The 230,686-nt window shown below is 50.6% G+C and carries 185 protein-coding genes and 12 tRNA genes (1 of these 197 cut by a window edge); 110 read left to right on the top strand and 87 right to left on the bottom strand.

Annotation, left to right across the window (positions count from 1 at the left end; genetic code table 11):
• Positions 1-543 carry the 3' portion of a lipid-binding SYLF domain-containing protein gene (locus ACYZZ0_RS14435; protein WP_461537338.1) on the top strand. 33 nt of this gene lie to the left of the window's left edge, so only the last 543 of its 576 coding nucleotides appear in the window; the start codon falls outside the window, past its left edge; the stop codon is at positions 541-543.
• Between the two features lie 311 nt (positions 544-854).
• On the opposite strand, the gene polA is transcribed toward ACYZZ0_RS14435, so the two are convergent.
• The gene (gene polA, locus ACYZZ0_RS14430) at positions 855-3,620 is read right to left on the bottom strand and encodes a DNA polymerase I (protein WP_461537337.1); all 2,766 of its coding nucleotides are present in this window, start codon (positions 3,618-3,620) and stop codon (positions 855-857) included.
• Positions 3,621-3,695: 75 nt separating this feature from the next.
• Between polA and ACYZZ0_RS14425 the strand changes: the two genes are divergently transcribed.
• Complete coding sequence (locus ACYZZ0_RS14425; RefSeq protein ID WP_461537336.1) at positions 3,696-4,118, top strand: DUF2782 domain-containing protein; 423 nt, start codon at positions 3,696-3,698, stop codon at positions 4,116-4,118.
• 45 nt (positions 4,119-4,163) lie between these two features.
• Here ACYZZ0_RS14425 and ACYZZ0_RS14420 read toward each other — a convergent pair whose 3' ends face one another.
• Complete coding sequence (locus ACYZZ0_RS14420; protein ID WP_461537335.1) at positions 4,164-5,816, bottom strand: acetolactate synthase large subunit; 1,653 nt, start codon at positions 5,814-5,816, stop codon at positions 4,164-4,166.
• 125 nt (positions 5,817-5,941) lie between these two features.
• On the opposite strand from ACYZZ0_RS14420, the gene ACYZZ0_RS14415 reads away from it, so the two are divergent.
• The 4 genes from ACYZZ0_RS14415 (at position 5,942) to znuB (ending at position 8,825) form a co-directional block, all read left to right on the top strand.
• Positions 5,942-6,724, top strand: coding sequence for a class I SAM-dependent methyltransferase (locus tag ACYZZ0_RS14415; protein ID WP_461537334.1), 783 nt, complete (start codon positions 5,942-5,944; stop codon positions 6,722-6,724).
• Between the two features lie 88 nt (positions 6,725-6,812).
• Positions 6,813-7,301 carry a Fur family transcriptional regulator gene (locus ACYZZ0_RS14410; RefSeq protein ID WP_461537333.1) on the top strand — a complete coding sequence of 163 codons (489 nt, stop codon included), beginning with the start codon at positions 6,813-6,815 and terminating at the stop codon, positions 7,299-7,301.
• Complete coding sequence (gene znuC / locus ACYZZ0_RS14405) at positions 7,301-8,044, top strand: zinc ABC transporter ATP-binding protein ZnuC (RefSeq protein ID WP_461537332.1); 744 nt, start codon at positions 7,301-7,303, stop codon at positions 8,042-8,044. The genes ACYZZ0_RS14410 and znuC overlap by 1 nt, the downstream gene beginning before the upstream one ends.
• Positions 8,037-8,825 (top strand): zinc ABC transporter permease subunit ZnuB, encoded by a 789-nt coding sequence (gene znuB, locus ACYZZ0_RS14400; RefSeq protein ID WP_461537417.1) that lies wholly within the window; start codon positions 8,037-8,039, stop codon positions 8,823-8,825. Before znuC ends, znuB begins: the two co-directional genes overlap by 8 nt.
• Positions 8,826-8,884: 59 nt before the next feature.
• Here znuB and ACYZZ0_RS14395 read toward each other — a convergent pair whose 3' ends face one another.
• Both ACYZZ0_RS14395 and ACYZZ0_RS14390 read right to left on the bottom strand, forming a co-directional pair.
• Complete coding sequence (locus tag ACYZZ0_RS14395) at positions 8,885-9,478, bottom strand: YggT family protein (protein WP_461537331.1); 594 nt, start codon at positions 9,476-9,478, stop codon at positions 8,885-8,887.
• 62 nt (positions 9,479-9,540) lie between these two features.
• The gene (locus ACYZZ0_RS14390; protein WP_461537330.1) at positions 9,541-10,254 is read right to left on the bottom strand and encodes a YggS family pyridoxal phosphate-dependent enzyme; all 714 of its coding nucleotides are present in this window, start codon (positions 10,252-10,254) and stop codon (positions 9,541-9,543) included.
• Positions 10,255-10,381: 127 nt separating this feature from the next.
• Here ACYZZ0_RS14390 and ACYZZ0_RS14385 point away from each other — a divergent pair, with 127 nt between their 5' ends.
• Positions 10,382-11,419, top strand: coding sequence for a type IV pilus twitching motility protein PilT (locus ACYZZ0_RS14385; protein WP_461537329.1), 1,038 nt, complete (start codon positions 10,382-10,384; stop codon positions 11,417-11,419).
• A gap of 46 nt (positions 11,420-11,465) precedes the next feature.
• Positions 11,466-12,590, top strand: coding sequence for a PilT/PilU family type 4a pilus ATPase (locus ACYZZ0_RS14380; RefSeq protein WP_461537416.1), 1,125 nt, complete (start codon positions 11,466-11,468; stop codon positions 12,588-12,590).
• 14 nt (positions 12,591-12,604) lie between these two features.
• Here the strand turns inward: ACYZZ0_RS14380 and ACYZZ0_RS14375 are convergent, their stop codons facing one another.
• The 6 genes from ACYZZ0_RS14375 to gshB form a co-directional block, all read right to left on the bottom strand.
• Positions 12,605-14,287, bottom strand: a complete 1,683-nt coding sequence (locus tag ACYZZ0_RS14375; RefSeq protein WP_461537328.1) for a death domain-containing protein — start codon at positions 14,285-14,287, stop codon at positions 12,605-12,607.
• A 165-nt stretch (positions 14,288-14,452) separates the two neighbouring features.
• Positions 14,453-16,270 carry a hypothetical protein gene (locus tag ACYZZ0_RS14370; RefSeq protein WP_461537327.1) on the bottom strand — a complete coding sequence of 606 codons (1,818 nt, stop codon included), beginning with the start codon at positions 16,268-16,270 and terminating at the stop codon, positions 14,453-14,455.
• A gap of 103 nt (positions 16,271-16,373) precedes the next feature.
• Positions 16,374-16,847: a Holliday junction resolvase RuvX gene (ruvX, locus tag ACYZZ0_RS14365; RefSeq protein WP_461537326.1), complete on the bottom strand. Its 474-nt coding sequence runs from the start codon at positions 16,845-16,847 to the stop codon at positions 16,374-16,376.
• Between the two features lie 22 nt (positions 16,848-16,869).
• On the bottom strand, positions 16,870-17,445 hold the full coding sequence (locus ACYZZ0_RS14360) for a YqgE/AlgH family protein (RefSeq protein WP_461537325.1): 576 nt from the start codon (positions 17,443-17,445) through the stop codon (positions 16,870-16,872).
• Between the two features lie 87 nt (positions 17,446-17,532).
• Positions 17,533-18,411, bottom strand: coding sequence for an energy transducer TonB (locus ACYZZ0_RS14355; protein WP_461537324.1), 879 nt, complete (start codon positions 18,409-18,411; stop codon positions 17,533-17,535).
• Between the two features lie 68 nt (positions 18,412-18,479).
• Positions 18,480-19,430, bottom strand: a complete 951-nt coding sequence (gene gshB / locus ACYZZ0_RS14350; protein ID WP_461537323.1) for a glutathione synthase — start codon at positions 19,428-19,430, stop codon at positions 18,480-18,482.
• 245 nt (positions 19,431-19,675) lie between these two features.
• Between gshB and ACYZZ0_RS14345 the strand changes: the two genes are divergently transcribed.
• Positions 19,676-20,470 (top strand): hypothetical protein, encoded by a 795-nt coding sequence (locus tag ACYZZ0_RS14345; protein WP_461537322.1) that lies wholly within the window; start codon positions 19,676-19,678, stop codon positions 20,468-20,470.
• A gap of 83 nt (positions 20,471-20,553) precedes the next feature.
• Here the strand turns inward: ACYZZ0_RS14345 and ACYZZ0_RS14340 are convergent, their stop codons facing one another.
• Positions 20,554-21,858 carry a TolC family outer membrane protein gene (locus ACYZZ0_RS14340; protein WP_461537321.1) on the bottom strand — a complete coding sequence of 435 codons (1,305 nt, stop codon included), beginning with the start codon at positions 21,856-21,858 and terminating at the stop codon, positions 20,554-20,556.
• Positions 21,859-22,100: 242 nt separating this feature from the next.
• Here ACYZZ0_RS14340 and pilH point away from each other — a divergent pair, with 242 nt between their 5' ends.
• Positions 22,101-22,472, top strand: coding sequence for a twitching motility response regulator PilH (pilH, locus tag ACYZZ0_RS14335; RefSeq protein WP_461537320.1), 372 nt, complete (start codon positions 22,101-22,103; stop codon positions 22,470-22,472).
• A 4-nt stretch (positions 22,473-22,476) separates the two neighbouring features.
• Here the strand turns inward: pilH and ACYZZ0_RS14330 are convergent, their stop codons facing one another.
• Positions 22,477-23,202, bottom strand: a complete 726-nt coding sequence (locus ACYZZ0_RS14330) for a 16S rRNA (uracil(1498)-N(3))-methyltransferase (protein ID WP_461537319.1) — start codon at positions 23,200-23,202, stop codon at positions 22,477-22,479.
• 145 nt (positions 23,203-23,347) lie between these two features.
• Here ACYZZ0_RS14330 and ACYZZ0_RS14325 point away from each other — a divergent pair, with 145 nt between their 5' ends.
• Positions 23,348-24,484, top strand: coding sequence for an NAD(P)/FAD-dependent oxidoreductase (locus ACYZZ0_RS14325; RefSeq protein WP_461537318.1), 1,137 nt, complete (start codon positions 23,348-23,350; stop codon positions 24,482-24,484).
• 44 nt (positions 24,485-24,528) lie between these two features.
• On the opposite strand, the gene metF is transcribed toward ACYZZ0_RS14325, so the two are convergent.
• The 4 genes from metF to ACYZZ0_RS14305 all read right to left on the bottom strand — a co-directional run bounded on the left by metF (position 24,529) and on the right by ACYZZ0_RS14305 (position 29,183).
• Positions 24,529-25,377 carry a methylenetetrahydrofolate reductase [NAD(P)H] gene (gene metF, locus ACYZZ0_RS14320; RefSeq protein ID WP_461537317.1) on the bottom strand — a complete coding sequence of 283 codons (849 nt, stop codon included), beginning with the start codon at positions 25,375-25,377 and terminating at the stop codon, positions 24,529-24,531.
• Positions 25,378-25,466: 89 nt separating this feature from the next.
• Positions 25,467-26,837: an adenosylhomocysteinase gene (ahcY, locus tag ACYZZ0_RS14315; RefSeq protein ID WP_461537316.1), complete on the bottom strand. Its 1,371-nt coding sequence runs from the start codon at positions 26,835-26,837 to the stop codon at positions 25,467-25,469.
• Positions 26,838-26,945: 108 nt separating this feature from the next.
• Positions 26,946-28,109, bottom strand: coding sequence for a methionine adenosyltransferase (gene metK, locus ACYZZ0_RS14310; RefSeq protein ID WP_461537315.1), 1,164 nt, complete (start codon positions 28,107-28,109; stop codon positions 26,946-26,948).
• A 105-nt stretch (positions 28,110-28,214) separates the two neighbouring features.
• Positions 28,215-29,183, bottom strand: a complete 969-nt coding sequence (locus ACYZZ0_RS14305; protein ID WP_461537314.1) for a metalloregulator ArsR/SmtB family transcription factor — start codon at positions 29,181-29,183, stop codon at positions 28,215-28,217.
• A 211-nt stretch (positions 29,184-29,394) separates the two neighbouring features.
• On the opposite strand from ACYZZ0_RS14305, the gene ACYZZ0_RS14300 reads away from it, so the two are divergent.
• The 3 genes from ACYZZ0_RS14300 to ACYZZ0_RS14290 all read left to right on the top strand — a co-directional run bounded on the left by ACYZZ0_RS14300 (position 29,395) and on the right by ACYZZ0_RS14290 (position 33,912).
• Entirely contained in the window at positions 29,395-30,183 is a 789-nt protein-coding gene (locus ACYZZ0_RS14300) for a hypothetical protein (RefSeq protein WP_461537313.1), read from the top strand.
• Positions 30,184-30,358: 175 nt separating this feature from the next.
• Positions 30,359-32,356 carry a transketolase gene (tkt, locus tag ACYZZ0_RS14295; protein WP_461537312.1) on the top strand — a complete coding sequence of 666 codons (1,998 nt, stop codon included), beginning with the start codon at positions 30,359-30,361 and terminating at the stop codon, positions 32,354-32,356.
• 317 nt (positions 32,357-32,673) lie between these two features.
• The gene (locus tag ACYZZ0_RS14290; RefSeq protein WP_461537311.1) at positions 32,674-33,912 is read left to right on the top strand and encodes a Bcr/CflA family multidrug efflux MFS transporter; all 1,239 of its coding nucleotides are present in this window, start codon (positions 32,674-32,676) and stop codon (positions 33,910-33,912) included.
• Positions 33,913-33,933: 21 nt separating this feature from the next.
• Here ACYZZ0_RS14290 and ACYZZ0_RS14285 read toward each other — a convergent pair whose 3' ends face one another.
• On the bottom strand, positions 33,934-34,902 hold the full coding sequence (locus ACYZZ0_RS14285; protein WP_461537310.1) for a TauD/TfdA family dioxygenase: 969 nt from the start codon (positions 34,900-34,902) through the stop codon (positions 33,934-33,936).
• An 85-nt stretch (positions 34,903-34,987) separates the two neighbouring features.
• On the opposite strand from ACYZZ0_RS14285, the gene ACYZZ0_RS14280 reads away from it, so the two are divergent.
• The 4 genes from ACYZZ0_RS14280 to ACYZZ0_RS14265 all read left to right on the top strand — a co-directional run bounded on the left by ACYZZ0_RS14280 (position 34,988) and on the right by ACYZZ0_RS14265 (position 39,836).
• Positions 34,988-36,031 carry a type I glyceraldehyde-3-phosphate dehydrogenase gene (locus tag ACYZZ0_RS14280; RefSeq protein WP_461537309.1) on the top strand — a complete coding sequence of 348 codons (1,044 nt, stop codon included), beginning with the start codon at positions 34,988-34,990 and terminating at the stop codon, positions 36,029-36,031.
• A 304-nt stretch (positions 36,032-36,335) separates the two neighbouring features.
• Positions 36,336-37,499 carry a phosphoglycerate kinase gene (locus ACYZZ0_RS14275; RefSeq protein WP_461537308.1) on the top strand — a complete coding sequence of 388 codons (1,164 nt, stop codon included), beginning with the start codon at positions 36,336-36,338 and terminating at the stop codon, positions 37,497-37,499.
• Between the two features lie 76 nt (positions 37,500-37,575).
• Positions 37,576-38,652 (top strand): class II fructose-bisphosphate aldolase, encoded by a 1,077-nt coding sequence (gene fbaA / locus ACYZZ0_RS14270; protein ID WP_461537307.1) that lies wholly within the window; start codon positions 37,576-37,578, stop codon positions 38,650-38,652.
• A 194-nt stretch (positions 38,653-38,846) separates the two neighbouring features.
• Positions 38,847-39,836: an alpha/beta hydrolase gene (locus tag ACYZZ0_RS14265; RefSeq protein ID WP_461537306.1), complete on the top strand. Its 990-nt coding sequence runs from the start codon at positions 38,847-38,849 to the stop codon at positions 39,834-39,836.
• A 119-nt stretch (positions 39,837-39,955) separates the two neighbouring features.
• Here the strand turns inward: ACYZZ0_RS14265 and ACYZZ0_RS14260 are convergent, their stop codons facing one another.
• Positions 39,956-40,384 carry an H-NS histone family protein gene (locus ACYZZ0_RS14260; protein ID WP_461537305.1) on the bottom strand — a complete coding sequence of 143 codons (429 nt, stop codon included), beginning with the start codon at positions 40,382-40,384 and terminating at the stop codon, positions 39,956-39,958.
• Positions 40,385-40,730: 346 nt separating this feature from the next.
• On the opposite strand from ACYZZ0_RS14260, the gene ACYZZ0_RS14255 reads away from it, so the two are divergent.
• On the top strand, positions 40,731-42,566 hold the full coding sequence (locus ACYZZ0_RS14255) for a Na/Pi cotransporter family protein (protein WP_461537304.1): 1,836 nt from the start codon (positions 40,731-40,733) through the stop codon (positions 42,564-42,566).
• 90 nt (positions 42,567-42,656) lie between these two features.
• Here the strand turns inward: ACYZZ0_RS14255 and ACYZZ0_RS14250 are convergent, their stop codons facing one another.
• From ACYZZ0_RS14250 to ACYZZ0_RS14220, 7 genes are all read right to left on the bottom strand, one after another.
• Positions 42,657-42,986: a phasin family protein gene (locus ACYZZ0_RS14250; RefSeq protein ID WP_461537303.1), complete on the bottom strand. Its 330-nt coding sequence runs from the start codon at positions 42,984-42,986 to the stop codon at positions 42,657-42,659.
• A gap of 117 nt (positions 42,987-43,103) precedes the next feature.
• Positions 43,104-44,612 (bottom strand): wax ester/triacylglycerol synthase family O-acyltransferase, encoded by a 1,509-nt coding sequence (locus ACYZZ0_RS14245; protein ID WP_461537302.1) that lies wholly within the window; start codon positions 44,610-44,612, stop codon positions 43,104-43,106.
• A 444-nt stretch (positions 44,613-45,056) separates the two neighbouring features.
• Positions 45,057-45,254, bottom strand: a complete 198-nt coding sequence (locus tag ACYZZ0_RS14240; RefSeq protein WP_461537301.1) for a YgaP family membrane protein — start codon at positions 45,252-45,254, stop codon at positions 45,057-45,059.
• Positions 45,255-45,365: 111 nt separating this feature from the next.
• Positions 45,366-45,974, bottom strand: coding sequence for a Crp/Fnr family transcriptional regulator (locus ACYZZ0_RS14235; RefSeq protein WP_461537300.1), 609 nt, complete (start codon positions 45,972-45,974; stop codon positions 45,366-45,368).
• Between the two features lie 50 nt (positions 45,975-46,024).
• Positions 46,025-46,771: an esterase/lipase family protein gene (locus tag ACYZZ0_RS14230; RefSeq protein ID WP_461537299.1), complete on the bottom strand. Its 747-nt coding sequence runs from the start codon at positions 46,769-46,771 to the stop codon at positions 46,025-46,027.
• Between the two features lie 251 nt (positions 46,772-47,022).
• The gene (locus ACYZZ0_RS14225) at positions 47,023-48,666 is read right to left on the bottom strand and encodes a WS/DGAT/MGAT family O-acyltransferase (protein WP_461537298.1); all 1,644 of its coding nucleotides are present in this window, start codon (positions 48,664-48,666) and stop codon (positions 47,023-47,025) included.
• A 277-nt stretch (positions 48,667-48,943) separates the two neighbouring features.
• Complete coding sequence (locus ACYZZ0_RS14220) at positions 48,944-49,942, bottom strand: NADH:flavin oxidoreductase (RefSeq protein ID WP_461537297.1); 999 nt, start codon at positions 49,940-49,942, stop codon at positions 48,944-48,946.
• A gap of 103 nt (positions 49,943-50,045) precedes the next feature.
• On the opposite strand from ACYZZ0_RS14220, the gene ACYZZ0_RS14215 reads away from it, so the two are divergent.
• Together ACYZZ0_RS14215 and ACYZZ0_RS14210 are read left to right on the top strand one after the other, a co-directional pair.
• Positions 50,046-50,945, top strand: a complete 900-nt coding sequence (locus ACYZZ0_RS14215; protein WP_461537296.1) for a LysR family transcriptional regulator — start codon at positions 50,046-50,048, stop codon at positions 50,943-50,945.
• Between the two features lie 97 nt (positions 50,946-51,042).
• Complete coding sequence (locus ACYZZ0_RS14210) at positions 51,043-52,752, top strand: hypothetical protein (RefSeq protein ID WP_461537295.1); 1,710 nt, start codon at positions 51,043-51,045, stop codon at positions 52,750-52,752.
• 6 nt (positions 52,753-52,758) lie between these two features.
• On the opposite strand, the gene ACYZZ0_RS14205 is transcribed toward ACYZZ0_RS14210, so the two are convergent.
• Positions 52,759-53,697, bottom strand: a complete 939-nt coding sequence (locus ACYZZ0_RS14205) for a LysR substrate-binding domain-containing protein (RefSeq protein ID WP_461537294.1) — start codon at positions 53,695-53,697, stop codon at positions 52,759-52,761.
• Positions 53,698-53,904: 207 nt separating this feature from the next.
• On the opposite strand from ACYZZ0_RS14205, the gene ACYZZ0_RS14200 reads away from it, so the two are divergent.
• The 7 genes from ACYZZ0_RS14200 (at position 53,905) to ACYZZ0_RS14170 (ending at position 60,115) form a co-directional block, all read left to right on the top strand.
• Complete coding sequence (locus ACYZZ0_RS14200) at positions 53,905-54,375, top strand: TRAP transporter small permease (protein ID WP_461537293.1); 471 nt, start codon at positions 53,905-53,907, stop codon at positions 54,373-54,375.
• 1 nt (position 54,376) lies between these two features.
• On the top strand, positions 54,377-55,675 hold the full coding sequence (locus tag ACYZZ0_RS14195; RefSeq protein ID WP_461537292.1) for a TRAP transporter large permease: 1,299 nt from the start codon (positions 54,377-54,379) through the stop codon (positions 55,673-55,675).
• 98 nt (positions 55,676-55,773) lie between these two features.
• On the top strand, positions 55,774-56,769 hold the full coding sequence (gene dctP, locus ACYZZ0_RS14190) for a TRAP transporter substrate-binding protein DctP (RefSeq protein ID WP_461537291.1): 996 nt from the start codon (positions 55,774-55,776) through the stop codon (positions 56,767-56,769).
• Between the two features lie 89 nt (positions 56,770-56,858).
• Positions 56,859-57,197, top strand: coding sequence for a (2Fe-2S)-binding protein (locus ACYZZ0_RS14185; RefSeq protein WP_461537290.1), 339 nt, complete (start codon positions 56,859-56,861; stop codon positions 57,195-57,197).
• Positions 57,190-58,620 (top strand): FAD-dependent oxidoreductase, encoded by a 1,431-nt coding sequence (locus ACYZZ0_RS14180; protein ID WP_461537289.1) that lies wholly within the window; start codon positions 57,190-57,192, stop codon positions 58,618-58,620. The genes ACYZZ0_RS14185 and ACYZZ0_RS14180 overlap by 8 nt, the downstream gene beginning before the upstream one ends.
• Positions 58,617-59,732: an NAD(P)/FAD-dependent oxidoreductase gene (locus ACYZZ0_RS14175; RefSeq protein ID WP_461537288.1), complete on the top strand. Its 1,116-nt coding sequence runs from the start codon at positions 58,617-58,619 to the stop codon at positions 59,730-59,732. Before ACYZZ0_RS14180 ends, ACYZZ0_RS14175 begins: the two co-directional genes overlap by 4 nt.
• Positions 59,733-59,767: 35 nt before the next feature.
• Entirely contained in the window at positions 59,768-60,115 is a 348-nt protein-coding gene (locus ACYZZ0_RS14170) for a RidA family protein (RefSeq protein ID WP_461537287.1), read from the top strand.
• 79 nt (positions 60,116-60,194) lie between these two features.
• On the opposite strand, the gene ACYZZ0_RS14165 is transcribed toward ACYZZ0_RS14170, so the two are convergent.
• Positions 60,195-61,025 carry an AraC family transcriptional regulator gene (locus tag ACYZZ0_RS14165; RefSeq protein ID WP_461537286.1) on the bottom strand — a complete coding sequence of 277 codons (831 nt, stop codon included), beginning with the start codon at positions 61,023-61,025 and terminating at the stop codon, positions 60,195-60,197.
• 162 nt (positions 61,026-61,187) lie between these two features.
• Here ACYZZ0_RS14165 and ACYZZ0_RS14160 point away from each other — a divergent pair, with 162 nt between their 5' ends.
• The 6 genes from ACYZZ0_RS14160 (at position 61,188) to ACYZZ0_RS14135 (ending at position 64,601) form a co-directional block, all read left to right on the top strand.
• Positions 61,188-61,670, top strand: coding sequence for a YHS domain-containing (seleno)protein (locus ACYZZ0_RS14160; protein ID WP_461537285.1), 483 nt, complete (start codon positions 61,188-61,190; stop codon positions 61,668-61,670).
• A 61-nt stretch (positions 61,671-61,731) separates the two neighbouring features.
• Positions 61,732-62,064, top strand: a complete 333-nt coding sequence (gene trxA / locus ACYZZ0_RS14155) for a thioredoxin (RefSeq protein ID WP_461537284.1) — start codon at positions 61,732-61,734, stop codon at positions 62,062-62,064.
• Between the two features lie 60 nt (positions 62,065-62,124).
• On the top strand, positions 62,125-62,409 hold the full coding sequence (locus ACYZZ0_RS14150) for a BufA1 family periplasmic bufferin-type metallophore (protein WP_461537283.1): 285 nt from the start codon (positions 62,125-62,127) through the stop codon (positions 62,407-62,409).
• Between the two features lie 40 nt (positions 62,410-62,449).
• Complete coding sequence (locus ACYZZ0_RS14145; RefSeq protein WP_461537282.1) at positions 62,450-63,352, top strand: MbnB/TglH/ChrH family RiPP precursor modification enzyme; 903 nt, start codon at positions 62,450-62,452, stop codon at positions 63,350-63,352.
• Entirely contained in the window at positions 63,349-64,128 is a 780-nt protein-coding gene (locus ACYZZ0_RS14140) for an HvfC/BufC family peptide modification chaperone (RefSeq protein ID WP_461537281.1), read from the top strand. The genes ACYZZ0_RS14145 and ACYZZ0_RS14140 overlap by 4 nt, the downstream gene beginning before the upstream one ends.
• 17 nt (positions 64,129-64,145) lie before the next feature.
• Positions 64,146-64,601: a DoxX family protein gene (locus ACYZZ0_RS14135; protein WP_461537280.1), complete on the top strand. Its 456-nt coding sequence runs from the start codon at positions 64,146-64,148 to the stop codon at positions 64,599-64,601.
• A 122-nt stretch (positions 64,602-64,723) separates the two neighbouring features.
• Here the strand turns inward: ACYZZ0_RS14135 and gcvT are convergent, their stop codons facing one another.
• The 4 genes from gcvT to ACYZZ0_RS14115 form a co-directional block, all read right to left on the bottom strand.
• The gene (gene gcvT, locus ACYZZ0_RS14130; protein WP_461537279.1) at positions 64,724-65,857 is read right to left on the bottom strand and encodes a glycine cleavage system aminomethyltransferase GcvT; all 1,134 of its coding nucleotides are present in this window, start codon (positions 65,855-65,857) and stop codon (positions 64,724-64,726) included.
• 106 nt (positions 65,858-65,963) lie between these two features.
• Positions 65,964-68,873: an aminomethyl-transferring glycine dehydrogenase gene (gcvP, locus tag ACYZZ0_RS14125; protein ID WP_461537278.1), complete on the bottom strand. Its 2,910-nt coding sequence runs from the start codon at positions 68,871-68,873 to the stop codon at positions 65,964-65,966.
• Between the two features lie 245 nt (positions 68,874-69,118).
• Complete coding sequence (gene gcvH / locus ACYZZ0_RS14120) at positions 69,119-69,496, bottom strand: glycine cleavage system protein GcvH (RefSeq protein WP_461537277.1); 378 nt, start codon at positions 69,494-69,496, stop codon at positions 69,119-69,121.
• Positions 69,497-69,544: 48 nt separating this feature from the next.
• Positions 69,545-70,921 (bottom strand): L-serine ammonia-lyase, encoded by a 1,377-nt coding sequence (locus tag ACYZZ0_RS14115; protein WP_461537276.1) that lies wholly within the window; start codon positions 70,919-70,921, stop codon positions 69,545-69,547.
• A gap of 399 nt (positions 70,922-71,320) precedes the next feature.
• On the opposite strand from ACYZZ0_RS14115, the gene ACYZZ0_RS14110 reads away from it, so the two are divergent.
• Positions 71,321-71,965: a helix-turn-helix domain-containing protein gene (locus ACYZZ0_RS14110; RefSeq protein WP_461537275.1), complete on the top strand. Its 645-nt coding sequence runs from the start codon at positions 71,321-71,323 to the stop codon at positions 71,963-71,965.
• Between the two features lie 45 nt (positions 71,966-72,010).
• Here ACYZZ0_RS14110 and glyA read toward each other — a convergent pair whose 3' ends face one another.
• On the bottom strand, positions 72,011-73,306 hold the full coding sequence (gene glyA, locus ACYZZ0_RS14105; RefSeq protein ID WP_461537274.1) for a serine hydroxymethyltransferase: 1,296 nt from the start codon (positions 73,304-73,306) through the stop codon (positions 72,011-72,013).
• A 444-nt stretch (positions 73,307-73,750) separates the two neighbouring features.
• On the opposite strand from glyA, the gene ACYZZ0_RS14100 reads away from it, so the two are divergent.
• The gene (locus tag ACYZZ0_RS14100; protein ID WP_461537415.1) at positions 73,751-75,127 is read left to right on the top strand and encodes an alanine/glycine:cation symporter family protein; all 1,377 of its coding nucleotides are present in this window, start codon (positions 73,751-73,753) and stop codon (positions 75,125-75,127) included.
• A 99-nt stretch (positions 75,128-75,226) separates the two neighbouring features.
• Here ACYZZ0_RS14100 and ACYZZ0_RS14095 read toward each other — a convergent pair whose 3' ends face one another.
• On the bottom strand, positions 75,227-76,684 hold the full coding sequence (locus ACYZZ0_RS14095; RefSeq protein ID WP_461537273.1) for a WS/DGAT/MGAT family O-acyltransferase: 1,458 nt from the start codon (positions 76,682-76,684) through the stop codon (positions 75,227-75,229).
• A 348-nt stretch (positions 76,685-77,032) separates the two neighbouring features.
• On the opposite strand from ACYZZ0_RS14095, the gene ACYZZ0_RS14090 reads away from it, so the two are divergent.
• From ACYZZ0_RS14090 to def, 9 genes are all read left to right on the top strand, one after another.
• A complete protein-coding gene (locus ACYZZ0_RS14090) occupies positions 77,033-77,998 on the top strand; it encodes a PstS family phosphate ABC transporter substrate-binding protein (RefSeq protein WP_461537272.1) in 966 nt (321 codons plus the stop codon).
• A 142-nt stretch (positions 77,999-78,140) separates the two neighbouring features.
• Positions 78,141-80,411, top strand: coding sequence for an ABC transporter permease subunit (locus tag ACYZZ0_RS14085; RefSeq protein WP_461537271.1), 2,271 nt, complete (start codon positions 78,141-78,143; stop codon positions 80,409-80,411).
• A gap of 17 nt (positions 80,412-80,428) precedes the next feature.
• Positions 80,429-82,096 (top strand): phosphate ABC transporter permease PstA, encoded by a 1,668-nt coding sequence (pstA, locus tag ACYZZ0_RS14080; protein WP_461537270.1) that lies wholly within the window; start codon positions 80,429-80,431, stop codon positions 82,094-82,096.
• Between the two features lie 141 nt (positions 82,097-82,237).
• Positions 82,238-83,038, top strand: coding sequence for a phosphate ABC transporter ATP-binding protein PstB (gene pstB / locus ACYZZ0_RS14075; protein WP_461537414.1), 801 nt, complete (start codon positions 82,238-82,240; stop codon positions 83,036-83,038).
• Between the two features lie 10 nt (positions 83,039-83,048).
• Positions 83,049-83,789, top strand: coding sequence for a phosphate signaling complex protein PhoU (phoU, locus tag ACYZZ0_RS14070; RefSeq protein WP_461537269.1), 741 nt, complete (start codon positions 83,049-83,051; stop codon positions 83,787-83,789).
• A 208-nt stretch (positions 83,790-83,997) separates the two neighbouring features.
• Positions 83,998-86,175 (top strand): type I secretion system permease/ATPase, encoded by a 2,178-nt coding sequence (locus tag ACYZZ0_RS14065; RefSeq protein ID WP_461537268.1) that lies wholly within the window; start codon positions 83,998-84,000, stop codon positions 86,173-86,175.
• Positions 86,175-87,860 carry an HlyD family type I secretion periplasmic adaptor subunit gene (locus ACYZZ0_RS14060; RefSeq protein ID WP_461537267.1) on the top strand — a complete coding sequence of 562 codons (1,686 nt, stop codon included), beginning with the start codon at positions 86,175-86,177 and terminating at the stop codon, positions 87,858-87,860. The genes ACYZZ0_RS14065 and ACYZZ0_RS14060 overlap by 1 nt, the downstream gene beginning before the upstream one ends.
• Before the next feature lie 112 nt (positions 87,861-87,972).
• Positions 87,973-112,032 (top strand): retention module-containing protein, encoded by a 24,060-nt coding sequence (locus ACYZZ0_RS14055; protein ID WP_461537266.1) that lies wholly within the window; start codon positions 87,973-87,975, stop codon positions 112,030-112,032.
• A 15-nt stretch (positions 112,033-112,047) separates the two neighbouring features.
• Positions 112,048-112,656, top strand: a complete 609-nt coding sequence (gene def / locus ACYZZ0_RS14050; RefSeq protein WP_461537265.1) for a peptide deformylase — start codon at positions 112,048-112,050, stop codon at positions 112,654-112,656.
• Positions 112,657-112,687: 31 nt separating this feature from the next.
• On the opposite strand, the gene ACYZZ0_RS14045 is transcribed toward def, so the two are convergent.
• The 5 genes from ACYZZ0_RS14045 to ACYZZ0_RS14025 form a co-directional block, all read right to left on the bottom strand.
• A complete protein-coding gene (locus ACYZZ0_RS14045) occupies positions 112,688-113,041 on the bottom strand; it encodes a hypothetical protein (RefSeq protein WP_461537264.1) in 354 nt (117 codons plus the stop codon).
• Positions 113,042-113,068: 27 nt separating this feature from the next.
• The gene (locus tag ACYZZ0_RS14040; RefSeq protein WP_461537263.1) at positions 113,069-113,581 is read right to left on the bottom strand and encodes a hypothetical protein; all 513 of its coding nucleotides are present in this window, start codon (positions 113,579-113,581) and stop codon (positions 113,069-113,071) included.
• Entirely contained in the window at positions 113,578-114,189 is a 612-nt protein-coding gene (locus ACYZZ0_RS14035; RefSeq protein WP_461537262.1) for an NUDIX domain-containing protein, read from the bottom strand. The genes ACYZZ0_RS14040 and ACYZZ0_RS14035 overlap by 4 nt, the downstream gene beginning before the upstream one ends.
• Positions 114,186-114,770, bottom strand: coding sequence for an adenylyltransferase/cytidyltransferase family protein (locus ACYZZ0_RS14030; RefSeq protein ID WP_461537261.1), 585 nt, complete (start codon positions 114,768-114,770; stop codon positions 114,186-114,188). The genes ACYZZ0_RS14035 and ACYZZ0_RS14030 overlap by 4 nt, the downstream gene beginning before the upstream one ends.
• A 716-nt stretch (positions 114,771-115,486) precedes the next feature.
• Positions 115,487-116,242 carry an endonuclease/exonuclease/phosphatase family protein gene (locus ACYZZ0_RS14025; RefSeq protein ID WP_461537260.1) on the bottom strand — a complete coding sequence of 252 codons (756 nt, stop codon included), beginning with the start codon at positions 116,240-116,242 and terminating at the stop codon, positions 115,487-115,489.
• Between the two features lie 87 nt (positions 116,243-116,329).
• Here ACYZZ0_RS14025 and ACYZZ0_RS14020 point away from each other — a divergent pair, with 87 nt between their 5' ends.
• Positions 116,330-116,950, top strand: a complete 621-nt coding sequence (locus ACYZZ0_RS14020) for a LysE family translocator (protein ID WP_461537259.1) — start codon at positions 116,330-116,332, stop codon at positions 116,948-116,950.
• A 68-nt stretch (positions 116,951-117,018) separates the two neighbouring features.
• On the opposite strand, the gene ACYZZ0_RS14015 is transcribed toward ACYZZ0_RS14020, so the two are convergent.
• Together ACYZZ0_RS14015 and ACYZZ0_RS14010 are read right to left on the bottom strand one after the other, a co-directional pair.
• Positions 117,019-117,684: a thiol:disulfide interchange protein DsbA/DsbL gene (locus tag ACYZZ0_RS14015; RefSeq protein WP_461537258.1), complete on the bottom strand. Its 666-nt coding sequence runs from the start codon at positions 117,682-117,684 to the stop codon at positions 117,019-117,021.
• 191 nt (positions 117,685-117,875) lie between these two features.
• On the bottom strand, positions 117,876-118,487 hold the full coding sequence (locus ACYZZ0_RS14010) for a c-type cytochrome (protein WP_461537257.1): 612 nt from the start codon (positions 118,485-118,487) through the stop codon (positions 117,876-117,878).
• Positions 118,488-118,746: 259 nt separating this feature from the next.
• On the opposite strand from ACYZZ0_RS14010, the gene yihA reads away from it, so the two are divergent.
• The 10 genes from yihA (at position 118,747) to ACYZZ0_RS13960 (ending at position 131,951) form a co-directional block, all read left to right on the top strand.
• The gene (yihA, locus tag ACYZZ0_RS14005) at positions 118,747-119,403 is read left to right on the top strand and encodes a ribosome biogenesis GTP-binding protein YihA/YsxC (protein ID WP_461537256.1); all 657 of its coding nucleotides are present in this window, start codon (positions 118,747-118,749) and stop codon (positions 119,401-119,403) included.
• A 247-nt stretch (positions 119,404-119,650) separates the two neighbouring features.
• A complete protein-coding gene (gene glnE, locus ACYZZ0_RS14000) occupies positions 119,651-122,626 on the top strand; it encodes a bifunctional [glutamate--ammonia ligase]-adenylyl-L-tyrosine phosphorylase/[glutamate--ammonia-ligase] adenylyltransferase (RefSeq protein ID WP_461537255.1) in 2,976 nt (991 codons plus the stop codon).
• A gap of 181 nt (positions 122,627-122,807) precedes the next feature.
• Entirely contained in the window at positions 122,808-123,734 is a 927-nt protein-coding gene (locus tag ACYZZ0_RS13995; protein WP_461537254.1) for a branched-chain amino acid transaminase, read from the top strand.
• A 243-nt stretch (positions 123,735-123,977) separates the two neighbouring features.
• Positions 123,978-125,027 carry a lipopolysaccharide heptosyltransferase II gene (waaF, locus tag ACYZZ0_RS13990; RefSeq protein WP_461537253.1) on the top strand — a complete coding sequence of 350 codons (1,050 nt, stop codon included), beginning with the start codon at positions 123,978-123,980 and terminating at the stop codon, positions 125,025-125,027.
• A complete protein-coding gene (waaC, locus tag ACYZZ0_RS13985; RefSeq protein ID WP_461537252.1) occupies positions 125,024-126,040 on the top strand; it encodes a lipopolysaccharide heptosyltransferase I in 1,017 nt (338 codons plus the stop codon). The genes waaF and waaC overlap by 4 nt, the downstream gene beginning before the upstream one ends.
• Complete coding sequence (locus ACYZZ0_RS13980) at positions 126,037-127,179, top strand: glycosyltransferase family 4 protein (protein WP_461537251.1); 1,143 nt, start codon at positions 126,037-126,039, stop codon at positions 127,177-127,179. The genes waaC and ACYZZ0_RS13980 overlap by 4 nt, the downstream gene beginning before the upstream one ends.
• Positions 127,148-127,972, top strand: coding sequence for a lipopolysaccharide core heptose(I) kinase RfaP (rfaP, locus tag ACYZZ0_RS13975; protein WP_461537250.1), 825 nt, complete (start codon positions 127,148-127,150; stop codon positions 127,970-127,972). The genes ACYZZ0_RS13980 and rfaP overlap by 32 nt, the downstream gene beginning before the upstream one ends.
• Complete coding sequence (locus tag ACYZZ0_RS13970) at positions 127,972-128,724, top strand: lipopolysaccharide kinase InaA family protein (RefSeq protein ID WP_461537249.1); 753 nt, start codon at positions 127,972-127,974, stop codon at positions 128,722-128,724. Before rfaP ends, ACYZZ0_RS13970 begins: the two co-directional genes overlap by 1 nt.
• The gene (locus ACYZZ0_RS13965; RefSeq protein ID WP_461537248.1) at positions 128,721-130,163 is read left to right on the top strand and encodes a lipopolysaccharide kinase InaA family protein; all 1,443 of its coding nucleotides are present in this window, start codon (positions 128,721-128,723) and stop codon (positions 130,161-130,163) included. Before ACYZZ0_RS13970 ends, ACYZZ0_RS13965 begins: the two co-directional genes overlap by 4 nt.
• A 60-nt stretch (positions 130,164-130,223) precedes the next feature.
• The gene (locus ACYZZ0_RS13960; RefSeq protein WP_461537247.1) at positions 130,224-131,951 is read left to right on the top strand and encodes a carbamoyltransferase family protein; all 1,728 of its coding nucleotides are present in this window, start codon (positions 130,224-130,226) and stop codon (positions 131,949-131,951) included.
• Between the two features lie 95 nt (positions 131,952-132,046).
• On the opposite strand, the gene ACYZZ0_RS13955 is transcribed toward ACYZZ0_RS13960, so the two are convergent.
• Both ACYZZ0_RS13955 and argH read right to left on the bottom strand, forming a co-directional pair.
• The gene (locus ACYZZ0_RS13955) at positions 132,047-132,778 is read right to left on the bottom strand and encodes a hypothetical protein (protein ID WP_461537246.1); all 732 of its coding nucleotides are present in this window, start codon (positions 132,776-132,778) and stop codon (positions 132,047-132,049) included.
• A 158-nt stretch (positions 132,779-132,936) separates the two neighbouring features.
• Positions 132,937-134,364: an argininosuccinate lyase gene (argH, locus tag ACYZZ0_RS13950; RefSeq protein WP_461537245.1), complete on the bottom strand. Its 1,428-nt coding sequence runs from the start codon at positions 134,362-134,364 to the stop codon at positions 132,937-132,939.
• Between the two features lie 489 nt (positions 134,365-134,853).
• Between argH and ACYZZ0_RS13945 the strand changes: the two genes are divergently transcribed.
• The 8 genes from ACYZZ0_RS13945 (at position 134,854) to trmB (ending at position 142,543) form a co-directional block, all read left to right on the top strand.
• Complete coding sequence (locus tag ACYZZ0_RS13945) at positions 134,854-135,969, top strand: sensor histidine kinase (RefSeq protein WP_461537244.1); 1,116 nt, start codon at positions 134,854-134,856, stop codon at positions 135,967-135,969.
• A complete protein-coding gene (locus ACYZZ0_RS13940; RefSeq protein WP_461537243.1) occupies positions 135,966-136,706 on the top strand; it encodes a LytR/AlgR family response regulator transcription factor in 741 nt (246 codons plus the stop codon). The genes ACYZZ0_RS13945 and ACYZZ0_RS13940 overlap by 4 nt, the downstream gene beginning before the upstream one ends.
• Positions 136,707-136,817: 111 nt before the next feature.
• Positions 136,818-137,768, top strand: coding sequence for a hydroxymethylbilane synthase (gene hemC, locus ACYZZ0_RS13935; RefSeq protein WP_461537242.1), 951 nt, complete (start codon positions 136,818-136,820; stop codon positions 137,766-137,768).
• Positions 137,768-138,526, top strand: coding sequence for a uroporphyrinogen-III synthase (locus ACYZZ0_RS13930; protein WP_461537241.1), 759 nt, complete (start codon positions 137,768-137,770; stop codon positions 138,524-138,526). The genes hemC and ACYZZ0_RS13930 overlap by 1 nt, the downstream gene beginning before the upstream one ends.
• A 63-nt stretch (positions 138,527-138,589) precedes the next feature.
• On the top strand, positions 138,590-140,011 hold the full coding sequence (locus ACYZZ0_RS13925; protein ID WP_461537240.1) for a uroporphyrinogen-III C-methyltransferase: 1,422 nt from the start codon (positions 138,590-138,592) through the stop codon (positions 140,009-140,011).
• The gene (locus tag ACYZZ0_RS13920; RefSeq protein ID WP_461537239.1) at positions 140,008-141,261 is read left to right on the top strand and encodes a heme biosynthesis HemY N-terminal domain-containing protein; all 1,254 of its coding nucleotides are present in this window, start codon (positions 140,008-140,010) and stop codon (positions 141,259-141,261) included. Before ACYZZ0_RS13925 ends, ACYZZ0_RS13920 begins: the two co-directional genes overlap by 4 nt.
• Before the next feature lie 7 nt (positions 141,262-141,268).
• A complete protein-coding gene (locus tag ACYZZ0_RS13915; protein ID WP_461537238.1) occupies positions 141,269-141,637 on the top strand; it encodes a DUF423 domain-containing protein in 369 nt (122 codons plus the stop codon).
• 150 nt (positions 141,638-141,787) lie between these two features.
• A complete protein-coding gene (gene trmB / locus ACYZZ0_RS13910; protein WP_461537237.1) occupies positions 141,788-142,543 on the top strand; it encodes a tRNA (guanosine(46)-N7)-methyltransferase TrmB in 756 nt (251 codons plus the stop codon).
• A gap of 62 nt (positions 142,544-142,605) precedes the next feature.
• On the opposite strand, the gene ACYZZ0_RS13905 is transcribed toward trmB, so the two are convergent.
• The 6 genes from ACYZZ0_RS13905 to ACYZZ0_RS13880 form a co-directional block, all read right to left on the bottom strand.
• Positions 142,606-143,370: an enoyl-CoA hydratase-related protein gene (locus tag ACYZZ0_RS13905; protein WP_461537236.1), complete on the bottom strand. Its 765-nt coding sequence runs from the start codon at positions 143,368-143,370 to the stop codon at positions 142,606-142,608.
• 59 nt (positions 143,371-143,429) lie between these two features.
• A complete protein-coding gene (locus ACYZZ0_RS13900; RefSeq protein WP_461537235.1) occupies positions 143,430-144,737 on the bottom strand; it encodes a hypothetical protein in 1,308 nt (435 codons plus the stop codon).
• Entirely contained in the window at positions 144,734-146,404 is a 1,671-nt protein-coding gene (locus tag ACYZZ0_RS13895; RefSeq protein WP_461537234.1) for an amino acid adenylation domain-containing protein, read from the bottom strand. The genes ACYZZ0_RS13900 and ACYZZ0_RS13895 overlap by 4 nt, the downstream gene beginning before the upstream one ends.
• 140 nt (positions 146,405-146,544) lie before the next feature.
• The gene (locus ACYZZ0_RS13890; protein ID WP_461537233.1) at positions 146,545-148,020 is read right to left on the bottom strand and encodes a HAMP domain-containing sensor histidine kinase; all 1,476 of its coding nucleotides are present in this window, start codon (positions 148,018-148,020) and stop codon (positions 146,545-146,547) included.
• A 15-nt stretch (positions 148,021-148,035) separates the two neighbouring features.
• Positions 148,036-148,785 carry a response regulator transcription factor gene (locus ACYZZ0_RS13885; protein ID WP_461537232.1) on the bottom strand — a complete coding sequence of 250 codons (750 nt, stop codon included), beginning with the start codon at positions 148,783-148,785 and terminating at the stop codon, positions 148,036-148,038.
• Positions 148,786-148,942: 157 nt separating this feature from the next.
• Complete coding sequence (locus tag ACYZZ0_RS13880) at positions 148,943-149,695, bottom strand: FCD domain-containing protein (RefSeq protein ID WP_461537231.1); 753 nt, start codon at positions 149,693-149,695, stop codon at positions 148,943-148,945.
• A gap of 213 nt (positions 149,696-149,908) precedes the next feature.
• Between ACYZZ0_RS13880 and ACYZZ0_RS13875 the strand changes: the two genes are divergently transcribed.
• The 6 genes from ACYZZ0_RS13875 (at position 149,909) to ACYZZ0_RS13850 (ending at position 158,043) form a co-directional block, all read left to right on the top strand.
• Positions 149,909-151,603, top strand: coding sequence for an L-lactate permease (locus ACYZZ0_RS13875; protein ID WP_461537230.1), 1,695 nt, complete (start codon positions 149,909-149,911; stop codon positions 151,601-151,603).
• 68 nt (positions 151,604-151,671) lie between these two features.
• Complete coding sequence (locus ACYZZ0_RS13870; RefSeq protein ID WP_461537229.1) at positions 151,672-152,523, top strand: (Fe-S)-binding protein; 852 nt, start codon at positions 151,672-151,674, stop codon at positions 152,521-152,523.
• Positions 152,516-153,988 (top strand): LutB/LldF family L-lactate oxidation iron-sulfur protein, encoded by a 1,473-nt coding sequence (locus ACYZZ0_RS13865; RefSeq protein ID WP_461537228.1) that lies wholly within the window; start codon positions 152,516-152,518, stop codon positions 153,986-153,988. The genes ACYZZ0_RS13870 and ACYZZ0_RS13865 overlap by 8 nt, the downstream gene beginning before the upstream one ends.
• Positions 153,985-154,641 (top strand): LutC/YkgG family protein, encoded by a 657-nt coding sequence (locus ACYZZ0_RS13860; RefSeq protein WP_461537227.1) that lies wholly within the window; start codon positions 153,985-153,987, stop codon positions 154,639-154,641. The genes ACYZZ0_RS13865 and ACYZZ0_RS13860 overlap by 4 nt, the downstream gene beginning before the upstream one ends.
• Before the next feature lie 21 nt (positions 154,642-154,662).
• Positions 154,663-157,530 carry an FAD-binding and (Fe-S)-binding domain-containing protein gene (locus ACYZZ0_RS13855; protein WP_461537226.1) on the top strand — a complete coding sequence of 956 codons (2,868 nt, stop codon included), beginning with the start codon at positions 154,663-154,665 and terminating at the stop codon, positions 157,528-157,530.
• Between the two features lie 21 nt (positions 157,531-157,551).
• On the top strand, positions 157,552-158,043 hold the full coding sequence (locus ACYZZ0_RS13850) for a DUF2165 family protein (protein WP_461537225.1): 492 nt from the start codon (positions 157,552-157,554) through the stop codon (positions 158,041-158,043).
• A gap of 44 nt (positions 158,044-158,087) precedes the next feature.
• On the opposite strand, the gene ACYZZ0_RS13845 is transcribed toward ACYZZ0_RS13850, so the two are convergent.
• Complete coding sequence (locus ACYZZ0_RS13845; protein WP_461537224.1) at positions 158,088-159,005, bottom strand: permease; 918 nt, start codon at positions 159,003-159,005, stop codon at positions 158,088-158,090.
• 130 nt (positions 159,006-159,135) lie between these two features.
• On the opposite strand from ACYZZ0_RS13845, the gene ACYZZ0_RS13840 reads away from it, so the two are divergent.
• Positions 159,136-159,441: an ArsR/SmtB family transcription factor gene (locus ACYZZ0_RS13840; protein WP_461537223.1), complete on the top strand. Its 306-nt coding sequence runs from the start codon at positions 159,136-159,138 to the stop codon at positions 159,439-159,441.
• Here ACYZZ0_RS13840 and ACYZZ0_RS13835 read toward each other — a convergent pair.
• Positions 159,377-160,324 (bottom strand): LysR family transcriptional regulator, encoded by a 948-nt coding sequence (locus ACYZZ0_RS13835; RefSeq protein WP_461537222.1) that lies wholly within the window; start codon positions 160,322-160,324, stop codon positions 159,377-159,379. The genes ACYZZ0_RS13840 and ACYZZ0_RS13835 overlap by 65 nt on opposite strands.
• Positions 160,325-160,457: 133 nt before the next feature.
• Here ACYZZ0_RS13835 and ACYZZ0_RS13830 point away from each other — a divergent pair, with 133 nt between their 5' ends.
• The 4 genes from ACYZZ0_RS13830 to ACYZZ0_RS13815 are packed head-to-tail and all read left to right on the top strand — an operon-like array spanning position 160,458 to position 164,454.
• Positions 160,458-161,672 carry an acyl-CoA dehydrogenase family protein gene (locus tag ACYZZ0_RS13830; RefSeq protein ID WP_461537221.1) on the top strand — a complete coding sequence of 405 codons (1,215 nt, stop codon included), beginning with the start codon at positions 160,458-160,460 and terminating at the stop codon, positions 161,670-161,672.
• A gap of 60 nt (positions 161,673-161,732) precedes the next feature.
• A complete protein-coding gene (locus tag ACYZZ0_RS13825; protein WP_461537220.1) occupies positions 161,733-162,548 on the top strand; it encodes an SDR family oxidoreductase in 816 nt (271 codons plus the stop codon).
• Entirely contained in the window at positions 162,548-163,657 is a 1,110-nt protein-coding gene (locus ACYZZ0_RS13820; RefSeq protein ID WP_461537219.1) for a phosphotransferase family protein, read from the top strand. The genes ACYZZ0_RS13825 and ACYZZ0_RS13820 overlap by 1 nt, the downstream gene beginning before the upstream one ends.
• A 23-nt stretch (positions 163,658-163,680) precedes the next feature.
• Complete coding sequence (locus tag ACYZZ0_RS13815) at positions 163,681-164,454, top strand: SDR family oxidoreductase (RefSeq protein WP_461537218.1); 774 nt, start codon at positions 163,681-163,683, stop codon at positions 164,452-164,454.
• Positions 164,455-164,458: 4 nt separating this feature from the next.
• Here the strand turns inward: ACYZZ0_RS13815 and ACYZZ0_RS13810 are convergent, their stop codons facing one another.
• Positions 164,459-165,868 carry an aminotransferase-like domain-containing protein gene (locus tag ACYZZ0_RS13810; RefSeq protein WP_461537217.1) on the bottom strand — a complete coding sequence of 470 codons (1,410 nt, stop codon included), beginning with the start codon at positions 165,866-165,868 and terminating at the stop codon, positions 164,459-164,461.
• 132 nt (positions 165,869-166,000) lie between these two features.
• Between ACYZZ0_RS13810 and deoC the strand changes: the two genes are divergently transcribed.
• On the top strand, positions 166,001-166,747 hold the full coding sequence (gene deoC, locus ACYZZ0_RS13805; RefSeq protein WP_461537216.1) for a deoxyribose-phosphate aldolase: 747 nt from the start codon (positions 166,001-166,003) through the stop codon (positions 166,745-166,747).
• A gap of 116 nt (positions 166,748-166,863) precedes the next feature.
• Here deoC and ACYZZ0_RS13800 read toward each other — a convergent pair whose 3' ends face one another.
• The 7 genes from ACYZZ0_RS13800 to metX all read right to left on the bottom strand — a co-directional run bounded on the left by ACYZZ0_RS13800 (position 166,864) and on the right by metX (position 171,794).
• Positions 166,864-167,190, bottom strand: a complete 327-nt coding sequence (locus ACYZZ0_RS13800) for a hypothetical protein (RefSeq protein ID WP_461537215.1) — start codon at positions 167,188-167,190, stop codon at positions 166,864-166,866.
• 32 nt (positions 167,191-167,222) lie between these two features.
• Complete coding sequence (gene hemW / locus ACYZZ0_RS13795) at positions 167,223-168,362, bottom strand: radical SAM family heme chaperone HemW (protein ID WP_461537214.1); 1,140 nt, start codon at positions 168,360-168,362, stop codon at positions 167,223-167,225.
• Positions 168,363-168,411: 49 nt separating this feature from the next.
• Positions 168,412-168,789, bottom strand: coding sequence for a nucleoside 2-deoxyribosyltransferase (locus ACYZZ0_RS13790; RefSeq protein ID WP_461537213.1), 378 nt, complete (start codon positions 168,787-168,789; stop codon positions 168,412-168,414).
• 75 nt (positions 168,790-168,864) lie between these two features.
• A complete protein-coding gene (locus tag ACYZZ0_RS13785; RefSeq protein ID WP_461537212.1) occupies positions 168,865-169,476 on the bottom strand; it encodes an XTP/dITP diphosphatase in 612 nt (203 codons plus the stop codon).
• Between the two features lie 23 nt (positions 169,477-169,499).
• A complete protein-coding gene (locus ACYZZ0_RS13780; protein ID WP_461537211.1) occupies positions 169,500-170,009 on the bottom strand; it encodes a DUF4426 domain-containing protein in 510 nt (169 codons plus the stop codon).
• A gap of 34 nt (positions 170,010-170,043) precedes the next feature.
• Entirely contained in the window at positions 170,044-170,646 is a 603-nt protein-coding gene (gene metW / locus ACYZZ0_RS13775; protein ID WP_461537210.1) for a methionine biosynthesis protein MetW, read from the bottom strand.
• Entirely contained in the window at positions 170,646-171,794 is a 1,149-nt protein-coding gene (gene metX / locus ACYZZ0_RS13770) for a homoserine O-succinyltransferase MetX (RefSeq protein ID WP_461537209.1), read from the bottom strand. Before metX ends, metW begins: the two co-directional genes overlap by 1 nt.
• 72 nt (positions 171,795-171,866) lie before the next feature.
• Here metX and ACYZZ0_RS13765 point away from each other — a divergent pair, with 72 nt between their 5' ends.
• Both ACYZZ0_RS13765 and ACYZZ0_RS13760 read left to right on the top strand, forming a co-directional pair.
• The gene (locus tag ACYZZ0_RS13765; RefSeq protein ID WP_461537208.1) at positions 171,867-172,022 is read left to right on the top strand and encodes a hypothetical protein; all 156 of its coding nucleotides are present in this window, start codon (positions 171,867-171,869) and stop codon (positions 172,020-172,022) included.
• Between the two features lie 586 nt (positions 172,023-172,608).
• Positions 172,609-172,863 carry a cell division protein ZapB gene (locus tag ACYZZ0_RS13760; protein ID WP_461537207.1) on the top strand — a complete coding sequence of 85 codons (255 nt, stop codon included), beginning with the start codon at positions 172,609-172,611 and terminating at the stop codon, positions 172,861-172,863.
• A gap of 83 nt (positions 172,864-172,946) precedes the next feature.
• Here the strand turns inward: ACYZZ0_RS13760 and ACYZZ0_RS13755 are convergent, their stop codons facing one another.
• The gene (locus tag ACYZZ0_RS13755; RefSeq protein ID WP_461537206.1) at positions 172,947-174,863 is read right to left on the bottom strand and encodes an ATP-binding cassette domain-containing protein; all 1,917 of its coding nucleotides are present in this window, start codon (positions 174,861-174,863) and stop codon (positions 172,947-172,949) included.
• A gap of 64 nt (positions 174,864-174,927) precedes the next feature.
• Positions 174,928-175,362 carry an META domain-containing protein gene (locus ACYZZ0_RS13750; RefSeq protein ID WP_461537205.1) on the bottom strand — a complete coding sequence of 145 codons (435 nt, stop codon included), beginning with the start codon at positions 175,360-175,362 and terminating at the stop codon, positions 174,928-174,930.
• A gap of 125 nt (positions 175,363-175,487) precedes the next feature.
• Between ACYZZ0_RS13750 and yaaA the strand changes: the two genes are divergently transcribed.
• Positions 175,488-176,258 (top strand): peroxide stress protein YaaA, encoded by a 771-nt coding sequence (yaaA, locus tag ACYZZ0_RS13745; protein ID WP_461537204.1) that lies wholly within the window; start codon positions 175,488-175,490, stop codon positions 176,256-176,258.
• Between the two features lie 42 nt (positions 176,259-176,300).
• Here the strand turns inward: yaaA and hisF are convergent, their stop codons facing one another.
• The 4 genes from hisF to hisB form a co-directional block, all read right to left on the bottom strand.
• The gene (gene hisF / locus ACYZZ0_RS13740) at positions 176,301-177,074 is read right to left on the bottom strand and encodes an imidazole glycerol phosphate synthase subunit HisF (protein WP_461537203.1); all 774 of its coding nucleotides are present in this window, start codon (positions 177,072-177,074) and stop codon (positions 176,301-176,303) included.
• An 18-nt stretch (positions 177,075-177,092) separates the two neighbouring features.
• Complete coding sequence (locus tag ACYZZ0_RS13735; protein WP_461537202.1) at positions 177,093-177,494, bottom strand: DUF4870 domain-containing protein; 402 nt, start codon at positions 177,492-177,494, stop codon at positions 177,093-177,095.
• Between the two features lie 38 nt (positions 177,495-177,532).
• Positions 177,533-178,168 (bottom strand): imidazole glycerol phosphate synthase subunit HisH, encoded by a 636-nt coding sequence (gene hisH / locus ACYZZ0_RS13730; protein ID WP_461537201.1) that lies wholly within the window; start codon positions 178,166-178,168, stop codon positions 177,533-177,535.
• 63 nt (positions 178,169-178,231) lie between these two features.
• Positions 178,232-178,825, bottom strand: a complete 594-nt coding sequence (gene hisB / locus ACYZZ0_RS13725) for an imidazoleglycerol-phosphate dehydratase HisB (RefSeq protein ID WP_461537200.1) — start codon at positions 178,823-178,825, stop codon at positions 178,232-178,234.
• Between the two features lie 395 nt (positions 178,826-179,220).
• On the opposite strand from hisB, the gene ACYZZ0_RS13720 reads away from it, so the two are divergent.
• Positions 179,221-179,631 carry an acetyl-CoA sensor PanZ family protein gene (locus ACYZZ0_RS13720; RefSeq protein WP_461537199.1) on the top strand — a complete coding sequence of 137 codons (411 nt, stop codon included), beginning with the start codon at positions 179,221-179,223 and terminating at the stop codon, positions 179,629-179,631.
• A 31-nt stretch (positions 179,632-179,662) separates the two neighbouring features.
• On the opposite strand, the gene ACYZZ0_RS13715 is transcribed toward ACYZZ0_RS13720, so the two are convergent.
• Positions 179,663-179,917: a hypothetical protein gene (locus ACYZZ0_RS13715; protein ID WP_461537198.1), complete on the bottom strand. Its 255-nt coding sequence runs from the start codon at positions 179,915-179,917 to the stop codon at positions 179,663-179,665.
• Positions 179,918-180,071: 154 nt separating this feature from the next.
• On the opposite strand from ACYZZ0_RS13715, the gene ACYZZ0_RS13710 reads away from it, so the two are divergent.
• The 4 genes from ACYZZ0_RS13710 (at position 180,072) to ACYZZ0_RS13695 (ending at position 185,234) form a co-directional block, all read left to right on the top strand.
• Entirely contained in the window at positions 180,072-181,484 is a 1,413-nt protein-coding gene (locus tag ACYZZ0_RS13710) for a hypothetical protein (RefSeq protein ID WP_461537197.1), read from the top strand.
• Positions 181,485-181,646: 162 nt separating this feature from the next.
• Positions 181,647-183,755, top strand: a complete 2,109-nt coding sequence (locus tag ACYZZ0_RS13705; RefSeq protein WP_461537196.1) for an AsmA family protein — start codon at positions 181,647-181,649, stop codon at positions 183,753-183,755.
• 82 nt (positions 183,756-183,837) lie between these two features.
• The gene (gene mutY / locus ACYZZ0_RS13700) at positions 183,838-184,914 is read left to right on the top strand and encodes an A/G-specific adenine glycosylase (protein WP_461537195.1); all 1,077 of its coding nucleotides are present in this window, start codon (positions 183,838-183,840) and stop codon (positions 184,912-184,914) included.
• Between the two features lie 50 nt (positions 184,915-184,964).
• Positions 184,965-185,234: an oxidative damage protection protein gene (locus ACYZZ0_RS13695; RefSeq protein ID WP_461537194.1), complete on the top strand. Its 270-nt coding sequence runs from the start codon at positions 184,965-184,967 to the stop codon at positions 185,232-185,234.
• An 18-nt stretch (positions 185,235-185,252) separates the two neighbouring features.
• On the opposite strand, the gene ACYZZ0_RS13690 is transcribed toward ACYZZ0_RS13695, so the two are convergent.
• A complete protein-coding gene (locus ACYZZ0_RS13690; RefSeq protein WP_461537193.1) occupies positions 185,253-187,670 on the bottom strand; it encodes a hypothetical protein in 2,418 nt (805 codons plus the stop codon).
• Positions 187,671-187,824: 154 nt separating this feature from the next.
• Here ACYZZ0_RS13690 and ACYZZ0_RS13685 point away from each other — a divergent pair, with 154 nt between their 5' ends.
• Genes ACYZZ0_RS13685 through ACYZZ0_RS13670 form a run of 4 tightly spaced genes read left to right on the top strand, consistent with a single transcriptional unit; the run spans position 187,825 to position 192,661 of the window.
• On the top strand, positions 187,825-189,243 hold the full coding sequence (locus tag ACYZZ0_RS13685; protein WP_461537192.1) for a UbiA family prenyltransferase: 1,419 nt from the start codon (positions 187,825-187,827) through the stop codon (positions 189,241-189,243).
• 2 nt (positions 189,244-189,245) lie between these two features.
• Positions 189,246-190,562 (top strand): FAD-binding oxidoreductase, encoded by a 1,317-nt coding sequence (locus ACYZZ0_RS13680; RefSeq protein WP_461537191.1) that lies wholly within the window; start codon positions 189,246-189,248, stop codon positions 190,560-190,562.
• Complete coding sequence (locus ACYZZ0_RS13675) at positions 190,559-191,302, top strand: SDR family oxidoreductase (RefSeq protein ID WP_461537190.1); 744 nt, start codon at positions 190,559-190,561, stop codon at positions 191,300-191,302. The genes ACYZZ0_RS13680 and ACYZZ0_RS13675 overlap by 4 nt, the downstream gene beginning before the upstream one ends.
• A gap of 30 nt (positions 191,303-191,332) precedes the next feature.
• The gene (locus ACYZZ0_RS13670) at positions 191,333-192,661 is read left to right on the top strand and encodes a hypothetical protein (RefSeq protein ID WP_461537189.1); all 1,329 of its coding nucleotides are present in this window, start codon (positions 191,333-191,335) and stop codon (positions 192,659-192,661) included.
• On the opposite strand, the gene ACYZZ0_RS13665 is transcribed toward ACYZZ0_RS13670, so the two are convergent.
• The 3 genes from ACYZZ0_RS13665 to hslO form a co-directional block, all read right to left on the bottom strand.
• Positions 192,645-193,187: a GNAT family N-acetyltransferase gene (locus tag ACYZZ0_RS13665; protein WP_461537188.1), complete on the bottom strand. Its 543-nt coding sequence runs from the start codon at positions 193,185-193,187 to the stop codon at positions 192,645-192,647. The two genes, ACYZZ0_RS13670 and ACYZZ0_RS13665, sit on opposite strands and share 17 nt — an antisense overlap.
• A 100-nt stretch (positions 193,188-193,287) precedes the next feature.
• Entirely contained in the window at positions 193,288-194,844 is a 1,557-nt protein-coding gene (locus ACYZZ0_RS13660) for a phosphoenolpyruvate carboxykinase (RefSeq protein WP_461537187.1), read from the bottom strand.
• Between the two features lie 243 nt (positions 194,845-195,087).
• Complete coding sequence (gene hslO, locus ACYZZ0_RS13655) at positions 195,088-195,987, bottom strand: Hsp33 family molecular chaperone HslO (protein WP_461537186.1); 900 nt, start codon at positions 195,985-195,987, stop codon at positions 195,088-195,090.
• A 142-nt stretch (positions 195,988-196,129) separates the two neighbouring features.
• Here hslO and ACYZZ0_RS13650 point away from each other — a divergent pair, with 142 nt between their 5' ends.
• From ACYZZ0_RS13650 to ACYZZ0_RS13640, 3 genes are all read left to right on the top strand, one after another.
• The gene (locus tag ACYZZ0_RS13650) at positions 196,130-198,016 is read left to right on the top strand and encodes an extracellular solute-binding protein (RefSeq protein ID WP_461537185.1); all 1,887 of its coding nucleotides are present in this window, start codon (positions 196,130-196,132) and stop codon (positions 198,014-198,016) included.
• A gap of 69 nt (positions 198,017-198,085) precedes the next feature.
• Positions 198,086-199,969 (top strand): extracellular solute-binding protein, encoded by a 1,884-nt coding sequence (locus tag ACYZZ0_RS13645; protein WP_461537184.1) that lies wholly within the window; start codon positions 198,086-198,088, stop codon positions 199,967-199,969.
• Positions 199,970-200,109: 140 nt separating this feature from the next.
• The gene (locus tag ACYZZ0_RS13640) at positions 200,110-201,057 is read left to right on the top strand and encodes an alpha/beta fold hydrolase (protein WP_461537183.1); all 948 of its coding nucleotides are present in this window, start codon (positions 200,110-200,112) and stop codon (positions 201,055-201,057) included.
• Here ACYZZ0_RS13640 and hslR read toward each other — a convergent pair whose 3' ends face one another.
• Complete coding sequence (gene hslR, locus ACYZZ0_RS13635; protein WP_461537182.1) at positions 201,058-201,483, bottom strand: ribosome-associated heat shock protein Hsp15; 426 nt, start codon at positions 201,481-201,483, stop codon at positions 201,058-201,060.
• Between the two features lie 38 nt (positions 201,484-201,521).
• Positions 201,522-202,184, bottom strand: a complete 663-nt coding sequence (gene yrfG, locus ACYZZ0_RS13630; protein ID WP_461537181.1) for a GMP/IMP nucleotidase — start codon at positions 202,182-202,184, stop codon at positions 201,522-201,524.
• A gap of 100 nt (positions 202,185-202,284) precedes the next feature.
• On the opposite strand from yrfG, the gene nudE reads away from it, so the two are divergent.
• Both nudE and ACYZZ0_RS13620 read left to right on the top strand, forming a co-directional pair.
• A complete protein-coding gene (nudE, locus tag ACYZZ0_RS13625) occupies positions 202,285-202,827 on the top strand; it encodes an ADP compounds hydrolase NudE (protein WP_461537180.1) in 543 nt (180 codons plus the stop codon).
• 134 nt (positions 202,828-202,961) lie between these two features.
• Positions 202,962-203,447 (top strand): VOC family protein, encoded by a 486-nt coding sequence (locus ACYZZ0_RS13620; protein WP_461537179.1) that lies wholly within the window; start codon positions 202,962-202,964, stop codon positions 203,445-203,447.
• Positions 203,448-203,629: 182 nt separating this feature from the next.
• Here the strand turns inward: ACYZZ0_RS13620 and ACYZZ0_RS13615 are convergent.
• Together ACYZZ0_RS13615 and ACYZZ0_RS13610 are read right to left on the bottom strand one after the other, a co-directional pair.
• A tRNA-Thr gene (locus ACYZZ0_RS13615) sits at positions 203,630-203,705 on the bottom strand.
• A gap of 287 nt (positions 203,706-203,992) precedes the next feature.
• Entirely contained in the window at positions 203,993-204,820 is an 828-nt protein-coding gene (locus ACYZZ0_RS13610; protein ID WP_461537178.1) for a DNA adenine methylase, read from the bottom strand.
• 83 nt (positions 204,821-204,903) lie between these two features.
• Here ACYZZ0_RS13610 and ACYZZ0_RS13605 point away from each other — a divergent pair, with 83 nt between their 5' ends.
• The 3 genes from ACYZZ0_RS13605 to ACYZZ0_RS13595 are packed head-to-tail and all read left to right on the top strand — an operon-like array spanning position 204,904 to position 206,748.
• Positions 204,904-205,128 carry a helix-turn-helix domain-containing protein gene (locus ACYZZ0_RS13605; protein ID WP_461537177.1) on the top strand — a complete coding sequence of 75 codons (225 nt, stop codon included), beginning with the start codon at positions 204,904-204,906 and terminating at the stop codon, positions 205,126-205,128.
• The gene (locus tag ACYZZ0_RS13600) at positions 205,121-205,942 is read left to right on the top strand and encodes a DNA-methyltransferase (protein WP_461537176.1); all 822 of its coding nucleotides are present in this window, start codon (positions 205,121-205,123) and stop codon (positions 205,940-205,942) included. Before ACYZZ0_RS13605 ends, ACYZZ0_RS13600 begins: the two co-directional genes overlap by 8 nt.
• Positions 205,942-206,748 carry a DUF7687 domain-containing protein gene (locus tag ACYZZ0_RS13595; RefSeq protein WP_461537175.1) on the top strand — a complete coding sequence of 269 codons (807 nt, stop codon included), beginning with the start codon at positions 205,942-205,944 and terminating at the stop codon, positions 206,746-206,748. The genes ACYZZ0_RS13600 and ACYZZ0_RS13595 overlap by 1 nt, the downstream gene beginning before the upstream one ends.
• Before the next feature lie 96 nt (positions 206,749-206,844).
• Here ACYZZ0_RS13595 and ACYZZ0_RS13590 read toward each other — a convergent pair.
• From ACYZZ0_RS13590 to ACYZZ0_RS13565, 6 genes are all read right to left on the bottom strand, one after another.
• A tRNA-Thr gene (locus ACYZZ0_RS13590) sits at positions 206,845-206,920 on the bottom strand.
• 432 nt (positions 206,921-207,352) lie between these two features.
• Positions 207,353-207,439 (bottom strand) — tRNA-Leu (locus tag ACYZZ0_RS13585).
• Between the two features lie 35 nt (positions 207,440-207,474).
• Positions 207,475-207,561 (bottom strand) — tRNA-Leu (locus tag ACYZZ0_RS13580).
• A gap of 40 nt (positions 207,562-207,601) precedes the next feature.
• Positions 207,602-207,688, bottom strand: a tRNA-Leu gene (locus ACYZZ0_RS13575).
• A gap of 40 nt (positions 207,689-207,728) precedes the next feature.
• A tRNA-Leu gene (locus tag ACYZZ0_RS13570) sits at positions 207,729-207,815 on the bottom strand.
• A gap of 40 nt (positions 207,816-207,855) precedes the next feature.
• A tRNA-Leu gene (locus tag ACYZZ0_RS13565) sits at positions 207,856-207,942 on the bottom strand.
• Positions 207,943-208,178: 236 nt separating this feature from the next.
• Here ACYZZ0_RS13565 and ACYZZ0_RS13560 point away from each other — a divergent pair.
• The 7 genes from ACYZZ0_RS13560 to ACYZZ0_RS13530 are packed head-to-tail and all read left to right on the top strand — an operon-like array spanning position 208,179 to position 214,561.
• Positions 208,179-208,886, top strand: a complete 708-nt coding sequence (locus tag ACYZZ0_RS13560) for a thermostable hemolysin (protein ID WP_461537174.1) — start codon at positions 208,179-208,181, stop codon at positions 208,884-208,886.
• Entirely contained in the window at positions 208,879-210,339 is a 1,461-nt protein-coding gene (locus ACYZZ0_RS13555) for an AMP-binding protein (protein ID WP_461537173.1), read from the top strand. Before ACYZZ0_RS13560 ends, ACYZZ0_RS13555 begins: the two co-directional genes overlap by 8 nt.
• Positions 210,336-211,013 carry a TenA family transcriptional regulator gene (locus ACYZZ0_RS13550; RefSeq protein WP_461537172.1) on the top strand — a complete coding sequence of 226 codons (678 nt, stop codon included), beginning with the start codon at positions 210,336-210,338 and terminating at the stop codon, positions 211,011-211,013. Before ACYZZ0_RS13555 ends, ACYZZ0_RS13550 begins: the two co-directional genes overlap by 4 nt.
• Positions 211,013-211,807, top strand: a complete 795-nt coding sequence (locus tag ACYZZ0_RS13545) for an SDR family oxidoreductase (RefSeq protein ID WP_461537171.1) — start codon at positions 211,013-211,015, stop codon at positions 211,805-211,807. Before ACYZZ0_RS13550 ends, ACYZZ0_RS13545 begins: the two co-directional genes overlap by 1 nt.
• 10 nt (positions 211,808-211,817) lie before the next feature.
• Positions 211,818-212,477: a tetratricopeptide repeat protein gene (locus ACYZZ0_RS13540; protein ID WP_461537170.1), complete on the top strand. Its 660-nt coding sequence runs from the start codon at positions 211,818-211,820 to the stop codon at positions 212,475-212,477.
• A 14-nt stretch (positions 212,478-212,491) separates the two neighbouring features.
• Positions 212,492-213,169: a response regulator gene (locus ACYZZ0_RS13535; RefSeq protein ID WP_461537169.1), complete on the top strand. Its 678-nt coding sequence runs from the start codon at positions 212,492-212,494 to the stop codon at positions 213,167-213,169.
• Entirely contained in the window at positions 213,170-214,561 is a 1,392-nt protein-coding gene (locus ACYZZ0_RS13530) for an ATP-binding protein (protein WP_461537168.1), read from the top strand. It begins immediately after the preceding gene.
• Between the two features lie 55 nt (positions 214,562-214,616).
• Here the strand turns inward: ACYZZ0_RS13530 and ACYZZ0_RS13525 are convergent, their stop codons facing one another.
• Positions 214,617-216,599 carry a M3 family metallopeptidase gene (locus tag ACYZZ0_RS13525; protein ID WP_461537167.1) on the bottom strand — a complete coding sequence of 661 codons (1,983 nt, stop codon included), beginning with the start codon at positions 216,597-216,599 and terminating at the stop codon, positions 214,617-214,619.
• 313 nt (positions 216,600-216,912) lie between these two features.
• Between ACYZZ0_RS13525 and ACYZZ0_RS13520 the strand changes: the two genes are divergently transcribed.
• Positions 216,913-219,936, top strand: coding sequence for a YncE family protein (locus ACYZZ0_RS13520; RefSeq protein WP_461537166.1), 3,024 nt, complete (start codon positions 216,913-216,915; stop codon positions 219,934-219,936).
• A gap of 84 nt (positions 219,937-220,020) precedes the next feature.
• Positions 220,021-220,983 (top strand): helix-turn-helix transcriptional regulator, encoded by a 963-nt coding sequence (locus ACYZZ0_RS13515; RefSeq protein WP_461537165.1) that lies wholly within the window; start codon positions 220,021-220,023, stop codon positions 220,981-220,983.
• Positions 220,984-221,090: 107 nt separating this feature from the next.
• Here ACYZZ0_RS13515 and ACYZZ0_RS13510 read toward each other — a convergent pair.
• The 6 genes from ACYZZ0_RS13510 to ACYZZ0_RS13485 all read right to left on the bottom strand — a co-directional run bounded on the left by ACYZZ0_RS13510 (position 221,091) and on the right by ACYZZ0_RS13485 (position 222,815).
• Positions 221,091-221,166: transfer RNA gene (locus tag ACYZZ0_RS13510), tRNA-Phe, on the bottom strand.
• A 61-nt stretch (positions 221,167-221,227) separates the two neighbouring features.
• A tRNA-Phe gene (locus ACYZZ0_RS13505) sits at positions 221,228-221,303 on the bottom strand.
• A 61-nt stretch (positions 221,304-221,364) separates the two neighbouring features.
• Positions 221,365-221,440, bottom strand: a tRNA-Phe gene (locus ACYZZ0_RS13500).
• A 61-nt stretch (positions 221,441-221,501) separates the two neighbouring features.
• Positions 221,502-221,577, bottom strand: a tRNA-Phe gene (locus ACYZZ0_RS13495).
• A 61-nt stretch (positions 221,578-221,638) separates the two neighbouring features.
• Positions 221,639-221,714, bottom strand: a tRNA-Phe gene (locus ACYZZ0_RS13490).
• 81 nt (positions 221,715-221,795) lie between these two features.
• Entirely contained in the window at positions 221,796-222,815 is a 1,020-nt protein-coding gene (locus ACYZZ0_RS13485) for a nucleoside hydrolase (protein ID WP_461537164.1), read from the bottom strand.
• A 321-nt stretch (positions 222,816-223,136) separates the two neighbouring features.
• Here ACYZZ0_RS13485 and ACYZZ0_RS13480 point away from each other — a divergent pair, with 321 nt between their 5' ends.
• The 4 genes from ACYZZ0_RS13480 to rsd all read left to right on the top strand — a co-directional run bounded on the left by ACYZZ0_RS13480 (position 223,137) and on the right by rsd (position 228,943).
• On the top strand, positions 223,137-225,512 hold the full coding sequence (locus ACYZZ0_RS13480; RefSeq protein ID WP_461537413.1) for a Tex family protein: 2,376 nt from the start codon (positions 223,137-223,139) through the stop codon (positions 225,510-225,512).
• A 273-nt stretch (positions 225,513-225,785) separates the two neighbouring features.
• Positions 225,786-227,360: a glutamate--cysteine ligase gene (gene gshA, locus ACYZZ0_RS13475; protein WP_461537163.1), complete on the top strand. Its 1,575-nt coding sequence runs from the start codon at positions 225,786-225,788 to the stop codon at positions 227,358-227,360.
• 48 nt (positions 227,361-227,408) lie between these two features.
• Positions 227,409-227,912, top strand: coding sequence for a disulfide bond formation protein B (locus tag ACYZZ0_RS13470; RefSeq protein ID WP_461537162.1), 504 nt, complete (start codon positions 227,409-227,411; stop codon positions 227,910-227,912).
• Positions 227,913-228,475: 563 nt separating this feature from the next.
• Positions 228,476-228,943, top strand: coding sequence for a sigma D regulator (gene rsd / locus ACYZZ0_RS13465; protein WP_461537161.1), 468 nt, complete (start codon positions 228,476-228,478; stop codon positions 228,941-228,943).
• An 81-nt stretch (positions 228,944-229,024) separates the two neighbouring features.
• Here rsd and ACYZZ0_RS13460 read toward each other — a convergent pair whose 3' ends face one another.
• Positions 229,025-229,774: an FKBP-type peptidyl-prolyl cis-trans isomerase N-terminal domain-containing protein gene (locus tag ACYZZ0_RS13460; RefSeq protein WP_461537160.1), complete on the bottom strand. Its 750-nt coding sequence runs from the start codon at positions 229,772-229,774 to the stop codon at positions 229,025-229,027.
• Positions 229,775-230,141: 367 nt separating this feature from the next.
• Between ACYZZ0_RS13460 and ACYZZ0_RS13455 the strand changes: the two genes are divergently transcribed.
• Positions 230,142-230,686, top strand: a 545-nt coding sequence (locus tag ACYZZ0_RS13455; RefSeq protein WP_461537159.1) for a histone H1-like repetitive region-containing protein, incomplete at its 3' end; no start/stop codon positions are given.

The raw sequence follows: 230,686 nt of genomic DNA, 5'->3' as shown, positions 1-230,686 counted from the left end.
GCCTTTCTTTCTGTTGTTTCCTTTTTCTCCTGCCTGACTTTTACTGCACATGCTGCAACATCGAGAGCTGATCAGGAGCTGGCCATCAGTCATACCTTACATCGGCTCTACAGAGATTATCCTGCAGCTGAAATACTGGGAGATAAAGCTGCAGCATTGCTGGTTTTTCCAAAGGTAGTTAAAGGAGGCATGGTGACAGGTGGAGATTCTGGAGAGGGTGGTCTGTTGATGAGCCACCAGATTCGGGCCTGGTACAAAACTTCAGCTAAATCTATTGGCTTGAAGGCAGGGGCAGGTGTGTTGTCTCGTTCCTATGTCATTATGTTTATGGACGAGGAGACATTGAACCGTTTTCTGAGTCAGGACAAATGGAGTATTGGCAAAGAGCTTTCTGTGACTATGGCAGCCATTGAGTCCGGTGGGCGGATCAGTTCAGAAACCGGAAGTAAATCTGTAATTGGCTTTGTGATGGACAGTAAAAATGTACTGGCAGGCAGTTCACTGGATGGAAACAAGATTACTTTGATCGAGAAGAGCCAGTAGCTCAATGGAAGTTAATAAAGATATCAGAGCAGAAACTGTACAGCAGAAAAAAGAAAACCCCATTGCCGGGGAAGCAATGGGGTCAAGATACAAACTTCGTAAAGCACACACAACCCTACGAAGCGATGCCAACACAAAACACACAAGGAGTAGGTGAGAACCGTTTTTCGCAGCTCTCATATACTCTGACTCGTGGTTTTCCAATAAGTTCCAAAAAAATCGAAAAAAATTGCAAAAAATTCAAAATAATTTCTAAAGCCCCGAATGACGGGGCCTGTAGCGCACAAAAAATAATAAAAATATTTTGTCGTTTAGTGTGCTTCGTCCCAGTTGTTGCCTGTACCGACTTCGACTTCAAGCGGAACAGCAAGTTCGGTTGCTGCTTCCATCTGTTGTTTCAGTCCCAGTGATACTGCATCCAGATCTTTCTCTGCAACTTCAAGCACCAGTTCATCGTGCACCTGCATGATCATGCGTGCATCGAGTCCACTCTCCTTCAGCCATTGATCAACCAGCATCATCGCGTGCTTGATAATATCTGCGGCAGTGCCCTGCATGGGGGCGTTAATTGCGGTACGTTCTGCCGCCTGTTGTCGCATTTTATTGCGGGCGTTGATTTCCGGTAGATGTAGTCTGCGACCAAACAGTGTTTCAACATAACCCTTGTCATGAGCAAGTGCCCGGGTGCGTTCCATGTAATCCTGAACACCGGGGTAACGCTGGAAATAAAGGTCGACATATTCCTGGGCGGACTGACGGGTGATGCCAAGCTGCTTGGCCAAACCAAATGCTGACATGCCATAGATAAGACCAAAGTTAATCGCCTTGGCGCTGCGGCGCTGATCAGATGTTACCTGTTCCGGTGTCACACCAAATACTTCAGCAGCTGTAGCCCGGTGAACGTCTTGTCCGTTTCTGAAAGCTGTCAGCAACCCGTCATCGCCGGAAAGATGCGCCATGATGCGCAGCTCGATTTGAGAGTAGTCAGCTGCAACCAGCTTGTAGCCTTCAGGAGCAACAAACGCCTGACGAATGCGACGACCTTTCTCGGTGCGGATCGGAATGTTCTGCAGGTTAGGGTCAGAAGAAGACAGACGACCGGTTGCCGTCACAGCCTGATGGTAAGAGGTGTGAATTCTGCCGGTTTCCGGGTTGATCAGCTGAGGCAGCTTGTCGGTATAGGTCGACTTGAGCTTGCTCAGGCTGCGGTGCTCAAGAATGATGCGCGGTAATGGATAATCCAGTGCCAGTTCCTGCAGCACTTCTTCAACAGTCGAAGGTGCACCCTTGGGGGTTTTCTTCAGTACCGGAAGTTCCAGCTTTTCAAACAACAGCGCCTGCAATTGCTTGGGCGATGCGAGGTTAAACTCTTCGCCTGCAATTTCGTAGGCTTCTTTCTCAAGTTTTTCCAGGCGCTCTGCCAGCTCGAGGCTCTGCTTGCCGAGCAAATTGGCATCAACCAGTGCGCCATTGCGCTCAACTTGAGACAGCACCGGTACCAGAGGCAGCTCTATATCTTCAAAGATTTGCTTGAGATCGCTGTCTGCTTCGATCTTTGGCCACAGCTCCTGATGCAGACGGAGTGTAATATCAGCATCTTCAGCGGCATAAGGCGCGGCCTTATCCAGTTCAATCTGGTTAAAGGTAAGCTGCTTGACGCCCTTTCCGGCAATATCTTCATAATGAATCGTAGTGTGATCCAGATACTTTTCTGCCAGCGCATCCATATTGTGGCGGGTGGCGGTAGAGTTCCACACATACGACTCAAGCATGGTATCGAAGGCGATACCGCGCAGGGTAATGCCATGGCGGGCTAATACGCTTTTATCGTACTTCAGGTTCTGTCCGACCTTTTTCCGGCTTTCATCTTCCAACAGCGGCTTCAGACGATCCAGTACCCATTTCCGGTCCAGTTGTTCCGGGGCTCCCATATAGTCATGAGTCAGTGGCAGGTAGCCGGCACGGTATGGCTCAACCGAAAAACTCAGGCCGACCAGATCCGCCTGCATATAGTCCAGACTGGTGGTTTCAGTATCAAAGGCAAACAGCTCGACCTGATTGAGGCAACCCAGCCAGCGTTCGAACTGGGCTTCGGTCAGAATGGTTTCGTATTCGGTTTCCTTTGTGGCCGCCTGTTCTTGAGGGGCTCCTGCCTGTAGCCCTCCGGCAGGCGCTGAACCGTATTCTTCAAGCTCCCTGATCCAGCTGCGGAATTCATACTGTTTAAACAGATCCAGCAGAGCATCATCATCCTGAGGTGTCTGCTTCAATTCAGAGACATGCACATCCAGCGGAACATCAGTCTTGATGGTTGCCAGCTTGTATGACAGCTCCGCCATTTCACGATTTTCTTCCAGCTTCTTCGGCATCGTTTTGGAGCCACGGAAACCCAGTGCAGGTACTTTATCCAGGCTGGCGTAGATATCTTTGATACTGCCCAGTCCCTGCAGCAGGGCAATGGCAGTCTTTTCACCCACGCCGGGAACACCGGGAATGTTATCCGAGGTATCTCCGCGCAGGGCCAGATAGTCAATAATCAGCTCGGGCGGCACACCGAACTTTTCTTCAACACCAGCGATATTGGTGCGAACATTTTTCATAGTGTCGATCAGTTCGACATGTTCAGTGACCAGCTGGGCCATATCCTTGTCGCCGGTGGATATCAGCACATGCAGCTTGCTTTCGGTTGCCTGCAGAGCCAGTGTGCCGATGACATCGTCTGCTTCAACGCCTTCTTCTATCAATAACGGCAGTCCCATAGCGCGGATACAGGCATGCACAGCAGCAACCTGACTACGCAGGTCATCCGGCATGGCAGAACGGTTAGCCTTGTATTCTGGATATAAATCGTTGCGAAAGCTTTTACCCTTGGCATCAAAGATCACCGCAATCTGACTCTGCGGATAGTCCTTCATCAGGCTGCGCAGCATGCTGACCATAACCCGGATGGCACCGGTAGGTTCTCCGGCTGCGTTGCGCAGGTCAGCTTGCTGGGAAGCAAAAAATGCACGGTAGAGATAGGATGATCCGTCAACCAGAACCAGTGGTGAATTTTCACTGTTCTCACTTGCTGCCATAAGCGTTGCCTAATACCTTGCGTGGGGAATTCGGAGTAAACTGATAATTCTACTCATGGTGGAAGGGGATAACCAATGACCGCTCTACTGCACAAAACAACAATGGGTGTGCTGGTCGCTTTGATGGTTTCCGGATGTACTGTTTTTACCGAGAGCAGTGGTGTGGATAAACCTGTGGGTGTTACCGGTACAGGTAATACTGTTGTGCCCACCACATCTGATGTTACTGAAGATATACCACCTGAAGTCCCGGAACATATCCAGAAAAAACTACAGTTACAGGGTATCAGCTCACCTTCTACCGATGTGGTTATTCGACCGACACAACATGGCATGATTCAGGAGTTTCGGGCCAACGGTATTCTCTATGCCATCAAAGTTGTGCCAAAGGTTGGCCCTCCCTATTACCTGATCTCTGCTGATCATCAGGGCAACTTTGTCAGGGCAGGGCAGCCGGATATGCTGATACCTTCGTGGAAGATTATGGAGTGGAAGTAACACCCAGTCTGACTTGTTATACCGGTTGCCTGATTAAATAGCTGATCAAATAGGGCAGGCAACCTGCCCAAGGCTTTCAGTCAGCCGCAGGTTCTCACTGTAATCGATAGGAACCACAATCAGACTGGGACCGGTTTCATTGAAAGCGGTCTCCAGAACGTTCTTCAGATCCCTGCTGTGATTGACCAGATGTCCATTCCAGCCAAAAGCCTGTGCAAGCTGTTTCCAGTCCGGGTTTCCAAAATCGAGTTTGGTATGGCGGCCAAAATGGTTCTGCTGTTTCCAGGCAATCAGGCCGTACATCTTATCTTCCCAGACCATTACAACAATCGGGCTCTGTAGCCGGTGCGCGGTTTCCATCTCCTGCACATTCATTAAAAAGCCTGCATCACCACAGATAGCCATAATCCGTTTTTCCGGATAAACCAGTCCGGCACCAATAGCGCCCGGCAAGCCGAAGCCCATGGAGCAGAAGCCATTTGGAATCAGACAGGTGTTGGGCTCGTGACACTGGTAGTGGCGGGCAATCCACATTTTATGAGCACCAACATCGGACAGCAGAATATCCTGAGGTCCCATGGCACTGCGTACATCGCTTAATACCTTTTGGGGACGAATGCTGCCCTCTGTCTCATCATTTCTGTGTCGTTCAAACTCGTCCAGCATCATCCGGCGTGTGGCCAGCTGTTGCTCCCGGTTACAGTGATATCCCGGGTTTTGCTGCAGCATGTCACAGAGCATATCGAGGGTATGAGCCAGATCCCCAATCAGTTCCAGCTTTGGTTGATAGTGTTCATCAATCTCAGTGGGAAGATAGTCAGCATGAATAATGGGCTTGTCACCGGAAGGGTTCCACAGGCTTGGATGATATTCGACCATGTCATAGCCGACGGTTAACACCAGATCAGCACCATCCAGAGCACAGTTGGTAATATCCTTTTGTCCGAGCCCGACGGTGAACAGGCAATGGCTGTCGTCCATATCGATACAGCCCTTGGCCATAAAGGTGCTGACTACACCGATATCGGTCAGCTCACAAAAACGGCGCAGCTGATGAGCGGCCCGTAACCGGATACAACCATTGCCAGCCAGAATAATGGGCCGTTTTGCCTGCAATATCATCGTCATGGCTTGCGTAATTTGCTGACGTGCCGGAATAGGGCGGCTGAAACGTTGAGGCTGAATAGGGCTGGCATCGGTGGGTTGCTGAGCAATATCTTCCGGTAGCTCCAGATGCACGGCTCCGGGTTTCTCTGTCCGGGCAATGCGAACCGCCTTGCGTACCATTTCGGGAATATTATCCGGATGGCGAATGCTGGCGGCCCACTTGGTCACCGGACGAAACATCTCTACCACATCCATGACCTGATGGGATTCCTTATGAAGCCGGCGGGTTGAGCCCTGCCCAGTCAGCACCAGCATGGGAGCCCGGTCCATATTGCCATCAGCTACGCCGGTAATCAGGTTGGTAGCCCCCGGTCCCAGGGTACCCAAACAACCGGCCGGATTGTGTGTCAGACGGCCGTATACCTCGGCCATAAAAGCAGCCCCTTGTTCATGCCGGGTCAGAATGAAGCGGATTTTGTCCGAGGCTTCCAGCGACATCATAAAATCAGCATTCTCCTCACCGGGGACGCCGAAAATATGCGTGATACCTTCAGTTTCCAGACATTTGACCAGCAAATCAGATGCTTTCATGGCAATGATCCATTACAGGCGGGCGCAGAAGGAGATAAACGGGCAGATGAGAATGACAGGGTGAAGTGTAGGCCGCCTATACTGGATCGTCATCAGACTGATATCACCGCAAGGGATAACCGACGATGCAGAATAACAATGTGATGTTTGAGCCGAACCCCAATGGACAGGGGTTCGCTTTTGGTACTCCCTGTGTCTTTATCGATGACTGGATCCAATGCTGGCGTGGAGAGCGGCCATTGCTGGATATTGGATGTGGTAATGGCTGTAACTCACGGGTGGCTCTGGAAGCCGGAGCCGAGGTTGTAGCGACAGAAATCGACGAGAGTCGACTGACTTTGCTGCAGGATGATCCGGAGTGGGGAGGGCGGTACGGTAACCGGCTTTCGCTGGTGCATGCTCTGTTACCTGATGCCATGCCGTTTGATGACAATAGCTTTGACGGGATTTTATGTGCCGAGGTTTTCCATTTTCTGCGGTACCCGGATGTTATTGCTGCGGTCTGGGAGTTGCACCGGTTACTGGCTCCGGGTGGACTACTGGCGTTGACCTGTATATCTGCAAAACTGCATATCCTTCGAAATACCGAGCTGGAACAGCGGGTTGAGCGGCAGAAATATCGCAATCCGGAACGGCTGGCGGGATATATGGATTATGTACAGCTGCTGCTGGAAGCTATGGCCCTGAGACTGGATGAGCCTGAAGTCAAACAGATGATCGATGGGCATATTCAGAAGATACCCGGCAGATGTTTTCATTTCTTTCTTGCTGATCAGTTGGGAGTGGTATTCGAGAGGATGGGATTTGAACTGCTGACTTGTGAATTTGGCCCTGCGCCTCATTACCCGCTGATAGAACATGGCCCGCAGGATCAGGTTCGAATCCTTGCACGGAAAAGGGTGGAATAGCTGCAGTAAACTGTTGTGGTGAATTGTCGCTGAATCCGGCTGTCAAAGCTGTTACATTGTAACATTTTTAACGACCGGAGCTCTTTCCATGGTTGATGAAGCGACGGCGGTTTATGAATTACACGATCACAAGCGTTGTATTCATGACGCAGTTACTCGGGCAGATGAGGTCTGCCGGGATAAAAATGTCCGTTTGACCCCCTTACGCCGGCGCGTATTTGAATTGGTCTGGCAACACCACCGACCAGTCGGGGCTTATGACCTTTTGGCCGAATTGGCAAAAGAAGAAGGACGTAATGCGGCTCCGCCCACAGTCTACCGGGCACTCGACTTTTTGCTGGAGCAGGGGCTTATTCACCGTATTAACTCGCTTAATGCCTATATTGGCTGCACTGCACCGGGCTGTAATCATCAAGGCTGTTTCCTGATCTGCCATCGTTGTAAAACCACGCTGGAAGTGGACAGTGACCTGTTGCTGAAAAGCATCAGGACTGAAGCAGGGTTGCATGACTTTCTGCCGCAGCAGGCGATGGTTGAAGTGACCGGGCTGTGTCCGAATTGCAGGGATGCGGCCTGATGACCAGTGACTCATTGCTTCGGCTTGAAGGTGTTCATGTCCGGTTCGGAGAGCGGGATATCCTGAAAGATATCGATCTGACGCTTTCCAGAGGCAAAATTTCTACCTTGATCGGGCCCAACGGCGCCGGAAAAACCACACTGGTACGAGTGGTTTTGGGCCTGATGAAGCCAACCCGGGGACAGCGTGAAATCAAATCAGGCCTGCGTATTGGCTATATGCCCCAGAAGCTGCATATCGAAACCACGCTGCCACTGACGGTTGAACGCTTTCTGAAACTTGCCCGCCACTGTGAACGGCCGGCCCGGGAAGCGCTGGAATATGTTGGCATTGCCCATCTGGCACACAGCCCGCTGCAAACGATTTCGGGCGGTGAAATGCAGCGCGTACTGCTGGCCAGAGCACTGTTGCAGAAGCCCGAGTTGCTGGTTCTGGATGAGCCGGTACAGGGTGTTGATGTAACAGGACAACGGGAACTTTATCGTTTGATTCGCCAGCTACGGGATGAACTCGGCTGTGGCGTTTTGATGGTATCTCATGATCTGCATCTGGTAATGGCGGCTACCGATGATGTGATCTGTCTGCATCAGCATGTTTGCTGCTCAGGTCATCCGAGCAAGGTCAGCAAGCATCCCGCCTATCTCAAACTGTTTGGTCAGGAGTCTGATGAACTGGCAGTTTACAGCCATCATCATGACCACTCTCACGATTTGCATGGAAATGTCGCTGCCGATGATGCCTGATTTTATTTTTTATGCGTTGCTGGCAGGTCTTGGCGTTGCCCTGATTGCGGGGCCTCTCGGCTCTTTTGTCGTGTGGCGGCGGATGGCGTACTTTGGCGATACGCTGTCACATTCTGCGCTGTTGGGTGTGGCGCTGGGCTTTCTGCTGGATATCAACCTTAATCTGGCCGTTGTTTTCTGTTGTGTGATGCTGGCCCTGATACTGATGTGTTTGCAAACCCGCAAGGCTATAGCGACAGATACTCTATTGGGTATTCTGGCTCACAGCAGTTTGTCTCTGGGGATGGTGACCGTCAGCTTTATGGATTCGGTCCGCATTGATCTGATGGCCTATCTGTTTGGTGATTTGCTGGCTGTCAGTACCACCGATCTGTTCTGGATCTACGGTGGTGGCTTGGCAGTGTTACTGCTGCTGAAGGTATTTTGGCGGGACTTGCTGGCGTTAACTGTGCACGAAGAACTGGCTCAGGTAGAAGGTGTGCCGGTTCAACGCATTAAATTAATGCTGATGCTGCTGGTGGCAATGGTTATCGCTGTGGCGATGAAAATTGTGGGCGTGTTGTTGATTACTGCCATGCTGATTATTCCGGCTGCAACAGCGAGACGTTTTGCCCGTTCTCCGGAGCAGATGGCTTTTGGTGCGAGCTTGATAGGGATGGTTGCTGTGATTGGCGGGTTAAGTCTGTCCTGGTATCTGGATACGCCTGCCGGACCTTCGGTGGTTGTCAGCGGTTTTGCACTGTTTCTTTTATCTTCTCTTCTCCCCAAAGCAAGAATCTGATTGGTTTGTTCCGGATAGCTTAATACTGTCTACAAAGCTATCCGGAACTTGCAGCAGCTTTACAGCAACAGACGTAACCCGCCAACGCCCATAGCCATTGCCAGAGGTGTTACAAACATCCCTCTGAGGGCATAAATAATCAGCAGCAGAACCATGATCGAGAAGTCCAGGCCGCCCATTGGGGGCAGCATGCGACGAATCCGACCCGCCAGAGGTTCGATAATCTGGTGCATCAGCATCAGCGCCGGGTTATAGCTTTGGGGAGCAATCCAGCTGGCAATCGCAATAATGATGATGGAGAAGGTGTAGATATTAAGCACGCTGTCCATCAGGCCGATCAGGGCCGCACCCATTGCCAGATTGGGTGGTACCTGGGCCGGGTTGAAACCTTTCAGTGCCAGCAGGCCATAGATCAGTACTACCTCAACAAGAAAAGCCAGTACCAGCGATGCGAAATCCAGACCGCCGATGCCGGGAATAATACGGCGCAGAGGATTCAACAGCGGCCCGGTGGCCTTGACGATAGCCTGCGACAGCGGATTGTAGAAATCAGCTTTTACCAGCTGTAGCAGGAAGCGCAGCAGGATCGCGATCACATAGAGTCCGACCACTGTCTGAAGAATTACGCCCAGAGTTTGAGCAATGGATGACATAGGTTATCTGTCTCCTGTCATTGTTGTAAGGCTGTCTGTATAGCAAGCAGTCGGGACTGCGGCTAGCTATTGAGGTCGCTATTGGAATAGCTGCGGGCGCCAAACAGGGCAGTGCCCACACGCACCATGGTTGAGCCTTCCATAATGGCAGCTTCCAGGTCGCCGCTCATCCCCATTGACAGGGTATCCAGCGGACGGTCAGGAAATTGCTGCTGTAACTGCGTTAATAATTGGGCCATTTTGCAGAAAGGCAAGCGCTGTTGCTCCGGGTCATCACAGGGTTGCGGGATGGCCATCAGTCCGCGCAGCTGCACGTTCGGCAGTTGCATCACTTCAGCTGCAATTACGGGTACTTCTTCCGGCAACAGCCCGGATTTACTGGCTTCATTACTGATATTCACCTGCAGGCAAATGTTCAGCGGCGGCAGATGCTCTGGACGCTGATCGCTCAGGCGACGGGCAATCTTTAGCCGGTCAACACTGTGAACCCAGTGAAAATGCTCTGCAACAGACCGGGTTTTGTTGGACTGGAGCGGGCCGATAAAGTGCCAGACAATATCGCTCAGGTCTTCCAGCGTAGTGACTTTTTCCACCCCTTCCTGCAGGTAGTTTTCCCCGAAGTGGCGCTGGCCACATTCCCAGGCTTCACGAATCAGGCTGGCAGGTTTGGTTTTACTCACCGCCAGTAAAATGACTTCATCGGTACGTCCACTGTTGCTGACAGCAGACTGGATGCGGCTTCTGACCTGCTCAATGTTCTGTTGTATGGGTTCCATCAAGTATGAACTCGGACATCATTGCAGCCTCAAAATAACACAGGCTGCTAGGCTAAATAGATACGGTACTGTAAATCATCAAAGCGGTAACAGAGTATCAGAACAAGGACGGATAACCGATACTGATATGGATATCACGGAACTGCTCGCCTTCAGCGCCAAACAGAATGCCTCTGACCTCCACCTGTCGGCTGGACTGCCACCCATGATCCGGGTAGATGGTGATGTTCGCCGGATCAACCTGCCGCCGCTGGATCATAAAGAAGTGCACTCACTGATTTATGACATCATGAATGATCACCAGCGCAAAGAGTATGAAGACAAGCTGGAGGCTGATTTCTCATTTGAAGTGCCCGGGGTTGCCCGTTTCCGGGTCAATGCCTTTCATCAAAATCGTGGTGCTGCCGCGGTATTCCGTACCATTCCGACCAAAATCCTGAGCATGCAAGACCTCGGGATGGGGCCGATTTTCAAGAAGATTGCTGATACCCCGCGGGGACTGGTTCTGGTGACGGGACCTACAGGTTCGGGCAAGAGTACAACACTGGCGGCAATGCTGGATCATATTAATGAAAATAAATATGAGCACTTGCTGACCATCGAAGATCCTATCGAATTTGTCCATGAGTCCAAAAAGTGTCTGGTGAATCAGCGTGAAGTTCATCGGGATACCCAGAGCTTTGAAAATGCCCTGCGCTCGGCCCTGAGGGAAGATCCGGATATCGTGCTGGTGGGCGAGATGCGTGACCTTGAAACCATCCGACTGGCCCTGACCGCAGCAGAAACAGGTCACTTGGTCTTTGGAACCTTGCATACGACTTCGGCAGCAAAGACCGTTGACCGGATTGTGGATGTATTTCCGGCTGAAGAAAAAGCCATGGTGCGCTCCATGTTGTCTGAATCGCTTCAGGCGGTTATTTCCCAAACCCTGTTGAAAAAGAATGGCGGTGGCCGGGTGGCAGCACACGAGATCATGATCGGCACCTCTGCCATTCGAAACCTGATCCGGGAAGACAAGATTGCCCAGATGTATTCTGCGATTCAGACCGGAGCCGGGCTGGGGATGCAGACGCTGGATCAGTGTCTGGAAACGCTGGTAGCTCAGGGCCTGATCACTAACGATACAGCCAAAGAAAAAGCCAAGAATCCGGAAAACTTTTCCTGATTGTATTTCTTAAGCTCAAAGGATTGAGAGAGCGCCTGCCATGGCAATCAATATGACCCGGCTGTTGCAGCTGATGTCAGAAAAGAAGGCTTCAGACCTGTTTATCACGGCAGGTTTTCCTCCCAGCCTCAAGGTCAACGGCAAGCTGATGAATATCGGCAAGAATGTGTTATCAGCCGAAAATTCGCTGGAAGCTGTTCACGGGTTGATGAATGACATCCAGAGGGAGGAGTTCAATACCACTCATGAATGCAACTTTGCTATCAGCCCGGAAGGTGTAGGCCGATTCCGGGTCAGTGCTTTTTTCCAGCGCAATCTGGCAGGGATGGTTATTCGCCGGATTGAAACCCATATCCCGACCATTGATGAATTGTATTTACCAGACGTTATTAAAGATCTCTCGATGACCAAACGAGGACTGGTGATTTTTGTTGGTGCCACCGGTGCTGGTAAATCCACGTCACTGGCTTCAATGATTGAGCACCGTAATGCTCATGCCAGTGGGCATATTGTCAGTATCGAGGATCCGGTTGAGTATGTTCATGAGCATAACCGCTGCATCGTCACCCAGCGGGAAGTAGGCATTGATACTGCCAGCTTTGAGGTTGCGCTGAAGAACACCCTGCGTCAGGCCCCGGATGTGATAATGATTGGTGAAGTGCGCACTTCAGAAACGATGGAATACGCCATTTCCTTTGCTGAAACAGGTCATCTCTGTCTCGCAACGCTCCATGCCAATAATGCAGATCAGGCGCTTGAACGTATCATCCATTTCTTCCCGCCGGATCAGCATGCTCAAGTATGGATGGACCTGTCACTCAATCTGAAAGCTGTGATTGCTCAGCAGCTGGTTAAGAAAGCGGATGGCAGTGGCTATCGAGTTGTGGTGGAAGTGCTGCAAAACACACCGCTGGTGTCTGACACGATTCGCAAGGGGGATGTACATCTGCTGAAGGGATTAATGGGGCGATCAACTGAAAGTGGTATGCAGACGTTCGACCAGGCGCTCTTCAAACTGTACCGGGAAGGTATCATCACTTATGAAGATGCACTGGCACATGCTGATTCTGCCAATGACTTGAGGTTAATGATAAAACTGGAGTCTGGTTCCGAAGAGAGTGCGAATCAGCCTGATAAGTTCAGAATTCAGGGTAGTGATTCATTTGAATAGATGATTTCTCGCAGTCAGCTTTTTTGTCTTTCTTCCAAAGCATTGAGCATTGGAATGATCTTTTCGTCGACGTAATCACCCATGTCGAGGTCTTTCGACAGTACTTCAATAAACCGGTTCCAGGTTGGTGACCCTCCTTTCATTGCAATGCCATTATCAGTCCATTTTTTGAGAACTCTTCTGAGACGATCGTGGTTATTATCACAGCTCTGTTCAATATTTATGAGTTGATCGCCTTCCATTCCGATTGCTTCACCTAGTTTTCTCCATTCTATGGCAAGCTCATCATTGATACTTAGCCTCACATTATGTCCGGCATAATTGGTATATACCATATGAGCAAGGCGGGAATGAGTCACATATCTTGGTCCCCACCTATCCTGATAGTCGCGGCTTGAGTCTTGAGGGATTGGATCATGGATGGGTTGAAATTCAATGGTTCTGGATTTGGGACTGAAGCCCTGAATCTGTCCTTTTTCTGCCATTTTTTCCAAGGCTGGGATCAGCTCAAGATCGGTGTAGTCATGCATCTCGAACTCATCACGAAGAATATTAATCAACTGTTCCCACAGTGGAGTTCCCAGAGCTGTTCTAGATCCATTATTGGCCCAAACTTTTAGTATCTGTCGTGCGCAATTAGCATCATTAAAGTCATTATCCTGCTCACAAGATGCGATCATTCTTGGTGTATAACCCGCCATTGTTGCCAGCGTTTGCCAATGCGGTGCAAGAGTTTTTGCAACATCAATCTGCTTTTCCTGACCATCCTCATCTTCATAAGTCATGGGTGAACTGATTTCATCTGCTTCAAAATATTGCCATCTCCATTGATCAGGATCGATGACCTTTGGATGTGTGAAGTATTCTGCTTTGGTCGTGCTAGTGAGAGGGAGAGAATATTCATCATATGTACTGTCTTGCTCTGAAATATTCAGAGAAGAAGACTCTGGTCGGAACGGAAACAACTGGGTGAGCAGTTCGTGATGATGTGGCACTGCGTGCTGAACTTGTGGATCACTTAGCAGCTCAATAGCGATAGAGCGCAAACCGGGATTATTCGCTTGGGATGCAGCAATAGCTGTTGCTTGAGGAGCAAACCAGCTCCAATCTCTCTTACTGATGTTATGGGTTTTGAGCTCGGCCAGAGATATCTCTCCTGTCTGATATCGCAACATATCCCGAATTTTTGCCAGAGTTTCCACTGTTTGTTGAAGATCTGCTGATTCTGTACGTTTGCGCTCAAATTTTGGCAGCTGATTAATTGATGCAATGAGAGCATCAACCGACCGGGGCGAAACTTCACTGAATGGCCTGCTTTTGAGCTGTTGTTGTAGATGCAGGAGGTTGTTCTCAACAATATCGAGAGAAACACATTTGGCCATGCTGCAGCGCAATGAACGAATGCCAGCCTCAATCTTGTGAAACAGGGTCGATAGCGGGCCGAACCTATGAGAAGGTGCTGAACTTTGCCTAAGCCTCAGCCCTGATGTGGGTTGGGGGTTAGCGACCTCTATTCGACACTTTTCCAGCCCCCTTCTTTCTCGAAAGGTTGAAAAATCATTACGCTGCTTACCAATGTAGGCAATGCCTTCCGGAGATGAGCGAGACGTTTTCGTTGCCCCTGTCCCTGTGGTCAGACCGAAAGGATCTTGCATTGTTTTATAGCTATGGGAATAGCAGGCCTGAGTGATAGCCATATACTGAATTCATTTGAGAATTGTCGATTATGGTTGGTTATCGGCCATTTGGGGGCTCAATAAACAATGCTCGCTTCAGTGCTGAAAACCAGAAAACACCCATGAGTGGAGATTTGAGCCAGAATTGCTATGAAGTAATAGTCGAGAGTAATGTCTCTCTTATTTCTATCGGGAACAAAACTGCTTCAGTTTTGCCGCTGCTTTCTCATCTCCTGCTGTTAAAAGAGCCTGATAAAGTGTTGCTGTGGTTGGCGGAGAGGATAAAGAACTTAACCATTTTTCCAGTGTGCATCTGCACATCTGGACATGGCTGTGATTTTCGATGTCTATTGTCCAGACCTGATAGATGGGTAATCCCAAAGAGATTGCCATGGCTTGCCAGCTGGCAGGGTGAATGTCTTCAAATGCAACAATATCATCAGAGCTAACGGGATAAGGGGGAACGTCATCACTTCTGGAATAAGGCTTCAGTTCAAGGTTTGTCATTACATTGTTGAAGCGATGTTCTGTTGCTTTCAGATCTCTGGATGTCCACAGGTCAATGACAGAAATTGCAGCAGCAACCGGGTCATTGTGCAGGTGGGTTGAAACTTGTCTGATATCCACATCTAAAGCTTTGGCAATAGCTTTCCAGTGGGATATAGCAGGCTTGCCTCTGGCATCAACTGAGTTCAGAAGCGTCTTTACCAGAACTTGCGGGTGGTTAATCCTTCCGTGGGGGTCTTCGCTGGCCTGGGTAACATAGTAACTTTTGGATTCGTTTGAAGCGGCTGGTGTCCTGTCTGAAAAGTCGGGTGGAGGTAAAGTTGGATCCGCATGAACGAGTTTTAAGAACAGGTTTCTATCAAATTTGCCATTATGCCGGGCAGCTACCATATCCTTTCCATCCAGAAACGCTTGCAAAACGTCCCGTTTGCAGCGATCGATATCACCACGGTTACTAAGATAAATTCCCTGAATAGAGTGAATCTTTAGTCCAAGTCTGAGCCCAATGCCTTGCCAATCCAAAGAAGAGTCTTTTAATAGCTCCTGCAGGTCAGCTAGTTTCACATCACATATCCACTTTTCTGGACTGGCTACATCAGAGGTTGCAATCCAATAGGCATGCTGATCTTCACTTTTATCCGCTATTTTTCTGGCTGCATCTGGATATCCGGCTCGATAGAGGGTTCTGATCAGGTTGCGACGTTCCAGTCTGTGGACAGGAGATCTCTGGGCAGTCTCTTGCAGTATTTCATTACAGGTATGGTCAGGAATGCCAGCCTTATGCAATTCGCTTAAGAAGTGAAGATAATCATTAGCTCTGGAAGGTGTGCTTTGCCTGGAAAGAGGGGCATGCTCGTCCATTTCGGTCACTGAAACTAATTGACTGCGAAGCTGTGCTGTTACAGGAGTAACTGGCATTAATTTGACTTGTTCCAGCAGTAAATGAAGGTCTTTTTCTACTGCACCATATTGTGCTAACTCTTCGATATGAGCCTGCCCCTGCATACACTCAATCATGGTACGAAGCCGGGCTAATGATTGCAGCACTGCTTCCAGCTCTGAGTCAGGTACCTTCTTACGTTCAAATTTTGGTAGCTGCTGTACCGAGGCTATTATCGCATCCACACTGCGAGGAGATATCTCTCCTATACATCGGGTTTGTAACATTCCGTCCAGAGTTTTGAGGTTATGCTCAACAGCTTTGAGTGAAATGCTATGTGCAACTTTGCATCGTAATCTGTTTATACCTGCCTGAATATGATGGAACAGATGATAAAAGGGGACGTGTTTCTTGCGTTCGAGTGGTGCGGTTAATACCCGGATTGAAGATGTTGTTTCTTCTGGCGCAGATGTCACCTGATATTGATGAAGAGATTTTGGGTCTTTACGGGTCGTACGATCTGAGGGAGACGCAAAATGGGTTTTAGGCTGGCTCTTTGTTGCGACTGTGCTTGCCTCAGCGTTTTCTGAGGCTTTTGAGGAAAACGGATTTTTCATGGCAGCATAATCATGCTGCCATCGAGCCTCTACAGTAACCATATATATCAGATTTATGTCGGAATTTGACTGATATATCGGCTAAAGCTAGCAGGACATCAGATTAAATCGGGCAGTTCTCATCATTGAGCCAGGTTTCCAGAATAATCTGGGCGGCCAGGTTATCAATCGGGTTGGAGCCGTAATGACCGGAGTGTCCCAGCTTGCCTGCCCAGTCCTTGGCTTCAAAGCTGGAAAGGCGTTCGTCAGCTGGATACCAGGGACGACGGAACCGGCCATTTAATCGGTTCCCGAATTTACGGGCACGACGGGACATATCACTTTCAGTGCCATCCATATTCAGTGGAATACCTACTACAAAAGCATCCACCTTCCACTCTTCGATAATGGCTTCCAGTTGTTCCCAACGGGGAATGCCATCACGGGCAGGAATTGAGGGCAGGGCGTTGGCGGTACGTGTTATCAGCTGACCGACAGCCATACCGATATTTTTGGTGCCGAAGTCAAAGCCCATCACAACTTTTACTTCTGGCTTGGGATTACTGGTCTTGTTGGTATCGCTGGTTGAGTTATCCATTCAGGCTCTTTCAGTATTCGAATCATGCGTGTCCGGCTTCACCGGACAGCAAATGCAGATCAATGCCCATCAGGTCGGCGGCAGCCGCCATCCTTTTTAACGGGGGAGTGCGAAAAATAATATCCTGTTTTGCCTCGCAAGTGAGCCAGGCATTCTGCAGAATTTCATCTTCCAGTTGTCCGGCGCCCCAGCCAGCATAGCCCAGAGCGACCAGCGCATATTCCGGGCCATCACCCTTGGCCAGTGCTTCCAGTACGTCCCGGGATGTTGTCAGCTTCAGGTTGGTAGTAATTCCCAGTGATGACTGCCAAGGGTCCGGGCCACTGTGCAACACAAAGCCTCTTTCCTGTGCGACTGGCCCGCCTACATAAATAGTGTCCTGCAGGCAGGTGGAATCTTCATCCAGTTCTTCTATTCCAATCTGTTTGAAAACATCACCTAAAGTCAGCTCTGTTGGCCGATTGAGTACAATACCAATGGCACCCTGTTTATTGTGCTCACAGATCAGGGTCAGGGTTTGGGTAAAACTGGGATCAGACAGCTGAGGCATGGCGATCAGGAAATGGTTCCTGAGGCTGCTGCTGGCAAAATTCTCCATGGAGCTGATACATCCGGCCACGGAACATGATTCGTTAGTATATGTGAAACAACCTGAAACGACGTAATTCGTATGACACGGTGTTGTTTACTCGCTGAAAAGCTGATCGCCTGGCTCAAAACGCCAGGTCCGGATAATTTCCAGTTCATCAAACTCATTCAGATCGTCACTGAAAGGGGCGTAGGGCGCTGCCAGCTTCACAATCCGGATGGCGGCATCATCCAGTAGTTTCTGACCAGAGGACTCATTGATGGCAACATTCTTGAGCGTACCATCCCGACGAATGGTCACTTTAAGTCTCAATGCCCCATACAACCTTCGGTCTCGTGCGGCTTCGGGATAATTCAGGTTGCCGATACGCTCCACTTTCCGGCGCCATGCTTCCTGATAAAAGGCACCTTTTTCCTGTCGGGTTGAAGCAGCATTGAGGCGTTGAATCCGGGGCCGTTTGGCATATTCCTGCCGCTTGCGAAAGTAGTCTGCTTCCAGAGAGGCAACTTCAGCTGTCAGATCGATTCTGCGTTGAGGTTTTTCTTCACTGATAGCCTGACTTTCATCCTGCCGCTGCTGCTCGACTTTTATTCTTTTTTCGGTGGGTTTTTGAGTTGTGACTTTATTGGCTGTCAGGTTTTTTTGTTCAGGCTGCGCCGCCTGCTGAGGCTCAATATTAACTTCGTTAATCTTGTTGTCCTGAAACTCAGCCTGCTGGTCGCTGGAAGGGCGGGCTTTTTCATCCAGTGTACCGCTACCCTGCTGGTTTATCTGGGCAAGATAGTCGGCATTATCCGGTGCCTTCTCACTTTTATACGTGGCGAGGGTTATTTCCAGTGTCTTTTCAGGTTTGGCATGATCTGGCAGCTTGAATCCAAGTCCCAGCAATACCATGCCGTGTACTGCCAGTGCCAGGAAGACTGCGAATCCAAGACGATCCGCAGAGCCGGGTCTGATTGCTGCCACCGCTGCCATAGAGCCACTCGGTTATTGTTCTCTCAGGAGCTGCCCTGCATTTGAGCCAATACAGGGCAGGTGAGTTATCAGGCTACCAGTTTTTTGGCAATGGTATCCATAAGCTGACCGGCAATATCCAGGTCAAAGGCTTTGTCCAGTTCGCGAATACCCAGCGGGCTGGTGACATTCACTTCAGTTAGCCAGTCCCCGATCACATCGAGGCCGGCAAAGATAATGCCTTTTTCCCGCAGAATCGGGCCGACCTGCTCGGCAATCCAGCGGTCACGATCTGTTAGTGGACGACATTCCGCACTGCCTCCGGCAGCCAGATTGCCGCGGGTTTCTCCAGCAGCCGGAATGCGGGCCATGGCGTAAGGTACTGGTTCACCGTCAATGAGTAGAATGCGTTTGTCGCCATCCTTGATTTCAGGAATGAACTTCTGCGCCATAATCTGCTGCTGTCCATGTTCGGTCAGTGTTTCACAGATTACGCTCAGATTTGGATCACCCTGCTTGACCCGGAAGATGGAGCTGCCGCCCATGCCATCCAGTGGCTTCAGAATGATGTCGCCATGTTCTTCATGAAATGCCCGGATCAGATCCTGACGACGGCTGACCAGTACAGGGGGGATGCACTGAGGGAACTGAGTGGCAAATACTTTTTCGTTACAGTCACGCAGGCTCTGGGGGCGGTTCATTACCAGCACGCCTTCGACCTCAGCCTGCTCCAGAATATAGGTGCTGTAGATATATTCGTTATCGAATGGTGGGTCCTTGCGCATCAGGATCACATCCAGCTCGGCCAGAGGCTGGGATACTTCTTCGCCAAGGGTATACCAGTTTTCAGGATCCAGCTGCACGCTCAGGGATGACATCATACCCATCGCCTTGCCATCGCGTTGGAATAGATCTTTCTGCTCCATGTAGTACAGCTCCCAGCCTCTTTTCTGGGCGGCCAGCAGCATGGCCAGTGAGGTGTCTTTCTTGTAGTGAATGCCTGCGATGGGGTCCATCACGATGCCGAGGCGAATAGTCATTCTATGTTATCCAGGATATTAAGATCGTGAGGGTCTATTTACCATAAAACGAGCTTTATTTTGATGTGTTGGATGAGTTAATGGCTTTTTTCTCACTTTACAGGGTCTATTCCAACATCGAAGGTATGGTTAAAAGTGGAATTTATTGGAAGGGGAGGTTTGAACTGTTGTTACTTCCTGAGGACTAAATATTGGGATCGCATGCATGTAGTGAGAACACGTATAAATTTTTAAAGAGGTTTTAAGTGTTTCTGTTTAGGTTTTTTTTGGGAGTGCTACTTTCAATATATATTTTATTGGCATCGAATGCTTTCGGAGCTTATTTTCGCGTATCTTTTAATGATCAGAAACCGGGAGATATAATATATATAGTTGATCTAAAAAATTATGATTCTGAATCTGATCCGGGTCTATTTACTTCGGTTTGCTGCCCTGAAGAAGATTGCAGTACGGAACCAGATGCTGTTGAAAAAACAGGCATAGCAGCATATGTAAAAGAATATTTGTTGAATAATAAGAGAAAGCCTCAAAGTTTCAGAATGGAGCGGCGCCTGGAGGCTGATACTGAGGGTGTTGATATGCTAATCGTTAGTGATCGCAGATGTTACCCTTGGTACTCTGTTTTAGATTGGCAGCCGAGTAATACCTATTTCAATTTTTATTGGCACCCATGCAAAGGTAGCTTTCATCCTCCTAAAGCTGGAGCTGAAGTTAGTTTCCAAGGTTTGCTGGATAATAGTGTTGGTCGATGCTTTTACGTAGCTTCATTCTCGGCTGAGCAATATCCTGACCATATAGAAATACCTGTTCCTGATGATCAACGAGAGATCGTCTTTTGCTATGGGCATGCACATGTATTCAAGTTTGAGTCACATGATAAAAGCGTAGATTTTGATTTTACTGTCCTTAAAGGGCTACACCCTGTTTCTAATGAACCCTATTGCTTTTTCTATGACGGTTACCTTGGGCCTGAGAGTGAACATCTATCCTTTAAAAGACCGGCGATTATTTTGGAAGCCAATCTTCCATCCTACCACTGATTACGAACCTATCTGGTGGATTAGAATATTTAAAACAAGAAAAGTATATTAAGCCACCTTATTTAAAGTGGCTTAATTTTTGGTCATTTTTCAGTGAAATTGGTTTCCAATTTCATTGTCTTTAGTAACATTCCTATGTGAGTCAAAATTCGAAAGCGTGCTTCAGCCAAATCATATTGAGCAGTAATAAATGTGCGCTGCGACTGGAACAATTCGTTTTCACTATCCAGCAAATCCAACAGGGTGCGCTTGCCGATATTAAACTGCTCGCGATAGGCATCTACGGTCGCGGAGCTGGAGTCCAGATGAACTTTCAGATACTCCAGTTGCTGCTTGATATAGCTGCGTGCTGCCCAGGCCACTTTGACATCTTCTGTCACCGTACGAACCTGCCGGTCTCTATCGGAGCGATTCTGTTCGGCCTGCCAGGCACTTTCTTTCAAGCGAGCCCGGTCTGAGCCACCGCGAAAGAGGTTATAGCGCATACGCACCATGGCGGTCAGATCTTCATCTGTACCGGCTACACCATCAGCATCGGTATTCCATGACTTTTGAATTTCAATATTAAACTGTGGAAAGAAGCTGCTTTTACGGCCTTCGTAAGATTCTTCTGCTGCCCGAATGCGGGCTTCTTCACTTTTAAGTTTGGGGTTATTGGAAAGAGCTGTGGTAATAGCTGCTTCAAGAGTTTCCGGCATTTCAAAGCTATCTGAACCCGGCTGGGTCAACTCTTCCGGTAAAGTATTCACCACTGCATAGAACGCTGAAATAGCATCTTCCAGATTATTGCGGGCATTAATCAGGTTAGCATTGGCTCTGGCCTTTCGGCCTTCTATCTGTGCCAGATCAGAGCTTCTGGCGATACCCTGGTCTGTGCGCAGTTTGACCTGCTCATAGATGCTGTCATGCACTTCCAGATTTTTTTCTGCCATGGCAACCAGATCCTGATTTTCCAGTACCCGGATATAAACCTGAGCAATCTGCAGTGCCATGTTCTCTGTAGCAGACTGTAGAGAATAAAGCTGAGCCTGTTCTGCATAACTGGCTTCAGCGACGCTGCTGGAAACTGAAAAACCATCAAACAGCATCTGGTTCAGACTGACCGAGGTTTCCTTCCGGGTCCGCTGCTTCTTTGGCAGATTGCTGTTGCGGTCACCTTCCTTGCGCTGTGAGCCAATGCCTGCAGCAACATCCAGACTGGGGAAATATCCGCCCAGTGCTGCAGATGTTGATTCCTGGGAAGCCGAGAGGCGATGTTGCTCTGCCAACACCGTCGGGTTGGTTTGCAGCGCCATGCGAATAGTCTCTTCCAGTGATGCTGCATCAGCAGTTGTACTGATCATCAAAGCCAGAGGAAGACAGAATACACTGAGCGCTCTCGGTTTCATTATGGTGTTCCTTCCATGGTTCACACATTTAAATGAAAAAATCTAAGGGGGAGTATCGGCTGTAGGCGGTAAAAGATGAGGTGGGAGCTTGCAGGTGAGCCTTATGGCAATGCGGTCTGGATGTATGGTACAAGAATCAGTAGTTGAATAAGACCATAGCCGCACGGCGGTAGACGCAAGTACCCAGGTACTTATGCCTGTAGTCCACAGGCAAGATCATAAGAAGTACAAAAGGATGACACATGGCTCGAGTACTGATTGTTGATGATTCTCCCGCTGAGACTAAAAAGCTGAGCGATATTCTGAAAAAAAACGGCCACGATGTTTTAAAAGCTGATAATGGTGCTGATGGTGTAGCCCTGTGTCGGGATCAACTGCCCGATGTCGTATTGATGGATATTGTCATGCCCGGGCTGAATGGTTTTCAGGCCACCCGCCAGTTAAATCGTGATCCGGGTACCCAGCATATTCCCGTTATTATTGTGACCACCAAGGATCAGGAAACCGACAAGGTCTGGGGCAAACGCCAGGGCGCTCGCGACTATCTAACCAAACCGGTTTCCGAATCAACTTTGCTGGGAACAATCAGTGCAGTGCTGGATGAAGCGAGTTAACGCTTCACCAGTCACCCCACAGATATTGCATGAGTGAAATGGCAGCCACAGGCGCTGTTTCGGTTCTGAGAACCCGTGGACCCAGCGCCAATGCATTAAACTGCTTGTTTTCTGCCTGTGCAATTTCATCTGCCGATAATCCACCTTCAGGACCGATTAGCAGTGAAACTGACTGGGGTACCTCATAACCGGATATCTTCCTTTCAGTGCGGTGATGCAGCACAAAGTTTAATTTGGTCTGACGTGCTGCCAGCCAGTCATTTAATTGCTGTGGCGGGTTGATTACCGGAACCCTATTGCGGGCACATTGCTCGCAGGCACTGATTGCGACCTTGCGCCAGTGTTGTAACCGCTTTTCCTGACGCTCACTGTTCAGTTTGACTTCACAGCGTTCAGTAAACAGCGGAGTGATTTCTGTAACACCGGCTTCAGTTGCTTTCTGAATCGCCCAGTCCATTCGTTCACCACGACTCAGGGCCTGCCCTAGCTCGATTCTCAGAGGGGACTCGTTATCATCTGGCCGGTGCTCAGTCAGTGTCACGCTGACACTTTTTTTGCTAACAGCTTTGATTGTTCCCTGATATGAACCACCTTCACTATTGAACAGAACCAGCGGTTCACCGGGTTTCATTCGCAGTACCCGGCCAACATGGTTGGCGGCATCATCAGCGAGTTGCACTTCTGTATTCAGTGACAGCGGTTGGGGAGTAAAAATTCTTGGGTTTCGCATACCAATAGCAGGCCGGTCTGGCTATCCAAAGCGGGAAAACCTGTATTGTATCAGAGTGGGTTGATAACACTCTGCTTCCGGCTTGCTATGCTTCTGTCGCGAAGCAGATAAACTTGATACGGATAACAACAAAAGTGGAGGCCTGATGAAAACGGTCACAGCTGATGTGATTGTCATTGGTGCCGGGATTGCAGGAGCAGCTGCAGCCTGGGAACTGTCCGGGCATATGAATACGCTACTGCTTGAGCAGGAGGAACAGCCGGGCTACCACGCAACCGGACGCTCAGCTGCTTTGTTCTCGGAACTCTATGGCGATCCCCTGAACCGGGCACTGATCCGCTCTGCCAACCGTTTTTTTCAACAAACACCTGAAGGTTTTGCTGATTCTCCAATTCTACAAAAAGCCGGTGCCCTGTTTTGCTACAGTCCGGATGAGATGTCCCTGGCTGAGCAGCTTTTTGCAGAAGCCTGCAAGGTATCAAAGGTCGAACTCTGGAGTGAGAGGCAAATCATGAGTAGAGTGCCGCTGCTTAAAAAGGGTTTGCTGGGAAAAGCTATATGGGAGCCGGGTGCCGCAGCGATAGATGTTCATAGCCTGTTGCATGGATTCCTTAAAGGTTTCAGGCAAAAGGGTGGCAGTCTTTTTACTGACAGCCGAGTACAGCAGATCACTGCATGTGAAGCGGGTTTTGTGATCAAAACAGGAAAGGGACAGTTTCAGGCTCCAAGAATCATTAATGCTGCAGGGGCATGGGCTGATCAGGTAGCAGTAATGGCCGGTGCAAACTCGCTGAAGATGGTACCCAAGCGACGTACGGTGATTGTTGTTGATCCACCCGAGAATATCGATGTTTCGGACTGGCCCTTTCTGGAGGTTGTTGGAAAAGAACTTTATTTCAAACCTGATGCGGGGCAGCTCTTTGTTTCACCGGAAGATGCATCACCGGATATCCCTTGTGATGCCCAGCCCGAAGAGCTGGATGTTGCGGTGGCTGCAGACCACATCATGAAGTACCTGAACCTTGATGTGCGCAAAATAAACAATAAATGGGCTGGCTTGCGTACCTTTGCTGCGGATGAAGTACCTGTGGTTGGAGAAGATCCTGATATTCCGGGCTTCTTCTGGCTGGCCGGGCTGGGTGGCTATGGTATTCAGACAGCCCAACCCCTGGCGGGAATTATGGCCAGTCTGGTAATGGAGAGGCCTTTGCCTGTTTATCTGGAGCAAGCTTACCCCGATTTGTTGTCTTCTATCTCTCCCCGCCGATTCCACAACCCGTGAACAAAAGTGTTCACGGGGCAAATCATTGTGGCTGGAGAGGAAGGTCAGGATAGGTTCTGAACCAGCTTGAGGCTGGGACCGGCCATATTCAGGGAATAGAAGTGCAGGGCAGGCACACCGCCTTCAATCAGGCGCTCACATAAGCGGGTGATGACTTCTTCACCGAAAGCCTTGATGCTGGCGGAATCATCACCATAGGACTCCAGCTGTTTGCGAATCCAGCGTGGCATTTCGGCACCACAGGCATCACTGAACCGGGCCAGTTTGATGTAATTAGTGATTGGCATAATGCCGGGCACAATCGGGATATCAATACCTTCCTTGCGGCAGCGATCCACAAAGTAAAAGTAACTGTCAGCATTAAAGAAATACTGGGTGATAGCGGATGTTGCACCGGACTCAACCTTGCGTTTGAAGTTTGCGAGATCGGCATCCATTCCATGAGCCTGCGGATGCACTTCAGGGTAAGCAGCAACCTCGATATGGAAGTGGTCACCCGTCTCTTCCCGAATAAATTCAACCAGTTCATTGGCATACTGCAGATGACCGGAAGCAAACCGGCCCATGCCTGAAGGCAGATCTCCTCGCAGGGCAACAATACGGTTAATGCCCTGGTCTTTGTAATTACTTAACAGCTCCCGCAAGCTTTCCCTGGTATCACCTACACAGGACAGGTGAGGCGCTGTGGGAATACCGGTTGCTTCAATAATCTGGCTGACAGTACCTTTGGTACGATCGCGGGTTGAACCTCCGGCGCCATAGGTTACCGAGAAAAATTCGGGGGATACTCCAGCCAGTTGTTGTGCGGTTTTAATCAGTTTCTCGCCGCCCTCTTCAGTTCGGGCCGGAAAAAACTCAAAGCTGACCTGTACCTTGTTCTTAACGAGCGTCATTTGCGAAACCTGTTGTTTTTATAATCCGGGCGTTATGCCTGATTCAATATCAGGTAGCTGCAGCAACCAGCTACCTGAATAATGATGATCTAGTATTTGTAGTCATCGTTTTTGAACGGGCCATCAACAGATACATTGATGTAATCAGCCTGTTCAGATGTCAGTCGGGTAATAACCCCGCTGAAACCTTCCACCATATAGCGAGCAACTTCTTCATCCAGCTGCTTGGGCAGTACGTTCACATATAGCGAAGATGCTTTCTGATCGGCTGGAAGGTTTGCAAAGTCTGCTTCGAACAGATGGATCTGGGCCAGTACCTGGTTGGCAAAAGAGCCATCCATAATCCGTGACGGGTGACCCGTTGCGTTACCAAGATTCACCAGACGGCCTTCCGATAACAGCAGCAGGTGGTTGTCGTTGGCACGGTTACGGTAAATCTTGTGTACCTGCGGTTTAATTTCTTCCCACTCCCACTGTTCCCGCATGAATGCAGTATCGATTTCAGTATCGAAATGACCAATATTGCTGACGACACAACCACTCTTCAGATGCTTGAGCATATTGCTGTCACACACATGCTTGTTACCGGTGGTTGTGACCAGCAGGTCGATGGTTCCGAGCAGGGCCTTATCAACGCAGGCTTCGGTTTCGTCGTTCAGACCATGGAGGTACGGGGATACAACCTCAAAGCCATCCATACAGGCCTGCATGGCACAGATCGGATCAATTTCGGTCACTTTTACAATCATGCCTTCCTGACGAAGGGAAGCCGCAGAGCCTTTACCTACATCGCCGTAACCGATAACCAGTGCTTTTTTTCCAGCCAGCAGGTGGTCGGTCGCACGCTTGATAGCATCGTTCAGTGAGTGACGGCAGCCGTACTTGTTATCGTTCTTGCTCTTGGTGACCGCATCGTTGACGTTAATAGCGGGAACTTTCAGCTCGCCCTTCTCCAGCATTTCGAGCAGGCGATGAACCCCGGTGGTGGTCTCTTCAGAGATACCGTGGCAGTCGTCCAGAATCTGCGGATACTTGTTGTGTAGTAGTGCCGTGAGGTCACCACCGTCATCCAGAATCAGGTTTGGGTGCCAGTCAGCTTTGTCCGCACCAACGGTTTGCTCCAGGCACCAGTCATACTCTTCTTCGGTTTCACCCTTCCAGGCAAATACCGGAATGCCGGCAGCAGCAATAGCGGCGGCAGCATGGTCCTGAGTAGAGAAAATATTACAGGAAGACCAGCGCACTTCAGCACCCAGTGCGACCAGTGTTTCAATCAACACGGCAGTCTGGATGGTCATATGAATACAGCCCATAACACGGGCACCTTTTAATGGCTGGGCAGCTTCGTACTTGCCGCGAATGGCCATCAATGCCGGCATTTCGCCTTCAGCGATCTGGATTTCCCGACGGCCCCATTCGGCCAGAGAGATATCTGCCACTTTATAGTCTGTCATTGTCATAATCCCGTTCTTGTACTGAGTGTTTAGGATCTTGTGTTTTTTTATTATCAGCAGGACATACGGTTTTTATTATAAAAAAAGGCGTCATGCGACGCCTTTTTAGCAGGATCAGAGACCGGCAGCCGCCCGAAGTGCGTCAGCCTTGTCAGTCCGCTCCCAGGTGAAATCAGCTTCTTCACGGCCGAAGTGACCGTAAGCTGCTGTCGGGAGATAAATCGGACGCTTCAGATCCAGCATATCAACCAGTCCGTGCGGACGCAGGTCAAAGTATTCACGTACCAGCTCGCTGATGCGATCATCAGAAACCTTGCCAGTACCAAAGGTGTTAATGGAGATAGAAGTCGGCTCGGCAACACCAATCGCGTAAGAAACCTGGATTTCACACCTGTCAGCCAGACCTGCCGCCACAATGTTCTTGGCAACATAACGGCCGGCGTAAGCAGCGGAACGGTCAACCTTGGACGGATCCTTACCGGAGAAGGCACCACCACCGTGACGAGCCATACCACCGTAGGTGTCAACGATGATCTTGCGCCCGGTCAGACCACAGTCACCTACCGGGCCACCGATTACAAAGTTACCGGTCGGGTTGATGTGGAACTTGGTATCTGCATGCAGCCACTCGGCAGGCAGTACTGGCTTGATGATCTCTTCCATCACGCCCTGGTAGATATCGGACTGGGAAACTTCCGGGTTGTGCTGGGTAGACAGAACAACGGCATCGATAGCAACAGGCTTGCCAGTGGCATCGTAACGCAGGGTTACCTGACTCTTGGCATCCGGGCGCAGCCAGTTCAGAGCGCCGCTCTTGCGAACTTGCGCCTGACGTTCAACCAGGCGGTGAGCGTAAGTGATCGGAGCGGGCATCAGAACGTCGGTTTCGTTGGTGGCGTAACCGAACATCAGACCCTGGTCACCGGCACCCTGTTCTTTCTCTTCGGTTTCGTCAACACCGATGGCGATATCTGCAGACTGTTTGCCGATCGCGTTCAGAACCGCAACACACTCACCGTCAAAACCCAGGTCACCGTGGTTGTAGCCGATATCGGTCACAACCTTGCGAACCAGCTCTTCAATATCGACATAGGTGCTGGTGCGAACTTCACCGGCAACAATAACCATGCCGGTTTTAACCAGAGTTTCGACAGCAACTCGAGACTCCGGGTCATCCTTCAGCATGGCATCCAGAATGGCGTCAGAAATCTGGTCAGCCACTTTGTCCGGATGACCTTCGGATACGGATTCTGAGGTAAAGAGGGAGTACTCAGCCATTTTGATTTCTATCCTTACAAGTCAGGAAAGTAAAAGTCGGGTTCCACGTCAGCAAAGCCTTGCCGGAAAAACCTTGTTCAATAAGCAATGTCTAAAAACTCAGGGCTAAACCGGGCGAATAAAACGCCGCACCTGGATCTGGAAACCATTGCGTAGCCCGAGGTATTGCGACTCCTCAGGCTTTAGCCCGGCGCTTTCTGCCCAGGCTGTTAGTTCATCAACACTGAAGCCAAGCCATAAATCTCCGCAGAGATCCCGGGTCCAGTGCTGGTTGTGCTCACCCAGCTCACTGATAAACAAACTGCCGCCGGGTTTCAGTACTTTGCCGGCGGCGATAAATATGTCAGATGGTGTCGGTACGTGATGTAACACCATATTAGCTACCAGACAGTCAGCCTGTAGCTTTTGTCTGACCAGTGAATCGAGCTCGCCAAGCTGGAACTCGACATTCTCAAGCTTTTCCCGGTCACTGGTCTGTTGTGCCAGTGCCAGCATCTCATCAGAGTTATCCAGTGCAATTACTTTGCCAAAGCGGCTGGACAACGTGGTCAGGAAAGCGCCTTCACCGGGCCCGAGTTCAATAGCGGTGTTCTGTTCCGGAAAAACAGAACGTTCCAGCAAGTCTTCAACACCCCGGGCATAAAGCTCATGGTCGGCAATCAATTCCTGATGCTTGCGAAAAGCCTGCAGGTTGCGGGTAAAAAATGTCTGTGACTGCAGGGCCCGCTGTTTCTGGGTTTCAGTCAGTTTCTGCTGTACTTCTTCTCGAAGTGGTAGCGGATCCAGTGTTTCAAACAATGCCTGAATAACAGCAGCGTATGGCCCTGAAGTCGGCGGCAGGGCACGACGATAAAAAATAGCATTGCCTTCCCGCCGTGTTGTCACGAGTCGGGCATTGGCCAGAATCTTCAAATGGTGGCTCATGCCGGACTGCTTGGTGGCAAAAATCCGGGTCAGCTCCAGTACACCAAGCGACTCGGTCTTAAGCAGTCGCAAGATTTCCAGACGCAGGGTGTCTCCTGCTGCTTTATGTAACGCGGCAAGTTCAGTGCAGGGGGAAACTTCGGTTTCCATGCCCTTGTTCTCTTTTGAGCGAGAGTTTTGGAGAGAATTTTTTGCCAGCTTAACGTTCATGGTGTGGAGTCTAGCAATTACATCAGTCTATATCAAAATATTTTGATATAGATTTTCAGCTTCTTCTTATTGAGACATTAACTTTCCATATCCCAATCCGGATCCTGACTATTTTTATCTTGCTGCCACGGGTTCAGAGGCCAGAAAAACCATGAAGTTTGAAGACCTCAGAGTTGGAGACATCCTTTTTTATGACACCTTGGGCCATCCAACCCGGGTTACTGCAGCCCGGGCGGCAGTGGCCCGGGGCGGGCGGCCTGCGAGTGAGTGTGTATCGATTACCCATGTTGCCATTGTGGGGTGTATCAGTGGCGGTGTGCCCTGGCTGGCGCATATTTCGGAACAGGGGCTGATCTTCAATCCGATCAATATCACCAAATATGAATACAAGGGCTTTGCGTATCTGGCATACAGAATGCGCTATGACGAAGATGAGTTTCTGGCAACAACGGCTGGCAGCACAGCAAAATCCTGGGCCCTGTTGAATACGGATGCAGAATTTCACCGTAAGGATGATATCGGTGCAGATATCACTGATTTTGAAGATACGCTGGTCGATCCGGTTGTGACGGGTAATGTCGTGACGGTAAAAGGTGCTTTCAGCCAGCTGAAACCCTATATCGCGGCATTCAGGTCATCCTCTTTCGGTTCCGGTGCACGTAGCTATGTACGTTATCTCAGCCAGAATTGTGTGACGGATATTCCGTCAGAACTGAGACAGGGAGGCGGGCCGCTGTCGGGAATGTTCTGCTCCATGTTTGTCATAGCGGCTTATCAGACGGTTATGGGGGAGCAGCGAAGCAACCTGATGTTGGCACTGGATGCCCGGACAACCCTGCCGTGGACCCTTGAAAGGTATGTGCGGGGATGTATCAGTTGGAAAAGACTGGGTTACCTGGATTATTTCCGCGGACTGCTCGGTGAGAATATAGATAACTGACATGAGTTGCAGTGTTGGTTGATTCTTTGCAATGGCAGGTTCAAGAACAGCGCAGATCGGGATACAATACGCGGCTTCAATTTTACCTCATCTCACCGGGAACCATGACAGCGACAATTTGTGACCTTCCTGTTGCTGTGAAGTCCCCGGCTGTTTATTCAGGAGTCCTGATCAGATGACCTCCCGTCTCGAACGTGCCAATGCGATCCGTGCACTGAGCATGGATGCCGTTCAGAAGGCTAAGTCCGGCCACCCGGGCGCCCCGATGGGCATGGCGGATATTGCAGAAGTGCTGTGGGGAGACTTCCTCAAGCACAACCCCGCCAACCCCGACTGGATGGATCGTGACCGCTTCGTGCTCTCCAACGGCCATGGCTCCATGCTGATCTACTCCCTGCTGCACCTCAGCGGCTATGACCTCTCCATTGATGACCTGAAAAACTTCCGTCAGCTGCACTCCAAGACCGCCGGTCACCCGGAATATGGTTATGCACCGGGCATTGAAACTACCACTGGTCCTCTGGGTCAGGGTATCGCCAACGCAGTTGGTATGGCGACTGCTGAAAAAGTACTGGCTGCTCAGTTCAACCGTCCGGGTCACGACATCGTTGACCACAACACCTACGTATTCCTGGGTGACGGTTGCATGATGGAAGGTATCTCTCACGAAGTTTGCTCCCTGGCTGGTACCCTGGGTCTGGGCAAGCTGATTGCCTTCTACGACGACAACGGCATCTCCATCGACGGTGAAGTTGAAGGCTGGTTCACTGACGATACGCCGAAGCGTTTCGAATCCTACGGCTGGGAAGTTATTCCAGGCGTAGACGGTCACAACCCGGAACAGATCAAGGCTGCCATTGAACAGGCACGTGCTAACACTGACAAGCCGACCCTGATCTGCTGCAAGACCATCATTGGCTTCGGTTCCCCGAACAAGGAAGGCAAGGAAGCTTGCCACGGCGCACCTCTGGGCGACGACGAAATTCAGCTGACCCGCGAACGTCTGGGCTGGACTCACGGTCCTTTCGAAATTCCTGAGTCTATCGCTGCTTCCTGGAATGCCCGTGAAAAGGGTACCGCTGCTGAAGCTGACTGGAGCGAGAAGTTCTCTGCTTATAAAGAAGCTCACCCTGAACTGGCTTCCGAGCTGGAGCGTCGCGTTAAGGGCGACCTGCCGGAGAACTTCGCTGAAGAAGCTCAGGCTTACATCCAGAAGCTGCAAGAAGAAGGCGCGACTGTTGCCAGCCGTAAAGCTTCCCAGAACACCCTGAACGCTTTCGGTCCGCTGCTGCCTGAATTCCTGGGTGGTTCTGCTGACCTGGCTGGTTCCAACCTGACTCTGTGGAGCGGTGCCAAAGGCGTTTCCAAGGAAGATCCGGCTGGTAACTACATGTTCTACGGTGTGCGTGAATTCGGCATGACCGCGATGATGAACGGTGTTGCCCTGCACGGTGGTTTCGTACCTTACGGCGCGACCTTCCTGATCTTCATGGAATACGCTCGCAACGCCCTGCGTATGGCTGCCCTGATGAAGCAGCGTGCGATCCACGTTTATACTCACGACTCCATCGGTCTGGGTGAAGACGGCCCGACTCACCAGCCTGTTGAGCAGCTGGCAAGTCTGCGTACCACTCCGAACATGTCCATGTGGCGTCCGTGTGACACCGTTGAATCTGCTGTTGCCTGGAAGTCTGCCGTAGAACGCAATGACGGCCCGACTGCACTGATCTTCTCCCGTCAGGCGCTGCCGCACATGGCGCGTGACGAAGCTCAGCTGGCTAACGTTGCCCGTGGTGGTTACGTGCTGCGTGACTGCGAAGGCACTCCGGAAGTGATCCTGATTGCTACCGGTTCCGAAGTCGGTCTGGCAATGGAATCTGCTGACAAGCTGGCTGCTGCCGGTCGCAAGGTGCGCGTTGTATCCATGCCGTCTACTGACGTCTTCGAAAAGCAGGACGCAGAATACCGTCAGAGCGTACTGCCGCTGGAAGTCACTGCCCGTGTTGCTATCGAAGCCGCTTCTGCTGACTACTGGTACAAGTATGTTGGTCTGGACGGACGCATCATCGGCATGAACTCTTTCGGTGAGTCTGCTCCGGCTGGTGAACTGTTCAAGATGTTCGGCTTCACCGTTGATAACGTTGTAGCTGCTGCTGAAGAGCTGATGGACTGATTGATCTTTCACTGATCGATTAATCCAGATAAAAAAAGGCCGGTTTTATACCGGCCTTTTTCGTTCTACCGAATACCTTCTCTCTCTATGAGATAGCCTTCGGGCTACAAGTCGAAGCCTGCCTGCGCCATATCCCGCGTTACTGCCAAAGTGCTTCCTGCCTGAAAACAAAAATGACAGGGCAATATCTTATATATAACTCATCGTTTTAATGGCATCTTCCGGTATAACACAACAACCCGGCACATCTTTCTTCTGTGCCGTACAGGCTCTCTTCTCCCTTCTTGCCGAGCCTGTTACAGACCGGGCCATAAATTATGATAAAGAACCTTGATAACCGGAGGGAACGGCTGCTTCTCATCCTGACTTTAGGCGCACTCACTTCTCTGGGGCCGCTTGCTATCGACCTCTACCTTCCTGCGTTGCCGGCAATTGCGGCAGATATGGGAGAGCCTCTCAGCCGGATTCAGATGACACTCAGTGCCTACACTGTCGGCTTTGCTATTGGGCAATTGTTGTACGGACCATTGTCTGACCGCTTTGGGCGGGTTCGGGTAATGATGCCCGGGCTGGTGTTTTATATCCTGACCAATATTCTTGCGGCATTCTGCACCGATGCGACCCAGCTCAGTATTGTTCGGGTATTGCAGGCGCTCTCCGGTGCTGCTGTGATGGTGACGATTCCGGCCATGATTCGGGACCTGTTCCCAAGAGAACAGAGTGCGAAAGCCATGTCATCCATCATGATGGTGATGACAACCGGGCCGCTGGTGGCACCATTAATGGGCGGGCAGTTGCTACGTTTCGGATGGCAGAGTCTGTTTCTTTTTCTTGCCGTTGCGGCCTGTTTCACTCTGTTGCTGGTCATCTTACGGGTGAAAGAAACCCTTAAACCCGAGCAGCGAATTGAAATTTCTCCTCGCAAGCTGGTCAGTGCCTACGCCTGCGTTCTGAGTCATCGTCAGGCAATGGGAGCCATGCTGAGCCAGTCATTTTTCTTTGGGGGTATGTTTGCCTTTATTACGGGCTCGCCGTTTGTCTACATTGAACTGTTTGGTGTTCCGGCTGAATCCTATGGGTTTTTGTTTGGCGCCAACATTATCGGAATCAGTGTTGTAAATATGCTGAATATTCGCCTGATAGGTCGGGTTGAACTGTTCAGTCTATTACGCGCCGGGTGCATCACTGTGGCATTGGCTTCATCAATATTACTGCTGAATGCATACACCCATGTTGCCGGCTTGTTTGGTATTGTGGTTCCTGTTGTCATCTATGTTGGCTGCATGGGTCTGACCGGACCTAACTCCAACGCCATCGCTTTATCATACTTTCCAAAAATGGCCGGTACTGCCAATGCACTGGGTGGCATGATGCGGTTTTCGATTGGCGGACTGGCTTCTGCTGCGGTGAGTGGACTGCATAACGGTACTGCAATTCCGATGGCTGCCGTCATGGCCTTCTGTGGCCTGGGTGCCGTGTTGTCATTGCTGCTGATGCGCAGGCCGAAGGATATTGTGGATGATATCAATGCCGAGCAGCAGGAAGTGGCCGCCTGAGAAACATTCGGTTAACTTCAGTCAGGGATTGAAATGCATGCACTCTGATGTAATGCCTGACTGCACATAATGTTTCAGTACGGGGCAGAGTGGCCATCTGTCCCCGACACTTAACCAAAGTCGAAGTAACAAACGACCTTTTTGTTGAGAGGCTTCTGAAACCGCTTCAAAGGCCGTTCGCTTGTGAATAATGGTATGGTTATTCCAGATAGCCCAGTCCCCCGGCTGCAGTCTTATGCTGTGAACCATATCTTCCCTGCCAGAGATAGCTTCAAACCAGTCCAGTGCTTCTATCTCCTTGGCTGTCAGGGCAATATTGCGAGCCTCGGCAGCGAATTCAATAAATGCCCGGGTGCAGTAGCAGCTCAAAACATCTTCGTGCCATGAAAAAACTGGAATTCTGAAATCAGTTGCACCACTTTTCTGATAGGGCGAAGCATAGTGAAAGCCATCGCACAGGACAGGTAATACGTGCGGTGCCTGTTTCAGTAGTTCATCATAAATTGCATAAGAACTGATAAAGGATGTTACACCGCCTGTTGCCGCTGACCTGACACCCAGCAGGCTGACGATATCGCCCCGGTCAGTATGTAGTGACAGAGCTTTACGACTTAAGTATCCCCGGGCATGAGGTACCTCACCCTCGACATCTTCGACCCGCCCGAACAATTCGCCTTCCAAATCCTGTGGGACCAGCTCACCTAACTGTTTACCGAGCTTACGATACAGGGCATCACGTTGTTGACTCGTTAGCTCATCGACAGGAAAACCTCGCAGAATCAGCAGCCCGTTACCGAACAGCACCTCGGATTGCCAGCTCAGGATATCTACACAAAGATCCTGAAATGCTGACATGCCAGTCGAGTCTGTGTCACAGGCCGCCTGTTTCAATAAAGCTTGCTGCTTCGGAGTCAGTTCGGTGATGAAGCTATCCAGAGAGCCAGTTTTTTGAAGCCATACTTCAGGGACGGGTTGATGCTGCACTTCCATGCCCTCTTATGTATTGGATAAGTGATGCCAAGCCGTTTACTATCCGCCGGAATCTGTCCTTTTCGAGAATAGTCAGAGAATCAATATGGCTGAGACTTCAGTTAAGAATAAACCTCTGCGACTGGCAATAAATGGCTATGGCCGTATTGGTCAGTGTGTTCTGCGCGCGTTATATGAAAACGGTTACCGTGACAGGATGCAGGTTGTTGCTATTAATGAACTGTCCGATATTGAGACGCTGACCTATCTGACCCGCTACGATACAACCCATGGTCGCTTTCCCTGTGAAGTCAGCCATGATGCTGAATCCATCACGGTCAATGGTGACCGCATCCGGTGCTTCAACGAAGCGGATCCTCGCAAGCTGAACTGGCGGGATCAGGAGTTTGATCTGCTGCTGGAATGTTCCGGCTCATTCACTGACCGGGAAACGGCACTGCAGCATATAGAAAGCGGTGCGCCCCGGTTGCTGTTCTCTCAGCCAGCAAAGCCGGATGTGGATGCAACCATTGTTTACGGGGTCAATGAGTCGGCAGTAAAAGCCGGGCACACGATTGTGTCCAATGCTTCGTGTACCACCAACTGTATTGTGCCGGTTCTGAAAACATTAAATGATGCGGTGGGAATCGACAGTGCTGTGATAACAACCATTCACTCGGCCATGAATGATCAACCGGTTATTGATGCTTACCATAAAACCAATATGCGTCTGACCCGGAGTGCGCTGCAATCTATTATTCCTGTTGAAACAGGTCTGGCTAAAGGTATTCACCGGATGCTGCCGGAACTTGAAGGAAGAATTCATGCACTGGCGATGCGGGTGCCTACAATTAATGTCTCTGTTATGGATTTGACGGTTAATGTCCGCCAGGAAACAACCGCCAGTGAAATTAATCGTTTATTCCGGGAAATGGCTGCGGGGCCATTAAAGGGGATTACCGGTTATACCGAAGAGCCTCATGCTTCTGTTGACTTTAACCATGATCCGCGTTCCGGAATTGTTGATGGAACCCAGACCTGTGTGAGTGGTGGGCGAATGGTGAAACTGATGTGCTGGTTCGATAATGAGTGGGGTTTTGCCAATCGAATGTTGGACGTCAGTGAAATCTGGCTACAGCAGGTTAAATAATCAACAGGGTATATGATCAAAAGTTTGTCTGAATCAAATTGATATCAATAACGGGTATTTACTGGATACCGGTTGATTTGAGTTTATGCTAATGTAGCGCAGCTTTTGAATCCTTTCTGCTGTTCTGTTTGTTTTGCAAATGTTGTTAATTGTATTGAGGTCGTGAGCTTTTGATCGAATTAACAAAATCCCCCGCAAACAACCATGAATGAAGCGACTTTGTTTTCATTTTCGATCTGATGAGAACAGAGTTTTATGGCACAGAACAACAGCAAGGCTTGTCTTACGCGAGGAAATTGCACTTATGACCGTCGTCAAAATGACCGAGCTGGATCTGTCCGGAAAGCGGGTACTGATCCGTGAAGATCTCAACGTGCCGGTAAAAGATGGCAAGGTAACCAGCGACGCCCGAATTCTGGCCTCTCTGCCGACTATCAAGCACGCGCTGGAAAGCGGTGCCCGTGTGATGGCTACTTCCCACCTGGGTCGTCCGACTGAAGGTGAATACGACGAAGCATTCTCCCTGAAGCCGGTTGCTGACTACATCGGTAACCTGCTGGGTCGTGAAGTTCGCCTGATCAAGGACTGGTTGGACGGCGACTTTGAAGTGGCTGAAGGCGAACTGGTTATTCTGGAAAACGTTCGCTTCAACGCTGGTGAAAAGAAGAACAACGAAGAACTGTCCCGCAAGATGGCTGCCCTGTGTGACGTTTACGTGATGGATGCTTTTGGTACCGCTCACCGCGCCCAGGCTTCTACCCACGGTGTTGGTCAGTATGCTCCGGTTGCCTGTGCCGGCCCGCTGCTGCAGGGTGAGCTGGATGCACTGGCCAAGGCGCTCGATGCTCCGGCCAAGCCGATGACTGCCATTGTTGGCGGTTCCAAGGTTTCCACCAAGCTGACCGTACTGGAATCCCTGTCTGAAGTTTGCGACCAGCTGATCGTGGGTGGCGGTATTGCCAACACCTTCCTGGCGGCTGCTGGCAAGCCGGTTGGCAAGTCTCTGTACGAAAAAGATCTGATTCCTCAGGCTAAAGCCCTGATGGAAAAGTGCGACATTCCGCTGCCGATCGACGTGGTTGTGGGTAAGAAATTCGATGAGAACGAGCCGGCTGTGATCAAAATGGCTGACGACGTTGCCGAAGACGAAATGATCTTTGACGTTGGTCCCCAGACTTCCGAGCTGTTCGCCAACATCCTGAAAGATGCCCGTACTATCGTATGGAACGGCCCGGTTGGTGTATTTGAATTCGACCAGTTCGGCGAAGGCACCAAGGCTATGTCTCTGGCAATCGCTGAATCTCCGGCGTTCTCCATTGCCGGTGGTGGTGACACCCTGGCGGCTGTCGACAAGTACGGCATCAAGGAGCAGGTATCCTACATTTCTACCGGTGGCGGTGCGTTCCTCGAGTACGTGGAAGGCAAGAAACTGCCGGCCGTTGCCATGCTGGAAGAGCGTGCGAAGTAATTGAAGAAAAGGGACGTTGTGCACGTCCCTTTTTTATTGGTTCTCTGACTGAATTTAGTGAAAACAGGATTTAACCATGTCCCAGAAGATTCTTGATGCAGTAAAGCCTGGCGTTATCACCGGTGACGACGTTCAGAAAGTTTTTGAAATCGCCAAGGCCAACAACTTCGCGCTGCCGGCTGTCAACGTTGTCGGTACTGACTCCATCAACGGTGTACTGGAAGCTGCCGCCAAGGTGAAGTCTCCGGTTATCGTTCAGTTCTCTAACGGTGGTGCTTCCTACTTCTCCGGTAAAGGTCTGAAGACTGAAGGTCCTGCCGGTGCCCTGGGTGCCATTGCCGGTGCCAAGTACGTTCACGCTGTTGCTGAAGCCTACGGTATCCCGGTAATCCTGCACACTGACCACGCTGCCCGCAAGCTCCTGCCGTGGATCGATGCTCTGCTGGACGCTGGTGAAGAGTTCTTCAAGCAGAATGGCAAGCCGCTGTTCTCCTCTCACATGATCGACCTGTCCGAAGAGTCTCTGGAAGAAAACATCCAGACCTGTGCCGAGTATCTGAAGCGCATGTCCAAGATGGACATGACGCTGGAAATCGAACTGGGCTGCACCGGTGGTGAGGAAGATGGTGTGGATAACACCGATATGGACAGCTCCCTGCTGTACACCCAGCCGGAAGATGTGGCTTACGCTTATGAAGTTCTGAGCGCGATCAGCCCGCGTTTCACCATCGCTGCTTCCTTCGGTAACGTACACGGCGTATACAAGCCGGGTAACGTTCAACTGACTCCGAAGATTCTGGACAACTCCCAGAAGTATTGCTCCGAGAAGTTCGGTCTGGCCGAAAAGACCCTGGACTTCGTATTCCACGGTGGTTCTGGCTCTACTCTGGAAGAGATCCGCGAAGCAGTGTCCTACGGTGTAGTGAAGATGAACATCGACACTGACACTCAGTGGGCGACCTGGGAAGGTGTTCTGAACTACTACAAAGAGAAAGAAGCTTACCTGCAGGGCCAGCTGGGCAACCCGGAAGGTGCTGACAAGCCGAACAAGAAGTTCTACGACCCGCGTGTATGGCTGCGTGCCGGTCAGGCTTCCATGGTTGAGCGTCTGGAACAGGCTCACCGTGACCTGAACAGCGTTGACGTGCTGTAAACATTCGGCAATAAATTAATTGCACAGTACTTTTATTGTGCAGCTTGTTGCGCGGAGAGAAGGGCGGTTTTATACCGCCCTTTTTATATTTGTGATTCACGGTATGCTGCCTTTATAAAAACACCGTAATGGAAGCAGCGAGCTGAGTCCTGACATGGTTGTTTCTGTTTTTACTTCTGGCTGGAAGCCTTGCTATGCCTCGAGTTGTTGCCTCACTGTCTCCCGATGCGCCTGATTTTTCATTTGAGCGTCTGTCTCCCTTATTGCCGCCCTTCGAGTTTGAGCAAACCCGGGAGGTATGCGAGGAAATTGCGGCTTATCAACGCTACTACCAGATTGATCTGGGTGAACAGATAGGGGGTGTGAGCCAGAAATCAGGCTGGCTTGAGCTTGAAGGCTATCGTATTGCCGTAAACCTGTTTCAACCTGCCCACAGTAAGGGCACTGTTTTTGTGCTTCACGGTTACTATGATCATTGTGGGTTATATGGGCATGCCTTTCGTTTCTGGCTGGAGCAGGGCTTTACGGTATTAGCCTATGATTTGCCGGGGCATGGGATTTCATCAGGTGCCCGGGTAGCTATCGACTGTTTTAGTGAATACCGGAAGGTATTGAAATCCATTCTCGATTTATCCCGACAGCAGTTACCTGAGCCTTGGTATTTGATGGGACAAAGTACCGGTGGAGCAATAATTACTGATTATCTTACACATGAAGAAATTAAGCCGGAAAGCAGCCCGATAAAAGAAGTAATTCTGCTTTCTCCGCTGGTAAGACCTGTTCACTGGAAAAAAGCCGCACTGCAATATTTGCTGGTTAATAAACTGATAAAAGCAGTCCCAAGAAAGTTTGGTAACAACACCCGGGATGAAAATTTCAAAAAGTTTGTAAGGGGCATGGATCCACTGCAAAGCCGGGTTGTGCCGGTCAGTTGGGTTGGTGCTTTAAGAAACTGGATTAAAAAAATCGAGCATCTGGCTTTTCAAAGCCCATACCATCCAGCGGTTGTTCAGGGAGACAATGATTCTACTGTCGATTGGCGTCACAATATGGAAGTCCTGAAGCGGTTGTATGCTGCACCCGACATTTTGATTTTGCCGGGCGCAGGACATCATCTTGTGAATGAAACATCTGAAACGCGCAACGATTTTTTCCGGTTTATTTCCGATAAGCTGTCACTGTGATGACGGGCATATGGGATGGCACTGATTGCCTGTAGTTATGGAAGTCCTGGAGCTTTAGTGATTCCGGGCCGTATGGGTATTAAATATCCTGTCGGGCAGAATCTGTTATCGAATTGCGCTTATTGTTCCACAACGCAGTCAGTGCGTTTCTTGCCGCTTTTTTCCAGATAGACCTGAAAGTCCTTGGGAAGACGTCCAGTGGTTGAACCATGCCACTGGACAGTATCGCCAGCCTGGTCAACATACTCGAAGGTAAATTTTTTGATGTTCCGTTTTTTACGTGCCGGAACGGTGGCTTTTTCAGGGTTATCCCCAAAATCGTCCAGTGTCAGTCCGTGATGGGCCATCACTTTCTTGATTTCTTCAATACTATTTTGTTTTTCCTGACGGCGTAGTTCTTCTTTCTTCCTGTGCTGGTACTTTTCCTCAAGAACTTCGTTCATTCTTGAAATCATACTTTCCATGTCTTCGAGATGAACATCCTTAAATAGCGACCGAATACGGGTTTTACTTCCAAGGCGGTGAATGACTTCTTCAAAAATATTCATCTTATAAACCTGTTATGAATCGGCAGCAGGAATTCTAGTAAATAGGAATGATTGCAGCAATTTTTAACAAAAGATTTTTTTGTTTCACTCCTGAACCCCCCCTTTAATAGGGGCTAACAATAAAACGTAAAGTGATTGTTTTAATAAGTTATTAAAATAACTGTTACTTTGGCACGATAAGTCTTAATTAAGAGGGTAATTATCGGCATGGCTGGTCATTTGTACTAGCATTATTCTTATTGAGTCCTGTATCCGTTAGAGGCTCAAATAGCTTCCGGATATGAAGCTTTCATGTATGGAGCTTTCATATATGGAATAAGAGGCGCAGGGAGATTGGCGCAAGGATATGCTCAATAAACTGTTTCTACCATCCATCTCTATTCTGCTGGTCTATGGTTTCTGGATCAGTCCTGAGTTCAGTGTTATTGCGGCAGGCATCGCGATTTTCCTGTTGGGCATGGTTTATCTGGAGCAGGGCTTCAAGGTATTTACCGGAGGCCTGCTGGAAAAACTGCTGCACCGTACCACGGATAAACTGTGGAAAAGTGTCAGCTTCGGGGTTTTCAGCACTGCACTGTTACAGTCCAGCTCGCTGGTATCCGTCATCATTATTTCCTTCCTGAGTGCCGGGCTGATCAAGCTGAATCAGGGTATTGGTATTGTGCTCGGGGCCAATATTGGTAGTACTGCCGGTGCCTGGCTGGTGGCGCTGTTCGGTTTGAAAATCAAGCTGTCAGCCTATGCCATGCCGATGCTGGTGTTGGGGCTGATGCTCAAATTTCAGTCTGGCAAAAAAATTTCCGGTTTAGGCTACCTGCTGCTGGGTGTCGGCTTCCTCCTGCTCGGCATCCACTATATGAAAGATGGGTTTGAAGCCTTCAGCAGTGAACTTGATTTGGCCAGATTCCAGATGGAGGGGCTGGCAGGTGTTCTTATCTACATTTTTATTGGACTGGCTGCGACCGTTATCATGCAGTCAACCAATGCCACGATGGTGTTGGTGTTCTCTGCCCTGATTGCCGGAAACCTGAGCTATACCAATGCGATTGCAGTGGCGATTGGCTCAAATATTGGTACTACGGTGACCGCTGTTCTGGGGGCTTTAAGTGCCAGTGCCGAAGGCAAGCGCCTGGCTGCAGCGCATTTGATCTTTAATGTGGTGACGGCGGTTACCGCTGTCACATTCCTGCCACAGCTGATTCTGGCTGTGGATAGTATTTCCAGCCTGATGTCGATTGATGATCAGGATTACACGCTGAAGCTGGCGGTGTTCCATAGTATTTTCAATATTATGGGGGTGCTTCTGATTCTGCCTTTCTTCAAGGTAATGGTGGCCTGGCTCGACAGCTTGTTCGACAAGAGTGACAGCCGTGAACTGCTCGATCTGGAACATGAAACCCGGACCAGTGCTTTTGAACGAGCCTACTATCTCAATCGTGCTGTGTTCAGCTATCCCGACGCTGCGTTGCGGGCAATGCGGAAAGAGTGTGCCCACCTTTATCGCAACACACTGGAAATTATCAGTTATGCCATTTATCTCTCGGGTGAAAAACTGCGGGAATCGGATGATCTGGAAGAGCTTGTGAATAACTGGGTCCGTCCACAGCAGGACTGGACCATTGACGAGTTGTATCAGCGCCATGTGAAAGGTGTTTATGCCGATATCATTCGTTTTGCCGGCACGCTGGAAGGTCGGATGACACCCAAACAGGCTTCTCAGCTATTTGCTATCAAGGTTGCCAGCCGGGGTTTTGTACAGTCTATCAAGCAGGTCGCACTGATTTATGAAAATGTTGGCGAACATGTGAAGTCGGATAACCGCCAGGTAAGAGAACAATACAATCTGCTACGTCTGCGAGTGGCCAGAGTCCTGAAGCAGATTGATGAACTGGGTGTAGGCCGCAAGCATGATGAGATTCTGTCCCGGGCCCGGCGCCTGAAGCGGGTTCTGCACCGGCAGGATACTCAAACCAATAACCGGCTCAACGAATTATTGCGTGGGCGGCAGGTTGACTCCTATATTGCCAGCTCGCTGCTGAATGACAGTGCTCATATACATGACGCCTGCACCAGCTTGATTGATAGCGCCGTGGCGATTCTGACTGGTGTCAGTGAAGAAGTCGGATTGTATGAAGCCAATGCTTATACCGGGTTCCAGTCCCGGATGCAGGAGCAGGAGTAAACGCTGGAATTTATTTTATAAAAGCGATCTAACAAAAAAGCCGAACGCTGGATTTTCAGGTTCGGCTTTTTTTACAGTTGAAAACTGTAATCAGGAAGCGCTGGTCTTGCGAGCAGCAGCTGGCTTGGCCTGAGCCAGAGCCTTAACAGCAACATTCAGTTCTTCAACCTGAGCAGTCAGCTCTTTGATGTCGTCAGAAGTGGAGTTGCTTTCCAGGTTCAACAGCTCCTTGATGCGGCTGATGTTGTCCTGAACCTTGTCTTTGGCTGCATCTTTCAGCTCGTCGATTTTACCGGTAGCGCGTTCGCGAACGGCTTCGCCGTCTTCTACCAGCTCTTCGAACAGCTTCTTGCCATCTTTGCCCAGCTTTTCATAGCGAGAGTAGGCACCCAGACCGGCCAGCCAGATTTTATCGTACATTTTATAAGTCCCCCTCAATAAAATGTCGTTGACCATGGAAGCCAACGATCGCCATTCTAGCACAAACGTACGTTTATGGTATTGATGTGCAAGAATATTCCCAGCGATCCAGATCAATCAGACGTCAATTGCCTCATTTTTGCTATCGTTGTCTGCATTTTTGATTCGGATCGGTACAACTTCACGTTCAGGCCTGATTTCCTTTTCAGGCATGGTTAGTGCCTTCTGAATTTCCCTGAAAGACTCTTCCAGGCATTCAACATAGAAAGAAGGATCGGGCAACATTTCCCGGCAGCTGGTAATACTGATCGTCAGCTTGCCGTTGTAGCCATAAACCAGATGTGTCAGGCCGACAGTTTCCCAGCAGGGGCCGGTTGCATAGAATCGCAACAGCTTTGAACCTGCCATATACAAGGGAATCTGCGGACCGGCAACATTGGCAATCACCGTATTAAACGGAGGGCGCACATGGTTGGCTGCGTTATAGCGTGATGCGGTGCGAACCATCAGGTTAAACACCGTGTTTGGCAACAACACGGAAGCGTCTTCGACCTCTTTGCCGCCCAGCGCTGACGTATTTTGTCTGCCATGTTCACTGGCGATGCTGATCATCTGCAATCGTTCACGAACGTCGGCAATATTGGTGTACAGCTTGGGGCAGATAAAGGATGTTGCTGCGTCACCTTTAATCCGGTGCTCGTGAGTTTTAACTGTAAACGGCAGCATGGCATTGAGTGATTTTTGAGGCAGCTCACCCTTGTCGGCCAGATATCGCCGCAGGGCACCGGAAATCACACCACTGACCAGATCTGTCAGGGTAAATTCCGGTGCGATACCGATCAGCTGCTTAAACTCTTTCAGTTCCAGCTCGGCAGATTCAAAGACGCGGTGTGGTGATACCTTGTCGTTGAACCGGGTATGGGGTGCCATACCGATAGAGCAACCCTTGCTTGAAAACAGCCGGCGGGCACTGGCTTTAACCAGCGCCGGAGAATATCTGGCAACCACTTTACCTGCCTGCATCAGACGTTTGGGCCGGTTGACCGTTGCGCGAGCCAGTAACTCCACAGACGTCGGAACCCGGTCAACAACCCAAGGCTGAGTCATTTGCGGCGGCGGTGTAGTCGGATCAAGATCATGCAGAGCAGCAATCAGACCCTGAGCCGCATCACAGTCAACCAGAGACTGATGCACTTTCAGAATCATGGCAAAGCAGCCACTGGGCAGATCCTTGACGTTATCCAGCCCGCCAATAATGTAGACTTCCCACGGTGGACGACTCATATCCAATGGTCTGGCATTGATCCGGGCTGCCTGAATACAAAGCTGACGCCAGTCGCCTGGCTCCGGCAGGGCAATGTGGCGCAGGTGAAATTCAATATCGAAATCCGGATCAGCAATCCAATAGGGATAATCCAGCCCGAATGGAACCTCCACAAAGCGGTTACGCAGTTGCGGTATCTTGTGAATACGGCTGGTAAAGTGCTGAATGATGGATTTAAAGCGCAGCTTGTCCCCACCGGGAATAGTGCTTTGATCGTAAATAGCAAGGCTCGACAGGTGCATCGGTGTGGTGCCTGTCTCCATGCTCATGATCGCAGAATCAAACGCTGATAACTGCTTCATGTGTTTCCCCCCTCGAATTTTATTAATCCGGCATGTCCTGCGTCTGTTGCCCTGACATTTGTCCCGAAATCAGAATACGCTTGCAGTGTTGTTATTGAATGAAGCTGCAGGCGGTGAATCTTCGGGTTATGTTTATTTTCAGATTCCCCCCGGACTCGAAAAAACGGGCTGCACGTCATGCCGATAATAATGATTCGCGTATGACTCTAACTTACATGCTAGGCCAGTCGCTTGTTGTTGTATTCTGATGCAAATCAAAAACAGGTCGAATGATAGGCTTTTTTATGATTTTGAGTAAGTCTTGAGGCAAGAAGTCGGGAGATGGAGGCAAATAATGCAAAATGAAAAGGAATGAAACCCCTCGGTGGGGGATTAGTCGGGGTTTCATTCGCTAAAACTGATCCGGTTTAACCTGACTGCGCACGGCAGCCTGAGTCAGAAAAATCAGGAACGCTTGTTAAGCGGGCAGGTATTAATTCCGAAGATTGAATAAAGCGGACACATTCCAACCAGACCTGTCACCAGAAAAATAGCGCCAATCCAGCCCCAGGGTGTCTGCGGACCGATGAAAACCAGGCTTATCAGAACAAGACCCAGTACAACCCGTACGGCACGATCAATACTTCCTGCATTCTTTGTCATTTTTTCACCCCGGCCTGTTATTGAGGTTAACTTTTCTGCTGTCAGGCAGCGACAGGGGGAGTTTAAAGGGATTGTATGTTTACCTCAGTGACAAAGTCACAGACCTGTTAATCACACCGGGCAGGCGTCCTTTAGTTCCGATGCCACTACTTCAATAGAGCCCCGGCCAAGGCGAATCTTTTGTTGTCTTTCCAGTGTCTTTAGATGACGACTGACCACTTCCCGTGCGGTTCCGATTTCGGCGGCAATGGTCTGGTGGGTAGCATGAACGAGATTATCGTTATCAGCATGTTTGAGCAGGTATTGCTGTAAGCGCCAGGGCACTGACTCCAGTGCTATCTGCTCAAGCTGGGTAATCAAATCCGCCAGTCGCTGGCTGAAACTCTGGAAAACAAAATCCCTGAACTCGCTGTCTGTGGCAATCAAGTTATTGAACTCTGCCTTGCTCAGCATGCAGATGCGTATTTCAGATTCGGTAATAGCTTCTGCAGGATAATGTTTATTTCCCAGCAGGCAGGAGGTTGTAAGGACACATATTTCACCGGGCTGAATCCGGTACAGCACCAGCTCTTTGCCATTTTCCGAGCTGGTAAATACTCTGACACTGCCAGACATCAAAACTACATAGCTGTTACAGGGTTGGCCCAGACTGAAAATTGTTTGCCCGGCAGGCAGAGTCTGTTGTCTGGCGGACGCGAGTACGGCGGGTAACCTGTTCATTATTTTACTTCTTGTCCGGAATTCATCCGGAGTGTGTCCGAAATGCTGACTTATGATGCAGCACTGAATTTATAAGGCTTCCAGTTATCTTCAGGCTGTGCCAGCCGGTCGGCAATAATCTCAAATATGCCGGGGCTCAGCGTCATACTGAAATGGCTGGCGGCAACCATAATATTCTCGGTATGTTCGCTCTCTTCCTGACGGGCGATATGGGGTGGCACTATAGCGTCACTTTTGGCAAAGATCGACGTAACATGCACATCTGGTACGTTTTTCAGGAACTCCTGAGGCTGAGCTACGTGAGGACTTTTCCGGTTCAGTACATTGGTAATAATTTCATACAACTTCCAGATGCTGGCATGCTGGGGAAAGCCGGCAATCGGACTGCCAAGGGTGATTACCTGACGTACAAGATCAGGCTGCATGCGAGCCGCTTCTTTTGCCAGCAGTCCGCCAAGACTCCAGCCAACCAGGCTGACCGGGCGTGAACTTTCTATATAAGCCCGCTTGATTTGATCACTTAGCTGCTCCAGCACATCCTGCTGTTTGGTCTCGCCAAAATTCAGTCCCAGCTTCCATGGCCGCGCATCATAGTCCAGCGCGATAAGTCTTTCGCGCAGTACTGTGGTGGCGCGGTCGCTGGTCATAAAGCCCGGCAGCACAATGACTGTGTGGCCATCACCATGCGGCAGACTTTGCTGCAGTTTGTCCCAACGTTTACTTTTTCGGACATCGGAAACGGCCTGGGTCAGATCCATGGCCAGGTCGAGTAGCGAGGGCTTTTTAACATTACTCATGATGTTGTTATTTCCTCGGTGTTACCCGGGTATTGCATGAAATGTCATGCTGCTATCTCTGTTGGCAGAGATATTTTTTATCTTTCTACTTTGTTGTTATATGGCGAATTGCGGCTGATTTCTAGCACTTTTGTGCTTGATCAGGAATTTTAAACGCTTTTGTCAGAGAAGAATGAGTAATAATGTCACTCAAGAAAGGGAATAAGTTACCCCCGCAGAATGGCCTGCAGGGGTAGTAAGGACTTATCGCATCAAGCTGATTCTGCAGTTTCAACCGCTTCGGACGGCTTAACCTGAGAGCGTTTTTTGGGACGCTCTTTTTTCAGCGGCTGAACAGTACTGGTCTGCTCGGATTTAAGAATAACTTCCGGCTCAGCCTTTGGAGCCCGTGCAACTTCAACGACTTCTTCCGGTTGTTCATCCTCGGCTTGATCTACCTGAGCTTCTGTTTCGACCGGCTCTTCTTCTGCAAACAATGCAGCTTTGATCTCTTCGAAAGATTCGTGCATGCATTCCATATAGAAAGCCGGGTCCGGCATCACTTCACGGCAGCTGGTAGCACTGATAGAAAGCAGGCCGTTATAGGTGAAGATGATGTTAAACAGACCCACATTATCTTGTGGCAGCCCCAGTCCGTAGAAGCGCACCATCTTGGCGCCGGCAAAGTACAGCGGCACTTTGGGGCCCATCACATTGGTGATAACCGAGTTACCCGTCAGTGGCAGGTGACGCATCAAGTTATAGTGAGACAGGTTGCGAATAATCAGGTTGGTTACTGAGTTCGGCAACAACTGGGTTGCATCCAACAGTGCTCGTCCATCCATGGCCTTGTTGTTGGATTTGGATGTCTTGCTGGCGGAATTGATTGCCAGCAGACGTTCTTTGGGATCTGCAATGTTGGTATGGATGTTGGGAAACATGAAGGAGATTTTGTTTTTACCTTCAACATCCCGGCCATCAGTAGCGATATTGACCGGAACCAGTGCATTCAGTGAAGCATCAGGCAGCTCGCCTTTATCATCCAGGTAACGACGCTGGGCACCGGAAATAATGCCCAGTGCGATATCGTTTACGGTCAGTCCAGGCAATGCTGCTGCCGCAGCCTTAATTTCATCCAGTTTGAAATCAATGGCTTCAAAAGAGCGGTGTGGGGATATTTTCTGATTGAAACGTACCCGTGGCGGCTTTGGAATCAGCGATGAATTTTTCTTGCCTGTGAGCTTTTTGGTGACAACACTGGTGGCCTTGCGAGCCAGTGGCAATGAATACTTGGCAACAATCTTGCTGCTTTTAAGCAGGTTTTTGGAATTGTTGATTGAGGCTCTGGCCAGTAGCTCGACTGCAGTTGGCATACGGTCGGCAATCAGCGGTTCTTCGCAAGGAGGCAGCACCGGATCAGCGACCAGGTCATGCATGGCTCCCATCAGCTTGGCGCCGGCCTGACCATCGATCAGACCATGATGGAATTTGGTGACGACAGCAAAGCTACCCTTGGGAATGCCTTCGATATTGTCCAACCCCTCAATAATATAGATTTCCCACGGCGGACGATTCATATCCAGATGACGGGCATGCAGACGGGCAACCTGAATGCAAAGCTGGCGCCAGTCTCCGGGAGCCGGCAGGGCAATATGGCGCAGATGGAATTCGATATCAAAGTTAGGATCTGCAATCCAGTAACCGTAATCCAGCCCCATAGGCACACCCACATACCGCTGTCGTAGTTCGGGCAGTTTGTGGAGACGGTTTCTAATGGCTTTGATAATGTCCTTGAACCGGACCGGATGACTGGACGCTGTGGATTGGTCGTAGATACCCAGGCTGCCCACATGAGAAGGCGCCGTACCTGTTTCCATGTTCACAAATGCGGCATCCAGTGCAGAAAGCTGCTGCATTAATCTATCCCCCCTGAATGAGATCTCACGCTTTTCTTGGATGTTTTTCTTATATGAAGCATGTTGTCAGTGCGAAAGCTGCAATTACTGTACCTGAGACAAGGTTGTGTGTAACAGGTACAGAATTAAAGCAACCTGATATTACAGTTGCTTACAAAATGCGGCCTTACTTTATCACGAGTACAGAAAACAGGTCACTTAATAATGCGGAGATGCTTGATGGTAGCAGGATTGGAGGGAGGTCTGAGCACAAGGCAGACCTCCCTTGGGTCAGGTTTTAAGAGGACATATGAGTGTCTTTGAACTGTGCCGGATCCTGCAGAATTGCTCTGCCGACTGCTGCCAGATCCAGCCAGTTATTCTCAAGCGCCTGCTCGATATAGTCAGCGCCCTGTATACCGCCAACACCAATGACAGGAACATGGGTATGGCCCTGAAGTGCTTTTGACTCTTCCACCAGATAACCCTCCCCGCGTCTCGATTTAGGGCGGTTCCAGCCGCCGATACCGGAGGAAATATCAAGAATCGAAACACCGGCATCAACCAGCCATTGTGCTACCTGCTTCATATCATTCTGGGTCAGTCCTTCCGGGTACAAGTCCTGACCCGGTATGCGTGTCATAATGCTCAGGCTCGGTGCATGGATTGAGATACCAGCAACAATTTCGAGCAGTAAACGGCTCCGGTTTTTCAGACAACCGCCGTATTCGTCATCTCGCTGATTAGTCAGGGGTGACAACCATTGGTTGATACCATAGCCATGAGCACAGTGGATCTCTACCAGATCAAAGCCTGCTTTCTCAGCACGAATAGCAGCATTAATAAAACTGTCCTTCCAGTACTGAATATCCTGCATATCCATTGGCCGGGGTTGTTCCAGATCCCGGTCGTAGGCTGGCACTTTAATACCTGAAGGTCCCATCAGATCGATAGCAATATCGTAACTACCCTTGCCGCCACAATGTGTCAGCTGCAGGCCTGCTTTGGTACCCGCCTGATGCAATCTGGTAGCAATAGCACTCAAACCGGGAAGACAGTCATCATGATGAGCTCCCAGCTGGTTAGGCTCACTGCGGCCGCTCAGGGCAACAAAACTGTACTCCACCATCACCAGCCCGGCTCCTGATTCTGCCAGTCGGCTGTAATGCTCCAATGTTTTTTCCGTTACCAATCCTAGGGTATCAGCCGTTTGTGATGCCATGGGTGGCACCACCAGACGATTTTCAAGGGTCAGACCATCAGATATCTGTAAGGGGTTAAACCGAAGTCCATTCATTTTTTAACTGCTTGATAATGCTTGATTTGTCGCCTAGCTTACGATTTTTTCTCCTGCTTTTGGGAAACACTATTTCAACAAGTGTTTCTTTAATGGAAACGTTATGCGTATTGATGATCTATCTCTTTTCACCGAGGTTACGAGTCACAATGGCCTTCGTGATGCTGCAAAAAAACTGGATTTACAGCCCGGAACCCTGTCAAAAGCCATTCGGCGGATTGAGGCTTATTATCAGTGTGAGCTGTTTGATCGCTCGGGGAAAAGCTGGCAGTTGACGGCTGCGGGGCACCAATTGCTGGCACGCTCTCGGGAGCTGTTGGCTTTGCATGGCACGATCGAAAAAGAAATGGGGAAGCCACGTCGCCTGCATATTAAAATCAGTGGCGCGGCTATTCTCTTAGCACATAACTTGCGTGCCATTATTGAACCACTGAGATCCCGGTTTGGAGAATTCAGTTTCGAAACATTTCAGGATAAGGGGCTGGAGAAACTGCGACGTAGTCAGGTTGATCTGGCATTGGTGAGTACGACAGGCGAACCGCCACCTGTTGCCGGCCTCGCTTTTCACAAGCTACAGGATCTTCGCTTTGTGGTTGTGGCCTCACCTTTACATCCTTTGGTGAGAAACAGGCAGCTAGAGAAAGCTGAGCAGGCTTGTGCGGTTGAAGATGTTCTCGAATACTCTTTCGTAACCCCTTCAACCATGATTTATGGTGATACCGGAAGCCCCCTGAGCACTGATGGCTGGCATGAAGAAGACTTCCCCAGAAAGATCGGGGCACGGGTCGACAGCTTTGCAGCATTGAAAGCCACTATTGAAACTGGCTACTGGCTAGCCTATCTGCCGGAGTATCTGGTAGATAGATCTTCAATGGAAATTATTTCAGTCAGTGGTTGCCCCTACGAATGTATCCAGAGCATCTGGCTTTGTGCTGAATCACCCTTGCGGAGCCACTGGATTACGACCTTGCTGAATGAGCTTGATAAAAATGGAGTGCAATAAAATGGATGTGGTAATTTGTTTTTAAGCCGCGTCTTCAAAAGTCTGCTAAAAAATCAACCTAGGATAGGATTTGAATATTTCTTTATAGGTTAAAGAAATGAAAAAAAGTAGTATTTCATATTATCTGATACCGCTTATTTATCTCTGGTTAATTGCAGTTCCAACATATTTGCAAGCCGATGATGATATACAGATTTTAAATTTAACGTTTACGCCACAACCTGAAGATGAACTCGGCTATGTGAAATACAAGTGTAGTGATTGCTCGGCAGTAGTATTTGGGTATACACAAACAGATCCCAAGGGATGTATTCTTTCCAGGCATACATTTTCTGACAGTCATGATAAGAAGCGCTTCGTTTATGAAAGGATAGAGAGTAACGGGAATTTTTTTTACTTCAGAAGACTCTCCAAGCCAACTGATCCTGGTTATTGCGAGAGCTGTGGTGTCGAGTTGGCTCTTCAGGATATTTCCTCTCATGTTTGCTCCCCATTACCCGCTAATTTAAGAGGGTTCATTTTTCCGGATAAAAGCCAGTACGCTTATGACTCCTTAGGTTCAGGTGATACTGTTCCGGTGCAACAGATGCCAGTAGGTTCATTGAAGTTTCCTGCTCTGCTTTTATTCAGGCAAAACAATCCACATGATCCTGTTATGCGTCTCAGATTGGAACGAAAGCAAGGAGTGGCAGGCGGCGGATATCAATGGGAGTTCACAGGAGCTGAGATTGTCCTTTCTGAAGAAGTTACCCAGGAAACACCGGACTGCCGGCTTTCCAGTGTTGTATGTAATAAGCAGGGATGTGTGCATTTTGGCTTCAGTAACCCAATGGCTGAGGCAGCCTATGAGACAAGCCATGAATCTTGTTGGGTAAGTTCTGCTGGCAGAGTGGAAAAAATGCCTGTGCTCCATGATCAGGCAAGAAGCTATGGTCGTGCCAAAGTAGAAGAGACAGTGCGTCATGATTTCTTTGTTGCCGAGACGCAAGGGATTTATCATCAACTGCCCCCTGAGCTGAAAGAAGATTATTATGTCGGCCTTTCCTATTGTAAACAGCCCGACTATAACAGAGGTTATGGAGGCACTGATGCCCCATTGAACAGGGTCAGCTTGTGCCTGCTCGATAGTGGAGCTCTCTTTGCTACACATCTCGATGTACTTCACTGCTACCCTGATTCGGCTCAAATAACTGAAAGCCCACGATGTATTGACCTGCCTACCCAAAAAGCCGAACCATGGCTCTATATGCAGGAGCCACAGGGCATGTGCCCAGTGTGGAACCCTGAAAATAATGAATACGATGTCTATATAAGTATTGGGCCAACCCAGAAGGAGAGTCATGGTGAGACCAGGGAGCAAATGCGTTTTTTGTACTTTTCTGAAAGTAACCCCGGTGATCTCAGAGTGCCGAAATGGGGTGAGTTCAAATACTATTATTATTTCTGGAGTTCATGCTTAAGAGCGACTAAAAAAGTTACTGGTGAATATTGTTTGGTCTTCCTGAGGCAGCAAATGCTCAGATGCCGTGATCACAGGCCAGAACATGTACGCATTATTCTTGTAGTGAATCCACATCTGGATTCAGCTATTGAGCAGGAGATTTTCAAGCCTGAGGGGCATCTGGCCATTAGTGGTATTTACCCCACCCCAGACGGCAGTCACCTGTTAGCCTTCCACCCTGATAATACTGTCAGTATTTATGACTTTGGATCAGGTGCCTGGATCGCAAATGAGCCTGTAATACAGGGGAACCCTCCTGTTGAAGATTTCTCTATCGGTTTTTGGGAACAGACTGGGGATCGCTAGCAGTTCTTACAACTGTAACCCCTTGCCCTCACTGACTTTATTGATATCCAACAGGGCCTGCTCCAGCTTGCTTGTGAACGCATCAGCAAGCAATGAGCTGGCTCGCTGGGCTGGCCTTAGAATTGAAACCGAAAGGTTGATTGCCGGCGCAAAGGGGCGAAAGATCAGTTTGGGGTTTTCGCTCTGGTAATCCATATAGTTACAGGCAGTCATCGGATCGCAGATGCAATAACACAACCCTTCTTCAATCAACTTGAGTGCCGGCTGAAAGTTACGCAGCTCAAACCGAATATTCAGTTTTGCGCCAGCCTGTTTAAAAGCATCCCGAGTCGCCATCAGATTCGGATGCTCCTCCTGCAATGTTGCCATTGGCCGGTTATCCAGATCGGCTGGTGTAATGACTTCTTTTTCAGTCAAAGGATCATCCTTTTTAATTGCGCAAACGCATCGCAGTTCAAAAGGGATGATTTCAAGCGCCCGGTTGGGCGGAGGAGTTTCTGCAAGGCCGACATCGTATTGTTGTGATGCCACCCACTGCTCAATGACAGACGATGCCCGCATCATTAACGAGACTTTGACATTCGGCTTGTTTTTCACAAACCGGGCGAGCAGTCCCGGCATGATGAATTGTGAAGAAGCCGGCATACATGCAATCCGCAAGTGACCTTCCTGAAGTGCCGCCAGATCGCGCATGGTGTGAGCAGCACGCGCCAGCCGCTCCAGAATGGCCTCGGTCTCTTCAAAGAAATGCTGGGCTTCCGGCTTTTTTATCAGGCGGCTGCGGTTGCGCTCAAACAATTGCATCCCCAGCTCTTCCTCAAGATTGGATATCAGCGTACTGACGGCGGGCTGGGTTCGGTTCAGGGCTCTGGCAGCCTCGGATATGGAGCCGGTTCGAATAACTTCCCTGAAGGCTTCAAGCTGGCGGATGGTCAGATTATTCATTGTTTTTGCTGCACGTCTGCGGACTTCAGTCAGCAAGAGTATAAAAATAATTTATAAAGGCATCAAAATAATCGCTTTGATTGTATAGCCTGAAATTATTACCTTGTGCCTCATAAAAAATCAGGGGTGAAAGATGTAGTTTTTTATTCCTCCCCCGCAGGAACAAAAAATCTTTCACAACCAAAAAATAACAATGAGGTTCAGTTAATGAATCGATTTGCCAGCTATCTCCTGACGGGGCTGATATGTCTTGTGGCATTGGGGCAGTTCGTTCAGGTTATTACCCGTTATGTTCTCGAAGTTCCGGTTCTGGGGCTTGAAGAGAGTCTGTTATATCCAACTCTGTGGCTCTACATGCTGGGGGCAGTCAATGCTTCCCGCGAGAATACCCATATCCGTGCCAATGTGCTGGAAATTTTCCTCAAGACCGAGCGGCAGGAAAAAGTGTTGGCCGTCATCGGTGAAGCGCTGAGTCTGGGTATCGGTATCTGGCTCACTACCTGGGCCTGGGACTTTACCCGCTACTCGTGGAGAGTCTGGAAAGAAAGCCCGACCCTCTATATCCCCACTTTCTATGTCGACGTTGCGCTGTTTACCGGTCTGGTGCTGATGATGCTGTACACCGCTGTTCACTTCGGTCGTCACGTTCGCAGCCTGTTTGTTGAGGAGGCGCGCTGAGATGATTGAAGTAGCCCTGTTTGCCGTTCTGGTTCTGGTTATTCTGCTGACCCTTGGGGTACCACTGCCTTACTGCTTCGGCGGTGGTCTGATGGTGATGTACTTCATGGGCGATGTGGTCATGAAGGGAAATATGTTGTGGGGCTTCCAGCAGCTGGGTAATCCGGTGCTGCTGGCGATTCCGCTATTTGTTTTGGCTGGCACGATAATGAGTGTCAGTGGAATAGCCGCCAGTTTGCTGCGGTTTGTGAATATCTTTGTGGGCCACCTGCGGGGTGGGTTGGGTGTTGTTGCAACCATCAGCTGTGCTTTGATTGGTGCGATTTCCGGCTCCGGTCTGACCGGTGTTGCGGCGATTGGCCCGCTGCTGATTCCCGAGATGGAAAAGCAGGGTTATCCCCGAGCCTATGCGACAGCACTGATTGCCAATGCTTCCCTGCTGGGACTGTTGATTCCACCCAGTGTGACCATGATCGTTTATGGCTGGGTGACGGATACCTCCATTCTGGCATCGTTCCTTGCCACACTCGGCCCGGGACTGTTGATTATGTTCAACTTTTCCCTGGTCAACATCTGGATGTCTCGTCGCTTCCCGCTGGTGCTTGAAGATCGTCCCAAGGGGCGTGACTTTATTGCAGAAGTCAGTAACCGTGGCTTCAAGGCAACACCTGCCCTGTTAATGCCGGTCATTATTCTGGGGGGGATTTACGGCGGTGTGATGACACCGACCGAAGCCGCTGCGGTTGCTGTTATCTATGCCATTCCGGTCGGTTTCCTGATCTACAAGGGCCTTAACCTGAAAACCCTTCTGGGTGCCGGTAAAGAAGCTTCAACGTCTGTTGGTGCCATCATGCTGATGATTCTGTTCAGTATGATCCTGTCCCAGATGTTTGTACTGGAAGATGTGCCGCAGGAGCTGGTGGAAGCCATCTTCTCGATCACAGACAACAAGGTGCTGCTGCTGATCATGATCAACGTGCTGTTGTTCCTGGTAGGCATGGTTGTGAATGATGTGACCGCCATCATCCTGATTGCACCGCTGTTGTTGCCGCTGATGGAAGCACTGGGAATCAGCCCGATTCAGTTCGCTGCGATCATGGGGGTTAACACCGCTATGGGTGGCGTGACTCCGCCGTATGCATCGATTCTTTATCTGGGTGCCCGTATCGGCCAGGTGAAAGTTACCGAAGTCATTAAACCGGCCATGATCCTGATTCTGACCGGTTACCTGCCGGTGGTAATCCTGACCTCGTTCTGGTCTGACCTGTCACTCTTCCTGCCCCGTTTCTTCGGGTATTGATAGACAACGAAATTAAGGAGGCTGTGGTTACAGCCTCCGGAAAAGAGCAGTAACCAAAAACAATAACAAACGAAAAGAACAAAAGCCGAGGAAGTCAGATGAAGTTTAATCGCATTTTAGGCGCTGCACTGCTGGCCAGTGCTATGGGGCTGACCGCTGTTGCAGAAGCCAAAACCCTCAAGATCAGTCACATCCGCCCCCAGGGTGCCAGTGTTGATGTGGAGCTGAAAGATTTTGCTGCTGAAGTAAAGCAGGCTACTGACGGCAACGTAAAAGTTAAAATTTATGCCGCCAGCGCACTGGGTGACTACACCACTGTGCAGGAGCGTATTTCTCTGGGTGCCATTGATATGGCGGTACAGCCGGCAGCTACTGCAGCTTCCCGCCAGATGCAGATCAGTGCTTTCCCGTACATTGCTGCAAACTGGAAGCAGGCGCGGGATATCTATGGCCCAGGTGGTGCAATCTACGGTGCGATGAAAGAGCTGTATGCCAAGCAGGATATTACCATGCTGGCAGCCTATCCGGTTTACTTCGGTGGCGTCGCCCTGAACCGAGATGCGGTATCACCGGGTGATGTGTCTGTGGACAAAGGCATCAAGGTTCGTGTGCCAGGCATCAAAAGCTTCCAGCTGACCAGTGATGCGCTGGGTTATATCAGCTCACCGATTCCTTTCTCCGAAGCTTTTACTGCGGTACAGACCGGTGTTGTTGACGGTGTTGTCGGTTCCGGTGCTGAAGGTTATTACGCTTCCTTCCGTGATGTGACCAAGACCTATATTCCGGTGAATACTCACTTTGAAGTCTGGTACATGATCGTTAACACCGAGACCTTTAATGATCTGGATGCCAAGGACCGTGCAGTGCTGCAGCAGGCGGCTGTTGCCTTTGAAGACAAGCGCTGGACCAAGGCCGAAACTGACCAGACTGCCTTTGAGCAGAAGCTGGCTGACAACGGCGCCAAGATCGTCAAGGTTTCTGATGCCGAACTGGCCGCTGCTGCGGAAAAAGTACGCAAGGAAGTCTGGCCGCAAATCCTGAAAGATGTTGGTGAAGACTGGGGTAACAAGATCCTTAGCCAGATCAACAACTAAATAACTAATAGTCGACGCAGGTGTGGCACTACTCCCCGCCACACCTTTTCCTAATCCAGAGATAGCTTATCCAGCAGGGTGTTCGCGCCATGTTCCGTTCATTGCGCCTTGATAAAAAGCCAGAAGTAGAGCTGAACATTAACGGCCAAACCGTTTCCGTCTCCGAAGGTTCGTCAGTCTGGGCTGCCATGGTCCTTGCCGGTGATACCCATACCCGATTGTCTCCTGTTACACAGCAGGAGCGATCGGCTTACTGTGCCATGGGTGTCTGTTTTGAATGCTTGGTTGAAATTGATGGCATACCCAACCGGCAGGCCTGTCTGGTTGAAGTCAGGCAGGGGATGCAGGTGAAACATCAGGCCATTACCGAACAGAGTATTGCCTGCCCTGAAATTATTGATGCAGCCGGAGGTCAGGGCTGTGAGTGATTGTTTCGATATTGCGATTATCGGAGCCGGCCCTGCAGGTATGTCGGCTGCCATTACAGCATCAGCGGGTGGCGCTTCAGTCATAGTTCTGGATGAAAAAGCCAGAGCTGGAGGGCAGATCTACCGCAATGTAACGGCCAGTCCTTTGCCGTCTCCGGAAGTACTGGGGCCTGATTATATGAAAGGCCGGCAATTGATCGAAGCCTTTGACAATTGTGCAGCCGAAAAACTGTATCAGGCATCCGTCTGGCATGTTGGTGATAACGGCGAGATTCTTTTCTCCTACAACAATGAAACTCGTCGCCTGGCTGCAAAAGAAATCATAGTGACCTGCGGTGCGATGGAGCGGCCTTTTCCGATACCTGGATGGCACCTGCCTGGCGTGATGTCTGCCGGCAGTGCCCAGGTCATGTTAAAGGCGGAAGGCATTGTTCGTGATGATGCTATTTTCGTTGGCACCGGCCCGCTGCTCTATCAGATTGTTGCGCAATATATTGATCTCGGAGTTCCGGTTCGGGCGCTGATTGATACCACTCCCTGGTCATCCTATGCCTCATCAGCTCGCTATACGCTTGATGCGGCCACAAAACCGGGAATGGTAGTGAAAGGGCTGGGGCTACTTGGAAAAATCGCCAAAGCCGGTATTCCTGTTTATCGCGCTGCAACCGGGCTTGCTATTGCCGGTGAAGGGAAAGCTACAAGTATTCGGTTTGAATCCGGTGGCAAAAACTATCAATTGAAAGCGGATCATTTCTTCCTGCATCAGGGCGTTATCCCCAATCTTAATATGTCCCGAGCTCTCGGCCTTGAGCTGGAATGGAGTGAACAGCAGTTATGCTGGAAGCCAAAGCTGGATACCTGGGGACAGAGTTCGGTGCCATCAGTTGCGGTTGCCGGTGATGGCAGTGGTATTGTCGGTGCTGATGGTGCCGCAGCGATGGGAGACATCGTTGCCTTGAACAAGCTGTTCAGGCTGGAAAAAATATCTGAGCAGGAGCGTAACCAGAGGGCGACCCCAAGCCAGCGTACTCTGGACAGTCTGAACAGCTTTCGCCGCTTTATAGACCACCTTTATCGTCCGATTGATGAGTGTCGCATTCCTCAGCAGGAAGACACCGTTGTCTGTCGTTGTGAAGAACGCACACTAGCAGATCTGAAGCAGGGCTTTGAACTGGGCGGCAAAGGACCCAATGATCTGAAGGGTATGACCCGCTGCGGCATGGGACCCTGTCAGGGGCGGCAATGTGGCCATACAGTCAGTGAGCTGCTGGCACAATGGCGAAATCAACCTGTTGCCGATGTTGGCTATTACCGGCTGCGTTCACCGATGAAACTATTGAGCCTGACCGAGATGAGTGCTTTCTCGGAAATAACCCCCCGACCAGTGTACGAAGATGCGATGGCTGACAAGGAGGCCGTATGAATACCGAAGTAGTTATTGTCGGTGGCGGTATTCAGGGATGCTCTACAGCCTATCATCTGGCGAAACGGGGTGTGCAGGTTACGGTGCTGGAAAAGGACTGGGTGTCCCGTCATGCATCCGGAGTGAATGCTGGTGGTGTACGTCTCCTTGGTCGTGACGTAGCTGAGGTGCCACTTAGCAAAGCGGCGATGGCGTTATGGCCGACACTGGATGAAGAACTTGAGGCTGATACCGGTTTTCGTGCCCGCTCACTGATTAATATTGCGGCGGATGAAGCGGATATGGAAACCCTCTATAAGCGTCGTGAAGTCATGCATGGTCTGGGCTATACCCATGAGCAGATTATTGATCAAAAGGAGCTGAGGGAACGGCTGCCGCATGTTTCACCTTTCTGTGTGGGCGGGGTCGTTTCAGAAACAGATGGCTATGCCATTCCCTATCAGTCGACACTGGCTTTTCGCCGTGCCGCTGAACGTCATGGAGCCCGGTTTGTTGAAGGCAAGGCCGTAGAACGTATCAGAAAAGTAGGTCCAAACTGGCTGATAGAAACGCGAGATGATCGCTACGAATGCAAACATCTGGTGAACTGCGCCGGTGCCTGGGCAGAAAAAATGTCGGTAATGATCGGTGATAATGTGCCACTGACTCACAGCGCACCGATGCTGATGATTACAACCCGCATGCCCCACTTTGCGACGCCGGTTGTGGGTGCTGTCAGCCGACCGCTTTCTTTCAAACAGTTTGAAAATGGCACTGTTTTGATCGGTGGTGGCTCCAAGGGCTTTGCTGACCGGGATAACAATCGTACCCGGCTGGATTACAAGAAGCTGGCTATCGGAGCGAAAAATGTTGCCGAGTTTTTCCCGATTATGAAAACTGCTTCAATCAACCGAATGTGGGCCGGACTGGAAGCCTATATGCCGGATAACCTGCCGGTGATCGGTGCCAGTGTGAATGCTGAAAATGCCTGGCATGCCTTTGGCTTTTCGGCCCATGGTTTTCAGATGGGACCGATTGTCGGTCAGGTAATGGCTGATCTTGTGACCGGTAGCAAGGTTGGCTTTGATCTACATCCATTCCGTATTGACCGGTTTGAGCGCAAAGTCCTCTAATCTCTGCCAAACCCTAGCTTAGGAAAGTTGAAATAATGAGCATTGAACGCATTGGTTCTACCCAGCGCATGAGCAAGATTGTTAAACACAACGGCACTGTCTACCTGTGTGGTCAGACTGCTGGTGAAGCGCAGTGGGATATTGCCGAGCAGACCCGTCGTTGTCTGGAAAAGGTGGAAGGCCTGTTGGCTGAAGCCGGTACCGACAAGAGCAAGATCCTGTCGACCACCATTTATGTGCGCGATATGAAAGACTTTGCTGCCATGAATGAAGTCTGGGATGCCTGGGTTGCTGATATGCCAAAGCCGGCTCGAGCCTGTGTTGAAGCGCGTATGGCCCGTCCGGAAATTCTGGTTGAGCTGAGTGTTATTGCTGCTCAATAAGACCTGAGCTAACCACAGGCTCTGTGGTTAGCAGGTTTGGAATGGTTTGGGTAACTCAGTCATGCCGTACCTGCGGAGGTCAGCGTGATTCAGAGTTATCCAGCCACTCTCTGGGTGAAAAGCCTGTCTTCTTGCGGAATGCCCGGGCCAGGGCCGATGCATTTTCATAACCCACTTCATTGGCAACAAAGCCGACAGGCTTGTCCTTTTTCAGTAATCCTTTTGCCAATTCTATGCGCCAACTGGTGAGGTAATCTCCCGGTGTCTGTCCCAGCACGGTTTTGAAGTGTTCAGCAAAACGTGAGCGGGACATGGCGGCAACTTCAGCCAGTTCAACCAGAGTCCAGTTCTTTTCCGGCTGCTGATGAATGGTGTCTATTACCCGGGCTAACTGGGTATCTGCCAGTCCTGCCAGCAGACCGCTACTGATATTTCCTGAGGTGATGACATGGCGCAGTAGCTCCAGCACCAGTACTTCACAAAGTCGGTTCATCATGGTCTGGCGTGCGTCATGATCACCGAATGCCTCCTCAAACAACCATTGTGCTGCCGAGTTTATCCGGTCACTGGCATCCAGCTGCAGGCAGATGATGGGAGGGAGTGATGCAGCAACAGGGCTGGCGGCTCCGGAAGAAAAGTTTACGGAAGCGCAGACAATCTCGACGTTATCTGTTTCTTCTGCCGTGATCTGGTGTGGATAAGGCCGGGGATAAAACAACAGCGCCGGGCCTGTCAGGACGACAGGTTCTTTATTCTTTTCTTTTACTGTCAGCTGTCCGGTTTTCAGCAAGTGAATATGACCTGTTGTGCTGCCGGGATCATCAAAAGCGGAAAGCCCACAGAGCTTGCCGGAATAAAAAACACCGGCGGAGACTGAAAGTCGCTCAAGTACGCGGGACAGCTGGTCCATCAGTTTATTACCTGTGATTAACGAAAGTGCAGTTGGTTGTTTGTCTCTTTACTGGCCGGCTGGACTTTCGGATTCAACTTAAAGACGATCTGCACCAAACAATATCAAAGCCCCGAGTATTCTTCTCCACATGGACAGACAACAACATGACGGAGAACAGCCATGACCTTCCTGAAGACCTCATTCAAAACCTTTGCGGCCGTATCAGTTCTGGCTTTTGCCGGTAGCGTATTCGCTGCTGATGCAGATATCAACGCTGATAACAATGATATTGCCCTGCACGGTTATGACCCGGTGAGTTACTTCACTGCAGGCAAGCCGACTGAAGGCTCCTTTGAATACACCGCGACTTACAAGAACGCGATTTTCAAATTCTCTTCTGAAGAAAACCGGGATGCTTTCAGAGCCAACCCGACCAAATATGCGCCTCAGTATGGTGGCTATTGCGCTTTCGGTGCATCAGTAGAGAAAAAGTTTGATGGTGATCCGAATGCCTGGAAGGTGGTTGATGGAAAGCTCTATCTGAACCTGAACAAGAAAGTGCAGAACAAGTGGCTGACCGATGTGCCCGGTTACATCTCCACAGCCAATGAAGCATGGCCGCGCATCCGGGAAATCTCTGCCAGAGAACTGCTGGAAAAATAATTCTTTGAAAGCGGTGTGAATCCATACCGCCGGATTAACAGTATAGGGATGAGAGACAGAGATGAGTGTATTGGAACTGAAGGACAAGGCCCATTTCGAACAGGTCAGTTCGGATTCTGACTGGACGCTGGTGGACTTTTGGGCTCCCTGGTGTGGCCCCTGCAAAATGATGCTGCCGGTACTGGACAGTGTGGCACAGAAATATGCAGATCAGCTCACGACCACCAAAGTCAATGTTGATGAACAGCAGGCGCTAGCCGGCCAGTTCAGTGTCCGGGGAATACCAACTCTGGTGCTGCTGCACAAGGGTAAACCAGTGGATCAACTGGTTGGTGCTCAACCTGAAGCGGGTGTCAGTCAGTGGCTGAACAAGCACCTCGAATCTGTCTCTTGATCAGTCTGGCTGCAGTAAAAAGCCACTGTGGATAAAACAAATTAAATACAGGAATGAAACATGAACAACAAAGCCCTGATTTCTGCCGGACTGGCTGCGGTTATTTCCATGGGTGCGATCTCTGCAGCTCAGGCGGGCTCCAAAGAGAAATGCTATGGCGTCGCCAAAGCGGGTCAGAATGACTGCGCTAACCTGGCGGGAACTCACTCCTGTGCCGGTCAGGCTGAAACCGATAATGATATCGGTGAATGGATGGCTGTAGCCAAAGGCACCTGTGATGACCTGGGTGGTTTCTCCAAGGCAGAAGCGCAGAAGCGTCTGAAAGAGCAACTGAACGAGAAGTAATTCGTCCGCTTTGAAGTTATTGGCTGGGGGGCCAGGCATTATGAGCAGAACATGGTTTTCAGATCGCACGCCTGTCGGAATAGGCTTGAGGCATGTTCATTATCATGATGCGCTGGCCGCCCCGGCTGATATCGATTTTTTTGAAGTCCATTCTGAAAACTTCTTTGCCCGCGGTGGCGCAACACTGGGGGTACTGGAAGAAGTCGCCGGACGCTATCCGGTCAGCTTGCACGGGACCTCTCTGGGTCTGGGCTCGGTTGCCGGTATCTCCCCCCGGCACCTGGATTCCCTGGTTCAGCTGGCTGACCGGATATCTCCGGCACTGATTTCTGATCATGCGGCTTTCGGGCAGGGGGTTGTGGGTGAACAACTGGTTCATGCCGGTGATTTGTTACCCATTGCCTTTAACGAAAGCATGCTGCAGGTAATGACCGAGAATGTGCTGCAGGTGCAGGAACGACTGGGACGACAGATTCTGGTTGAAAACCTGAGTGCCTATCTTGAACCGCCGGGCAGCACTTTAACCGAAACAGAATTTTTAACAGAGCTGGCTGAGCGAAGCGGATGCCGGTTGCTGGTGGATATTAACAATCTGGCCGTTAACGCGGTCAATACCGGCATTGAAAATGTGGCGGTCAGTATTAAGCAGTGGCTGGATCAGATTCCTGCGACCCATGTTGGCGAGATTCATCTGGCCGGCTGCACACCGGCACAGCCAGGCGGGCTGGTCATTGATGATCACAGCCAGAAAGTTTCTGACACCGTATGGGATGGATATCACCATGCGATTACCCGCTTCGGCCAGGTGCCGACCCTGATCGAGTGGGATACCCAGCTGCCAGAGTGGCAGGTACTGCTGAATGAGGCGAATAAGGCCCGTCGGATTGCGGAAAAGGCGTGCAACGCTTTATCAGAGAACTCATTTCAGGAGCAACCGGTGTGACACTCTGCAGCGATTTTCAGCCCGGTCTCCTGAGCGCAATTCTGGATGATTCCGATCATCATGAGTTTGATCGTCGCGGGCTGGAGGCATACAGGCGCAACCTTGAAGCCAATGCCAGGCGGGCATTAGCCATCAGTTTTCCAGTGGTGCATCAGCTGCTGGGTGAAACACGGTTTGCAGACGCCTGTCGCCAGTACCTGCGACATTCGCCGCTAGTGGCGGGAGACTGGGCTGAATGGGGTGACAGCTTCCCTGAATGGCTGGAACTGTCCGGGTTATCTGAGCAACTACCGTATCTGCCGGATATGGCGCGGCTAGACTGGTTCAGTCATCAGCTTGGCAGAACCGAGGACACACAGCTCAATTTTGAATCACTGCAACAGCTGTCGGCTTCAAATGCAGGAGCCGGACATCTGGTAATTAATCCGGCTCTGAGACTACTGGTATCTGAATATCCGGTTCACTCAATCTGGTTGGCTCATAATGTCGAAGGCAGTGAGCAACAAGCCTTGCTGACGCAGGCTGGAAAGAAGTTACAAGACCGGGCTGGCGAGACAGTGATTATCTGGCGTAAACACTGGCGTACAGAAATCAGGGCAGTCAGTTCGGCAGAACAAGTCTGGATTGAATGCCAGCAAAGAAAAGTAAATATCGATCAGTCTTTCGAAGACCTGAGCCAAAGAGAAGACAGTCACTCTTTTCAGTTTGAAAGCTGGCTTCCGGACGCGATCGAAAACCATATTGTTATCGGCTATGCAGCGCCTGAAAACGATTGAAAAGGATGACAACGCCAATGAATAAAGCTAATTCTGCCTGGTCGACACTGATTGGCCTGAATGACGGTTTGTCCGGATTACTAAACTACTTGCAACCTGTTGCCTTGTTGGCTGCACGACTTTATGTTGCCTGGGTCTTCTTTGCATCCGGTCTGACTAAAATCGATGACTGGGAAACAACCCTGTTCCTGTTTGAGCTGGAATATGAAGTGCCACTGTTATCACCGGTTGTTGCCGCATGGTTGGGTACTGCAGGTGAATTAATCTTCCCGGTATTACTGGCATTCGGATTGTTTGGCCGGGTTGGCGCGCTGGGATTGTCAGCGGTGAATGTTGTAGCGGTATTGAGCTTTTCTGAAATGGCACCGGCAGCTTTTAATCTGCATGTTATTTGGGGATTGCTGTTAGCTGTTGTTGCACTCTGGGGCGCTGGAAAAATTTCTGTTGATACATTTTTAAGCGCCAGAAAATAAAGCGACTCTTAAAACAAAAACGCCCTCTGTTTTAAACAGAGGGCGTTTTTTATTGCAGGTAAATCTTCTTGCTCAGTCGCGGCTGGTTATGTTCAACCGCGCTCAATCATGTTCAGCCACGCTCAGCCACGATAGTAACGCTGCTCGATAAACGGCATACGGCTGACAGTCATCGGCAGTTGCTTGCCACGTACCAGAGCAAATACTTCAGTTTCCAGTGCAGAGTAGGCTTTCTGAACATAAGCCATGGCTACCGGTGCGCCGATAGTCGGACCGAAGCTGCCGGAAGTTACCTTGCCGATCACTTCGCCATCAGCATTTACCAGCTCGGTGCCTTCACGAACAGGCGCACGGCTGGAGCCCAGCAGACCCACACGCTTGGTATCGAATTCTTTGGTTTCGATCTGACCCAGAATCTTGTCAGCGCCCGGGAAACCTGCCGCACGGTCACCGCCATTACGACGAATCTTGCTGATAGCCCAGATCAGGCTGCCTTCGATTGGTGTAGTGGTGGTGTCGATATCGTGGCCGTATAAACACAGACCGGATTCCAGACGCAGGGAGTCACGGGCACCCAGGCCAATCGCTTCGACTTCTTCCTGATCCAGCAGCAGGCGGCACAGCTTTTCAGCATCGGCAGCCGGGATGGAGATTTCAAAACCGTCTTCACCGGTGTAACCGGAACGGCTGATAAAGCAGTCGATACCTTCGATGCTCATTTTGCGGGAGTCCATGAAGACCATCTCGGCAGTGCTCGGCGCAAAACGCTTCATCACTTCAGCAGCAGCCGGGCCCTGCAGGGCAACCAGTGCGCGGTCTTCCAGAACTTCCAGCTCTACACCTTCAGGCAGGTGAGCACGCATGTGAGCAATATCCTGGTCCTTGCATGCGGCGTTTACGACAACGTACAGCTCTTCACCTGCTTCGCCGGAATAGTTGGTAACCATCAGGTCATCCAGAATGCCACCTTCTTCATTGGTGAACAGCGCGTAACGCTGCTTGCCGGAAGGCAGGTCGATGATATCCACAGGTACCAGAGACTCCATCATGGCAGCTGCGCCTTCGCCTTTCAGGATAACCTGACCCATGTGGGAAACGTCGAACAGACCGGCTTTTTCACGGGTATGCAGGTGTTCGCTTTTTACGCCCAGCGGGTACTGAACCGGCATTTCGTAACCGGCGAAAGGCACCATTTTACCGCCCAGAGACACATGCAGATCGAACAGCGGGGTTTTATTCAGTACAGCTTCAGACATGAAGTCTTCCTCTAATTCTAAGCTCGAAAAAGTCTGGAAATGGCGGCCGGTCCTGAGTCAAGGGAAGACCGGCCGCCACGGAGCAAGCGTTGGTTCTATATGGCCCTTAGTCCATGTAGCTTTCGATGCTCGGGCAGGAGCAAATGAAATGGCGGTCGCCGTAAACATTGTCGACCCGGTTCACAGTCGGCCAGTATTTGGACAGCTTGGTAGCCTGGGACGGGAACACTGCTTCTTCACGAGAATAAGGGCGATCCCATTCGGCATTGCTCAGATCAACCAGAGTATGTGGCGCGTGAACCAGCGGGTTGTTGTCGGCAGGCCATTCACCGGACTGAACCTTGGTGATCTCTTCCTTAATGGAGATCATCGCTTCAATGAAACGATCCAGCTCGTACTTGGACTCGGACTCGGTCGGCTCAACCATCAGAGTGCCGGCAACCGGGAAGGACATGGTCGGAGCGTGGAAGCCGTAGTCCATCAGACGCTTGGCAATATCTTCCTCGGTTACACCGCTTTCTTCCTTGATCGGACGAATATCGATGATGCACTCATGAGCGACCTTGTTGTTGCGGCCACGGTACAGAATCGGGTAGTGAGCAGCCAGCTTGTCAGCCAGATAGTTGGCGTTGAGGATAGCTACTTCAGTAGAGCTGCGCAGGCCTTCACGACCCAGCATCAGGCAGTACATCCAGCTGATCGGCAGGATAGAAGCGCTGCCAAATGGTGCAGCAGAAACTGCGCCGATACCTTCGTTGTTGCCTTCAATCGGGCTGACAACGTGGTTCGGCAGGTAAGGTGCCAGATGACTCTTGACGCCAATCGGACCCATGCCCGGACCGCCACCGCCGTGAGGAATAGCGAAGGTTTTGTGCAGGTTCAGGTGAGATACGTCGGAACCTATTTCGCCCGGCTTGGAAACACCGACCTGAGCGTTCATGTTGGCGCCGTCCATGTAAACCTGACCGCCGTGATCGTGAACAATCTGGCAGACTTCACGGATCTGTTCTTCAAAAACACCGTGAGTAGACGGGTAGGTAACCATCAGGGCAGACAGGTTGTCGCTGTGCTCTTCAGCCCGGGCGCGCAGGTCGTCAACATCAATGTTTCCGTCTTCGTCACATTTAACGATGACAACTTTCATGTCTAGCAAGGCGGCAGAAGCCGGGTTGGTGCCGTGAGCGGAAGATGGAATCAGGCAAATATTGCGGTTGCCCTGACCTTCGGCTTCCTGGTACTTGCGAATTGCCAGCAGACCGGCGTATTCACCCTGGGCGCCGGAATTTGGTTGCAGCGACATGTTGTCGTAGCCGGTGATTTCAACCAGTGCATCGCTCAGTTCCTGCAGCATGGCTTCATAGCCACGAACCTGATCACGTGGAGCAAACGGGTGAACGTTGGCAAAGCCGTTCCAGGTCACTGGAATCATCTGTGCAGTAGCGTTCAGCTTCATGGTGCAGGAACCCAGCGGGATCATGCCGTGCACCAGAGAGTAGTCCTTGTTTTCCAGACGCTTCAGGTAACGCAGCATATCGGTTTCGGAGTGATAGCTGTTGAAGGTCTCGTGGGTCAAAATGGCATCGGTACGGCGCTGATCTACTGCAATACCGGTTGCTTCACCGCCGATAACGGCCTGATCGAACGCGTTCAGGTCAAAGCTGGCATCGTCACCGGCAAAGATGTGGAACAGTTCGGCGATATCATCTGCAGTGGTAGTTTCGTCGAGGCTGATACCCAGACGGTCATTGCCAACCGGACGCAGGTTGCAGCCTTTATCCAGTGCGCGCTGATAAATCGCGCCCTGCTTGTCTCCGACGTTCAGGGTCAGGGTGTCGAAGAAAGTGTTGTTGGTTTCGAAGCCGGCAGCGGTCAGTGCTTTCTGCAGAATGGAAGTAGAGCGATGAACACGCTCGGCAATCATCTTCAGGCCTTCAGGGCCGTGATAGATGGCGTATGCTGCAGCCATGTTGGCCAGCAGAGCCTGAGCGGTACAGATGTTGGAGGTCGCTTTCTCACGGCGGATATGCTGTTCACGGGTCTGCATTGCCATCCGCAGTGCCTGGTTACCGCGGGCATCCTTGGATACACCGATAATACGGCCCGGAATGGAGCGCTTCAGCTTTTCACTGGCACCCAGGAATGCAGCGTGCGGGCCACCAAAGCCCATCGGTACACCAAAGCGCTGGCTGTTACCCACGACAACGTCGGCACCCAGCTCGGCTGGTGATTTCAGCAGGGTCAGTGCCAGCAGGTCAGTGGCAACAGATACCATCGCCTTTTGTTCTTTGGCTTTGGCTGCGATGGCCTGAATGTCGGAGATATCACCGTAAGTGGTCGGGTATTGCAGCTGAACAGCATACACTTCGTGCTGGTCCAGGTCGGTTGCCGGGTTACCGACAACAACCGGAATGTTCAGATATTCCGCACGGGTCTTGATGACGTCGATAGTTTGCGGATGAACATCATCGGCAATAAAGAACACCTGATGCTTGCTGCGGTTGGCGCGACGGCACAGGGTCATGGCCTCTGCAGCAGCGGTGCCTTCGTCCAGCAGGGAAGCGTTGGCGATTTCCATGCCGGTCAGATCCATGATCATCTGCTGGAAGTTCAGCAGCATTTCCAGACGGCCCTGGGAAATTTCCGGCTGATAAGGTGTATAGGCGGTGTACCAGCCCGGGTTTTCCAGCACGTTACGCAGGATGACATTCGGGGTATGAGTGTTGTAGTAGCCAGCACCGATGTATGACTTGTTAACGGTGTTCTGCTCTTCAAGCGACTTCAGGTAAGCCAGAGCTTCCTGTTCACTCTTGCCTTTTTCCAAATTCAGACCGTCCAGCAGAATGCTCTCCGGTACGGTGTCAGAGATCAGCTTGTCCCGGGATTCGATTCCCAGTTCGGAAAGCATGGCCTGTTGTTCAGCTGCATTCGGGCCAATATGACGAGGGGCAAAAGCGTTGTTCGTGGTCAGGTCTGCCAGCGGCGCCTGTCCGTCGTGTACCTGTTGTTCAACGGCCATGTTCTTTCCTTCTGGTCACCGGCTGCATCCTGCATAAGGTGTATTCCCGAAGGAATCATGTGAGCAGAAGCAACAGGCTTTATATTTGCTGAAACCCGTATGACCGGGCTTCGGTTGTTATCAGTTCTTCGCGTTCGCTTTCTTGCTTAAGCAGCGAATCCTGCTGGCTTGTCTGTGGCTATAGGCTTTAGCCAAAAAATATATCGCTAGGAATAAGCCAGCAGGCAAGGCTTCAGGAACGTCTGTTATTCCTCAAGCGTGGCCTTGTAGGCATTTTCATCCATCAGGTTTTCGAGTTCGGCAGCATTGCTCAGTTTGATTTTGGCAATCCAGCCTTCACCTTCTGGTGCTTCGTTAACAGTTTCCGGAGCATCATCCAGTGCTTCGTTAACTTCAACAACTTCACCGGATACCGGCGCGTAGACATCAGATGCTGCCTTTACGGATTCAACCAGGGAAAATTCCTTGGTGGCTTCAACTTCAGCACCGACTTCCGGCAGCTCAACAAAAACCACATCTCCCAGCAGTTCCTGAGCGTGGTTGGAGATACCAACAGTCACAGTACCGTCACCGTTATCCCGAACCCACTCGTGGGAAGCTGCAAATCTCAGAGAATCACTCATGGTCTGTTTCCTTCATTTCACTTCATTTTTGTTGATCAGGCGCTGAACTCAGCACTCAACAACATTCACGGCGAGACCTCCGGTGGCGGTCTCCTTGTATTTGTTCTGCATATCCAGCCCGGTCTGGCGCATGGTTTCTATCACATTATCGAGATGAACCATATGTTCGCCGTCGCCCCGCAGAGCCAGACGTGCTGCGTTAATCGCTTTGACCGCACCCATCGCATTACGCTCAATGCACGGTACCTGAACCAGACCGTTAATCGGGTCACAGGTCAGGCCAAGGTTATGTTCCATCCCGATTTCGGCAGCATTTTCAATCTGCCGGTTGGTTCCGCCCAGTACGGCACAAAGCGCACCGGCAGCCATGGAGCATGCAACGCCGATTTCACCCTGGCAGCCAACTTCGGCAGCCGAGATGGAGGCATTCTTCTTATACAGCATGCCGATAGCGGCTGCGGTGGCGAGGAAGGTGACAATATCATCTTCATCGCGGCCATTAATAAAGCGCAGGAAGTAGGCCAGTACAGCCGGGATTACACCTGCAGCGCCGTTGGTGGGTGCAGTCACCACACGACTGCCCACAGCATTTTCCTCGTTTACGGCGAGGGCAAACAGGTTAACCCAGTCCATCGCTTCAAAATGGTCTTTGTCATATTCAGGCCGGCCCAGCAGTTCCTGGTGCAGGTCATGGGCGCGTCGCCTGATGTTCAAACCGCCGGGAAGAATACCGGATTGGCTACAGCCCCTGTCAATACAGCTTTTCATGACTTCCCAGATATGTAACAGATCTTCACGGGGAGACTTGCTGCGAGGCAGATGTTTTTCATTGGTCAGAACAATTTCAGCAATGCTGAGATTGTGTTTGTCACCGATGATCAGCAGGTCCTCGGCATTCTCAAACGGGTAGGGGATATTAACTTCAGCTTCTGCAGGACTATCGGCGCCGATTTCATCTTCGCTCAGCACGAAACCACCACCGACGGAGAAATAGCGACGCTTGTGGATAACTAGGCCGGCACTGTCAAAAGACATGATGGCCATTCCGTTCGGATGCTGGGGCAGGGATTCCTGAAAGCAGAAGATAAGATCGTTGGCTTCGGTAAAGGGAATGGTGTGAGATCCATCCAGTCGGATCTGGTTTTGCTCCCGGATTTCCTGAACCAGCTGTACGGCATAGTCCGGGTCAATGGTTTCAGGCTTTTCGCCGGAAAGTCCCTGCATTACCGCGGTATGGGTCGCATGCCCTTCACCGGTCTGGGCCAGGGAGCCATAGAGCTCGACCCGGATGCGGGCTGTCTGCAGCAGCAGGTCTTGCTGTTTAAGCTCTTCCAGATATCGGTTGGCTGCAACCATCGGTCCCACAGTATGTGACGATGACGGTCCCAGTCCGATTTTGAAGAGATCCAGTACACTCAGCCCCATCGAATTCCTCACGTTTCATCAGTTGCCATGGAAGCCGGACTGTTTTGGGGAAGGCCCGAATTTCCGTTATTGGCTGTTAGCGTGTTTCCTGTCCGGATAACACTAGTACGTGTATTAGTATGTTTTATGGTTAAAAAGAGACTATCAGGCTGTTTTTTTCTGTTCAATAAAAAAGTTTCTTATAGGAAACTTTTTGTCAAAATAGCGCTGCGCAGATCAATTTTTTGCAGTCTCGGGCAGTATAGTGAATAGTTCTGTTGCGGCTTTCACTGGAAGCTGGTCTGGGAAATGCTGAATGTTCAAAGTTGTTTGAGTGTTCCCCGGGCCATTTGCACGATATAGTAAATGCCGTGATTTTGTCTGTAACGACACCTATGTGTCTGTTTTGTCGAGGAATGAATGTCGGAACAAGCCCATTTTCTCAGGCGTGAAAAAGAAGCCGTAACCATTCAGCGCCGCAAGGTGCAGGGTGAGGCAGGTTCATCTGTCGAACCGTTGCAGCTGGGGAAGCGGGTACGGGAAATTCGTCTGGGTCGTAACCTGACACTGGAAGAAGCCAGTAACCTGACCGGTTTGGCACGCTCTACCCTGTCAAAAATCGAGAACGAGCAAATATCACCCACCTTTACCGCCATGACCAAGTTGGCGAATGGACTGGGTATTGATATTCCCCAGCTCTTCAGCCCGGCGATACCCGAAACACAGGCAAGTGGACGACGGGATATTACCCGCAAGGGACAGGGCAAGCTGCATCCCACCGCGACGTATGATCACGAGCTTCTGGCGGCTGAACTGTCTGGCAAAAGGATGATTCCTTACCGGGCCACCATCAGGGCGCGCACATTTGAGGACTATCCTGACTGGGTTCGCCATGAAGGCGAAGAGTTCATGCTGGTTTTGAGCGGCAAGGTTTGCCTGTTCACCGAGTTTTACCAGCCTGTGGAGCTGGAAGAAGGTGACAGTGCCTATTATGACGCTGCCATGGGGCATGTAGTGACATCCCTCAGTGATGAGGATGCCACTATCTTGTGGGTCACTGCATAGGTAAGCGCTTCCCTGTGAAGCGCTTACTGTTCAGATTATCCCTTCTCAAGAATACAGCGGGTACTGTTCGCAGAGAGCTTCTACTTTCTGGCGAACCTGTTCCTCAACTTCCTGATTGTTCTCGCCATTGGCAATCAAACCGTCCAGTACGTCACTGATCAGGTGACCTATTTGGCGGAAATCTTCCTCACCAAAGCCACGGCTGGTACCCGCTGGAGTACCCAGACGGATGCCGGAAGTTACCATTGGTTTTTCCGGATCAAACGGAATGCCGTTCTTGTTACAGGTGATGCCAGCACGTTCCAGCGCTTCTTCAACCTGATTACCTTTCAGGCCCTTTGGACGCAGGTCAACCAATACCAGGTGAGTGTCGGTACCACCGGTGACAATATCGCAGCCGCGTTCGATCATGACTTCAGCCAGAGCGCGAGCGTTGGTTACGACAGATTCGATGTAAGGTTTGAAGTCAGGAGCCAGCGCTTCACCCAGTGCTACCGCTTTGGCCGCAATAACGTGCATCAGCGGGCCACCCTGCAGACCTGGGAATACAGCAGAGTTAATCTTCTTGCCAATATCCAGGTTGTTGGACAGGATCATACCGCCACGAGGACCACGCAGGGTTTTGTGGGTGGTGGTGGTCACAATATCAGCATACGGCAGCGGACTCGGGTGTAGACCAGCTGCAATCAGACCGGCAATGTGAGCCATATCAACCATCAGGTAAGCGCCAACCTTGTCAGCGATTTCACGGAAACGTTTGAAGTCCAGCTCACGCGGAATGGCGGAGCCACCGGCAATAATCATCTTGGGCTGACATTCAACGGCCAGTGCTTCCACGGCATCGTAGTCAATACGCTGGGTTTCTTTGGAAACACCATACTGAACTGCATTAAACCATTTGCCGGACAGGGCCGGACGAGCGCCGTGAGTCAGGTGACCACCGGCATCCAGAGACATACCCAGAATGGTGTCGCCCGGCTGCAACAGAGCCAGTTTAACTGCGCCGTTGGCCTGCGCGCCGGAGTGAGGCTGGACATTGATGTATTCACAGTCAAACAGCTGCTTGGCGCGTTCAATAGCCAGCGCTTCAACTTTGTCCACATGCTCGCAGCCGCCGTAGTAACGACGACCGGGATAGCCTTCAGCGTATTTGTTGGTAAGAACAGTACCCTGCGCTTCCATCACTGCACGGGAAACAATGTTTTCGGAAGCAATCAGCTCAATCTGTTTATTCTGACGATCATCTTCAAGGTTGACCGCTTCCATTACAGCAGCATCGGCAAACTGTAGTGACTTGGAAAAAAAACCTTGCAGCTGTTCTGATTGATAAGGCTTGCTCATGCTTGATTCCTGGTTGCAGTTTTATGCCATGAACAGTTTTCAAGTCATGGCCTGTGTTGTTATTGGTGCTGCATCAGGCGACAGTTTTTTATTGTCATCCTTCGCTTTTAATAAACTGTAATGGCTCTGTTTCCTATAATCAACTCCAATTTATTATTGGAAATAAAAATGATGAATAAGTAATTATGAAATAGCGATATCCCTTGATTCGCAAGGGATATGAAACAAGTTTCCTTTTGTGAATAAGCGATTGGATATGCATTAATTAAAGAGTGTTTTTTATTTCTTAGTTGAAACAAAATTTCCTATACGATATTTTGGCTTCAGCTTTATCGTGGGGGGTTGAATATCAAGCAGTTATTCAGATCAGGCTCAAAAAAAAGATAAACTACGACTGTCTTATTAAAAGACAATAAAAATTACAAAATAAAAGGTAGTTCCATGATGGAAGCACTCACCAATCTATTTAATGCAATTAACGGGGTGGTATGGGGACCAGTAATGCTGGTTCTGATTCTCGGTACCGGCCTCTTCCTTATGCTTGGTTTGCGGCTGATGCCGATTCTGAAACTGGGCACTGGCTTCAAACTGATGTGGGGTGGCAAGAAAACCACTTCTGAAGAAGCCAATTCCGGTGAAATCTCGCCTTTCCAGGCCCTGATGACAGCCCTGTCTGCAACAGTTGGTACCGGTAACATTGCCGGTGTTGCGACTGCAGTATTTCTGGGTGGTCCCGGTGCGCTGTTCTGGATGTGGTGTACCGCTCTGGTAGGTATGGCCACCAAATTCTCTGAAGCTGTTCTGGCGGTGAAATACCGTGAAGTTGACGAGCACGGCAACTATGTCGGCGGCCCGATGTACTACATCAAGAATGGCCTGGGTTCCAAGTGGGCCTGGCTGGGTACTGTGTTTGCGTCTTTTGCTGCCATTGCCGCTTTCGGCATCGGTAACACTGTTCAGGCCAACTCGGTTGCAGATGTGCTGGAAGCCAACTTCAGCGTCCCTACCTGGATGACTGGTGTTGTTATCATGGTGCTGGTTGGTGCGGTGCTGCTGGGTGGCGTCAAGCGTATTGGTGCAGTAGCAGGCAGTCTGGTTCCATTTATGGCGGTTGCTTACCTGATTGCGGGTCTGGCGGTTCTGGCTATCAATGCTGAGCAGCTGCCGAATGCTATTAACCTGGTATTCACCTATGCCTTCACCGAATCTGCTGCTGAAGGTGGTTTTGCCGGTGCGGCTGTATGGATGGCGATTCGCTTCGGTGTAGCTCGCGGTATCTTCTCTAACGAAGCCGGTCTGGGTTCTGCCCCGATTGCTCACGCCGCTGCACAGACCAAAGATCCTGTGCGTCAGGGTCTGGTTGCGATGCTGGGTACCTTTATTGATACCATCATCATCTGCTCTATCACTGGCCTGGCAATTATCTCTTCCGGCGTCTGGACTTCCGGCGTTTCCGGTGCAGCCCTGACTTCTGCTGCCTTTGCACAGGCACTACCGGGTCTGGGTAATTACATCATTGCGATCTCTCTGACCATCTTTGCCTTCACCACCATTCTGGGTTGGGCGCTGTACGGTGAGCGCAGTGTGATGTACCTCTTCGGTGCGAAAGCTGTAGTTCCTTACCGCATTCTGTGGATCCTGGCGATTCCTGCCGGTGCTGTTCTGAGCCTGGACTTCATCTGGCTGGTAGCGGATACCCTGAATGCGATGATGGCTGTGCCTAACCTGATTGCTCTGGCGCTGCTGAGCCCGGTTGTATTCAAGCTGGCGCGTGAATACTTTGCCCGTGAAGGTGAGCCGAAAACTGCTTCTTCTCACTAATCACAGCAGCCTGAAAGGCAAGAAAAGCGTTATCTGAGTGTGTAAAAAATCCCGGCAATATGCCGGGATTTTTTATTATGGGTAGTCTGGGAAAATAGATCAGGCCGACAAGGCTTCGGGCTCTTCTGATTCAGGATCTATCAGAATAGCGTCGCTCAATTCATCGAAAGCTTCCTGCAGGCATTCCTTATAAAAAGCCGGATCCGGCATCATTTCCCGACAGGCGGTAATACCGAAGAACAGTTTGCCGTCATAGCCAAAAATACCGTGGAACAGTCCTGTCAGGTCAACCGGTAAACCAAACCCGTAGGTGCCAACCAGTCTGGCGCCAGTGTGGTAAATCGGCTTGTTCGGGCCCATTACATTGGATATTACGGTATTGGCCAGAACCGGGAACTTATCGGCGATACCGGGCTGAGTCAGCATGCCACTGACACTACTGGGGAGTACCTCAACCAGATCCATCAGGATTCTGCCACCGAACGACTTTTCCCTGATCTTGGACATTGCCGCTGATTCATGAATAGCGACCAGCCGCTGTTTAACATCCTCGATATCGGTGTGAAGGTCCGTCATGGAAATAGACAGTTTGTTACTGCCTTCATGTGCCCCGTCTCCCATACCGGCCACATTAATCGGCATGGCACTGCGCAGGCTTTGTTGCGGTAACTCGTTTTTACTTTCGAGGTAACGCTTCAAACCGCCAGCGACAGTTGCCAGGGCAATATCGTTGACGGTAATACCAGGCAAAGCCTTGCGTATGGCCTGAATGGTTCCAAGATCGAAATCTATGCCCTCAATAATCCGGTGAGGCGAAACGGCCTGATTAAAGCGGGTACGGGGCACACTGGATAGCGCAAATTTTTCACGGCCCAGCAGTTGCTGACGAGCCTGTTTCGAAAGCGCCCACCTGGTTAATGGTAGCGAATACTTCGCTGCAATTTTGCTGCTGTTGAATAACTTTTTGGAGTAATTCAACGGTGTTTTTGCCAACATTTCAATCGTAGTTGGAACCCGGTCGACAACCAGTTGCTGGTTCTCCGGAGCTTGTGGCAGAACCGGTTTATCGTCGTGCATGGCCATCATCAGGCGGGCAATGGCCTGACCATCAAACAACGCGTGATGCAGTTTGATAAACATGGCAAAGCTGCCTTCTGGCAAACCTTCGACATTGTTCAGACCTTCAATAACATAGATTTCCCAGGGCGCATGGTTAAGATCTATCGGTCGTGAATGCAGCCGTGCAGCCAGAATACAAAGTTGGCGCCAGTCTCCCGGTGCCGGTAAAGCAATATGGCGCAGATGAAATTCGATATCGAAATTCGGATCGGCAATCCAGTAAGGATTATCCAGTCCCGCCGGCGATGAAACATAGCGCTGACGCAATTCAGGCAGCGCATGGAGCCGGTTTTTAATGGACTTTATGATATCTTTGAACCGCACCGGTTGTTTCGGTGCAGTGGACTGGTCATAAATGGAAAGGCAACCCACATGCATATGGTTTGCACCCTTTTCCAGTTTGACAAACAGTTGGTCCAGTGAAGATAACTGTTGCATTGATTTACTTCCCCCCGCGTTTTGCCGCATTAAAAAATGCTGCGAAAACAAGCTTGTTTTTATTACCAGAGAGATATTCGAGTTGTTTTTGAAATGTATTTAATAATCAGTCTTTTTACATTTTCGTGATTTTTATTATCGAATAACCCTTTGGTTCGCTGCATTTTACTGCAATTAAACTTCTTTTGTTTAGTATCAACTATTCATGAAACTGTCATATTCGCCCCCTACGATGACCAACATCAAAGAGAACGTTTTATCGGAATCAGATAAAAGGCACGTTCGCTGATAACCGCTCATAGCGTTTGAAACAGGAATAAACGAGCTTCGTTAGGGAGATCACTAATAATGAAACTGAAAAAACTGATGGGCGCGCTGGCACTGACAGCGGCTGCAGCAACCACCCAGGCTGCCAGTGTTGACGCCGACCTGCCAACTTACTCCAAGGCCAGTGGCGTTTCCGGTAACCTCTCCAGTGTGGGTTCTGACACTCTGGCTAACCTGATGACCCTGTGGGCTGAAGACTTCAAGCGCTTCTACCCCAACGTCAATGTCCAGATTCAGGCTGCCGGTTCTTCTACTGCACCGCCTGCTCTGGTTGAAGGGACTTCAAACCTCGGCCCCATGAGCCGCAAGATGAAAGACAAGGAACTGGAAGCGTTTGAAAAGCGCTACGGCTACCGTCCAACCGCAATCCCGGTTGCTATCGATGCGCTGGCCGTATTTGTTAACAAGGACAACCCGATTAAAGGCCTGACCATGGCTGAGGTTGATGCCATCTTCTCTACTACCCGCAAGTGTGGTGAGCGTCAGGATATTAAAACCTGGGGCAATGCCGGCCTCGATGGGTCATGGCAGAACCGTGATATCCAGCTGTACGGGCGTAACTCGGTATCCGGTACCTACGGTTACTTCAAAAAGAAAGCGCTGTGTAAGGGCGACTTCCGTAACAACGTAAATGAGCAGCCGGGTTCTGCTTCTGTGGTTCAGTCTGTATCTGCATCTATCAACGGTATTGGCTACTCCGGTATTGGTTACAAGACTTCCAGCGTACGTACTGTACCGCTGGCCAAGAAGCCTGGTCAGCCATTTGTTGATGCGACTCCGGACAACGCTGTAGACGGCAGCTATCCGCTGTCCCGCTTCCTGTACGTATATGTGAACAAGCAGCCGAACAAGCCACTGCAGCCGCTGGAGCGTGAGTTTGTGAAGATGGTTCTGTCCAAGGCGGGTCAGGAAGTTGTGGTCAAGGATGGCTACATTCCGCTGCCGGCAAAAGTGGCTGAAAAGTACCGCAAGGAACTGGGACTTTAAGTTGAAAAAAAACCGGAAATGGATAGTCCGGTAATGATTAAAAAGACCGTGCAGTAGCGCGGTCTTTTTATTTCAGGCCTGTCATATTAATGTCACACGCCACCGCTAAGGTAGCATCGGGAAACAGAGCTGGCGCATACCAATGAATCAAGAAGCACTCAGTGCCTCCCCCAGAGTTGACATGGACACACCCGCTTTGCGGCGTCACCGGAGCATTCGCAAGAGCAAGGACTGGCTTGCTCGCTGGAGTGTGGCGTTTGGCGGCATCGGTGTCATTGTCGCGATCCTTCTTATCTTTCTTTATTTGCTGTATGAAGTGGTTCCGCTGATGCGCTCGGCGGAGGTTGAGCGGGTTACAACTTACCCGGTTGCCACTACAAACGCTTCTTCCGGCAAAATTCTTTATACCACCATGGAAGAGCAGGCCGAGATTGGCCTGAATATCGACAGCAATGGCGGGTTACGTTTTTTTGATACCCGCAGTGGCGATACGCTGCTTGCTGAAAGTCTTCCCCTGCCTGCCGGTACAACCATTACCTCTTTCACTTCAGCCGGAGCAGCCGGCGAGTTGGTCGCGGCAGGTCTGAGTAATGGTGAGGTGCTGGTACTCAAACATATTTACCGTACCAGCTGGCCGAATGATAAACGGGTCATCACTCCGGCCGTTGAATGGCCATTTGGCTCCGATCCGATTGCACTGGCACCGGCTGCTGTTGATGGCCTGGTGCTGCAGGACAGTGAAGAACAATTGCTGATCGCAGGGCTGAGTCAGGGCGAACTGGTTATGACCCGCCTTGTTAAGGAAGTGGACTTCCTGACTGAAGAAGTAACGCTGGAGCCGGAGCCGGTTAATGTGCCTCGCCTTGAGGGTGTACTCGGTAAAATGTTGCTGTCGCCGGATCTGAGCTGGCTTTATGTGCAGACCGGAACTGATCAGCTAACCGTGCTTGACGTGCCACTTTCTGGTTCACCGAAAATTTCACAAGTGGTGACAGTGACCAGAAACAAGGCAGAAATTACCAGCATGTCCTTCCTACTTGGTGGGATCTCCGTATTGGTTGGTGATTCTTCCGGTGAGATCTCCCAGTGGTTCCATGCCCGTAACGAGCAGGGTGATCAGATGCTGCAACGCGCCCGCAGCTTCTCTCTGGGTTCTGCGCCGGTTACCGTTATTGAGCCTGAGCATCGGCGGAAAGGCTTCCTTGCTGCTGACAATACCGGGGTGGTGGGTATCTTCAGCACCACATCCAGTCGCACCCTGCTGAAAGAAAATCTTGGCAGTCAGGTTATCGCGCTGGGTATTTCTCCCCGTGCCAATGCCTTGCTGGTCAATACTGAAAGCGGGCAGAGCTTCTGGAAAGTGGATAACGAACATCCGGAAGTTTCCTGGTCAGCGCTTTGGGACAAGGTCTGGTACGAATCCTACGATGAGCCGGAATATATCTGGCAGTCCTCTGCGTCCAACAATGATTTCGAACCCAAATTCAGCCTGATGCCACTGGCATTCGGTACCCTGAAGGCAGCTTTCTACGCCATGCTGCTGGCTACACCACTGGCGATTTGTGGCGCGATTTACACCGCCTACTTTATGGCACCGGCAATGCGTCGCAAGGTAAAGCCGGTTATCGAATTGATGGAAGCACTGCCTACCGTAATTCTTGGCTTCCTTGCCGGGCTATGGCTGGCGCCATATATCGAAGCCAATCTGGCTGGTATCTTCGGATTACTGATCTGTATTCCGGTATCGATGCTGTTGTTTGCATTCAGCTGGGATCGTTTGCCGGAAAATATTCGTCACCGGGTTCCGGATGGCTGGCAACCGATGCTACTGGTTCCTGTTGTGCTGTTGGCCGGCTGGTTCTCCATCGAAGCTGGTCTGTGGATGGAGCATGCCTTCTTTGGTGGCGATATGCGAACCTGGGTAACAACCGATCTGGGTATTCCCTATGACCAGCGTAATGCTCTGGTTGTTGGTCTGGCGATGGGCTTTGCGGTTATCCCCACCATCTTCTCTATTACCGAAGACGCTGTCTTCAGTGTCCCCAAACATCTGAGTTATGGCTCGCTGGCGCTGGGTGCAACACCCTGGCAGACCCTGACCAAGGTGGTACTACTGACCGCCAGCCCGGGTATTTTCTCGGCAGTGATGATCGGTATGGGCCGGGCGGTAGGCGAAACCATGATCGTACTGATGGCGACCGGTAATACCCCGATTATGGATGCCAATATCTTCGAAGGTATGCGGACACTGGCTGCAAACATTGCTGTGGAAATGCCGGAGTCTGAAGTTGGCAGCACCCATTACAGGATTCTGTTCCTGGCGGCGCTGGTGCTGTTTATGTTCACTTTCGTGGTCAACACCATCGCCGAGATGGTGCGTCATCGACTGCGTCGTAAGTACAGCACGCTGTAAGTGAAGGTGAATAAATAATGAAAAAGATAACACTTAACAGCTGGGTAAAAAGTGGCTCTCCATGGGTCTGGATGAATGCCGGTGCAGTGGCAATCAGTCTGGTGATGGTTATCGGACTGATTGGGCTGATTGCTGCCCGCGGTCTGGGCCATTTCTGGCCGGGCAATATTCTGGTGGCGGAATATCAGGTGCCGGGTCAGGTTGCCCGCCCGATAATGGGGCAGGTAACGCAGGTTGAAGATGTGCCGGTGGCACAGCTGGTTAGTGCCGGGCTGCCGATTGATTCGGACCGGGAAACGGTTCAGCGTGAATTGCTGAAAGTGGGTAACCGGGATGTATCCGGCAGTGACTTTAGCTGGGTAATCGATGCCTGGCTGGCTGATATCAGCTACCCGGCAGATGTTGTGGCGATCGAACGCCGTGAGTGGGGTGATTTCTACGGCTATCTGGTTGAAGTAAAAGAAGATGGCCAAAATATCGCCTTTGGCAATGCGGGCTGGGATGTTTTCCAGCAGCGTATCAACCGTGCGCTTTCAATCCATGAAGATATCTACCATATCGAGCGTCAGGCCATTGGCTCGGTTAACTCCAGACTGGAGCGGCTGCGTCTTGAACAGCGCAAACTGGAACTGGAAAACAAACTGACACCGCTGAAGCTGGCCGAAATCGAAGCTGACCGAAAAGTGTTGCATCAGGAGTATGCGGTACTGGAGAAAGAGCTGGGTGAACTCTATCAAGCCTTCAACCGTGACAGTGTCGTAGTCCGGACTGTGGATAACCAGGAAGTCGAGCTGTCACTGGGTAAAGTTGTTCGGGCCTACCAGCCCAATGCGATGACAACGACACAGAAGATCGGGTTTTACTTCGACAAGGTCTGGGAATTTGTCAGTGATGACCCCCGTGAAGCTAACACCGAAGGCGGTATCTTCCCGGCTATTTTCGGCACCGTAATGATGGTGATCCTGATGTCGGTGTTGGTGACTCCGTTTGGTGTGGTTGCGGCAGTTTACCTGCGTGAATATGCCTCGCAGGGACCGGTGACACGACTGATTCGTATTGCCGTGAATAACCTGGCAGGTGTGCCTTCCATCGTTTATGGCGTGTTTGGTCTGGGCTTCTTTGTGTACTTCCTGGGTGGACAGATCGATCAGCTGTTCTTCCCGGAGGCTTTGCCTGCTCCGACTTTTGGCACGCCAGGACTGATGTGGGCGGCAATCACCCTCGCACTGCTGACTTTGCCAGTGGTTATTGTGGCGACCGAAGAAGGTCTGTCGCGGATTCCTTCATCTGTACGTGAAGGCAGTCTGGCGCTGGGTGCAACCAAGGCTGAAACCCTGTGGCGGGTCGTACTGCCCATGGCCAGCCCGGCGATGATGACTGGTTTGATTCTGGCGGTAGCCCGAGCTGCCGGTGAAGTAGCGCCGCTGATGCTGGTCGGTGTGGTGAAACTGGCACCGAACCTGCCGCTGGATGGCAACTACCCCTATCTGCATCTGGACCAGAAGTTTATGCACCTGGGCTTCCATATTTTTGACGTTGGCTTCCAGAGCCCCAATGTTGAAGCAGCGCGCCCGCTGGTTTACGCGACTGCATTGCTACTGGTTATTGTTATTGCGGTGCTGAACCTTTCAGCCGTCGCGATCCGTAACCATTTGCGTGAGAAATATAAGTCGCTTGAAGTTTAACTGGCGACATAAACAGCATAAGGTAACAATAAGGTGGCGGAAATGAACGAGAACGTTGCGGTGGCTTTCGAACAAAAGGATAAAACGCGCACAGATAATCCGCAGGTGTCGATCCGGGAAGTCAGAAGTCATGGGGTCAGCATGGATAACCTTGGACGTGGCCGGCGCAAGCTGGAAATCGAAGATGAAGAAACCTGTTTTGATATTCGCGGGCTGAACCTGCATTACGATGAAAAACAGGCACTGCATGATATTTCACTCAAGATTCCCAAGAAGCGAGTAACTGCCTTTATCGGGCCTTCCGGTTGTGGCAAGTCTACCCTGCTGCGCAGTCTGAACCGGATGAACGATCTGGTGGACAGTTGCCGGGTGGGCGGTGAAGTCATGCTGGATGACCAGAATATCTATGACCGCTCTGTTGATGTCGCGGATCTGCGTCGCCGGGTAGGGATGGTATTCCAGAAGCCGAATCCGTTTCCGAAAAGTATTTATGAAAACGTAGCCTATGGCCTGCGTATTCAGGGCATCCGCAAGAAGCGGGTGATTGATGAAGTGGTTGAGTGGGCGCTGAAAGGTGCAGCGCTGTGGGATGAGGTGAAAGACCGCCTGCATGAGAGCGCACTGGGTATGTCCGGTGGTCAGCAGCAGCGTCTGGTTATTGCCCGTACCATTGCCGTGCAGCCTGAAGTACTGCTGCTGGATGAACCTGCCTCTGCTCTTGACCCGATTTCAACCCTGAAAATTGAAGAGCTGATTAACGAGCTGAAAGAACGCTACACCATCGTTATTGTTACCCATAATATGCAGCAGGCGGCGCGTGTATCTGATTACACCGCGTTTATGTATATGGGAAAGCTGATCGAATTCGGCGATACCGATGGGCTGTTTACCAACCCCCGTCAGAAGCAGACTGAAGACTATATTACTGGCCGTTATGGCTAACAGGAGTTCCATGGATATCAAGAGCGATCATATATCGCATCATATCTCCCAGCAGTTCAATAATGATCTGGAAGAGTTGCGCAGTCAGCTTCTGGGAATGGGCGGTGAAGTAGAGAAGCAGGTTGCTGATGCGATTCATGCGCTGATTGAGGCGGACAGTGAACTGGCACAGGATGTGCGTGAGCGGGATTCCAGAATTAACCGGATGGAAGTGTCCGTGGATGACGAATGTGCCCGTATTCTGGCCCGCCGCCAGCCGGCGGCGAGTGACTTGCGGCTGGTAATTGCCTGCAGTAAGGCTGCAACCGACCTGGAGCGGATTGGTGATGAAGCCTCCAAGATAGGCCGCTTTACTATCAACCTGTGTGAGCAGGGCGAAAGTACCCACGGTTATATTGAAGTCCGCCATATCAGTGGCCATGTACGCAAGATGGTGCAGGATGCCTTGAATGCTTTTGCCCGGTTTGATGCCGAGCTGGCACTGCAGGTGGCTAAAGAAGATAAAAGCGTTGATCGCGAATACAAGAGCGCCATGCGTGAGCTTGTTACTTATATGATGGAAGATCCTCGTTCTATTTCCAGAGTGCTCAATATCATGTGGGTTCTGCGCTCTTTGGAGCGGGTCGGCGATCATGCCCGCAATATCGCCGAATATGTGATTTATCTGGTGAAAGGTACGGATGTGCGTCATCTGGGCCTGAAGCGGATGCAGGAAGAGGTTTTCGACCTGCGTGGCAATAAAGAAGAGTAATGCTTGTGCATTACTCTTCTATCACCTTTAAAAATCAATAGTTTTGCTTTTTAATTCATGTTTTCAAACCCTTCATATCAATATTAAATAACCCCGATTCAAATTGTTTTAAATTAATGGGCTATCGTTTATTAAGGAGTCGCTTTAATTAGATATTGCATTTTAAATATCAAGCGGAAATTTAATTCGAAAACGGAATTTCAATTAAATGAATGCCCCCGCCTCAGCTACCCAAAATGATTGGGATAGTGATATTCCGGCTGATGATTCATTGCAGCTGGATCCGTTACTTGATGCTTTAACTGTTCTTACCCGTATTTACGGCAACCCCTATACCCGTGAAACCTTGCGAGCTGGTCTGCCTTTGCAGGACGGAAAATTCACGGTTGAGCTTTTTATCAGGGCTGCTGAACGGGGTGGGCTTTCTTCCCGGTTATTGAAACGTGATCTGGCCAAGATACCGGCCATGGTAACGCCGGTAGTTCTTCTATTAAAAGGACGTCAGGCCTGCATTTTGATGTCGGTTGATCATGAAGAAGGTATTGCCAAGGTTATTCAGCCTGAATCCGGTGAAGGCGAAAGATATATTGAAATTGAAAAGCTGAATGAAGCTTACACCGGTTACTGTTTATATGTGCGTGAAAAACATCAGTATGATGACCGGACGCCAAGTAAAGTTAAATTAAAATCAAGGCACTGGTTCTGGGGCACGCTTTCATTATCCTGGCGTATTTATCGTGATGTTCTTCTTGCCTCCTTCCTGATTAATATCTTTGTTGTTATCAGCCCGCTGTTTGTCATGAATGTTTATGACCGGGTAGTGCCAAATAATGCCATGGAAACCCTGTGGGTACTTTCAATTGGCGCTTTTGTGATATTTACATTCGATTTTATTTTGAAGATGGTGCGAAGTTATTTTATTGACCTCGCCGGTAAAAAATCGGACGTCCTGCTTTCTTCGCGCATTATGGAGCGAGTGCTGGGGCTTACCATGGGCTCTCGGCCGGCATCGGTAGGCTCTTTCTCCAAGAACCTGCAGGAATTTGAAAGTATTCGTGAGTTTATTACATCTTCCACCATCGTAACGGTGGTGGATCTGCCCTTTGTGGTTATTGTGCTGGCGGTGATTGCCATTATCGGCGGACCGATGGTGTTTATACCTCTGGCGGGTATGGCACTGATTGCAGGCTACGGCTTCTTTATTCAGGGACCCCTACGCCGTTCGATTGAAAAGACGCTGCGTACATCATCCCAGAAAAATGCCACTCTGGTGGAAGTTCTGACAGGAATTCAATCGCTGAAGATTGCCCGTGCTGAAAGCGATATTCAGCACAAGTGGGAGAAGATGGTAGGGCATCTGGCAACCTGGGGTGTGAAAACCAAACTGCTGACTTCTTCTGCGACCTCATTCTCGGCCTGGATTCAACAGCTGAATACTATTGCCCTGATTCTGATTGGTGTCAGCCTGATCACTGAAGGCGAGCTGAGTATGGGCGCACTGATTGCAACCGTGATGTTATCCGGCCGCTGTCTGGCGCCGATGGCTCAGGTTGCCGGGTTATCTACCCGCTACCAGCAGGCTGTTTCCGCATTGGACGGTCTGAATCAGATTATGGATATGCCGGTTGAAATGCCGGATGGTGCTGATTTTGTTCAGCGTCAGGCATTCCGCGGGCATATCGAATTCGATAGTGTCAACTTCACTTATCCGGGACAGGAAATCAAAGCCATGGATAATGTGTCGTTCAAGGTCGGGGTTGGCGAGAAGGTGGCGATTATTGGCCGTATCGGCTCGGGAAAGACCACCATTGAGAAGCTGATTCTCGGACTCTATCACCCGGATGAAGGTGCGGTTCGAGTCGATGGCATTGATCTCAGACAGATTAACCCCTCGGATTTGCGCCGGAATATTGGCTGTGTGGCGCAGGATATTACCCTGTTTTACGGTTCCGCCAAGGATAATATCTCCATGGGTGCCAGCTATGTGGATGACTCTGCGATCCTGAGAGCTGCAGAAACATCGGGTGTGATGGAGTTTGCCAATCGCCATCCGCAGGGGCTGGATATGCAAATTGCGGAGCGTGGTGAAAACCTTTCCGGAGGCCAGCGTCAGAGTATTGCTTTGGCTCGGGCCCTGTTACTTGATCCGCCAATTCTGCTGCTGGATGAGCCGAGCAGCAGTATGGATAACACCACCGAACTGCGGATGAAGAACCAGCTTAAGGAGCACTTTGCAGACAAGACCATGATTCTGGTGACACATAAATCTTCCATGCTGGATCTGGTTGACCGTCTGATCGTAGTTAATAACGGCCGGGTAGTGGCAGATGGACCGAAAGCTCAGGTACATGCAGCCCTGAAGCAAGGAAAGCTGAGGATCGAATAATGTTGGCAAGGTTATGGGCAATCAGCCGGCTGTGGAAGAAAGAACCGGAGCTGGATCCGCTGGAAGAGCTGAAGGAGCAGATGGAGTCCGGTCAGATTGTATTCAGTGATGAAGAATCTGTAGTGGATCCGGATCAGCTGGAATTTGAGTCACCGGTGCAACAAGGCGGACAGGACGAATCTGGCTCCAATATTGTCGAACTCGCCAGTGCCCGCCCTGAAATGGATAAGGCTGGTGAAGAGCAACCTGCCATGAATGAAGATGCTTCCGAGGATGAGAGTGAGCCGGAAGCAGACCAAAGCACTGCCGAAGATGAATCAAAATCTGATGATGCAGATGAAGCATCACCAGAGGAAGAATCTGAGCAAGAAGAAATACCTGAAGCCGAACTGGAATTTATGTCCGACACCAGCGCGGCGATGCTGCTGAAAACGCCCCGCGGTGGTCGCATGCTGCTGGGTTTTATGTTCCTGTTTATGGTTATAGCGGTTAGCTGGGCCTTCTGGGCTGAGGTTGATGAAATTACCCGGGCAGATGGCACTGTAATTCCTTCATCCAGACTGCAGGTAATACAGAACCTGGAAGGCGGGATACTGGAGCAGCTGTTTGTTGCTGAAGGTGAGCACGTTAATGCCGGGCAGCCTTTGATGCAGCTGGACGATACCCGCTTCAGTTCTGATATGCGTGGTGGCCAGATTGAATATTTCAGTGAGCTGGCTCGAGTTAGCAGGCTGAAAGCTGAGATTGCAGATACTCTTCCACAGTTTCCTGACGAACTGGATAACTTCCCTAACTATGTTTCCCGAGAGCTGGCGCTGTTCAAAAGTCGTCAGGCTAACCTGAATGCCGAGAAGGAAATTGCTGCCAGGCAAACTGCTCAAAGCAAGCAGGAGCTGGTGTCGATTGAAGCGCAGGCTGACTACTTGCGAACCAGTCATGAGCTGGGCAAGCAGGAGCTGCAAATGACCCTGCCGCTGGCAGATAAAGGCGTTGTTTCGCAGGTTGAACTGATTCAGTTGAAGCAGCGGGTTAATGATCTGGGTGGTGAACTGATTATGGCCGAGCTGTCGATGCCCAAGCTTGAGCAGGCTTATGAAGAGGCCCGGGCACGGGAACGTGAAGTGACGCTGAAGTTCAGGGAAGAAACGCTGACCGAGCTGAATGAAGCTGAAGTTAAACTGCGACAGGTGCGTGAAAACCAGACTTCACTGAAAGACCAGGTTAGTCGGACTTTGGTGCGCTCACCGGTAACCGGTGTGGTGAAGAAGATTAATGTCACCACTATCGGTGGTGTTGTTCAGCCGGGTATGGATCTGATTGAAGTGGTACCTCTGGAGGATAACCTGCTGGTAGAAGCACGGGTTAACCCCAAAGATATTGGTTTCCTGGCAACCGGCATGCGAGCTGTCGTCAAGTTCACCGCCTATGACTTTGCTGTTTATGGCGGGCTGGAAGGTACTGTGGATCATATCAGTGCTGACACAATCCAGGATGAAAAAGGCGAAAGCTATTATCTGGTTCGGGTCAGAACCAATGAAAGTCATTTGGGAAGTGAAGACAAGCCTCTGGAGATCATTCCCGGTATGCGTAGCAACATCGATATTATGACAGGGAAGAAAACCATCATGGGATATCTGATGAAGCCAATCCTGCGTGCCCGCTCCAACGCCCTGACTGAACGCTGATTCAAACCCTCCCCTAATATTCCTGTACTGGAGCCATTCCGGCTCCAGTTGCGCTGTTCCATGCCGATGATTCGATTGATATCCCCCCTTTTACTCAGGGACGAGGTGACAGGTGGCAGCGGAACAAATTGTCGGAACCATCACAAATGTTGAAGGCAGCGCACTGATCGTCGGCAGCGACGGTTCCCAGCGTGTGGCTCACAAAGGTGATCCGGTTTACCTCAATGAGCGGGTTATATCGCCTGCAACCGGGACGGTGCAGATAACACTCAGCAGCGGGAATCCGGTGAGTGTCAGTGCCGGTGATCAGGTCGTGCTGGATCAGTCGATGATGCCGGCACTGGAGTTAATGGCCGAGACGGCTGAAGAAACTACTGAAGATAAAGCTGACGCCAAAAAAGATGAAGTTGATCAGATTCAGCAGGCACTTGCTGAAGGGGCTGATCCTGTAACCGTTGCCGAAGCGCCTGAAGCGGGTGAGGAGAGCGAGCCTCAGGATGAACCTGATAGCAGCCCTGTTCCTGATGATATCCCTATTATTGAACGTGATGCAGACGTTGAAGAGCGAGAGCAAGCAGCGGAAGCAACAGCCGAAGAGGCCGCTTTCGGATTAACAGCGTCATCTTCTGCTCTTCAGTATGAAGAGGAAGATGAGGAGGCCGGGGAAGAGAACGAGCCGATAGCAGATGTTGCTACAGGACCGGTTAATGCCGGGCCGGAAACCTTTCAGCAGGATCAGGTACTGAATGAAAACTTCGATACGCTGACCGGTCAGATCGAAGTTCGTGATATTAACCAGCAGGATATTCATTATTTTCGTCTGCTGACGCCCCCGTCCAGTGGTCAGTTTGTTCTGGAAAGTGATGGCCGCTATAGCTTCACTCCCGGAACCGAGTTTGAAGATCTGGGTGCAGGAGAGTCACGCACCGTCACCTTTACCTATGAAGTTACTGATTCAGCCGGAGCCATGGGCACCGGCAGTATGAGTTTTCTGGTCGAGGGGGTTAACGATACTCCGGAAGTTGCTGAGGCTGTCGTGAATGAAGCCGGTCAGGAAGCCGGTAGTGTTACAACGGATCTGCTGCAAGGCGCTTTTGATATTGATCAGAATGATACGTTGTCAGTCGCAGGACTGAGACTTGTCAGCGGCAATGAAGCGGGTGTCCAGTTTGGTCTGGACGGACATCACCTGGATATTGATACCACCGCATACCGCTATCTGGCGGTGGGTGAGACTGAAGAAATTATCTATCGCTATGAAGTCACCGATTCCCAGGGAGCCTCAGTCGAGCAGGAAGCCCGGTTTACGGTAACCGGCAGTAATGATGAACCAACAGTATCGAGGGATATTGTTGTCACCTCGACAGAAGATGATGGCAACCTTGTTGCTGATTTGCTTGAACATGCCTCTGATACCGATATCACTGATACGCTTCAGGTTGTCCGGCTGCAGGTTGTAGCAGGTGATGCATCAGGGATTAGCTGGCAGGACAATGAGCTGGAAGTGGATACATCGGCCTACAGCCATCTGGCAGCCGGTGAAGAAGCAACAATCAACTATGAATACACAATTGGCGATGGGCAGGGTGGAGAAGTAGAACAAACTGCCAGTTTTACCGTTCAGGGTGTGAATGATGCTCCGGAGGCAATTCAGCTTTCGGGTGACCAGATCAATGAGAATGATACCGGTGCAGTGGTTGGTACATTATCCACAACTGATATCGACAACTCGGATACCCATTCCTATGAAGTCAGCGATAACCGGTTTGAGGTTGTCGAAGATCAGCTGAAGCTGAAAGATGGTGTTTCCCTCAACCATGAGACAGAAGACGCGGTATCGCTGACAGTCACCACCACAGACAACAGTGGTGCACAGTTCAGTCAGGATTTCACTGTTGCGGTAAATGATATCAATGAAGCACCGGACAGTGCAGACCGAACAATAACCACTCAGGAAGACACGGCTTATATTTTCGGACTGGCTGACTTTGCTTTCTCTGATGTTGATGACGGCAATCAGCTGGAATCGATTCAGATAGCAACATTGCCGGTTGCCGGTGAGCTTCAGCTGAATGGCTTGGTAATTAATACCAGTGACACTGTATCTCGTGCTGATATAGAAGCCGGGCTGTTTGGCTATCAGCCTGCTTCCAATGAAAGTGGTGATAACTACGCCAGCTTTGATTTCAGAGTCTCGGATGGTGAACTGCTGTCTGAGCTCCAGACTGTGGATATTAATGTCACTCCGGTTGTTGATGCACCGGAACTTGACCTGTCCAGTGACTCAGGTGTTGTCACTACGCTGGATTTCGAAGGTGGGCTGGGAGACTGGTCTTCACAGAATGCACTGGAAAAGCATGGTCAGGGCAGTGTTGTTGGCGACCCTCATTCCGGCAACAAGTTTATTGAGCTGGATAAAAATGGTTCCCCTGCTGCTCCGGATGCTCTCAGATATGATGTTGATACCAGCAATGGCAAGGATCATGAAGTCAGCCTGTGGATAAGACAGCGTGGAAACTACGACCATACCGATGATGTAGAAGTTGTTTGGAATGGTAATGTCATTGCTTCATTTGATCCGACAACGACCTGGGGGGAGTACAAGGTACTCCTGCCCAAAATGGATCAGGCAACCACAGCGCTGATTATTCGGGAGCCGGCGGGAGAGAACGATGGTGTTGGCCCGCTGCTGGATGATATTCAGATTCGTAGTCTGGGGGTTACTGACACGGATGATCCAGACTATGATCATGCCGCGTATGCCTATGAAGATATTGCCTTATCTATTGATGTATCTACTGCCCTGACCGATACCGACGGCTCCGAAGTGCTGGCTATCGAGCTGGCAGGTATACCTGCCGGAGCTGTTCTGAGTGATGGTGATTTTTCTGTCACAGCAGATGGCAGCCCGATTGATATTACCGGCTGGGAGTACAGTAGCCTGCAGGTTACTCCGCCGGAAAACAGTCATGATGACTTCGACCTCACCTTCCGAGCAACGGCAACAGAAACGGCCACAGGCCAGTCCGCCACAATTGAACGCAAACTCAAGGTTGAGGTTCAGGCGATAAACGATGCGCCGGAGCTGTCAGGCACTCCACTGTTTGATTCTTTGGATGTGGCTTTCGATTTCAACTCCGGAACAGTGCTGCAAGATAAGAGTGGCAGCGGTCATGAGTTGATCATGTCTGGCAATGCCTCCACATCTACCGGGTTTGATGGCAATGGTGGTGCATTCTCAATGAATGGCAGCAGTGGTGCCGCAGAAATCACCGGACTGGAAACCGGCGGTGCCATGACACTTTCGGCCTGGGTTCGCTTTGACGACTTCAGCCAGAGTTGGTCGCGGATTTTTGATTTCGGTAATGGCTCCGCAAACAACAATATTGTGCTGGCGCATAAGGGAACGACCAGTGATCTGGCATTCGAGATCTATGATGGTACTGGTTACCCTCCTGATGGCATGCTGACTATCTCTGACTTTTTCACGGCCGGGGAATGGATTCATGTAGCGGCTACCGTCGATAGCACCGGCATGATGAAGGTTTACAAAAATGGTGATCTGGCCGGAGAAGTGCAGGGTGTTGTTCCTCCGGAAATGGCTCGTGGCAATAATTATATTGGTAAAAGTCACTGGGGGGCTGATGGCTATTTGGATGGTGCAATCGATGAAGTGGTGATCGCGCCGGAAGCTTTCAGTGCTGATCAGGTTCAGGCTCTTTATCAGGCTGGTTCAATTGATAATCTGCTGGCAGATGGTTTCCATATTGAAGAGAACAGTGCCAATGGTTCTGTTGTTGGCAGTGTCAGTGCGGCTGATATTGATGGCGATAACCTGACATATAGTTTGACTGACGATGCGGGTGGCCGGTTTGAAATTGACAGTGCTACCGGGCAAATCCGGGTGCTGGATGGCTCCGGATTAAACCATGAAGCCAATGATGCTCATACCCTTACTGTTCAGGTATCTGATGGTGAACTGACGGACAGTCGTGATTACACCATCTATATCACTGATATCAATGATGCGCCGGTAGTGGCTACTGCGGTGACAGATGCAGCAGTTGAAGACAGCAGCCTATTTACTGTGGACCTGTTACAACATGCTTCCGATGAAGATGGCGACACTCTGAGTGTCACTAACTTCACCATGACCAGCGGTGATATGTCCGGTGTGTCGCACAGCGGCAACCAGATTACGATTGATCCTGGTGTCTATGACAGTCTGGGAGATGGTCAGGTTGAAACACTGGTCTTTGATTACGATATTACCGACCCTGATGGTGCAACTGTCAGTCAGACTGCACAGGTCACCATAACCGGCACTAATGATATTCCTGAGATTACAGCAGGTGGAGTGCTGGCCTATACCGAGAATCAGGGTGAGGCGGCCGTTGATTCTGCACTGACCTTAACGGATGTGGACTCGGCCACACTGCAAAGTGCAACAGTTTCTATCAGCAGTAACTTCTCAGCTTCAGAAGATCAGCTTGATTTCACAGACCAGAATGGCATCAGTGGTAGCTGGGACAGTGCCAACGGCACACTGACGCTGACAGGTTCTGCATCGGTTGCTGATTATCAGGCAGCCCTGCGCTCTATCACTTACCAGAACAGTTCCGAGTCACCAGATACATCACCCCGAACAGTCAGTTTTGAAGTATCGGACGGGCTGGGATCCAGTGCTGTTCGGACTTCGCAAATCAATATTACAGCCGTCAATGATGCGCCTGTCGTCGCCGAAGATATTGCTGAAACGCTGGCTGAAAACAGTGCTGCACATACGGTTAATCTACTGGCTGGTGCCAGTGATGTGGATATAGGGGATGTGCTGGGTGTGGTCAATCTGGCCCGGGTCGGTGGCAATGCTGTTGGCATTACTGCTGATGGCAACAACCTCCAGATTGATCCGGATGCCTATGATTATCTGGCAGATGGCCAGACTGAAGTCATCCGTTATGAATATGATATTGCCGACGGTAATGGCGGCTCGGTTAGCCAGCAGAGCACAATTACCATTACGGGTAGCAACGACCAGGCTGTTATCAGTGGTGTTGATACCGGCAGTGTGATAGAAGATATCAGTGTCAGCAGTGATCAGATTAGTACCAGTGGCACACTGACAATCGATGATCTCGATACGGGTGAAGAGCAGTTTACGCCTGTGACTCTGAATGGCAGTTATGGTGATCTGACCCTGAATGCTGCGGGTCAGTGGAGTTGGAGTGGCAATAATACCCAGAGTGCTATTCAGTCACTGGGAAGCGGTGACTCATTACAGGATGCGTTCTCGGTTACCTCGGTTGATGGTACATCGCATACCATTACAGTCACGATCAATGGCACGAATGATGCGCCGGAAATCACAGCCGGTTCGACACTGGCCTTTACCGAGAATGACTCTGCTCAGGTTGTAGACAGTTCAATCACGCTCAGTGATGCAGATCATACGATGCTTGATGGAGCCACTGTCTCCATCAGCAGCCAGTACACTTCAGCGGAAGATCGGCTCGACTTCACCAGTCAGAATGGCATTAGTGGCAGCTGGAATTCTACAACGGGAACGTTGACGCTGAGCGGCAGCGCATCGGTTGCTGATTACCGGACTGCACTTAGAAGTATCACCTATTCCAATAACTCAGAATCGCCTAATACCTCAGCCAGAACAATTTCTTTTACTGTTACTGATGGCGAAGATGCCAGTCAGGCTGCTACCAGTACGGTCACCGTCGCAGCGGTCAATGATCGCCCTGAAGATATCTCCCTGTCCGGTTTAACTGTTTCTGAAAACAGCCCCGGAGCGGTTGTTGGTACCCTGTCTGTTACTGATCCTGATGCAGGTGATACCCACACCTTTATCGTTGATGACCTGGATTTTGAAGTCACCGATGATTATCGGCTGAAGCTGAAAGATGGTCGCTCTCTTGATCACGAAGCTGGTAACCGGGAAATCGAAGTCAGTGTTTTTGATGCCAGTGGTTTGAGCTATGTGGAGAACTTCACCATTCAGGTGCTGGATGTTAATGAAGATCCCACGGTTGCCAGTGACGTGCAGGAGAGTGGCGTCGAAGATAGTGGTCTGTTCACCGTTGATTTGCTGGAAGGTGCATCGGACCAGGATGTTGGTGATGTGTTGTCAGCCAGCAATATTACTCTGGTCAGCGGTAATGACTCCGGCGTCAGCATCAATAGTAATTCCCTGTCTGTCGATTCCAGTGCCTATGACTACCTGCCGGATGGTGACACTGAAACCATCACTTATCAGTATGAAGTGGTTGATGGTAATGGTGGCAGTGTTTCCCAGACTGCGACTATTACCCTGACGGGTACCAACGACGGTGCTTTGGTCTCAGGTACCGATACTGCGACAGTCAGTGAAGATGCAGCCCCAACGCTGACAGTGACGGGTAGTCTGGATATTGTCGATGCTGATACCGGTGAAGCTGTTTTCAATGCTGAAACCATCAGCGGCAGTTACGGTGATCTGACAATTAATACAGCCGGTAGCTGGAGCTACTCTGCAGACAATACTCAGAGTGCGATTCAGGAACTGGGTGACGGGGATAGTCTGACCGACACACTGACAGTCACCACTGCTGATGGCTCAACCCACACTATTACGATCACGATCGCAGGCACCAATGATGTGGCCGTGATCACGGGTGCTGATACCGATACAGTCACTGAAGATGCGTCAGCCACCCTTATTGCCAGCGGCAATCTCAATATTTCGGATACAGATTCAGGAGAAGCTGTTTTTACAGCTGAAACCGTAAGTGGCAGTTACGGTGATCTGACAATCAATGCAGGTGGAAGCTGGAGTTACTCTGCCAGCAGCAATCAAAATGATGTTCAAGCGTTGGGAGACGGAGACACCCTGACCGATAGTCTTGTTGTATCCAGTGTGGACGGAACACAGCATACGATTACTGTCACTATTTCAGGTACCAATGATGTTGCGGTGATATCCGGCACAGATACTGCCACGCTGACAGAAGGTAGCGCTGCAACACTGTCTGCCAGCGGCAGCCTGAATATTGCTGATACTGACACCGGAGAAGCGGCCTTTAACGCTGAAACCATCAGTGGCAGTTATGGTGACCTGACGATTAGTGCTGGTGGAAACTGGAATTATTCGGCGAATAACAGCCAGAGTGCGATTCAGGCCCTGGGTGATGGCGATGCCCTGACTGAAACCATCACCGTAAACTCATTGGACGGAACAGCTCATGACATTGTTATCACGATAACCGGTACCAATGATTCTGCAGTAATTTCAGGGCTTGATGCTCGCACCGTAACGGAAGATGAAGCTGTAACCCTGACGACCAGCGGCACGCTGAATATAACAGACACAGATTCCGGTCAGGAGTCATTCACTGCTGAGACGGTGAATGGCAGTTATGGTGATCTGGTTATCAATGCCTCCGGTGTCTGGTCCTACAGCGCCAACTCCTCCCAAGCTGATATTCAGGCACTGGGTGACGGCGATACGCTGACAGATACGCTGACCGTAAGCAGTACGGACGGCACCCCTCACAATATTACTATCACCATTGCCGGAACTAATGATGCAGCTGTTATCTCGGGAACAGATACAGCTGTACTGACTGAAGATGCTGCAGCTTCGTTGACTGCCAGTGGCAGCCTCAATATTACGGATACCGACACCGGTGAGTCGGCGTTTAATGCTGAAGTCATCAATGGCAGCCACGGCAGCCTGACGATCAATACTGCTGGTGACTGGAGCTATACAGCTGACAACAGTCAAAGTGCGATTCAGGCACTGGGCAGTGGTGATTCTCTGACAGAGACCATTACGGTCACCGCACTGGACGACACACCTCACGATATTGTCATCACGATAAATGGTACCAATGATGCAGCTGTTGTCAGTGGCGTTGATGCTCGTACTGTTCATGAAGATGCAGGTAGTCAGCTAACCGCCAGTGGTGTGCTGGTGGTTACTGATGTTGATGCCGGCGAAGCAACATTTACTCCTGGCACCATCAATGGCAGCTATGGTTCGCTGACAGCAGGCACCGACGGCAACTGGAGTTATACGGCAGACAATACTCAGTCAGCTATTCAGCAGCTGGGTGATGGTGACACACTGACCGATACTCTGACTGTTACGACAGCTGATGGCACCACCCATGACATCACGATCACTATCGCCGGAACCAATGATGCTGCCGTGATCAGTGGTACAGACAGTGCAGTGGTTAATGAAGATGGTGCCGCGACGCTGACTGCATCCGGCAGTCTGAATATTGCTGATACCGATACGGGTGAAGCCTCCTTCAATGCTGAAACCGTTAATGGCAGTTATGGCGACCTGACCATCGATACCAGCGGAAACTGGAGTTACAGTGCAGATAACAGTCAGGGGGTAATTCAGGCGCTGCAGGATGGTGAAAGCCTGACCGAGACCCTGACAGTCTCAGCTTTGGACGGCACAACTCACATCATTACTGTCAGAATTGACGGTACTAATGATGCGGCCGTCATTGGTGGTACCGACTCTGCCACACTGCTGGAAGATATCAATATTGATGACCAGAACGATCTGGTGGCCAGTGGGCAGCTTTCAGTAACAGACAATGATGGTAACGAAGCTTCTTTTACTGCAGAAACAATCACAGGCAGTTATGGCAGTCTGACCATTACCGCGAATGGCAACTGGAGTTATACCGCTAATAACAGTCAGGCAGTGATCCAGCAACTGCCGGAAGGCGATACGCTAACAGAAACTATCAGTGTCAGTGCTATGGATGGCACAACTCATCAGATTACCCTGACGCTGGAAGGGGTAAATGATGGTGCGGTAATTGGTGGCGTTGATACCGCAACTATCACCGAGGACAGCGCTGCCACCTTGCAAGCCAGTGGTAGCCTCACCATTGCAGATACTGATACCGGCGAAGCCGCCTTTACTGTTGAAACCGTAAGAGGTAATTACGGTGATCTGGTTATGGCGGCCAACGGCGACTGGAGCTATTCGGCACCCGGCAATCAGAGTGTTATTCAGCAGCTGGCTGCGGGTGATCAACTAACTGACATCATTACTGTACGGGCTCTGGACGGCACCCAGCATGATATTACCGTTACTATAAACGGTACCAATGATGCTGCTGTTATTGGCGGTACAACTGCACGCTCTGTTACCGAAGATGATGTTAATGCCCAGAATGAGCTGACGGTCAGTGGGTCTCTGTCGGTTACTGATACGGATACCGGTGAAGCGGCGTTTACAGCAGGCAGTCAGAATGGAAGTTATGGCTCTCTGGTTATTGATAGCAGCGGTAACTGGAGCTATACCGCAGACAATACTCAGACCGCTATCCAGCAGCTGGGCAATGGCGATAGCCTTGAAGAACAATTCACAGTCACTTCACTGGATGGCACTTCCCAACAGATCACGGTTACTATCAACGGTACCAATGATGCTGCTGTTATTGGCGGTGCTGAAACCGGAGCAATAACCGAAGACAGTGCGGTAACCCTTACAGCATCCGGTGCCCTGACCATCACCGATACGGATACCGGAGAAAGTAGCTTCAATGCCGCTACGATCAGTGGCAGCTATGGTGATCTGACGATCGATACCTCTGGTAACTGGAGCTATTCAGCCAACAGTTCCACTGCAGCAATTCAGGCTCTGGGTGATGGTGATGTACTGACCGATGTGATTGCTGTTGCCGCGCTTGACGGAACGGCTCATACCGTCACTGTGACAATCAATGGTACTAATGACGTCGCTGTTATTGGCGGTGTTGATGCCGGTGCTGTTACTGAAGACAGTGCAGCAACCCTGACCGCATCCGGCTCCCTGACGATTTCTGACGCTGATACCGGTGAAACACTGTTCAACGATGGCAGTCAGAATGGCACCTATGGCTCATTTACCATAGATAGTAACGGTAACTGGAGTTATTCCGCAGATACCAGCCATGCAGATATTCAGGCACTGGGAAATGGCGACAGCCTTGAAGAACAATTCAATGTTGCATCGCTGGATGGTACTTCACATCAGGTCACGGTCACTATCAATGGCTCCAATGATGCTGCGGTTATCGGTGGTGTAGATACCGGTGTAGTGACTGAAGACAGTGCGGCAGCCCTGACAACATCTGGCACCCTGACAATTACTGATACGGATACCGGCGAAAGCAGTTTCAATGCAGCTACGGTTACTGGCAGTTATGGTGATCTGACCATTGATACCTCTGGTAGCTGGAGTTACTCGGCAAACAGCTCCCAGACTGATATCCAGACACTGGGAGATGGCGATTCACTGACAGAAACGATTGTCGTTGCCGCCCTGGACGGTACGGCACATACAGTGACGATTACTATCAACGGTACCAATGACAGTGCTGTTATTGGAGGTGTTGATACCGGTGCGGTTACGGAAGACAGTGCAGCAACATTAATGACTTCAGGAACGTTAACAGTTTCTGATACGGATACCGGCGAAGCCCTGTTCACTGGTGGCAGCCAGAATGGTTCCTATGGAACCCTGACTATTGCCAGTAACGGTAACTGGAATTATTCCGCGGATAACAGCCAGCCGGCAATTGCAGCACTGGATGATGGTGACACCCTGACAGAGACCTTCACCGTCACCTCATCTGATGGCACATCGCACGATATCGTCATCACCATTCATGGGACCAATGATGCACCCACAGTTGATGCCGGTATCAGCGACCAGACTGCGGTCGAAGAGCAGGCTTTCAGTTTTCAGGTGCCGGCTGAAGCTTTTGCTGATGTTGAAGGGGATATTCTCACTTACACCGCAACACTGAGCGATGGCAGTGATCTGCCGGACTGGGTTACCTTTGATCCGGCCACCCGGACATTCTCCGGAACACCGGATGACCCTGATCTTGGCAATTTGATGATCAGGGTAACGGCCAGTGATGGCGATCAAAGTATCTCTGCCCAGTTCAGAATTGCCGTTACAGCAGTGAATGATGCCCCTGAAGTCAGTGCAACACTGAATAAAACTACTGATGAAGATGTCAGTCTCACACTGACCGAAGCCCAGATGCTTGAGCATGCTGCAGATATCGATGGTGATGTCCTGTCAGTGCAAAATGTTCGGGTAGAAAGTGGCAGTACAACGGTTACAGATAATGGAGACGGAACCTGGACATTTATACCGGCAGAAGACTGGTCCGGTGTCAGCCAGATAGCGTTTGATGTTTTTGACGGCACGGTAACCGCCCCCGGATCACTGCAGCTGACCGTTGATGCCAAGGCAGATCTCCCGATTACTACCGTCAATGGAAATGCCGACCAGTACTATGTTCAGTCCCCGGAAGACACAGCTATTCCACTGAATATCAATGTGGCACTGGGCGATACCGACGGATCAGAAACACTCAGCGTAGTGATGGATCTGGTACCTGCGGGGGCAGTATTGAGTGATGGTGTAAACACTGTGACCTCGGATGGCAGTCAGATCGATATCAATGGCTGGGATATGGCCAATATGGTTCTGACACCTCCTCCGAATCGGGAAGATGATTTCTCTGTTTATGTTATTCCTACCGCAACAGAAGCATCGAACGGAGATAGTGTCCCATATCCGTACCACATTCGAATTGATATTCAGCCTCAGAATGATGCAGCTGTGATCGGTGGTGTTGATACCGGAACAGTGACTGAAGATAACTTCAGCAGTTATGGTCCTCTGGGTCAGCAGGAGCTGATTGCCGACGGGGCTCTGACAATTTCGGATATTGATACCGAAGCCAGTTTTGTAGCTGAAACACTGACTGGATCATATGGCCAGCTGACGATCAACAACAGCGGTCAGTGGGAGTATGTTGCGGATTCAAGGTCCTCAACCATTCAGGCTCTGGGTGTCAGCGAGACACTGGATGATACTTTCACAGTCAGCGCTGTAGATGGCACGACGCATGATATTACTGTCACCATTCAGGGTGCCAATGACCAAGGTAGTGGTGCTCCGGTTTATCTGGGTACGTTGGCAGAAGATAACAGCCTGATCATTCACGAATCTTCCATTTTGAATGCTGTTTCTGATCCCGATGGAGACACGCTTACACTGAGTAATATTGCACTGCCAGGTGGTGGGCACACTATTACCAATAATAACGATGGTACCTGGACTCTGACTCCCGCTCCTGACTACAACGGCATGTTGGAAATGTTGTATGTCGTCAGTGACGGCACTCCGGGTTACGAAGTTAATAATCTGGTGCGGGTGAATGTCACCGCTGTTGCTGATACCGCGGTGATCTCCGGTGACGATACTGCTTCAGTTAATGAAGACAGTGCAGCAACCCTGACCGCTTCCGGGGTTCTGAATGTTGTTGACCCTGATGCCGGAGAGGCAGGTTTTACCGCAGAAACTGTAAATGGCAGTTATGGCTCTGTGACAATCGATGCTGCCGGAAACTGGAGCTACTCGGCAGACAATACCCAGATTGCAATTCAGGCTCTGGGGACCGGTGATCATCTCACTGACACCGTGATTGTGAGATCAATTGATGGCACAACCCGGGATATTACAATCACCATCAACGGTACCAACGATGGTCCGGTTGTCGGTGCTGCAATTGAAAGCACCACCAGTGAGGATACCAGTCTTGTTCTGACACAGGCTCAGTTACTGGCCAATACAGCTGCAGATATTGAAGGTGACACCCTTACTGTCAGCAATGTCCGAGTTGCCTCGGGGCAGCTAACGCTGAGTGATAATGGTGACAGCACATGGACAGTAACACCGGATAGTGACTGGGGTGGTAGCGGCCAGTTGTTGTTTGATGTCTCTGATGGGCAGGCCACCGTTACCAGCCAGGTTAATGTCACTGTCGATGCTGTTGCAGATACGCCGACAATTGATCTGCAGCCGTCTGAACAAGTGACGGCCATGGATTTTGAAAGTGGCAGTCTGGAAGCCGGTTGGAGTTCCGAAAATACGCCTGAAATCAACGATGCCAGCGTCTACAGTGTGACGGATTCATCTGGCGGCAATGGCAAAATTCTGGACCTGGATGACGATGAGGGCGCTGCGGCTTCAACGACCGATGCTCTGCGCTATACGGTCGATACCAGCGATGGTTTTGATCATGAAATAACCTTTAAAGTGCGTTCACGCCCGGGAGCCAGCAATACCAGCGAAATGGAAGTTGTCTGGAATGGTGAGGTACTGCAGACAATAGACCCAACCGGCTCATGGGAATTCATGACTCTTCGTCTGCCAGCCCTTGCAGCATCCAGTGGTGTTCTGGAACTACGGGAGCTCTCTTCCCAGAATGATGATTACGGTGCGCTGCTTGATGATATAGCCATCAACAAGCTGAACATTATCAGTGCCACGGAAGATACCGATTTTGATTTTAGTCTTTCGGCTGCGCTGAATGATCTTGATGGCTCTGAATCATTATCGGTATCGCTGTCAGGGATTCCGGCAGGCTATATCCTGACTGATGGTTTGAATACCGAAGCCTCCTCCGGCGCCACGATTGATATATCGGACTGGGATTTAGCTGGTTTGTCGCTTGCGCCAGCAGCCAATGCCAACAGTGACTTCACAATTACGATTACAGCTACCGCAACAGAGCCTTCCTCCGGTGATACTGCAACCACAACGCAAAGTATTCAGGTCGAAATGCAGGCTGTTAACGATGCGGCAGTTATCAGTGGTGATGACAGTGGCGCAGTGACTGAAGATGCCGCATCAACACTGACGGCAACCGGGAAACTGGATATTACTGATGTTGAAACCGGAGAAGCGGTATTTAATGCGGAAACCGTCAATGGTATCTACGGCACACTGACCATCGATACGGCCGGTAACTGGAGTTACAGCGCAGACAACACCCGGAGCGATATTCAGCAGCTGGCTCAGGGGGCAGCGCTGACAGAAACCCTGACTGTTTCATCAATAGACGGTACCACCCACCAGATTGGAATTACCATCAATGGTACGGATGATGCGCCGGTAGCTTCCGGTGTTGATCTTGGGCAGTTTGATGAAGACACCACCTTTACTGTGACAGAGGCCATGCTGCTGGCCAACGCTTCGGATATTGATGGTGATACTCTGAGTGTGAGTGCTGTGACTCTGGCTGATTCGTCTCAGGGAACACTGGTTGATAACGGTAATGGAACCTGGAGCCTGACGCCGGCTGAAAACCTGAGTGCTGAAAATGTTGCACTGAACTTTACGGTATCTGATGGCAGTTCTGGCGATGAGGCTTCAGCTACTGCGGTTATTGATATTACTGCTATTGCAGATGCGCCTGATGTGTCTTTTAGCGGGGCTGATGACTATAGCACTGACCCGGTTACTGTTTTTCAGAACGGTGGTATCCATAGCTATAACCTGCAGGGTTGGAGTGTGAGCGGTAGTCTCTATGACTTGTGGGATGGCCGGGCTTCCACGGGTGTCTCCACGGGGCTTAATGCCGGTACCAGCATCAGCCGAACGATTGATACCTCCGATAGTGATGTCGAAAATTATACCTTTGAAGTAGAAAGCCGTATTTGGGGTACGCTGGAAATTGTCTGGGGTGGAAATGTTGTGGCGACCACAACGACAGGCTGGAACAGCTTCTCCGACCGTACCTTCACTCTTCCGGCAACAGGTGATGCCAGTACGGAGCTGATGCTGCGCTATCCATCGGGTTCCGGACAGACCTATCCTGCCTTTATAACGGCACCGAAGCTGATTGCCAACGTTAACGACTATGCCAGCCCGCAGTACAACACTGATGAAGATACTGCTGTTGCCATTAACCTTTCAGCGGAACTAACTGATCAGGATGGATCAGAAACACTGGGTGTGGTGCTGGGTAATATTCCTTCCGGGACAACGATCAGTGATGGTACCAATTCTGAACTGGTCACCAGTGGTACGCTGGATATTTCAGGCTGGAGTTACTCAACCCTGAGCCTGCTGCCACCGGCGAACAACCATGATGATTTCGATCTTTCTCTGACTGTGACTGCAACAGAGGGAAATGGTGAAGAGTCGGTTATTAATTCGACTATTGCTGTTTCGGTCACGGCTGTTGATGATGCTCCGATTGCCGGCACAGTAGATCTTGGCCTCTCAGATGAAGATACGGCATTCACTATTACTGAAGCAATGTTGCTGGCGAATGCTTCAGATGTCGATGGTGACAGCCTTACCGTCACAAATGTGGCGCTACAGGATTCAGCACATGGCTCTCTGACAGACAACGGGAACGGAACCTGGACATATACACCAACAGAGCATTTCCACGGCAGCGATGTTGCTTTCAATTTTACGGTCACTGACGGCTCAAGTGGTGATGAGGTAACAGCTACAGCAACACTGGATGTAACTGCTGTTGATGATGATGCCGTCGTTACTAACCCGATAGCAGATCAGTCGGTAAATGAGGATACGGCCTTCAGCTTTGAGGTACCGGCCAATACATTCAGCCATGGTGATGGCGATACGCTGGATTATCAGGCAAGTCTGGCTGATGGCTCTGATTTACCGACATGGCTGGCATTTGATTCTCAAACCCGAATATTTTCCGGTACCCCGGATAACGATGATGTAGCCTCTCTCAGTCTGAAAGTAACCGCGATTGATGAGGATAATGAAACCACTGATGCGTTGTTCAATCTGGTGGTTAATAACGTCAATGATTCCCCGTCTCCGGTTTTTGCCGAATCAGGTGGCCTTGTTTCAATTGAAGCAGAGCACTTCAGCAGTAATGTTGGTCGTAGTGGTAATGCCTGGGTTATTGAAAATGATGGTAGTGCATCCGGAGGGCAGCAGGTAAACACCTCGAACGATAATGCCGATGGCTTTGATACTGGCTATACCGGTGTCAGCTCTGAACTGACCTATGATATCCAGTTCGAAACTGCCGGCACTTATTATGTTTGGCTGCGGGGCGATGCGCCCGATGGCAGAAGTGACAGTGTTCATATCGGCCTGAATGGTGAGGCGGTGGCTACCGGATCACGGATTGATTTCAGTGAAAGTGGTCACGACTGGGCTGGTGACAGAATGGATAGTGCTGGCCGTGTCACAATCGATGTTGACGCACCGGGTGTTCACCAGCTTAATCTCTGGATGCGCGAAGATGGAACAGCAATCGATAAAATCGTCATTTCAGATGATGTCGATTATGTCCCGTCGGGATCAGGTCCGGTAGAGTCCACTTATGTTGGTTTCAGCGATCAGACAACAGCCGAAGAAAGTGCCTTCAGTTATACCCTCGATACCAATGCTTTCAGGGATCTGGATGGCGATACGCTGACTTACAGTGCTGAGCTGGTTAACGGTGATCCACTGCCGGCATGGCTGAGCTTTGATGAGGGTTCCCGAACATTCAGTGGCACGCCGGATGATCCGGATCTTGGAACCATTCAGGTGCGGGTTACTGCCAGTGACGACAATAGCAGTTCTTCTGCTGATTTTGCCCTTACAGTTACCGGTGTTAATGATGCACCCAATGAGCCTGCTGCCGTTATTGACCAGATTGACTTTGTCTGGGGTGGCAGCTCTATCTCTGACAAAAATGCTGCATCCTATGAGTTGCCGGAAGATTTTCAGCTGGGTGGTTCGGTCTGGTTAACTAAAACTGACGGCGGCTATGGAAAAGGGGTCAAGGTACAGATCTCTGATAATCAGGATGGAACTGTCAATATCATCGTTCTTGAAGCCAAATACACGGGGCTTGGCACCTGGAACGGCTTGTCTGGCGAACAGAAGGCTACCTACTTTGAAAATGCTGGAACACAGCAGAGTGTTGCGACTTCTAATTCTCAGGGTGGCTATGGCATCAGTGAAATAGCCATCAATGAGGGACCCGCCGTTTCAGGGTTTATTGATACGGTAAACGGCAAGGATCTGGCGCCATTCTCCATCGCTGAGAACAGTGTAGACAGCACGGTGATTGGCAAGGTTACCGCGACAGATGTTGATGGCGATAATCTCACTTACAGTCTGAGTGATGATGCGGGTGGTCGTTTCAGTATCAATAGCTCAACCGGTGAAGTTTCAGTGGCTGATGGCTCTCAGCTGGATTACGAATCTCAAGCTTCTCATACCATTACAGTCGAGGTGAGTGATGGCCAAACCACTTCTACGCAGGATTATACGATCCAGCTGGAAGATGCTAATGATGCTGCCATTATCTCAGCAGTGGAAACCAGAGCTGAAGACTTCAACAACCTGACAACAGGTGACCTGAATGGTCAGGATGGCTGGATAACAGAACAAACCAGTGCCGTACCAATGGAAGTGACCAGTTCCGGACAGGATGGTACTTCTGCACTCTGGTTTAATCAGGTTTCAGCTTCTGCCAGTGCCTCGAAACTGAATGAAATTCCCGATCTGAGTAATGCACAGTTATTTGCCTTTGAAGTTGATATGGGCAAAAACTGGTGGGGCACCCAGGTTGGTATCGGTGCTGATAACAACAGTGATGGCAAGATAGGTCGTACTGATAATGAACTGGCTATTGCTGTCAGGGCATCGGATCACAATGATCAGCTGCAGCTTTTACTCGCAGATGGTTCCACTCAGACCGTTGCCTTCCCGGCTGCTGATGGTGGTGGCTGGGCACGCTACAGAGTAGAGGTAGATTTGACGGCAAATAATGGTGAAGGTGCTGTTACCGTCAAATACAAGGATCTTTCCGCAGGGGATACTGACTGGAATACAGTATCCGGTCTGGAAAATATAAACGCCCAGCTCAATGCGTCCGGCGCAGACCATACCAATCCGGATAACTGGAATGGGGTGTTTATTCTGGGAGATGGTCAGGGTGTCAGAGTCGATAATCTGACACTCGAGACTCACAGTACTCCAGGTAGTGTCAGTATTCAGGAAGATGCAGAACTAAGTGGCAACAATCTGGTCAGGGTTGGACAGTTGATTGCGACTGATCAGGATGCAGGCGAGAGCAGCTTTAATGCCGAAACCCTGTCTGGTACTTATGGTTCCCTGACAATTGATAGTTCGGGTAGCTGGACTTATACCGCAGATAATACTCAATCCGCAGTCAGAGCTTTGGGTGCTGGTGACCAGCTTACAGACACAATTAGTGTTTCAACCGTCGATGGCACCACTCACGATATTACAATCTCCATCAATGGAGTAAATGATGCTCCGGCACCTGTAGCTGACAGTGATATCGGGAATGCGACGGTAGCAGGCGCTGCAGTGACAGGAACAAGCTCGGTACTGGCAAATGATACTGATGAAGAAGGTGACAGCCTCTCTATTACCGGTGTTAATGGAGTATCAGTATCCGGCTCAACGGTTATTTCTGGTCAGTATGGTGAATTAACGATCAGCCCAGATGGAAACTGGACATATAACCCTGCTGACCTGGATCTTGATTCTGATCTGATTGCCCACTGGACCTTCAATGAATCGAGTGGTTCAACAGCAACCGACATTGCAGCCAGTGATGCCGATGCCAATGATGGCCTGTTGAAGCACAATGCGACGTTTGTCAGCGGTGGTGTTGACGGTAATGCTGTGCAGTTTGACGGCAATGAAGCAATTGTCGAACTGGTTGATTCAACTGAGCTGAATACTCATACCGAAAATAAAAGCCAGCGCACAATAAACTTCGAGTTCAAGCTCGACAGTGATAACGATCTCAGTGGCCGCCAGATTCTTTATGAAGAAGGTGGCGGTACCAACGGTTATAACCTCTACATCGATAACGGCACGCTTTATGTTGGAGCCTGGGCAGAAGGAAATGGCTGGTCAGGTACCTGGTTGAGTACAGATATCAGTGGCATGGATTCATCAGGCTGGCATCAGGTTGCTCTGGTTATGAACTCCGACAGTAACTCCCTGCAGGCTTATCTGGATGGGGTGCTGGTGGACTCAGGAAATGCTTCTGCGCCCATGAGAACCCATGGTGATGAGAGTGCCTTCGGCAGCATTTCATTGCATGACAATAACGGCAATATCACCCGGGGCAGCACCAAGTTCCATGATGGAATGGTGGATAATCCATCCGATGTTTACGGGTTTGATGGCCTGATCGATGAGGCCCGTATCTACGACCGGGCACTAACCGGACATGAGATAAATGCTCTCAGATACGAATTTGAAACCGGTACATTGCAGGATGTTTTCAGCTACACCGTCTCTGACGGTACTGACGATTCAACCTCGACGCTGACCATTGATGTAAACCGGGTTCCGGAGGCGCTGAGTGGTACGGCCAGCCTGGGTGAAGATGACGCAGCAATTGTTGGTCAGTTAACTGCGGTTGACCGTGATGCCGGAGAAATACTGACCTTCACTGTAGAAAATGACCCGGCTTCAGGCAGCCTGACGCTCAATTCAGATGGTAGCTATAGCTTTGATCCGGGCAATGATTTTCAGGATCTGGGGCAGGGTGAAACCAGAGATGTCACCTTCGATTACCGGGGCACGGATAGTCAGGGTGACTTCTCTACCAGCACAGTCACCATTACCGTCACGGGTGCTAATGATGTGCCGGTTCTGGCTGCCAGTCCGCTGATGGGTAATGTGACCGCAGCTTACAGTTTTACTGATAAGTCAGATCAATCTGGCAATGGCAACAATCTGACACTGAGTGGCAGCGCCACACTGGGAAGCGGTCACGGTGATTCCGGTACTGCATTTGAAATGAATGGCAGTAGTGGTGCCGGTGAAATCAGTGGGCTTACTACCGGCGGTTCCATGACCATTTCGACCTGGGTCAGATATGACAGTTTTAGCCAAAGTTGGTCACGGATCGTTGATTTTGGTAATGGATCAGCAAATAACAATATTTTATTGGCTCACCGAGGGACATCCAACGATCTGGGGTTTGAAGTTTATGATGGTGCCGGTTCACCTGCTGATGGTGTGCTTACCATTCCTGATTTTTTCACTGCAGGTGAATGGGTTCATATAACAGCTACCATTGATGACTCCGGCATGATGCGGGTGTACAAGAATGGCGATCTGGCAGGTGAGGCTCAGGGCGTTGTGCCTCCGGAAATGGTGCGCAATAACAACTATGTCGGTAAGAGTCACTGGGCTGACGGTTATCTGGATGGCGCTGTTGATGACCTTGCCGTGTTTGATACAGCGCTCGATGCTAACCAGGTCAAGTTACTGTATCAGGCTGACTCTGTGGATAACCTGGTCGGAGACGGCTTCCATATTGCTGAAAATAGTGCAAACGGGACTGCAGTAGCCACAGTTTCTGCGTCAGATGTCGACGCTGGAGACACCAGTTTTACATACTCTCTGACAAATGACGCCGGTGGTCGTTTTGCAATCAACAGTAGTACCGGTGAGATCAGTGTTGCTGATGGTTCGCTGCTTGATCATGAAGCCAGCCTGTCCCACACCATAACTGTCAGAGTTGAGGATGCCGGGTTAGCTGCCAGTACCCGTAGCTATACCATCTACCTGACTAATGCCAATGATGCCCCAACGGCAGCAGACAATACGTTATCAGTGGATGAGGATTCGACGCTGACACTTGCAGTGGCCGACTTCGGGTTTGCTGATCAGGATTCGCCAGACAGCCTCCAGCAGGTTCAGATTACCGAATTGCCTGCTAACGGTACATTGCAGCTTAATGGTGTTGCTGTTACTGATGATCAGGTTATCAGCAGGGCCGATATAGATGCCGGCTTGTTGACATTCACCCCCGAGAATAATGCTTCCGGCAGTGCTTATGCTGCGATGAGCTTTAAAGTCCATGATGGGACGGTTTACTCAGATAACCAATATAGCCTGACCTTTGATGTCAATGCCGTAGCGGATGCACCGGATCTACAGGTCAATAATCAGGACGGTAACGAGATCATTGATACTGTCCGCTATGATGCCAACTTTGGTCATGGTAATGCCGGTGGCAGCGGCTTTTATGATACTGCCAGTGGCGGTCCCTACAACTATGTACTGGGGACAAACTCTATTTCACCCCGACCGAGCATTACCAAAGCTTTCGATACGTCAGATCGAGAGAGTGGTGACTACTCAGTAGAGATTTCTCTGAAAGGTGGGCACTTCTGGACCGGAAGCAGCTACGACCGACCGAAGATTCATGTCTACTGGGATGGTGAACTGGTCAGCTCATTTACAGTACATACCAGCCATACCATGTTATCCACAGGGACGATCAACCTGCCGATACCGGACGGTGACAGTACCAATATGGAGCTGGTCAGAAGTGATGGTCACTATCTGGATATCTATGATCTGGTGTTTACCCAGCATGTTGTTGGTGAACCCTACTACAGCGTTGATGAAGATAATGCAGCACTGATTAATCTGTCATCACTGTTGACTGATACAGATGGTTCGGAGAGCCAGACAATTGCTGTTGCCGGGCTTCCTGTCGGTGCAGTGATCAGTGACGGTGGCGGTAATACGGTCACTGCAAGTGGTGCTGATGTGGATATCTCTGGTTGGGATATCACAGGCCTGTCGGTAACACCACCTCCTGATGCCACTGATAATTTCACGCTAAAAGTCACGACAACGGCTACCGAGTCAGCTAACAGTGACCAGTCATCGACCAGCCAGAATATTCAGATTCGAGTTCAGGCTGTAGATGATAACCCTGAGGCTCAGGACAACAGTCTGTTAATCGCCAGTGAAGGTCGTTATCACTTCAGAGCGGAAGACTTCAATTTCTCAGATGTGGATGCAGGAGATAGCCTCCAGTCCATTACTATAACTTCTCTGCCGGCATCCGGCAGTCTGACTCTTAATGGTGTAGCTGTTTCGGTTAATCAGGTTATCAGTCAATCAGATATACCCGGACTGTCTTTTGAGGCGCCTGAATCAGAGCTGAGCACCAGCAGCAGTTTTGGCTTTACAGTCAGCGATGGAGGTCTGTCCAGTGATCCTCAGACCTTTACCCTGAATATCAAGGGTACGACGGGTGATGCTGTTACTTCCATGAATTTCAATAATGGACTGGAATCCGGCTGGACATCGGAAAACAGCCTTGAAACTCACAGTGATGGCGGCCCGCTGGGCAGCTCCAACAGTGGTTCAAAGATTCTGGAACTGGATGCCGGAAGTGGTGGCTCTGCTGATGCGCTGTATTACACCCTGGATACCAGCCAGTCTCACGATCATGAAGTAAGCCTGTGGGTAAAAGAGCGTAGTGGCGGTTACAACGGATCTGATCATATCGAAGTCGTCTGGAATGGTAGTGTCATTCAAACCATTGATCCGGCAACCAGCTGGGAAGAAATCAAAATTACTTTGCCGGATACGAATCAGGCAACAACTCAGCTGGCTATAAGGGAGGCCAGTGGTCAGAACAACGGTGTAGGGCCTCTTATTGATGAAATCAGTATTCGACCGCTGGATGGTAATCAACTGGAAGGTGATGCAACGGCCAATATTATCGCCGGGTCGAATGCTGCTGAAACGATTACCGGTGCTGCCGGAAACGATATTCTGGTTGGTGATGATGTTCAGCAGGCAGTACCTGTTGAGCTGGATTCAGCGTTTATTACACAGGTCAGCCAAACATCACTACCCCCGGCTACAGGGCTGAAAGGGGAATTCTTTGATACCGGAATCGTTTTTGCCAGCCTGGGTCAGGCGGTTGATCTGCTGAATAACACCACACCCAAGGCGACTTTCACCGCTTCCGGATTTAACTATGTGAAATCTGACGGTACGCTGGCCGGCTTTCTGGGCAGTGATGCGTCCAGTCTTACCGGTCATGGTAATGCGTCTGATCAGACTTTTGCACTTAAATTCACCGGTTATATCCGTCTGGCAGCGGGAACCCACGATTTTAATGTGGCTTCGGATGATGGTTTTCACCTGAAAATAAATAATCAACTGGTGACGGAATACACAGCCCCTAGAGGGGTGGCAACCAGTTCAGGAAACTTTACGGCGCCGCAGGACGGCTTGTATGAAGTTGAAATGGTTTACTGGCAAGGTAATGGTGGTGCCGATTTAAATATCACCAGTAGTTCTGCTGGAAATCTCCAGTTCTATGAATTCTTGCCCGCAGGAGCAGAACAGGTTTCGGGGCAGGATTATTATGCTTTGCCAACACCTGACATTACGGTTGATGTTGCTGACGGGGTGACGCTTTCTGCCGGTACCAATAACAGTGACGGTACATGGACGCTCAAAGGCTCGGACCTGAGTGGGCTGACCATGAGTGGCTCCGGTAATAACTGGGATGACAGCCTGACTTTCAGCGCAACCAAGCAAACCAAAAGGTCAGTTGCGATAGCCGATGCCAGCTTTGAAAGTGTCGGTGTAATGAGTGATGGTGGTTATGTTCATTATCCGAGTGCCAGTGCATGGAGTTTCAATAAAGGGACTGGCTATGATGACGGTATCCATGATTTCGATCTGATTGCATTCAATGACCAGTCATCCAATGCCTCTGGCGAACAGGCAACCGAAGGCTATAACGCTGCATTTATCAACAGTGATGGTGGCTCCATAACCCAGACTCTGAGTGAAAGCTTTGGTCGTAATACCAGCTACCAGTTGCAGGTTGATATCGGTAACCGAAAAGATCAGGCCGGGCTGGGTGATTATGAAGTCAGGATCAAGGCTGGTGGTGTCATACTGGCCAGTAACGGTTCAGTCACTCCGGCTGAAGGTGAGTACGAAACACTGACCCTGAATCTTGATGGTGCTTCCATTGGTGCTGATTCCGCTGCAATTGGCCAGCCGCTGGTCATCGAACTCTATAAAACCAGTGGTACCCAGATTGTCTTTGATAATGTTCGTATGACAGCCACTACAACAGAGTCGGTGGCGCAGGAAACAGTGAACACTAATCAGAGTGACCTGATTGCCGGTGGTGAAGGCGATGATATTCTTACCGGAGGTCACGATAGCGATGTATTTACCTGGTACCTCGGGGATGAGGGAACAGCAGGCGATCCTGAAGAGGATACCATTACCGACTTCCATGTCGGGCAGCAGGGTGATGTGCTGGATCTGAGAGATCTTCTGGTAGATGAAGAGTCCAATGCACTGGATCAATATCTGCATTTTGATGTCCATGATGGTGATACCACAATCGAAGTCAGCAATGCTGCAGGTGGCGATGTCACCCAGAAAATCACTCTGGAAGGTGTGGATTTATCCTCATACGGATCATCTGATACGGATATAATCAATCAGCTGCTGAGTGACGGTAATCTGCAGGTCGATTAAAACAAGAGGTTGTATATGCGCTTGCCGGAAAATCCTGAAGTATTGATTATGGGGCATCCACTGCTGTTTGAGATGCAGCCGGAAGTGGCAACTGCAGATATCCTGACGGATGAGTTTCAGCACAACCTGCAGGTGATGGAACAAAGCCATATTGATCAGATTGGTGTTGGCCTTGCATCACCACAGATCGGCTGGGGTGTGAGAGTGTTGACCATTGGTATTTCCGAAGCTAACCGACAACGCTATCCCGCGGCACCGGATATTGATTTTCAGTACTGGATCAATCCGCGAATCGAAGTCAAAAGTGATGAAACATCCTGGGGCTGGGAAGGCTGCCTGTCACTACCTGGAGTGCGTGGTTGGGTTCAGCGCCATCACAGGATTGAGGTCTCTGGATTCAATGAGCGTGGTGAACCGATAGAAAAAGCGATGGAAGGGTTTGAAGCAAAAGTCTTCCAGCATGAATTTGATCATCTGGATGGTATTTTGTTTACCATGCGGATTGATGATCCGGGGCTGATCATTCCCAATGAAGCCATCTTCAAACAGGATGAGTGGGCAGATGACTGGCCAACCGCTGCCGCCCGTAATTCACCTCGGGGTGCGCTCTCTCCTGTCCGCTAAACCTTTGCAAGAACTCAAAACATAACGACTCCTAGAAAATGGAGTCGTCGTCATCGTCATCATTGATCAGGCGGGTAGTATCATCAGCTGCTTCCCGCAGCTCTTCACGATACCGACGACGATTAAGCAGCTTGGTCTGTACCGGAACGGGAAGCTCGGTAAACTGCATGATCTGCTTGTCTATCAGCAGGTCAATAACGTCTTCAAGTACCCGGATAAATTCGGCGTCGGTCTCCTGCATGACCTTGTTGCCGAGTACCGGGTTATTCTGCATAAAAGCGTGCAGGGCTTCGTCATCCAGCTCAACGGCTTCCCAGTCGTTGCTGACCGGATGTTCGGATACGGCATTAATTTTTCCCTGCTCGTCCTTGAGCACGTAAAGCATGGTGTGATCCTTTTTAATGCTTCCTCATTATTGAATGATAGGCAGACTTTGCAGCATCTGACGTAATAATATGCGCGACTGCTCATATAAATCGTCGCCAGGCTTGCCTTCGCTGCTGCTGGTGGTACTGACCAGCTTGCTGTTATCAGCCACATTCAGCACATCCAGTGTCAGGGCAACGACCGGTTTGCCATCATCATTAATTTCCCAGCGATCAATGGTGCCACCAAAGGCATATTTGACCTGATGCTGTTCAGCCCACTGGCGGCTGTTTTGAATACGGTGTGCCTGAGATAGCAGGTAAGTTGTAGAAGACACTTCGGTTGCCGGAGGCAGTTCCAGATTCTTGATACCCTGAGCTGGAGCCAGCACGGTCAGCATGCGTTGAACCTGATCGGTTGCTTCATCATTTTCTACATGACCGTAAAAGGGATAGATGGTCCAGCTGGCTTTGGCATCAGGTAATGGTGGTGCACTGCTACAGGCTGTGAGCAACAGGACGAAAAATGTCAGAAATGAAGCGAAGGATATTTTTTTCATGGCTTCAATTTATCCAGGTTGAGTTGTAACCACTGCATGGCGATCAGAGTTGTTGCATTGTTGATCTTGCCCTGCTGCATCAGTTCAAAGGCTTGTTCAACTGAAAAAGTATGTACCCGAATATCTTCATGTTCAGTTTCCAGTCCAGCCTGTTTACTGGCTCCAGAGGCGTCAGTCAGGCCACAGAACAGTGTGATCTTTTCGTTCGAAGCACCGGGGCTGAGATAATACTCGGTAATAGGAATCAGCTTTGAAACCTGACAACCGGACTCTTCAACGGCTTCACGACGGGCAACATCTTCAGCCGATTCTCCCGGTTCAACCAGTCCGGCAACCACTTCCAGCAGCCAGGGCGATGGGTCATCGGCTGCCATGGCTCCGGGGCGGAACTGTTCAACCATCACCACCTGCTGCTTTTCAGGATCGAACAGCAATACTCCGACTGCAGGCTGGCGCACCATCACCTCTCTGTTAATTGAGGCACTCCATCCACCTTCATACAGGCGATGCCGAAGCTGATAACAGTTCAGTCGAACATGACCGGAAAATGGCGTATCAATATTTTCAATATCGATATCCTGCTGGCTAAATTCAGTGTTTGATGTCATAAGCCCTGTGCTGACTCCGGCTGGTAGAGTTGATGTTCAAGAATGTAGCGACAGATGGCCGGTGTGACCAGATGCTCGATTTTTGGTGATGAGCTTTGCTGTACCAGGCTGCGTACTTCACTGCTTCTGGCTGCAACCCGCTCCTCCGCGGTAAACAGTGACCAGTTATTTTCAATATCCTGCCAGCGGTAAAAACGCTGCCAGGTTGCCGGATTCGCATTGTCAGGGCCCCGAATAAAACTGAGCGATACTGACTCACCTGACTGCTGATAAAGCTTCTCCAGCCAGGTCATTACATCCCAGGTTCTGACAGCCTGCTTGGGATTCTGATGTGCAATATCCCGTTCAATATCGCTGACTTCCACCGCAATGCCTGAATCACCCAGTTCTTTGGCAAAGGTTTCCAGCATTTCCAACCGAATATCGAATGGTAACGGTTGCTTGTTAAAAGCATGTGCTGCACAGGGTAATAGTAATATCAGGTCAAAATGTGCTGCTGCCTGCTCAATCACATCACGATGACCCAAAGTCGGTGGGTCAAAAGCGGACCCCAGTACGCCAATAGATTTAGTCACTGTCACGAATGAAATTTTTACCGTGCTCAAAAGTTATGAGCTGAATCATAATGAAAAATAAGGATCCCTGCCCTTTTCCGGCAGTTGCAAGCTGACTTACAGACCATTTCGCAGTAACAGTCAGAGTGATCCGAGCAGCAAAGCATAAGTGTATTAATGTTCTAGGTGAAGTCCGTAATGGTTGTGCAGTAATTACTCATGGCGGGGTCGGGGTGGCCTGATAGTCTGAATGACAGTTAGGGTGTTCCTTAACGATATTGTCTGACAGCCCTGATACGCTGTTTCCCCTCCTCCTCTTGCACATTGGTATCAGGGCTCTTTTCTCCTCCTTCACACATTGTCACTTTTTCAAAAACGGGCTTCTGGTTTTATAGATAAAACGAGTTTGACAGCTTCGAGGGAGATCTACCTATTAAAGCGTGACGGGTCTTCGGCTCATGGTTGGCCGCAGGTATGTTTGTCCGTAATTCATTTTAGAAGATGGTTTCGTAATGGCGAGTCGGTTGGGTAAAACTACTGACTTGTGACATTTTTTACAGCTGGGGATAATGGCCCTGCTTTTCATTACTCCCTGACTTTTGTTGCCGGAGTCACTGCCTGCGAGGCAAGACACTGGTAACGGTTAGAATGTTGAGCCTGGTATGTCGCCTCCTTCCCCCCTCTTAGACTGCCAGGCTTTTTTTAATTCTGCTTTTTCCCTTCTTACTTTATTCAGCCTGTTTTTATTCGTGTAACTCCAGTTCCATTGCGACCGGCAGATGATCTGATATTGTGCAGTTCAGCACCTGCATGGAATGCACTTTGATATTCTGACTGACCAATATGTGATCCAGAGCCCGCTTTGGGCGCCAGCTGGGAAATGTCTTCAGATCCTGAAAGCAGGTAATCCCGCAGCCTTCCAGCGGTGACCCGTGAAGCAGGCTGACGGAGGCTGTATTCATATCGCCCATCAGCACCACATAATCAAACTTGCGGATCAGTCGGGCAATATAAGCCAGTTGCAGGTTGCGACTGTATTTACTGAGTGAAAGATGCATGGCAACAACGGCCAGCTGTCTGTTATTGCTACAGTTAAAACTGGCCAGGATTGCACCGCGTCCGGGAATCCGACCGGGTAACTTGTGATCTTCAAGTACTTCAGGTTGATAATGCGATAACAGCCCATTACTGTGCTGAGCCAGCTTGCCCAGATTACGGTTGGTCTGGTGATACCAGTAAGGAAATCCTGCCTTGTGGGCCAGAAATTCAGTCTGGTTGATAAAATTGGTTCGTAGACTGCCGCCATCCACTTCCTGCAGCGCTACCAGGTCATAATCCTGCAATAGTGTGGAAATATTCGACAGGTTGCTGGAGCGTTTGCCATGGGGCAACAAATGCTGCCAGCTGCGGGTCAGATAGTGATGGTACTGCTGGGTGCGAATTCCGACCTGGACATTGAAAGTCAGCAGGCGGACTTTTTCAGGAAGCAGTTGAGTCATTGAGTGCTGTTTCGGGAGAAGCCCTTCTATTTATAATACATAACCCAAACAAAAAGCCCATGAGCTGAAAGCCAGAGGAGCGATAGTATGTCGATTGAAGTGGCAATCACTTTTTTTATCGCCATTTTTATATTTAGCATTACACCGGGCCCCGGCGTTTTTGCAATTCTTGCCAGGGCCATGGTCATGGGAAGCCGGAGCTGTTTCTTTCTGGCGCTGGGTATGGCGGTCAGTGACATTATCTATCTGGTTTTTGCCTGTCTCGGTCTGGCTGTCATTGCCGAGCACTGGGGGGAATGGTTTACCCTGGTTCGCTTTGCTGGTGCGGCTTATCTGCTGTATCTGGGTTACAAGTTGATCACGTCATCTTCAGCGACAGATCTGCCTGTGGCTGAGAAATCTGGTAGACGGTCTCAGTTTGCGAGTTTCTTTCAGGGGTTACTGATCTCGGCTTCCAACCCCAAAGTGATTCTGTTTTATATCGCTTTCCTGCCGACCTTTATGGATCTGTCTGCCTTGGATGCCGGCGATATCTCTTTAGCGGCAGCACTGTCGTTAATCGCATTAATGTCGGGTCTGATGTTGATTGCATTCTCTGCGGACCGGGCTGCCAGAATGCTGAAAACAACCAAAGCTGTCAGGCGGCTGAACTACTCTGCCGGCGGTCTCATGATGGGAGCCGGAGTGTATCTGGCCTTGAGTCGATGAGTCTTCCAGCCATAAAAAAAGCGGTGATGGTCAAACCATCACCGCTTTTTTTATATAAAGAGGCTTGATTACTGAGCCGCTTGTTTACGCTGACTGTTTTCTTTTTCAATCAGGTAATCAGCGATTGTCAGCATGTTTTCCACAGAGCCGGCACCGCGTGGTTCGATCACATACTTGCCGGCAACAACCAGAGCCGGAACGCCGGTCAGGCCGTAGCGACGAACATTGGTCATGGTCTTCTGAATCTGGCGCTGAACGCCAAAGGAAGCGTAGGCTTTTTTGAACTTCTGACCGTCTACACCGTACTTCTTCAGGAAGTCGGCCATATCATCCGGGGTTTTCAGGCGGTTCTTGCGAACCTGGATTTCCTGGAAAATATCAGCATGTGCTTCGTCAGACAGGCCGCCGATGCTTTGCAGGGCAAAGAACAGACGGGCGTGATTTTCCCAGATGGTGTCGCGGCGGAATACACCGGGAGAGCGGACAAACTTTACGTCTTGGCTCAGTTCTTTAGTCCAGTCTTCCAGAAATGGCTCAAGGCGGAAGCAGTGAGGGCAGCCATACCAGAAAATTTCCTTTACCTCGATCGGGGCATTGGCATCCTGCTGGGAAGAGGACAGCTTTCTGAAATGAACCCCTTCCTTGAAAGCAGCATCTTCTGCTGCCTGTACAGACATGGCTGCCGGCAGCAGCAGGGAAAACAGGAATACTAAACGGGCAAAGGATTGTCGCATATAACTCCCCGATAAACAGGTCAGGTCTGGTTTTCTGGCTACTGTACCTTATCGGCCGGGAGGAAGGAATGTGGGAACCCTGTCGGGTTTATAGCAGAAGTGTGACGCAAGAAGTGATAAAAACGTAAACCGGAAATGAAAACCCGGCAGCCGTTTGCAGGCTGCCGGTTATAGAAGACAGGTCGCAGAGATCAGTTCAGACCGCTGACGTAGTGACCCAGTGCTTCAATTTCCTTGGTGCTCAGCTTGGCAGCAATTGTCTGCATGATCTGGGCTTCGCCACCGTTGGTGCGATCACCTTCACGGTAGTCAGTCAGCTGCTTGATAATATACTGCGGGTGCTGTCCGGACAGAGTCGGGAAACCAGCCGGTGCATTACCCTTACCGGAGAAAGAGTGACAGGCGCTGCACGCTGCAATGCCACGCTCCAGATCACCACCGCGGTACAGCTTCTCACCCAGGGCAACGAACTTCGGATCAGTTGCGCTGGTCTTCGGAGTTTGCTTCGCGTAGTAAGCTGCAATACCCTGAATCTCGGAGTCGCTCAGGTTGCTGACAAACGCTGTCATTTCCGGAACGGAACGATTACCGTCACGAATATCGCTGATCTGGGTTGCCAGATAGCGAGTGCCCTGACCTGCCAGATTCGGATAGTTCGGAACAACACTCTGTCCGGTTGCTCCGTGACAGGCGCTACAGGTTCCTGTTAATTGTTTAATTCGTTCAGCACTGGGTTCTGCCTCAGCCATCGCCAGGCTGCTGACCCCCAGGGTAATGGCAACACTCAGTATGATTTTTTTCATGTACTCAACCCAACCACGGCTAGTCATCGCTTGTATTAACCCCGGCTGTTCCTTAGCAGGAGTTATAAAGGCCATGTAAAACAGTCCATGTAAAATATAACAGCCTGTCGTAACCCCCCTCTCCCGCAGGTTACCGACCTGCCGGTGCGTTGTATTTGAGTATGAAATACGGCGGCAGGATAGCGACTCTTATATTTTTACTTGTTAAAACCACGGCAGTATATACTATCCGTGCCTTAAAGCTGAACTCTATAAGACTATGACTTCTGAAAGCCAAGGCCTGAATTACCGAACTGCTCAATTTTTGATCAGTGCCCCCAAGCTCAAACTCTGCCCTCCTGATACCGGCCGGGAGGTTGCTTTTGCAGGCCGCTCCAATGCCGGCAAGTCCAGTGCCCTCAATACCCTGACCGGTTCCAGCAAGCTGGCGCGTACCAGTAAGACGCCCGGGCGCACCCAGCTGATTAACTTTTTCTCTATCACTGAAGATATCCGGTTGGTCGATTTGCCCGGTTATGGTTATGCCAAGGTTCCTGAAGCAATGAAGCGGGAATGGCAGCGTCATATGGATGAATATCTGAGTGAGCGGGAAAGCCTGAAAGGGCTGGTGCTGCTGATGGATATTCGTCATCCGCTGAAAGAATTTGACCAGATGCTGCTGGAATGGGGCCGCCAGTCCCATATGCCGGTGCACGTCTTGCTGACCAAGTCAGACAAGCTGAAATCCGGTGCCGCCAAGCGTGAACTGAACCTGATTCAGAATAAGCTGCGCGATATGGGCGGTGAAGTCAGTGTTCAGTTGTTTTCAGCCCTGAAAAAAACCGGTGTGGATAAGCTGGCAGCAAGGCTGGATGAATGGCTTGTGGCGGAAGAGCCTGAAGTCGATCAGGAAGAAGATTTTCACGAAGAAAGCTGATTGCTGGCATAAAAAAACTCCGGATACCCTGGGGGGAAGGAATCCGGAGTCAGAGTCTCCGTGAGCAACGGGCTCGAACGGAGTAATAATGCCAACACACGCTCTTAAAAAGAGCAAAACACACACAAGGAGTAGAACACGCAAGCCAGAAAACTGACCGGCTTAAAACTTTTGACGCCCCGTTGAAGAAAAAGTTTCATAAATTCTAAAAAAAATGCTCCTCATATTTTAAATCCGGGTTCCAATCATGACTGATGCCAGTAATACGCCTGCCCAACCTGACATTCCACACCTGCCGTTTGATGATCAATTGCCTGCTGTCGTGCGAAACAAGGTCGCCGATCACTGGGAGACATTTATTGAACGTGCCAGTGACCAAGAACTTTTATCGCAGCTGCAGAGCCTGTCTGAAGAAAGGCTTGCTGAACTGGTAACGGTCTGGGGCGGCAGTGACTATGTTGCCGAGCAATGCCAGCGTATACCGGAGCAGTTACTGGAACTGATTGATAGCAAGGCACTGGATACCGCCGATGGTCTGGATATTCATCGTCAAAACAAGCAGGCACTGCTGGATGGAATTACCGACGAAAATAGCCTGATGATACGGCTGCGTCAGTTCCGGCAGCAGCAGATGGTGCGGATTATCTGGCGCGACCTGACCCGTAAGGCGACAACCGTTCAGACAACACGAGATCTGTCTTTGATGGCAGAGCTGTGTATTGATGCAGCACTGGACTGGCTTTATGAGGATATGTGCAAGCTGTTTGGTACGCCCTGGGGAGAGTCCGGTCAACAGCGTCTGGTGGTGCTGGGTATGGGTAAGCTGGGTGCGTATGAACTGAATCTGTCATCAGACATTGATCTGATGTTTACCTTTGCCGAACAGGGTGAGACCAAAGGCGGCAGGCGCAGTTTGAGTAGCCAGGAATTTTTTGTACGACTGGGGCAGCGCCTGATCAAGGTGCTGGACCAACAGACGGCATACGGCTTCGTATTCCGGGTGGATATGCGGCTGCGCCCTTATGGCAGCAGCGGTGCGCTGGCACTGAGCTTTGGTGCAATGGAACAGTACTACCAGGATCAGGGTCGGGACTGGGAGCGCTATGCCATGATCAAAGCCCGGGTTGTTGCTGGGGATCGGCAGGCCGGCAGTGAACTACTGGCAACCCTGAAACCGTTTGTTTATCGACGCTATATCGATTTTGGTGCCATTGAAGCTTTGCGTGATATGAAGCGCCTGATTCAGCGTGAGGTCAAACGTCGTGGTATGCAGGAGAATGTCAAACTGGGTGCCGGCGGTATTCGGGAAGTAGAATTTATTGGCCAGGCCTTTCAGCTGATTCACGGTGGCCGGGACTTTAATCTGCAACACCGCTCGATTCTTACTGTGCTGGCAACACTTGGTGACAAAGGTTATCTGGAACCGGAAACAGTAAAGGATCTGAAAGCAGCCTATTTTTTCCTGCGTAATGCAGAGCATGCCCTGCAGGCCGTTGCTGATGCCCAGACCCAGACGCTGCCGGAAGCAGAAGATGCCAGAACAAGGCTGGCCTGGGTCATGGGATATAACAGTTGGGAAGCCTTTTCAGAACAGCTGGAGCAACATCGCAATAAGGTCAGAAAACAGTTTGATCATGTGGTTGCAGACCCTGATGAAGAAAATGAAGCCGGCAGCGAGCGGGAAGAGTGGGAAGATTTCTGGGATCAGCGTCTGACCGATGAAGAGGAAGTTGCTTTGCTGCAACGTCACGGTTTTGACGATCCGGCAGATATTCGAGATCGGTTATTAAAATTGCGGGACAGTCGGGTTGTATCCAGTCTTCAGCGGGAAGGTCGGCACCGGTTACGAGCCTTTATGCCGTTGCTGCTGCAGGCAGTCTCTAATCATGAAAAAGTGGATACCGCCCTGCAGCGGTTGCTGCCACTGGTTGAAGCGGTGCTGCGCAGGACAGCCTATCTGGTGCTGCTGCAGGAAAACCCTGATGCACTGGAACATTTGATCCGGCTTTGCGTAGCCAGTCCGTGGATTGCAGAACAGATTATCCGTCACCCGGTGCTGCTGGATGAGTTTCTGAACCTGGGTGCGCTTTATGATCCACCTCGTAAACATGAACTCCGGGATGAGCTGCGACAGCAGCTGGCGCATATTCAGGAAGACGACCTGGAAAACCTGATGGAAGCCTTGCGTCATTTCAAAATGGCGCATGTGCTTCGGGTGGCCGCTGCTCAGCTGGCAGGCAGCCTGCCTTTGATGAAGGAAAGTGACTATCTCACCGATATCGCCGAGGTCATTCTGGAAGCTGTGGTGGATATCGCCTGGCGTGATATGACAAGCCGTTACGGACGGCCGCAGCGGGAAGATGGTTCACTGTGTGATCCCGGCTTTGCCATTATTGCCTATGGCAAATTGGGAGGTATTGAACTGGGGCCGGGCTCTGATCTGGATCTGGTATTTCTTCATGATGGCGCAGAGATGCGACCGACTGATGGCGAACGCTCAATCGACAGTGGTGTGTTCTTTATGCGGATGGGGCAACGCATTCTGCATATCATGACGACCCGAACCAACTCGGGCCAGCTTTATGATGTCGATATGCGGCTGCGACCATCCGGCAAGTCAGGTCTGATGGTAACCTCGCTCAAATCCTTTGATAACTACCAGCAGAACAGTGCCTGGACCTGGGAGCATCAGGCATTGGTCAGAGCCCGGTTAGTAGCCGGTTGCCTGCGGGTAGGAGAGGCTTTCCAGAAGGTTCGGTCCCGGGTGCTGAGCAAGGAGCGCGATATTGCCCAGCTGCAGCTGGATGTACGGACGATGCGGCAGAAAATGCGTGATCATTTGGGAACCCGGGAGACCGCTGCCGGCTCTAAACCTTCAGCATGGGATGCGACAGGTATTTTTGATATCAAACACGATGCAGGTGGTATCGTTGATATCGAATTTATGGTGCAATACGCCGTACTGGCCCGGGCTCATAACTACCCGGAACTGCTTCGGTTTACAGACAACATTCGAATAACAGAACAGCTGCAACAGGCAGATGTTTTGTCTGAAGCAGATGCCAGCCTGTTGCGAGAGGCTTACAAGGCCTTCCGGCAGGAAATCCACCGTCTGGCGCTGCAAAACAAGAAGGCGAAAATCAGTGGTGACCGGTTTCATGAATACCGTCAGGGCGTGATCCGTATCTGGCAGGAACACCTGGAGCCGGCTCTCAAAGCATAAATAGCAGGGGACTCTTTATTATTGAACCAAGCTTGTTATCGAACAGAGCTTGTCATCGAAAAGAGTCTCTTACACAGAATAAAATCGCCAAAATTGAAGCCCTGCCCTCTCTGCCAATGAGCAGATAAACAAATGCAGGTAACGGGCAGGCTTTGCGGCAAATAAAATGCTGGAGTTTAGGATGTCATTTGCTGAACGTGACGGACTCATCTGGTTTGATGGAAAAATGGTACCCTGGCGTGAGGCCAAGACCCACGTACTGACTCACACCCTGCATTATGGAATGGGTGTGTTTGAAGGCGTGCGAGCCTACGCAACTGACAATGGGCCAGCCATTTTTCGACTGCAGGAACATACCGAGCGACTGTTCCGCAGTGCCCATATTCTGAATATGAACATGCCCTTCAATGCATCCGAGCTGATGGAAGCGCAAAAGGCTGTTGTCCGCGAAAACAATCTGACCGAAGCCTATCTACGCCCCATGTGCTTTTATGGCTCCGAAGGTATGGGGCTGCGGGCAGATAACCTGAAAACCCATGTCATTGTGGCGGCGTGGGAATGGCCTTCCTATATGGATCCGGCTGCCAAAGAGCAGGGGATTAAAATCAGAACTTCGTCTTATACCCGGCATCATGTGAATATCACCATGTGCAAGGCCAAGGCGAACGGCAACTACATGAACTCCATGCTGGCACTGAAAGAAGCACTGGATTGTGGTTGCGAGGAAGCTCTGTTGCTGGATAACGAAGGATATGTGGCAGAAGGCAGTGGCGAGAATATTTTCCTGGTCAAAAATGGTGTCGTATATACACCGGAACTGACCAGCTGCCTGGAAGGTATTACCCGCGACACTATCATGCGGTTCTGTGCAGATATCGGCCTTGAAGTGCGGGAAAAGCGAATCACCCGGGATGAAGTCTACGTCGCGGATGAAGCCTTTTTCACTGGTACTGCAGCTGAAGTTCTGCCGATTCGTGAGCACGATGGCCGGGTGATTGGCAGTGGCAAGCGTGGTCCTGTGACAGAGAAGCTGCAGCGGATGTACTTTGATCAGGTGTGTGGTCGCCGTGATGCTTACCCGGAATGGCAGACAACCGTAATCTCCTGACTTAGCGGGTATCTGACCGGAGCACTGAGGCAGGAATGTCGTAGTAAAAGCAGTTGATCGCGGTAAAATAAGTATTTTCAGTTCTTGGAAAGGTAGCATTTACCCTTATTCTGGGGGAATGGCTGCCTTTTCTGCTTTTTGCTCTGGGGAAAACGCTCTGGGGGAAAGCCCCTTTTTTCTTCATGCAGCTGGCTGGTTAGGTTTAGGTGCCCCGGTTTACCCGCGGTGTAATGTGGAGACTCTGTGAAATATCTGGTTGTAGGTCCGTCCTGGGTTGGCGATATGGTCATGGCTCAAAGCCTGTTCAAGACCCTGAAACAACAACACCCCGATTGCTGTATTGAGGTACTGGCACCCGCCTGGAGTCGCCCGTTGCTGGATCGAATGCCCGAAGTCCACACCAGCATCAATATGCCGGTAGGTCATGGCAAGCTGGATCTGGGCATGCGCCGCAAGGTGGCGAGGGAGCTGGCTCGTTATGAATATGATGAAGCGATACTACTGCCCAATTCACTGAAGTCTGCACTGATTCCCTGGCTCGCCGGTATTCCGGTACGAACCGGCTGGCGTGGTGAAATGCGCTTCGGCTTGCTGAATGATATTCGTCTGCTGGATAAAAAACGTTATCCACTGATGGTTGAGCGCTTTGTTGCTCTGGGGCTGCCCGCTCAGGCAAAACTGCCGGAACAGCTGCCTCGGCCGGCGCTGCAGATTGCTGAGGATTCTCTGGCGGCAGCACTGGAAACCTATCATCTGGAAACCGACCGTCCGGTATTGGCGCTTTGCCCGGGAGCAGAGTTCGGCCCGGCAAAACGCTGGCCGGAAGAATACTACGCCGAAGTTGCCAGAGTTCGGGCTGAAGCCGGCTGGCAGGTATGGTTGTTTGGTTCGGAAAAAGACAAACCGGTTGCTGAAGATATTCGTGACAGCCTGCCGGAAGAGCTGCAGCATCTATGTGTCAATCTGGCTGGCATGACCAAACTGGCTGAAGCGGTGGATTTGCTGTCTGTTGCAGATGCTGTTGTCAGTAATGACTCCGGGCTTATGCATATCGCCGCGGCCCTCGAACGGCCACTGGTTGTGGTCTATGGCTCCACTTCGCCTGAATTTACCCCTCCCCTGAATGAAAACAAGGCCATTGTCTCCACTGGCATTGAATGTAGCCCCTGTTTCAAGCGGGAATGCCCACTGGGTCATCTGCGCTGTCTGAAAGAACTGATGCCGGAGCAGGTGATTGAAGCGTTGGACAAGCTGGCGCCGGCAACTGTCAAAATGGCAGGTACTGAAGAATGAAAGTACTTGTTATCAAAACATCCTCAATGGGGGATGTTATTCACACCCTGCCGGCGTTAACGGATGCGGTGACAGCCATCCCCGGTATTCGTTTTGACTGGGTGGTGGAAGAAGGTTTTGCCGAGATTCCGGCCTGGCATCCTGCTGTTGACCGGGTACTGCCGGTAGCCTTACGACGCTGGCGCAAAAATATTCTGCAGACATGGCGCAGTGGGGAGTGGCGTGCTTTCAAACAGGCGCTGCTGGCTCAGGAATATGATGCGGTTATTGATGCCCAGGGTTTGCTAAAGAGTGCTTTCCTGGTGCGTTATGGCCGGGGACCAAGTTACGGGCTGGATAAAAACTCTGCCCGGGAACCGCTGTCTGCAAGGTTTTATGATCATCCGGTGGCTGTTGCCAAAGAGCAGCATGCGGTTGAACGGGTGCGGCAGCTGTTTGCTCAATCGCTGGGTTATAGCCTGCCCGAAGGTCAGCAAGGTCATTTCAGCCTTTCGGCTGAAGTATTTGAAGATCGTGAGGGTTTGCGTCCTGCCAGTCCATATGTGGTATTTCTGCATGGCACAACCTGGCCTGACAAACACTGGCCAGAGTCCTACTGGTGTCAGCTGGCGGACAGACTGGCGGCCCGTGGAATGAACATTGTGCTGCCCTGGGGTAATCCGGTTGAACGCGAGCGTGCGGAGAGAATCCAACAAAGCTGTAAGGGTGTTACAGTCCTGCCCAGACTGAGACTGCGTCAGGTGGCATCGGTTATTGCCGGAGCGCAGGCCGTTGTGGCCGTGGATACCGGGCTTGGCCATTTGACTGCAGCACTGGAAGTACCGGGAGTATCTCTTTACGGGCCGACACGCCCGTTGCTGGTGGGCGCCTACGGTGATAATCAGCAGCATCTGGTAGCAAAAGACTGCAATCCGGTTAACTGTCCGGATATTGAACCACAGATATTTGCTCCACTGACTCCGGATATTGTGATGGATGCGCTGCAACCAGCGCTGGATCGAGCCTCAATATGAAACTGGCATTTATTCTTTTTAAATATTTTCCGTTTGGCGGATTGCAGCGGGATTTTATCCGCATTGCCGGTATCTGCCATGAACGGGGACACCAGGTGCGGGTGTACTGCATGGCCTGGGAAGGGCCGCAGCCGGAAGGTTTTGATATCCGCATTCTGCCTGCTTCCGGCTTTGCAGCAACAACCCGCAATGCACGCTTCCATGAACAGGTGATGAAATCACTGCAGGCTGAACCGGTTGATCAGGTCGTTGGATTTAACCGGATGCCCGGGCTGGATGTTTACTATGCCGCCGATACCTGCTTTGAAGAAAAAGCGCAGAAACAGCGCTCCTGGCTCTATCGCCAGACCGAACGCTATCGCCAGTTTTCCGGCTGGGAACGTGAGGTCTTCGGTGCTGATAAAATCACTCGGGTGCTGCTGATTTCGGCCATTCAGAAAGGTCTGTTCAAACTGTATTACCGGACGCAGGAAGAACGTATGTTTTTGCTGCCGCCAGGTATTGCCCGTGATCGTTGTCGTCCGGAAAACGGTGATGAGATCCGGGCAGAGTTCCGTCAGGAATTTGGTTTGAGTGATGATGACCGGCTGGTGCTGATGGTCGGTTCAGGCTTTCGTACCAAAGGTCTGGATCGCGCGATTCAGGCACTGGCCTCACTGCCGGAGCAACAGAAAAAACGTACCCGCTTTTTTGTTATCGGGCAGGACAAACCCAAAGCGTTTCTGCAACAGGCCCGCAAGCAGGGAGTATCAGAGCACATTACCTTCTTCTCTGGCCGGGATGATGTTCCCCGGTTTCTGCTGGGCGCTGATGTGTTGATTCATCCGGCTTACAACGAGAACACCGGAACCGTCCTGCTGGAAGCACTGGTTGCAGGCTTGCCGGTACTGGTTACCGATGTTTGTGGTTATGCCGCTTACATTGACGAAGCGAAGGCTGGCAAGCTGATCAAATCGCCTTTTAAGCAGGATGAGCTGAACCGTGCGCTTGCTGAAATGCTGGATTCCCCGGAACGTCAGCAATGGCAGCAGAATGCGCTGGCCTATGCCGCTGATGCGGATATTTACGATATGCCACTGCGAGCAGTGGAAGTGATTGAAGCGTCAGGTGAGCGAGGTACTGATGCTGTATCTGAATGAGGAGTTTCGTCAGGCCTGGAAGCAGCAGGACCCTTTTGCAGTGGTGGAAACCCTGCAGGGTGAAGTGTATCGCCAGCTTGAAGCACGCAAGACATTGAGGTTTGAGCTCAACGGCAAGGGCTTTTTCGTCAAGATTCACCGTGGTGTCGGTTGGCTGGAGATTGTGGAAAACCTGATCCGGCTGCGTATGCCGGTACTGGGTGCAGAAAATGAATGGCAGGCTATCGCTCATCTGGAGCAGCAGGGCATCGGTACCATGCATACTGTCGCTTACGGCAAGCGGGGCAGTAATCCGGCAGCACAGCAATCGTTTATTGTGACGGAAGAGCTGGCCAATATGGTCAGCCTTGAAGATTTTTGTATGGGATGGGACAAGAGCCCTCCCGCGTTCAGTCTCAAGCGAGCTCTGGTTCACAAATTGGCTGATATCAGTCGCCGTATGCATCAAAGCGGTATGAACCACCGCGATTATTACCTGTGTCATTTCCTGTTGGATCTGTCAAAGGGCGAGCCTTCTGCTGACAACCTTGATCTGTACCTGATCGACCTGCACCGTAGCCAGCTTAGAAAAAGCACCCCGAAACGGTGGGTAATCAAGGATTTGTCCGGACTGTATTTTTCAGCGCTGGATATTGGCCTCAGCGACCGTGATCTGCTGCGTTTTGTCCGTATCTATACCGGGCTGCCATTGAAACAGGCCCTGAAACAGTTTGACTGGCTGTGGCAACCGCTGATGAAGAAAGCAGCAAAGCTGCAGGCTCGAACCGAGCGCAAGGGTTCGGAGATCAAGTAATGTTGTTAACGACGGAATGGACCATTACCGACGAGTGGAAGAATACGCCGGAAGCGGAAATCTTCAGCTCGCTGAAAAAGGTCTTTGAACTGGAAGGACGGATTGTTGCTGCTGATTCTGAAAGCTGTGTCTTTCCATTCAAGGTGGGTGATCGTCGCTACTATGTTAAGCGTTACCACGCCACCAAGGGATTACGCAGTTATCTGGGCTGGAGCCGGATCAAGGTAGAGTGGGAAAACCAGCTGTATTTTCTCAAACTGGGGCTGCCAGCTGCCAAGGTTGTGGCCTATGGTCAGGAGCGCATCTTTTCCAAAACCCAGCGTGGAGTTCTGATCACTGAAGCGCTGGAAGGCACCATTGACCTGGCCGAACTGGCGCGAAACGGCTCGCCGCTGTTCCGGGATCGCAAGTGGGTTAAGAAGATCAGCTGCAAAGTGGCTCATATTGCCCGCACCCTGCACAGAAACAGTTTTGTTCACAATGATTTCAAGTGGCGTAATATTCTGATTACCCCGACATCCGAGCCGGAAGCCTTCCTGATTGATTGCCCGGCAGGGCAGAAATGGCATCCCCCTTTTCTGGAATATCGGATAGTCAAGGATCTGGCTTGTCTGGACAAAGTGGCCAAATATCAGCTGACCCGAACCCAGCGTCTACGCTTCTTGCTGGAGTACCACCAGAGCAACAGTCTGACACCGGAAATCAAGCAACAGGCAAGGAAGGTCGTACGGTTCTTTGAGGGACGGGAATGATGAACGGACATCAACTGGCTGCACTGAAACAGAAACCTTCTGTCCCGCTTGATCTTGGTGATGGTCTGGTAATGGAGTCCATTCTGAGGTTCCTGCCGGGCAAACGTATTGTGGGTAAATGCCGCTCGGGTGATCGGACACTGCTGGTTAAATGTTTTATTGGTGATTCAAGGGAACGTCATGCCCGGCGTGAAGTTGCCGGGGCAAGGGCATTTGCCGCGGCTGATATCCAGACCCCCGGGATTGTTACCAGTGGCCCGAATACTGCGGGTGATATGCAGCTTGTAAGCTTTGAATATTTACCGGAAGCGGTCAGCTTTACCTCTGTCTGGAATGAGAATGCGGATGACAGGCAGCGAGTAGAGTGGATGATTGCTGCCGTGCATTTACTGGGTAAACTGCATTTGGCCGGTGTCTGTCAGGATGATATCCACCTGGATAATCTGCTCTGGAGTCAGGGCAAGTTATGGATGATTGATGGCGGTGGTGCAGATATCAGCAGCTACAAACAGAACAAGCCGCTGACCGATGTAAAAGCCAAGGAAAATCTGGCTCGCTTCTTTGCGGTATTTTTTCCGCGTTATGATCGCCTGCTGGAACAGGTTTATCCGGCATGGTGTGAGCAGACCGGATTTTTGCCGGATTCACTGGAACAACTGCTCGAACGTATTCAGCGTCAGCGCAAGTGGCGAGAACGCTTCCTGGAAAAAACGCTGCGTACCTGCACCGATTTCCTTACCGAAAAAACTGCATCCCGCTTCTTCTCTGTTCGCCGTGATCAGGACAGCGAGGCGTTACGGCATTTTCTTGATGATCCCGATAGTTACTTCAAGCCCGAACATGTGATCAAGGCCGGCAGCACCAATACGGTGGCAGTGTTTGCTTTGAAAGATGGTCGCAAGGTTGTCGCCAAGCGCTATCTCAGTCGTAAAAACTGGCTTCACACCATGTTGAGAACTCTGCGGACTTCTCGGGCAGAGCAGAGCTGGAAGAGTGCGCACCTGTTAAAAATGCTGGGTATTCCGACAGCAGAACCACTTGCCATGCTCGAGCTGCGAACCGGCCCACTAGTGACCTGCAGTTATGTTGTGAATGAATGGGTTCCCAACGAACAGCTGATGAATTATTTTGGCCGTGAGGAGGGCGAAGTCCTTCCCCATGACTCCGCTGAAGAACAGAAGATTGCCGAACAGGCCGCTATGATTATCGAGTCACTCGGACGGGGTCTGGTTGCTCATGGTGACCTGAAGGCCAATAACTTTCTGGTGCATCAGGCTGACAAACAAGTGTTACTGGTTGACCTCGACTCAATGAAGTCGTACAAGAATTCAGCCGGGTTTGCAGCGGCCAGAGAAAAAGACCTGGAGCGTTTCAACCGTAACTGGGTCAACAACCGCCGGGTTCAGGCACTTTTCCAACCTCTAACACCAACACACTGACTGAATGCAGTGCTGTCGGCTCCTGTTTATATTCGGAGCGGCAGTTAAAAGGCGCTAAGTATGGTTATTCTCGGACTGTCGGGAGCATTTAATCATGATCCTGCTGCAGCTTTGCTGGTTGACGGCAAGCTGGTTGCTGCAGCAGAAGAAGAACGGTTTACCCGGGAGAAACATGCCCGCAACGGCATGCCGGTGCAAGCTACCCGCTTTTGTCTGCGGCACGCGGGGATCAAACCGCATCAGGTTGATGCCGTGGCTATTCCGGTGGCCCCTGCCGGTTTTTTCACCCGTTCCCGCTGGCATTATATCCGGCGTTACTGGTATGCACCGGAGCGTTCGCTGGAAGCGTTGCTGTGTGACAATCGTCGCTACAACCGTTATATCGCGAATCTGCAGCAGATGCTGGAGAACGCCGGCATTATTCCCGGCCAGTATCAACTGGTTCCGGTTGATCATCAGTTGGCTCATGCCGCCAGTGCCTATCACCTGAGTGGCTTTGAGGAAAAAACAGCGATTATGACGCTGGATAATTCCGGTGGTCATGCCACGACATTCTTCGGTTATGGTGAAGGCCGGAAAATCCACAAGATCAAAGAGTTTTATGATCCTGACTCGCTGGGTCGACTGTATGCTGTGATTGCTGAATACCTTGGATTTGATCCGCTTGATGGTGAATACAAGGTCATGCAGATGTCGACCCTGGGCGATCCTGATCGCTATGACTTCTCTCGTCTGTTGTCGTTTGATGGCAAGAACTTTGAGGTCAATACCAAACTGGCCAATGTGGTTGGGCTGAGACGTTACCGCAAGCGCAATCAGGGCTGCACCTTCTCACCACAATTGGTGGAGTGGCTCGGACCCTGCCGCAAAGGTGATCTGACGGATGACCCTCACTGTCATTATGCGGCGGCGATGCAGAAACTGTATGAAGACACCACATTACAGTTGATGGATCACTATCTCGGGGATGTGCTGAAGGAGTCTGGCAAAGTCGCTTTTGCCGGTACAGGCGCGCTCAATGTGCGGCTCAATCAGAAGATCATCAATCGTCCTGATGTGAAAGAACTGTTTGTTCAGCCGGCATCCGGTGACTCCGGTTCAGCCATTGGTGCCGCTGTCTATGCTTCAGAACAGCAGAGTCAGAGGGTTGAACCCCTGATTCATGTTGCCCTGGGACCAGATTTCGATAACGATCAGATTATCGAAATCTGTGAAGAGCATCCGGAAAAGCCCATGTTTACCCGGCTGGATAATACGCTGGAACAAACAGCGCAACTGCTGGCAGAAGGCCATCCGGTCGCCTGGTTCCAGGGCCGGATGGAGTTTGGTCCACGCGCTCTTGGTCAGCGCAGTATTCTGGCCTGCCCTGGCATCGAAGGTGTTGTTGAAAAGGTAAACCAGCAGGTGAAATTCCGTGAACGCTGGAGACCTTTCTGCCCCAGTCTGCTTGACCGGGTTGCGCCTCAGATGTTCAAGGGCGATCACCCGTCACCATTCATGACGTTTGTTTCTGAAGTCACGGATGAATGGAAGCAGCGAGTTCCTGAAATCATTGATAGTGACGGAACAGTGAGAGCCCAGGTTGTGAGCCGGGAAGGCAGTCCACGGTTTTATGAGCTGCTGGAAACAGTGGAAGAGAAAACCGGTAATGGAGTATTGCTCAACACCTCACTTAACCGCCGCGGTGAGCCCATTGCCTGTACTCCGGAAGATGCGCTGAATATGTTTTTCGGCTCGGATCTGCAGTATCTGGTGATGGAAGATATTCTGGTTACCAAGCAGCCTTGAGCGTGGCATAAGTAGAGTCAGCCTAAGGCAAGAAAAGATGGCGAGAATAGGGGGCGCCATCTTTTCGTTGACCTAATGAAGGCCTTGCGTGTTAGTTAGTGAGAAGTAGACCAGATGATTGGTTCATAGGAATAAAGTCTCTCCTCTTCTATAATCTCTCCACTAGACAGTTTGGATGTGTCATTTTGCTCTTTCAGCTCAAGATCAAAGCTTTGCTCATGAATAAAGTCTCCACCAATCACTGAAGATGATGTGTGGAGTGTAATAAATTGATGGCTATCAATAAGAGAAGATGATATTTCCCAATCAAGATACACGATCTTGCCAGAAGGGATGGAAGGGTAATTTTTAGAATATATGATCTGATTGGTTACATCAGTTATTGTTATGTTGGTATGCGAGCACTGTTTGCCTGAATTTTGAATCTGCAATTCAAAGGGAATCATTCCGTCAGAATTTTCCATACGAAGTAAGGAGTCCACGTAAATAAAGTGTGGCGATATAGATTTGCGGTACTTTTCTCTCTCTTCTTGCATTTGTCTCTTTGAAATCAGAACCATATCATTCTGATGCTTCACTGCTTTTTTGAGTTCATCTGCCTGCATTGATAGTGCTTCAGTATTTTGTCCAAGCTCCCTACTTTGCTGAAGAAACCCCAGAATAAGCCACAAGAATGCGACAGGGCTGAATAAACCGGCAAAAAAATCTCCTAGTTCATTTAGAGGCATTGTTTGAAGCTGATGGTAAAGTATATCCGGTGGCCATCGAAGTGCGATAATCAGCACTAGATAGGAGAGGGTAAGATTCATCCCTGTTTTGAATAACATTTTGCACTTCTAGCTTTTGTTGATTCGAAGCCGAATAGTACAAAGCTTCAGGATTTTGGTGTATTCCTTAATTATGAAATTTAATAGTAGGTCTATAGCCTTAAACAAAAGCGGCATGATATTCCCACATCATGCCGCTTTTTTTGACTGTCTGGCGTTTAGCCTAACTGAGCGCGAAGTACCTCAACACTTTTCAAAACCTGCTCCGGTGCCGTGCCGCCAATATGGTTACGGGCATTCACCGAACCTTCCAGCGTCAGTACATCGAAAACATCGGCGGTAATCAGATCACTGAAAGTGCTCAGTTCTTCCAGCTTCAGTTCAGCCAGATCCCTTTCAGTTTCAATGCCGAAAGCTACGGCTTTACCAACCACTTCATGAGCATCGCGGAAAGGAAGTCCCTTGCGGACAAGGTAGTCGGCCAAGTCAGTTGCGGTAGAGAAACCACGCAGCGCGGCTTCCCGCATCACTTCAGGTTTGCTTTGAATATTCGGCACCATATCGGCAAAGGCCCGGAAACTGTCCCGAAGCGTATCGACAGCATCAAACAGAGGCTCTTTATCTTCCTGATTGTCCTTGTTGTAGGCCAGTGGCTGTGACTTCATCAGAGTCAGCAGGCTGATCAGGTGGCCATTGACTCGTCCGGTCTTGCCACGCACCAGTTCAGGAACATCGGGATTTTTCTTTTGCGGCATAATGGACGACCCGGTACAGAACCGATCCGGCAGCTCGATAAAGTTGAACTGGGCTGAAGTCCACAGCACCAGCTCTTCTGCCATACGAGACAGGTGAGTCATGGCAATGGCCGCAGCAGAGCAGAATTCGATGGCAAAGTCCCTGTCGCTGACGGAGTCCAGTGAGTTACGGGTGGGACCGTCAAAGCCAAGGGCATCAGCAGTGAAATGACGGTCAATCGGGAACGTGGTGCCGGCCAGCGCAGCAGCACCCAATGGGCTCTGGTTTACTCGCTTGCGACAGTCCTGCAGCCGTTGGTAATCACGCTCGACCATTTCATACCAGGCCAGCAGGTGATGTCCGAATGTCACTGGCTGAGCTGTTTGCAGATGGGTAAAGCCCGGCATAATGGTATGCGCTTCTTTTTCTGCCAGTTGCAGCAAACCGGACTGAAAACGTCTGAATTCTTTACTGATGACATCAATCTCGTCCCGTAACCAGAGACGAATATCCGTGGCGATCTGGTCATTACGAGAGCGACCGGTGTGGAGCTTTTTGCCAACCGGACCGATCTTCTGTGTCAGTCGGGATTCGATATTCATGTGAATATCTTCCAGCTCTACTGACCATTCAACCTGACCGGCTTCGATCTCCTGCTGAATCTGTTCCAGCCCGGTAATGATCTGCTCAACTTCGGAGGCAGTCAGAATACCGCTGTGACCCAACATTCGGGCATGGGCAATGGATCCCTGAATATCATGGCGGTACAGGCGGCAGTCAAAATCGATAGAGGCTGTGAATCTTGCAACAAAAGCATCGGTTGGCTCACTGAAGCGCCCGCCCCATTGCTGGTTGGTGGTTTCTGAGGTTACCGGTGATTCTGCCGTGTGCTTTCCGGTTTCTGTGGTCATGGAAATACCGCCATTTTTTATTTTGCTTGATGAGTTTCCGCAAGGGAGCGTTCCCAATCAGACATATGACCAGCCGCTCATGGTTTACACCAGACAAGGCGCGAACTGTGCGGTGTGGATGTTCCACATAAACAGTGAGTAACGCAGCTCTGGCGTAAACCATGAGTGGCCCTTCGGGTTCATCACGCAAGCTCTCAGGCCGCGTTGAACGGCTCGAGCATGGAACCACCATACCCTTCACCGTTCGCCTTGCCTGAGAGCTTGCGTGATGAACTGGTCATATGTCTGATTGAGAACGCTCCCTAGTTACTGTTTTATTTGCAGCATTCGTTATGCGGGATATCTCGTGGCCGCTATATTCGTATAGAACCTGTATCAGATCACAGGTTGAGGTGAGTATACCAGCCGCAATTGCGGCTGCCATATGAATAATTAAAAGATTTATTTGTATTTTTATTCAGCTGGTTGCCAAAAAAATTATGGATAACGATGAAACCGGCCAGATTCGTCACTGAACGGGAGGCCATCAGAGGCTTCTTCCTGCCTGATCTCTGTACAGCTGGCGCTGTTTTTCTGTTGGTGCTGGTAGCGGAGCTTATGGTCTGCGTTATGGTGCTGGCTGAAACTGGTGTGTTTGGTATCGACTGGCACAAACTGGCACTGGTTTCGCTGTTTGTGCAATGGATCGTGCTGACCAGTGCCGCCATGATGTGCAAACTGCGGCCTTTAATGTCACGGCTGCCGGTGCCGGTAGCAATAATTGCGATGTTGTTTGTGGTACAGATGGTGACGCTGTTTTTTACCCTGGCTGGCTATTATTGCATATCATCCATTTCTATCGCCTTGCTGCAGCCTTGGCCTATTTTTCGAAACCTGCTGGTAGCTCTCATCGTCAGTGGCATGGTGATGCGCTACTTTTATCTGGCCCAAGAGCTGAAGCAAAAACAGGAAGCTGAACTGCAGGCACGTATTCAGGCATTGCAGTCAAGGATCCGGCCCCACTTCCTGTTTAACAGTATGAATATTATTGCCAGCCTGATTCCCGTAGCACCAGAGCGGGCTGAACAGGCGGTTGAGGATCTGTGTGATCTGTTTCGGGCCAGTCTGAGGGAAGCCGGAGAACAGGTTTCACTGAAGGAAGAAATCGGGCTCTGCAAACGTTATATACGAATAGAGCAACAGCGGTTTGGTGACCGGCTCGGAATTATGTGGGAACTGGATAACATGCCGGCGAGTCTGAAAGTTCCAAGACTGTCTTTACAGCCGTTGCTCGAAAACGCCATTTGTCACGGTATTCAGTGCCTGCCTGAAGGCGGAACAATTGAGGTGCGGCTTCACCGTAACAGCAGTCATGCGATGATCGAGGTCATCAATCCGGTACCTGAAGAGCCGGATCAAATGGCAGCAATCGAAGGAAGTCATCTGGCGCTGGATAATATTACTGATCGGCTTCAGGCTCATTATGGTAATCAGGCGAGTCTGCATACGATGAATTATGAGCGGGGCGGAAGACCGTATTTTATTGCCCAGATTGCTTTCCCGCTGCCATTTCAGGACAAGACCCGAGCAATAACTGATCACAATCAAGAGAGACATGGTGCATGAAGGTTTTGATAGCCGATGATGAGCCACTGGCGCGTGACCGGTTACGCCACATGCTGGAGCACCTTGAAGGCTATGATGTCTGCAAGGGGGAAGCCGGTACCGGAGATGAAGCTGTCAGGCTGGCGAGACAGTTTCAGCCCGACATCATATTGCTGGATATTCGCATGCCCGGCCTGGGCGGGATTGAGGTTGCCGAAGGTTTGCAGAAACTTTCCTGTCCGCCGGCGCTGGTGTTCTGTACAGCCTATGACGAGTATGCACTGGCTGCCTTTGATGTTCATGCTGCTGGCTATCTGGTTAAACCGGTGCGGCAGGAAGAACTGAAAACCGTACTGGAAAAGGCCCGAAAAATTAACAAGCTGCAGGCATCAAGCCTTACTGATGACAGCCGCCATACTTCCCGTTCCCGCACTCATATCAGTGCTCGAACCCATCGTGGTATCGAACTGATTGAGCTGGCAGATATCCGCTACTTCATTGCTGATAACAAATATGTCACGGTGCATCACCTTCATGGTGAAGTGCTGATTGATGAAACCCTGAAAGAGCTGGAAAACGAATTTGGCCAGCGCTTTGTTCGTATCCATCGCAACGCCTTGGTGGCAAGGGATGCGATTGAAGGCCTGTGTCGCTGTGATCAGGGGCAGTACACCGTCAAACTCAAGGATGTTGAAACACCGCTCGGCGTCAGTCGGCGTCATGTGGCCGGTATGCGCAAACTGATGAGTGAACTCTGAAGCAGCTCCGGCAGCTGCTTTCCCTCCAGTATTAATCGTGAGTTTATGGATAGCTTCACCAGAGACTCTGTCATATCATGGTGGCCCTTTTAACCAGCAGTTCAGGGCCCCGTGAAAAAAGTTCGCATCGCTACCCGCAAAAGCGCGCTGGCCTTATGGCAGGCAGAGTATGTCAAAGCGCGCCTGGAATTCTTCCATCCCGATCTCGAAGTTGAACTGGTTGCCATGACCAGTCGCGGCGACAGAATCCTTGATGCTCCTCTGGCCAAAATTGGCGGCAAGGGGCTGTTTGTTAAGGAACTGGAAACCGCCATGCTGGAAAACCGGGCGGATATTGCTGTTCACTCGATGAAAGATGTTCCCATGGAGTTTCCAGAAGGACTGGGACTGGCAGTGATCTGCGAACGGGAAGATCCTCGCGACGCTTTTGTGTCCAACACCTTTAACTCCATTGATGAGTTGCCTGAAGGTGCTGTTGTTGGCACTTCCAGTCTGCGTCGTCAGTGTCAGCTGATGGCTGATCGCCCGGATTTAAAAATCCGGTTCCTGCGGGGCAATGTAAATACCCGTCTGGCAAAACTGGATGCAGGTGAATATGACGCCATTATTCTGGCCGCTGCAGGTTTGATCCGGTTGGAAATGGCTGACCGGATTCGTAATTACATTTCAACCGAGCAGAGCTTGCCGGCCGGTGGTCAGGGTGCTGTAGGTATTGAATGCCGCACAGACGATGCCGAAATGCTGGAACTGCTGAAGCCGCTGCATCATGAGAAGACCGCCAGCTGCGTTCTGGCCGAGCGCGCCATGAACAAGCGGCTGAATGGTGGCTGTCAGGTACCGATTGGCGGCTTTGCCGTTCTGGAAGGCGAGAATATTTATCTGCGGGGTCTGGTAGGCAGTCCGGATGGCGAAACTATGCTGCGCAGTGAAGTTCGTGGTCCTGCAGTGCAAGCCGAGCAGTTGGGTATTCAGGTAGCCGAGTCACTGCTGGAGCAGGGTGCAGACAAGATTCTTCAGGCTGTTTACGGTGAAGCAGACGCGCCTGCTACCGGGGAACACTGATGCCGGAGACCGGTACGCTGGCAGATATCCGGGCGCTGATTCTGCGTCCGGAGCAAAGAGGTCAGAAGCTGGCTGCTGAAATTACCCGGCAGGGTGGCAAGGCATGGCAGCTTTCGATGCTGGAAACTCGTCGGGTAGCACTGACTGACAGTGACCGGACCAGAGTGCTGTCGCTGGATCAGTATCTTAAGGTCATCTGCATCAGTGCCACGGCAGCCGCAGCCATGCTGGATGAAGTAGACCAGTGGTGGCCCCAGTTACCGGTGGGCACAGAGTGGTACGCCATCGGGCCGGCAACCGCACAAAAACTGCAGCAGGAAAATATTCAACCAATACTGGCTGATGGTCAGTCTGACAGTGAAGCCCTGTTGGCACTCGAATCGATGCAGCAGGTTGATGACCAGCGCATTCTGCTGGTCTGTGGCAGGGGCGGACGAACATTACTACAGGATGAACTGGCTGCCAGAGGCGCCCGGGTTGAACGGCTGGAACTCTATGAACGCTACTGTCCTGGCTATGAAACAGGGGTGGTAACGGCCCATCTTACCGATCACCATATCAATTGTATGATCGCCACCAGTAGCGAAATGCTCGCTAACCTATTACATTATTTTAATCCAGAACAATCGTCCGAACTAAATCTGCTGGTACCCGGTTCTCGGGTTGCAGAAGCGGCTGAGACAGCCGGATTCCACAATATAGTCATTGCCGACGGTGCAGATGACGCCAGCATGATACGGGCACTTCAGGGGCTGTAAGACGCAGCCCTCACTCTATTCCGGATCCACGCCGGCGTATCACTGTACAAAATAGGCACGATAGTGAGCGAAAACGGAAAAGAATCCCCGGCATCTGACCAGTCAGGTGCAGACACTTCAGCAGAAAATCGGTCGGTAGAAAACCAGCCGGAAGTATCAAAAGAAGTGTCAAAGGATGTACCGCAGACCTCCGGTACACCAAAAAAGAAAAAGACCTCTGCCCAGTCAGCTCACACCGGAAAATCCGGAGGTAACAGCCTGGCTGTTCTGAGTCTGGTGGTTTCTCTGGCCGCATTGGGTGGCGCAGGCGCCATTGGCTGGTATGGCTATAAGGCCCAGCAACAGCTGGTAGTGCTGGAGCAACAAGCAGCGGGCAACAAAACCCAAAGTCAGCACATCGAAAAGTCGTCTGCCGACTTGCAGAAACAGCTGCAGCAACTGCAACAGTCAGTTAAATCCACACTGGAATCTGTACCGCAGCAGGAACAGCAGCAGCGCGAACAGATGAATGTGGTGCTGGATCAGCTGGAAAGTCTGTCGAAAAAGATTCGGGAACTGCAGGGCAGCAACCGGGAAAGCTGGCTGCTGGCTGAAGCAGAATACCTGATGCGGCTGGCTAATCAGCGACTTCGTACCGAGGGTGATGTTAAAAGTGCAGAAACCTTGTTGTTGGATGCGGATCAGCTGATTGTCAGCATTGATGACTACTCCTTATTCCCGGTACGTGAAGCTCTGGCGGAAGATATTACTGCGCTGAAATCAGTGCCGGCACTGGATCGGGACGGGCTCTGGCTACAGCTGACAGCACTTGAAAAACAGATCGCCATGTTGCCGGTCGTCCCTGCTGAAATTCCGGCTGCTCCGGGATCTTCCGGATCAATAGAATATACTCAGCCGGCCGCTGAAGAGTCGTCAGATGCTGCCCTGAATACCGCTGATATGCCCTGGTATGAAGTCTGGAAAGCCAAGCTGGCAAACTCGGTTGAGCGTGCCTGGAATGTTTTCTCGACTCAGTTCCGGATTACCCGCCGCGATGCGCCGGTAGAACCGTTGCCATCAGTGGATGATGAAATTGCCCTGCGCCTGAATGCCCGGCTGATGCTGGAACAGGCCCGACTGGCCATGTTGCAGGGCAGAAAGGAAGTTTATGTTTCCAGTCTGCAGCAGGCCAGCGAATGGGTGGAACGTTACTTCTCCCACGATAAGCCCAAGAGTCAGGCGATTATTGATCAGCTGGCCGAACTACAAAAGATGCCAATTGAGCAGCGGCTGCCGGATGTCTCCCGCGGGTTATCCCGACTGAAAGTTTATCTGGATGATATTGCCAGTGATCGCCGTCTGCCGCTGCAGCAGCCACAGGCTCAGAAAAAGCCGGAACCGGCTGCAGAAAATAACGGTGCTATTCCTCTGGCTGAACCTGTTCCGGCAGAACCTGTAAAGGAAGATAAGGCACCGGCAGAAACCGCCGCTGAGGGGGAACAATGAAAATTTTCAGTGTTTTCCTGATTCTGCTGACAGGTACTTTTGCTGCGGCAACCTGGCTGGTTGATGACAGTGGTTATGTGCTGCTGGCCTGGAAAAACTATACCTTTGAAAGCAGCTTCTGGAGCTTTTTGCTGTTACTGCTGGGCTTTGCCGTGGTGGTTCTCGGGCTGAGAGTGATTCTGCAGCTGTTACTCGGTAGCGTAAACCTGCTTTACCCGATGACCCATACTGCCCGTCAGCGTCGTGGCCGCCGGCTTTCAGCCAAGGGCCTGGTTGAGCTGATTGGTGGACACTGGAAACCGGCCCATAAACATCTTTCCCAGGCCGGTGCCGATGGTGAAGCACCATTGCTGAACTATCTGGGGGCGGCTCATGCGGCCAATCAGGCCGGTGACTATGAAGCCTGCAGTGAATATCTGAGACTGGCGGATGCCAGTACTCCCAATGCAGATATGGCTGTAGGCCTGACCCAGGCGCAAATGCATCTGGCCCGCGGTCAGCTGGAGCAGTCGTTGGCTACGCTCAACCAGCTGCGCAAACGCTCACCCAAGCACAGTTATGTGCTCAAATTGCTGAAGGAAACCTATCTCAAGTTAGGTGACTGGCAGGCACTGGCTGAACTCTTGCCTGAATTGAAGAAACGCAAGGTCATTGCTGAGAAAGAATATGATGATCTGCAGCAGAGGGTATGGGGCGCGCTGTTTGATCAGGCATATAACAAGGGTCGTAATCTGGTTGGTCTGGATGAGCGGATTGAACCGGCCCGGAGTGTCTGGCAGCAATTATCCATGGGACAGAAGCGTGATGCCGGTTTGCTGTATCGCTATGCCAAATGTCTGGTAGCGCTGGATGCCCCACAGAAAGCTGAAGCCCTGCTGCGAGAGCATTTAGGGAAAACCTACAGCCGTGAACTGATTCTGTTGTATGGTCGTATTGCCGGTGCTGACAGCAGCAGTCAGCTGAAGTGTGCTGAGAAACTGGTAAACGAACGCCCTAACGATGCCTGGTTGATGCTGTCACTGGGTCGTCTCAGCTTGCGTAACAAGCTTTGGGGTAAAGCTCAGGAATATTTCGAAAGCAGTCTGAGCCTGCACCGAAGTACTGATGCCTACAACGAACTGGGTCGACTGCTGGCTCACCTGGGTGAGTATGAAAAAAGCTCCAGCTATTTCCGGGAAGGCCTGACACTGGTTACAGGTTCGGTACCGGAGCTGCCGATGCCGGAACAGACCAGCTCAGAAAGGATATAACCACAACATGAAGTTTACCGCTGCAGGCGCCATGCTGGGCGCTCTGGCTGTCAGTCTGGGCGCCTTTGGTGCCCACGCCCTCAAAGGCAGTATGGCTCCCGAGCTGATGGTGACTTACCAGACAGCTGTTGATTATCACTTTGTTCATGCACTGTTGCTGGTACTGATTGGTATTATTGCCAGATCACAGGGTGTGACTCGCTTGTTGCAAGCTTCTGGCTGGCTGGTGCTGGCAGGTGTCCTGCTGTTCAGTGGCAGCCTTTATGCGTTGACTCTCACTGGTATCCGCGGACTCGGCATCATTACACCTTTTGGTGGTGTGGCGATGATTGCCGGCTGGCTGTGTCTGATGATGCATGCCCTGAAGAAAAACTGACATGATGAAAGCGTGAAATCGCGTATGGAATCCCGACGCGATTTCACGCTTACTATGCTATTTAGTACCATGCAGATGTTTCAAAATATCTGAAAACAACTGCCTGGGCACTTACCTTAACTTAAGATTTCATCCGGTTGTAATTTCCCGATGCACGAAAAGCAGATGGCTGAAGAGCAGCATTCTGAACAGCAGTCTCTCGAAATGACTCATAATGATAATGAACAGCAGCCAGCTCATCGCCGGGTTGTTCGCAGCTTTGTCCGCCGTACCGGCCGGATGACAGCGGCACAGCAACGTGGCTTTGATGAATGCTGGGAAAAATTCGGGCTCAAGCTTGAAGATGGTGCGATCGAGCCTGCTGAAGTATTTGGCAACGATGCGCCGGTAGTATTGGAGATTGGCTTTGGTATGGGCCACTCTCTGGCCGAAATGGCAGGGAACGCCCTCGATAAAAACTACATTGGCGTTGAAGTTCACAGTCCTGGTGTTGGCAGTCTGCTGAACGAAGTCCATGAAGCCGGCCTGAACAATGTACGGGTGTATTGTGATGATGCGGTTGAAGTACTGAAGCAGTGCGTGCCGGAACAGAGCCTCGACCGAGTACAGATTTACTTCCCTGATCCGTGGCACAAAAAGCGTCACCACAAGCGTCGTCTGGTCAAGCCGGAATTCCTGGAACTGCTGGCGAAGCATATGAAGGTGGGTGGACATATCCACCTGGCAACAGACTGGGAACACTATGCCGAGCAGATGCTTGAGGTGCTGAGTGAGTCTCCGCTGTTCCGTAATACCGCTGAAAAGGATTACGTACCACGCCCTGACTACCGTCCGCTGACCAAGTTTGAAAAGCGTGGTCACCGTCTCGGACATGGTGTCTGGGATCTGGTGTTCGAGCGTATCTGATGCATTTATCCGGGGTTGTTTAATCACAGCCCCGGATTCTCAAATCAGAAAATATACACTGATTATTTGCCCTCGAACCGAGGTGTTCTTTTCTCGATAAAGGCTGTCATGCCTTCCTTCTGATCTGCACTGGCAAACAATGAGTGGAATACCCGCCGCTCAAACAGAATGCCTTCCTGCAGGCTCAGCTCCAGTGCCCGGTCAACAGTTTCCCGCGCCAGACTGGTTGTCAGCTTGCTGTATCCTGCGATGGTTTTTGCGGCTTCCAGTGTTTCGGGAATAAGCTGATCATCAGCAAAGGTTCTGGCAACTAATCCAGACCGCTCTGCTTCTTCTGCCCCCATCATTCTGCCCGTCAAAATTATATCCATCGCTTTTGCTTTGCCCACCAGACCGGTCAGTCTCTGGGTGCCGCCGATTCCCGGAATAACCCCCAGCTTGATTTCCGGTTGTCCGAATTTTGCGTTTTCGGCGGCATAGATGGTGTCGCACATCATTGCCAGTTCACAGCCACCGCCAAGGGCATAACCTGCAACGGCTGCAATTTTCGGAGTGCGAAGATCGGTAAACTCTTTCCAGGCTGCAAAGTAATCCTGTCGAATCATATCGACACAGGACTGATCCGCCATTTCGCGAATATCGGCGCCAGCAGCAAAGGCTTTGTGTGAGCCGGTGATAACAAAACAGCCCACTCCCGGATCATTATCCAGTGGTTTCATTACTTCCAGCAGTTGCCGCAGTACTTCCGAATTCAGTGCATTCAGGGCTTCAGGGCGGTTCAGTTTAATCAGGGCTACCCGGTCGTGTTTTTCTACAAGAATGGTCATGGTGTTCTTCCGTTTTTATTATTGATAAGCGAGAGTTGTAAGTGACAGTTCAACAGCTGTCAGGAGTCCCAGATAGCGCCGTAGGCCGGTATGCCTCTGATCTCAAGGCCATAAACAACTTTCTGGGTCAGTGGTTGATTGGCAATACAGATCACTGCTTCAGCGTCGTATTTCTGGCAGGCTTCCAGTGCCAGTTCCACCAGGTCCGGTTTGCCACGGGTTGAGGTATCCCATATCAGTGCATCCGGGACTGCTTCCAGAATTTCATCAACCAGCTCATCGTCGTAAGTATTGCGTGGATTGCGGGTTGACCAGATCAGATGGGCAGGTACCTGTCCAGCCAGCAAGTGTGGCAGGCAAGGGCCGATACCACTGCCGGTGGCAACGTAAACAACCTTCTTGAATAACACTTCAATATTGGCGACACCTGCAGTAGGAATACCTTTGACCCAGACCTTTTCTGGCTGCTGCTTAATAAACTCTCCGGTCCAGTCACCTGCACGGGAAATTGCCAGCCGGAAGCCGTCTTCATTGGGAGAAGGCATATTGGCAAAGGCATGCCATTCGAGCAGTGGGTTGGTGCTGATGGTGGTAGATGAGCCGGGAAACGGTGTGACTCCATGATTAAACTTTGCCAGCGCTACATGGTTGGATGGTGATTTGATATCCACTTCAACTTTTTTCAGCCGCAACCAGGGGAGAATGACACTGGCAGTGACGGTTGCCAGCACCCAGAAATCGACACTGGTTAACAGCGAGGTCTGGTGAAAGTCTGCCAGCGAAACAGTCTGCATCCAGAACAGTGCCAGTACCGACCAGCCACCAAAGCGATGAATTATTTCAAAGGCATTATGATAACGCTGGCGAAAGCCCGGCATTGCTGTAGCGATGATACCGATCAGCAGCGCCATAATAATCCAGGTAATCGTAACCACGGACTCGGGAGCTGCAGCAGGATTGTTCAGCAACCCGGCAACAAAGACGCCATACCAGAGAGTAGCGGCCATCGCCGAACCACTGTGTAATCCGCCAAAGTGATAAACCTTGGCCAGTGTCCAGCGAATGGCCAGAGGCCAGCTGACAGGCGCTCGAGTTGCCAGCCAGAATAAAAAATTAATCACATATTGCTGGCGAATCAGTACTGCCAGTGCAAAGTTGGCCAGTACCATATTGGCAACAGCACTCAGGTTGATTGCTGAAGCTGACCACCACTGCCCCTCATGCAGCCCATGCCAGAGAAATGCGGCATTGACGGCCAGAACCAGAAATACCAGCCGGTTGTAGTGCTCCAGATAACGGTGGCGAAGAATCCTGCTCAGTAACCCCGGCCGGGAGATATTCTCCTGAGTAGCGACTGTATCCGTCATGATGCGGCTCCTTCTGACGACTGTGTGCTTTTACCGGGTTCGAGAAACGAGTCGGATAGCAGTAGTCGCTTATCGATCTTGCCGCGGCTGGTTACCGGTAGCTTGTCCAGCGACAGGATTTTTGCCGGCATGCAGTAGTAAGGCAGGGCCGCTTTAATTGCCTGTTCGCACTGGCTGATATTCACCGTTGCCGGTCGTACATAAGCCACCAGATTGTCTTTATCCAGCTTCAGGGTGACGGCCTGTTGACAGCCGGGTACGGATTCCAGTACACCGGATACCGAGTCCAGCTCCACCCGGAAACCGCGAACTTTGACCTGATCATCAGTGCGCCCAAGATATTCCAGTTCCCCCTGTTCGTTCCAGCGACCCAGGTCGCGGGTACGAAACATCATGCGGCCATCGTTCAGGAACGGGTCGTGTTTGTAGCGATCATCAGTCAGCTGTTGGTTGTTGATGTAACCGGAAGAAATGCCCTGACCTCCGGCCCAGATTTCTCCTACTTCGCCAATCGGTAGCGGCTGCAGGTTTTCGTCGAGAATATAAATGGTGTTATTGGGGGTTGGCTTGCCTATGGTGAGATGGCGGCTGTGACTCTGGAAGTGCTGGGCGGTATTGATAATGGTGGTTTCGGTCGGGCCGCAGCTGTTATAGAAGCGGCATTTCTTTGCCCAGGTCTCTGCTAATGGGCGAGGGCAGGGCTCACCGGCAACGGCAACCGTTTTTGCTTCGGTGCAGGCATCCGCATCGACCCGCCCCAGAATACTGGGCGTGGCGATAATAATGTTGCTCTTACTGGCGGCAGCGGTGAAATCCCTGTCACGGATAATCAGGGTGGCACCGTGGGACAGACACCCCAGAATTTCCCATGCTGCCATATCAAACGCGATATTAAGCAACTGAGCCACTTTATCGCCGGGCTTGATTCCCAAGTCTCCCGGGCGCGAAAGCAACAGGTTGCAGACATTACTGTGAGTCACCTGTACACCATTGGGATTACCGGTTGTACCCGAGGTAAACAGCACAAAGCAGTTATCACTGTCTGCAACCGGTGCCCGTGGAAGATGAAGATTGGCCACAGTATTGCCAGAGAGAGTAGTCAGCGTATCAAGTGCAAGAATGGTTTTGTCTGACTGGTCAGGAATACGATCCTGTAGGTGGGACAAAGTAAGAATCACTCTAAGCCCTGCGGACTCGATCACCCGGCTTTGCATCGGGGCAGGAGTTACCTTCGGATCCTGCGGAACATAGGCGGCACCGGTTTTAAGGATACCCAGAATACCGACCAGCATTGGAATCGAGCGTTCGACAAACAGGCCAACATTATCGCCCCGGCCAATGCCGATCCGGTTTAGATGAGCGGCCAGATGGTTGGCCTGACGGTTCAGTTCGGAGTAACTGATTTGCTGATCCAGATGACGGGCAGCAATCAGATCACCATGCTGCAGGCACTGGGCTTCAATGGCTTGATGAATAGTGTGGTACGGGATGGTTCTGGCAGGTCCCTGGCCATAACGTTCAAACCTGAGTTGATCAGTCGCACTCAGATTGCTGATTGCTGCCCGGTTAAAAGCAGGCTTGATACGGTTATGTTTGAGCGTATGAAACCGTGTCGCCTGTGACTGTGGAATTCTGTAATTCTTGTTGTAGTCCAATTCCAGCCTCATTTTTATTCCTCCCGAATAATGAGTAACTGGAATCCTGTCAGGCAGATCTCACGGAATTATCACAGGGATTTCAAATTTCCCGATTTTCGCTGTGATAACTCCGTGATTTTTTTTATACAAATTTGCGGTTATATGCCGGGCTAAACCGGCAAGGTAAAGGCAAAGGCTGTACCCGAGCGCTGACTGCTGCGCACCTCGATTACACTGCCGTGTACTTCCAGAATCCGTTTTACTATCGCTAGTCCCAGCCCGGTTCCACCGGGGTTGCTGTCCGCTTTTTCTGCTGATAACGAGCTCTGGTAAAAACGGTTGAAGATATGGGGCAGGTCCTGTTCGGCGATATAACTGCCGGAGTTCTCAACAGTCAGGTTAACTCCGCTTGATGTTTCACTGATTCGAACGCAGATACGACCATTGTCCGGCGTATGACTGATGGCATTACGCAGCAGGTTATCCAGCACTCGCTGAATCATGCCGATGTCAGCCAGCACCAGCGCATGAGACTGGGGACACTCGATCTTCAGGGCGATATTCCGGGTTTCCAGAGCCAGTCGGAACCCCTGCGATGTATCGTGAACCAGCTCTGCCAGCGAGAAATGTTCAAGCTCCGGTTGCTTACTGCCCGAGTCCAGCTTCGACAGTTCAAACAAATCACAGATTAGGCGTGATAGCCGATGGCATCCATTCTCGGCCGAATAAAGATAGTCCAGCCGTTGCTCCCGACTCAGGGAGTTCTGTTTGACGATCAGGGTTTCAATATATCCCTGTATGGTCGCCAGTGGTGTCCGCAGGTCATGGGAAACATTGGATACCAGTTCCCGCCGCAGCCTGTCGTTGGTGCGCAACTGGGCCAGCTGATCAGAGATCTTGCGTGACATGGCCTGATAGATCACAGCCAGGCGGCTGACTTCATCTGTATTTTTGCAGGACTGCTCCGGCATTAACTCCTTGGTACCGAGTTCAGAGCGGGCAAAGTTGTTCATATCGTGACATAGGCGGGACAGTGGATGGATCAGTATCCGCACGATCAGCAGGCCAACCAGCAAGCAACTGATAACGCTGATGGCCAGTGCACAGGCGGTCTGAATACTGATATGACTCCAGGCAATCTGACTGCTGAGGTTGTCATACAGTTTGCCTCCCAATACAACATACAGATAACCCTTTAACTCGGAACCCTCCCTGATTTCTGACACAGAAAAGATTTTCTTCAGATTGTCGTGGCGGGGATCATAGTTGCGTAGCGGGAAGTTGCCCTTGCCTGAGAGAAACTCACGGATAGGCGTCAGATCCACAGTTTGCCGTTTCAACGTCTGGTCATGAACACTGTGAGTCATAACACGACCCTGGGGACTTAACAGGTATACCTCAACGGCAGGGTTAATAATCATGGCCTGACGGGCCAGCTGCTGGATCGCTTCGTTGCTGTCGACATCACCCTTGATTAACTCGTACTCGTCGGTGACATACATGGCAATGCTGCTGTTCAGTTTCTGGGTTAGCTCTTCATAGTAGAGCTTCATTCCCAGCTGGCCGATTATCAGTGCTGCCAGACCGACGCTGGAGACAATTGCCAGCAAAGCAAGCGACAGCTTTCGATTCAGTGTGGTTATCATGCTCTGTCACTCCGCTCAGACCCGGTGGTCCTGAAGTTTGTAACCCACTCCCCAGCAGGTCACGATGTACTCCGGGTTACGTGGATCCGACTCCAGTTTGGCGCGCAGTCGGTTGATATGGGAGTTGACGGTATGTTCGTATCCTTCGTGGTTATAACCCCAGACCTGATCCAGCAGCTCGGTTCGGCTGAAAACCCGGCCGGGATGACGAACAAAATGCATCAGCAGATCAAATTCTCTGGCCGTCAGTTCAATCTCTTTGCCGGACAGATGCACCTGCCGTGAAGTTTCCTTCACTTCCAGGTTGTTGATACGGACAGGAAGATCCGGATTACTTTGTGGAAGTTCAGGGGCAGGTTGAGTACCGGATCGGCGCAGCAAAGCCTTGATACGGGCAATCAATTCCATCATGCCGAAAGGTTTGGAAATGTAGTCGTCAGCACCTACATCCAGTCCGACTACCCGATCCAGTTCGGTGGTACGTGAGGTCAGCAGAATAATAGGAACCTGACGGTTGGTCTTGCGTACCCGGCGGCAGATATCCAGTCCGCTTGGCCCCGGCAACTGAATATCAAGAATAATCAGGTCCCACGGCTGCTGAGTTGCCAGTTCAAGCCCGGTAAAACCATCGGAAGCATGATGGATTTCTGCTCCCATATCCCCAAGGTGGAGTGATAACAGGTTGCCTATTTCCTGCTCATCCTCGACCACCAGTATTTTTTTATTTTCCAGAGTTACAGCGGATGCATCGTTTGTTGTAATCATAATTATTGGTCTCCCGGCATAACTTTATTTTTACGCCGGGTAACCGTTTTTGGATGCAATCAGGACAGGGACGGATAAAGGACGGGATGATAGTTATTTGTTTCCTGTCTTCGTCATAAAACTGTTGTAGTGATAGTTTCTTGTATTGCGATAGTGATCAAAGAGGCGCCAGCTCCCCGGAACGACGCTTGGCTCTGGTCGCACGAATCTGCTTCCGCTCCATATCGGACAGGGTTTCCTGAACATACAGAATATGACTTTCTGCTGCGGCCTTGGCTTTGTCAGGCTGGCCGGCAAGGATTGCTTCGAGAATGGCCTGGTGCTGTTCGCAGAGATGCTCACCGGTGATATCCCGGTTATACAGACCACCGATATTGGTGTGGATATTGTGCTTCAGCATATTGAACATAGCCCGCATGGTATGTAACAGCACCATATTGTGGGAGCTTTCGGCAATGGCCAGATGAAATGCCAGGTCGGCCTGACTTTCCTTGATTCTGTCGTCTTCCTGCATACTTTGCTCAAGAGCTTCGAAGGCCTGCTGCAGGTTTTTTTTGTCGACATCAGTTGCACGCTGGGCGGCGTAAAAAGCGCATGCACCTTCCAGCAGGTAGCGAAATTCCAGTACATCATCCCGGGCTTCCGGGTGTTTCCCCAACATATCCAGCAGCGGGTCTGAAAGTGAACGTGTTAACGAATCGGTTACATAATGACCACCGCCCTGACGTGAGCGCAGAATTCCTTTTGCGGCCAGCGTCTGCAGGGCCGATCGCAGCGATGGGCGTGATACTTCGAGTTGCTGGGCCAGAGTTCGTTCTGCCGGCAGACGCTCTCCCGGTCGGTAAACCCCTTCTACAATCATGGTCTCCAGTTTGGCTGTGATTCTATCGGCCAGTGTCTGCTGTTTCACTACATTTCCCGTGATTTATACGACTGAACGCCGCAAGTCTATTTTCCCTGCAGTCTATTGAAACGATACCGCCGTGCAGATGCAACTGATGTTCATAATCAAACAAAAACAAACATAAAAACATTGACAAGGATTGTGGTTGATTATTATCCTCGCCGCCAACTGGATAATTGGTCTTACCAATTTCAATAAAAACAACAAAAGGTCTCTTATATGTCCCCTGGCATTCAAGCATTCCTCGCGTTCTCGCCCATTTTGCTCACCGCTGTGCTGCTTCTCGGGTTCCGTCTTCCTGCCAAAAAAGCGATGCCTGCTGTCTTTTTGCTGACCGCCGGTATTGCCGTATTTGCCTGGGAAGTGTCTTTTAATCGGGTACTGGCTTCCTCACTGCAGGGACTGGTTATCACTATTGCAGTATTGTGGATCATCTTTGGCGCCATTCTGCTGCTCAACACCCTCAAACACTCCGGCGCCATCACTGCAATCAAGGCCGGCTTTGTGGGTATCTCACCTGACCAGCGGGTTCAGGCGATTATCGTGGCCTGGCTGTTCGGCTCCTTCATTGAAGGTGCTTCCGGTTTCGGTACCCCGGCAGCGATTGCTGCACCACTGCTGGTAGCCATCGGCTTCCCGGCACTGGCGGCAGTTATGGTCGGCATGATGATCCAGAGTACTCCGGTATCGTTCGGTGCGGTCGGTACCCCGATCATCATCGGTGTTAACAAGGGTCTGGATACAGCTTCTATCGGAGATCAACTGGTAGCTCAAGGTTCCAGCTGGGATATCTTCCTGCAGCTGATTACCAGTGAAGTCGCCATTATTCATGCCGTCGTCGGAACCCTGATTCCGCTGTTTATGGTGATGATGCTGACCCGCTTCTTCGGTCGTAACAAGTCATTTGCGGAAGGCCTGCAGGTACTGCCGTTTGCTATTTTCGCCGGTCTGGCATTTACCATCCCGTATGCCCTGACCGGCATTTTCCTTGGACCGGAATTCCCGTCACTGCTGGGTGGCCTGATCGGTCTGGCCATTGTGACCACCGCAGCGAAAGCGGGCTTCCTGATGCCGAAAGAGACCTGGCAGTTTGCTTCTCCGGACAAGTGGCCGGTAGAGTGGACTGGCAAGCTGGAAGTGAAGCTGGACAGCATGGCGCCGGGCAAGGATATGTCCCTGGTTAAAGCCTGGATGCCTTATGTACTGGTTGCTGTACTGCTGGTACTGAGCCGCACCAGCGACAGTGTGAAAGCTCTGAGCAAGTCTGTTTCCCTGAGCTTCAGCAACATTCTGGGTGAAGCAGGCATCAGTGCCGGCATTCAGCCGTTCTACCTGCCTGGTGGCATTCTGGTGCTGGTGGTACTGGCGACCATTCTGCTGCACCGTATCTCTCTCAAGAATATGAAAGAGGCGTTGGGTGAATCTTCCCGTACTCTGCTGGGTGCCGGCTTCGTACTGATGTTCACCATCCCGATGGTACGGATTCTGATCAACTCCGGTGTCAATGCAGCTGACCTGAGCAGTATGCCAGTGGCAATGGCCCGCTATGTTGCAGACACCTTCGGCGGTATGTACACCGTGTTTGCTCCGGCCATTGGTGCCCTGGGTGCCTTCATCGCCGGCTCCAACACTGTCAGTAACATGATGCTGGCCCAGTTCCAGTTTGGTGTGGCTGAAGCCCTGTCGGTATCCGGTGCCATGATGGTAGCGATGCAGGCGGTCGGTGCTGCCGCAGGTAACATGATTGCCATTCACAACGTGGTTGCGGCATCTGCAACTGTCGGCCTGCTGGGGCGTGAAGGCATGACCCTGCGAATGACCATCATACCCACCATTTACTATGTCCTGTTTGCCGGTATTCTGGGGACAATTGCCCTGACCCTGCTGGGTGTTTCCGACCCGCTGGTTGGTTAATCAGCAGCTGTTCCTCAGCTAGCGCAAAGCCGGAGTCAGCAAGACTCCGGCTCTCGAGGTTTTCGATCATGTCCGAGCTTTTCGTCAATGCCATGGGAGATACCGGTAACCCGCCGGAGCCCGTCACATCCGAATCATCCAAACCAAGAAGCAATCCTGACAGAAACTATCCTGACCGTCCCGATACGGTTTATCTTTACGGCACCTGTCTTGTTGACCTGCTGCAACCACAAGCCGGCCTTGATGCGCTGAAGCTGCTGGAGCGGGAAGGCATCAATGTGGTCTTTGCCGAACAGCAAACCTGCTGTGGCCAGCCAGCCTATACCTCAGGCTATGATGACGAGGCCCGTGAAGTGGCGCTGATGCAGATGCAGGCCATGCCGGAAGACTGGCCGGTGATTGTGCTGTCCGGTTCCTGTGGCGGCATGATGCATCATCACTACCCAAAAATGTTTACCGGACTGCCGGAACAGCAGCAGGCTCAGGCTTTTGCCGAACGGGTTTTCGAATTCACTGAGTTTCTGGTACATGTGCTGGGTTATCAGCCGGAAGACCAGGGCGAGCCGGAAACGGTTGCGGTACACACTTCCTGTGCAGCACGTCGGGAGATGAATGTGCACCATACCGGCTGGGCGCTGGTTGATGCGCTGCGGAATGTAAAACGTGTGGTCCACGACCATGAGTTTGAGTGCTGCGGATTTGGTGGTTCATTCTGTGTCCGCTATCCGGATATTTCCGGAGCCATGGTCAATGACAAAGTGACAGCGATTACCGACACCCGTGCTGATCGACTGATCAGTGCGGATTACGGCTGCCTGATGAATATTAACGGTGCACTGGAATTCCAGCAGCATAAAATCAGGGGTGAACACCTCGCCAGTTATCTCTGGGAGCGTACGACAGGAGAAAAGCATGTCTGAACGTATCCCGTTACATAACCTGAGTTTCAAGGAGCGGGTTGACCGGGATCTGAACGATCCTGCCCTGCGCCATAATTTCCGTGAAGCCATGGACTTTCTGATGGACAAGCGGAAAGGCCGGTTTACGGATGATCACCAGCTGCAGTTACTGCGTGACCGTGGTTCCAGCATTCGCAAGCGGGCACTGTCAAAACTGCCGGATCTGCTGGAGCAACTGGAAAGCAAGCTGCGGGAAAATGGTATTCGGGTTCACTGGGCTGAAACGCCGGAAGAAGCCAACAGCATAGTGCTGGATATTGCCCGCCATCATGGTGCGAAAACCATGATCAAAGGTAAGTCCATGGTCAGTGAAGAGACTGAACTGAACGAGTTTCTTGAGCATAACGGCGTCGAGGCTATCGAAGCAGATATGGGGGAATTCATTCTGCAGCTGGCAGAAGACAAGCCGTCCCATATCGTGATGCCGGCGATCCACAAGACCAAGGAAGATATCGCCAGATTGTTTGAGCAGAACCTGGATGACTGCGAATACACCGAAGATGTTGACACCCTGATCCAGTCTGCCCGGAAAGAACTGCGCCGTCGTTTTCACGCGGCAGATATTGGTCTGACCGGGGTGAACTTTATGGTGGCGGAAACCGGCTCTTTGGTGCTGGTTGAAAATGAAGGTAATGGTCGAATGGCGACCACGGTACCCAAAGTGCATATCGCCATGACCGGTATCGAAAAGGTAATTGAACGGCTGGATGATCTGCCGCCACTGCTGACGCTGCTGACAAACTCTGCCACCGGACAGCCGGTCACCACTTATGTGAATATGATTTCTTCACCGCGCAAGCAGGATGAAGATGGTCCGGAAGAAGTCCATCTGGTACTGCTGGATAACGGCCGCACCATCCCCTATGCCGATGAAGAAATGCGCCAGACGCTGCAGTGCATTCGCTGTGCTGCTTGTATGAACCACTGTCCGGTTTATACCCGTCTGGGTGGGCATGCTTATGGCACCACCTATCCTGGTCCGATCGGCTCTATCCTGTCTCCGCATTTGCTGGGGCTTGAAGAGACTAAAGACCTACCCAGTGCGTCCTCATTGTGCGGTGCCTGTGGTGAAGTCTGCCCGGTTCGAATTCCGATTCCGGACTTGCTGCGGCGTCTGCGCCATGAAGGTGTGCGCAAGCTGAAGAAAGATGAAGCTCCGGTAATTCGCGGTCACGGGGCCAAATATACCCATACCGAAAAAGCGGCCTGGCTGAGCTGGAGCAAGCTTTACAGCTCGCCGGCGATGTATCGCACCTTTGCTTTATCAGCCACATTATTGCGGGGGCTGACGCCTTCAAAAATGAAGGGCTGGACTGATTACCGAACTTCGCCGAAACCGGCAAAGAAAAGTCTTCACAGTCTGGTTAAGCAATATCGTAAACAGCAAGACCAGTATTCAGAAAAACAGGCAGGAGATAAAGGATGAGCATTGATGCCCGCAACAGAATCCTGTCCCGTTTGAGAGCCGGTATTGGTGACAGCAAGCCACGAACCACTGCTGATGATTGTGGTGATGTGGCTCACTACGACTGGAGTCAGGAAGAGAAAGTTCGCCACTTTACCGACGCCATGACTGCGGTTAAAACCGAGGTACATCAGACAACAGCATCACACTGGCCGGTACTGTTGCAGCTGTTGCTGCGGGAAAAGCAGCTGAAAAAACTGCTGGTGTCGCCCGCTCGGGAAACCGGGCAGGCATTACAGCATGTTGATGAAATAGATCAGGTCTCTATACCGGAAAATCCCCGTGACCTGAAAGATGAGCTGTTCTTCGATATTGATGCCTCCCTGACCACCTGCCGCGGCGCGATTGCCGAAACCGGCAGTCTGGTGCTGTGGCCGGATCATGAAGAACCCCGCGCCATGTCGCTGGTGCCACCGGTGCACTTTGCCCTGCTGCGTGCCAGTGATATCCACAACACTTTAACCGATGTAATGAAAGCTGAAGGTTGGGCTGACGGTATGCCCACCAATGCCCTGCTGATTTCCGGCCCGTCCAAAACCGCTGATATTGCCCGCATTCTGGCTTATGGTGCTCACGGTCCGCGCGAATTGATTGTGCTGCTGATTGCCAATTAAGGCAGCGAGAGAGAACAACAAATGAATAGTGCTGTTACCGATTTTTATAACACCATCAAAGCATCCATTCCGTCGAAGCGTCTGCTGAAAGATGCCTCGCGTCTGTTGGCGTTTGGTACGGATGCTTCCTTTTACAGGTTGATACCCCAGCTGGTGGTGCTGGTGGAATCGGAACAGGAAGTTCAGCAGGTTATAGCCGAAGCGGCCAAACGTCAGGTGCCGCTGACATTCCGGGCGGCCGGAACCAGCCTGTCCGGACAGGCGATTACTGATTCGGTACTGGTCATTGCCAGCAAGGGCTGGACCGGACATGAACTGATTAACGGTGGTGAAAAGATCCGGCTTCAGGTAGGTGTTATCGGTGCTGAAGCCAATGCCATCCTGGCTCCACTGGGCCGCAAGATCGGCCCTGACCCGGCATCAATCAATACCTGCCGGATTGGTGGTATTGCGGCCAACAATGCCAGCGGCATGTGCTGTGGTGTGGCTCAGAATACCTATCACACGCTGGACAGTATTCGTCTGATTCTGGCTGATGGCACACTGCTTGATACCAGCGACCCTGAAAATGTAGCGGCATTCCAACAAAGCCATAAAACCCTGCTGGATGACCTAGCAGCTCTGGCTCAGGATGTGGAAAACAATGCCGAGCTGACTGACAAGATTCGTCACAAGTACCGGCTGAAAAATACCACTGGCCTGAGTATCAATGCTCTGGTGGATTTCAAGGATCCTGTGGATATTCTGGCGCACCTGCTGGTGGGCTCGGAAGGTACCCTCGGCTTTATCTCATCGGTGACTTATAACACCGTGCCCGATCATGCCAACAAGGCTTCCTCATTGGTCGTTTTCCCTGATGTAGCCACTTGCTGTCGGGCTGTTACCGCTTTGAAAAAAGCACCGGTTTCTTCAGTGGAACTGATGGATCGCCGGGCGATGGCTTCAGTTGCCGGTAAACCCGGCCTGCCTGCTTTTATTAATGATCAGTTGGCAGCCGATGCCTGTGCACTGCTGATTGAAACCCGGGCAGAAACCCGTGACGTACTGTTGCAGCAGATTCAGGATATCGAAGCGGTTGTCACTGACTTTGAGGTACTGGAGCAGGTTGAGTTTACTGAAGTCGAAGCAGAATATGCGGCGCTCTGGGCTATTCGAAAAGGCCTGTTCCCGGCTGTTGGTGCCGTCCGCCAGACCGGCACGACTGTAATTATTGAAGATGTTGCGTTTCCGATCGAACAGCTGACTGAAGGAGTCATCCGATTGCAGGCGATGTTCGATAAATACAATTACAGCGAAGCGCTGATCTTTGGTCATGCGCTGGAGGGCAATCTCCATTTTGTCTTCACGCAGGCGTTTGATACGCCGGAAGAGATCGAGCGTTATCGCCAGTTTATGGATGATGTGTCACAGCTGGTTGCGGTTGAGTTTGGTGGCTCGCTGAAAGCCGAGCATGGCACCGGTCGTAATATGGCGCCCTATGTAGAGCTTGAATGGGGCAGCGATGCTTATCGGCTGATGAAGGATATCAAGCAGCTGTTTGATCCGTGTACGCTGCTGAATCCGGGGGTAATTATCAATGAAGATGACAATGCCCATATTACCAACCTCAAGCCGATGCCTGCTGCTGATGATCTGGTGGACAAGTGTATCGAGTGTGGCTTCTGTGAACCGGCCTGTCCGTCCCAGAATCTGACGCTGACTCCGCGTAAACGGATTGTGCTCTGGCGTGAAATCAGCAAGTTGCGACGTGAAGCCACATCTGTAGCCGACTTGAAACGACTGGAAGAAATGGAGAAGGAGTACGCCTGGCAGGGCATTGATACCTGTGCTGCCTGTGGTCTTTGTTCCACCCGCTGTCCGGTCGGCATCAATACCGGCAAGCTGACATTGAAGCTGCGGGCAGAAAGAAACTGTGACCATAAAGGCAAGGCTCAATGGCTGGGTCAGCACTTTGCCGGAACAACCAAAGCTGTACGAACCGGATTAAAACTGGCTGATGTAACTCATGGTCTGATCGGCACCAGTGCAATGGAAAAAGTGACATCCGCAGCACGGAAAATATCGGGTGACCGGATTCCTTTGTGGGTTGATGCCATGCCCAAAGCTGCCAGTCAGGAGCCTCTTGAGCAACCAGTACAACAATCAACCGCCGCTGTTAACCCGGACCAGAAAACAGTTGTTTACTTCCCCAGCTGCGCCAGTCGCAATATGGGTCCATCCCGAATGGACTTTGAACAGGAGGCGATGGCAACTGTTGTGAAACGGCTGCTGGAGAAAGCGGGCTACAACGTTGTTATGCCGGCCAGTCTACCTGAACTGTGCTGTGGTCAGCCCTTTGCTTCCAAGGGGCAGCCGGAAGAAGCCGGGCGCAAGGCTGATGAATTGCATCGGGCGTTATGGGCTGCCAGTAACGAAGGCCAGTGGCCGGTTATCTCCGATACCAGCAGCTGTACCTGGCAGCAAAAGGATAGCGGTGCAGGTGAACTCAAACTCTATGATGTGGTGGAGTTTATTCATGACAATCTGTTGGACCAGTTAACGATTCAGCAGACTGATGAGCCTGTTATGGTTCACTTGCCCTGCAGCCTGCAGAAGCTGGGTGGTGCCGAACAGATGAAGAACATTGTCAGTCGTTGTACTACACAGATGGTAGTGCCCAAAAGTATCACCTGCTGCGGTTTTGCCGGAGACAAGGGTTTCACTGCACCGGAACTGAATGCCAGTGCACTGGAGCCGCTACAAGAACAGGTGCCTTCCAGTTGTCGTGAAGGGGTTTCTTCCAACCGCACCTGTGAAATTGGTCTCAGTCATCACAGTGGCGTGCCTTACCATTCAGTTGTCTATCTGCTGGATCGTTGTGCCCGCCCGCTGATGCCGCAGTTCGACTGATTTTCGTCTATGTTGACTGCCATGAATAATATTGTGGCAGTCAGGCTCAGCAAAACGGTATTGGTTGCAGGTGCTGCGTTTTTCAGCACTCTGGTCGTGTTCAATAATCTGGTGGATTACCAGAGTAATTATCTTTATGTGATGCATGTCATGACGATGGACACGACCGGCAATGCCATTCAGGCTGAGTGGCGGGCAATCCATGAACCGTTGATATGGCAGCTGGCATACTTCGTTATTATCGCGGTTGAAGTTGTTATCGCAATGTTGTGCTGGGTGGCAGCTGCCAGAATGATTCGCCAGCTTAAATCTCCCTTGTTCTCTCACGCCAAGGTACCCGCCATTCTGGGGCTGACGCTGGGTGTATTGCTCTGGTTTCTGGCTTTTATGGCGATCTCCGGGGAGTGGTTTCTGGCCTGGCAGTCACCGATATGGAACGGAATACAGCCGGGCTTTCGGATCGCCTCATTGCTGTTTATGACGCTGATCTATGTGTCCATGAGTGAACAGTGATCATGTTTTTATGGCCGGAAGCCCCGACCATAAAATCAACCGGTTTAAAACATATAGCTGTACAGATAACCGGCGCTGACAGCCATGCCCAGAATCACTGTCAGAAAGGCATAAATCATCCGGTTTTTGAAAATCGACTTCAGCAGAATCACTTCTGTCAGGCTGGCTCCGGCACTGCCGATAATCAGTGCCATTACTGCACCCAGCCCCATTCCTTTTGCAGCCAGTGCCGCGCTAAGCGGAATAACCGCTTCAGCCCGAATATAAAGTGGAATACCAATGACTGCTGCAACCGGAATGGCAAACGGGTTTGAATCACTGGCCACTCTGGCAACAAACTCGGTGGGCATAAAGCCATAAATCATTGAGCCAAGACCGATACCGAACATCAGGTAGGGCAGCACTTTAATAAAGTCTTTCCAGGTACTATTCCAGATTCTGCGCCACTTGCTGATCTCTTGCTCTGGTTTACCGGAGCTGCTGCCGCAGCATTTCTTTTTAGCGGGCTCACTGTAAGCATCCGGCTTCACATATTGTTCAAAGCCCAGTTTTTCCAGTGTGTACCCGGCGATAATGGAAACACCCATCGCCATCACAAAATAAAAAGTGGCAACCTGCAGTCCGAAGGTGACAGCAAACAGGCCAATAATAATCGGGTTCAGCAGCGGGCTGGCAAACAGAAACACCATCATGGTGCCGAAGCCGGCTCTGGCTCGCAGTAACCCCTTTAGAAAAGGAATGGTCGAGCAGGAGCAGAATGGCGTAATCGCCCCGAGAAACCCGGCAATGACATAGCCCTTACCGTTTTTACTGCTCAGGATGCTTTGGATTTTCTGCGGTGGAATAAACTCCTGCAATACGCCAACAAGGTAGCTGATAGCAAGAAACAACACCGTCAGTTCAGCAGCAAGGAACAGAAACATATCCAATGCTTCCATCACCATGGATTGTGTAATAGACATATCTAGCCTCACATCTTCAAATCTATATTTCCAGAATAATCGAAATATATGACTTCAGGATTTGGCGGGTCAAGATATTTCTATTAATATCGAAATATATTTTCCATCACAGTATTACGGGAAGTACCACATGGCTGAACTGGAAGACATTGCCAAGGCATTGAAAGAACTGGGACATCCAACCCGGCTGGCGGTTTTCAAGCGGCTGGTAAAATCAGGCCATCAGGGGCTGGCTGTTGGTGTTGTGCAGAAAGAGCTGGGTATTCCGGGATCAACCCTGTCGCATCATTTATCCAGCCTGGCTTCAGCCGGACTGATTACCCAGCGCCGGGAAGGACGTACGCTGTATTGTGTGGCGGAATACCGGCGGCTTACCGATGTCGTCTGTTTTCTGCAGCATGAGTGTTGTACTGATGAGACTGTGTCACCTGCATAACCTGCTGTTGCAGCCAGCATAAGCCGGGGTCAGTGCTGTTGCCCTGATACCAGTAGCAGAATGATATCAACCCCTGCACCTGCAGTGGCAGGGGAAACAGCTGATTGTTTTGTTGTCTGTTCAGGGTTCTGGCATGGCTTGCTGGCAGGGTCAGTAGCAGATCCGACTGGCTGACAATCATGCTGGCAGTAAAATGGCTCTGGCATCTCAGACCGATCTTGCGCTGGTGCCCGAGCCGGGCCAGCTCCATATCTTCATAACCTGTTCCCCGGCGGCGGGCTGATACCAGAATATGCTCTTCGGCGAGATAATGCTCCAGCTCCAGTCCTCTCCGAATCCTTGGATGGTCATGTCTTGCCAGAACGGCCAGATCACTGTGTGGCAGTGATGCTGTGCTGATCTGATCGCTGACCGGTAGTTGTACATCAATGGCCAGATCGATATGCCCGGCCTTGAGCTCTTTCTCCAGATCCCGGCGGTTGATATGCACCGCTTCAAACCGAATGCCCGGGGCAGTCTGAATGGCTTGCTGAACCAGACCCGGCAGAATCACCTTTTCAAAACTTTCCCGCATGCCAATAACAAAAGTGCGTTCAGCTGTGGCCGGGTCAAAACCACTGTCTTCGATCAGGGTAGTGTTGAGTATTTCCATTGCCCGGCGGATTTCAGGTAACACCCGCCGGGTATAGGGTGTCGGCTGCATCGTGTGTCCCTGACGGATAAACAGCGGATCATCCAACCGCTGTCGTAACCTGCCCAGTGCATGACTGACGGCAGGCTGGGTCAGGTTCAGACGTTTAGCTGCAGCGGTGATAGAGCCTTCGGTTGCGATGGCATCCAGTACCGGAAACAGGTTCAGATCAATGCGGGACAGTTCATGCATGAAATTTATAGTGTTTTATCAGAACTATTCATTGGTGATATGTGAGGCGATTTTCTACCATCGGGTAGCGAAATAACAAGAACTTAAAACGACACAGCCATTCTCTGGCTGCCGACACTGCAGGAGAACAACAATGGATTTCGGATACTCTGCCAAAACCCGGGAGTGGATGAAGCGTGTCGGTGATTTTATTGATAACCGAATTATTCCCGCCAGTGAAAAGTTTGAGGAACAACTGGTCAAGGGACCTGACTTCCGAAACTGGGTTCAGCCCGAAATCATGGAGCAGCTCAAGGCTGAAGCAAAAGCCGAAGGCCTGTGGAATATGTTTTTGCCGGACAATGAATATGGTGCCGGCCTGACCAATCTCCAATATGCACCGCTGGCCGAACTGATGGGGCGTGAGCGCCATGCACCGGAAGTGTTCAACTGTAACGCACCTGATACCGGCAATATGGAATTGCTGTGGAAATACGGCAGCGAAGAACAAAAGGAGCAGTGGCTCAAGCCGTTGCTGGCAGGTGATATTCGTTCGGTTTTCTTTATGACTGAGCCGGGTGTAGCGTCCAGCGATGCTACCAATATGGCGGCAACCTGTATTGTCGAAGGCGACGAGGTGGTGCTGAATGGCTGCAAGTGGTGGAGTTCCAATGTCGGTCATCCCAATGCCCGCATCGGTATCTTTATGGGCGTTTCCGATCCTCTGGGTGAAGACCGTCATCGTCGTCATTCCATGGTGCTGGTACCACTGGATACTCCGGGGGTAAAAATCGAGCGGATGCTGCCGGTATTCAATGAATATCATGAACCGGAAGGTCATGGTGAAGTGACGTTCAACAATGTACGTTTACCTGTGAGCAATATTATCGCCGGCCCTGGCAGAGGTTTTGAGATTGCCCAGGGCCGCCTGGGACCGGGACGAATTCACCACTGCATGCGAACTATTGGTGTGGCTGAAAAAGCACTGGAGTTGATGTGCAGGCGGGGGCTTGAGCGTAGCGCTTTTCGCGACTCACTGGCGCGACTGGGCGGTAACCCGGACAAGATTGCCAATGCCAGAACCGATATTGAAATGGCCCGGTTGCTGACACTGAAAGCGGCATGGATGATGGATACTGTCGGCAACAAGGCTGCCATGAGCGAAATCTCGCAGATTAAAGTTGTCGCGCCCAATGTGGCTTTGAGAATTCTGGATGAAGCGATTCAGATACATGGTGGCATGGGCGTCAGCAATGACACTGAACTGGCCTATTTATACGGTGCGATCAGAACATTGCGGCTGGCAGATGGCCCGGACGAAGTCCATCGCAGTCTGATCGCCAGGCTGGAGCTGAAAAAATACCGATAGCCGGTGTTGTGGATAAGAAGAATATAAAAAATCCGGCAGGCTGATCAGGGGGAAATCACGATGCCATCAATTCTGGTGACTGGCGGAGCCAGTGGTCTGGGGCGGTCCATTGCCGCACGTTTTGCTGACGCCGGTTACGATGTCTGCATTGTGGATATCAATGCCAAGCGTGGAATAGAAACTGAGGCGATGTTACAGGCCAAAGGTGTTGATGCCTTTTATATGACCTGTGATGTCTGCAGTGACACTGACTTTGCAGCGGTGCGCGAAGCTATTGAGCAACGCTGGGGTCAGCTGGATGTATTGGTAAACAATGCAGGTGTTGCAACCGGCGGCCGGATTGAATCGGGAACCATGGATGACTGGCAGTGGGTGATTGATATTAACCTGCTGGGTGTGGTGCGGGGGTGTCGGACTTTTACTCCCATGATGGTCTCGCAAGGTAGTGGCCATATTATCAATGTGGCATCGATGGCTGGCCTGATGTCTGCTCCGCTGATGGCCAGCTATAACGCAACCAAAGCTGCTGTGGTCAGTTTGTCAGAAACCCTGCGGGTGGAACTGGAAGGCGATGGTATTGCGACCTCTGTAGTCTGCCCTTCATTTTTCCAGACCAACCTGCTGGAAAGTAGCCGCACTGAGAGCGAAGCAATGAAGCAGAGCATCGGCAAGTTGCTGGCAAGTTCGGATATCACTGCAGAAGACATTGCAGATGAGATATTCAGGGCGGTTGATACTCGAACCTTCTGGATTCTGCCCCACAAAAAGGCGCGCACGGCCTGGCGTATAAAACGCTATTTGCCTGACCTGTTTGTAAAGCAATTACGCAAACAGTACTCCCGAATACTAACAAGAAAAACAGTGGAGAATGCTTGATGGCTGAGGTCATAGATCAGCCTCGCCCGGTCCGGGCAGGGGAAGAACTGGATGTGGCGGTTCTGGATAGTTATCTGAAACAACATATTCCCGGTCTGACCGGCACCCTTGAACTGACCCAGTTTCCCGGTGGTGCATCCAACCTGACTTACCAGCTGAAATATGATGACCGGGAACTGGTGTTACGTCGTCCGCCCTTTGGTACCAAAGCGAAATCTGCCCATGATATGGGGCGTGAATGTCGGGTCATGTCCGCACTGCACGGCCATTATCCGGTACCTGAAGTGCTGGTGTTCTGTCAGGACGACAGCATTATGGGCTGCGATTTTTATGTGATGGAGAAGGTCACCGGCATTATTCCGCGCAAGGAGATGCCAAAGGGGCTTGAGTTTACAGAAGAACAGACCCGCCAGATGTGCAGCAATGTGCTGCAAAAACTGCTGGAGCTACATAGCCTCGATTATAAAGCTCTGGGGCTGGAGCAACTTGGCAAGGGGGAAGGCTATGTTAAACGTCAGGTTGAAGGCTGGAGTCATCGATACCGCAAGGCCAGAACACCGGATGTGCCCGACTTTGAAGATGTGATGGTCTGGCTGGATAAACATCAGCCGGCAGACGTCAAAACCTGTTTGATTCACAATGATTTCCGGCTTGATAACGTCATTCTGAATCCGGACGACCCGGTGCAGATTATCGGAGTGCTCGACTGGGAAATGTGTACTCTGGGTGATCCCTTGATGGATTTAGGCAGTTCGCTGGCTTACTGGATTCAGGCGGATGACGATCCGGTTTCACAGGCTTTGCGAATTCAGCCATCCCATCTTCCCGGCATGATGACCCGTGACCAGATCGTTGAATGGTATTGTCAGCATGCAGGTCTGAAGATTCAGAGCTTTGACTTCTATCTGGTCTATGGCCTGTTCCGTCTGGCCGGAATTGTGCAGCAAATCTACTATCGCTATTACCACGGACAGACACAGGACAAGCGGTTTGCAGTGTTTAATCAGATGGTGATTCAGCTTGAACAACGCTGCCAAACCATTGTTCAAGCCGCGTTACAGAAACAGCATAACCAACAATCTGAGTCCGTATCCGAGCCGGTTTTATAATAAGAAAAAGCAGGAAACCGAAGATGTCCAAAACTGAACTGTTCGATCTGGATGGGAAAATTGCTCTCGTCAGCGGAGCCAGCCGTGGAATCGGTGAAGCCATTGCCAGACTTCTGGCGCAGCAGGGTGCCCATGTTATTGCCACTAGTCGCAAGGTTGAAAGCTGTGAAGCAGTTTGCAGCGCCATTCGTGATAGCGGAGGTTCTGCCAAGGCGATGTCCTGTCATATCGGAAACCCCGAGGCGATACAGAATACTGTAGATACTGTGGTCGCCAAGCATGGCCGGATTGATATTCTGATCAACAACGCCGCTGCCAATCCTTACTTTGGCCATATCCTTGATACCGACCTCAGTGCCTTTAAAAAGACAGTGGATGTAAATATTCAGGGCTACTTTATGATGTCTGCCGCTGTCGGCAGGGCTATGCGAGATAAAGGCAATGGCGGCAGCATTATTAATGTGGCTTCAGTGAATGGTGTGGTACCGGGAGACTTTCAGGGCATTTATTCGGTGACCAAGGCTGCGGTTATTTCCATGACCAAAGCCTTTGCCAAAGAGTGTGCAGGTTTGGGAATCCGCGTGAATGCACTATTACCGGGTCTGACGGAAACAAAATTTGCTTCTGCCCTGACCAAAAACGAATCCATTCTTAACCATGCATTGCAGCATATCCCCATGCGTCGTGTAGCTGATCCGAACGAGATGGCGGGTACAGTGCTTTACCTTGCCTCTGATGCCTCCAGTTATACGACTGGTAGCTGTATTAATGTGGATGGTGGTTATCTGACGGTGTAAGCGACTAAATCATTTGCCTGATGAGCTTTGATAAATCTCTGACGGCAATTCTGATTTTATCCGTACACTCAAAAGAAGCATTCATCCTCATGTAATGGTGATACTGCTTCTCGGTACTGAACAAGCTGCCCGGAGCAATGCTGATACCCTGTTCTATTGCCTGATAGTACAGGTTAGTGGCATCCACATGCTCCGGCAGTTCAAGCCATAAAAAATACCCGCCGGGAGTGAAGTTTACTTTTACAGTGTCTGGCAGGGCCTGCCTTAATAACGTGTAGATTGCAGTTTTTCTGTCATGAAGCTGTTTTCGCAATCGCTTCAAATGGCGCTCGTACTGCATCGACTGAATGAACTCTGCGATAGCCAGCTGCATGGGTGCACTGGTGGACAGCGTCGACATCAGCTGGAGTCGCTGCATTTTTGAAGCATGGATGCCCGCCGCAACCCAGCCAACCCTGTAACCTGCAATAAGTGATTTGGAGAACGATCCACAATGCAGAACCCTGCCGTCAGAGTCATAAGCCTTGACCGGACGGTTGCCCGTGCCGTTACTGTAAAGCTCCTGGTACACATCGTCTTCAATCAGACTGACATCATGTTGTTGCAGTAGCTGATAGAGTTTTTGCTTGTTGGTATCCGACAGTGTGCAGCCCAGCGGGTTCTGATGCTGGCTCATTAACCAGCAGGCTTTGACCGGATACTGTTCAAGCACATCGGCCAATGCTTCCAGATCGATACCCTGCTGAGGATCAGTGGCAACGGCAATTGCCCGCAGTTTAAGTCGCTCTATCGCTTGCAGTGCACCATAGAATGCCGGTGACTCTACAACGACCCAGTCACCCTGTTCGGTCAGCATTTCCAGACTGAGGTTCAGTGCCTCCATTGCTCCCGAAGTAATCAAAATTTCATCCGGCGCCACTGACATGCCGTATTTGGCATAACGCTGGGAGATTGCTTTACGCAATCCCAGGTTTCCCGGTGGCAGATTATCCGCAGCAAAAGTGGCAGACATCTTCTGGGTTGCTTTCACCAGCGAACGACTCAACGCCTGCTGTGGAAACATTGCCGGATCGGGAAATGCAGAACCAAAAGGAACCACGCCAGCCTGTTTCGAAGACTGCAGCACCGAGAAGACAAATTCATTGATATCCAGTTTGTCCGACAGATACATCCTGTCGTGATGCTGTGGGTAACTCAGGGTTTCGTGTTGGGGGGCAACAAAATAGCCGGACTTTTCCCGGGCGGTTATCACGCCCTGGCTTTCCAGTAACTGGTAGGCATTCAGTACGGTCATCAAACTCAGGCCGGAGTCGATAGCTGTCTGCCGAAGGGAGGGAAGCTTGTCACCAGCCTGCCAGACTCCCTGATGAATTTGGGCCTTCAGCTCAGTGGCAAGCTGCTCATATTTAGACATCTGTTATAGGTCAAAAACTGCATTGTGTATCTGTTATAGGCAGCCTATCCCGTGATCAAATGCGCAGCAAGTTTCAGGGCTCCGGAGGCAGCATATTCCGGAGTACCCGCCATTCGATCGGGAGACAAAGTCATGAGTAATTACAAAGCCGCAGCGCAGCAAGCCATCAATATGATGGATCTGACCACGCTGAATGACTCGGATACCGAAGCCACTATTATCCAGCTGTGTAACGATGCCAAAAGTGCAGCGGGCAACACTGCTGCCATCTGCGTTTATCCACGCTTTATTCCCATTGCCCGTAAAACCCTGAAAGCTATTGGTGCAGAGTCGGTCAAAATTGCCACTGTTACCAACTTTCCCCATGGCAATCCGGATATTGATATTGCAGTAGCAGAAACTCAGGCCGCCATTGCTTATGGTGCCGATGAGGTTGATGTTGTGTTCCCTTACAAGGCACTGATGGCTGGCGATAAAACCATCGGGTTTGAACTGGTCAAAGCCTGCAAGGAAGCCTGCGGAGATGCAGTGAAACTGAAGGTAATTATTGAATCAGGCGAACTGCAAACAGCTGAGCTGATTCGTCTGGCTACCGAGATTTCAATTGATGCCGGCGCTGACTTTATCAAAACATCTACCGGTAAGACTGCTGAAAATGCCACGCTGGCAGCCGCAGAAGTGATGCTGACGGTCATTAAGGAAAATGATTCTAACGTCGCATTCAAGGCTTCCGGAGGTGTACGTGATGCGGCTCAAGCCAATGATTATCTGAACCTGACTGCAAATATCATGGGAACAGAATGGATCTGTGCTGATCACTTCCGGTTTGGTGCATCCAGCCTGCTGGGTAATCTGCTGACCGAGCTGGATATGGCATAACACCTGGTTGTTCTGAGGAGTTTTTAGTTTTCTGAAATAGTTTCCGAGAGGGACATCCGTGGTTTAGTTCGGTTTTGTGTGGATGTCCCTTTTTTATTGCTCGATTTCCTTAAGACTTACATCGCATTAATTTTGGAAGCTACCAGTGGAATGATGGCCGCAGGTGACAGATGACCTGTGTAAACCCACATGTGATTCCCTGTGGTTTTACCCTGTTTAAAACCGAGATCTTTCCAGATTGTTCCATTGTTTGGGACAGCTCCCCCGTAAAGAAATACTGATCCGGCTTCGACGGGAAACCCGTGATCGATATCCTTGGTGGTGTACTCGATCTTCAGAACACTCCGGCCAAATCGCTTCTTTGCCTGAATGGAATGTGGGCATTCGTCGTACTCACCGCCAATGATGGTGGCGATGGCTCGCATAAATTCGGGAGTAATCAAACTCGATTCTCTTTGGCTAAATTAAAATAATCTCAGACAAACAGCGAAAGTAAGTCATTGAGAAACAGCCGGCCCTTGGCTGTCGGACGTAGTCTGTTCAGGTAGTCGGCATCCAGCAGGTCGCGGCTAACAGCTTCCTTCAATTCAGTTTCTATTGCCGTCAGTTCAATTCCGGTTCGCTCGGTAAAATAAGCCGTAGGTACCCCCTGGTTCAGGCGTAAGGCATTCATCATAAATTCCAGCGGCAGTTCATCGTTTGCCAGTGTACGTTCACCGCTGATAAAGGAATCGGTGCGGGCCAGATACTTTTCCGGTTGACGGGTTTTCCAGTGGCGCTGAATCAGGCCGGATTCAATATCCGTCAGTTTGCCGTGAGCACCGGCACCAATACCGATATAGTCACCGAACTGCCAGTAATTACGATTGTGGCGGGACTGTCTGCCCCGGCCGTAGGCGGAGATTTCATACTGCTCGAAACCGGCGCTGGCCAGCAGTGCCTGTCCCTGCTCCTGTATGCCCCAGAGGGTTTCATCTTCCGGTAACACCGGTGGCCGGGCATGGAATACGGTATTGGGTTCCAGTGTCAGTTGGTACCAGGAAATATGCTCAACGCTGAGATCGATAGCTTGCAGCAGATCACTCATGGCGCCATCTATGGTCTGGTTGGGCAAGCCATGCATCAGGTCGAGGTTAATATTATTGAACCCGGCTTCGCGTGCCAGAGCAACGGCATTGCAAGCTTCATCACGGCCATGAATCCGGCCCAGCTTTGTCAGATGGTCGTTATTAAAGCTCTGTACCCCAATGGAGAGGCGGTTGATGCCGGCTTCGCGATAAGCGGCAAACCGGTCATGTTCAACCGTTCCCGGGTTGGCTTCCATAGTGATTTCAATGTCAGGAGCAAACTGCAGGCGTTGCTGAACACCTTTCAACAGGTGGTTGAAGGTATTGCCGCTGAACAGACTCGGGGTGCCGCCACCGATAAAGATACTTTCCAGCGGCCGGTTTTCATCTTTGGGCAGGCTGTTATCCAGATCAGCCAGCAGAGCTTCGGTATAAGCCTGTTCCGGCAAGCCATCTTTTTGAGCGTGCGAGTTAAAGTCGCAGTACGGGCACTTGCGGACACACCAGGGAATATGGATATAGAGGCTCAGGGGAGGACGTTTCAGCAAGGGCAGGGTGCTCCGGAGATAGCAGTCTGAAAAATTGATATATCAGATATTAGAATTCAATTTCACTGATGTTGTTATAAAAAATAATCTGATCAGCGATGCCTTTGATGGTGGTGCTTACTTCGACACCATCTCTTGCCACGATAATTAAAGCCTTGCCTTTCGCCTTGGCATATCCGGCCTCGATGCCCAGGCCGATACCTTTTTCTGTGACATCAATCACCACAAGATCTGATGCATCTATTTTGGCAAAGGTATCCTGCATGATGTCCTGAGCTGAAAAAGAGGCTGCCCCCCACTGCTCCAGATCTCTGGCAACACAGTAAGACTCGTAACCATGCTTTGAAAAGCATTTTTCAAATGCCTCGATCACACCCCGGTTGCTGTTATCGGGATGATATTTGATTCCAAAATAAACACTTTTCATGGTGGGGAAATGTTGAGTTATTACAGCGAACAGGAAGCATAGCCGGAAAACATCCGGCTATGAGGAGAGACAATATCAGGCCAGCTTTTGTTGCAGCTGTTGAATCAGTTGCTGCATGGCAACAGCACGATGACTGATTTTGTTTTTGTGATCGGATTCCAGCTCGGCAGCGGTCATATGCTCTTCCGGCACAAAGAACAGCGGGTCATAGCCAAAACCATGGCTGCCCCGGGGCTCTTCCAGAATAAAGCCTTCCCATTGGCCCATGGCAATGATCGGGGTCGGATCTTCTGCATGACGAACATAAACCAGCACACAGTGATAACGGGCAGTACGGTCACCGGTTTTGATTCCGTTCAAAGCCTTGAGCAGCTTTTCATTATTGTCGGAGTCACTGGCTTCTTCGCCGGCATAGCGGGCAGAGTAAATGCCGGGTGCACCGTTCAGGGCGTCGACTTCTAGCCCGGAATCATCTGCCAGTGCCGGCAGTCCGGTTACCTGTGCAGCATGACGAGCTTTGAGAATGGCATTCTCGATAAAAGTCAGTCCGGTTTCTTCAACAGATTCAACTCCCATCTGCTTCTGCAGCAGCAGCTTGATATTCAGGCCACCCAGCAGATGCTGCATTTCGTTAAGTTTGCCGTGGTTGCCACTGGCGAGCACTACCTGATGAATGTTTCCGGACATAAGAGTCTTGTGAATCCTGGGAATTAATCTTGATAGAATTTCTGCTGGAATTTAACCGTGAATTTCTCAGCCGGGGCGGTTTCCGGGTGGGCATCGACGGTGAATTTTAGCACTTCTTCATTAAAGAACGTGAACGGTGCCAGATAGTAAATAGCGTCGCCTTCATCGATCTTTTTGAATTCCAGCTTTTCTGTTTGCCCGGCCAGACTGACAGCGTGGGCTACAAATTTGGCCTCAACAGCCTTAGTGCCAGTTTTATTGTCTCTTAAAATGGCTACGTTCAGCAGTCCTTTTTTTGGATTACGCTCAAAACCATAAACGGAAGCAACGTCCGGTTGCAGGAAGGTACTGTTGAAAGCCTTGTAGTGAACAGTGTACTCACCAAAGGTTTTAGTGGTTTGGTCATCACCCTGATGAACTTCCGCCTCCAGTGCTTCCCGGCGAGATTCCTTGCAGCCGGTCAGAGCGATGAAGCTGGTGAGCAGCATCAGGCCGCAGACTTTTTTGAGATGTCTTCTAAAAAATGACTGCATGAGCATTAATAATTCCTGAAATCAGTTTGAGTTTTTACTTAGGGCTCTGCTGAGTCAGGCGATAAATCGCAATCTCGCCGAGCATATTGGGCCAGCGTTTGGTCAGCCAATGCCCCTGGTGAGACTGGTCAACAACCAGGCGGTCCAGTACCTGCCAGTTGCGACTGTGACACAGCGCTTCAAAATCCCTGAAAGTACAGAAGTGAATATTGGGCGTATCATACCAGCTGTAGGGCATAAACTTGGAGACCGGCATCTTGCCGTTCATTGCCAGATAAAGCCGGCAGCGCCAGTGACCAAAATTAGGGAAGGTGACAATACATTCCCGTCCGACCCGCAACATTTCATCCATCACCAGATGTGGATACTTCAGCGCCTGCAATGCCTGGGTCATGATCACGGTGTCGAAGCTGTTATCGCTGAAATTGCCCAGCCCCTTGTCCAGGTTCTGTTCAATAACATTCACGCCCCGTTTAACACAGGCTGCGATATTGTCAGGATTAATTTCGAGTCCGTAACCGCTGATCTGGCGTTGTTTTTTGAGGGTGTCGAGCAGCTTGCCGTCACCGCAGGCCAGATCCAGTACCCGTGATTCCGACTGAATCCAGGGAATAATACTTTCGAAATCGCTACGCATCAGCAGCCAGCCTCCCTTGCTACCCGATCCATATAGATTTTCAGACCCTCGGTATAACGGGGAATATCCATCAGGAAGGCATCGTGACCCTGAGGGGCATCAATCTCCAGATAACTGACATCTTTGCCGGCAGCCAGCAGGGCATCTACAATTTCCCGTGAGCGTTCGGGGGAGAAGCGCCAGTCGGTAGTGAAGGACATCACCATAAATTTGGCGGCAGTTGAACTCAGCGCTGCGGCCAGGCTGTCGTTATAAGCCGCTGCCGGATCGAAGTAATCCAGTGCCTTGGTCATCAGCAGATAGCTGTTGGCATCAAACCGGCTGGAGAAGTTTTCACCCTGATACCGCAGATAGCTTTCAACCTGGAACTCAGCACTGAAATCAAAATTCAGATTGCCGGCACGCAGCTCGCGACCGAATTTCTGTCGCATGGCATCATCGGACAGATAAGTGATATGACCCACCATGCGTGCCAGCATCAGCCCTTTTTTGGGGATAGTACCTTTGGCCTGATAGTGGCCGTCATGAAAGGCTTCATCGCTCATGATGGCCTGACGGGCAACTTCGTTGAAGGCAATATTCTGGGCTGACAGTTTTGGTGCAGTGGCAATCGCGACCGCATGTTTTAACCGGTCAGGGTAGGTAATAGCCCACTGCAGTGTCTGCATGCCGCCGAGACTGCCGCCAACAACAGCGGCCCACTGCTGGATTCCGAGTCTGTCTGCCAGCCGGGCCTGGGTTTCAACCCAGTCATCAACTGTTATCAGTGGAAACTCCGGTCCCCAGGGCAGGCCATTCACCGGATTGGTATCGGACGGACCGGAAGAACCCTTGCAGCCTCCCAGGTTATTCAGGCAAACCACAAACAAGCGGTTGGTATCAATGGCTTTGCCCGGGCCGATGGCAACATCCCACCATCCGGGCTTGCGATCTTCCATGCGGTGATAGCCGGCCGCATGATGATCACCCGTCAGGGCATGGCAGATCAGCACAGCATTGGAATGGTCACTGTTAAGCTGGCCATAGGTTTCAATCATCAGGTTGTAACCCGGCAGCACCTTCCCGCACTTGAGTTCAAGTGGCTCGGAGAAATGCAGATGCTGGGGTGTAACGATCCCGACTGAATCTTCTGGTATGAACTCCGGCATAGGTAACGCGGTTATATTATTCTTGCTTGGCCGCTGAGTGTATCGGTAAGCCTCGGGCTTGTCAGTAATGCAATGACCAGTAAAAGCGGTTACCGGGCAGAAAACACCGGCAAACAGCAGGCTTTAGTGCAGGGAAGGAACTGTCGGATCAGCCGGACTGCAGCGATCGAGAATCAGCTCCGTCAGAGCCAGATAGTGATTAAGGAAAATACTTTCTATCTGGTGTGAGGAAAAATGAAGACGACGGGCAGAAATATAATCATCAACACTTTGATTTTTTACGAGCGAAATATAGAAGGCCCTCAAGGCTTCGTCTTTGACGTTGAGCCGGGAAATTATTTTCGGACAAGAGCTCGTAGCCGTCATGGGGCTGCACTCCTTGAACGGTGAGTCGAAGCGGGTGAAAAAAATCTCCTTGTGAATCGGATGTATGGTGGTACGTGGACATTTATGATGCAGAGATACCAGAAAGCTGTTGTTTAACTTGGTCGTACAGCCTGTTGGTAGAGCAAGCTGCTTTTGCGTCCATCTTCACCATACTACTGCGTTATCTGAAGTATAGACATTCTGGGCATTGCACGTTTTTTTCCTCGGAAATGACCGTCAATTGTCAATAACTCGAAAATTGCCCGAACCGGTTATTGATTACTGTTGCGGGTGTGTTAGAAAGAATATTACTGACGTAATGTACACGGCTCTTGTGATCCCGCGCTTTTGGCTTGCAGTTGCATAGTCAGGGTATGAGCAGCGCACTATAATAGCGATCCGTTAGGGCTTTATATTCACGGAACAGAATTCTGCATAGGGGATGACCATGTCGATTGAAACCTTGACCCAGCTGGAAAACAAAATCCAGAACGCTGTTGATACTATCAGCCTCCAGAAAATGGAAATGGAAGAACTGCGTGATGCCAACGAGCGTATGGCCGCAGAGAACGCTGAACTGCGTGCAGAGCTGCAGGCCTGGGGTGACCGTGTTGCCAGCCTGCTGGGAAAACTGGACACCCTTCCCGAAGAACTGGCCGAAGTTGAAGATGTAGAAGGTATTGAGGAAGCTGAAGCTGTTTGAAAGTCAGTTTCCAGTCTGACCTTCCAACATGAATGACTGGTAAACAGGCAGGTTTTAACCTGCCTGTTTGATTTTCAGGGTATTTATTCCAGTTCTGCCTTAAGTTCTTCGTAAGCCTCCATGGCTTCCATCCAGCTTTCTTCGGTTTCTTCTTCCTGACGCTTGAGTTCGGTCTGGTCGGCCAGCAGCGCTTTTAACTTGTCCTTGTTTTCATCCTGATAGATATCAGATGAAGACAGCGCTTCTTCCACGCTTGCCAGTTTTTCCTGAACCTTTTCCAGCTGCTGCTCCAGCTTGTCGGCATTGCGTTTAAGCGGACTCAGCTTACGACGAATTTCAGCTTCTTTCTGTTTACGGGCTTTGCGATCAGCGGCACTGTCGAGCTTGGCTGCTGGTTCGGCTTCAACCGTTTCCTGCTTGCGCTGCTCCCGCCGTTGTTCTTCCAGCCAGCTGGAGTATTCATCCAGATCACCGGTAAATTCATCCATCCGGCCATTGTGAACAAGGTAGAGGGAATCAACGGTACTGCGAATCAGGTGACGATCGTGTGATACCAGAATCATTGCGCCTTCAAAGGATTGCAGTGCCAGTGTCAGTGCCAACCGCATTTCCAGATCCAGGTGGTTGGTCGGTTCGTCCAACAGCAATAGGTTGGGCTTTTGCCATGCAATCAGTGCCAGCGCGAGTCGGGCTTTTTCGCCGCCGGAGAAGCTGGCGATGCTGTCAGTGGCTTGATCACCATGAAAATCAAAGCCGCCGAGAAAGTCACGCAGGGTTTGTTCCCGGGCATCCGGACTCAGGCGTTGCAGATGCAGCATTGGACTGGCGTTGCTGTCCAGTGTTTCCAGCTGGTGCTGGGCAAAGTAGCCAATAGACAGATGTTCGCCGTCAACACGTTTGCCACTGATCAGTCGGGTTTCTCCGGCCAGCGCACGAATCAGGGTGGATTTACCGGCCCCGTTGGGGCCGAGCAGAGCAATCCGGTCACCAGGCTGAATATTCAGGGTGATGTTATGCAGAATGGAAACATCACCATAACCGACACCGGCTTTCTCCAGATGCATCAGTGGTGAAGAGGTTTTATCCGCTTCCGGGATGGTGAAATTGAACGGGGAGTCAATGTGGGCTGGTGCCAGATCTTCCAGTTTGCTCAGGGCTTTAACACGACTCTGGGCCTGTTTGGCTTTGGTCGCCTTGGCCTTGAAGCGGCGAATAAACTGTTCCAGATGAGCGCGCTGACGTTGTTGTTTTTCGTAAGCAGACTGCTGCAGTGCCAGACGCTCTGCACGCTGGCGTTCAAAGGCAGAGTAGTTACCGCTGTAAAGGAATGCCTGACGGTGTTCAATATGGATCGTATGGTCGATTACGTCATCCATAAAATCCCGGTCGTGAGAAATAACAACCAGAGTACCTGGGTACTGCTTCAGCCACTGTTGCAACCAGAGAATGGCATCCAGATCCAGGTGGTTGGTGGGCTCGTCCAGCAGCAGAATATCAGACGGCATCATCAAAGCTTTGGCCAGATTCAGACGCATCCGCCAGCCACCGGAGAAACTGCGGGTTGGTAGTCCCAGTTGCTCCTGTTTAAAGCCGAGACCATTCAGTAGTCGCGCAGCACGGCTTTCAGCGGTATAGCCGTCGTGGTCTGCCAGTCGGGTATGAAGCGTGGCGCTCAGATTGTGATCACCGCTGGCTTCGGCTGCGGCCAGTTCATTCTGGATCCGGCGCAATTCGGTATCGCCATCCAGTACAAAATCAATCGCCGAACGTTCAAGATGCTCTACTTCCTGTGCCATATGAGCAATGCGCTGGCCGCGACTGACCACAACATCGCCCCGGTCCGGCTGTAGCTCGCCACGGATCAGTGCCAGCAGCGTGGACTTGCCACAGCCATTGGCACCGACCAGCCCGATTTTGTAACCGGGCTTCAGTGTCAGGGAAACAGACTCCAGCAGGTAGTTGCCGGAACGTTGCAGATTGACTTGCTCTAACCTAATCATGGATGACCCTTCAGTGAAGCGGCCATTTTATAGCTTCAGACTTGGCCGGCAAGCATGAGCGGGACTATTTCTTTTTGCTGTAGATCAGAACTTCACCGTCATTGCCAAACAGATATAACTTGTTGCCACGGATCTCAAAACGCCGGGTGTGTTCCAGCTGGGTGAACAGTTTTTGCTCTTCCTGCATCAGGTTGGATTTGCAGGCCATTCGGGTTGTGCCGCCAATTTTAATCGTCAGCATGCCGGACTCCTGATCCGCCCCTGTTTTTTCCCGGTCATAGCTACCAAAGAAACTGTTACAGCTGCGGCCTGACAGGCGACCGGTACCGGCATCAAACACCAGTCGGCTTCTGGTGGGCTCCATTGCCGGCTTGTCATTGATACTTTCCAGCTGCCAGGTTGCCGAGGTGACCTGCTTAAAATCGAAGCTGGGCTTTGACTGCATCATGGTGCAGCCGGTTATCAGCAGGCTGAAGGCCAGCAGTGAAATCAGACGCATAACGCAACCATCCTGTATCTATATCTATCAGGGGAATAGAAATTATTGATGCTGTGGCAAGTGTACTCGAAACAGCTGCCCACGCTATGATGACATCAAACACAAACAGATATAGAGCAAACAACATGCTGGCTGTTATTTCTCCTGCCAAGACTCTCGATTATGAAACCGCACCGGTTATTGCCAAATCAACCCAGCCAAGACTGCTGGATGAATCAGAGTTGTTGATTGAAGAAGCACGCAAACTGGCGCCGGCTGATATCAGCAGCCTGATGAAAATCAGTGACAAACTGGGGCAGCTCAATGCAGCCCGGTTTGAGACCTGGTCCCGCCCTTTCAATAAAGACAATGCCAAGCAGGCGGTACTGGCATTCAAAGGCGATGTTTATACCGGGCTGGATGCTGAAACTCTGGGTGCCGATGAGTTTGCCTTTGCCCAGCAGCATCTGCGTATTCTGTCCGGTTTGTATGGTTTGCTGCGTCCGCTGGATCTGATGCAGGCTTACCGACTGGAAATGGGTACCAAAATGGGAAATACCCGGGGCAAGGATCTGTACGCTTTTTGGGGCAGCATTATTACCGGTCTGGTCAACAAGGATCTGAAGGCTTCAGGCAGTGATATGCTGATTAACCTGGCTTCCAATGAATATTTCAAAGCGGTTAAAGCCAAAGACATTAAGGGTGAAATTATCACTCCGGTTTTCAAGGATTGGAAAAACGGCCAGTACAAAATTATCAGCTTCTATGCCAAAAAGGCGCGGGGCATGATGTGCCGCTACATGATTGATAACCAGATTACTGATCCGGAAGGTTTGAAAGAGTTTGATACCGATGGCTATCAGTACAACGAAGCCATGAGCTCTGATAAAGAGTGGGTATTTGTGCGCAAGGCGTAATGTCGAATTAAAAAGCAGGGCATTAGCCCTGCTTTTTAATTTTCAGATTCTCATCTCGATCCCGCGGTCAGCCATATACTGTTTGGCTTCCTGAATCGAATACTCGCCAAAGTGAAAAATACTGGCTGCCAGCACCGCATCAGCCTTGCCTTCTTTTATACCTTCTACCAGATGATCCAGGTTTCCTGCACCACCTGAAGCAATCACCGGAATGCCGACGGCTTCGCTGATAGCGCGGGTGACGCCAATATCGTAGCCGTTTTTAACACCATCCTGATCCATGCTGGTCAACAGGATTTCACCGGCACCCAGCTGATCCATTTTGATCGCCCATTCGATGGCATCCAGTCCGGTCGGCTTGCGGCCACCGTGGGTAAAGATCTCCCAGCGATCCAGTTCTCCCGGCTGACTGACTTTCTTGGCATCGATTGCAACCACAATGCATTGAGAGCCGAACCGTTCGGCTGACTCCCGCACAATTTCCGGATTAAAGATGGCTGCAGTATTGATGCTTACCTTATCTGCACCGGCATTCAGCATGGTGCGAATATCTTCGACCTTGCGAATACCGCCGCCAACGGTCAGCGGAATAAATACTTCACTGGCCATACGTTCCACGGTATGAACCATGGTGTCCCGGTCTTCGTGACTGGCGGTGATATCCAGAAAGGTAATTTCATCCGCGCCCTGGTCATTGTAACGCCGAGCTACTTCGACCGGGTCACCGGCATCACGGATATCCACAAACTGGACACCTTTTACAACACGCCCCTGATCCACATCGAGGCAGGGAATAATGCGCTTGGCCAGTCCCATGGTGATCTCCTGCTACTTCTATTTCACGAATCGGAGCGTGAAAGGATATTGATAAAACTCGTTACGGCTGGCTTTGAGGGAAGCCCGAATCCCGAATATCAGTGCAAACAGAGCCAGGAAGCCCATCAGAATAAATCCGATAAACAGGAAGGCCAGAATCGAGAATACGAATCCGGCAATCGCCAGAGTGATCTGAAAGTTCAGGGCTTCACGGGCATGGAACTCGATATAGGGATCGTCATTCCGTTTAAACAGCCAGATCACCAGCGGACAAATAATATTGAACGGCGGAGCCAGCAGGCAGAGCATGCCGAGAAAGTGTGCCAGCATGGCCAGGTTGAGACTGTCCCGATTATCTCGATTCATAAGATTTTCCGGAAAGCCGGTATTCTTCTTGTTATTGAAAGAGGGATCGCTCATTTACTCTGCTGATGGCCTCCGTTGGCTATTGCTGCAGGTTATGGTTTCCAGCGCAAAAAGTTGGCCAGTAACTGCAGTCCGACTGTTGCACTCTTTTCCGGATGGAACTGGGTAGTAAAAATATTATCCCGAGCCAGCGCTGCATGAAAACCGACTCCGTATTCACATTCACCGGCCACCAGTTGTTCATCACTGTGAACGTGATAGCTGTGGACAAAATAGAACCGGCTGTCCTGTGGAATATCTTGCCACAGCTGATGCGGGTGCTGGTGGACCTGACTCCATCCCATATGCGGCACTTTCAGCCGTTCCCCGTTAGAGTCCTGTAGCTCTTTGCCAAAGAATTTAACCTTGCCGGGTAACAGCCCGATGCAATCAACACCGTCGTTTTCTTCACTGTGTTCCAGCAGCAGCTGCATACCGACACAGATGCCCATCAGGGGACGGTGTTGCACTACTTCCTTAACCAGCTCATCAACACCCAGCCGCTTTACTTCGGCCATACAGTCCCGGATTGCACCCACGCCAGGTAACAGCACCCGGTCCGCATGACGCACAACATCAGGGTCTGGCGTAACAACGATCCGGGTGTTGGCTGGTGCAGAATGCTCCAGCGCCTTGGCGACAGAGTGCAGATTGCCCATGCCGTAATCAATGACTGCTACCGTTTCCATTCACTGCTCCATGACCACTGACATCATCTTGGTGGCAAAAGTAAGGTGTCAAAATTCTGACGTTTACAGACAGCCTTTGGTAGAAGGCATCTGCCCAGCCATGCGGGGGTCGCGTTCCAGCGCCATACGCAGTGCCCGGCCGAAAGCCTTGAAAATGGTTTCAGCCTGATGGTGAGTGTTGAAGCCACGGATATTATCGATATGCAGAGACACCCCGGCGTGGTTCACAAACCCCTGGAAGAACTCCCGGAACAGATCGACATCAAATCCACCAACGGAGGCACGGGTGTAATCCACATGGTATTCCAGCCCGGGACGGCCAGAGAAGTCGATTACAACCCGGGAAAGGGCTTCGTCCAGAGGAACATAGGCGTGGCCGTAACGATAGATGCCTTTCTTGTCACCGACAGCCTTGTTGAATGCCTGACCCAGAGTAATACCGATATCTTCCACGGTGTGGTGAGCATCAATATGTAGATCACCATTGGCTTTGATATCGAGGTCAATCAGACCATGGCGGGCAATCTGGTCGATCATGTGATCCAGAAAGGGAACACCGGTATCGAATTTTGACTGGCCGGTTCCGTCCAGATTGACACTGACCGTGATCTGGGTCTCCAGCGTGTCGCGACTGATTCTGGCTTCTCTTGTTGTCATTGCTGCATTCTCAGGCGTCATTGCGGTGAAGCTACGGTGGTGTAGCCGGAGCGTATTATAAGTATTGGTGCGTATAACTGCACCTGCTGTGCAATTCAGTCCGTGACTGCACGAGTACCCAGGCAGTTATTTTCAAATATTTTGGCGGCGTCTTTTTCCACCCTTGCAGCGTTGCAGCTGTTGTTTCCTGGCGAGGGTCACGTAGCTACAGCTACGCTCCCGACGCTGCGCCTTGAAGGGGTGAAAAAATCCACTCCCCCAAAATATTCGAAAACAACTGCCTGGGCACTTACAATCAGGTGGCAAAGCCTGGATGTAAAGATTTGGACTGTTTTATCACAGAATGGTTTGTAGCCGGGTGAATATTTTCTGAAAACCAACAAGTGGTACCGCCAATGCCTGTGACAATGGAAGAAGTCAGCAAGCCTCAGGGGCAGGATTCTGAAGATCTGGTCAAGATCTACCGGGATGCGCCGGACTGGATGCTGGGCTCTCCGGAAGAAACTGATCGTGAAGATGCCGTAAGAAGAATGCTGGATATCACCACCAGTACCCGCCGCATTTTTGCCGCACGTTTCAATGACCGCCTGCTGGGTGCGCTCATGATTGATGTTCAGGATGACGGTAGCTGGTTGCTGCACAGTCTATGTGTGCGCAAGATGACCCGGGAGCGGGGGGTTGGCAGCCGGTTACTGAAACTGGTAGCGGCAAAGGCCGAGGCTGATACTGTTGATCTCAGATTCCGGCCAATGGATGTCCAGCAGTCAGACTGGCTGGCGCAGAAGGTTGAAGAAACCCTGCACTGAGTTTAAAAGCCTGAATACCGGGGCTGCTGTTTTACCAGCGGCCCATGGTCTCCTCAAGACTTTCGTCATGGGATGGTGACTTTGAGGATTGCTGCATCGGGGCTCCTGCCAGCAACTGGCGGATTTCGGCTTCGTGACGCAGCACGTCGTAGTGATAGCTTTCTATTAACTTGATCAGTTCGGAATTACTTTCTCCCCGCTCAAGATAAACTGCCAGTTGTTGCAGGCAGTTCTGGTGCTCGTTCTGGTTCTGTTTCAGCAGGGACTGAAGTTCTGGTAACGACATTATGGATATCCTCTTTTTCCCTGTGTGCTTTCCCTGAAGTGTAGAACGTACCTTTTGAGCCTTGAATCCGTGTTTATTTCGATTTGGAGCAAAAGTTTTGAAAATCTATTCCGATACCCTCTGGTGAGAGAAACCATTAAAGCAGGTTGACTGCATGAACGGACGCCGCAGATGCAAACAGAAGCTACAGCTGATATCAGCTGTCGTTGTTGCGCTTGCGTTTCAGTCCGGATCACTGATGGCAGCCGGATATGCTTCCGGTTGGGATTGCAAAATCAGTAACAATGGCGACTGGCGTTGCCGCACTTCTCAGAATGATAACTACCAGCAGTCACTTGAACAGATTGCTGAAAGCCGGGAAAAGATTTCCGGCACTCTAGCATGGCTGAAAGCCAATTCTGCCGACCTTTCGAGACAAATCGCAGCCAATCTTCCGCTCTTACCAAAAACAGATGCAGCTCCAACAGTAGAACCTGATTCTGTAGTGGTTGCGCAGGGCATCATCAAACGCACTGCTCAGCAGCTGGCTGTGAGCAAACCCGAAGTAACGATTCAGAATACTTCCGCACCTGCAAAAGTAGATCGGCTTCCGGTGCGGCCGGTTTCCCTGACACCAAGAATCAGTTATGTGCGCAAGGAAAGCGTTATTACCCAGGATTATCAGGCACCGGTGATGGCTCCGGGGTTACCGGTTCAAGTACCGACCCCGGGTTTAGTGCCAAACAAAACCCTGTCGGCAATGCCAAGATCTATGAATCGGGCTCTCTCGGTTGCATCGCTGAAAATGTCAGCGCCCGGAAGCCATACCGTGCAGTGGTATGCTGCTGAAACGCTGGCTGAAGCACAAAAGTTTAAAGCTCATAATCCGCGTCTGAAACATACATTAATTGCCCAGACTCGCAATCAGGGACGGAAGTGGTATCTGGTGCTGCAGGGTGTTTATCGGGACAACCGTCAGGCGATAACAGCATTGCAACAGCCTGATATTGCGCGCACTGCCAATATGCTCAGTCCGTGGGTTCGCCCGATAGCCAGTCTGCGGATGCTGCAGTCGATTGAAGATTCCCGTCGTCAGGTGGTGCAAAAGCCTCAGGTCATTACTCTGCCTCCGCCGTCAGTTCAAAAAGAACAGCGTATTGCTCCACCACCAAGAGCACAGTTCAGACCCGTTAAACCCGTGGTGAATGCAAAGCCCGTTGTTGATACTAGGGTGCAAGCTGATACTCGGGCACAAGCCCGTTTGAAACCTGAGGACAAGGCGACTGCACGATTACTGCAATCACCGGATAACAGTTTTACCATTCAATGGTTTGCAGATAATAAGCTGGTGAAAGTACAGCAGTTCAAAAAAATCTATCCACAACTTGCCGATGCCCGGATTGTGCATTTCCAGCGTGGAGGCAAAGACTGGTATGTATTGCTGAGTGGCGTGTTTGATAACAATCGTCAGGCGGTTGGCTTCCTCAAATCCAAGCGCTGGCGTGATCTGGCTCGCCAACTTAACCCCTGGACCCGTTCCTTCAAAGGGCTGAAAAAGCTTGCTGCTTCGGAAGTGGCGTCGCTTTAGTCATTAAATCGAGCTTATACGCTTAATAGACCCCCTAAATTCCCTTCGTGCTATTGACTGACATTTGGGACATTAGTCTAGAATTGATCAGTCTTCATTTCTTTGCTCATCGCCGTTTGAGCTTAAACTCATAATTCTGCCTGATAACTTGAGAGGGTCTGTATGAACGCCGTTTTTAAATGGCTGGGCGTGTTTGTCGTCCTGCTAGTGGTTTTGCTGATTGCTGCGGTCTTTGTACTGCCAAAAGTTATTGACCCCAATGATTACAAGGCAGACCTTGAACAAGTTGTACTGGATAAAACAGGACTGAAAATGTCCATTGACGGGCCCGTTGCCTGGTCCGTATTTCCCTGGGTTGGTTTCAGTGTAGAGAAGGTTCAGGTCTCCGGAACCAATGGCAAATCACTGGCAGAACTGAACAAGGCTGAGCTGAGTGTGCGTTTGCTGCCATTGCTGCAAAAGCAGGTTGAGATGGATACGGTCACACTGGACGGTCTGGTACTGACTCTGGTGAAAGACAGAAACGGCAAAGGTAACTGGGAAGCTACACCTGCTGAGGATAGTGGCAAGGTTAAGGTAACTGTTGATCTTGATACCGATGATCAGCCGGCAGAAGAGAAGAGCGGTGGCTCAGGAATCCAGCTGAATATCGCCGAGCTGGATATCAAAAACCTGGCCGTTGACTATCGTGACTTGCAGCAGGGTGGTCACTATATCCTCAGTGATATGTACCTGAATGCCGGCCCTATCCGCCTTGGAGAAAAGTTCAACCTCAAGTCCGGACTTAACATGCAAGCGGTGGAGCAGAAACTGGCACTGGGACTTCAGTTGAATGGTGATGTAACACTGGATCTGGCAGCTAAAAATTATGAGCTGCAGAAGTTCACAATCAAGGTTACACCACTGAATACCAAGGATCCTGAAATGGTGACTTTGAATACTGATATGCGGATTCAGGACCGCAACCAGATGATGCGGCTGGACGGCACATTTGAACTGCAGCAACTCAATGCCCGCAAGCTGATGGCCCAGCTTAACCTGCCGCCGCTGGAAACCGGTGATCCGAATGCACTGCAAAAAGTCAGCCTGAAAGGTACCCTGCATTCTGAAGGTAATGTTGCTTCCCTTGAACCGGTGCAGCTTGCCATTGATGACTTCCAGATGGATGGCAGTATTCAGGTATCGGATATCAAGCGTAAGGCGCTGGTCTTTAACCTGAAAGGTAATGAACTGAATCTGGATAACTATCTCCCGGGAGCAGCTGAGGAGCCCGCAGCATCTACCGAAGGTGGTGCGGCATCACAGTCAGAAAACACGTCGGCTCCTTCTGCCGCAGCAGCTTCAAGCGGCAGTGAAGATATTGCCCTGATTCCGGTCGATCTGATTCGCAGCCTGAACTTTGATGGTCAGTTACGCCTGTCACAGCTGATTGCCAAAAAGCTGGCGTTCTCTAACCCCGAGCTAGTGATCAATGCCCATAACGGCGTATTACAGCTGAGAAAACTGCAGGCCGGTTTCTATGAAGGTGCCATCAACACCAGCGGTAAAGTGGATGCGAGACGTGAGCCAAAGCTGAATCTGGAAGCCAGAATGAATGGTGTCGATCTGGGGGCTCTAGCCAAGGTTATGCCGCAGCTGGAACAGGTTGATGGCAAAGCCAACTTTGATATGAACCTCGCGACCAACGGCATGACCCAGCGTCAGCTGACCAAAGCTCTTAATGGTAATGTCGGCTTTAATGTTGCGGATGGTGTTTTCAAGGGAACCAACTTTAACCGGTTGGTATGTGAAGCCGTAGCCAAGGTGCGGAAAAAGGATCTGACCCGTCAGGACTGGCCGCAGGAAAGCAAGTTCACATCACTGGGTGGAACGGTTCAGATCCAGAACGGTGTTGCCCGTAACCGTGACCTCAAGGCAGAGCTGTCTACACTGCACCTGAATGGTGATGGCGATGTGGATCTGGTGCAGCAGCAGCTGGATTATCGTCTGGGTCTGGTGATCTCCGGTAATGAAGCACCGGATCTTGATCCTGCCTGCCGTATCAATGAAAAGTATGCCGATATCAGCTGGCCGGTACGTTGCAAGGGAAGCCTGCAGCAGGCTGAGTGTGGTATCGACTATGACCGCGTGGCCAAGCTGGCAGCAGAACTGGCAGGAAAGGAAGTCGAGCGCAAGCTTGAAGAAAAGATTCAGGAAAAGCTGAATGAGAAGCTGGGAGAAAAAGGAGCCAAAGAGATCAAGGATGCCCTGAAAGGTTTCTTCGGCAAATAAGCTCTAATACCTTCTGATCTGGCATACTGTGGGGATTGTATTACATGACCTATATGTCGGGTCGGAAGGAGAACAACAGGGAATGCCAAGCTTTTCTGAAGAGCACCCCCGCCAATTCAGTGATGCCGTGCTGGCCTGGTTTGACCAGCATGGCCGTAAAAACCTGCCCTGGCAGCAGGATATTTCACCTTACCGGGTCTGGCTGTCGGAAGTGATGTTGCAGCAGACTCAGGTTGCTACTGTCATTCCCTATTTTGAGAATTTTATCTCCCGCTTTCCGGCTGTAGAGGATCTTGCCACTGCGCCGGAAGATGAAGTGCTGCAACTCTGGAGTGGACTGGGCTACTACGCCCGCGCGCGTAATCTGCATAAGTGCGCCAAAACCGTTGTGGATAAATATCAGGGTGTATTTCCTGCATCGGTAGAAGAGCTGGCTGACCTGCCAGGTATCGGGCGCTCAACCGCAGGAGCCATCGCAGCGATCAGTATGAGCATTCACGCACCGATTCTGGATGGCAATGTAAAGCGGGTACTGGCACGTTTTCATGCAGTGGCCGGCTGGCCGGGGCAGTCGAAGACTCAAAAAGAATTATGGCGACTGGCGGAGTTATATACACCGAAAGAAAGAGTGGCTGATTACACTCAGGCGATGATGGATATGGGCGCCATGCTGTGTGTCCGTAGTCGTCCGCTGTGTGATCTGTGCCCCATTGCAGACGGCTGCGTGGCGAAAGCAAACAATGAACAGTCGCTTTATCCACAGCCCAAACCCCGCAAGGAACTGCCGGTGCGTTCAGTAAGAATGTTGCTGGTGGTGAATGAACAGGGCGAGGTACTGTTGCGAAAGCGGCCGCCGCAGGGGATCTGGGGCGGATTATGGAGCCTGCCTGAACTGTCTGTTGAACCCGAGCTGGAAGAACAGGCTGAAACTGACACCGGTATGTCACTTTCAGGTTATGAAGAGTGGAGTCAGGTACGTCATACTTTCAGCCATTTTCATCTGGATATTACCCCGGTTAAGGCTTTTGTATCGCAAGGCGGTTATCCACAGCTTTTGGAACCGGAGCAGGCTCTCTGGTATAACCTTGACCAGCCACCCGCACTGGGCCTTGCTGCTCCGGTAAGCCGGTTACTGAAAAAGCTTCAGAAGAGTCTGTAACTCCTGCAAGAGAAAAACAGTCTCGAATCTGTTTGATAGAGGATTTATCTATGCGTCAGGTATTTTGCGCCAAATTAAAGAAAGAAGCTGAAGGCCTGCTGGTACCGCCCTATCCGGGTGAAAAGGGTAAGTGGGTTTACGAGAATATTTCCAAGGAAGCCTGGGGAATGTGGCAGCAACACCAGACCATGCTGATCAATGAAAAGCATCTCAGTCTGGCCAATGCTGAATCCCGCAAGTTTCTGGCCGAGCAAATGGATCTGTTTTTTGCCGGTGACGATTACGAGAAGGCCCAGGGCTACGTGCCGCCTTCCGAGTAACGCTCCCTAGCTCAGGTGTCACCGGGTTCGTGCAAACTGAATAATCCGGTGGCGCATTTCAATCAGCTGCTCTTCTTTCAGCCGCTTGTTGGCTGCCGACCATTTGGTTGGTATCTGCTCTTCGATATCCTTCCGCAATTTACTTGCTTTGCTGCTGGTTTTTGCCTGTTGATCCAGCCACTGCAGCCAGCGTAAATCCAGTGTGCTTTCGTGCAGTACAAGCAGACGCTTGTGAATATCCATCACCTGAGGACAACTGCTGCCACTCCACGGATACATATAAATCACATCACCTTCACGGCCATCGGTAGGGTCGAGAGGGTCTGCGGTGGGCATTCTGGCATGCCACTGAATATAACCATCCGCACCTGAGCGCCATAAAAAGAAACCTGCGGCCAGTCTTGGACGGGGCATGTTATACATCCAGAACTTGCTCTTCTTTTTAATCCGGGTGATCTCTTTTTTGCTGATACCGTAGGCATGGTTGGCAATGGTCAGATCAACTGTGGATAACAATTTGTGGTGTTCGGTGTGATTCAGGTGTCCGGCCATTTTCAAACCCAGTGGCTGAGGCCTGAGCAGCTTGGCCAGCTGATGGATCTGTTGCAGCTTTTTCTCTCCCCGTGGCTCATCGAAAAGGGACCAATAGGGTGCAGGCAGTCCGGCACTTTCCAGTTGTAATTTGAGCACCCTTAAAGCCGAGGTGATTTCAGCATCCGGGCGATTGTGGACAAGTCGCTTCAGCGGGGTATAAGCAAGCACCTGTGGATTAAAGCCAGCCTTTTCAATCTGGTTCAGCTGTTGAACAAAGAGTTGGTTGTTCAGGGCTGAATCTGGTGTGGCCAGTGCCGGAGCAACCGTGGTGAACCCAAGGTTTTGCATAAACTCAAGGTCACATTGAGTCGATGAAGGTATTTGTAAACTCAATGCCGGAAACCAGTGATACCAAGGGGCTGGTTCGAGATAGAGACCGGAGGCATATTTCAGTTCCGGCAGTTTGACCGGAAGAACATCAATGCTGAAAGGCTGCTGAATCAGTTTGCCGTTTGTGACCAGCTGGAGACTGCCGTCATAGCGTCCCGGCTCGGCTTCATCATCAATATCGAGCTGCAGATAAATTCGGCGTGGCGTACTTTTATCCAGCCTCATACTCTCCAGATCTGCTCTCAGATAGCTGTCATCAAGTATCAGTTGAGTCGCATTGGGCTGAGGCCGTTCAAAACGCCAGAAGCCATAGCGTATATCGGTTTGCAGACTTGAACCGGAAGAGTGACGGGGAGTGCCTACGGCAACAACCGGGTGTTTGTCACTGGTGTTAGATGAAATCTCAAAAACGAGGTTGAGACGGGTATCACGGGCGACAGAATAAATACGTCTGCTTTCTTCCTGAATAAATGACTGGTTGCTGATATCTGTAAGGGTTATGGCCTGTTCGTTATTCCGTTCGAACGGTTGGGATGAAACAACCGGCCACTGAGCCAGAAATCGTTGTTTTCTGTCCTGCTGGATAGAGTCTGCATAACTGTTATTTATTGGTTCGAGTACCAACGCTGCGAGGTATCGGCCTTCAGCATCACCCATTAGCTGAATATCGATGTCGCCGCGGGTAATGGTAACCGGCATCTGAATTTTACCATCCCGGCGTTTGCCAATCGTTTCCCAGGCATCGCCATCAATACCGCCTTCCAGTTTTTTTCCGGCAAACCAGACCTGATCGACCCATTGTTGTGGTGTGAGTTGGTGATTAACAACAGGGTTATCGTTGACGGTTATTTTTCGACTGCGGGAATGAGGCAGGTACTCCCATTCGCCCTGATCCTGAGTCCACAGGGTCAACAGCCACTGGCCATTTGGCCAGCTGGTTCTGAAGCGGGTAATACCTTTTATGCCGTCTTTAATCAGGGCGTCACCGGAAGTGCGAATCAATCCCTTGAGAGAGCCGGTGATCATGGGGGAATCAGGAAGGATGGGTCTGAAACCGGGAAAAACCGGGCTGCCTTCCGGGCCAAAGTCGAGGGCCAGGGTATTATCGGGTATCGGTACCGGTGTGGTGATAGAAGCCTGATGCAACTCAAGAGGTGCTTTGGGATCTGCAGCAAAGATATGAAGCTGACTGTAGGGAGCTTCAAGAAAGCCGCCCCCCGACATCTTCAGGCTGCTGAGCGGTAGCTGAACATTGAACTCACCGGGCTGAATGGTGAACTCCTGATTCACCCGGGTTCGATAATTTTTAGAGGCGTCATTATCGATTCTGACAATGAAAATGACAGGTTTTGAGTACGAGTTAATGCCTTTGATAACCAGCTCACTGCCAGTCACTGGTGTCAGCTGCTCAAGATCATGCTGCAGTGGTGTTGTCTCTGATTCAAACAGGACGTTATCTGCACGAACTGTGATCGTAAAAACAACGAACAGACAAAAAAAAGCGATTCGCATTGGCAGTCCCTGCCACTCTGTGGGAAATTAAATGAACAGCTTTGTAAAAGAATAGCCCAGAGGCAGTCCTGATCAGCCCTGTAGAGAAGGCCGACAGTCTAGAGTTAGGAAATAGGGCGTTTAATAAAACAGATGCTTCATGGATGGAGCCGCAATGTCTTCTTGTCCTCTGGTGGTTGATCTTGATGGCACACTGCTCAAGTCAGATCTGGCAGTGGAATCGCTGGCGCATAATTTAAAGGAAAAACCGGTATCAGCTTTCAGTTTGTTTAGCATGGCGGGTTCCGGCAAGGCCCGGATGAAAGCACGGTTGGCAGAAGACTATCGACCGAACCTGGATCTGATGCCCTGGAATCGGGAGTTTCTGGCATGGCTCAAGGATCAGAAACAGCAGGGACGAACCCTGATTCTGGCCACAGGCAGTAATCAAAAGCTGGCGAATGAAGTCGCTGAACATGTTGGGCTGTTTGACGAGGTTATGGCCAGTAGTGGCGATCATAACCTGACCGGAACCCGCAAACGGGATGCCTTGCTGGAGCGGTTTGGTGAACAGGGTTTTGACTATGCCGGTAACAGCAAAGTCGATCTGCCGGTCTGGCAGGCGGCAAGGGATGCCATCGTCGTCAATGCCAATCCCCGCACAATCAAAGCGGCTGAAGCATCATCTAATGTTGCTCATGTGTTTGACTCCATGGCTCCAGAGCTGGCTACCGCTTCGAAAGCGATGCGAACCTATCAGTGGTCAAAGAACCTGCTGATATTTTTTCCGCTGCTGGCAATTCATCCCCTGCTGTCCGTATCCTCATTTATCACCACCTGCATGGCTTTTCTGGCTTGGGGCCTATGTGCTTCTTCTGTTTATCTGCTGAATGACCTGCTAGATCTGGAAGATGACCGAAAGCACCGGATCAAGCGCCATCGACCTCTGGCTGCCGGTACATTCTCTGTTGGTGCGGCTTTGTTTTTAATGCCGGTATTGTTGCTGATCAGTATTGCTATCAGCGCTTCGATTAACACCTGGTTCTGTGGTGTATTAGTACTCTATTTTATTTTGACGCTGCTTTATTCATTCCGCCTGAAACAGGTGCCGATGCTGGATGTGGTTATTCTGGCCGCACTCTATACCAGCCGGATTATTGGCGGTGCTGCCGCAATTATGGTTGCTCCTTCCATGTGGTTACTGGCCTTTTCCATGTTTCTTTTCCTGAGTCTGGCGATTGTTAAGCGCTGTGCAGAGCTTTATGCCAGACGTGCGGAAGGTGTGTGGAAAAAGAAGATTCGAGGCTATCACTCTACGGATTTACAGCTGCTGGTAATGATGGGCAGTGCCAGTGGTTATATGTCGGTACTGGTATTGGCGCTTTATGCCAGCAGTGACAAGGTCACAACACTCTACGAAGAGCCCCGGCTGATATGGTTGCTGTGTCCGGTATTACTGTACTGGATCAGCCGGGTCTGGCTGCTGACACATAGAGGGCGAATGAATCAGGATCCCATTGTGTTTGCGGCAAGAGATCGTTCAAGCCTGATCAGTTGCCTGATTATGGGCATCATCTATCTGCTGGCGATATAACCATGGCAAGGAGCAGAAGCCGATATCAGTCATGGGGTCGTTACCCTCAATCTGAACAGACTGCAGAAGTCGCCTGGAATGCGACGGACATTGGCGCTGGTATTGCCAAACTTCGGGGAGAGGGTTACTTGCCATTCGGAAATGGCTGCAGTTACGGGGACAGCTGCCTTGCTGCCAGTGGCCAGTTACTTGATTTCGGCTCGCTGGATAGTCTGATTTCATTTGATCCCGCAACCGGCAGGCTGGTGGCTCGCCCCGGTGCCCGGCTGGGAGATATCAGTCGAATTGCAATGGCAACTGGCTGGGGACTTCCGGTTACTCCCGGCACCAGTCGGGTAACTCTGGGAGGTGCAGTGGCCAATGATGTTCATGGTAAAAACCACCTGAAAGAAGGCTCATTCGGACATCATATATCCGGTCTTCAGCTGTTGCGCAGTAATGGTGAAGTGATTGAATGCAGTCCTGAAGAGAATACTGACTGGCTTTATCACACCATTGGCGGACTGGGATTGACCGGCACGATTACCAAAATTGAGCTGGCACTGAAGCGTACTCCGGGACCATGGTTCGATGTGGAGCCAACCAGAATGGAGCAGCTTGCTGACTACTTTGCACTGGAGCAGGAAACCGGTAATGAGTGGGAGCATCGGGTGGCATGGATTGATTGCCTTGCGCCGAAAAACAGCCTTGGTCGTGGCTGGTATATTCGAGCCCGATCTATAGCAGACCAGCGGCCGGTGCCATCCAGAATAAATATTCCTGCTCCTGCGCTGCCATTCTCTCCCCTGAATTCACTGACCCTGAAATTATTCAATAACACCATTTTTCATCTGGGTTACAGGCGAGGAAATTCGTATCGTCAGGATTACATGCGCTTTTTTTATCCACTGGACAGCGTGTCCGGATGGAATCGCCTGTATGGTCCGGCTGGTTTTCAACAGTATCAGTGTGTGGTGCCTGACGGCGATGCAGAAGATGTGATCAGAGAGCTACTAAGCCTGATTGCATCTGCCGGGCAGGGATCATTTCTGGCAGTGCTGAAGCGTTTTGGTTCCCGCCATGCTGCTGGTGCCCTGTCATTTCCCCGTGAGGGTTACACTCTGGCGCTGGACTTTCCCAACCGACAGGGACTTTCCGAACTGTTTCAAAAGATGGATGACTGCGTTCAGGCGGCTGGCGGTGCTTTGTATCCGGCCAAGGATGCCCATATGTCGCCGGATTTCTTTCGTATGGCTTACCCTGCTTGGGAGCAGCATGAAGCAATGCGAGACCCGGCAATCAACTCCTGCTTCTGGCAGCGGATGATGGAAGATAGATGAAACGGATTCTGATCATAGGGGCAACCTCAGCCATGGCCAAAGGCTGTGCCCGGGCCATGGCTGAACAGGGACATAGTCTGTTTCTGTGTGCCCGGAAAATGGCTGAAATTGAAGAGTTGAAACATGACCTGCTGGCACGTGGAGCTGGTTCTGTGTCTGCAATGACACTGGATATTAATAATCTATCTCGCCATAAAGCCGTGCTGGAAACAGCCTATCAAGAGTTGGATGGACTTGATCTTGTACTGCTGGCACACGGGACGTTACCGAACCAGCAGCAGTGCGAACAGAATGTGGATAAAACTATCGAAGCACTGCAGACCAATGCTGTGTCATCGATCGCATTTCTGACCCGGGTCGCTAATCAGTTTGAACAGTGGGGACAAGGGACAATTGCTGCGATTAGCTCTGTCGCCGGAGACCGAGGGCGACAGTCTAACTACGTTTATGGTGCTGCCAAAAATTGCCTTACGACGTATTTGCAGGGACTGAGAAACCGGCTGGATAAAGCGGGCGTCAGAGTAGTGACAATCAAGCCGGGGCTGGTGATCTCACCGATGACCGCTGATTTTGAGAAAGGTCCGCTGTGGGCCAGTGCTGACGATGTCGGGCGTCGTATGGCCAGAGTATTACTGGAAGGGAAACAGGATGTGGTTTATCTGCCCGGGTTCTGGCGCTGGATTATGATGGCAATCTGCATGATTCCGGAAACCATCTTCAAGCGTATGTCTCTTGGCTGAACAAAGAATATGACTTCAGGGACGAAGTTAATGAACAACCGTATTGAGCTGATCGACCGGCATGTCTGGTGGTGGATGAACTGGCGAGGTTTTGTGCCGGTTATCATTCTCGCTACCCTGGCTGGCCGGCTCTTCATGGCTTATCTGGTGCAGAACGTACCGGTCAGTGACTCGGCTGCTTATCACCAGTTTGCTATCTGGCTGGCAGAAGGTCGGGGTTATCTGGATTTGCGTACGCAACAACCTACGGCCTACTGGCCGGTAGGCTATCCGGCTTTTCTGGCATTTTTCTACTGGTTATTCGGCCCTAATGTCATGGTTGGCGAAATGGCCAATGCCGGTTTATCGGCACTGGTTATGTGGCTTTGCTATGACATCAGTCGTCGTCTTTTTCGTTGTGAAAAAGCTGCCCGGCTATTGTTGTTGATTCTGGCCTGTTATCCGGCGCACTGGTTTTTCAGCATGATTCTGGCCAGTGAAATGCTGGCGCTAACACTGGTTTTAATTGTTATTGATCTTTCCATGCGCCGGGGTGTGCATATTGCGCTTGCCTGTGGTGTGGCTGCCGGGCTGGCCATGCTGGTAAAACCTCAGACCGTTGCCGTGGCAGGGATCTGCTGGATGTTCTCGTTTGGTTACCACGGCTGGCACCTGACTTCGTTCAGGCACTGGGCCCGCATTATTGTGATCTATATGGTCGTAGCTGTATTTGTTATGCCCTGGGTGATGCGAAACCAGCAACAGCTTGATGCCTGGATTCCGGTCTCTACCAACAGTGGTATCAATATTTATATTGGCAACAACCCTGAGGCTAGTGGCACCTATCAGGAGGTTCCGCGGCTGAAAGAGTTTCTGGCGATGGACGATGAAGTTGCCCGCGATAAACTGGCCTGGAAGGAAGCACGGGAATATATTCAGCACCACCCATTGGAAACCTTGTCACGACTACCTTCGAAACTGGTTTCGCTGTATTTCAGGGAAAACAGTGGTTCGTTTGAAGAGGGTAAAGGATACAGCTGGTTCTGGCAGGGACTGGATAAAAAGGTTGTAACCACAAACCGTGACCTGGTGGTGTGGTTCAAGGAAGTCAGCAACTTTTACTACTACATATTGGCGCTGCTTTCCTGGTTTGGGTTGGTTGTGTTGATCTGGCGTGAACGCATCCATTTCTTCCTCAATGGTCAGGCAATTCCCATATCGGCAGTACTCTGGTTTACGCTGATCTATCTGGTGTTCTTTGGCACCAGTCGTTTCCACTTCCTGATGATGCCGTTACTGGCAATGTATGCCACAGCCTTTCTGGCCCGGTATGTGGGTTCCGGGCTCGAAGAAAGGAAACCGGCTACTGTGCCGGATTGATTTTCGAAGTCAGAACATGATCTTCCCAGCGGCCGGCAATTTTCAGATAGGACTTTGCCAGCCCTTCCTGCTGGAAACCCAGCTTCTGCAATACCGCTGCACTGCGCTCGTTGGATGGCATATAGGTTGCCATCACCCGGTGTAGTCCTACGGTGTCAAAAACATAGCCCAGGGCCGCTTTGAGAATTTCCGGCATATAACCTTGTCCCTGGTACTTTTCGGCAACTGAATAACCCACAAAGCAGGCCTGAAAAGCGCCTTTGGTAATGCCGGTGAAATTACAGGTGCCAATCACTTCCGAGCGGTCAGGTGTCAGGGCTGCAAATCGGATAGCAGTCTGGTTTTGTAACTGCTCTGCATGTTGTGGCAGGAGGTTGCGCCAGTATTCAAGGGTATAAAACTCTTCGTCCCGGTTGGGTTCCCAGGGTGCAAAATGGGTTCTGTTTTGATGATGGTAATCCAGCATCAACCGGGCGTCTGCTGCGTCCAGAATCTCAAGTTGAGTACGTGTTGTTGTTATTTTCATGGAGTCATGCCTGCAATTGCAGGGAGCTGGAAAAGACAAATAAAAAAGCCGGAGCTTGATAGCTCCGGCTTTTTATAAAGTGCTGAATTCAGCCGGTGAATCAGCCCTTCTGCGGGCCGGCTTCAACGATGGCTTCAGTCACTTCGAACTTCTCGAAGTTGTTTACGAACTGAGCAGCCAGATCTTTCGCTGCAGCGTCGTAAGCTTCCTGATCAGCCCAGGTTGCACGCGGGTTCAGCAGCTTGGAGTCAACACCCGGTACTTCCAGCGGGAAGTCGAGGTTCATGGTGTCGATATGAGCGGTTTCTACATCAGCCAGTGCGCCACTCTGGATGGCTGCGATGACGGAACGGGTTACCGGAATGCTGAAACGCTCACCGCCCTTGCCGTAAGAACCGCCGGTCCAGCCGGTGTTAACCAGGTAAACCTTGCTGCCGAATTCGCTGATACGCTTCATCAGCAGTTCAGCGTATGTGCCGGGAGAACGCGGCATGAACGGAGCACCGAAGCAGGTGGAGAAGGTAGACTTCAGACCTGGAGCAGAACCCATTTCAGTAGAACCAACCAGCGCAGTGTAACCACTCAGGAAGTGATATGCGGCCGCTTCCTTGCTCAGAATGGATACCGGAGGCAGAACGCCGGTCATATCGCAGGTCAGGAACACGATAGCGTTCGGCTCACCGGCACGGTTTTCTTCAACCCGCTTTTCAACGTGCTCCAGAGGGTAAGCACAGCGGCTGTTTTCGGTCAGGGTAGTGTTGGTGTAATCCGGCAGACGAGTGTCCTGATCAACCATTACGTTTTCAACAATCGCGCCGAAACGGATCGCGTCCCAGATAACCGGCTCGTTTTTCTTGCTCAGATCGATGCACTTGGCATAGCAGCCGCCTTCCAGATTGAAGACAGTGCCCTTGCCCCAGCCGTGCTCGTCGTCACCAATCAGGAAACGCTCAGGGTCAGCAGACAGGGTGGTCTTGCCGGTGCCGGACAGACCGAAGAACAGGCAGGTTTCACCTTCTTCGCTGACGTTGGCAGAGCAGTGCATCGGCATTACGTCTTTCTCGGGCAGCAGGAAGTTCTGAACCGAGAACATGGCCTTCTTCATTTCACCGGCGTAGCGCATGCCAGCCAGCAGTACCTTGCGGTGAGCAAAGTTGATAATTACGGCGCCGTCGGAGTTGGTACCGTCACGTTCCGGATCGCAAACGAAGCCAGGCACGTTCAGGATCTGCCAGTTTTCCTTGTCCTTCGGATTGAAAACATCCGGGCGAACAAACAGGTTACGGCCAAACAGGTTCTGCCATGCAGTCTGGGTCTTTACGACAACAGGCAGGTAGTGTTCAGGATGGGCACCTACGTGCAGGTGCTGTTCGAAACGGTCGTGACTTTGCAGCCAGGTTTCAACACGATCCCACAGGGCATCAAATTTGGCTGGATCGAACGGGCGGTTAACCGGACCCCAGTGGATATCATCGGAAGTGCTGGGCTCGTCAACAATAAACCGGTCTTGCGGCGAACGTCCGGTTCGGTGTCCGGTTTCAACAACCAGCGAACCGTTAGCTGCCAGTTTTCCTTCCCCACGGTTAATGGCGTGTTCTACCAGTGCAGCAGCGCCAAGATCGGTAAAAACGGACGGGCCGCCTTTTCCTTCGTTCATTCTGTTTATTCCTCTGGAACCAGCACCCCGGGCTGAGATCAGTCCTGAAGAAGAAAGGTACCGGCCTTTTTTGTTATCTGAGCGGTGCGAATTATGCCAAACAGGAATAGATGAAGAAATACTATTTCAGAAATGAATTGGTATTTTTTGTCCTTTGTTTGTTGTTATTTGTTTGGAAGTGATCATTAAAAGAAAGCCGGCTGTTTTTAGCCGGCTTTAATTTTGAAAAGATTCAAGAAAGAATCAGTGCAATGTTTGCCCGGTATTGCTGCCGTGAGAAGCAAACAGCTTTTCAACATCGTCCTGAGTGAAGGTGTAACGGCGGCTGCAGAAGTGGCAATCCATATGGATGTCGCCCTCTTCTTCCAGAATCTGGTCCACTTCGGCGCGCTCCAGATTAAACAGTGCATTGCCGGTACGTTCGCGGGAGCAGGAGCAGTTGAAGTTGATGGTTTCTTCATCAAACAGACGCACGTCTTCTTCGTGGAACAGACGGGTCAGCTGGTCTTCGACTTCCAGTGTCTGCTGCTCTGCGGCTGTGATGGTGTTGGCCAGCATGGTTACCCGGTTCCAGGATTCTTCACGCTTGGCGTCATCTTTTTCTTCGTGAGGTGGCAGCGCCTGCAGTAGCAGACCGCCAGCCTGTTTGCCGTTGGAGCTTAACCACAGACGGGTTGGCAGCTGTTCGGACTGCTGGAAGTAAGTTTCAAAGCAGCCAGCCAGGGTTTCGTGCTCCATCGGGATAATGCCCTGGTAACGCTTGCCCTTCTCTGGGTCAACAGTCACAACCAGCTGGCCCTTAGGCATCAGTTCGTGCATATCACCGCTCAGAGCAGCAGTGTCATCGAAGCGAGCCAGTGCACGGAAGGTGCGGTTATGGGTGCACTCTACGACCAGCAGGCTGACCGGACCTTCACTGCGGGCCTGCAGGGTCATGGTGCCTTCAAATTTCAGGGTGGTGCTCAGCAGCAGGGCGCAGGTGGCCATCTCTCCCAGCAATACGCTGACGGATTCCGGATAAGCGTGAGCTTCCAGGGCGCTCTGCAGGCTGCTGTTCAGGGTAATAGCTTCACCGCGGATATCGGTGTTATCGAAAACGAAGCGGCGAGCCTTGTCAGTAAGAGTCATGCTGTTGTCAGTCATCAGGGAGAGTGAATTCAATCTTTTAATAAACGGTGCAGTATAACGCCTGAAGGGAACTGGCTGAAATTATGGATAAACCGTGGTGATAAAAAATGCCGGTGTTTGTCTGAACAATATAACCAGAAATTAAAGAATCAATAATATGCGGGCTTTATTGTTGCTGCTGGGTTGTATCGGAGGGCTGTGGAATACGGCTTCTATAGCGGGTGAACAAACTGGAGTGGTTGTTTCTCACGGTATTGCCCGCTTTGATGATCTGAAGTATCCGGCCGAATTTTCCCACTTTGATTATGTAAACCCCGATGCTCCCAAAGGCGGGACTGCCCGCTTTTATGCCCGTGGTACCTTTGATTCCATGAATCCTTATGCAACCGGGGGAGAACTGCCATTTCGACATGCCATATTTGCAGCTGAGTCTCTCGGCTTTACTGGATTTAATGAGCCGCTGATGGTGGGGTATGGCTCCTATGATCCATCGGGTGATGAATTCCATTCTGCTTACGGATTGATAGCTGGCTCGGTTGAATATCCGATTGATAACAGCTGGATCATTTTCAATTTGCGTCCTGAATCCCGTTTTCATGATGGTCATCCGGTGACGGCAGAAGATGTAGTGTTTTCTTTTCGGGTGCTGAAAGAGAAGGGGCATCCATCATACAAGTTACAGCTTGAGCCCATCAAAAGTGTGACTGCTGAAGGTTCTCACCGGGTTCGGTTTGACTTTCAAAAAGCCGGCACCCGCACCCAGCTGTTCTGGGCTGGCAATCTGCCAGTATTACCTGCTCATTACTGGAAAGGGCGTAATCTGGAGAAAACAACACTGGAACCTCCCCTGGGCAGCGGGCCTTATCGGGTAAGCAAGGTTGATCCTGGCGTATCGGTCACCCTGAGCAGGGTCAAGGATTACTGGGGGCAGAACCTGGCAGTCAATCGCGGTAAATATAATTTTGATGCTGTAGAGCTCCAGTTCTATCGTGATTTTGATATCGCCTTCGAGTCTTTCAAGGCAGGTAAATATGATGTCTATGTGGATATGTTTGCCAAGAATTGGACTCAGGGATACGACTTCAAGGCCATGAAAACCGGTGAGGTGAAGCGCCGGGCATTTGAAAACCATATGCCATATGGATGCACCTGCTTGTTTTTCAACGTCCGCAAGCCTTTATTCAAGGATATCCGGGTACGAAAGGCTCTGGCACTTCTGTTTGACTTTGAAACAACTAACGAGAGAATTTTTTATGGTCTCTATACCCGGTTAAAAACCTATTATCCTGGTGAATCACTTGAAAGCCCGGCTGATGGTCTTGGTGCAACAGATTTGCCTGACCCTGAAGAGCAAAAGTACCTCCAGCCATGGCGCTCCGTTCTGCCTGCAGAAATGTTTACCCGGACTTTTGAGCTACCTGTGTTTGATGGAAATAGCAGTTTTCGACAGCAGCAACGTCGAGCATTTGAACTGCTAAGGCAGGCGGGGTGGATTTATAAAGACGGCAAGTTGATTGATAGTAAAAGTGGCAAGCCATTTGAATTCGACTTTATTCATTATACCAAGGGGGCTATGGCCTACGTTCTGGCATACGCCAAGAACCTTGAGTCTGTCGGTATCAAACTGAATTACCGACTGGTTGACCAAAGCCAGTATCAGCTCCGTATGCGCCAGCATGACTTTGATATGGTTCATCGGATTTTGCCGCAGAGCTATTCTCCTGATCTTGAACAGCAAAATTATTTTCACTCTTCCGGTGTGGATGACCCGAGCTCTTTAAATCTTGCCGGTGTAAATCACCCGGCTGTCGATTTCCTGACAGAGCAGATTCCTCTGGCGAAATCCCGTCAGGAACTGGAAACCCTGGTTAATGCGCTGGACCGGGTCTTGCTCTGGAATTATTACAGCATTCCATTGTGGCGTGCCTATACAACCAGAGTTGCCTATCGTGATGTATTCGGTTGGCCGGAACATCTGCCACGCTATGCTTCAAGTTTCAGGACCTGGTGGTACCGGGGAACACCATCAGAAAGCCAACCCTGATAACGACAGGTGAGTCATAACTCATCTATTATTTTCACAATTGCACCTTATAAGGCTTGGAGATATAACATGAGGACGTTGATACTCTTTCTCCTTGCCCAGATATTATCGAGCTTCTCCATTGCTGAGACAGATTCAGCGTCTCCGGTTATCACGGTAGCTCATGGTATTGCCCGTTTTGATGACCTTAAGTACCCGGCAGATTTCCGTCATTTTGATTATGTAAACCCGAATGCACCCAAAGCGGGCAATATCAGTTTGTTTGCATTTGGGTCGTTTGATTCGCTCAATGCTTATGCCACCAAAGGCCTGACGCCATCTCAAAGCCCGATGTACCGGGTACTGCACTATGGATTTTCAGAGCTTAACGAACCGCTGATGGTTGGCTCTGGGCAATACGACCCTTCTGGTGATGAGTTTCACTCAGCTTATGGTTTGATTGCTGCTTCGGTTGAGTACCCTGAAGACAACAGCTGGATGATTTTTAACTTGAGACCAGAAGCCCGCTTTCATGATGGCCATCCAATTGAAGCGTCTGATGTTGTCTTCTCATTGAATGAACTGAAAGAGAAGGGGCATCCCCGATTCAGAATGCAGCTTGAATCGGTCACAAAAGCGGAAGTATTGAATCGTCACCGGGTGAAATTTTACTTCTCCTCTGCAGGAACCCGTGCGCAACTTTTCCGGGTTGCAGAGTTACCCGTACTGCCAGAGCACTACTGGAAAGAGCGTGACCTGGGCAGGTCATCTATTCAGATTCCTTTGAATAGTGGTCCTTATCGTATAACCGCTATGGAACCCGGGCTGTCGATCACTTTTTCCCGAGTGAAAGACTATTGGGGAAAAGACCTGCCAGTAAATCGCGGAAAATATAACTTTGATGAGGTGAAGGTTTATTTTTACCGGGATTTGGATGTCGCCTTTGAAGCCTTCAAAGCGGGAGGGCATGACCTGCATGCTGAAATGGTTGCCAAAAACTGGGCCCTGGCTTATGACTTTCCGGCGATCAGTAAAGGCCTTGTGAAGCGTCATGAGCTCGATTACAGCGTGCCTTACGGCAGCATGATGTTCTTTTTCAATACCCGACGATCGTTTTTCAATGATATTCGGGTTCGTCAGGCAATGACTTTGTTGTTTGATTTCGAATCAGTTAACCGGCGGGTGTTCCATGGTGCCTATCGCCGTATAAATTCCTATTTTCCTCATATGCTGAGTGCAAAGGGGATTGCTGGCAGTCGTGAGATCCAATTGCTCGAACCCTGGCGGGATCAACTGCCAGGAGAGGTCTTTACTCAGCGATATCAGCTTCCGGTGAATAGTGGTGAGGATGATGGTTTAAGGGAGCAGCGATATCAGGCGCTGGCTTTGCTCAAGCAGGCAGGCTGGCAGTATAAAAAGGGAGAGCTGATCCACCAAAGCACGGGTGAAGTATTTAAAGTCCAATACATATCTCCCTCCAAAACAGCAACGAGATACGTTCTGCCTTTTGCCAATGAGCTGGCCAAGGTAGGTATAGACCTTCGCATTCAGGTGATGGATCAGGCGCAGTATATGGAACGTCTGCAAAAGCGCGACTTTGATATGGTGGGTAATATTCTGCCCCAGACCTTCTCCCCGGATATCGAGTTACAGCGCTACTTTCATTCATCGAGTATGAATGACCCGAGTACGCTCAATTTGTCTGGTGTCAGTCATCCGGCGATTGATTTCATTACCGAACGCATTCCACGCGCACAGAGCCGGGAAGAACTGGAAACACTGGTAAGTGCTCTGGATCGGGTTCTACTCTGGAATTTCTATGCCATCCCCCGCTGGCGCCCGAAGACATTGAAAGTTGCCTGCCGGGATATTTTTGCCATGCCTGAAACCCTGCCGAAATATGCCACCAGTTTCAGAACCTGGTGGTACAGGGAAAAAACTGATCAGTCTGTACCACAGGCTAATGACCAGTAGGGGTCGTATTGGTCAATACCCGCGTTCGTTTTAACCATTGAACTCACAGCTGATTCCTGTTGATCTAGGTAGTGAAGGAATATTTGGCATTCGTGGCAGTTCAGCACGTGAAAGCCGGAACGGTCAGGAATAACAAAACCATGGCGAAGGATCCGCACTCTCTCAAGTCCCGTTTCTCCAACTGGCATGAATCGGTCGAAGACAATCTGTTTAATATGTTTCTGACTGCGGAAATGCATCGTGCCGGGTTGGACCGGTTCAGCGGTCAAGTCCGAAACAAGCCGGCCGTCTGGTATGCCAGCAAGCATCCTCAGGGTGAGCCGGTGGTGATGGTGCATGGTTTCAGTGCCGACAAAACCTGCTGGCTCAAACTGGCCGGACTGTTGGGGCAGGAATACAACATTATGATTCCCGACTTGCCCGGTCATGGCGAAACCGGCACTCATCACTGTTACCGGCTGGAATCGATGGTGGACTGGCTGGATGAATGGTTTGATGCGGTAGGCATTGAATCGGCCCATATTATGGGGAGCTCGATGGGAGGAGGGATTGCGGCCTGGTATGCCTGGAAGCATCCCGAAAGAGTCCGGTCGTTAACCCTGATATCCAATGCCGGAATAAAACCACCCATACTTGGCCCGTTTATGCAGGAGGTACTGGAAACCGGCAGAAACCGGCTGGTTCACCGTCCGGGCCAGGATCTGGATGACCTGTTGAATCTGGTGATGGCACGTAAACCCTGGATTCCCAAGTTCGCTCTCAAGGCCATGGAACGGGAAATGCTGAACCGGGAAGCACTTAATGATGCAATCTTTGCCAATCTAATTGAAAGCTTTGAAGATCTGACAGAAGGGCATCCACGATTCGAGACCCTGCTGGAAGATGGTCCGTCAAAAATTCTGGCGCTGTGGGGGCAGGATGATCAGGTGTTGCATGTTTCCAGCACCGAAGTGATCAAACAGGTTCGGCCCGATGCGGAAATCATTATTATGAAGAACATTGGCCATGCGCCGATGCTGGAAGCCCCGAAACTCACGGCAAGGTTCTGCCATGAGTTTATGCAGGGGGTGATAAACGAAGCAGGCTGATTACTCTTCGTGATCCTGACGGTTCACTTCCTTGAAGTGGATCAGATCCCGGCGCTGCTTCTTGTCGGGACGACCTTCGGTATAAGGCACTGCACCTTTCAATGCCTTGCGGTTGGCGGCAGCATCTTCCCGCTTGCGCAGACTTTCCGGTGTTTCCTCATATAACAACTGGGCTTCCGGTGCGCCGCGACGGTTGCCGGACAGGGCTTTGATGACAACAGTCTTTTCGTCCCAGCCCTGACGCATGGTGATGACATCGTCGATCCTTGGTTCCTTGCTGGGTTTGGCGCGAACACCATTAAGATGTACCTTGCCACCTTCAATAGCATTCTTGGCAATAGCCCGGGTTTTGAAGAACCGGGCCGCCCACAGCCATTTGTCCAGCCGAACCTTTTCGTTACCTGTCTGGTTTTTTCCTGTACTCATTATGCCCGTTTCGATCAATCCGGTTATTGCTGTCTCTGTCAGGCCGGAACTGGCAGCAGATCTTCAAAGTGCTCAATCGCTTCGAATTCCTGCTCGCCTCTTGGCTGCTTGCGCAGATCCGGCTGAACGATGGAGAGATTATGGCGAATGCCGTAGTCCTTTGCACTCTGCAGGATAGAGCAGCTGTCATCAATAAACAGGCTGCGTGCCGGATCGAGACCGATATCCGCATGCAGGGCATCCCAGAATGCCGGTGTCTCTTTAGGGTAACCGTAGTGATGGGAGCTGATCAGACGATCGAAGTAAGGCTCCAGATTAATGGTTTCCATCTTCAGTGACAGCGAGCCCGGGTGAGCATTGGTAATCATTACAACCCGCTTGCCTGCAGCGCGAATCGCTTTAAGGAATGTTTCAACACCGGGGCGCAGGGCAATCAGATGCTGAAGCTCGCGCTTGAGTGCCTGAATATCCAGCTCCAGTTCCTTGCCCCAGTAATCCAGGCAATACCAGTCCAGCTGACCAACCTTGCTGTTGAAACGCGGCATCAGTTCTTTCTTGGCGAGGTTGAGGCTGATGCCATGCTTTTCAGCATATTTCTCGGGAACGTACTCCAGCCAGAAGTGGTTGTCGAAGTGGAGATCCAGTAAGGTACCGTCCATATCCAGCAGAACGGTATCAACAGAGTGCCAGTCGAGGCTCATTGAAATGACCTTTGAAGAAAGATTCAGAGGGAATAGCTTCACTTTACTGCGAATCACCGGCTCTGCCTATTGGTAATTCATCATCCGGAAGTGCCCGATAATGCCTGTAAAACCGCAAATCAAAGCCCGCCGTATTGCTGCCCGAAGTCGTCTGTTCTGTGTTGAAGAACTGGATCTCGAATTCAGTAATGGCGAACAGCGTACCTACGAACGGCTTTGCCGGTCACACCATGATGTGCAGGCGATTATGGTTGTGGCGATTACCGCAAATGGTGATTTTCTGATGGTGGAAGAATATGCCGCTGGCACCGAAGACTATCAGCTGATCCTGCCCCAGGGGTTGGTCGAACCCGGGGAGGATATTCTGGAAGGAGCAAACCGGGAGCTGAAAGAAGAAGCGGGTTATGGCGCTCATAAACTGAAACCGCTGCCAATGCTGACAATATCCACCTATCTGGAGCATACGATCCAGCCCGTTGTTGCCACTGAACTGTATGAAGAAAAACTGGCAGGAGACGAACCTGAGCCATTGATTCTGCACCGCTTCGGGTTTGACCAGCTTGATGCTCTGATCTCCGGAGGCGCTGTTACTGATGCTCGGGTTATTGCAACCCTGTTAATGGTACGTAATCAAATAGGCTGATATTTGCCATCCAAATGATAACTTCGAATTATTATTTGGATAACAATTGATAATTTCAAATAATATTTTCGGGTTCATATACTCACCGCCATCAAAACCAGTCACGCCGCAGTCATCCCGGTTTGGAGAGTATTATGAAAATGAATCACGTTGGTATCATGGTGGGCGATATGGATAAAGCTGTAGAGTTTTATACCAATGCCCTGGGCCTTAAAGTTGTGATGGGCAACACCAAAGTTGTTGAAGAGCGCGAAACTGCTATTGGTAAAATGTGTATCGCAGTTTTTGGTGAAGGTTTTAAAGGCTTCAATATTGCACACCTTGTAACAACGGATGGTATTGGCGTCGAACTGTTCGAAATGAAAGAACGGCAGGAACGTCACGAAGTGGATTTCTCCCGACTGGGTATTTTCCACTTCTGCCTCCAGACAGATGACTTTGACGCTGTGATCGAAAAAGTTGAGAAGTTTGGCGGTAAAACAAGAATGGATATCATGCGTTATCATCCGGAAGATGATAATAAGCCGGCCAAGATGGTTTATCTGGAAGATCCGTTTGGTAACCTGTTTGAGCTTTATTCACACACCTACGAAGAAACCTATTCTTCCGAATATGAATAATTGTTCTGAGTGAGTAAAAAGGACTGGCCCTGTGCCGGTCTTTTTTTGTGCTGAACTTTATTCAAGGTTTATCCGTATGTCCCTTCCAAAAGAAATGGGCAGGAACCAGAAGATGGAAAGAGAGGTAAAACATACAGGCATAAAAAAAGCCGATGATCTGAATCATCGGCTTTTTTAAATCATGGTGCCGGCAGAGGGAATCGAACCCCCAACCCCCTGCTTACAAGGCAGGTGCTCTACCAATTGAGCTATACCGGCAAACTTCGAGCGAGATAATATGTAGCCTTGCCTGCGCTGTCAACAGCCAAGGCTGGCTGATATTGGCATAATCGTAAAAATACTTATTTTTTGTGTTCGAAGATAGCTCTGGTGAGAGAGCAAAAACGCATAGTTTGCGTCTTCCAAATATAAGTCTGTACCGTATTCCTAGTTAGTAGAGCTGAAGCCACATACCACCCAGTGCCCAGTCACTAGAGCTATCTAGCCACTTCATCTCTTTTCTAAGAGCAATGATGAAGTGGTGAAGACACAAAGAACGTAATATTTTAGTAATTGGTGATCAAAAGCTCTTTAATATTTCGGTTACTAGAGTTCAGATTGATTTCTCGACGGGCATCTATCTCATGTATATTGAAAAAGTTGTAGAGCCGCTTGATAAAGTCAGTATTGCTATTGCTTAATGCCCACTTAACACCCTGTGTGTCTAGTTCAGAGCAGAGAGCTGCTAGACGAATTTGATCGTTTTCGCGGAACTGCTGATCGGTATAACGATTAAAATCTGAGTGTCCGCCTAGTTTATAGTATGGTGGATCAAGATAGACAAAATCACCTTTCTTGGCACCATATAAATTTAGCTCGAAATCACCTTGTCGAATCTCTGTATTTCTAAGTCGTAAAGACGTCTGCCTGAGATTCTCAGGATCATAATAGCGTCGATCATAAGCACCGTAGGGGACATTAAACATTCCTTTTCGATTGACACGGAATAGCCCTCGAAAACAGGTCTTATTTAAATAAATAAAGTGCGCAGCTCTTTTATAGGTAGGAAGAGTCTCTGGTAAGGTTGCTCTTATCTCAAGATAATCCTCTTTGTTATTGGGAAGGGTATCGAGAATTTCGGCGACCTTTATCCAGTCTTTTTTTATCGCATTATATGTGTCTACAAGCCAGGAATTGTAGTCAGCAATTACAGCTCTTTTAGGGCTTAGAGAAAAAAAAATGCTACCACCACCAATAAACGGCTCGTAATACGTATGGAAATCAGAAGGAAAGTGTTGGATTAACTTTTCTGCAAGCGCCTGTTTGCCGCCAGCCCATTTTATAAAAGGCTTGACCGTTGAGTATTCGTTTTCTAGTAGTGTTACCTGTTCCATGGATAATAATGATACTTATAGTATGTGGACTGTCAAGTAGCATTTCATATCCTTGCGATGATCATAACAAGCCTGATAAACGGATGACCGAGAAAATAGAACATTGTGTAGAGTTTGGTCAGAAGATACGAAATCTACGTAAAGCGAAAGGGTATTCACAGGAGTCTTTTGCGCTTCATGCCAATATTCATCGAACCTATATGGGAGGTATTGAGAGAGGAGAGCGCAATCCAACACTCTCAACTATTTACCATTTGGCCGAAGCTCTTGATGTTGAGCCTTGGGAGTTGTTGAAGTTCCATGACTAAGTGTTCGCATGTTGTTTATCAGGCAGACAACAAGTATTTAAAGAGTTTGAAAGACAACTCTGTACACCTTATCGTAACCAGTCCTCCCTATGTCACCACAGAGTTCAAGAAGGGGCAGGACTTTGACTATGATGGTTTTCTTGAGCATTTTAAGGAGGTCTGTGAGGAGCTTTATAGGGTGCTTGTTCCCGGGGGACGGTTCGCTTTAAATGTGGCAGATATAATAACAAAGTACAGATATGATGATGAAGATACCATCTCACGCGTCCCTTTTGGCTCTGACACCTTTCAGATTGCACAAGATACAGGCTTTCGGCTGTTAGAGCGTTATATCTGGGATAAAGGGTTTACTCGTAATTTTGGTGGCCCTCTTCTAGGTAGCTACCCTTACCCCATGTCGATATTTAATAATAATTATTTTGAATATATTTATGTGTTGCGAAAGCCTGGAAAGCGAAAAACTAAAAATGATATTCGCAAAAAAAGCAGGGTTACGTTAGAAGAATGGAGAGCATGGACACAGCAATGGTGGCGTATTGAGAGCGTTACCGAAAAGTTTGATTATCATCGTGCTATTTTTCCGGTGGAAATTCCTTATCGCCTTATCAGAATGTATTCGTATGCTGGTGATACTGTGCTTGATCCATATATGGGAAGTGGAGCAACAATGATTGCTGCTAATAATGCAGGGCGGCATTCTATTGGTTTTGAAATCGATGACTGTGAAGAAATAATAAAGCAAAGAGTTAATTTTGAATTGTCGCTACTGAATGACTGCGGCCTTAACTATACGGTTTACAAGGATTATTTTTAATGCAAAGAACGGGGGTTTGGAAGGAGCTATCTTGGCGTCATCCTGTGTGGGAAGTAGTACGTTACTACAGAGCGTTACGTGGCAAGAATGCTAAAAAATCATTTCTTGATGAACTATCTCGTGACAAGACATTGTCCTTGGGTGAGAAGAGATTGCCAATACATGATGAAGTGGTTGACTTGCTGTTCCAGTATCTGGATGTAGAGAATAATATATATTTATCTGCTGAATCTGCCTTACGGACTGAGGAAGAGGCTCGCTCTTATTGTGAAAGAAATCAGCTCTCAGTAGGAACCACGAAAACTAAAAGCACTGACCATCATCAATCTTCCAAAGCTATGATCTCTAGTGTGACTGGTGTCGCTAAAAGAGTTTGTGAAGAAAAAGGTTTGGATTTTGATCCTGACCCTCAGAACCGATGTGTTTGGTTAAATAATGAAACACTTCATATTACTTCACGAAACTTAGATGGAGCTGTTCCCGGGCTTGTGAACCCTAATGTTATTTGGGAGATCAAAGAATATTGGGGAAAAACGAAGGGTGGCAGCAAGATGAGCGATGCGGTCTATGAATGTCAGCTTGTAGGTCGAGAGTTGCGAGAGTATGAAGAAAAGGGAGGCGACGTGGTGACTCATGTAGTTTTTCTTGACGGCAAGGAGCAGTGGTCCCATAGGCAGTCTGATCTTCGGCGTTTTCTAGATCTGACTTATCAAGGGCTAATTGATCATTTGATTATTGGCGATCAGGTTGAAACTGAATGGGAAAGCATTTTGACTGACTCGCTAACATCCGCTTTGTGCGATTAACCTGCACTCGATAGGCACTTCGCTACGGTCTTAGATGAGTGAAGCGAAGTGACAAATATATTTTGGTATATTCAACGGTTAGGTTGTTGGCTTAACTGGTGCCGGTAAGAGGACTTGAACCTCCGACCTTCGCTTTACGAGAGCGCTGCTCTACCAACTGAGCTATACCGGCAACGGGGAAAATATTAGCAGAAAAGCATTCATTTCTGGGGTAACCGGAAATGATCGGTGAAAGTGAAGGAAGGGACAGGTCCCACACTCGCCTCCCTGGCAAGTGTGTTGATCCGGTCCATAGGATCCGACGTCACCTGGAGCAGCCATCCCTGACCACGGGTTGAACACGGGTCTTGTTCATCCGGAACAAACGGTCAACCTGAAATTATTATTGGAACCAAATCTGATGAAAAAACATCGCTTATCGCTCGATAGCGTGTGAGATATGTCTCACAAAGACGTCGTGTGTCGACAGATTTGTACTTTGATAGCCGCAATATTGGACTTTTGAAGAGTAATAAAAGAGAGGTAATAAGGGGGAAAATAAAGGCGATGCCCGGATTTCAGGCATAAAAAAAGCTGAATCAATGATTCAGCTTTTTTCGGAATTTGGTGCCCAGGAGAAGACTCGAACTTCCACGCCCGTAAGGGCACTAGCACCTGAAGCTAGCGTGTCTACCAATTCCACCACCTGGGCAGTATCTATCGAATTCAATCAGATGAGATAAATATTGGTGCCCAGGAGAAGACTCGAACTTCCACGCCCGTAAGGGCACTAGCACCTGAAGCTAGCGTGTCTACCAATTCCACCACCTGGGCTTTATCTATCTTCGTCAATTCAAACAGCTGAGATAAGTATTGGTGCCCAGGAGAAGACTCGAACTTCCACGCCCGTAAGGGCACTAGCACCTGAAGCTAGCGTGTCTACCAATTCCACCACCTGGGCTTTATCTATCTTCGTCAATTCAAACAGCTGAGATAAGTATTGGTGCCCAGGAGAAGACTCGAACTTCCACGCCCGTAAGGGCACTAGCACCTGAAGCTAGCGTGTCTACCAATTCCACCACCTGGGCTTTATCTATCTTCGTCAATTCAAACAGCTGAGATAAGTATTGGTGCCCAGGAGAAGACTCGAACTTCCACGCCCGTAAGGGCACTAGCACCTGAAGCTAGCGTGTCTACCAATTCCACCACCTGGGCCTTATCTCGTCACTGCGTTGTCTGCAGCGAAGATGCGGGGGGATATTAAGGATTAGCGGTGGGGGAGTCAACCTTTTGCTAATGAATCTGTGATTGTGGTTTTCCGCATTTTGAAGCCGTTCAGCAAAAGCGCTTCTTCTTATAGAGAAAGCGCATCATTTTTCAGCACTTAATTTTGCCTTAATTCTGCTTCCGTAATCTGAATAGCATCGAAGGTTTACACGGGAGCACCGCTTGTGTCCTCGGAACACTATGTCACCAGTTATACGCAGGCAGAGCCTGAAGCACATTATCAGTTTGGATTAAGCCTGCAGGGTGATAACGACCGGCAACTGCTGGAAACGCTGATTTATCACAACTTTATGCAACATCATCAGGCGCGCATTTTCCGTTTTATGCCGGTGATGGTTGCAGCCTGGAAAAATGACCAGCCTGTTGCAGTTGCCGGACTTGATATGGCATGTGGTTTCGCGGAAGAGCGTTCCGGTCTTTTTACTGAAACTTATCTTGATATACCGGCTGAACAAGCCATTGCCCGTGAAGCGGCTCGGCCAGTAAGCCGGAATCAGGTGATTGAAATTGGCAATCTGGCGTCCGGCAATAAAGAAGCCTGTCGGCTGCTGTTTGTAATGCTGGCCGAGCTTCTATATCTGGCAGGTTTCCGCTGGGTGATTTGTACGGTCACTCCCGTCGTTGAACGCCAGCTGCGGATGATGAAATTTGAACCCATGTTGCTGGGGTATGCCGATGGCAGCCGACTGGGTGAACAGCAGCAGAACTGGGGTAATTATTATGACTCCAGCCCCCGAATTATTGCCGGCTCCCTGGGTTCGGCCAGTCAGCATGTTCATAGTTCTCCAGTATTCAGCAACAGCCTGCTTGGTTATCAACAAGAACTGAATCGAATGGTGTTACAGCTGAACGGAGGACAGAACAATGAATAACGTTCTGACCGCTCTGAAGCAGCATGCACTTTCCCGGCCTGAAGCTGTAGCACTGGCAGAGGGCAAACAGCATCTTACATGGCAAATGTTATGGCAGCGTGTTCAGCAGGCCGCTGAAACATTGCAACAACATCAAGTACAGCGTCTTGCTCTGGCTGCAGATAACGGAATCGGCTGGGTGGTAACAGATCTGGCATGCCTGCTGAACGGAACGGTTTGTGTGCCGGTTCCGCCATTTTTCTCAGAAGTTCAGGTTAACCATCTGCTGGCTGAAGCGGGTGTTGATGGTTTGCTGAGTCCCAGTTTATCCACAGGTGTTGCGCTGGGTGAAATAGAAGGTATGGCGCTGGCTCGCGTAGGTTCGGGTGTTCCCCCGGAACTGCCACAAGATTGCCAGAAAATTACCTTTACCTCGGGCTCCACCGGAAACCCGAAAGGTGTCTGTCTGTCGGCTGAACATCAACAGGCAACTGCATCTGCAATTGCCGAGGTGATTTCAGATGTGAAGGGCGAGCGTCATCTCTGCCTGCTGCCGCTGAGTACGCTGCTGGAAAATATTGCCGGCATTTATGTACCGCTGCTGAGAGGTATGTGTATTGAAGTCTCACCCATGGCTCAGCTGGGTCTGAATGGCAGCTCATCGCTTGATTTACCGGTCATGCTACAGGCCATCAGCCGTATCCAGCCGGACAGCGTGATTCTGACTCCGCAGATATTGCTCGGTCTGGTTATTGCTGCCGAGCGTGGCTGGGTGCCTCCTGCCAGCCTGACTTTTATTGCTGTCGGCGGAGGCCGGGTTTCACCCGAACTGCTGCTGCGCGCTACTGCACTGGGTCTTCCGGTTTATGAAGGCTACGGGCTGTCTGAATGTGGATCAGTCGTCAGTCTTAATACTCCGGCGGCCCGCCGGGCAGGTAGTACCGGCCAACCATTACCTCACTGCCGGGTTGAAATTGAAAACGATGAGGTCGTTGTGAAAGGTGCTGCTTTTCTGGGGTATCTGGGCGCTACCGGCTCATCAGACGACACAGTGCATACCGGTGATATCGGGCATCTGGATAAAGACAACTTTCTCCATATTACCGGTCGACGCAAGAATCTGCTGATTTCATCTTTCGGCCGCAATATCTCTCCGGAGTGGCCGGAAAGCGAGCTGCTGCAAACCGGACTGTTTAGTCACTGTGTTGTGGCAGGAGATGCGAAACCTTTCTGTGTCGCACTCTGCCAATTGCAGCCTGGTGTCAGCAAAGAAACTGTGGATAACACCATAGCCCGGATCAACCGCGAATTACCTGACTATGCCCGAATAAAGCAGTGGGCACTGTTACCTGAAAACCATCTTGCTCTCGGTGCCTGGACCGCTAACGGGCGTCCACGCCGGGAAGTGATTAATCAAATCTGTAAACAACAAATTGAACAGCTCTATACCGAATTAAAGGAGTGTGAAGCATGAAGTTCTTTGACCAGCTGCAACAGGCAACCGAGCAACAGCGCGCTGAATTGCTCAATGCGCCGGTAATCAAACGCTGCTTTGAAAGTGATATTACGCTGCAGGATTATGTCGCCTTTTTGACTCAGGCCTATCACCACGTAAAGCACACCATTCCCCTGCTCATGGCAGCCGGTGCCCGTATTCCGGAACGTCAGGAATGGCTGCGAGCCGCTATTGGTGAATATATCGAAGAAGAAATGGGGCATCAGGAATGGATCCTGAATGACATCGCTGCCTGCGGTTATGACAAGGAAGAAGTACGCAACAGTCAGCCGCTGCCGGAAACCGAACTGATGGTGGCTTATCTGTACGACACTATTAATCGCAATAACCCGGCCGGCCTGTTTGGCATGGTTCATGTGCTGGAAGGCACCAGTATTCAGCTGGCGACAGCCGGTGCCGGTGTTATCCAACAGGCGTTGGGCTTACCGGAAAGTGCGTTCAGCTATCTCAGCTCTCATGGCTCACTGGATATAGAGCACATGAAGTTTTTCGAAAGCCTGATGAACAAGATTGAAGATCCGGCGGATCAGTCGGCAATTATCCACAGCTCTAAAATGGTTTATCGCCTATATGGGGATATCTACCGCAATCTGGATAGTGTGACCCTGCCTGCTGTGAAGGAGGCTGCATAATGAATCTGAAGGGTAAAACAATACTTCTGACAGGTGCTTCTGGTGGCATTGGTTCGGCCATTGCCCGACAACTGGCAGCTGAAGGCGCTTCCCTGCTGCTGACCGGTCGTCGTGAGCAACCACTGCAGCAGCTTATCAATACACTGTACGGTGACGGGCATCATTATGTGGTTGCTGATCTGGGTGACCCGGTGCAACGACAACAGCTGCTTGACGCTGCTGAAGATGTTGATGTGCTGATTAACAATGCCGGTATAAGCGACTTCAGGTTACTGGCAGACAGCTCCGAACAGGATATCCAGCGCATGCTGGCAACCAATGTAGAGATACCCATTTCACTGTGCCACAGCTTGCTGCCTCTGCTGCAGCAGAAAAATGAAGCAGCCATTGTCAATGTAGGTTCAGCCTTTGGTGCTATTGGCTATCCCGGTTACTCACTGTACTGCAGTTCGAAATTTGCGATTCGCGGGTTTACTGAAAGTCTGCGCCGTGAACTGGCTGACACGCAGGTTCAGGTGCACTACCTGGCACCTCGTGCCACATCGACCGAAATTAATACTTCGGCGGTTAATGAACTGAACCGGGAGCTGGGGACAGTGACAGATTCCCCGGAGCGGGTTGCAACCGAGCTGGTTGATTTGCTGCAAAGGCCTTCAAGCAGCAGCCGGGCTATTGGCTGGCCGGAAAAGTTTTTTGCCCGTCTGAACGGACTGGCACCGGGGCTGGTTGATGGTGCGCTTAAAAAACAGCTGCCCACTATCCGTCGCTATGCCCGGCTAAATCACCAGAACTGAGAGTAAAGCAATGAAGCAACGTATAAAAAAGTGGCTCGCAATCACCGCATGTAGTCTGAGTTTGAGTGGCGTAGGGCTGAGCAGTGTAGCTCAGGCAGAAAACAGTGATGAATTGCTGGTGCTGCAGAAACAATGGGCTCAAATTCAATATGGTCAGTCTGAAGACAAAGGCGATGCATTTGCCGCATTGGAAAAACAGGCGACAGCTTTGGTGGACAAATATCCACAAAGTGCCGAATATTTTGCATGGCGTGGCATTATCCGTTCGACCCGAGCCGGGGCTGAAGGTGGTCTGGGAGCCTTGTCACTGGTGAAAGAAGCGCGGAAAGATTTCGAGCGTTCTATCGAACTGGATAAAACCGCTTTGGATGGTTCGGCCCTGACCAGTCTGGGAACACTTTATTATCAGGTACCTGGCTGGCCGCTGGCATTTGGCGACGATGACAAGGCGCGGGAACTGCTGGAACGTGGTCTGGCTGTGAATCCCCGGAGTATCGATGCCAATTACTTTTATGGTGATTTCCTGATGCAACAGGGTGAATATCGCCGGGCGCTGGAAATTTTGGAAACGGCTTTGCAAGCGCCAACTCGTATAGATCGTCCTCTCGCTGACAAAGGCCGGCGGCAGGAAATCAGCCAGTTGATTGAAGCACTGAAAGCAGAACTCTGATTGGTCCGGTATCGATGAAAGTCCTTTTGATTGAAGATGACGAGCTGCTGGCAAAAGGTATTCACGCAGCTCTGGTACGGGAAGGTTATGCTGTTGATCATGTTGCCCGGGCCAGTGAGGCCCTGGCAATGGTCAGGCAGAAGGATGCTGCTCCTGATCTGGTCATTCTGGATCTTGGCTTACCGGATATGGATGGTCTGGAGCTTTTACCCAAATTACGTCGGAAAGATTATGACAGGCCACTGCCGGTACTGATTCTGACGGCTCGAGATGGTATCAATGATAAGGTGGCAGGACTGGATAGTGGTGGTGATGACTATCTCACCAAACCTTTTGAAGTAGCCGAACTTCTTGCCCGGTTGCGGGTACTCGAAAGGCGGGCAGGGTATGGTGAAACGGCGGTTATTCAGCTGGGCAAGGTCAGTCTGGATACGGCCAGCCATAGAATGCAGGTTGCCGGTGGCGATGAAGTTGAGCTGCCCCGCCGTGAATTCGCCCTGCTGCGGGTATTGATGGAAAACCCGGGACGCATCTACTCCCGGGAACAACTGAACAGCAAGCTATACAGCTGGGATGATGAAGTGGCCAGTAATGCGGTGGATGTGCACCTGCACAACCTGCGCAAGAAAACAGGCTCTGACTTTATTCGTACTGTGCGTGGTGTTGGCTGGCTGGTGGAAAAGAATGCCTAAATGAAAACATCATCTATACGACAATTCATGATGGTCAGCCTGTTTTCGACAGTCACGGTTGTCGGTAGTGTGATGACATATTGGGGGCACCGGGAAAGCCTGCATGAGGTGCAGGAGCTGCTGGACGCACAACTAGTGCAGTACGCCCTGTCGCTGCAGCAACTGGTCGCCCCGGAAACGGGAGAGCTGGAAGTCGTTACGGTGCCTTTTGCATTGCTGCCTGAAGCTTGCAAGGGAGATGATGCCGAGTACTGTGAAGAGAAGTACGACACCAAGTTGTTCTTTCAGATAGTGGCTGAAGACGGACGCTTGCTGGTTGAGTCTGACAGTGCGCCGGATTTTCACCGGATCAAGTTTCGGGAAGGGTTCAGTCGAGTTGAGGGTGATGACTGCTGGTGGCGCATGTTTACCCTCTACGACAAGAAGAATAAACACTGGATTCTGGTCGCTCAGGAACAGGAAATCCGCGATGAACTGGGAGAAGTTATTGCCCTGCAGGGAACCACACCCTTTGTCGTGACCCTGCCGGTTCTGCTGCTGTTGATCTGGTGGCTGGTGGGGCGGGGTCTGAAACCGGTGCGTAGCTTGGCCAAAGAAGTTTCACGCCGGAAAGCTAATGATCTTGAGATAATAAATATCAAGCAAGTTGCCAAAGAGTTGATGCCTTTGGCGACATCGGTCAATAGTCTATTGTCCCGGCTTGCAGCAGCCTTTACCCGTGAGCGGCGGTTTACTGCAGATGCGGCCCATGAACTCCGGACACCATTGGCCGGATTGGGTGTTCATCTTGAAAATGCGGCCTCAAGCGAAGGAAAAGAACAAACTGAAGCTCTGGATATGGCCCGGGTTGCCCATCACCGCATGGTTCATCTGGTTGAACAGTTGTTGGTGCTGGCAAAAACAACACCGGAGAGCTATCTGGCCAGATTCCAGAAACTGGATCTGCAACCGGTTTGCCAGCGAGTGATCGCCGACAATATTCAACTGGCACTGGATAAGAGCCAGAATATCTCTCTGGAAGCCGATGATGCTGTCTGGGTTCAGGGCGATGTCACCGGAATAGAAATCATGCTTTCCAATCTGGTGCGTAATGCCGAGCTCTATACTCCGGCGAATGGCAGTATTCAGGTCAGTGCCTGTCTGGAACAGGGCAAACCGACGCTACGGGTTGTTGATAACGGACCGGGTATTCCGGAAGAAAAGAAAGTCCGGGTTTTTGACCGCTTCTACCGGATTGACGGTGATCGTCATGGTTCTAATGTTTCCGGTTCCGGGTTAGGACTATCGATAGTGGCTCATATCGTGCAGCTGCATAATGCAGATATCGAGTTTCTGACACCTGACGGTGGTGGGCTGGAAGTTAAAATTACATTCGAGCCTGCTTCAGCCTGAATCTCCAACAGCGTATGAGAGAAAGCCCGGAGACTCGCTCCGGGCTTTTGGTTTATCAGCCTTTACCAGTCAGCACTTCTTCATATGCTTTGAAGTTGTATGGGCGACCAAGGAAGTCTTCAACCAGCTCGGCTGCCGGTTTGGAGCCACCCGGTGCCAGAACCTTTTCACGATAATCGCGGGCAACGTCCTTATTGTTCAGTCCCTCTGCCTTGAAGCGGGTGAACATATCGGAAGCAATCGCCAGCGACCATTGGTAGGTGTAGTAAATGGCGGAGTAGCCATACAGGTGACCAAATCCGGCATAGAAGTGGCTGTCTTCAACCAGCGGATAGGGTGAGTATCGGGACTGCATGTTGTTAGCCAGCTGATCAATATTCAATCCTTTCGGCGAACGGTCATACAGATTCAGTGACAGTGATCCGTAGTAAAGCTGTTGCATGGTATCGAAGCCGCGGGCAAAGCTGCGGGCTTTTTTCATGCGGGCAACCAGACTCGCCGGAATCGGTTTACCTTCACTGTTGGTAGCAAACTTCTGCAGTGTCTCCAGATCCCAGACCCACTCTTCCAGCATCTGTGATGGTGCTTCAACAAAGTCCCACTCGGTAGACAGACCACTCAGAGCAGCCCAGCGATGGTTGCCACTGAACATATAGTGCAGCAGGTGGCCGAACTCATGCAGATAGGTTTCGACCTGATTGTGACCCATCAGGTTTTCACCGGACGGGAAGTTGGTAATCAAGGTTGCAACCGGTACCTGCTGATCTTTCACGCCTACCTGAATCGGGGAAAGGCGAGCGTGCTGATACTTGCCTTCCCGTGGGAACATATCGAGATAGAAACGACCGACCAGCTGCTTGCCGTCGTAAATTTCGTAGGCTTCAACACTGTTATGCCAGACCGGGGTATCCCATTTCTTGATGGTGACACCAAACAGTTGTTGGGTCAGATCGAGGATACCGCCTTTGACCTTGTTGTAGGCAAAGTACTGTCTGACTTCCTGTGAATCGAGGCGGAACCGCTCTTTCTGAATCTGGTCATGCAGGTAAGGCTTTTGCCAGCGATAAACCTTGTCTGCATGAGGCTGTTCCTGAGTCAGGCGATTGAGAAACTCTTGCTTGTCCTGCTCCATCGGGGCACGGGCAAAGCCGGATACTTTCTCGATAAAGTCACGGGCATTGCCGGCAGATCCGATCATTTTGTCAGCAGTTACAAACTCGGCGTAGTTTTTGTAGTCAAGCAACCGGGCCAGTTCAAACCGCTTTTGCGCCAGCTCCATCAGTACTTCGCGGTTCTGTGGATAACCCCGGTTAGAGAATTCCAGGAAGTAAGCTTTACGCAGCGCATCACTCTCGGCGTAGCGCATAAACGGCTGGTAATCGGGATACGCAGTTGTCAGGGTAATCTTGCCCTCCGCATCCGGCTTGTGAGCTGCAATATAATCTGTGGGTAGCCCTTTCAACTGGCTGGCTGAGTCTAGTTTGATCGTCCGGACATCTTCGCGAATATTGGTTGCGAACTGCTGGCCAACCCGGGAAATATCTTCCCGCAAGGTTTTGATCTGCTGGCGAACAGCATCACTTTTATCCACACCGGAACGCTGGAAGTCACGCAGCGTCAGCTCAACAAAGCGGCGGGTGTCTACAGGAGCCTTGCTGAGGTCGACCTGCTGCAGGGCATTGTAAATCGGGCGGGAAAGACTGAATTCATTAAACAGTTTGCCCAGTTTGATATCACACTCGCCAGCCGCTTTACGCACCTTGGCATTCGGGTGAACGGCCAGGTAGACACTGGACTGGCTGGATGCATCAGCAACATGAACCTGAAATGCGTTCATTGGCTGCAGCAGGTTTTGGGTAGTGTAGGGCGCTTGAATGGACTCAAGCTGGCTCAGCAGTTTGCGACCCTCGCTGAGTTCAGCTTCACAATATTCATTGAACGATTGGGCTGTCGGGGTGATGGCAAGAGCGGCGGTCTGGGTAGAGACAGCGGCGGCCATCATTAAGGCCGGGATAGCGGCAAGTTTTTTTCGGATCATTGTACGACTTAGACTTATTATTCTTAACCTGACGGACGTGCTGTGCAGGGGCGGATTTCAAGACTACCGCTTTTCAGGCAGGTTAAGAATAGTCTTGGTTAAGAGTAACCTTCAGGAAATGAATGAAAACAGCACTTGCGAGGACAAAAGACGCAACACCATAAAAATGGATACGTGACAGCCGGGCGGTCTTAGTAAAGTGATTCGCTAAATAAAATACCGGCTGGAACAGATTTCCGTATCCAAGATGATTCAAATAAAAAACTCCCTTCAATACTGTGTGTTATGGAGCCTGCTGCTCTCATCTGCCTGTATGAGCAGTACCCGCAGCGCGGCGGATTCACCTTCATTTATTGCCTTTGAGTCCGCGCCTGTCAGGCCGGTAGCCCGTTATCAGCAAAAACTGCTGGTGACTAACATTCCGGATAATGTACTCGAAATCTTCACTATAGATGGCAACGGCAGGCTCAAGCCCGATGCTTCTGTGTATGTTGGAATGGAGCCTGTAGCGGTAGCTGTTCGGGAGGGAAGCAATGGTCCCGAAGCCTGGGTGGTCAATCATCTTTCTGATTCGATCAGTATTGTTGAACTCTCCAGCAAACCTTACCGGGTCAAACGTACCTTGCTGGTGGGTGATGAGCCCAGGGATATCGTTTTTGCCCGCGACAGGGCATTTATAACCACGGCGCACCGAGGGCAACAGCGAACTGATCCTTCTATTGCTGATGTACCGGGAGCGGGAGATCCTCAACTTTATACCGCCAGTGTACCCCGGGCGGATATCTGGGTCTTTGATGGCAAGAATCAGGGCAAGGCTTTTGGTGGCAAACCGGAAAAGATTATCGAACTGTTTGGTGATACCCCGAGAGCGCTGTCTGTCAGCCCGGATGGTAATACTGTTTATGCGGCGATCTTTAACTCGGGTAACCAGACCACAGCCATTACCGAAAGCGCTTTATGTAATGGTTTCGATGATTACGGCTGGGATGAAGGCTATATAGGCACAGAACCCTGTCAGGTGATGGATAAGATCACCTCGCCTCATGGTTTGCCTGATGGCATGTTGCCCGGTGGTCGGGCAGGTCCGGGTAAAAACAAACAGGGTGAGTATCAGCCATGGACCGGCATTATTGTAAAGTACGACCGCAAAAGTGGTGAGTGGCGTGATGTGAAGGGAAGAAACTTCTCCAATGCTGTACGTTTCACATTGCCTGATCTCGATGTATTTGCCATTGATGCCAACAGCCTGAAACAGGTGAACAGTTTTGCCCATGCCGGTACAACGCTGTTCAACATGGCGGTCAATCCGGTCAATGGCAATATCTATGTTTCCAATACCGATGCCCAGAACCACATCCGATTTGAGGGCTCCGGTGAGTTTGGTGGCTCCACGGTACAGGGAAATCTTGCTCGGGCCCGGATTACGGTCATCAATCCGAAGACAGGGGAAGTAAAGCCACGTCATCTGAACCGGCATATTGATTATAAGGTTCTGAAGGCGCCTGCTTCCGTCAAACAACATACGGTTGCCCAGCCGACGGAAATGCGTGTCAGTGCTGATGGCAAAACACTTTATGTGACTGCCATTGGCTCCGGCAAAATCGCCGTCTATAACACTGCTGACCTGGAAAATGACCGACTCTGGGCAGAGCTTGGCAAAGGCTTTGACCCAGCCAAAGCCAGTGCCCGCCATATCAAGGTTCCCAATGGTCCGATGGGACTGCTGCTGGATGAGAAGAAAAAGCAGCTGTATGTTTTCAGCCGCTACAACAATGCAGTCAATGTGGTTGGTCTGGAAGATGGGCAAGTTCACCAGACGGTTGCCATGTATAACCCGGAGCCTGAAAAAGTCGTAGCGGGTCGCTCCATGTTATACGACGCTGACTATGGCTCTTCCAATGGTGAGGCATCCTGTGCCAGCTGTCATATATTCGGTGATATGGACCAGCTGGCATGGAACCTCGGCAACCCGGACGCACCCAATACCCGCAACCCCCAGCCATTCCCAAAGATACGCTTCAGCCAGATTGATTGTGAACTGGGCATGTTTAACAGTGATAACTGTGACCTGACCAAGATCATCAACGGTAATGGTGACTTGCAGACATTTGCTTCAATGAAGGGGCCGATGACTACCCAGACCATGCGGGGCATGACGCATCAGGGGCATATGCACTGGCGTGGTGACCGTTCCAATGGTTACTTCGGGATTGATGACAAGCAAACCCTTGATGAAAAAATGTCCTTCAAAAACTTCATTGTGGCTTTTGAAGGACTGCAGGGGATGGATATTGACTTGCCGGAAAGTGTTGACAGCAAGAATAAGTCAGCAAAGGTCGAGCAGTTGGAAAAGGATATGGACCGGTTTGCAGACTTTATGTTGTCGGTACAGTTGCCACCGAATCCGATCCGTGGGTTGGACAACAGTCTGAACCCGAAGGCTCGGGCAGGGCAGGCCTTTTTCCACGGTCGACGCTTTGCGGCAGGGCTTCCGCTAAAGAAAGATCGTCCTTACTGGTTTCCTGAGCTGAAACCTGATGTTGTCGGCGTGAACTGCAATGGCTGCCATGAATTTAACCCGGCGAAAGGTTTCTATGGCGGTAATGGCGAGGTAACACATGGTGGTGAGCTGCAGATTCTGAAAACACCTCACTTCCGTAACCTGTACCAGAAAGTAGGCATGTTTGGCATGCCGGATCATTACGGCTACCGCCCGACCCAGACCAGTCAGCACCAAGGCAATCAGGTGCGGGGATTTGGTTTCCTGCATGATGGTGCGACTGACCTGCTGTTTAACTTCCTCGGTGGCCGGGTATTTGATAACGGTGATGTCAGCTGTGATGATGAAGGGCTGCCGGAAGATCATGGCTGTGACTTTAATTTACCGGGGGTCGGTATTCCCAATGACGGCGTACGTCAGGGGCTGGTGGAATACCTGCTGGCATTTGATTCCGATCTGGCACCGGTTGTCGGGCAACAGATTACTCTGAATCGCCAGCAACATAATCCGGGTACTTTGTCTCGTCTGAAACTGCTGGAAAGCCGGGCAGCAGCGCCGTTCATCTCGAAACTTCTGGGAGGTAATGTCAAAGAGTGTGAGCTGGTAGCGCGTGGTGTCATTAATGGGCAGAGCGTGGGTTATCTCTATGATGCTAACCGGAAAACCTATCAGACCGACCGCGAAAATGAGAGAGTTGTTTCATCAGAAGCTCTGCAAAATCTCGCAACTTCGGGAGCCAACACGCTGACATTTACCTGTGTGCCGCCGGGCTCAGGTATTCGGATCGCCCTTGATCGCGATCTGAATGGTATTTTGAACCGGAGTCAGGACGGTTAAACCCTCTTGGGCAGAAATACGATATTGACTGCAGCGGCGGTCTGTTGAAAATCCACAGTGTGGATAACAACCGGACAGCACGCTGTGAATACAACCCAAAAGGATGCTGAAATCTTTAGCCTTGTTCCTGAAGACTATCTAACAGCATCCCTTTCCCCTGTCTGGCAACAGCGTTTTAATAAAGCTCTGACGTATATCGTCGAGCACCTCTCCGAAGCTATCGACTGGGATCAGTTGGCGCTGCACTGCGCGGTTTCTCCCAGTCACTTCCAGCATATGTTCAGGGTTATCTTCAATGAGCCGCCGGGTCGGTATCTGCGAAGAATGCGACTGAAAAAAGCCTGTTACCTTTTAGCTATCTATCCGGAAAAGCCTGTGCTGGATATTGCCTGTGATGTTGGCTTCTCTTCCTCTCAGGCGCTTGCCAAGGTTTTAAGGCGTGATCTGGGCATGACAGCTTCAGATATTCGCAGTCAGGGTATCGATCCTTTTGATCCGAACTGGCCGGTTATTTTCAGCAAACTGGGTACGCCTGGTAACAGTGTGAAGATGCCTATGGAAGAAAGGCTGGCCAGTGATTTGAATATTTCGGTTATCAAACATCCGGAGCAGTATTTTAAAACCCGGCGCCACTCGGGTCTGGGGCTTGCGGACATCGATAAGCTCTGGAAAAAAATAGCGCCCAAAGATATCAATGAGCAGGTCATGCTCACATTTTCCAGTGAGGTCGATATCGACTATGGCAAAACATCCTTTCTTCTGGGTTACAGAGAGAGTGGTGCATCAGCCAATCAGGTTATTCCTGCAGGCTGGTTTTTGAGCTGTAAGGTCAGGATTGCCAGCGAGTCAGGCTATTTCGCGGCCTGGCATGCCATGTATCAGTTTATGCTTGAACACAATCTGACCTGGTTGGATGACGCTGTAGTTGTCGAAACCAATCATAATTCGCGCGCGATGCTGGCTCGCACCATGGAGATGACGTTGAGCTTGTCGTTGGATGAAAATAATGTGCTGGCAAGTGGGCTGGCTGATACGAAGAACGACTAGGCAGAGAAACCAGACTTTCAGGTTGTGCTGAACGGAGAATATAGAAGGGAGTATCTTCGGCAGAAAAAATAAAAGCCCAAAGAAAAAATCTTTGGGCTTTTAGAAAATGGTGCCTAGGGGCGGAATCGAACCACCGACACGCGGATTTTCAATCCGCTGCTCTACCAACTGAGCTACCCAGGCAAACCGAATTTTGGTTTCGTCCAAGACGAAAAAACCCTGAAATGTTCAGGGCTTTAAAAGATGGTGCCTAGGGGCGGAATCGAACCACCGACACGCGGATTTTCAATCCGCTGCTCTACCAACTGAGCTACCCAGGCAAACCGAATTTTGGTTTCGTCCAAGACGAAAAAACCCTGAAATGTTCAGGGCTTTAAAAGATGGTGCCTAGGGGCGGAATCGAACCACCGACACGCGGATTTTCAATCCGCTGCTCTACCAACTGAGCTACCCAGGCAAACCGAATTTTGGTTTCGTCCAAGACGAAAAAACCCTGAAATGTTCAGGGCTTTAAAAAATGGTGCCTAGGGGCGGAATCGAACCACCGACACGCGGATTTTCAATCCGCTGCTCTACCAACTGAGCTACCCAGGCAAACCGAATTTTGGTTTCGTCCAAGACGAAAAAACCCTGAAATGTTCAGGGCTTTAAAAGATGGTGCCTAGGGGCGGAATCGAACCACCGACACGCGGATTTTCAATCCGCTGCTCTACCAACTGAGCTACCCAGGCATCACTACAGCAAGCTGCTGCGTTGCGGAACGTATTAAACGGATTTCCCCTGATAGAGTCAAGGGAGTTTTTCAGGAATTTTCAGGTGCCATCATGTTCAGCAGCGGAAGTTGCAGATTGGGGATGGCGAATGCCTTTAATAAAGCAGCTCTCAAATGTCTCCTTGTCCAGATCGGATGCAAACCTGACATGCAGTCCCGTCTCACTATCAGCACGTTGAGTCTGCCCTGCTGAGTCTGAGTCAGGATCGGTATCTATCTCCACATGGATAGTCTCAAAGGTAGCAACTTCCGGATGTATCAGCGCTACAGCAGCGGCCGGATCCCACATGTAACGCCCTTCCCAGGAACTGGAACCATCCTGCAATATTTGGCGCTTCCTAAGGATAATCTCTGCGGCTATTTCACTGGCGCGGAAATGACTCTGACGCTTTGTCTGAAGGTGCAACTGTTCATTGATAGGAGCTTTGTTGGTTGCATCCAGAGGGAACAGCGTTACCTGCACGCCTCTTTCACAGGCAATACGAACGACCTCTCCCAGTGCCTTGGGGTCGGTATAGCAATTCCATTCGGCGACTTTGTTTTTCAGTTTTCTGGTTTCAAAACAGTCGGTGACATTTCCGGGAACATTAATGGCTCCAGCCATGCAGAAAACTTCCTCGAGCTTTGCTGAAAGCTCGGGATGCTGGTGGAGCAGCAATGCAATATTGGTCAGTGGCCCAATAGTAAACAGGGTGATCTTTTCTTCGCTGGCTTCGAGGGTGTCTCTGAGCAAGGTGACTGCGCCACGCTGGTCCCATCCACGGTCTGGATCTTCCAGTTTCATGCCCAGCATATCGTCAATGCTATCCCGAATACGCTTGGGGAACGTATTCGTGCCTTCCAGTGGCTGTTCCTGCCCGGTGCTGACAGGGATATCGGTTCTTCCGACAGCGTGTGACAGCTTTAACAGGTTTTTCACACCAGGTTCTGGCCGGGCTTCGCCTGAGCCGCAGACGGTAATGGCAACAACATCTACATCTTCACACCCCAGCAGATAGAGAATGGCCAGCCAGTCGTCATAGGCCATATCGGTATCAATAATTATCTTTTTGCCAGCCATTACAGAGCCCGTCATCATGTTGAATAAAACAAGAGTGAGGAAAATCTGCCAGATAGTTCTTGTTAGAGTAATTAACATCTTAGTGCCAGCTTGGCGTCAGTTCCCCCCTTCGACAGCTTTAATGTCAGCCGGTTCTGGTATTAAATAATTTTCTGGTTAAAGCTATTTAGCGCAGATTTCAGGAGATCTTGTCTTGAAATGGTCTTGGGTATAATCCTTGCTTCTGCAAACAGCCATGAGTGAAGTCATGCCGTTCTCATCATCTTTCGAGGGTGACAGGGGTGTGTCATGGTCAATAAAACTGAACAGAGTGAAATGATAATGGAGACTATCTTTCAGCGTATTGCCGATGAGCTGGGCGTTGCCCTGCGTCAGGTAAACGCCGCGGTCAACCTGCTGGATGAAGGATCGACCGTGCCTTTTATCGCCCGTTACCGGAAAGAAGTCACCGGAGCTCTGGACGATACCCAGTTACGTACACTGGAAGAGCGACTGCGCTACCTGCGCGAGCTGGAAGAACGTAGGGAAACCGTGCTGAACAGTATCCGCGAACAGGAAAAACTGACGCCGGAGCTGGAAAAAGATATCAAAGATGCGGACACCAAAACCCGCCTCGAAGATTTATACCTGCCTTACAAGCCCAAGCGTCGTACCAAAGGCCAGATTGCTCGTGAAGCGGGCCTGGAGCCGCTGGCTGATGCGCTGTATGACAATCCGGAGCTGAATCCGGAGCATGAAGCTGAAACCTACGTCAGCGAAGACAAGGGTGTTGCCGATATCAAAGCAGCGCTGGATGGTGCCAAGTACATCCTGATGGAACGCTTCAGCGAAAGCGCCGAGCTGCTGGGCAAGCTGCGTGACTTCCTGTGGGAAGAAGGCCAGCTGAGCAGCCGTATGGTCGTTGGCAAGGAGCAGGAAGGTGCCAAGTTCCGTGATTACTTTGAACATGATGAGCCGTTGAAGGGCGTACCGTCTCACCGTGCGCTGGCTATTTTCCGTGGCCGCAATGAAGGCGTGCTGCAGATGAGCATCCGCGTCGGTGAAGACGATGATGATCGCAGCAAGCTGCATCCGTGTGAACTGACCATTGGCCAGTTCTGGAATATCAGCAATGAAGGTCGTGGCGCTGATAAATGGCTGTCAGATGTCGTGCGCTGGACCTGGCGGGTGAAATTGGGAAGCCATCTGGAATCTGATCTGCTGGGCCGTATTCGCGAATCTGCAGAAGAAGAGGCCATCAAGGTCTTTGCAGATAACCTGAAAGACCTGCTGCTGGCCGCCCCGGCGGGTCCGCGCACGACTATCGGTCTGGACCCCGGCCTGCGTACCGGTGTGAAAGTGGCCGTTGTTGATGCCACTGGCAAGCTGGTTGATCACACCACTATCTTCCCGCATGCGCCGCAGAAAGAGTGGAACCCGTCTCTGGGCGTACTGGCAAAACTGTGTCTGAAGCACAAGGTTGAGCTGGTGAGTATCGGTAACGGTACCGCATCCCGTGAAACCGATCGTCTGGTTGCTGAACTGATGCGCCTGTACCCGAAACTGGGTATTACTCGTGTGGTTGTCAGCGAAGCCGGTGCGTCGGTTTATTCTGCATCTGAGCTGGCCGCCAAGGAATTCCCTGAACTGGATGTTTCCTTCCGTGGCGCTGTATCCATCGCTCGCCGTCTGCAGGATCCGCTGGCAGAACTGGTGAAGATTGAACCGAAAGCCATTGGTGTTGGCCAGTATCAGCACGATGTCAGTCAGACCCAGATGGCCCGTTCGCTGGAAGCTGTTGTCGAAGACTGTGTAAACGCCGTCGGTGTGGATGTGAACATGGCGTCTGCTCCGCTGCTGGCCCGTATTTCCGGTCTGAACCAGAGCATTGCTGAAAACATTGTCCGCTATCGTGATGAAAACGGTGCCTTCAATAGCCGTGACAGCCTGCAGAACGTAACCCGTTTCGGTGCCAAGACCTTTGAGCAAGCCGCAGGCTTCCTGCGCATTAACAGCGGTGACAACCCGTTGGATGGCTCTTCCGTTCACCCGGAAGCCTACCCTCTGGTCGAGCGTATTGCAGCTCGTTTTGAAAAAGATGTCCGTGCCCTGATCGGCGACAGCCTGTTCCTGAAAGGACTGAATGCAGCTGACTACACCGACGACAAGTTTGGTGTACCGACTGTTACCGACATCATCAGTGAACTGGACAAGCCGGGCCGTGACCCGCGTCCGGAATTCAAGACCGCTGCATTCCAGGATGATGTCCTGACTATGCAGGATCTGAAGCTGGATATGGTGCTGGAAGGTGTTGTGACCAACGTTACCAACTTTGGTGCGTTTGTTGATGTGGGTGTACACCAGGATGGTCTGGTACACATTTCTGTCCTGTCAGAGAAATTTGTTAAGGACCCGCGTGAAGTCGTGAAGGCCGGCGATATCGTCAAGGTCAAAGTGATGGAAGTGGACATTCCGCGCAAACGGATTGGTCTGTCGATGCGAATGAGTGACTCTGCTGAAAAGCGTCAGGAGCAGTCTGCCCAGCCGCAGGAAAGAAGGCAGTCTCAGCGTGGTGCTAATAATGGTGCCCGTAACAATACCCGCAACAATGGCCGTAATGAACGCCCTGCAGGTAAACCGCAGCGCCAGCGCGCACAGCAGCAGGAAGGCGGAACCTTCGCTGACCTGTTTGCTTCTGCCAAAAAACTGCGTCGCTGATCTTGTAAAGGCGGCACTCTGACACAATTGTCTGTTAGCGTGATACGGTTTCCTGCGGTGCTGCTGCAGGAAACTGTATTTATTCGTTAATGGCAGTTTGATAGTCTGCCGCTACTTTTCATCACGGAAAGACTGCGTCGACCGGATACTTACCCGGTGGAAGATAAATGGTGTTTCCGGCTTGTAGAGTCCATCTGAAAGGTCTGAGCCGAAACCGCAATCGTGCATGACTTTTCAGATGTCCTCTTGGCTGCTTAAACAGGTAATTCTGTTTTGACTGAACTACTAAAGGCTCGGCTGGCGCATTTATCGCGTCCGGAACAACTGGGGGAGCTGCGTCGTCTGCGACGGGGTGTTGAGAAAGAAAGTCTCAGAGTCTCTAACGATGGTCGTCTGGCTCAGACTCCTCATGCCGAGTCACTGGGTTCAGCGCTGACGCACCCTTATCTGACGACAGACTATTCTGAAGCGCTGCTGGAGTTTATTTCTCCGGTTCATGCCGGTATTGATGAAACTATGTCGTTCCTGCAGCAGCTGCATCGTTACACGCTGGAGAATATCGGCGAAGAACAGCTGTGGGCCAGCAGCATGCCCTGCCAGCTGCAGGGTGATGCCAGCATTCCGATTGCCCGTTACGGTGATTCCAATCCCGGGCGGATGAAATATATCTATCGTATGGGGCTGGCGCATCGCTACGGCCGCACCATGCAGGCGATTGCCGGTATTCATTACAACTTCTCGCTGCCGGGTTCGGTCTGGCAAGCGGTGCAGCAGTTGTCCGGCAATAACGATGACAAGAAGAGTTTTGAATCAGCCAGCTATATGGGGCTGGTGCGCAACTTCCGTCGTCATGCCTGGCTGCTGATGTATGGCTTTGGCGCTTCTCCGGCGCTGGATGCCAGCTTTGTTGAGGGTATGGATCATAATCTGGACCAGCTCAGCCCGGATACTTTTTACCTGCCGTATGCCACATCCCTGCGGATGGGTGATCTGGGTTATACCGATAACAAGGCGCAGGCGAGCTTGAATATCTGTTACAACACGCTGGATGAGTATGTTGGCAGTCTGAAGCAGGCGATGAAAACGCCTTGGCCGGAATATGAGGCTATTGGTGTGAAAGAGGGTGATGAATATCGCCAGCTGAATGCCAATATTCTGCAGATCGAAAATGAATACTACAGCACCATTCGTCCCAAGCGGGTTGTGGCTTCCGGTGAGAAGCCGGTCGATGCCCTTAGCAGCCGCGGTGTAGAGTATATTGAAGTACGCTGTCTGGATATCAATCCATTTATGCCGCTGGGACTGGATGAGCAGCAGGTCGCCTTTATGGACACCTTCCTGTTGTACTGCGCGCTGTCTGACAGCCCGGCGATAGAATCTGATGAATGTGGTCGCATCAGCTGTAACTTTAACCGGGTAGTGACCGAAGGTCGTCGTCCCGGGCTGCAGCTGCAAGGTCATAACGGGCTTGTTTCTCTGCAACAGCTCGGATCAGAGTTGCTGGAGCAGATGCAGCCGGTAGCGCGACTGTTGGACGAAGCCTGGGAATCCAGTGTCTACACTCAGGCTCTGGGTATGATGCAGGAACGTCTGCTTGATCCGCAAAAGACACCGTCAGCGCAAGTAATGGAAGGGATCCACAAGGCCGGTGACAGCTTTGTTCGCTTTAACCTTGAACTGTCAGCTCGTCATGCTGATACCTTGCAGACAGTTGAGCTGGACGATGCTCGTCGTGACTATTTCCGTGAGCTGGTAGTTCAGTCATGGAAAGATCAGCTCGGTATTGAAGCGGATTCAGATTGCAGTTTTGAGGAGTACCTGGAGCGCTATTTCACTGATGTCTCCTGAGAGGCATCGAAAAACAAAAAGGCTTTAACGGCTAAAGGTGCCTGAATAATGCAGATACCTGGTTCCCGCCCGTTGTTCATGTTGTCCTTTCTGGGCTGTGCCTTCCTTACCGGAATGGCACTCTACTTCGAGCATGGCATGGGGCTGGAGCCCTGCCCGTTGTGCATTTCACAACGGCTGGTGGTGATCGTCATTGCATTATTCAGTCTCTCAGTCGTACTGCATAATCCTGGCCCCAAAGGCCTTCGAATTTATGGTTTGCTCACCGCACTGGGTGGCATCGGCGGGGCTGTACTGGCTTCTCGCCAGTTGTGGCTTCAGAGCTTGCCGTCTGATCAGGTTCCGGCTTGCCTTCCCAGTGTTGAATATTTAATCGAAGTTCTGCCATTTACTGAACTGCTGACGATCATGTTCAGCGGTACCGGGGACTGTGCCAAAGTGAAATGGGAAATGTTGGGTATATCCATGCCCGGCTGGACGCTGGTGGCTTTTATTATATATGCGTTATTTGGCTGCTTTGAGTTGCTGCGAAAGCGTGAAAAGAATGTATAGAAATAACCACTGGGATAACTGAATTTTCCAGAATTCATAGTGCATGATTTTTTTATTTTATATTTCTTGTTCCTTGATAGATTGCTATGTCAGGCGTAAACAAAGAAAACAAAAACAATTGAATCTGAAGTTTTTTGATTCGGATGAAATTTATTTATTAAACGAGCTGAAAAACAAACAGCAGCATCAAACGTAAAGATTTAATTATAATATTAAACTGTTTTTTTATTATAAAATCTGATTAAAAATAGGTTGTAATAACCGTTAATTAAGCTTGTTCAACTCCTTAAAAACAATTTTCACAAGCCATACTTTTTGACCTGAATCAACCCCCTTGCTGTTGAAAACCGGCTGTCATACCCTAGCGATTATTGCTCCGGAGCGGAGTGATAATGATGTGCTGAAGCTGTGTGATTTTTTCGGTGAAAGCCGATGGGTAATTGACTGCTTTGTGTCATCAAAATGATACAGGGCAGAAGAGTATGTTTGGGATCAAGTTTTCTGTGGAGCCCGAACATATGCAAAGGGTGCGTTTTGGGTCAGCCAGGAAAACTTGTGAGGGGATGAGCATGCTGGAGGGTTGTAAAACAGCCAGGGAACGTTGGGGCGGTGTGTCTGACATTGTCGACCGCTGGCTAAATGAGCGTCAGGATCTGATAGTGCTGTATTGCTCCATCAATGGTGTGACACCCGAGGAAGATCAGCGTCCGGTTCAGGACAAGCTTGAAGAGTTCTGCCAGTTGCTTGTTGATTATGTCTCTGCCGGTCACTTTGAGGTCTATGAACAGCTGGTAAGAGAAGGGCATGAATTTGATGATGGTGGCATTGAAGAAACTCGCAATATCTTCCCCACTATTGAAGACAATACCCAGATCTGTCTCGACTTTAATGACAGCTGCGGTAATTTCTCCAGCCTGACTCATATGAAAGACGAGCTTTCAAAAATGGGAGAGCGTTTGGCAGACCGCTTTGAAATGGAAGACAAGTTGATAGAAGTGCTGCATAACCGACACCGTGAACTGGTTAACTAAGTCTTTCTGAAGTAATAAAAAAACCGCCGGTAAGCCGGCGGTTTTTTTATTCTCGAGCTTGTTTGATAACAAGCCTGGAGATTAGCCTTGAGGTGCTTCTGCTTCCGGAGCAGTTTCTTCAGGAACAACTTCCAGCAGTTGCACCTTGAACTTCAGCAGTTCGTTAGGTCCGATGGTGCCCGGTACGCCATTCATACCGTAAGCCAGGTCACCCGGAATCCACAGGGTGGCTTCACTACCGGCAGGCAGGTACTGCAGACCTTCAGTCCAGCCTGGAATTACGCGGTCCAGACGGAAGCGGGCCGGCTCGCCACGTTCAATTGAACTGTCGAATACACTGCCGTCGAGCAGGCTGCCTTCATAATGTACAACGACTTCGCTGGAAGCGGCCGGCTTGATGCCGTCACCTTTTTTGGTGATCTGGTATTGCAGGCCGGAGTCAGTAGTGATGACACCATCAGCTTTCTTGTTCTCTTCGAGGAACTTCTGACCTTTTTCCAGGTTTTCCTCAGCTTTGGCCAGTGCTTCCTGCTGTTGGGCTTCAATTTTGGCCTGACGGGCCTTGTTGATAGCTTCCTGGATGTCAGCCTGGCTCATGGCCAGCTCTTTACCCTGGACTGCATCACGGATGCCCATGGCCAGCATATCAATATCCAGCTCACCAAAGTCGGCCTGGATTCTTTCTCCCAGGACGGCTCCAATGCCATAGCTCAGCTTTTGCTGGTCGGTTTCAAGCTTGGCGCCTGTTGCTTCCGTACTGGCATCGGCCGCCATAAGATTGAAGCTGGAAGTAGCGATTAGCAGCCCTGCAGCAAGCGTTTTCAGTTTCATGAGTTGTCCTTTGTTAATCAAAGTTCAGTTTTTTAGTTATCTGAACTGCTTCATCTTTTAGTAATTTGTTCAGGATGGCAAGAGGATCCTTGTAACCTGCCTGTTGCTTTATTAATCATTTTTACCAGAAGCAGACTCAAATTAATGTAGGTTAAAGTTGTTATTAATGGCGCATTTATTTAACGATTTGATTCTCTTTTAAAAGAGATGTTTCGTTCGTAATATAAAAAAACGGCATAAAATTCTTAAAAAAACTTGCAGTAGTTTAAAAAAGTGGTCTATTTTCAGAGTTAATACGGATAAAGGAATATCCAATTTGAGTGTCATGCAGTTTTGGACTCAATAAACTCTAAATTGAGGGATCAACATGCCGGCAACAAGGAAGACCGCAGCTAAAAAAACAGTGGCTAAAAAGCCGGCTGTTAAAAAGACTGCAACTAAACGCACCCCAGCTAAAAAGGCCACTGCTACTCGCAAGAAGCCTGCCGTAAAGAAAGCTGCTACCAAGAAAACCACCACTCGCAAGACCGCAGCCAAAAAAACTGTAGCCAAGAAGAAGCCAGCTACTCGCAAGCCTGCAGCTAAAAAGACTGTGGCCAAGAAGAAGCCAGCTACTCGGAAGACTGCAGCTAAGAAGACTGTAGCCAAGAAGAAGCCAGCTACTCGGAAGACTGCAGCTAAGAAGACTGTAGCCAAGAAGAAGCCAGCTACTCGCAAGACTGCAGCTAATAAGACTGTAGCCAAGAAGAAGCCAGCTACTCGGAAGACTGCAGCTAAAAAGACTGTAGCCAAGAAGAAGCCAGCTACTCGCAAGCCTGCAGCCAAAAAGACTGTAGCCAAGAAGAAGCCAGCTACTCGGAAGACTGCAGCTAAGAAGACTGTAGCCAAGAAGAAGCCAGCTACTCGGAAGAC

Origin of the sequence: Spongorhabdus nitratireducens, assembly GCA_947387575.1 — a bacterium.
Lineage (GTDB): Bacteria > Pseudomonadota > Gammaproteobacteria > Pseudomonadales > Endozoicomonadaceae > CANDOC01.
Note: the sequence above shows the minus strand (reverse complement) of the source record. Positions and strands in the feature narration are given on the sequence as shown.

What these genes read in the sequence shown, in the direction of transcription:
- polA (WP_461537337.1), bottom strand. Translation starts at nt 3,620, where the DNA reads ATGGCAGCAAGTGAGAACAGTGAAAATTCACCACTGGTTCTGGTTGAC.
- ACYZZ0_RS14425 (WP_461537336.1), top strand. Translation starts at nt 3,696, where the DNA reads ATGACCGCTCTACTGCACAAAACAACAATGGGTGTGCTGGTCGCTTTG.
- ACYZZ0_RS14420 (WP_461537335.1), bottom strand. Translation starts at nt 5,816, where the DNA reads ATGAAAGCATCTGATTTGCTGGTCAAATGTCTGGAAACTGAAGGTATC.
- ACYZZ0_RS14415 (WP_461537334.1), top strand. Translation starts at nt 5,942, where the DNA reads ATGCAGAATAACAATGTGATGTTTGAGCCGAACCCCAATGGACAGGGG.
- ACYZZ0_RS14410 (WP_461537333.1), top strand. Translation starts at nt 6,813, where the DNA reads ATGGTTGATGAAGCGACGGCGGTTTATGAATTACACGATCACAAGCGT.
- znuC (WP_461537332.1), top strand. Translation starts at nt 7,301, where the DNA reads ATGACCAGTGACTCATTGCTTCGGCTTGAAGGTGTTCATGTCCGGTTC.
- znuB (WP_461537417.1), top strand. Translation starts at nt 8,037, where the DNA reads ATGCCTGATTTTATTTTTTATGCGTTGCTGGCAGGTCTTGGCGTTGCC.
- ACYZZ0_RS14395 (WP_461537331.1), bottom strand. Translation starts at nt 9,478, where the DNA reads ATGTCATCCATTGCTCAAACTCTGGGCGTAATTCTTCAGACAGTGGTC.
- ACYZZ0_RS14390 (WP_461537330.1), bottom strand. Translation starts at nt 10,254, where the DNA reads ATGGAACCCATACAACAGAACATTGAGCAGGTCAGAAGCCGCATCCAG.
- ACYZZ0_RS14385 (WP_461537329.1), top strand. Translation starts at nt 10,382, where the DNA reads ATGGATATCACGGAACTGCTCGCCTTCAGCGCCAAACAGAATGCCTCT.
- ACYZZ0_RS14375 (WP_461537328.1), bottom strand. Translation starts at nt 14,287, where the DNA reads ATGGCTATCACTCAGGCCTGCTATTCCCATAGCTATAAAACAATGCAA.
- ACYZZ0_RS14370 (WP_461537327.1), bottom strand. Translation starts at nt 16,270, where the DNA reads ATGAAAAATCCGTTTTCCTCAAAAGCCTCAGAAAACGCTGAGGCAAGC.
- ruvX (WP_461537326.1), bottom strand. Translation starts at nt 16,847, where the DNA reads ATGGATAACTCAACCAGCGATACCAACAAGACCAGTAATCCCAAGCCA.
- ACYZZ0_RS14360 (WP_461537325.1), bottom strand. Translation starts at nt 17,445, where the DNA reads ATGGAGAATTTTGCCAGCAGCAGCCTCAGGAACCATTTCCTGATCGCC.
- ACYZZ0_RS14355 (WP_461537324.1), bottom strand. Translation starts at nt 18,411, where the DNA reads ATGGCAGCGGTGGCAGCAATCAGACCCGGCTCTGCGGATCGTCTTGGA.
- gshB (WP_461537323.1), bottom strand. Translation starts at nt 19,430, where the DNA reads ATGACTATTCGCCTCGGCATCGTGATGGACCCCATCGCAGGCATTCAC.
- ACYZZ0_RS14340 (WP_461537321.1), bottom strand. Translation starts at nt 21,858, where the DNA reads ATGAAACCGAGAGCGCTCAGTGTATTCTGTCTTCCTCTGGCTTTGATG.
- pilH (WP_461537320.1), top strand. Translation starts at nt 22,101, where the DNA reads ATGGCTCGAGTACTGATTGTTGATGATTCTCCCGCTGAGACTAAAAAG.
- ACYZZ0_RS14330 (WP_461537319.1), bottom strand. Translation starts at nt 23,202, where the DNA reads ATGCGAAACCCAAGAATTTTTACTCCCCAACCGCTGTCACTGAATACA.
- ACYZZ0_RS14325 (WP_461537318.1), top strand. Translation starts at nt 23,348, where the DNA reads ATGAAAACGGTCACAGCTGATGTGATTGTCATTGGTGCCGGGATTGCA.
- metF (WP_461537317.1), bottom strand. Translation starts at nt 25,377, where the DNA reads ATGACGCTCGTTAAGAACAAGGTACAGGTCAGCTTTGAGTTTTTTCCG.
- ahcY (WP_461537316.1), bottom strand. Translation starts at nt 26,837, where the DNA reads ATGACAATGACAGACTATAAAGTGGCAGATATCTCTCTGGCCGAATGG.
- metK (WP_461537315.1), bottom strand. Translation starts at nt 28,109, where the DNA reads ATGGCTGAGTACTCCCTCTTTACCTCAGAATCCGTATCCGAAGGTCAT.
- ACYZZ0_RS14305 (WP_461537314.1), bottom strand. Translation starts at nt 29,183, where the DNA reads ATGGAAACCGAAGTTTCCCCCTGCACTGAACTTGCCGCGTTACATAAA.
- ACYZZ0_RS14300 (WP_461537313.1), top strand. Translation starts at nt 29,395, where the DNA reads ATGAAGTTTGAAGACCTCAGAGTTGGAGACATCCTTTTTTATGACACC.
- tkt (WP_461537312.1), top strand. Translation starts at nt 30,359, where the DNA reads ATGACCTCCCGTCTCGAACGTGCCAATGCGATCCGTGCACTGAGCATG.
- ACYZZ0_RS14290 (WP_461537311.1), top strand. Translation starts at nt 32,674, where the DNA reads ATGATAAAGAACCTTGATAACCGGAGGGAACGGCTGCTTCTCATCCTG.
- ACYZZ0_RS14285 (WP_461537310.1), bottom strand. Translation starts at nt 34,902, where the DNA reads ATGGAAGTGCAGCATCAACCCGTCCCTGAAGTATGGCTTCAAAAAACT.
- ACYZZ0_RS14280 (WP_461537309.1), top strand. Translation starts at nt 34,988, where the DNA reads ATGGCTGAGACTTCAGTTAAGAATAAACCTCTGCGACTGGCAATAAAT.
- ACYZZ0_RS14275 (WP_461537308.1), top strand. Translation starts at nt 36,336, where the DNA reads ATGACCGTCGTCAAAATGACCGAGCTGGATCTGTCCGGAAAGCGGGTA.
- fbaA (WP_461537307.1), top strand. Translation starts at nt 37,576, where the DNA reads ATGTCCCAGAAGATTCTTGATGCAGTAAAGCCTGGCGTTATCACCGGT.
- ACYZZ0_RS14265 (WP_461537306.1), top strand. Translation starts at nt 38,847, where the DNA reads ATGCCTCGAGTTGTTGCCTCACTGTCTCCCGATGCGCCTGATTTTTCA.
- ACYZZ0_RS14260 (WP_461537305.1), bottom strand. Translation starts at nt 40,384, where the DNA reads ATGAATATTTTTGAAGAAGTCATTCACCGCCTTGGAAGTAAAACCCGT.
- ACYZZ0_RS14255 (WP_461537304.1), top strand. Translation starts at nt 40,731, where the DNA reads ATGCTCAATAAACTGTTTCTACCATCCATCTCTATTCTGCTGGTCTAT.
- ACYZZ0_RS14250 (WP_461537303.1), bottom strand. Translation starts at nt 42,986, where the DNA reads ATGTACGATAAAATCTGGCTGGCCGGTCTGGGTGCCTACTCTCGCTAT.
- ACYZZ0_RS14245 (WP_461537302.1), bottom strand. Translation starts at nt 44,612, where the DNA reads ATGAAGCAGTTATCAGCGTTTGATTCTGCGATCATGAGCATGGAGACA.
- ACYZZ0_RS14240 (WP_461537301.1), bottom strand. Translation starts at nt 45,254, where the DNA reads ATGACAAAGAATGCAGGAAGTATTGATCGTGCCGTACGGGTTGTACTG.
- ACYZZ0_RS14235 (WP_461537300.1), bottom strand. Translation starts at nt 45,974, where the DNA reads ATGAACAGGTTACCCGCCGTACTCGCGTCCGCCAGACAACAGACTCTG.
- ACYZZ0_RS14230 (WP_461537299.1), bottom strand. Translation starts at nt 46,771, where the DNA reads ATGAGTAATGTTAAAAAGCCCTCGCTACTCGACCTGGCCATGGATCTG.
- ACYZZ0_RS14225 (WP_461537298.1), bottom strand. Translation starts at nt 48,666, where the DNA reads ATGCAGCAGCTTTCTGCACTGGATGCCGCATTTGTGAACATGGAAACA.
- ACYZZ0_RS14220 (WP_461537297.1), bottom strand. Translation starts at nt 49,942, where the DNA reads ATGAATGGACTTCGGTTTAACCCCTTACAGATATCTGATGGTCTGACC.
- ACYZZ0_RS14215 (WP_461537296.1), top strand. Translation starts at nt 50,046, where the DNA reads ATGCGTATTGATGATCTATCTCTTTTCACCGAGGTTACGAGTCACAAT.
- ACYZZ0_RS14210 (WP_461537295.1), top strand. Translation starts at nt 51,043, where the DNA reads ATGAAAAAAAGTAGTATTTCATATTATCTGATACCGCTTATTTATCTC.
- ACYZZ0_RS14205 (WP_461537294.1), bottom strand. Translation starts at nt 53,697, where the DNA reads ATGAATAATCTGACCATCCGCCAGCTTGAAGCCTTCAGGGAAGTTATT.
- ACYZZ0_RS14200 (WP_461537293.1), top strand. Translation starts at nt 53,905, where the DNA reads ATGAATCGATTTGCCAGCTATCTCCTGACGGGGCTGATATGTCTTGTG.
- ACYZZ0_RS14195 (WP_461537292.1), top strand. Translation starts at nt 54,377, where the DNA reads ATGATTGAAGTAGCCCTGTTTGCCGTTCTGGTTCTGGTTATTCTGCTG.
- dctP (WP_461537291.1), top strand. Translation starts at nt 55,774, where the DNA reads ATGAAGTTTAATCGCATTTTAGGCGCTGCACTGCTGGCCAGTGCTATG.
- ACYZZ0_RS14185 (WP_461537290.1), top strand. Translation starts at nt 56,859, where the DNA reads ATGTTCCGTTCATTGCGCCTTGATAAAAAGCCAGAAGTAGAGCTGAAC.
- ACYZZ0_RS14175 (WP_461537288.1), top strand. Translation starts at nt 58,617, where the DNA reads ATGAATACCGAAGTAGTTATTGTCGGTGGCGGTATTCAGGGATGCTCT.
- ACYZZ0_RS14170 (WP_461537287.1), top strand. Translation starts at nt 59,768, where the DNA reads ATGAGCATTGAACGCATTGGTTCTACCCAGCGCATGAGCAAGATTGTT.
- ACYZZ0_RS14165 (WP_461537286.1), bottom strand. Translation starts at nt 61,025, where the DNA reads ATGGACCAGCTGTCCCGCGTACTTGAGCGACTTTCAGTCTCCGCCGGT.
- ACYZZ0_RS14160 (WP_461537285.1), top strand. Translation starts at nt 61,188, where the DNA reads ATGACCTTCCTGAAGACCTCATTCAAAACCTTTGCGGCCGTATCAGTT.
- trxA (WP_461537284.1), top strand. Translation starts at nt 61,732, where the DNA reads ATGAGTGTATTGGAACTGAAGGACAAGGCCCATTTCGAACAGGTCAGT.
- ACYZZ0_RS14150 (WP_461537283.1), top strand. Translation starts at nt 62,125, where the DNA reads ATGAACAACAAAGCCCTGATTTCTGCCGGACTGGCTGCGGTTATTTCC.
- ACYZZ0_RS14145 (WP_461537282.1), top strand. Translation starts at nt 62,450, where the DNA reads ATGAGCAGAACATGGTTTTCAGATCGCACGCCTGTCGGAATAGGCTTG.
- ACYZZ0_RS14135 (WP_461537280.1), top strand. Translation starts at nt 64,146, where the DNA reads ATGAATAAAGCTAATTCTGCCTGGTCGACACTGATTGGCCTGAATGAC.
- gcvT (WP_461537279.1), bottom strand. Translation starts at nt 65,857, where the DNA reads ATGTCTGAAGCTGTACTGAATAAAACCCCGCTGTTCGATCTGCATGTG.
- gcvP (WP_461537278.1), bottom strand. Translation starts at nt 68,873, where the DNA reads ATGGCCGTTGAACAACAGGTACACGACGGACAGGCGCCGCTGGCAGAC.
- gcvH (WP_461537277.1), bottom strand. Translation starts at nt 69,496, where the DNA reads ATGAGTGATTCTCTGAGATTTGCAGCTTCCCACGAGTGGGTTCGGGAT.
- ACYZZ0_RS14115 (WP_461537276.1), bottom strand. Translation starts at nt 70,921, where the DNA reads ATGGGGCTGAGTGTACTGGATCTCTTCAAAATCGGACTGGGACCGTCA.
- ACYZZ0_RS14110 (WP_461537275.1), top strand. Translation starts at nt 71,321, where the DNA reads ATGTCGGAACAAGCCCATTTTCTCAGGCGTGAAAAAGAAGCCGTAACC.
- glyA (WP_461537274.1), bottom strand. Translation starts at nt 73,306, where the DNA reads ATGAGCAAGCCTTATCAATCAGAACAGCTGCAAGGTTTTTTTTCCAAG.
- ACYZZ0_RS14100 (WP_461537415.1), top strand. Translation starts at nt 73,751, where the DNA reads ATGGAAGCACTCACCAATCTATTTAATGCAATTAACGGGGTGGTATGG.
- ACYZZ0_RS14095 (WP_461537273.1), bottom strand. Translation starts at nt 76,684, where the DNA reads ATGCAACAGTTATCTTCACTGGACCAACTGTTTGTCAAACTGGAAAAG.
- ACYZZ0_RS14090 (WP_461537272.1), top strand. Translation starts at nt 77,033, where the DNA reads ATGAAACTGAAAAAACTGATGGGCGCGCTGGCACTGACAGCGGCTGCA.
- ACYZZ0_RS14085 (WP_461537271.1), top strand. Translation starts at nt 78,141, where the DNA reads ATGAATCAAGAAGCACTCAGTGCCTCCCCCAGAGTTGACATGGACACA.
- pstA (WP_461537270.1), top strand. Translation starts at nt 80,429, where the DNA reads ATGAAAAAGATAACACTTAACAGCTGGGTAAAAAGTGGCTCTCCATGG.
- pstB (WP_461537414.1), top strand. Translation starts at nt 82,238, where the DNA reads ATGGATAACCTTGGACGTGGCCGGCGCAAGCTGGAAATCGAAGATGAA.
- phoU (WP_461537269.1), top strand. Translation starts at nt 83,049, where the DNA reads ATGGATATCAAGAGCGATCATATATCGCATCATATCTCCCAGCAGTTC.
- ACYZZ0_RS14065 (WP_461537268.1), top strand. Translation starts at nt 83,998, where the DNA reads ATGAATGCCCCCGCCTCAGCTACCCAAAATGATTGGGATAGTGATATT.
- ACYZZ0_RS14060 (WP_461537267.1), top strand. Translation starts at nt 86,175, where the DNA reads ATGTTGGCAAGGTTATGGGCAATCAGCCGGCTGTGGAAGAAAGAACCG.
- def (WP_461537265.1), top strand. Translation starts at nt 112,048, where the DNA reads ATGCGCTTGCCGGAAAATCCTGAAGTATTGATTATGGGGCATCCACTG.
- ACYZZ0_RS14045 (WP_461537264.1), bottom strand. Translation starts at nt 113,041, where the DNA reads ATGCTTTACGTGCTCAAGGACGAGCAGGGAAAAATTAATGCCGTATCC.
- ACYZZ0_RS14040 (WP_461537263.1), bottom strand. Translation starts at nt 113,581, where the DNA reads ATGAAAAAAATATCCTTCGCTTCATTTCTGACATTTTTCGTCCTGTTG.
- ACYZZ0_RS14035 (WP_461537262.1), bottom strand. Translation starts at nt 114,189, where the DNA reads ATGACATCAAACACTGAATTTAGCCAGCAGGATATCGATATTGAAAAT.
- ACYZZ0_RS14025 (WP_461537260.1), bottom strand. Translation starts at nt 116,242, where the DNA reads ATGACTCAACTGCTTCCTGAAAAAGTCCGCCTGCTGACTTTCAATGTC.
- ACYZZ0_RS14020 (WP_461537259.1), top strand. Translation starts at nt 116,330, where the DNA reads ATGTCGATTGAAGTGGCAATCACTTTTTTTATCGCCATTTTTATATTT.
- ACYZZ0_RS14015 (WP_461537258.1), bottom strand. Translation starts at nt 117,684, where the DNA reads ATGCGACAATCCTTTGCCCGTTTAGTATTCCTGTTTTCCCTGCTGCTG.
- ACYZZ0_RS14010 (WP_461537257.1), bottom strand. Translation starts at nt 118,487, where the DNA reads ATGAAAAAAATCATACTGAGTGTTGCCATTACCCTGGGGGTCAGCAGC.
- yihA (WP_461537256.1), top strand. Translation starts at nt 118,747, where the DNA reads ATGACTTCTGAAAGCCAAGGCCTGAATTACCGAACTGCTCAATTTTTG.
- glnE (WP_461537255.1), top strand. Translation starts at nt 119,651, where the DNA reads ATGACTGATGCCAGTAATACGCCTGCCCAACCTGACATTCCACACCTG.
- ACYZZ0_RS13995 (WP_461537254.1), top strand. Translation starts at nt 122,808, where the DNA reads ATGTCATTTGCTGAACGTGACGGACTCATCTGGTTTGATGGAAAAATG.
- waaC (WP_461537252.1), top strand. Translation starts at nt 125,024, where the DNA reads ATGAAAGTACTTGTTATCAAAACATCCTCAATGGGGGATGTTATTCAC.
- ACYZZ0_RS13980 (WP_461537251.1), top strand. Translation starts at nt 126,037, where the DNA reads ATGAAACTGGCATTTATTCTTTTTAAATATTTTCCGTTTGGCGGATTG.
- ACYZZ0_RS13970 (WP_461537249.1), top strand. Translation starts at nt 127,972, where the DNA reads ATGTTGTTAACGACGGAATGGACCATTACCGACGAGTGGAAGAATACG.
- ACYZZ0_RS13965 (WP_461537248.1), top strand. Translation starts at nt 128,721, where the DNA reads ATGATGAACGGACATCAACTGGCTGCACTGAAACAGAAACCTTCTGTC.
- ACYZZ0_RS13960 (WP_461537247.1), top strand. Translation starts at nt 130,224, where the DNA reads ATGGTTATTCTCGGACTGTCGGGAGCATTTAATCATGATCCTGCTGCA.
- ACYZZ0_RS13955 (WP_461537246.1), bottom strand. Translation starts at nt 132,778, where the DNA reads ATGTTATTCAAAACAGGGATGAATCTTACCCTCTCCTATCTAGTGCTG.
- argH (WP_461537245.1), bottom strand. Translation starts at nt 134,364, where the DNA reads ATGACCACAGAAACCGGAAAGCACACGGCAGAATCACCGGTAACCTCA.
- ACYZZ0_RS13945 (WP_461537244.1), top strand. Translation starts at nt 134,854, where the DNA reads ATGAAACCGGCCAGATTCGTCACTGAACGGGAGGCCATCAGAGGCTTC.
- ACYZZ0_RS13940 (WP_461537243.1), top strand. Translation starts at nt 135,966, where the DNA reads ATGAAGGTTTTGATAGCCGATGATGAGCCACTGGCGCGTGACCGGTTA.
- ACYZZ0_RS13930 (WP_461537241.1), top strand. Translation starts at nt 137,768, where the DNA reads ATGCCGGAGACCGGTACGCTGGCAGATATCCGGGCGCTGATTCTGCGT.
- ACYZZ0_RS13920 (WP_461537239.1), top strand. Translation starts at nt 140,008, where the DNA reads ATGAAAATTTTCAGTGTTTTCCTGATTCTGCTGACAGGTACTTTTGCT.
- ACYZZ0_RS13915 (WP_461537238.1), top strand. Translation starts at nt 141,269, where the DNA reads ATGAAGTTTACCGCTGCAGGCGCCATGCTGGGCGCTCTGGCTGTCAGT.
- trmB (WP_461537237.1), top strand. Translation starts at nt 141,788, where the DNA reads ATGCACGAAAAGCAGATGGCTGAAGAGCAGCATTCTGAACAGCAGTCT.
- ACYZZ0_RS13905 (WP_461537236.1), bottom strand. Translation starts at nt 143,370, where the DNA reads ATGACCATTCTTGTAGAAAAACACGACCGGGTAGCCCTGATTAAACTG.
- ACYZZ0_RS13900 (WP_461537235.1), bottom strand. Translation starts at nt 144,737, where the DNA reads ATGACGGATACAGTCGCTACTCAGGAGAATATCTCCCGGCCGGGGTTA.
- ACYZZ0_RS13895 (WP_461537234.1), bottom strand. Translation starts at nt 146,404, where the DNA reads ATGAGGCTGGAATTGGACTACAACAAGAATTACAGAATTCCACAGTCA.
- ACYZZ0_RS13890 (WP_461537233.1), bottom strand. Translation starts at nt 148,020, where the DNA reads ATGATAACCACACTGAATCGAAAGCTGTCGCTTGCTTTGCTGGCAATT.
- ACYZZ0_RS13885 (WP_461537232.1), bottom strand. Translation starts at nt 148,785, where the DNA reads ATGATTACAACAAACGATGCATCCGCTGTAACTCTGGAAAATAAAAAA.
- ACYZZ0_RS13875 (WP_461537230.1), top strand. Translation starts at nt 149,909, where the DNA reads ATGTCCCCTGGCATTCAAGCATTCCTCGCGTTCTCGCCCATTTTGCTC.
- ACYZZ0_RS13870 (WP_461537229.1), top strand. Translation starts at nt 151,672, where the DNA reads ATGTCCGAGCTTTTCGTCAATGCCATGGGAGATACCGGTAACCCGCCG.
- ACYZZ0_RS13865 (WP_461537228.1), top strand. Translation starts at nt 152,516, where the DNA reads ATGTCTGAACGTATCCCGTTACATAACCTGAGTTTCAAGGAGCGGGTT.
- ACYZZ0_RS13860 (WP_461537227.1), top strand. Translation starts at nt 153,985, where the DNA reads ATGAGCATTGATGCCCGCAACAGAATCCTGTCCCGTTTGAGAGCCGGT.
- ACYZZ0_RS13855 (WP_461537226.1), top strand. Translation starts at nt 154,663, where the DNA reads ATGAATAGTGCTGTTACCGATTTTTATAACACCATCAAAGCATCCATT.
- ACYZZ0_RS13850 (WP_461537225.1), top strand. Translation starts at nt 157,552, where the DNA reads ATGAATAATATTGTGGCAGTCAGGCTCAGCAAAACGGTATTGGTTGCA.
- ACYZZ0_RS13845 (WP_461537224.1), bottom strand. Translation starts at nt 159,005, where the DNA reads ATGTCTATTACACAATCCATGGTGATGGAAGCATTGGATATGTTTCTG.
- ACYZZ0_RS13840 (WP_461537223.1), top strand. Translation starts at nt 159,136, where the DNA reads ATGGCTGAACTGGAAGACATTGCCAAGGCATTGAAAGAACTGGGACAT.
- ACYZZ0_RS13835 (WP_461537222.1), bottom strand. Translation starts at nt 160,324, where the DNA reads ATGCATGAACTGTCCCGCATTGATCTGAACCTGTTTCCGGTACTGGAT.
- ACYZZ0_RS13830 (WP_461537221.1), top strand. Translation starts at nt 160,458, where the DNA reads ATGGATTTCGGATACTCTGCCAAAACCCGGGAGTGGATGAAGCGTGTC.
- ACYZZ0_RS13825 (WP_461537220.1), top strand. Translation starts at nt 161,733, where the DNA reads ATGCCATCAATTCTGGTGACTGGCGGAGCCAGTGGTCTGGGGCGGTCC.
- ACYZZ0_RS13820 (WP_461537219.1), top strand. Translation starts at nt 162,548, where the DNA reads ATGGCTGAGGTCATAGATCAGCCTCGCCCGGTCCGGGCAGGGGAAGAA.
- ACYZZ0_RS13815 (WP_461537218.1), top strand. Translation starts at nt 163,681, where the DNA reads ATGTCCAAAACTGAACTGTTCGATCTGGATGGGAAAATTGCTCTCGTC.
- ACYZZ0_RS13810 (WP_461537217.1), bottom strand. Translation starts at nt 165,868, where the DNA reads ATGTCTAAATATGAGCAGCTTGCCACTGAGCTGAAGGCCCAAATTCAT.
- deoC (WP_461537216.1), top strand. Translation starts at nt 166,001, where the DNA reads ATGAGTAATTACAAAGCCGCAGCGCAGCAAGCCATCAATATGATGGAT.
- ACYZZ0_RS13790 (WP_461537213.1), bottom strand. Translation starts at nt 168,789, where the DNA reads ATGAAAAGTGTTTATTTTGGAATCAAATATCATCCCGATAACAGCAAC.
- ACYZZ0_RS13785 (WP_461537212.1), bottom strand. Translation starts at nt 169,476, where the DNA reads ATGTCCGGAAACATTCATCAGGTAGTGCTCGCCAGTGGCAACCACGGC.
- ACYZZ0_RS13780 (WP_461537211.1), bottom strand. Translation starts at nt 170,009, where the DNA reads ATGCAGTCATTTTTTAGAAGACATCTCAAAAAAGTCTGCGGCCTGATG.
- metW (WP_461537210.1), bottom strand. Translation starts at nt 170,646, where the DNA reads ATGCGTAGCGATTTCGAAAGTATTATTCCCTGGATTCAGTCGGAATCA.
- metX (WP_461537209.1), bottom strand. Translation starts at nt 171,794, where the DNA reads ATGCCGGAGTTCATACCAGAAGATTCAGTCGGGATCGTTACACCCCAG.
- ACYZZ0_RS13765 (WP_461537208.1), top strand. Translation starts at nt 171,867, where the DNA reads ATGACCAGTAAAAGCGGTTACCGGGCAGAAAACACCGGCAAACAGCAG.
- ACYZZ0_RS13760 (WP_461537207.1), top strand. Translation starts at nt 172,609, where the DNA reads ATGTCGATTGAAACCTTGACCCAGCTGGAAAACAAAATCCAGAACGCT.
- ACYZZ0_RS13755 (WP_461537206.1), bottom strand. Translation starts at nt 174,863, where the DNA reads ATGATTAGGTTAGAGCAAGTCAATCTGCAACGTTCCGGCAACTACCTG.
- ACYZZ0_RS13750 (WP_461537205.1), bottom strand. Translation starts at nt 175,362, where the DNA reads ATGCGTCTGATTTCACTGCTGGCCTTCAGCCTGCTGATAACCGGCTGC.
- yaaA (WP_461537204.1), top strand. Translation starts at nt 175,488, where the DNA reads ATGCTGGCTGTTATTTCTCCTGCCAAGACTCTCGATTATGAAACCGCA.
- hisF (WP_461537203.1), bottom strand. Translation starts at nt 177,074, where the DNA reads ATGGGACTGGCCAAGCGCATTATTCCCTGCCTCGATGTGGATCAGGGG.
- ACYZZ0_RS13735 (WP_461537202.1), bottom strand. Translation starts at nt 177,494, where the DNA reads ATGAGCGATCCCTCTTTCAATAACAAGAAGAATACCGGCTTTCCGGAA.
- hisH (WP_461537201.1), bottom strand. Translation starts at nt 178,168, where the DNA reads ATGGAAACGGTAGCAGTCATTGATTACGGCATGGGCAATCTGCACTCT.
- hisB (WP_461537200.1), bottom strand. Translation starts at nt 178,825, where the DNA reads ATGACAACAAGAGAAGCCAGAATCAGTCGCGACACGCTGGAGACCCAG.
- ACYZZ0_RS13720 (WP_461537199.1), top strand. Translation starts at nt 179,221, where the DNA reads ATGCCTGTGACAATGGAAGAAGTCAGCAAGCCTCAGGGGCAGGATTCT.
- ACYZZ0_RS13715 (WP_461537198.1), bottom strand. Translation starts at nt 179,917, where the DNA reads ATGTCGTTACCAGAACTTCAGTCCCTGCTGAAACAGAACCAGAACGAG.
- ACYZZ0_RS13710 (WP_461537197.1), top strand. Translation starts at nt 180,072, where the DNA reads ATGAACGGACGCCGCAGATGCAAACAGAAGCTACAGCTGATATCAGCT.
- ACYZZ0_RS13705 (WP_461537196.1), top strand. Translation starts at nt 181,647, where the DNA reads ATGAACGCCGTTTTTAAATGGCTGGGCGTGTTTGTCGTCCTGCTAGTG.
- mutY (WP_461537195.1), top strand. Translation starts at nt 183,838, where the DNA reads ATGCCAAGCTTTTCTGAAGAGCACCCCCGCCAATTCAGTGATGCCGTG.
- ACYZZ0_RS13695 (WP_461537194.1), top strand. Translation starts at nt 184,965, where the DNA reads ATGCGTCAGGTATTTTGCGCCAAATTAAAGAAAGAAGCTGAAGGCCTG.
- ACYZZ0_RS13690 (WP_461537193.1), bottom strand. Translation starts at nt 187,670, where the DNA reads ATGCGAATCGCTTTTTTTTGTCTGTTCGTTGTTTTTACGATCACAGTT.
- ACYZZ0_RS13685 (WP_461537192.1), top strand. Translation starts at nt 187,825, where the DNA reads ATGTCTTCTTGTCCTCTGGTGGTTGATCTTGATGGCACACTGCTCAAG.
- ACYZZ0_RS13680 (WP_461537191.1), top strand. Translation starts at nt 189,246, where the DNA reads ATGGCAAGGAGCAGAAGCCGATATCAGTCATGGGGTCGTTACCCTCAA.
- ACYZZ0_RS13675 (WP_461537190.1), top strand. Translation starts at nt 190,559, where the DNA reads ATGAAACGGATTCTGATCATAGGGGCAACCTCAGCCATGGCCAAAGGC.
- ACYZZ0_RS13670 (WP_461537189.1), top strand. Translation starts at nt 191,333, where the DNA reads ATGAACAACCGTATTGAGCTGATCGACCGGCATGTCTGGTGGTGGATG.
- ACYZZ0_RS13665 (WP_461537188.1), bottom strand. Translation starts at nt 193,187, where the DNA reads ATGAAAATAACAACAACACGTACTCAACTTGAGATTCTGGACGCAGCA.
- ACYZZ0_RS13660 (WP_461537187.1), bottom strand. Translation starts at nt 194,844, where the DNA reads ATGAACGAAGGAAAAGGCGGCCCGTCCGTTTTTACCGATCTTGGCGCT.
- hslO (WP_461537186.1), bottom strand. Translation starts at nt 195,987, where the DNA reads ATGACTGACAACAGCATGACTCTTACTGACAAGGCTCGCCGCTTCGTT.
- ACYZZ0_RS13650 (WP_461537185.1), top strand. Translation starts at nt 196,130, where the DNA reads ATGCGGGCTTTATTGTTGCTGCTGGGTTGTATCGGAGGGCTGTGGAAT.
- ACYZZ0_RS13645 (WP_461537184.1), top strand. Translation starts at nt 198,086, where the DNA reads ATGAGGACGTTGATACTCTTTCTCCTTGCCCAGATATTATCGAGCTTC.
- ACYZZ0_RS13640 (WP_461537183.1), top strand. Translation starts at nt 200,110, where the DNA reads ATGGCGAAGGATCCGCACTCTCTCAAGTCCCGTTTCTCCAACTGGCAT.
- hslR (WP_461537182.1), bottom strand. Translation starts at nt 201,483, where the DNA reads ATGAGTACAGGAAAAAACCAGACAGGTAACGAAAAGGTTCGGCTGGAC.
- yrfG (WP_461537181.1), bottom strand. Translation starts at nt 202,184, where the DNA reads ATGAGCCTCGACTGGCACTCTGTTGATACCGTTCTGCTGGATATGGAC.
- nudE (WP_461537180.1), top strand. Translation starts at nt 202,285, where the DNA reads ATGCCTGTAAAACCGCAAATCAAAGCCCGCCGTATTGCTGCCCGAAGT.
- ACYZZ0_RS13620 (WP_461537179.1), top strand. Translation starts at nt 202,962, where the DNA reads ATGAAAATGAATCACGTTGGTATCATGGTGGGCGATATGGATAAAGCT.
- ACYZZ0_RS13610 (WP_461537178.1), bottom strand. Translation starts at nt 204,820, where the DNA reads ATGGAACAGGTAACACTACTAGAAAACGAATACTCAACGGTCAAGCCT.
- ACYZZ0_RS13605 (WP_461537177.1), top strand. Translation starts at nt 204,904, where the DNA reads ATGACCGAGAAAATAGAACATTGTGTAGAGTTTGGTCAGAAGATACGA.
- ACYZZ0_RS13600 (WP_461537176.1), top strand. Translation starts at nt 205,121, where the DNA reads ATGACTAAGTGTTCGCATGTTGTTTATCAGGCAGACAACAAGTATTTA.
- ACYZZ0_RS13595 (WP_461537175.1), top strand. Translation starts at nt 205,942, where the DNA reads ATGCAAAGAACGGGGGTTTGGAAGGAGCTATCTTGGCGTCATCCTGTG.
- ACYZZ0_RS13555 (WP_461537173.1), top strand. Translation starts at nt 208,879, where the DNA reads ATGAATAACGTTCTGACCGCTCTGAAGCAGCATGCACTTTCCCGGCCT.
- ACYZZ0_RS13550 (WP_461537172.1), top strand. Translation starts at nt 210,336, where the DNA reads ATGAAGTTCTTTGACCAGCTGCAACAGGCAACCGAGCAACAGCGCGCT.
- ACYZZ0_RS13545 (WP_461537171.1), top strand. Translation starts at nt 211,013, where the DNA reads ATGAATCTGAAGGGTAAAACAATACTTCTGACAGGTGCTTCTGGTGGC.
- ACYZZ0_RS13540 (WP_461537170.1), top strand. Translation starts at nt 211,818, where the DNA reads ATGAAGCAACGTATAAAAAAGTGGCTCGCAATCACCGCATGTAGTCTG.
- ACYZZ0_RS13535 (WP_461537169.1), top strand. Translation starts at nt 212,492, where the DNA reads ATGAAAGTCCTTTTGATTGAAGATGACGAGCTGCTGGCAAAAGGTATT.
- ACYZZ0_RS13530 (WP_461537168.1), top strand. Translation starts at nt 213,170, where the DNA reads ATGAAAACATCATCTATACGACAATTCATGATGGTCAGCCTGTTTTCG.
- ACYZZ0_RS13525 (WP_461537167.1), bottom strand. Translation starts at nt 216,599, where the DNA reads ATGATCCGAAAAAAACTTGCCGCTATCCCGGCCTTAATGATGGCCGCC.
- ACYZZ0_RS13520 (WP_461537166.1), top strand. Translation starts at nt 216,913, where the DNA reads ATGAGCAGTACCCGCAGCGCGGCGGATTCACCTTCATTTATTGCCTTT.
- ACYZZ0_RS13485 (WP_461537164.1), bottom strand. Translation starts at nt 222,815, where the DNA reads ATGGCTGGCAAAAAGATAATTATTGATACCGATATGGCCTATGACGAC.
- ACYZZ0_RS13480 (WP_461537413.1), top strand. Translation starts at nt 223,137, where the DNA reads ATGGAGACTATCTTTCAGCGTATTGCCGATGAGCTGGGCGTTGCCCTG.
- ACYZZ0_RS13470 (WP_461537162.1), top strand. Translation starts at nt 227,409, where the DNA reads ATGCAGATACCTGGTTCCCGCCCGTTGTTCATGTTGTCCTTTCTGGGC.
- rsd (WP_461537161.1), top strand. Translation starts at nt 228,476, where the DNA reads ATGAGCATGCTGGAGGGTTGTAAAACAGCCAGGGAACGTTGGGGCGGT.
- ACYZZ0_RS13460 (WP_461537160.1), bottom strand. Translation starts at nt 229,774, where the DNA reads ATGAAACTGAAAACGCTTGCTGCAGGGCTGCTAATCGCTACTTCCAGC.